The 204,111-nt window shown below is 69.0% G+C and carries 189 protein-coding genes, 4 tRNA genes and 2 pseudogenes (1 of these 195 cut by a window edge); 98 read left to right on the top strand and 97 right to left on the bottom strand.

Features of this window, described 5'->3' with window-relative positions; translation table 11 throughout:
* The 3 genes in view from EV657_RS02360 to EV657_RS02370 are tightly spaced (at most 5 nt apart) and all read left to right on the top strand, a layout consistent with a single transcriptional unit that may run on beyond the window.
* On the top strand, window positions 1-672 hold the final stretch of the coding sequence (locus EV657_RS02360) for a S8 family serine peptidase (protein ID WP_134077014.1). 2,091 nt of this gene lie to the left of the window's left edge; 672 of the gene's 2,763 nt are visible here — the last part of the coding sequence; its start codon lies beyond the left edge, outside the window; it ends in the stop codon at window positions 670-672.
* A gap of 5 nt (window positions 673-677) precedes the next feature.
* Window positions 678-2,594, top strand: a complete 1,917-nt coding sequence (locus EV657_RS02365; RefSeq protein ID WP_134077015.1) for a trypsin-like serine peptidase — start codon at window positions 678-680, stop codon at window positions 2,592-2,594.
* Complete coding sequence (locus tag EV657_RS02370; protein WP_134077016.1) at window positions 2,591-5,902, top strand: hypothetical protein; 3,312 nt, start codon at window positions 2,591-2,593, stop codon at window positions 5,900-5,902. Before EV657_RS02365 ends, EV657_RS02370 begins: the two co-directional genes overlap by 4 nt.
* 4 nt (window positions 5,903-5,906) lie before the next feature.
* Here the strand turns inward: EV657_RS02370 and EV657_RS02375 are convergent, their stop codons facing one another.
* Window positions 5,907-6,572 (bottom strand): SOS response-associated peptidase, encoded by a 666-nt coding sequence (locus EV657_RS02375; RefSeq protein WP_134077017.1) that lies wholly within the window; start codon window positions 6,570-6,572, stop codon window positions 5,907-5,909.
* 149 nt (window positions 6,573-6,721) lie between these two features.
* Between EV657_RS02375 and glpX the strand changes: the two genes are divergently transcribed.
* From glpX to EV657_RS02390, 3 genes are all read left to right on the top strand, one after another.
* Window positions 6,722-7,693 carry a class II fructose-bisphosphatase gene (gene glpX, locus EV657_RS02380; protein ID WP_113670181.1) on the top strand — a complete coding sequence of 324 codons (972 nt, stop codon included), beginning with the start codon at window positions 6,722-6,724 and terminating at the stop codon, window positions 7,691-7,693.
* Between the two features lie 3 nt (window positions 7,694-7,696).
* Window positions 7,697-9,445, top strand: a complete 1,749-nt coding sequence (recJ, locus tag EV657_RS02385; protein ID WP_134077018.1) for a single-stranded-DNA-specific exonuclease RecJ — start codon at window positions 7,697-7,699, stop codon at window positions 9,443-9,445.
* 99 nt (window positions 9,446-9,544) lie between these two features.
* Window positions 9,545-9,619, top strand: a tRNA-Glu gene (locus EV657_RS02390).
* A 20-nt stretch (window positions 9,620-9,639) separates the two neighbouring features.
* Here the strand turns inward: EV657_RS02390 and EV657_RS02395 are convergent.
* Window positions 9,640-10,308 (bottom strand): tyrosine-type recombinase/integrase, encoded by a 669-nt coding sequence (locus tag EV657_RS02395; protein ID WP_243837466.1) that lies wholly within the window; start codon window positions 10,306-10,308, stop codon window positions 9,640-9,642.
* Between EV657_RS02395 and EV657_RS22050 the strand changes: the two genes are divergently transcribed.
* Window positions 10,273-10,806, top strand: coding sequence for a hypothetical protein (locus EV657_RS22050; RefSeq protein WP_243837467.1), 534 nt, complete (start codon window positions 10,273-10,275; stop codon window positions 10,804-10,806). The two genes, EV657_RS02395 and EV657_RS22050, sit on opposite strands and share 36 nt — an antisense overlap.
* Window positions 10,807-11,477: 671 nt before the next feature.
* Here the strand turns inward: EV657_RS22050 and EV657_RS02405 are convergent.
* From EV657_RS02405 to EV657_RS02435, 7 genes are all read right to left on the bottom strand, one after another.
* On the bottom strand, window positions 11,478-11,969 hold the full coding sequence (locus EV657_RS02405) for a TRAP transporter small permease (RefSeq protein WP_202241367.1): 492 nt from the start codon (window positions 11,967-11,969) through the stop codon (window positions 11,478-11,480).
* 15 nt (window positions 11,970-11,984) lie between these two features.
* Entirely contained in the window at window positions 11,985-13,019 is a 1,035-nt protein-coding gene (locus EV657_RS02410; RefSeq protein WP_134077021.1) for a TRAP transporter substrate-binding protein, read from the bottom strand.
* 41 nt (window positions 13,020-13,060) lie between these two features.
* Window positions 13,061-14,356, bottom strand: a complete 1,296-nt coding sequence (locus tag EV657_RS02415) for a TRAP transporter large permease (protein ID WP_134077022.1) — start codon at window positions 14,354-14,356, stop codon at window positions 13,061-13,063.
* A 40-nt stretch (window positions 14,357-14,396) separates the two neighbouring features.
* Window positions 14,397-15,668 (bottom strand): TRAP transporter large permease, encoded by a 1,272-nt coding sequence (locus EV657_RS02420; RefSeq protein ID WP_113670175.1) that lies wholly within the window; start codon window positions 15,666-15,668, stop codon window positions 14,397-14,399.
* Window positions 15,665-16,192, bottom strand: coding sequence for a TRAP transporter small permease (locus EV657_RS02425; RefSeq protein WP_243628029.1), 528 nt, complete (start codon window positions 16,190-16,192; stop codon window positions 15,665-15,667). Before EV657_RS02425 ends, EV657_RS02420 begins: the two co-directional genes overlap by 4 nt.
* A gap of 87 nt (window positions 16,193-16,279) precedes the next feature.
* Window positions 16,280-17,278 carry a TRAP transporter substrate-binding protein gene (locus EV657_RS02430; protein WP_134077024.1) on the bottom strand — a complete coding sequence of 333 codons (999 nt, stop codon included), beginning with the start codon at window positions 17,276-17,278 and terminating at the stop codon, window positions 16,280-16,282.
* Window positions 17,279-17,389: 111 nt separating this feature from the next.
* Complete coding sequence (locus tag EV657_RS02435; RefSeq protein WP_134077025.1) at window positions 17,390-18,607, bottom strand: CaiB/BaiF CoA transferase family protein; 1,218 nt, start codon at window positions 18,605-18,607, stop codon at window positions 17,390-17,392.
* Window positions 18,608-18,722: 115 nt separating this feature from the next.
* Here EV657_RS02435 and EV657_RS02440 point away from each other — a divergent pair, with 115 nt between their 5' ends.
* The 7 genes from EV657_RS02440 (at window position 18,723) to EV657_RS02470 (ending at window position 25,799) form a co-directional block, all read left to right on the top strand.
* Entirely contained in the window at window positions 18,723-19,625 is a 903-nt protein-coding gene (locus tag EV657_RS02440) for a hydroxymethylglutaryl-CoA lyase (protein WP_134077026.1), read from the top strand.
* A gap of 22 nt (window positions 19,626-19,647) precedes the next feature.
* A complete protein-coding gene (locus EV657_RS02445; RefSeq protein ID WP_081382051.1) occupies window positions 19,648-20,319 on the top strand; it encodes a GntR family transcriptional regulator in 672 nt (223 codons plus the stop codon).
* 211 nt (window positions 20,320-20,530) lie between these two features.
* Window positions 20,531-22,357 carry an indolepyruvate ferredoxin oxidoreductase subunit alpha gene (gene iorA / locus EV657_RS02450; RefSeq protein WP_113670169.1) on the top strand — a complete coding sequence of 609 codons (1,827 nt, stop codon included), beginning with the start codon at window positions 20,531-20,533 and terminating at the stop codon, window positions 22,355-22,357.
* A 3-nt stretch (window positions 22,358-22,360) separates the two neighbouring features.
* Window positions 22,361-23,251, top strand: coding sequence for a 2-oxoacid:acceptor oxidoreductase family protein (locus EV657_RS02455; RefSeq protein WP_134077027.1), 891 nt, complete (start codon window positions 22,361-22,363; stop codon window positions 23,249-23,251).
* Entirely contained in the window at window positions 23,248-24,423 is a 1,176-nt protein-coding gene (locus EV657_RS02460; RefSeq protein WP_134077028.1) for a 2-oxoacid:acceptor oxidoreductase subunit alpha, read from the top strand. Before EV657_RS02455 ends, EV657_RS02460 begins: the two co-directional genes overlap by 4 nt.
* On the top strand, window positions 24,420-25,265 hold the full coding sequence (locus tag EV657_RS02465) for a 2-oxoacid:ferredoxin oxidoreductase subunit beta (protein ID WP_113670167.1): 846 nt from the start codon (window positions 24,420-24,422) through the stop codon (window positions 25,263-25,265). The genes EV657_RS02460 and EV657_RS02465 overlap by 4 nt, the downstream gene beginning before the upstream one ends.
* Window positions 25,266-25,268: 3 nt before the next feature.
* The gene (locus EV657_RS02470; RefSeq protein ID WP_134077029.1) at window positions 25,269-25,799 is read left to right on the top strand and encodes a 2-oxoacid:acceptor oxidoreductase family protein; all 531 of its coding nucleotides are present in this window, start codon (window positions 25,269-25,271) and stop codon (window positions 25,797-25,799) included.
* Between the two features lie 6 nt (window positions 25,800-25,805).
* On the opposite strand, the gene EV657_RS02475 is transcribed toward EV657_RS02470, so the two are convergent.
* From EV657_RS02475 to EV657_RS02500, 6 genes are all read right to left on the bottom strand, one after another.
* Entirely contained in the window at window positions 25,806-27,740 is a 1,935-nt protein-coding gene (locus tag EV657_RS02475; protein WP_134077030.1) for a 3-hydroxyacyl-CoA dehydrogenase NAD-binding domain-containing protein, read from the bottom strand.
* 6 nt (window positions 27,741-27,746) lie between these two features.
* Window positions 27,747-28,448 (bottom strand): ABC transporter ATP-binding protein, encoded by a 702-nt coding sequence (locus EV657_RS02480; RefSeq protein WP_134077031.1) that lies wholly within the window; start codon window positions 28,446-28,448, stop codon window positions 27,747-27,749.
* The gene (locus EV657_RS02485; protein WP_134077032.1) at window positions 28,435-29,226 is read right to left on the bottom strand and encodes an ABC transporter ATP-binding protein; all 792 of its coding nucleotides are present in this window, start codon (window positions 29,224-29,226) and stop codon (window positions 28,435-28,437) included. Before EV657_RS02485 ends, EV657_RS02480 begins: the two co-directional genes overlap by 14 nt.
* Window positions 29,223-30,179: a branched-chain amino acid ABC transporter permease gene (locus tag EV657_RS02490; protein WP_134077033.1), complete on the bottom strand. Its 957-nt coding sequence runs from the start codon at window positions 30,177-30,179 to the stop codon at window positions 29,223-29,225. The genes EV657_RS02485 and EV657_RS02490 overlap by 4 nt, the downstream gene beginning before the upstream one ends.
* Window positions 30,180-30,184: 5 nt before the next feature.
* Window positions 30,185-31,057 (bottom strand): branched-chain amino acid ABC transporter permease, encoded by an 873-nt coding sequence (locus EV657_RS02495; RefSeq protein ID WP_113670162.1) that lies wholly within the window; start codon window positions 31,055-31,057, stop codon window positions 30,185-30,187.
* 82 nt (window positions 31,058-31,139) lie between these two features.
* Window positions 31,140-32,282: an ABC transporter substrate-binding protein gene (locus tag EV657_RS02500; protein ID WP_113670237.1), complete on the bottom strand. Its 1,143-nt coding sequence runs from the start codon at window positions 32,280-32,282 to the stop codon at window positions 31,140-31,142.
* A gap of 215 nt (window positions 32,283-32,497) precedes the next feature.
* Here EV657_RS02500 and paaG point away from each other — a divergent pair, with 215 nt between their 5' ends.
* The 4 genes from paaG to EV657_RS02520 are packed head-to-tail and all read left to right on the top strand — an operon-like array spanning window position 32,498 to window position 35,739.
* Window positions 32,498-33,292 carry a 2-(1,2-epoxy-1,2-dihydrophenyl)acetyl-CoA isomerase PaaG gene (gene paaG, locus EV657_RS02505; protein WP_134077034.1) on the top strand — a complete coding sequence of 265 codons (795 nt, stop codon included), beginning with the start codon at window positions 32,498-32,500 and terminating at the stop codon, window positions 33,290-33,292.
* A gap of 16 nt (window positions 33,293-33,308) precedes the next feature.
* Window positions 33,309-33,755, top strand: a complete 447-nt coding sequence (gene paaI / locus EV657_RS02510; RefSeq protein WP_207802475.1) for a hydroxyphenylacetyl-CoA thioesterase PaaI — start codon at window positions 33,309-33,311, stop codon at window positions 33,753-33,755.
* Between the two features lie 24 nt (window positions 33,756-33,779).
* Window positions 33,780-35,090, top strand: coding sequence for a phenylacetate--CoA ligase PaaK (paaK, locus tag EV657_RS02515; RefSeq protein WP_134077035.1), 1,311 nt, complete (start codon window positions 33,780-33,782; stop codon window positions 35,088-35,090).
* A gap of 52 nt (window positions 35,091-35,142) precedes the next feature.
* The gene (locus EV657_RS02520) at window positions 35,143-35,739 is read left to right on the top strand and encodes a TetR/AcrR family transcriptional regulator (protein WP_075784722.1); all 597 of its coding nucleotides are present in this window, start codon (window positions 35,143-35,145) and stop codon (window positions 35,737-35,739) included.
* Window positions 35,740-36,173: 434 nt separating this feature from the next.
* Here EV657_RS02520 and EV657_RS02530 read toward each other — a convergent pair.
* A tRNA-Ser gene (locus EV657_RS02530) sits at window positions 36,174-36,261 on the bottom strand.
* A 333-nt stretch (window positions 36,262-36,594) separates the two neighbouring features.
* On the opposite strand from EV657_RS02530, the gene EV657_RS02535 reads away from it, so the two are divergent.
* Genes EV657_RS02535 through EV657_RS02565 form a run of 7 tightly spaced genes read left to right on the top strand, consistent with a single transcriptional unit; the run spans window position 36,595 to window position 42,835 of the window.
* The gene (locus EV657_RS02535; RefSeq protein ID WP_134077036.1) at window positions 36,595-37,335 is read left to right on the top strand and encodes an SPOR domain-containing protein; all 741 of its coding nucleotides are present in this window, start codon (window positions 36,595-36,597) and stop codon (window positions 37,333-37,335) included.
* Window positions 37,336-37,374: 39 nt separating this feature from the next.
* Window positions 37,375-38,538, top strand: coding sequence for a D-alanyl-D-alanine carboxypeptidase family protein (locus EV657_RS02540; RefSeq protein ID WP_134077037.1), 1,164 nt, complete (start codon window positions 37,375-37,377; stop codon window positions 38,536-38,538).
* Between the two features lies 1 nt (window position 38,539).
* Window positions 38,540-39,166, top strand: a complete 627-nt coding sequence (gene tmk / locus EV657_RS02545) for a dTMP kinase (protein WP_134077038.1) — start codon at window positions 38,540-38,542, stop codon at window positions 39,164-39,166.
* Window positions 39,163-40,290, top strand: coding sequence for a DNA polymerase III subunit delta' (locus tag EV657_RS02550; RefSeq protein WP_134077039.1), 1,128 nt, complete (start codon window positions 39,163-39,165; stop codon window positions 40,288-40,290). Before tmk ends, EV657_RS02550 begins: the two co-directional genes overlap by 4 nt.
* 6 nt (window positions 40,291-40,296) lie before the next feature.
* Window positions 40,297-41,109 carry a TatD family hydrolase gene (locus tag EV657_RS02555; protein ID WP_134077040.1) on the top strand — a complete coding sequence of 271 codons (813 nt, stop codon included), beginning with the start codon at window positions 40,297-40,299 and terminating at the stop codon, window positions 41,107-41,109.
* A complete protein-coding gene (locus EV657_RS02560) occupies window positions 41,106-41,906 on the top strand; it encodes an MBL fold metallo-hydrolase (protein ID WP_134077041.1) in 801 nt (266 codons plus the stop codon). The genes EV657_RS02555 and EV657_RS02560 overlap by 4 nt, the downstream gene beginning before the upstream one ends.
* Entirely contained in the window at window positions 41,906-42,835 is a 930-nt protein-coding gene (locus EV657_RS02565; RefSeq protein ID WP_113670154.1) for an AEC family transporter, read from the top strand. Before EV657_RS02560 ends, EV657_RS02565 begins: the two co-directional genes overlap by 1 nt.
* A 38-nt stretch (window positions 42,836-42,873) precedes the next feature.
* On the opposite strand, the gene EV657_RS02570 is transcribed toward EV657_RS02565, so the two are convergent.
* The 3 genes from EV657_RS02570 to EV657_RS02580 all read right to left on the bottom strand — a co-directional run bounded on the left by EV657_RS02570 (window position 42,874) and on the right by EV657_RS02580 (window position 46,104).
* Window positions 42,874-43,890, bottom strand: coding sequence for an ankyrin repeat domain-containing protein (locus EV657_RS02570; RefSeq protein ID WP_166673624.1), 1,017 nt, complete (start codon window positions 43,888-43,890; stop codon window positions 42,874-42,876).
* Window positions 43,891-44,006: 116 nt separating this feature from the next.
* The gene (gene rpoH, locus EV657_RS02575) at window positions 44,007-44,906 is read right to left on the bottom strand and encodes an RNA polymerase sigma factor RpoH (RefSeq protein WP_075784356.1); all 900 of its coding nucleotides are present in this window, start codon (window positions 44,904-44,906) and stop codon (window positions 44,007-44,009) included.
* A 157-nt stretch (window positions 44,907-45,063) separates the two neighbouring features.
* On the bottom strand, window positions 45,064-46,104 hold the full coding sequence (locus tag EV657_RS02580) for an RluA family pseudouridine synthase (RefSeq protein ID WP_134077043.1): 1,041 nt from the start codon (window positions 46,102-46,104) through the stop codon (window positions 45,064-45,066).
* On the opposite strand from EV657_RS02580, the gene EV657_RS02585 reads away from it, so the two are divergent.
* Window positions 46,103-46,408, top strand: coding sequence for a DUF6476 family protein (locus tag EV657_RS02585; RefSeq protein ID WP_113670235.1), 306 nt, complete (start codon window positions 46,103-46,105; stop codon window positions 46,406-46,408). The genes EV657_RS02580 and EV657_RS02585 overlap by 2 nt on opposite strands.
* A 24-nt stretch (window positions 46,409-46,432) precedes the next feature.
* Here EV657_RS02585 and EV657_RS02590 read toward each other — a convergent pair whose 3' ends face one another.
* The gene (locus tag EV657_RS02590) at window positions 46,433-46,822 is read right to left on the bottom strand and encodes a DUF2147 domain-containing protein (protein ID WP_113670150.1); all 390 of its coding nucleotides are present in this window, start codon (window positions 46,820-46,822) and stop codon (window positions 46,433-46,435) included.
* Between the two features lie 160 nt (window positions 46,823-46,982).
* On the opposite strand from EV657_RS02590, the gene hisA reads away from it, so the two are divergent.
* The 5 genes and pseudogenes from hisA to EV657_RS02615 all read left to right on the top strand — a co-directional run bounded on the left by hisA (window position 46,983) and on the right by EV657_RS02615 (window position 51,266).
* Entirely contained in the window at window positions 46,983-47,702 is a 720-nt protein-coding gene (gene hisA / locus EV657_RS02595) for a 1-(5-phosphoribosyl)-5-[(5-phosphoribosylamino)methylideneamino]imidazole-4-carboxamide isomerase (protein ID WP_075784353.1), read from the top strand.
* Between the two features lie 1,291 nt (window positions 47,703-48,993).
* Window positions 48,994-49,515, top strand: coding sequence for a heme utilization cystosolic carrier protein HutX (gene hutX / locus EV657_RS02600; protein WP_243837468.1), 522 nt, complete (start codon window positions 48,994-48,996; stop codon window positions 49,513-49,515).
* Window positions 49,512-50,450: a Rossmann-fold NAD(P)-binding domain-containing protein gene (locus EV657_RS02605; protein ID WP_208323204.1), complete on the top strand. Its 939-nt coding sequence runs from the start codon at window positions 49,512-49,514 to the stop codon at window positions 50,448-50,450. The genes hutX and EV657_RS02605 overlap by 4 nt, the downstream gene beginning before the upstream one ends.
* Before the next feature lie 241 nt (window positions 50,451-50,691).
* A pseudogene (hemP, locus tag EV657_RS22055) lies at window positions 50,692-50,808 on the top strand (hemin uptake protein HemP); the annotation flags it as partial.
* Window positions 50,805-51,266, top strand: coding sequence for a hypothetical protein (locus EV657_RS02615; protein WP_075784351.1), 462 nt, complete (start codon window positions 50,805-50,807; stop codon window positions 51,264-51,266). The pseudogene hemP (EV657_RS22055) and the gene EV657_RS02615, both read left to right, overlap by 4 nt.
* Window positions 51,267-51,512: 246 nt before the next feature.
* On the opposite strand, the gene EV657_RS02620 is transcribed toward EV657_RS02615, so the two are convergent.
* Window positions 51,513-51,704 carry a hypothetical protein gene (locus EV657_RS02620; RefSeq protein WP_075784350.1) on the bottom strand — a complete coding sequence of 64 codons (192 nt, stop codon included), beginning with the start codon at window positions 51,702-51,704 and terminating at the stop codon, window positions 51,513-51,515.
* Between the two features lie 604 nt (window positions 51,705-52,308).
* Here EV657_RS02620 and hemP (EV657_RS02625) point away from each other — a divergent pair.
* The gene (gene hemP, locus EV657_RS02625; RefSeq protein ID WP_075784349.1) at window positions 52,309-52,464 is read left to right on the top strand and encodes a hemin uptake protein HemP; all 156 of its coding nucleotides are present in this window, start codon (window positions 52,309-52,311) and stop codon (window positions 52,462-52,464) included.
* A 99-nt stretch (window positions 52,465-52,563) separates the two neighbouring features.
* Here the strand turns inward: hemP (EV657_RS02625) and EV657_RS02630 are convergent, their stop codons facing one another.
* On the bottom strand, window positions 52,564-53,043 hold the full coding sequence (locus EV657_RS02630; protein WP_237399844.1) for a hypothetical protein: 480 nt from the start codon (window positions 53,041-53,043) through the stop codon (window positions 52,564-52,566).
* 429 nt (window positions 53,044-53,472) lie between these two features.
* On the opposite strand from EV657_RS02630, the gene EV657_RS02635 reads away from it, so the two are divergent.
* Genes EV657_RS02635 through EV657_RS02650 form a run of 4 tightly spaced genes read left to right on the top strand, consistent with a single transcriptional unit; the run spans window position 53,473 to window position 57,312 of the window.
* The gene (locus EV657_RS02635; protein ID WP_075784348.1) at window positions 53,473-54,282 is read left to right on the top strand and encodes an ABC transporter ATP-binding protein; all 810 of its coding nucleotides are present in this window, start codon (window positions 53,473-53,475) and stop codon (window positions 54,280-54,282) included.
* A complete protein-coding gene (locus EV657_RS02640) occupies window positions 54,279-55,289 on the top strand; it encodes a FecCD family ABC transporter permease (protein ID WP_134077045.1) in 1,011 nt (336 codons plus the stop codon). Before EV657_RS02635 ends, EV657_RS02640 begins: the two co-directional genes overlap by 4 nt.
* Window positions 55,286-56,347 carry a FecCD family ABC transporter permease gene (locus tag EV657_RS02645; RefSeq protein ID WP_134077046.1) on the top strand — a complete coding sequence of 354 codons (1,062 nt, stop codon included), beginning with the start codon at window positions 55,286-55,288 and terminating at the stop codon, window positions 56,345-56,347. The genes EV657_RS02640 and EV657_RS02645 overlap by 4 nt, the downstream gene beginning before the upstream one ends.
* A gap of 17 nt (window positions 56,348-56,364) precedes the next feature.
* Window positions 56,365-57,312 (top strand): ABC transporter substrate-binding protein, encoded by a 948-nt coding sequence (locus tag EV657_RS02650; protein WP_134077047.1) that lies wholly within the window; start codon window positions 56,365-56,367, stop codon window positions 57,310-57,312.
* A 133-nt stretch (window positions 57,313-57,445) separates the two neighbouring features.
* Here the strand turns inward: EV657_RS02650 and EV657_RS02655 are convergent, their stop codons facing one another.
* Complete coding sequence (locus EV657_RS02655; protein WP_075784345.1) at window positions 57,446-59,551, bottom strand: TonB-dependent receptor; 2,106 nt, start codon at window positions 59,549-59,551, stop codon at window positions 57,446-57,448.
* Between the two features lie 435 nt (window positions 59,552-59,986).
* Here EV657_RS02655 and EV657_RS02660 point away from each other — a divergent pair, with 435 nt between their 5' ends.
* Window positions 59,987-61,795 carry an ABC transporter ATP-binding protein gene (locus tag EV657_RS02660; RefSeq protein ID WP_208323206.1) on the top strand — a complete coding sequence of 603 codons (1,809 nt, stop codon included), beginning with the start codon at window positions 59,987-59,989 and terminating at the stop codon, window positions 61,793-61,795.
* The gene (locus EV657_RS02665) at window positions 61,792-63,597 is read left to right on the top strand and encodes an ABC transporter ATP-binding protein (RefSeq protein ID WP_134077048.1); all 1,806 of its coding nucleotides are present in this window, start codon (window positions 61,792-61,794) and stop codon (window positions 63,595-63,597) included. Before EV657_RS02660 ends, EV657_RS02665 begins: the two co-directional genes overlap by 4 nt.
* Before the next feature lie 213 nt (window positions 63,598-63,810).
* On the opposite strand, the gene EV657_RS02670 is transcribed toward EV657_RS02665, so the two are convergent.
* The gene (locus EV657_RS02670) at window positions 63,811-64,425 is read right to left on the bottom strand and encodes a cupin domain-containing protein (protein ID WP_075784342.1); all 615 of its coding nucleotides are present in this window, start codon (window positions 64,423-64,425) and stop codon (window positions 63,811-63,813) included.
* Between the two features lie 235 nt (window positions 64,426-64,660).
* Here EV657_RS02670 and EV657_RS02675 point away from each other — a divergent pair, with 235 nt between their 5' ends.
* The 4 genes from EV657_RS02675 to EV657_RS02690 all read left to right on the top strand — a co-directional run bounded on the left by EV657_RS02675 (window position 64,661) and on the right by EV657_RS02690 (window position 68,156).
* A complete protein-coding gene (locus EV657_RS02675) occupies window positions 64,661-65,401 on the top strand; it encodes an ABC transporter substrate-binding protein (protein WP_134077049.1) in 741 nt (246 codons plus the stop codon).
* A gap of 100 nt (window positions 65,402-65,501) precedes the next feature.
* Entirely contained in the window at window positions 65,502-66,158 is a 657-nt protein-coding gene (locus EV657_RS02680; RefSeq protein ID WP_075784340.1) for an amino acid ABC transporter permease, read from the top strand.
* Entirely contained in the window at window positions 66,155-66,886 is a 732-nt protein-coding gene (locus tag EV657_RS02685) for an amino acid ABC transporter ATP-binding protein (protein WP_113670141.1), read from the top strand. Before EV657_RS02680 ends, EV657_RS02685 begins: the two co-directional genes overlap by 4 nt.
* Before the next feature lie 4 nt (window positions 66,887-66,890).
* Window positions 66,891-68,156, top strand: a complete 1,266-nt coding sequence (locus tag EV657_RS02690; protein WP_134077050.1) for an NAD(P)/FAD-dependent oxidoreductase — start codon at window positions 66,891-66,893, stop codon at window positions 68,154-68,156.
* Window positions 68,157-68,755: 599 nt separating this feature from the next.
* On the opposite strand, the gene paaZ is transcribed toward EV657_RS02690, so the two are convergent.
* The 8 genes from paaZ to pcaF are packed head-to-tail and all read right to left on the bottom strand — an operon-like array spanning window position 68,756 to window position 76,491.
* Window positions 68,756-70,822, bottom strand: coding sequence for a phenylacetic acid degradation bifunctional protein PaaZ (paaZ, locus tag EV657_RS02695; RefSeq protein ID WP_134077051.1), 2,067 nt, complete (start codon window positions 70,820-70,822; stop codon window positions 68,756-68,758).
* Window positions 70,823-70,836: 14 nt separating this feature from the next.
* A complete protein-coding gene (locus EV657_RS02700; RefSeq protein ID WP_134077052.1) occupies window positions 70,837-71,589 on the bottom strand; it encodes a Phenylacetic acid catabolic protein in 753 nt (250 codons plus the stop codon).
* Between the two features lie 7 nt (window positions 71,590-71,596).
* Window positions 71,597-72,673 carry a 1,2-phenylacetyl-CoA epoxidase subunit PaaE gene (paaE, locus tag EV657_RS02705; protein ID WP_113670139.1) on the bottom strand — a complete coding sequence of 359 codons (1,077 nt, stop codon included), beginning with the start codon at window positions 72,671-72,673 and terminating at the stop codon, window positions 71,597-71,599.
* 11 nt (window positions 72,674-72,684) lie between these two features.
* Window positions 72,685-73,209 carry a 1,2-phenylacetyl-CoA epoxidase subunit PaaD gene (paaD, locus tag EV657_RS02710; RefSeq protein ID WP_134077053.1) on the bottom strand — a complete coding sequence of 175 codons (525 nt, stop codon included), beginning with the start codon at window positions 73,207-73,209 and terminating at the stop codon, window positions 72,685-72,687.
* The gene (gene paaC / locus EV657_RS02715; protein WP_134077054.1) at window positions 73,196-73,978 is read right to left on the bottom strand and encodes a 1,2-phenylacetyl-CoA epoxidase subunit PaaC; all 783 of its coding nucleotides are present in this window, start codon (window positions 73,976-73,978) and stop codon (window positions 73,196-73,198) included. Before paaC ends, paaD begins: the two co-directional genes overlap by 14 nt.
* Window positions 73,978-74,262, bottom strand: a complete 285-nt coding sequence (paaB, locus tag EV657_RS02720; protein WP_075784332.1) for a 1,2-phenylacetyl-CoA epoxidase subunit PaaB — start codon at window positions 74,260-74,262, stop codon at window positions 73,978-73,980. The genes paaC and paaB overlap by 1 nt, the downstream gene beginning before the upstream one ends.
* A gap of 21 nt (window positions 74,263-74,283) precedes the next feature.
* Window positions 74,284-75,267 carry a 1,2-phenylacetyl-CoA epoxidase subunit PaaA gene (paaA, locus tag EV657_RS02725; protein ID WP_113670136.1) on the bottom strand — a complete coding sequence of 328 codons (984 nt, stop codon included), beginning with the start codon at window positions 75,265-75,267 and terminating at the stop codon, window positions 74,284-74,286.
* Window positions 75,268-75,285: 18 nt separating this feature from the next.
* Window positions 75,286-76,491 (bottom strand): 3-oxoadipyl-CoA thiolase, encoded by a 1,206-nt coding sequence (pcaF, locus tag EV657_RS02730; protein WP_134077055.1) that lies wholly within the window; start codon window positions 76,489-76,491, stop codon window positions 75,286-75,288.
* A 218-nt stretch (window positions 76,492-76,709) separates the two neighbouring features.
* On the opposite strand from pcaF, the gene EV657_RS02735 reads away from it, so the two are divergent.
* A complete protein-coding gene (locus EV657_RS02735; protein ID WP_113670134.1) occupies window positions 76,710-78,485 on the top strand; it encodes an SLC13 family permease in 1,776 nt (591 codons plus the stop codon).
* A gap of 16 nt (window positions 78,486-78,501) precedes the next feature.
* Here EV657_RS02735 and dmeF read toward each other — a convergent pair whose 3' ends face one another.
* The gene (dmeF, locus tag EV657_RS02740) at window positions 78,502-79,389 is read right to left on the bottom strand and encodes a CDF family Co(II)/Ni(II) efflux transporter DmeF (protein ID WP_243837469.1); all 888 of its coding nucleotides are present in this window, start codon (window positions 79,387-79,389) and stop codon (window positions 78,502-78,504) included.
* Between the two features lie 125 nt (window positions 79,390-79,514).
* A complete protein-coding gene (locus EV657_RS02745; protein ID WP_134077057.1) occupies window positions 79,515-79,787 on the bottom strand; it encodes a metal/formaldehyde-sensitive transcriptional repressor in 273 nt (90 codons plus the stop codon).
* A 171-nt stretch (window positions 79,788-79,958) separates the two neighbouring features.
* Here EV657_RS02745 and EV657_RS02750 point away from each other — a divergent pair, with 171 nt between their 5' ends.
* The 5 genes from EV657_RS02750 to EV657_RS02770 all read left to right on the top strand — a co-directional run bounded on the left by EV657_RS02750 (window position 79,959) and on the right by EV657_RS02770 (window position 85,494).
* Window positions 79,959-80,162 (top strand): YgaP family membrane protein, encoded by a 204-nt coding sequence (locus tag EV657_RS02750; protein WP_075784326.1) that lies wholly within the window; start codon window positions 79,959-79,961, stop codon window positions 80,160-80,162.
* Between the two features lie 88 nt (window positions 80,163-80,250).
* Window positions 80,251-80,910, top strand: a complete 660-nt coding sequence (locus EV657_RS02755) for an ABC transporter ATP-binding protein (RefSeq protein ID WP_134077058.1) — start codon at window positions 80,251-80,253, stop codon at window positions 80,908-80,910.
* Window positions 80,907-83,324 carry an ABC transporter permease gene (locus tag EV657_RS02760; protein ID WP_134077059.1) on the top strand — a complete coding sequence of 806 codons (2,418 nt, stop codon included), beginning with the start codon at window positions 80,907-80,909 and terminating at the stop codon, window positions 83,322-83,324. Before EV657_RS02755 ends, EV657_RS02760 begins: the two co-directional genes overlap by 4 nt.
* Window positions 83,314-84,369, top strand: coding sequence for a lipocalin-like domain-containing protein (locus tag EV657_RS02765; RefSeq protein ID WP_134077060.1), 1,056 nt, complete (start codon window positions 83,314-83,316; stop codon window positions 84,367-84,369). Before EV657_RS02760 ends, EV657_RS02765 begins: the two co-directional genes overlap by 11 nt.
* Window positions 84,370-84,372: 3 nt before the next feature.
* Window positions 84,373-85,494 carry an FAD-dependent oxidoreductase gene (locus EV657_RS02770; RefSeq protein WP_134077061.1) on the top strand — a complete coding sequence of 374 codons (1,122 nt, stop codon included), beginning with the start codon at window positions 84,373-84,375 and terminating at the stop codon, window positions 85,492-85,494.
* A gap of 3 nt (window positions 85,495-85,497) precedes the next feature.
* On the opposite strand, the gene mnmH is transcribed toward EV657_RS02770, so the two are convergent.
* A complete protein-coding gene (gene mnmH, locus EV657_RS02775) occupies window positions 85,498-86,559 on the bottom strand; it encodes a tRNA 2-selenouridine(34) synthase MnmH (RefSeq protein ID WP_134077062.1) in 1,062 nt (353 codons plus the stop codon).
* Window positions 86,560-86,772: 213 nt separating this feature from the next.
* On the opposite strand from mnmH, the gene EV657_RS02780 reads away from it, so the two are divergent.
* The 3 genes from EV657_RS02780 to EV657_RS02790 all read left to right on the top strand — a co-directional run bounded on the left by EV657_RS02780 (window position 86,773) and on the right by EV657_RS02790 (window position 91,347).
* Window positions 86,773-90,231 carry an AAA family ATPase gene (locus EV657_RS02780; RefSeq protein WP_134077063.1) on the top strand — a complete coding sequence of 1,153 codons (3,459 nt, stop codon included), beginning with the start codon at window positions 86,773-86,775 and terminating at the stop codon, window positions 90,229-90,231.
* 91 nt (window positions 90,232-90,322) lie between these two features.
* Window positions 90,323-90,784: a YbjN domain-containing protein gene (locus EV657_RS02785; protein WP_134077064.1), complete on the top strand. Its 462-nt coding sequence runs from the start codon at window positions 90,323-90,325 to the stop codon at window positions 90,782-90,784.
* Between the two features lie 92 nt (window positions 90,785-90,876).
* Entirely contained in the window at window positions 90,877-91,347 is a 471-nt protein-coding gene (locus EV657_RS02790; protein WP_134077065.1) for a YbjN domain-containing protein, read from the top strand.
* A 46-nt stretch (window positions 91,348-91,393) separates the two neighbouring features.
* On the opposite strand, the gene EV657_RS02795 is transcribed toward EV657_RS02790, so the two are convergent.
* The 3 genes from EV657_RS02795 to EV657_RS02805 form a co-directional block, all read right to left on the bottom strand.
* Window positions 91,394-92,587, bottom strand: a complete 1,194-nt coding sequence (locus EV657_RS02795; protein ID WP_134077066.1) for a lytic murein transglycosylase — start codon at window positions 92,585-92,587, stop codon at window positions 91,394-91,396.
* Between the two features lie 79 nt (window positions 92,588-92,666).
* The gene (locus tag EV657_RS02800) at window positions 92,667-93,656 is read right to left on the bottom strand and encodes a glutathione S-transferase family protein (protein ID WP_134077067.1); all 990 of its coding nucleotides are present in this window, start codon (window positions 93,654-93,656) and stop codon (window positions 92,667-92,669) included.
* Window positions 93,657-93,755: 99 nt separating this feature from the next.
* A complete protein-coding gene (locus EV657_RS02805; protein ID WP_113670121.1) occupies window positions 93,756-94,931 on the bottom strand; it encodes a MalY/PatB family protein in 1,176 nt (391 codons plus the stop codon).
* A gap of 135 nt (window positions 94,932-95,066) precedes the next feature.
* On the opposite strand from EV657_RS02805, the gene def (EV657_RS02810) reads away from it, so the two are divergent.
* The 4 genes from def (EV657_RS02810) to fmt are packed head-to-tail and all read left to right on the top strand — an operon-like array spanning window position 95,067 to window position 97,478.
* Window positions 95,067-95,588, top strand: a complete 522-nt coding sequence (gene def / locus EV657_RS02810; RefSeq protein WP_075784315.1) for a peptide deformylase — start codon at window positions 95,067-95,069, stop codon at window positions 95,586-95,588.
* Window positions 95,585-96,079, top strand: coding sequence for a peptide deformylase (def, locus tag EV657_RS02815; RefSeq protein ID WP_134077068.1), 495 nt, complete (start codon window positions 95,585-95,587; stop codon window positions 96,077-96,079). Before def (EV657_RS02810) ends, def (EV657_RS02815) begins: the two co-directional genes overlap by 4 nt.
* The gene (def, locus tag EV657_RS02820; protein ID WP_113670120.1) at window positions 96,076-96,579 is read left to right on the top strand and encodes a peptide deformylase; all 504 of its coding nucleotides are present in this window, start codon (window positions 96,076-96,078) and stop codon (window positions 96,577-96,579) included. Before def (EV657_RS02815) ends, def (EV657_RS02820) begins: the two co-directional genes overlap by 4 nt.
* Window positions 96,579-97,478, top strand: coding sequence for a methionyl-tRNA formyltransferase (gene fmt, locus EV657_RS02825; protein ID WP_113670119.1), 900 nt, complete (start codon window positions 96,579-96,581; stop codon window positions 97,476-97,478). The genes def (EV657_RS02820) and fmt overlap by 1 nt, the downstream gene beginning before the upstream one ends.
* Before the next feature lie 123 nt (window positions 97,479-97,601).
* Here the strand turns inward: fmt and catB are convergent, their stop codons facing one another.
* Complete coding sequence (catB, locus tag EV657_RS02830) at window positions 97,602-98,234, bottom strand: type B chloramphenicol O-acetyltransferase (protein ID WP_134077069.1); 633 nt, start codon at window positions 98,232-98,234, stop codon at window positions 97,602-97,604.
* Window positions 98,235-98,552: 318 nt separating this feature from the next.
* On the opposite strand from catB, the gene EV657_RS02835 reads away from it, so the two are divergent.
* Entirely contained in the window at window positions 98,553-98,792 is a 240-nt protein-coding gene (locus EV657_RS02835) for a GlsB/YeaQ/YmgE family stress response membrane protein (RefSeq protein ID WP_075784310.1), read from the top strand.
* A 3-nt stretch (window positions 98,793-98,795) separates the two neighbouring features.
* On the opposite strand, the gene EV657_RS02840 is transcribed toward EV657_RS02835, so the two are convergent.
* Complete coding sequence (locus EV657_RS02840) at window positions 98,796-99,842, bottom strand: NAD(P)/FAD-dependent oxidoreductase (RefSeq protein ID WP_134077070.1); 1,047 nt, start codon at window positions 99,840-99,842, stop codon at window positions 98,796-98,798.
* Window positions 99,843-99,892: 50 nt separating this feature from the next.
* On the opposite strand from EV657_RS02840, the gene mnmC2 reads away from it, so the two are divergent.
* The 3 genes from mnmC2 (at window position 99,893) to EV657_RS02855 (ending at window position 103,510) form a co-directional block, all read left to right on the top strand.
* Complete coding sequence (gene mnmC2 / locus EV657_RS02845) at window positions 99,893-100,567, top strand: tRNA (5-methylaminomethyl-2-thiouridine)(34)-methyltransferase MnmC2 (RefSeq protein WP_166673630.1); 675 nt, start codon at window positions 99,893-99,895, stop codon at window positions 100,565-100,567.
* A 10-nt stretch (window positions 100,568-100,577) separates the two neighbouring features.
* The gene (locus EV657_RS02850) at window positions 100,578-101,450 is read left to right on the top strand and encodes a DMT family transporter (RefSeq protein WP_134077071.1); all 873 of its coding nucleotides are present in this window, start codon (window positions 100,578-100,580) and stop codon (window positions 101,448-101,450) included.
* A 260-nt stretch (window positions 101,451-101,710) separates the two neighbouring features.
* Entirely contained in the window at window positions 101,711-103,510 is a 1,800-nt protein-coding gene (locus tag EV657_RS02855) for a flavin-containing monooxygenase (RefSeq protein WP_134077072.1), read from the top strand.
* 37 nt (window positions 103,511-103,547) lie between these two features.
* On the opposite strand, the gene EV657_RS02860 is transcribed toward EV657_RS02855, so the two are convergent.
* Entirely contained in the window at window positions 103,548-105,473 is a 1,926-nt protein-coding gene (locus EV657_RS02860; RefSeq protein ID WP_134077073.1) for a lytic transglycosylase domain-containing protein, read from the bottom strand.
* 178 nt (window positions 105,474-105,651) lie between these two features.
* On the opposite strand from EV657_RS02860, the gene dapA reads away from it, so the two are divergent.
* Both dapA and EV657_RS02870 read left to right on the top strand, forming a co-directional pair.
* A complete protein-coding gene (dapA, locus tag EV657_RS02865; RefSeq protein WP_075784306.1) occupies window positions 105,652-106,527 on the top strand; it encodes a 4-hydroxy-tetrahydrodipicolinate synthase in 876 nt (291 codons plus the stop codon).
* Window positions 106,528-106,556: 29 nt separating this feature from the next.
* Window positions 106,557-107,012 carry an SAM-dependent methyltransferase gene (locus EV657_RS02870; RefSeq protein ID WP_243628009.1) on the top strand — a complete coding sequence of 152 codons (456 nt, stop codon included), beginning with the start codon at window positions 106,557-106,559 and terminating at the stop codon, window positions 107,010-107,012.
* A gap of 3 nt (window positions 107,013-107,015) precedes the next feature.
* On the opposite strand, the gene EV657_RS02875 is transcribed toward EV657_RS02870, so the two are convergent.
* Window positions 107,016-107,495: a DUF4399 domain-containing protein gene (locus EV657_RS02875; protein ID WP_134077074.1), complete on the bottom strand. Its 480-nt coding sequence runs from the start codon at window positions 107,493-107,495 to the stop codon at window positions 107,016-107,018.
* 575 nt (window positions 107,496-108,070) lie between these two features.
* On the opposite strand from EV657_RS02875, the gene smpB reads away from it, so the two are divergent.
* From smpB to EV657_RS02890, 3 genes are all read left to right on the top strand, one after another.
* Window positions 108,071-108,547 carry an SsrA-binding protein SmpB gene (gene smpB / locus EV657_RS02880; protein WP_075787445.1) on the top strand — a complete coding sequence of 159 codons (477 nt, stop codon included), beginning with the start codon at window positions 108,071-108,073 and terminating at the stop codon, window positions 108,545-108,547.
* 69 nt (window positions 108,548-108,616) lie between these two features.
* Window positions 108,617-109,489 (top strand): 3-mercaptopyruvate sulfurtransferase, encoded by an 873-nt coding sequence (gene sseA / locus EV657_RS02885; RefSeq protein ID WP_134077075.1) that lies wholly within the window; start codon window positions 108,617-108,619, stop codon window positions 109,487-109,489.
* Complete coding sequence (locus EV657_RS02890) at window positions 109,483-110,667, top strand: amino acid aminotransferase (protein ID WP_134077076.1); 1,185 nt, start codon at window positions 109,483-109,485, stop codon at window positions 110,665-110,667. The genes sseA and EV657_RS02890 overlap by 7 nt, the downstream gene beginning before the upstream one ends.
* 83 nt (window positions 110,668-110,750) lie before the next feature.
* Here EV657_RS02890 and EV657_RS02895 read toward each other — a convergent pair whose 3' ends face one another.
* Window positions 110,751-112,100 carry an ammonium transporter gene (locus tag EV657_RS02895; RefSeq protein WP_075784303.1) on the bottom strand — a complete coding sequence of 450 codons (1,350 nt, stop codon included), beginning with the start codon at window positions 112,098-112,100 and terminating at the stop codon, window positions 110,751-110,753.
* A gap of 33 nt (window positions 112,101-112,133) precedes the next feature.
* Window positions 112,134-112,472, bottom strand: coding sequence for a P-II family nitrogen regulator (locus EV657_RS02900; RefSeq protein WP_075784302.1), 339 nt, complete (start codon window positions 112,470-112,472; stop codon window positions 112,134-112,136).
* A 261-nt stretch (window positions 112,473-112,733) separates the two neighbouring features.
* Here EV657_RS02900 and EV657_RS02905 point away from each other — a divergent pair, with 261 nt between their 5' ends.
* Window positions 112,734-114,968 carry a transglycosylase domain-containing protein gene (locus EV657_RS02905; RefSeq protein ID WP_075787444.1) on the top strand — a complete coding sequence of 745 codons (2,235 nt, stop codon included), beginning with the start codon at window positions 112,734-112,736 and terminating at the stop codon, window positions 114,966-114,968.
* Between the two features lie 574 nt (window positions 114,969-115,542).
* Here EV657_RS02905 and EV657_RS02910 read toward each other — a convergent pair.
* Window positions 115,543-116,172 (bottom strand): MlaC/ttg2D family ABC transporter substrate-binding protein, encoded by a 630-nt coding sequence (locus EV657_RS02910; RefSeq protein ID WP_113670110.1) that lies wholly within the window; start codon window positions 116,170-116,172, stop codon window positions 115,543-115,545.
* The gene (locus EV657_RS02915) at window positions 116,162-116,929 is read right to left on the bottom strand and encodes an MlaA family lipoprotein (RefSeq protein ID WP_166673626.1); all 768 of its coding nucleotides are present in this window, start codon (window positions 116,927-116,929) and stop codon (window positions 116,162-116,164) included. The genes EV657_RS02910 and EV657_RS02915 overlap by 11 nt, the downstream gene beginning before the upstream one ends.
* 177 nt (window positions 116,930-117,106) lie before the next feature.
* On the opposite strand from EV657_RS02915, the gene EV657_RS02920 reads away from it, so the two are divergent.
* Genes EV657_RS02920 through EV657_RS02935 form a run of 4 tightly spaced genes read left to right on the top strand, consistent with a single transcriptional unit; the run spans window position 117,107 to window position 119,885 of the window.
* Complete coding sequence (locus EV657_RS02920; protein ID WP_113670108.1) at window positions 117,107-117,571, top strand: RidA family protein; 465 nt, start codon at window positions 117,107-117,109, stop codon at window positions 117,569-117,571.
* A complete protein-coding gene (locus EV657_RS02925; RefSeq protein ID WP_134077078.1) occupies window positions 117,568-118,335 on the top strand; it encodes a glycerophosphodiester phosphodiesterase family protein in 768 nt (255 codons plus the stop codon). The genes EV657_RS02920 and EV657_RS02925 overlap by 4 nt, the downstream gene beginning before the upstream one ends.
* A gap of 48 nt (window positions 118,336-118,383) precedes the next feature.
* Window positions 118,384-119,595, top strand: a complete 1,212-nt coding sequence (locus EV657_RS02930) for a GNAT family N-acetyltransferase (protein ID WP_134077079.1) — start codon at window positions 118,384-118,386, stop codon at window positions 119,593-119,595.
* Window positions 119,592-119,885: a 4a-hydroxytetrahydrobiopterin dehydratase gene (locus EV657_RS02935; protein WP_113670105.1), complete on the top strand. Its 294-nt coding sequence runs from the start codon at window positions 119,592-119,594 to the stop codon at window positions 119,883-119,885. Before EV657_RS02930 ends, EV657_RS02935 begins: the two co-directional genes overlap by 4 nt.
* Window positions 119,886-119,922: 37 nt before the next feature.
* Here EV657_RS02935 and EV657_RS02940 read toward each other — a convergent pair whose 3' ends face one another.
* Window positions 119,923-120,411, bottom strand: a complete 489-nt coding sequence (locus EV657_RS02940; RefSeq protein WP_075784295.1) for a peroxiredoxin — start codon at window positions 120,409-120,411, stop codon at window positions 119,923-119,925.
* An 80-nt stretch (window positions 120,412-120,491) separates the two neighbouring features.
* Here EV657_RS02940 and EV657_RS02945 point away from each other — a divergent pair, with 80 nt between their 5' ends.
* The 3 genes from EV657_RS02945 to EV657_RS02955 are packed head-to-tail and all read left to right on the top strand — an operon-like array spanning window position 120,492 to window position 123,240.
* A complete protein-coding gene (locus EV657_RS02945) occupies window positions 120,492-121,697 on the top strand; it encodes an NAD(P)/FAD-dependent oxidoreductase (protein ID WP_134077080.1) in 1,206 nt (401 codons plus the stop codon).
* The gene (gene rsmD, locus EV657_RS02950) at window positions 121,694-122,254 is read left to right on the top strand and encodes a 16S rRNA (guanine(966)-N(2))-methyltransferase RsmD (RefSeq protein ID WP_113670103.1); all 561 of its coding nucleotides are present in this window, start codon (window positions 121,694-121,696) and stop codon (window positions 122,252-122,254) included. The genes EV657_RS02945 and rsmD overlap by 4 nt, the downstream gene beginning before the upstream one ends.
* A gap of 41 nt (window positions 122,255-122,295) precedes the next feature.
* Window positions 122,296-123,240 carry a DUF6635 family protein gene (locus EV657_RS02955; RefSeq protein WP_075784292.1) on the top strand — a complete coding sequence of 315 codons (945 nt, stop codon included), beginning with the start codon at window positions 122,296-122,298 and terminating at the stop codon, window positions 123,238-123,240.
* 129 nt (window positions 123,241-123,369) lie between these two features.
* On the opposite strand, the gene EV657_RS02960 is transcribed toward EV657_RS02955, so the two are convergent.
* The 3 genes from EV657_RS02960 to sfsA form a co-directional block, all read right to left on the bottom strand.
* Window positions 123,370-124,902: an alpha/beta hydrolase family protein gene (locus EV657_RS02960; RefSeq protein ID WP_134077081.1), complete on the bottom strand. Its 1,533-nt coding sequence runs from the start codon at window positions 124,900-124,902 to the stop codon at window positions 123,370-123,372.
* A gap of 82 nt (window positions 124,903-124,984) precedes the next feature.
* Window positions 124,985-125,863, bottom strand: coding sequence for a type I methionyl aminopeptidase (gene map, locus EV657_RS02965; protein WP_207802472.1), 879 nt, complete (start codon window positions 125,861-125,863; stop codon window positions 124,985-124,987).
* Window positions 125,864-125,930: 67 nt separating this feature from the next.
* Window positions 125,931-126,638, bottom strand: coding sequence for a DNA/RNA nuclease SfsA (gene sfsA, locus EV657_RS02970; RefSeq protein ID WP_134077082.1), 708 nt, complete (start codon window positions 126,636-126,638; stop codon window positions 125,931-125,933).
* 120 nt (window positions 126,639-126,758) lie between these two features.
* Here sfsA and EV657_RS02975 point away from each other — a divergent pair, with 120 nt between their 5' ends.
* Genes EV657_RS02975 through EV657_RS02990 form a run of 4 tightly spaced genes read left to right on the top strand, consistent with a single transcriptional unit; the run spans window position 126,759 to window position 129,756 of the window.
* A complete protein-coding gene (locus EV657_RS02975) occupies window positions 126,759-127,490 on the top strand; it encodes a competence/damage-inducible protein A (RefSeq protein WP_134077083.1) in 732 nt (243 codons plus the stop codon).
* Entirely contained in the window at window positions 127,487-128,212 is a 726-nt protein-coding gene (locus tag EV657_RS02980; protein ID WP_075784287.1) for a GNAT family N-acetyltransferase, read from the top strand. The genes EV657_RS02975 and EV657_RS02980 overlap by 4 nt, the downstream gene beginning before the upstream one ends.
* A gap of 3 nt (window positions 128,213-128,215) precedes the next feature.
* Window positions 128,216-128,791 carry a peroxidase-related enzyme gene (locus EV657_RS02985; RefSeq protein ID WP_279587377.1) on the top strand — a complete coding sequence of 192 codons (576 nt, stop codon included), beginning with the start codon at window positions 128,216-128,218 and terminating at the stop codon, window positions 128,789-128,791.
* The gene (locus EV657_RS02990; protein ID WP_134077084.1) at window positions 128,788-129,756 is read left to right on the top strand and encodes an OmpA family protein; all 969 of its coding nucleotides are present in this window, start codon (window positions 128,788-128,790) and stop codon (window positions 129,754-129,756) included. Before EV657_RS02985 ends, EV657_RS02990 begins: the two co-directional genes overlap by 4 nt.
* A gap of 26 nt (window positions 129,757-129,782) precedes the next feature.
* Here EV657_RS02990 and EV657_RS02995 read toward each other — a convergent pair whose 3' ends face one another.
* The 5 genes from EV657_RS02995 to EV657_RS03015 all read right to left on the bottom strand — a co-directional run bounded on the left by EV657_RS02995 (window position 129,783) and on the right by EV657_RS03015 (window position 135,233).
* Window positions 129,783-130,685 carry a LysR family transcriptional regulator gene (locus EV657_RS02995; RefSeq protein WP_075784285.1) on the bottom strand — a complete coding sequence of 301 codons (903 nt, stop codon included), beginning with the start codon at window positions 130,683-130,685 and terminating at the stop codon, window positions 129,783-129,785.
* A 138-nt stretch (window positions 130,686-130,823) separates the two neighbouring features.
* The gene (locus EV657_RS03000; protein ID WP_134077085.1) at window positions 130,824-132,839 is read right to left on the bottom strand and encodes an NADPH-dependent 2,4-dienoyl-CoA reductase; all 2,016 of its coding nucleotides are present in this window, start codon (window positions 132,837-132,839) and stop codon (window positions 130,824-130,826) included.
* 430 nt (window positions 132,840-133,269) lie between these two features.
* Window positions 133,270-133,689: a hypothetical protein gene (locus EV657_RS03005; protein WP_134077086.1), complete on the bottom strand. Its 420-nt coding sequence runs from the start codon at window positions 133,687-133,689 to the stop codon at window positions 133,270-133,272.
* Window positions 133,686-134,456, bottom strand: coding sequence for a DUF6478 family protein (locus tag EV657_RS03010; protein WP_133260446.1), 771 nt, complete (start codon window positions 134,454-134,456; stop codon window positions 133,686-133,688). Before EV657_RS03010 ends, EV657_RS03005 begins: the two co-directional genes overlap by 4 nt.
* A 105-nt stretch (window positions 134,457-134,561) precedes the next feature.
* Entirely contained in the window at window positions 134,562-135,233 is a 672-nt protein-coding gene (locus EV657_RS03015; RefSeq protein ID WP_134077087.1) for a hypothetical protein, read from the bottom strand.
* A gap of 112 nt (window positions 135,234-135,345) precedes the next feature.
* Here EV657_RS03015 and EV657_RS03020 point away from each other — a divergent pair, with 112 nt between their 5' ends.
* From EV657_RS03020 to EV657_RS03035, 4 genes are all read left to right on the top strand, one after another.
* Complete coding sequence (locus EV657_RS03020) at window positions 135,346-136,230, top strand: CPBP family intramembrane glutamic endopeptidase (protein ID WP_134077088.1); 885 nt, start codon at window positions 135,346-135,348, stop codon at window positions 136,228-136,230.
* A 92-nt stretch (window positions 136,231-136,322) separates the two neighbouring features.
* Window positions 136,323-137,198 carry a CPBP family intramembrane glutamic endopeptidase gene (locus tag EV657_RS03025; RefSeq protein WP_134077089.1) on the top strand — a complete coding sequence of 292 codons (876 nt, stop codon included), beginning with the start codon at window positions 136,323-136,325 and terminating at the stop codon, window positions 137,196-137,198.
* Window positions 137,199-137,279: 81 nt separating this feature from the next.
* Window positions 137,280-138,284, top strand: a complete 1,005-nt coding sequence (accD, locus tag EV657_RS03030; protein ID WP_113670092.1) for an acetyl-CoA carboxylase, carboxyltransferase subunit beta — start codon at window positions 137,280-137,282, stop codon at window positions 138,282-138,284.
* Entirely contained in the window at window positions 138,281-139,555 is a 1,275-nt protein-coding gene (locus EV657_RS03035) for a bifunctional folylpolyglutamate synthase/dihydrofolate synthase (RefSeq protein ID WP_134077090.1), read from the top strand. Before accD ends, EV657_RS03035 begins: the two co-directional genes overlap by 4 nt.
* A 40-nt stretch (window positions 139,556-139,595) precedes the next feature.
* Here the strand turns inward: EV657_RS03035 and zapE are convergent, their stop codons facing one another.
* From zapE to mbfA, 7 genes are all read right to left on the bottom strand, one after another.
* On the bottom strand, window positions 139,596-140,675 hold the full coding sequence (gene zapE / locus EV657_RS03040) for a cell division protein ZapE (RefSeq protein WP_134077091.1): 1,080 nt from the start codon (window positions 140,673-140,675) through the stop codon (window positions 139,596-139,598).
* A 48-nt stretch (window positions 140,676-140,723) separates the two neighbouring features.
* Window positions 140,724-141,641 carry an alpha/beta fold hydrolase gene (locus EV657_RS03045; RefSeq protein ID WP_134077092.1) on the bottom strand — a complete coding sequence of 306 codons (918 nt, stop codon included), beginning with the start codon at window positions 141,639-141,641 and terminating at the stop codon, window positions 140,724-140,726.
* Entirely contained in the window at window positions 141,638-142,552 is a 915-nt protein-coding gene (locus EV657_RS03050) for an ornithine cyclodeaminase family protein (RefSeq protein WP_134077093.1), read from the bottom strand. The genes EV657_RS03045 and EV657_RS03050 overlap by 4 nt, the downstream gene beginning before the upstream one ends.
* Window positions 142,545-143,171, bottom strand: a complete 627-nt coding sequence (locus EV657_RS03055) for an HAD family hydrolase (RefSeq protein WP_134077094.1) — start codon at window positions 143,169-143,171, stop codon at window positions 142,545-142,547. Before EV657_RS03055 ends, EV657_RS03050 begins: the two co-directional genes overlap by 8 nt.
* Window positions 143,172-143,270: 99 nt before the next feature.
* Window positions 143,271-143,720: a YaiI/YqxD family protein gene (locus EV657_RS03060; protein ID WP_075784275.1), complete on the bottom strand. Its 450-nt coding sequence runs from the start codon at window positions 143,718-143,720 to the stop codon at window positions 143,271-143,273.
* A 16-nt stretch (window positions 143,721-143,736) separates the two neighbouring features.
* Window positions 143,737-144,567, bottom strand: coding sequence for an S-formylglutathione hydrolase (fghA, locus tag EV657_RS03065; RefSeq protein ID WP_134077095.1), 831 nt, complete (start codon window positions 144,565-144,567; stop codon window positions 143,737-143,739).
* Between the two features lie 164 nt (window positions 144,568-144,731).
* Entirely contained in the window at window positions 144,732-145,709 is a 978-nt protein-coding gene (gene mbfA, locus EV657_RS03070; RefSeq protein ID WP_075784273.1) for an iron exporter MbfA, read from the bottom strand.
* A 160-nt stretch (window positions 145,710-145,869) separates the two neighbouring features.
* Between mbfA and EV657_RS03075 the strand changes: the two genes are divergently transcribed.
* A complete protein-coding gene (locus EV657_RS03075) occupies window positions 145,870-146,529 on the top strand; it encodes a TetR/AcrR family transcriptional regulator (protein ID WP_134077096.1) in 660 nt (219 codons plus the stop codon).
* Here EV657_RS03075 and EV657_RS03080 read toward each other — a convergent pair.
* Complete coding sequence (locus EV657_RS03080; RefSeq protein WP_075784271.1) at window positions 146,507-147,235, bottom strand: NYN domain-containing protein; 729 nt, start codon at window positions 147,233-147,235, stop codon at window positions 146,507-146,509. The genes EV657_RS03075 and EV657_RS03080 overlap by 23 nt on opposite strands.
* 124 nt (window positions 147,236-147,359) lie before the next feature.
* Window positions 147,360-147,806: a c-type cytochrome gene (locus tag EV657_RS03085; protein ID WP_165828145.1), complete on the bottom strand. Its 447-nt coding sequence runs from the start codon at window positions 147,804-147,806 to the stop codon at window positions 147,360-147,362.
* A 153-nt stretch (window positions 147,807-147,959) separates the two neighbouring features.
* On the opposite strand from EV657_RS03085, the gene EV657_RS03090 reads away from it, so the two are divergent.
* Both EV657_RS03090 and EV657_RS03095 read left to right on the top strand, forming a co-directional pair.
* Complete coding sequence (locus tag EV657_RS03090; protein ID WP_113670086.1) at window positions 147,960-149,690, top strand: Y-family DNA polymerase; 1,731 nt, start codon at window positions 147,960-147,962, stop codon at window positions 149,688-149,690.
* A 396-nt stretch (window positions 149,691-150,086) separates the two neighbouring features.
* Window positions 150,087-150,431: a DUF2794 domain-containing protein gene (locus EV657_RS03095; RefSeq protein ID WP_081382020.1), complete on the top strand. Its 345-nt coding sequence runs from the start codon at window positions 150,087-150,089 to the stop codon at window positions 150,429-150,431.
* Window positions 150,432-150,451: 20 nt separating this feature from the next.
* Here EV657_RS03095 and EV657_RS03100 read toward each other — a convergent pair whose 3' ends face one another.
* The 3 genes from EV657_RS03100 to EV657_RS03110 all read right to left on the bottom strand — a co-directional run bounded on the left by EV657_RS03100 (window position 150,452) and on the right by EV657_RS03110 (window position 153,109).
* Window positions 150,452-151,297 (bottom strand): C40 family peptidase, encoded by an 846-nt coding sequence (locus tag EV657_RS03100; protein ID WP_243837470.1) that lies wholly within the window; start codon window positions 151,295-151,297, stop codon window positions 150,452-150,454.
* Window positions 151,294-152,676 (bottom strand): leucyl aminopeptidase family protein, encoded by a 1,383-nt coding sequence (locus tag EV657_RS03105; RefSeq protein ID WP_113670085.1) that lies wholly within the window; start codon window positions 152,674-152,676, stop codon window positions 151,294-151,296. The genes EV657_RS03100 and EV657_RS03105 overlap by 4 nt, the downstream gene beginning before the upstream one ends.
* A gap of 70 nt (window positions 152,677-152,746) precedes the next feature.
* Entirely contained in the window at window positions 152,747-153,109 is a 363-nt protein-coding gene (locus tag EV657_RS03110) for a hypothetical protein (RefSeq protein ID WP_133260444.1), read from the bottom strand.
* Window positions 153,110-153,273: 164 nt separating this feature from the next.
* On the opposite strand from EV657_RS03110, the gene EV657_RS03115 reads away from it, so the two are divergent.
* On the top strand, window positions 153,274-153,924 hold the full coding sequence (locus EV657_RS03115; RefSeq protein ID WP_075784266.1) for a carbonic anhydrase: 651 nt from the start codon (window positions 153,274-153,276) through the stop codon (window positions 153,922-153,924).
* Between the two features lie 16 nt (window positions 153,925-153,940).
* On the opposite strand, the gene EV657_RS03120 is transcribed toward EV657_RS03115, so the two are convergent.
* The 12 genes from EV657_RS03120 to EV657_RS03175 form a co-directional block, all read right to left on the bottom strand.
* Window positions 153,941-155,050: a cytochrome-c peroxidase gene (locus EV657_RS03120; RefSeq protein ID WP_134077098.1), complete on the bottom strand. Its 1,110-nt coding sequence runs from the start codon at window positions 155,048-155,050 to the stop codon at window positions 153,941-153,943.
* The gene (locus EV657_RS03125) at window positions 155,025-157,649 is read right to left on the bottom strand and encodes a TonB-dependent receptor (RefSeq protein WP_134077099.1); all 2,625 of its coding nucleotides are present in this window, start codon (window positions 157,647-157,649) and stop codon (window positions 155,025-155,027) included. The genes EV657_RS03120 and EV657_RS03125 overlap by 26 nt, the downstream gene beginning before the upstream one ends.
* A 207-nt stretch (window positions 157,650-157,856) precedes the next feature.
* Window positions 157,857-158,126, bottom strand: a complete 270-nt coding sequence (locus EV657_RS03130) for a FeoC-like transcriptional regulator (protein WP_075784263.1) — start codon at window positions 158,124-158,126, stop codon at window positions 157,857-157,859.
* A gap of 10 nt (window positions 158,127-158,136) precedes the next feature.
* A complete protein-coding gene (gene feoB / locus EV657_RS03135; protein ID WP_134077100.1) occupies window positions 158,137-160,458 on the bottom strand; it encodes a Fe(2+) transporter permease subunit FeoB in 2,322 nt (773 codons plus the stop codon).
* On the bottom strand, window positions 160,458-160,688 hold the full coding sequence (locus EV657_RS03140; RefSeq protein WP_075784261.1) for a FeoA family protein: 231 nt from the start codon (window positions 160,686-160,688) through the stop codon (window positions 160,458-160,460). Before EV657_RS03140 ends, feoB begins: the two co-directional genes overlap by 1 nt.
* Window positions 160,689-160,706: 18 nt before the next feature.
* Window positions 160,707-161,192 carry a FeoA family protein gene (locus tag EV657_RS03145; protein WP_202241457.1) on the bottom strand — a complete coding sequence of 162 codons (486 nt, stop codon included), beginning with the start codon at window positions 161,190-161,192 and terminating at the stop codon, window positions 160,707-160,709.
* Window positions 161,193-161,429: 237 nt separating this feature from the next.
* Window positions 161,430-162,473: a LacI family DNA-binding transcriptional regulator gene (locus tag EV657_RS03150; RefSeq protein WP_075784260.1), complete on the bottom strand. Its 1,044-nt coding sequence runs from the start codon at window positions 162,471-162,473 to the stop codon at window positions 161,430-161,432.
* Window positions 162,463-163,077: a protein-tyrosine phosphatase family protein gene (locus tag EV657_RS03155; RefSeq protein ID WP_113670080.1), complete on the bottom strand. Its 615-nt coding sequence runs from the start codon at window positions 163,075-163,077 to the stop codon at window positions 162,463-162,465. The genes EV657_RS03150 and EV657_RS03155 overlap by 11 nt, the downstream gene beginning before the upstream one ends.
* Window positions 163,078-163,080: 3 nt before the next feature.
* On the bottom strand, window positions 163,081-164,106 hold the full coding sequence (locus EV657_RS03160; protein ID WP_134077101.1) for an MBL fold metallo-hydrolase: 1,026 nt from the start codon (window positions 164,104-164,106) through the stop codon (window positions 163,081-163,083).
* The gene (locus tag EV657_RS03165) at window positions 164,094-165,824 is read right to left on the bottom strand and encodes an ABC transporter permease (protein ID WP_243837471.1); all 1,731 of its coding nucleotides are present in this window, start codon (window positions 165,822-165,824) and stop codon (window positions 164,094-164,096) included. Before EV657_RS03165 ends, EV657_RS03160 begins: the two co-directional genes overlap by 13 nt.
* A gap of 4 nt (window positions 165,825-165,828) precedes the next feature.
* A complete protein-coding gene (locus EV657_RS03170) occupies window positions 165,829-166,794 on the bottom strand; it encodes an ABC transporter substrate-binding protein (RefSeq protein ID WP_075784257.1) in 966 nt (321 codons plus the stop codon).
* Window positions 166,795-166,796: 2 nt separating this feature from the next.
* Window positions 166,797-167,891 carry an ABC transporter ATP-binding protein gene (locus tag EV657_RS03175; RefSeq protein WP_134077103.1) on the bottom strand — a complete coding sequence of 365 codons (1,095 nt, stop codon included), beginning with the start codon at window positions 167,889-167,891 and terminating at the stop codon, window positions 166,797-166,799.
* A gap of 228 nt (window positions 167,892-168,119) precedes the next feature.
* On the opposite strand from EV657_RS03175, the gene EV657_RS03180 reads away from it, so the two are divergent.
* Genes EV657_RS03180 through EV657_RS03195 form a run of 5 tightly spaced genes read left to right on the top strand, consistent with a single transcriptional unit; the run spans window position 168,120 to window position 175,474 of the window.
* Entirely contained in the window at window positions 168,120-169,649 is a 1,530-nt protein-coding gene (locus EV657_RS03180; RefSeq protein ID WP_134077104.1) for a B12-binding domain-containing radical SAM protein, read from the top strand.
* Window positions 169,646-171,355, top strand: coding sequence for an AMP-binding protein (locus tag EV657_RS03185; protein WP_165828144.1), 1,710 nt, complete (start codon window positions 169,646-169,648; stop codon window positions 171,353-171,355). The genes EV657_RS03180 and EV657_RS03185 overlap by 4 nt, the downstream gene beginning before the upstream one ends.
* The gene (locus EV657_RS21420) at window positions 171,343-173,532 is read left to right on the top strand and encodes a cytochrome P450 family protein (RefSeq protein WP_166673627.1); all 2,190 of its coding nucleotides are present in this window, start codon (window positions 171,343-171,345) and stop codon (window positions 173,530-173,532) included. Before EV657_RS03185 ends, EV657_RS21420 begins: the two co-directional genes overlap by 13 nt.
* Complete coding sequence (locus EV657_RS21425; RefSeq protein ID WP_165828142.1) at window positions 173,529-173,792, top strand: acyl carrier protein; 264 nt, start codon at window positions 173,529-173,531, stop codon at window positions 173,790-173,792. Before EV657_RS21420 ends, EV657_RS21425 begins: the two co-directional genes overlap by 4 nt.
* Window positions 173,789-175,474 (top strand): carbamoyltransferase family protein, encoded by a 1,686-nt coding sequence (locus tag EV657_RS03195; protein ID WP_134077105.1) that lies wholly within the window; start codon window positions 173,789-173,791, stop codon window positions 175,472-175,474. The genes EV657_RS21425 and EV657_RS03195 overlap by 4 nt, the downstream gene beginning before the upstream one ends.
* A 13-nt stretch (window positions 175,475-175,487) precedes the next feature.
* On the opposite strand, the gene EV657_RS03200 is transcribed toward EV657_RS03195, so the two are convergent.
* The 13 genes from EV657_RS03200 to EV657_RS03260 all read right to left on the bottom strand — a co-directional run bounded on the left by EV657_RS03200 (window position 175,488) and on the right by EV657_RS03260 (window position 190,439).
* Window positions 175,488-176,180 carry an FkbM family methyltransferase gene (locus EV657_RS03200; RefSeq protein ID WP_166673628.1) on the bottom strand — a complete coding sequence of 231 codons (693 nt, stop codon included), beginning with the start codon at window positions 176,178-176,180 and terminating at the stop codon, window positions 175,488-175,490.
* Window positions 176,181-176,215: 35 nt separating this feature from the next.
* Complete coding sequence (locus EV657_RS03205; protein WP_113670074.1) at window positions 176,216-176,836, bottom strand: class I SAM-dependent methyltransferase; 621 nt, start codon at window positions 176,834-176,836, stop codon at window positions 176,216-176,218.
* Window positions 176,837-176,915: 79 nt separating this feature from the next.
* A complete protein-coding gene (locus EV657_RS03210; RefSeq protein WP_134077107.1) occupies window positions 176,916-178,094 on the bottom strand; it encodes an AGE family epimerase/isomerase in 1,179 nt (392 codons plus the stop codon).
* Window positions 178,091-179,368: an HAD-IIIA family hydrolase gene (locus EV657_RS03215; RefSeq protein WP_134077108.1), complete on the bottom strand. Its 1,278-nt coding sequence runs from the start codon at window positions 179,366-179,368 to the stop codon at window positions 178,091-178,093. The genes EV657_RS03210 and EV657_RS03215 overlap by 4 nt, the downstream gene beginning before the upstream one ends.
* Entirely contained in the window at window positions 179,356-180,405 is a 1,050-nt protein-coding gene (locus EV657_RS03220) for a GHMP family kinase ATP-binding protein (RefSeq protein WP_075784247.1), read from the bottom strand. Before EV657_RS03220 ends, EV657_RS03215 begins: the two co-directional genes overlap by 13 nt.
* Window positions 180,387-181,379, bottom strand: a complete 993-nt coding sequence (locus tag EV657_RS03225; protein WP_075784246.1) for a hypothetical protein — start codon at window positions 181,377-181,379, stop codon at window positions 180,387-180,389. The genes EV657_RS03220 and EV657_RS03225 overlap by 19 nt, the downstream gene beginning before the upstream one ends.
* A complete protein-coding gene (locus EV657_RS03230) occupies window positions 181,376-182,152 on the bottom strand; it encodes a class I SAM-dependent methyltransferase (RefSeq protein ID WP_113670070.1) in 777 nt (258 codons plus the stop codon). Before EV657_RS03230 ends, EV657_RS03225 begins: the two co-directional genes overlap by 4 nt.
* A 44-nt stretch (window positions 182,153-182,196) precedes the next feature.
* On the bottom strand, window positions 182,197-183,024 hold the full coding sequence (locus tag EV657_RS03235; RefSeq protein ID WP_134077109.1) for a hypothetical protein: 828 nt from the start codon (window positions 183,022-183,024) through the stop codon (window positions 182,197-182,199).
* Between the two features lie 239 nt (window positions 183,025-183,263).
* Window positions 183,264-183,776 carry a hypothetical protein gene (locus EV657_RS03240; protein ID WP_134077110.1) on the bottom strand — a complete coding sequence of 171 codons (513 nt, stop codon included), beginning with the start codon at window positions 183,774-183,776 and terminating at the stop codon, window positions 183,264-183,266.
* A gap of 533 nt (window positions 183,777-184,309) precedes the next feature.
* On the bottom strand, window positions 184,310-185,323 hold the full coding sequence (locus EV657_RS03245; protein ID WP_134077111.1) for a GDP-mannose 4,6-dehydratase: 1,014 nt from the start codon (window positions 185,321-185,323) through the stop codon (window positions 184,310-184,312).
* A complete protein-coding gene (locus EV657_RS03250; RefSeq protein WP_134077112.1) occupies window positions 185,324-186,238 on the bottom strand; it encodes an NAD-dependent epimerase/dehydratase family protein in 915 nt (304 codons plus the stop codon).
* A complete protein-coding gene (locus tag EV657_RS03255; protein WP_134077113.1) occupies window positions 186,235-188,136 on the bottom strand; it encodes a class I SAM-dependent methyltransferase in 1,902 nt (633 codons plus the stop codon). The genes EV657_RS03250 and EV657_RS03255 overlap by 4 nt, the downstream gene beginning before the upstream one ends.
* A complete protein-coding gene (locus EV657_RS03260) occupies window positions 188,133-190,439 on the bottom strand; it encodes a glycosyltransferase (protein WP_134077114.1) in 2,307 nt (768 codons plus the stop codon). The genes EV657_RS03255 and EV657_RS03260 overlap by 4 nt, the downstream gene beginning before the upstream one ends.
* A gap of 378 nt (window positions 190,440-190,817) precedes the next feature.
* Here EV657_RS03260 and EV657_RS03265 point away from each other — a divergent pair, with 378 nt between their 5' ends.
* A complete protein-coding gene (locus EV657_RS03265) occupies window positions 190,818-193,151 on the top strand; it encodes a tetratricopeptide repeat protein (protein ID WP_166673629.1) in 2,334 nt (777 codons plus the stop codon).
* 15 nt (window positions 193,152-193,166) lie between these two features.
* Here EV657_RS03265 and EV657_RS03270 read toward each other — a convergent pair whose 3' ends face one another.
* Together EV657_RS03270 and EV657_RS03275 are read right to left on the bottom strand one after the other, a co-directional pair.
* Complete coding sequence (locus tag EV657_RS03270; RefSeq protein WP_134077116.1) at window positions 193,167-193,526, bottom strand: YigZ family protein; 360 nt, start codon at window positions 193,524-193,526, stop codon at window positions 193,167-193,169.
* Window positions 193,502-194,005, bottom strand: a pseudogene (locus EV657_RS03275) (DUF2478 domain-containing protein); the annotation flags it as partial. The gene EV657_RS03270 and the pseudogene EV657_RS03275, both read right to left, overlap by 25 nt.
* A 14-nt stretch (window positions 194,006-194,019) precedes the next feature.
* On the opposite strand from EV657_RS03275, the gene EV657_RS22635 reads away from it, so the two are divergent.
* Window positions 194,020-194,145: a hypothetical protein gene (locus tag EV657_RS22635; protein ID WP_425057244.1), complete on the top strand. Its 126-nt coding sequence runs from the start codon at window positions 194,020-194,022 to the stop codon at window positions 194,143-194,145.
* A gap of 283 nt (window positions 194,146-194,428) precedes the next feature.
* Here the strand turns inward: EV657_RS22635 and EV657_RS03280 are convergent.
* A tRNA-Met gene (locus EV657_RS03280) sits at window positions 194,429-194,505 on the bottom strand.
* A 489-nt stretch (window positions 194,506-194,994) separates the two neighbouring features.
* Between EV657_RS03280 and EV657_RS03285 the strand changes: the two genes are divergently transcribed.
* A complete protein-coding gene (locus EV657_RS03285; protein ID WP_134077117.1) occupies window positions 194,995-195,855 on the top strand; it encodes an aldo/keto reductase in 861 nt (286 codons plus the stop codon).
* A 127-nt stretch (window positions 195,856-195,982) separates the two neighbouring features.
* Here the strand turns inward: EV657_RS03285 and EV657_RS03290 are convergent, their stop codons facing one another.
* Entirely contained in the window at window positions 195,983-196,318 is a 336-nt protein-coding gene (locus EV657_RS03290; RefSeq protein ID WP_075784236.1) for a dihydroneopterin aldolase, read from the bottom strand.
* Complete coding sequence (locus tag EV657_RS03295) at window positions 196,311-197,222, bottom strand: SDR family oxidoreductase (protein WP_134077118.1); 912 nt, start codon at window positions 197,220-197,222, stop codon at window positions 196,311-196,313. Before EV657_RS03295 ends, EV657_RS03290 begins: the two co-directional genes overlap by 8 nt.
* A gap of 761 nt (window positions 197,223-197,983) precedes the next feature.
* On the opposite strand from EV657_RS03295, the gene EV657_RS03300 reads away from it, so the two are divergent.
* The 6 genes from EV657_RS03300 (at window position 197,984) to EV657_RS03330 (ending at window position 203,371) form a co-directional block, all read left to right on the top strand.
* Window positions 197,984-200,215 (top strand): DEAD/DEAH box helicase, encoded by a 2,232-nt coding sequence (locus tag EV657_RS03300; protein ID WP_134077119.1) that lies wholly within the window; start codon window positions 197,984-197,986, stop codon window positions 200,213-200,215.
* Window positions 200,216-200,633: 418 nt separating this feature from the next.
* Window positions 200,634-200,720: transfer RNA gene (locus EV657_RS03305), tRNA-Leu, on the top strand.
* A 372-nt stretch (window positions 200,721-201,092) separates the two neighbouring features.
* Window positions 201,093-201,605 (top strand): terminase large subunit domain-containing protein, encoded by a 513-nt coding sequence (locus EV657_RS03315; RefSeq protein ID WP_279587378.1) that lies wholly within the window; start codon window positions 201,093-201,095, stop codon window positions 201,603-201,605.
* Window positions 201,523-202,716 carry a glycine-rich domain-containing protein gene (locus EV657_RS03320; RefSeq protein ID WP_341800916.1) on the top strand — a complete coding sequence of 398 codons (1,194 nt, stop codon included), beginning with the start codon at window positions 201,523-201,525 and terminating at the stop codon, window positions 202,714-202,716. Before EV657_RS03315 ends, EV657_RS03320 begins: the two co-directional genes overlap by 83 nt.
* Complete coding sequence (locus EV657_RS03325) at window positions 202,713-203,009, top strand: hypothetical protein (protein ID WP_134077123.1); 297 nt, start codon at window positions 202,713-202,715, stop codon at window positions 203,007-203,009. The genes EV657_RS03320 and EV657_RS03325 overlap by 4 nt, the downstream gene beginning before the upstream one ends.
* On the top strand, window positions 203,006-203,371 hold the full coding sequence (locus tag EV657_RS03330) for a hypothetical protein (protein WP_134077124.1): 366 nt from the start codon (window positions 203,006-203,008) through the stop codon (window positions 203,369-203,371). Before EV657_RS03325 ends, EV657_RS03330 begins: the two co-directional genes overlap by 4 nt.
* The last annotated feature ends 740 nt before the right edge of the window (window positions 203,372-204,111 follow it).

Genomic DNA, 204,111 nt, shown 5'->3' on the forward strand with positions numbered 1-204,111 from the left:
GGCGGCGGCCGGGTGATGACCAACCGCCATGTGCTGGAAGCCTGCGCCGACGAACTGGCGGGTCCCGGCGGCAGTCTCTGGCGGCTGGGCCGCGGGGCGGTCACCATCGACTTTTCCGAAACCGCCGATGGCAGCCAGCGCCATGCCCTGACCGGCGTCGTCATGGCCGGGCCCGATCCGATCAATGGGGTCGAGCGGCTGGGCCATCTGGACATGGCGCTGCTGAGCCTTGACGCGACCGCCCCGGGCCTGCCGCGCGCGTTGCCGCTGGCGCGGCAGATGGACGAGGCGGCCGATATGGTGGTGATCGGCTATCCCGCCCGGCCGGGGCGGTCGGCCTTCGTGGACCCCGCGACCGGCGCGGTCAGCCGCGAGATCGGCAATCGCCTGCGCGAGATCTTCGGCACCGATTACGGGCGCAAATACGTGGCGCCCGGCCGGGTCATTCAGGGGCCGGGCATGCTGCCGGGCGACAGCGAGGGCTGGGCCGCCAGCCATGACTGCACCACGCTCGGCGGCAATTCGGGCTCGGTGCTGGTGCAGTTCACCGCGACGCCCTCGGTCGCGGGGCTGCATTTCAGCGGCGCGCCCCTGACCGCCAACAAGGCCCATGCGCTGGGACGGGTGGACCAGAGCAGCCTTGGGCCGATCCCCGGCGCCGCCTGGATCTGACGGCGATGCCCGACGCCATTCCGACGGCGGCGATCATGCGCCTTGCGCGGGGCCTGCGGGTCTCGCGCAGCGTCTTCGAGACCGCCTTCGACGAGATCGGCGCCCGGCACCGGGCCCCGACCTTCATGCAGCTGGCCGAGACCCGCAACCAGATCGACCCGTTGCCCGCCGGAGCCGAGCGCGACCGGATGGATTTCGCCGCGGCGATGGAGCGGGCCAATGCCGATGGCTGGCTGGTCGCCTTCGTGTTCCAGAAATTCTCCGATCTCTCGGCCGGGGTCAGCGACGACGCCCGGCCCGAGCTGCAAAGCATGGTCAATGCGCATCAGCATTTCGCCGCCGCGCTGGACGTCACCACCGGCACGATGAACGCGCTGCGGCGCTGCTGTCTCATCCTCAGCGAAAGGCCCGACCCGAATTCACCCGGCAAGACCATCGCCGACGAGCTGGGATCGGGCTTTCTGATCGGCCCGCATCTGGTGCTGACCAACCACCATGTCGTGGCCGGGTTGCTCGATCCGGTCACCGGGACGCCAAAGCCTGACGCCGTGCCGCTGGTGCGGTTCGACTATCACATGGGCCAGCGCGAACTGGTGCCGCCGGTCAATATCCGGGGCAGTCCCGACTGGCTTTTCACCGCCAGCCCCAGCGTGCCGGGCGCCAGTGCCGAAACCGCCGCCGCGCTGGCCGGTCATCTCGACTATGCGATCCTCCGGCTTGACGGACGGCCCGGGCATGCCCGCGGGCATTACGACATCGCCGCCGCCCCCGCCCCGCCCGCGGTGGGCGTGGGGCTTGAGCTGTGGCAGTTTCCGAAAGGCCAGCCGATGAAGGTGGTCGGCAATGTCCGTGCCCCCGCGCCGCAGGGCCTGGGGATCGACGCGGACCCGATGCCGCCCCGCATCCACTACCTGATGAACGCGCTGCACGGGTCCTCGGGGGGGCTTGTGCTTGACGGCGACAAGCGACCGGTCGCGATGCACGATGCCGGGTTCGAGGCGGGCGCGCTGGGCGGCGACCGGGTGAACCGGGCGATCCCGCTGGCGCTGATCGCGCGCCATGCCGGGGCGGCGCTGACAGCGGAACTGGTCCGGACCCCGCCCCGGCTTTACTGGAGCCCGGGCCGCGCCCTCCCGATCCTGGGGCGGACCCAGTTGCAGGAGCATATCCACCGCGCGATCGACGGGCGGGCGCGCATCATCGCGGTGCTGACCGGCCCCGACCAGACCGGCGCGCGGCGGCCCCGGATCGGGCGCAGCTTCACCCACCGGGTACTGTCCGCCTGCCTGCCGCCCGACCGCCACCATGTCCTGCTGATAGAGACCTCGCAGATCGACCCCGACCCCTTCGTCACCGCGCGCCGGATCGTCGGGCTGATGGGTCCAGAGGCCCGGGTCGAGCTGCCCGGCGCCTCGGGCGAGACCACGCTGGATGCCGATGCGACCGGGGTGCTGGTCGACCGCACGGTGCAGGCGCTGCTGACGGCAGCGCCGGGCAAGACGGTCTGGCTGATGATCGACGATATCGACGCCGACCCGATCGGCACCCAGTGGGGCGCATCGGACTATCTGGTCGCGCTTTACCGCCGCGCGGTCAGCGAGCCCCGGCTGAGGATCGTGCTGGCCGGACTGCCCAAGCGGCTGGAGGGGCTGGGCGATCTGCAGGACGCGACGCTGGTCGAATACCTGGCCGCGCCCCCCGGCCCGGCCGAGCTGAACGCCTGGATCGAGGGGGTTCTGACCCGCGACATGCCGCCCGACGAATTCTCGCCGCGGCTGGCGGCGCTCTTGCGCGATCTGGCCGAGGCCGGGCTGGCGGCCGGGGATGACATGGTGCCGCCCGGCTGCCCGACCGAGGCGCTGGCACGGTTGCTGACCCGCCATGCGCAAAAGGCCTTTCTGGGCACGGGCGGCGCGCCATGACCGATCCAGCCCGCCGTGCCATCGCCCATGCCGCGCTGTCCGGCCCCTTCGCCCCGGCGCGGTTCCTTTATGCCGCGACCGATGCCGCCAGCCGCGCCGAGGCGCTGGGCCAGCTCGCGCCCCTTTGCCACGAGGTGGTTCGCGACGGGGACATCCTCTGGACCATGCACACCGCCGAGCGCGCCCAGACCCTGAAGGCGCTGGTCCGCCAGCCCGATCTGCTGGCGCGGCTCTGGCGCAAGCGCCCGCCCCTGAAGGACGACGCCTTCGGCCACGCGCTGAAAGCCTGCCTGACCGGGACAGGGCCGCTCGACGCCGACGCGCTGTGCCCCGAGGGCGACGACCGCCAGCCCCGGCTGCGCGCCGCAATCAGCGCGGCGATCCTGGCTCAGGCGCTGGTCCCGGCCGACCGCCGCGCCGAGGTCCGCGCCTTCGAGATGGGGCTTTATCGCCGCTCGCTCGAGCTGGCCGAGGCGGCGCGGCGCAAGCTGGTGCTGCCGCGCGCGCTGTCCGGGCGCACCGACGAACGGACAGCGGCGCTGGCCTTCATGACCGGGGCCGCGGCGCCCGCCCCGGCCGAAACGCTGGCGGGCGATCCGGGGCGGCTCGCGCGGGTGATGCTGATCACCGGCTCGCCCGGCATGGGCAAATCGGCCTTTCTGGCCGATCTGAGGCCCCGGCTTGACGGGCTGGTGCCGCCGCGCTGGGTCATAAGCTTCGATTTCGACAAGACGACGCTGGCCCATGGGGGGCCGGTCGCCTGGACCGAGGAGGTCACCCGCCAGATCGGCATGCAGGCGCCCGATCTGGCCGGGCCGCTGTCGGCCGCCCGCGGCAATCGCGCGCTGGAACGCCAGTCGATGACCGGCGAGGCCACCATCAGCGCGGCCGACCTGCTGCTGGAAGATACCCGCGCGATCCTGACCGAGGCCGGGCCCCGGCCCTTCGCCGTGGTGCTGGATACCATCGAGGAAATCACCGCGCAGGACATGCGCGACGCCTTTGCCGAAAGCCCGACCTTCACGCTGTTCTACCGGCTGCTGGCCTGGCTCGACCGGCTGGCGTCGCTGGCCGGCGAAGGCCCGGGCGCGGTCACCGCCATCGCCTCGGGGCGCACCGCGCCGCCGGTCGACGATCGCCTGCGCGCGCTCTGGTTCGACGCCTGGCTGGATCTGGCCGCGCTTGCGGCCGAAGACGCGCGGGAGCTTCTGGCGCTGCGCTGCCCCGAACTGCCCGAACCGGCCCGGGCGGCACTGGTCGCGGCGGTGGGCGGGCATCCGCTGCACCTGCTGCTGACCGGGCGCCATCTGGACGGGCTTGCCGCGAAGGACCGCGCCCGTGTGATCGACGATCTCGGCCGCGAGGGTCTGGCCGGGATGCCTGCCGAAACCGTCCTGCGGACGCTGTACAGCCGGTTTCTCGACCGGCTCAGGGTGCGTGGCCTGCCCGAGGGGCTGGACCGCGACGCGATCAAGGCGCTGGCCCATCCGGGGCTCTTGCTGCGCGAGGTGACCGAACCGCTGCTGGCCGAGGTGATCGCGCCCGCGGTCGGGGTCGACCTGAGCCCGCCGGGCCATGCCGCCGCCGCCTTCAGGGCGCTGGGCGAACAGGTCTGGCTGGTCAGCACCGAACCGGGCGGCACCCGCATCCGCCACCGCCGCGACGTGCGCCGGGTGATGCTGCCGATGATGCTGAGCCGGCCCGAGCCCTCCCATCTGCGGGTGCTGGACGCGGCCATCGCCCGGCATCAGGCCGACGGCCTGCCCGACGAGGCCGCCTATCTGCAGGCGCTGAAGGGCGATACCGACTGGCTGCGCGCCCATCCCGAGCGCGCGGGCGCGGTGCTGTCGCTGGCGGGCGAGGATCTTGAGGTGATGCGCCTGTCCGTCCGCGCCCTGCTGAAGCATTTCGCGCCTCAGGCCGGGGCCCTGTCGCGCGCCGAGATCGACGCGCTGCCGCCAGATCTGGCCCGCGAGGCCCGCGAGGCGGAGGATCTGCGCAGCATGCGCCAGACCGGCGCCCGCGCCATGCCCCCGCCCCGCGCGTCCGCGCCGCCGGACCTGCACGAGGCGTCCGAATTCGTGGTGGTCAACCGGCGCCGCGATATTCGGCACCCGCCGATGCAGAACCTCTTCCCGCCCGAAGACGCGGCGGCCGCAGCAGATCCCCTGCCCCGCCTGGCCGACTGGATCGACCCCGATAGCGATGGCGGCGCGGTGCTGAATGACCGCCGCCTGCAGGATGCGATGGAACTGGCCTTCGACGAGGCCGATTTCGAACAGGTCTCGGCGATGGGCTGGGACGCGCTGGCGCGGGTCGGGCAATGGCCCGACCTGACCCGGCCGCTGCCGGTCGAGACGCCCTGGCAGGATCACTGGCTCTGGCGATTGACCCTGACCGGGATGATCGTGCCCCCGCCCTCCGGCTGGCGCGAGATCGGGCCGTTCGGCCTGATCGCCTCTGGCGAGGTGGATGCCAAGCTGATCGCGGCCGAGGGCGTGGATCTTGGCGCAGCGTTCTACGATTTCGACGCGCTTTGCCAGGATCGCCCGCATGGCCTGCCCGAAGTCGAGACATCTCCGATGCTGCAATCGCCCTCCGGGCTGCGGCTGGTGCGGGTTCTGACCGGCGCGACGCTGGGGCGCGCCGTGCTGCGGGCTGCGACGCGGACCGACAAGAGCTTTCTCGCGGTGCCCGCGCATCTGCCGCTTCTGGCACGCGATCTGCTGGACTGGCTCGCCCGGTCCAGCGACGTCCCGCGGCTTGTCAGCGGGCTGGTCGAGGGCCATCCCGGCAAGCCCGATTTCGCGGCTTTGGCCGAGGCGCTGGCCGCCGATCCCGGCCGGGTCGAGAGCGAGGCCGAGCGCATCTTCGCGGGCGCGGCCTTCGCGCCCGGCGATACCGAGATCCGGGCGCTGGTCCGGCTGGACGGGCCTGTCCCTGCCCCTGTGCTGCGCCTGATCGCACGCGGCCAGACGCCCGAGTTGCATCGCGCCGTTGCCGCCGCGCTGTTGAACCGTCTGCCCCGCGCCCGTGCCGCCGCCTGTTTCGAGCCGGTGGCCGCGGCCGCCCCGGTCTGGCCAAAGCGGGCCGCGCGGTCTCTGGAAGAACTGGTCGCGCCCCGCACCAGCGAATTCGACCGCCACGACCGCGCGCTTGAACTGATCCGCTATGCCGATATTTGCGGGCTGCTGCCGCGGCTGGTCACCGAGATGGCCGCGCGCGGCCCGGCGCCCCAGCTGAAGGCCCTGAAGGCGCTTTTCGACGAGATGGACCGCCGCTGGACCTGGCCCGGCGAGACCGGCTGAGGGATCATGCCTCGAGCGGTTCGATCAGTTCGGGGCCGTCAGTGCGGTTCGAATTCACCGCCGTCCCGACCCGATGCAAAGACAGCACCCCATCGTCTGCCGGACGCATCAGCGCCGCCGCGCCATGCCCCGCCTCGCCCAGCCAGAGCGGCCAGTCGTCGGGGTCGAGGATCACCGGCATCCGGTGATGGACCGGTTGCATCGCCCGGTTGGCCTCGGTGGTGACGATGGCGCAGGTCGTGAGGCTGTGGCCGTCGCGCTCCCAGTCCTGCCAGATCGCGGCGAAGGCCAGGGGCGCGCCGTCGCTGCGCGCGATGTACCAGGGCAGCCGGGCGTCCTGCGGCCCTTTCTGCCATTCATAGAAGCCCGCAGCCGGGATCAGACAGCGCCGCTGGCGCGCGGCGGCGGCGAAGGCGGGCTTCTGCGCCACGGAATCGGCGCGGGCATTGATCAGAAGCGGCCCGTCGGTCGGCGTCTTGTACCAATGCGGCAGGAACCCCCAGCGCATCGGGCGCAGCCGCCGAAGCCCCTCGGCCGAGGTCACGGCGGCCACCGTGTCGGTGGGGCAGATGTTGTAATCGGGGCCGCCGGAAAGATCGTTGCCGGGCACCGCCCCGAAAAGCTCGGCCATCGCCTCTGTCGGCATCGTGATCGCGAAGCGTCCGCACATGCGCCATGGAAGCCGCGCCGCGCGCGGGCTGTCAACAGCCGCGCGCCCGGCGCAACCCAGCCGACCGCGTCGGCGCGCCCCCTTGCCCTTGCAGGGAGCGGGGGGCTAGATGGGCGCAACAGAAATTTCCTGTCCCAAAAGGCATTCCCATGACCAAGAACCCCCCTGTCGATTTCAACGACCGGATGCTGTCCCTCGGGCTGGCTCGGGTCTCCGAAGCGGCGGCCATGGCCTCGGCCAAGCTGATCGGCCACGGCGACGAGAAGGCGGCCGACCAGGCGGCGGTGGATGCAATGCGTCGGCGGCTGAACGAACTCGACATCAAGGGCGTCGTGGTCATCGGCGAGGGCGAGCGCGACGAGGCGCCGATGCTGTTCATCGGCGAAGAGGTCGGCACCGGCGACGGCCCGGCGGTCGACATCGCGCTCGACCCGCTGGAGGGCACCACGCTGACCGCCAAGGACATGCCGAACGCGCTGGCGGTGATCGCCATGGGTCCGCGCGGCACCATGCTGCACGCCCCCGACGTCTACATGGAAAAGCTGGCCATCGGGCCGGGCTATCCCGAGGATCTGGTCACGCTCGACATGTCGCCCTCGGAACGGGTCAGGGTTCTGGCCGAGGCCAAGGGCGGCGGCGCCGACGACATCACCGTCTGCATCCTCGAACGCCCCCGGCATGAGGACCTGATCGCCGAGGTCCGCGCGACCGGCGCCGCGATCCGGCTGATCACCGATGGCGACGTCGCGGGCATCATGCATTGCGCCGATCGCGGCCGCACCGGCATCGACATGTATATGGGCTCGGGCGGCGCCCCCGAGGGCGTTCTGGCCGCCGCCGCGCTGAAATGCATGGGCGGGCAGATGTGGGGCAAGCTCCTGTTCCGCAACGACGACGAGCGCGGCCGGGCGGCCAAGGCCGGGATCACCGATCTGGACCGGGTCTATGCCCGCGACGACCTGGTGCAGGCCGATGTGATCTTCGCCGCGACCGGCGTCACCGACGGGTCGCTTCTGCCGGGGATCAAGCGCGAGGTAGGGTATCTGACCTCCGAAACCCTGCTGATGCGGTCGAAGACCGGGTCGGTGCGGCGGATGTTCTACCGCAACCCCACCAAGTAAGGCATGACGCGCGCGTATCTCGGGGTCGAGACATCGGCCACCGGGCGGCGCTGGGTCGGCCCGTCGGAGGAAGAGGCGCGCCAGGCCGAGGCTCTGGCGCAGACCGCCCTGCTGTCGCCCGCCGTCGCGGCCGTGCTGGCCCGGCGCGGGGTGGCGCCCGAGGCGGTGCCCGCCTTTCTGGACCCGACCCTCAAGGACCTGCTGCCCGACCCTCTGTCGCTGCGCGACATGGGCCGGGCCGCCGAACGGCTGCTGGAGGCGCTGATCGGGCGCCAGCGGATCGCGGTCTTTGCCGATTACGACGTCGATGGCGGCGCCTCGGCGGCGCTGCTGCTGACCTGGCTGCGCGCCATGGGCCACGGCGCCACGCTGTATATCCCCGACCGCATCGACGAGGGCTATGGCCCCAACGTGCCCGCGATGCAGGCCCTGGCGCGCGATCACGATCTGATCGTCTGCGTCGATTGCGGCACGCTCAGCCACGAGCCCATCGCCGCGGCCGGTGGCACCGATGTCGTGGTGCTGGATCACCACCTCGGCGCCGAGACCCTGCCCCCCGCCCTGGCCGTGGTCAACCCCAACCGGCAGGACGAGGATGGCAGCCTTGGCCATCTCTGCGCCGCGGGCGTGGTCTTCCTGCTGCTGGTCGAGGTGAACCGGCAGATGCGCGAGCGCGGGCTGCGCGGCCCCGACCTGCTGCAATCGCTGGATCTTGTGGCACTGGCCACCGTGGCCGACGTCGCGCCGCTGACCGGCGTCAACCGCGCGCTGGTGCGCCAGGGGTTGAAGATCATGGCCCGGCGCCAGCGCCCCGGTCTGGTGGCGCTGGCCGACGTGGCGCGGATGAACAGTGCCCCCACGCCCTATCATCTGGGCTTCCTGCTCGGCCCCCGGGTCAATGCGGGCGGGCGGATCGGCCAGGCCGATCTGGGCGCGCGGCTGCTGGCGACCGCCGACCCCGACGAGGCCGCGGCGCTGGCCGAACGGCTCGACCAGCTCAACACCGAGCGGCGCGAGATCGAGGCCGCGGTGCGGGCCGCAGCCCTCGACCAGGCCGAGGCGCGCGGCACCGAGGGTCCTCTGGTCTGGGCCGCGGGCGAGGGCTGGCATCCGGGCGTCGTCGGCATCGTCGCGAGCCGTCTGAAAGAGGCCACCAACCGCCCCGCCGTGGTGATCGGTTTCGATGGCGACGAGGGCAAGGGGTCCGGACGGTCGGTTTCAGGCGTCGATCTGGGCGCTGCGATCCACCGGCTTGCCGCCGAGGGGCTGCTCGTCAAGGGTGGCGGGCACCGGATGGCGGCGGGGCTGACGGTCGCACGAGACCGGCTGGAGCCCGCCATGGTGCGGCTGGGCGAGCTTCTGGCCCGTCAGGGTGCGGGAACGATGGGACCGGCCGATCTGAGGCTCGATGCCCTGCTGATGCCGGGCGCCGCCACGGTCGAGCTGATCGACGAGATCGAGCGCGCGGGCCCCTTCGGTGCCGGGGCTCCCGCCCCCCGCTTTGCCTTTGCCGACTGCGCCATCCAGCATGTCCGCCGGGTGGGCGAGTCGCATCTTAAGATCAGCTTCGGCGACGGGCTGGGCGCCCGCATCGGCGCCATCGCCTTCGGCGCCTTCGACGGCCCGCTCGGTCCGTTTCTCGAAGGCCATGGCGGCGCCCGGGTCCATCTGGCGGGGCGGCTCGAGGTCAATATCTGGAACGGCCGCCAGTCGGTTCAGCTTCGGCTGGAGGACGCCGCGCTGGCGGACTGAGATCCACGCCGCGGCACATGAAAAATCTGTGTCACGGGTCGAAAAAACCTCTTGCGCCCCCCCGAGGATTTGCCTACTTACCGCGCCACGCACAACGCTGGCCCGTTCGTCTATCGGTTAGGACGCCAGGTTTTCAACCTGGAAAGAGGGGTTCGATTCCCCTACGGGCTGCCAGTTTGTGCGTTAAGTCATTGTTATTCATTGGCTTTTCCCTCCTTCCCGTCCGACTCTTCCGACAGGTTGGACATTTTCACCGCCCTCAGCTTCGCAGATCCGCTGTCCGCAAGACGCGCCCGGTTGGCCCTCTTGGTGTAGACTGCCGCTTGGGTCGTATCGGTGTGGGCAAGGTAGGAAGCGATCTCCCATTCACTTGCCCCGGCATCCGCAAGCCGAGTGGCCCCGGCCTTGCGCAAGCCATGCAGCGAGCCCGGCACATTGGCTTCGACGCACCTGTCCCGAAACCAGTTGCCCAGCGACGCGACGGCATAGGGCTTGGCGCTGTTGTCCTGCGTCACAAACAGCATCCTTTGCTTGGGGACATGGCGCAGTTCCTCGGCCAGCTCCGAGAGAATCGGCAGATCGGCCGCCACGGAGGTCTTGTGCCGACGATAGTCGATCCGACCCTCTTTCTTGATGTGCTGGCGGCCGACGCAGGCGAGGTCCTGCCGCGCCATGCCCGTATTGAGCGCCAGCAACATGACAAGGCGTGCCTTGGTTCCCGGCCCGTGCCGTTTGAGGAAGCGGTCCACCTCCTCTTCCGTCCAGGTGTGCAACCCGTCCGGGTTCGTCTTCATCCGCTCCGCATACCGCGCCGGATTCGAGCCGGTATGGCCGAACTTCTTGGCCGCGAAGTTGAAGAGCATGGGCAAGGAAGCCTCAATCCGCCAAACGCTCGTGCCAGCGAGGCCGCCCTTGTGGCGGCGCTGCTGACCGCCACCCCAGACGAGCGGGCGCGCTGGCCGGACTTCAGCCGCCAGACTCATCAGAGGCACGGCCCTGCGCGCGACGGACGGAAGGATAGGACAGGGACGAGCGATCCTTTTCGGCAAGTGCGCGACGCCTACAACGGCTCCGAAGCCGTGATCTCGAACCTGAGCGGACTGGTGACCGCCTTGCGGCTCGCGGCTGAGGGTCTGCCCGGGTCGACCGGCGGCGCGCCGGAGTGGGACGCCTTCCATGCGATCCTTCGCTCGGCAGAGCGGCGCGCGGAGCACCTGACCGAGGTCCGCGGGAAAGAATGGGCCGCGCTCACCCGCTTCGGGGCGAGGTCTGAGGGCGACCGGGAGGAAGTGCTGGACCTGCTGATCGCGGCCCGTCGCGCCTCCGGCCGGTCGCTGGATTTCTGGGCTGACCTGACCTAAGGGCTGCCGGTGGCCTGCGTCCGCACGCTGGCGGCGCCGGCGGCGATGCTGGCGCCCGAAGGCAGCAAGTCGGTCGGCGGCTGACTGCGGCGCGACGGAAGGCTCCCCCGACCCCGGGGGGGCTTTGTCCGAGGGGGGAAATCGGGCCTTCGCGCTGACGCACTCCACCCCCTGCCGCGCGAATTTTCATTTTCCATTTTCCCTGATCCTGGCAGGCTACCAGCGTTGGAATTTAGGGGATGGTCCATGCGAGTTTTCCTGCTGCTGGCTTCGGTCCTTCCGCTCGTGGCCTGCCAACCCGCGACAACCAAGGAAGGTTGCCCGATCTACCTTTCCGAGTTGGGGCGCGCTGCCACGGAGGCATGCGTCGCTGCCTACTACGAAGAAAGAGCAAGGTCGGCCGGCGGAAACGTCACGCAGTGCAGACCAGTTGGAAACAGCATGTCCTGCGTGACCTACTGAGCGCACAAGTGCATGCCGCGCCTTATGGCCCTACCCCCCATAAATAAGCACTTCAGCGCCTTACGGACCGATGGCGGAATATACCACCGCGTCCGCCACGCAGTGCGCGAGAGCCGCGAACCGGGCTTGCGGCTCTTCCCCGGGACCCGGCAATGAAAGGCCGCGCCGCCGACGGGGTCCGATCTGCGATGGTCGCGAGGCGGCCTCCGTTATCCGGCCTGATCCGGGGAATCGCCCCAAAGCGCGTCGATCAGGTCGAACAGGAACTGCAGGGCCAGCGTCCCGAACCCGAGCGGCAAAAGCGCGTAGGGCAACACCATCGGCGTGCCGAAACCGGACGAGACCCGTTCGCCATAGTCCCAGGCCTGCTCTGCCATCAGCGCGCCGCGCCAGGTCAGGATGCCCGCGAAGGCGATACCGGTCAGCGCGACAACGGCGCGTGCGGCGCGGCGGATCAGGGGCGCGGCATTCTCGACGAAGAAGGTGATGCGGATATGGCCGTCGGTGCGCTGGACATCGGCCGCGACCATGACCGCGACATAGATCAGCAGGAAGGTGTTGACCTCCAGCGACCAGGAGGTGGGCGCCGCGAAGGCGTAACGCTGGATCGCGTCATAGCAGATCGTCACCACGATGAAGACCAGCACCAGCTGGCCCACGATCCGGGTGCCCTGAACCATGCGGGTGAAGACCTGTCTCACGGCGCCCCTCCCCGGTCAGCCGGCCTGGCCGGTGGCCAGCGCGATGGCGCGGTGGCCGGTCTCTTCGCCGACATCCGCGATCCAGGCCGCGCGCACCTCTTCGGCGGCGGCGTCGAGCGCGGCGAGATCCTCGCCGGTCGGGTCGATCACCTCGATCCCGGCCGCCTCGATGGCAGGCCAGTAATCGTCGCGGTAGATCACCTCGTTGGCCTCCTTCGCGCCATTGGCGTCGAACCAGTCGGCCGCGGTCTCGAAGGCCGCGCGCACCTCGTCGCCCATCTTTTCCCAGCGCTGCGGCGTGACGAAAAGCCCGATGCCGAAGCCGGTGATCGGCAGGCGGTAGACATGGTGCAGCTGTTCCTGCAGCGACCGGCCGATGATGGTCGAGATATTGGCCACCGCCGCATCGACGGTGCCGCGCTGCAGCCCCAGATACAGCTCGGACGAGGGCAGCCGCACGGCCGCGCCGTCGAAGCCCTCGACGACCTTGGTGCCCTCGAAGCTGACGACGCGGACCTTCTTGCCCTTTACGTCGGCGATGGACCGGATCGGAGCGCCCGCGCTCGACCAGAGATATTCGGGCTCGAGCACATTGCCCATCATCGAGACCATGTAGAGGTCTTCCCTGGCGAGCTCTTCGTTGATCAGGTCGAACAGCGGGCTGCCCTTCCTCAGGCGCTCGGGGTTCTCGTACAGCGCCTCGACCACGCCGGGCAGGCCGGTGATGCCCAAGATCGGCACCGAGCGGGTGATGTAGCTTGTGGTATGGAACATGAAGTCGATGGTGCCGGCCCTCAGCGCCGCCAGCTGTTCGTCGGCCTTCAGAAGCTTGCCGCTGTCGTAATAGTCGACATCGACCGCGTCGCTGGCATTCAACCGCTCGACGAACCCGGCAGAGCCGAAGGACAGCGCGCGATAGCTGGGCGGCAGGTAGCTGACGCCGGTCAGCCGGGTTGCGGCCAGCGCGGGTCCGCCGGTCGCGCCCAGCAGGGCCCCCGCACCCATCAGCGCCGTGCCGGTCTTCAGGAAAGTGCGTCTGGTCTGGGTCATCTCTGGTTTCCTCCCCTTTTGGTATCCTGATGTGAAACGGGTCACAGAAGTCCGGGCAGCCAGAGGCTCAGCCCCGGAAACAGCACGAAGATCATCAGCATCACGAACTGGACCGCCACGAAGGGCAGCACCGCGCGGACGATCTCCTCGACGCTGAGCATCGGGCAGACCCCGCGCAACGCATAGAGGTTCAGCCCGACCGGCGGGGTCACCACCGCGATCTCGAGGTTCATCACCAGGATGATGCCGAACCACAGCGGGTCGTAGCCCAGCGCCAGGATCAGCGGCAAGAGGATCGGCGTCGTCACTACGATCAGCGACACGGCGTCGACCAGCATCCCCAGCAGCACGAGCGCCAGCATCAGCACCACGAGGATCGCCCAGTCGGGCAGGCTGGTCGCGGTCAGCCGCTCGGTCACGATCTCGGGGACGCGCACGAGGTTGAGGTAGTCGCCGAAGATCTTGGCGCAGCCGATGATCAGCAGGATCGTGCAGGAGACCTTGACCGACGAGGCCAGGATCTGCCCGAAGCTGCGCAAGCTCAGCGAGCGGAACACCAGCGCCGCGATCAGGAAGGCCCCGGCGGCGCCGAAGGCCGCGGCCTCGGAGGGCGTGGCGATGCCCTTGTAGATCGCGCCCAGCACGATCACCACCAGCAGCAGCGCATGCCAGATCCCGCCCAGCGCGCGCAGCATCTCGGCCGGGCGGGGCGGCGAGCCGCTTTCGCGGGGCGCCTGGTCGGGATGGCGGCGAACGCGGATGTAGATGTAAAGCGCCAGCGCCCCGGCCAGCGCCAGTCCCGGCACGATGCCGCCGACGAAAAGCGCGCCGACCGACACGCCCGAGACCGCGCCATAGATGATGAAGGGCACCGAGGGCGGGATCAGCATGGCCAGCGCCCCCGACGAGACCACCGCCCCCGCCGCCAGCCCGCGCGAATAGCCGCGTTCCAGCATCTGCGGCACCGCGATCGAGCCCACGGCGGCGACACCCGCCACCGACACGCCCGAGACCGCCCCGAACAGCGCCGAGGCGCCCACAGTGGCGATGGCGAGCCCGCCCCTCAGCCAGTACAGCCAGATCGCTGCGGCGCGGAAGAGGTTGGTGCCGACCGGCGTTGCCGACAGCAGGTTGCCCATCAGGATGAACAGCGGCAGCGCGATCAGTTCGAAGGAATTGAGCTGGCCGAAGATCGAGGTCGGCGCGAAGAAGAAGGCCAGCGGCCCGCGCGCCATCCACAGCCCCAGAAGACCGCTGGCGCCAAGTGCCAGGAAGATCGGCGCGCCCATGCCGATCAGGCCGATCAGCAGGACCACCACGAGGACGGGTTCGATCATCGGGCGGTCCCTTTCGGTTCAATATCGGTGGTCATGCGCATCACAGCCCGTAGGGGATCAGCAGGGCCAGCCCCGGCAGGGCGCACATCAGGACCGCGATCAGCAGCATCAGCAGGACGAAGGGCGTGACGCCCCGGATCACGGTGCCGATCCCGGTCCGGGCAATCGCCTGGATCACGAAGAGGTTCAGCCCGACCGGCGGCGTGATCAGCGCGATCTCGATCAGCAGGACGAAATAGACGCCGAACCAGACCGGGTCGATGCCGAAGCCCAGCACCGTCGGCAACAGCACTGGCACCATGATCAGAAGCATCGACATGCTTTCGAGAAACAGTCCGACGAACAGCAGGATCGCCGAGACGATCAGCAGGAACACCCAGCGGCTGTCGCCCGCGACCGAGAACATCTCGGCGACCTCGGCCGGGATCTGGTACAGCGTGATCGCGCGGCCGAAGATCTTGGCGCCGACGACGATCAGGAAGATCACCGAGGTCGTCATCACCGAATCCCGCAGCGCCGCCAGGAAATCCTGCCAGCTCAGCGAGCGTTGCAGCACCGTGATCAGAAGGGCGGCCGAGGCGCCGATGCCCGAGGCCTCCGTGGGCGTGAAGGCGCCCGAATAGATCCCGCCCAGCATCAGCACCGCCAGAAGCGCGGTCGGCAGGGCTCGGCGGCTGGCGGAAAGGCGCTCGGACCAGCTGGCCTTCTCGCTCCGGGTGGCGCGGCTGCCGAAGGTGGCGGCGAAGACCGCATAGATGCCGAAGACCAGGATCAGCGCGAGACCGGGCCCGATCCCCGCGAGGAAGAGCTTGCCGATGCTTTCCTCGGCGATGACGCCGTAGACGATCAGCGGCACCGAAGGCGGGATCAGGATGCCAAGCGTCCCGCCCGCGGCCAGCAGCCCCAGCGTGAACGAGGTGCCATAGCCGCGCCGGATCATCTCGGGGATGGCGACGGTGCCGACGGTGGCGGCGGTCGTGACCGAACTGCCCGAGATCGCCGCGAAGATCCCGCAGGACAGAAGCGCCGCGATGCCGAGGCCGCCGGGGAAATGGCCGACCCAGCTTTGCAGCGCCACGAAGAGATCGCGCCCGACCCCGCCCCGCAGCAGGATGTTCGACATGAACAGGAACAGCGGCACCGCGATCAGCACGAAATCGTTGACGCCGCCAAAGAGGTTCGCGGGGATCAGCGCCAGCGGCAGCCCCTTCAGCACGATCAGCAGCGTGCCGAGCGAGGCCAGCCCGAACGCGACCGGCAGCCCGGTCAGCAAAAGCGCGATCAGCCCGACGATGATCAGAACCGGGGTCATGCGGTATCCCTTTCGCCGGGCAGGTCGCCTGCGTCGCCATGGCCGAAATCGGGTGCGGGCCGCAGCCACAGCCGCGCCGCGTCGGCGAAGGCCTGCAGCGCCAGCAGCGCGAAGCCGATCACCACCGGCGCCTCGACGATCCATTGCGGCAGTTGCAGCATGCTGGCGGTGCGCCGCCCCATGGCGATGCTTTCCAGCATCTCGCCCCAGCAGAGCCAGACCGCCATCGCCGAGAACCCGCCGATGACCACCAGCGAGAACAGCTCGATCAGCCGGGCCGCGGTCGGGCTGCGCCCGCCGATCAGCGCGGTGATGCGGATCATCCGCCGCTGCCGCAGGCTTTGCGCCATGGCGACGAAGGTCAGCCACAGCAAAAGCGTGGTCGCCACATCCGAGGTCCAGCGCGTGGGGGCGTGCAGCACGTAGCGCGCCAGCGCCTCATAGGTGACCATCGCGCAGATCGCGACGAGCGCCAGATCGGCGCCTCTCCCGGCGATGGCGGACAGCCGGTCGACGGCCCGCAACAGGGCGGGTCCGTCCAGGCGTTCCGGGACCCGCGAAGGGTCCCGGGGCGGCGGCGCGTGCGTGCCTTCGGTCATGGCGGAGCGCGATCAGTACAGCGCGCGGATGTCGTCGACGAGCTGCTGTCCGGTGGCGCCTGCATCCTTGATGAAGATGTCGATGGCGGGCGCGGAGGCCTTCTGCCATTGCGCGATCTCTTCCGGGGTCAACTCGGTCACCGTCGCATTGCCGGTCTCGACCAGCCAGGCCGCGGCCTCCTCGTTCTGCTGCCGGGTCTTGGCGCGCAGGTCGGCCTCGGCCCGCTGGGCGGCCTCGTCGACCCAGGCGCGTTCCTGATCGCTGAGCCCGTCATAGGTCGCCGGGTTGATCACCACGATGAACTCGGCCAGAGAATGGTTGGTCATGGTGACGTGGTCCATCACCTCGTAAAGCTTGCGCGACTTGACGGCGGTGGTGCCGCTCATGCCGATATCGACGGTGCCGCGCTGATAGGCCATGAACTGTTCCGACCCGCCCATGACGACCGGCGTGCCGCCGACGGCCTCGATGAAATCGCCAAGCGGCTTGCCCAGCGCGCGCACCAGCTTGCCCTTCATGTCGGCAGGCGTGCGGATCGGGTGGTCCTTCGACAGGATCTGGACGGGCCCGTAATCCTGCCACCACAGCACCTTTGTGCCGGTCTCGCCGATCAGCCGGTCGAAGGTCTGGCGCACCGGGCTTTCGGGCTCGGCGGCCTTGGCCAGCACCTCGTAGCTGGGAAACAGGAACGGCTCGCTGAAGATGCCCGCGGCAGGCACGGTGCCGGAATATTCGTCGGCCAGCACCACCCCCATGTCGATCGCGCCGCTGGCGACCGCCTTCGGCACCTCGCTGCCCTTGAAGAGCTGGGCGCTGTCGTAGATCTCGACCTCGATCTCGCCGCCCGAAAGCTCTTCGAGCGCCTCCTTGAAGGTGACGACATTGGCGCCGATCGGATGATCGACGGACACCTGAACGGTCGCGCGCAGGGTCTTTTCGGCCAGCGCCTGCCCGGTCGTGCCCGCCAACGCGCTTCCCGCCAGCAGGGCGGCAATAATATAGGGTTTCATGGTAATCCTCCCAGGATGTGCCGGTTCCTCGACCGGCGAATGACGGACGGTCGGTGCCGCCCAATGTCTCCCGCGCGGCCCTCCTCCGGAGCGCGGGAGCCCGTCAGAACGTCAGATCACGCCCTCCGCACGCAGCCGGTCCAGCCGGTCGGGCGAAAGCCCCAGATCGTTCAGCAGGATGTCGTCGGTATGCTCGCCCAGCTCGGGACCGGCATGGCGGATCTCGCCCGGCGTGTCCGACAGGCGCGGCGCCACGTTCTGCATCTTGATCGAGCCGAAATCGCGATGCGGCAGCTCGACGATGGCCTCGCGCGCCCTGAAATGCGGGTCGTCCAGCATTTCCGCCGCGCTGTAGATCAGCCCGCAGGGCACGCCGTTCTCGTGCAGCGTCTCTTCCAGCGGCTTCAGATCCAGCGTGCGGGTCCAGTCGTTGATCAGGGCGTCGAGTTCGGTCATGTGCGCACCCCGCGCCGAATGGGTGGCATAACGCGGATCCTCGGCCAGATCGGGCCGCCCCATCGCCGAGGCGAGCCTGCGGAACACCGTGTCCTGATTGGCGGCGATCAGCAAAAGCTTGCCGTCGCGGGTCTCGAACACGTTCGAGGGCGAGACATTGGGCAGCGTCGCGCCGGTCCGTTCGCGGACATAGCCCGCGACATGGTACTCGCTGACGGTGCTTTCCATCATCGCCAGAACCGCCTCGTAGATCGCGCTGTCGACGACCTGGCCCTGGCCGGTCCGCTCGCGGGCATGCAGCGCCATCAGCGCGCCCATGCAGGCATAGACCGCCGCCAGCTCGTCGCCGATCGAGATCCCCATCCGGCTGGGCGGGGTCGAGGGGTCGCCCACCACATAGCGCAAGCCCCCCATCGCCTCGCCGATGGCGCCATAGCCCGCGCGGCGGGAATAGGGCCCGGTCTGGCCGAAGCCGGTGACGCGGACCATGATCAGCCGCGGATTGATCTTCTTCAGATCCTCATAGCCGAGGTTCCAGCGTTCCATCGTGCCGGGGCGAAAATTCTCGATCAGGATATCGGTCGAGCGGATCAGCTCGCGCACGATCTCCTGGCCCTCTTCGGTGCGCAGGTTCAGCGTCAGCGATTTCTTGTTGCGCGCCACGATGGGCCACCAGAGCGACTTGCCATAGGGCTTTTCCTGCCCCCAGACCCGAAGCGGATCGCCCACCCCCGGCTGTTCGCACTTGATCACCTCGGCGCCGAAATCGGCCAGCAACTGCCCGCAGAACGGCCCCGCCAGCAGCTGCCCCATTTCCAGCACGCGGACATCGTTCAGCGGCCCGCGTCGCGCGGCCGTTTCTTCGCTTGGCATTGGTCTTCCCTCTCCCTTGTCGCGGCGCAGCATGCCGTGCCTCGACTCTCTTTGGAAATAATGTATACAAATCTGAAAGAGGGTCTCAACGGATTTCTTGCTCGGGGAGGGAAAAATGAAGGATGTCGTTGAAATTGTGGATGTCACCTTGCGAGATGGCATTCAAAACGAGAAGACGTTGCTTGATCTGGATACAAAAAAGCGCATGCTGGCCGCGATCATCGACGCCGGAGCAACCCGGATCGAGGTCACCAGCTTCGTCAATCCCGCGCGGGTGCCGCAGATGGCCGATGCCGAGGCCCTGTGTGCCGATTTGCCCCGCGAAGGGCTGCGCCATATCGGTCTGGCACTGAACCACCGCGGCTTTGCCCGCGCGCTGGCGGCCGGGCTCGACGAGGTGAATTATGCCATCGTGCTCAGCGACACGTTCAGCCAGCGCAATCAGGGCATGACCACCGCCGAGGGCATCGCGCTCTGGCACCGCCTCGCGGCCGAGACCGAGGGCCGGGTCGGCACCAATGTCACCCTGGCCGCCGCCTTCGGCTGCCCGTTCGAGGGCGAGGTCCCGGTGGCGCGGATGATCGAGGTGCTCGAGAAGGTGATGGAGGCCGCGCCCGACGAGCTGACCCTGGCCGACACCATCGGCGTGGCCACGCCCCGCGACATCGAGGACCGCGTGGGCGCGGTGCGCGCGCGCTTTCCCGACCTGCCCATCCGGCTGCATCTGCACAACACCCGCAACACGGGGCTGGCCAATGCCTGGGCCGGGTATTGCGCCGGGGTCCGGTCCTTCGACGCCTCGCTGGGCGGCGTCGGCGGCTGCCCCTTCGCGCCGCGGGCGACCGGCAACCTGCCGACCGAGGATCTGGTTTACATGTTCGAGCGCTCGGGGATTGCCACCGGATACGATCTGGACCGGGCGATCGCGGGGGCTGCGGCGCTTGAGACCGCCCTCGGACACCCGGTTCCGGGTATGCTGATGAAGGCGGGCGGCTTCCCGGCAACCGCCGTGGCCTGACTTAAGCCGAGGGTGGGGGAAGATGACACGGGCAGAGGATGGCGGCGAACGGATCGGCGCGGCCGAACTGGCCTATCGGGCAATCCGCAAGCGGATCTTCTCGGGCCGCTATGCCGAGAACGAGCGCGTGACCGAGGCCGAATTCGCGGAAAGCCTTGCGATGTCGCGCACCCCGGTCCGCGAGGCGGTCAAGCGGCTGATCCTCGAGGGCTTGCTGACCCGCGAGGCCGGGCCCGGGCTGCGCGTGGTGGGGCTGGGCGCGGACGAGATCGAACAGATCTTCGCGATGCGCCTGCTGCTTGAATCCTACGCCGCCCGGCGCGCCGCGGGTTTTGCCAGCGCCGAGGAACGCGCAACGCTGGCCGATCTCGCCCTGCAGATGCAGGCCCATGTGCCGCCGCGAAACGATGCCGATTACGAGGCCATCACCGAGGCCAACCGCGCCTTTCACCAGCTGATCCTGACCGCCGCGCGGTCGCCCCGGCTCGAGGCGATGCTGTCGCTGGTGGTCAATCTCGGGCTCGTCTCGCTGACCTTCAAAAGCTACGACGAGGCCGCGATCCGCCGGTCGGCGGCGCATCACCGGGAAATCGCCGACGCGATTCTCGCGGGCGATGCCGACTGGGCGGGCGCCGCGATGCAGACCCATCTGCATGCGGCCACGGCCGCCGCGCGGCGGAATTTCGGGTCCTGAGCCTTCGGGACCGCCGCAGGGCCGCGTGTGACATCACGTCCGGCCCGCGGCCCGCGGGCGGCTTGCCCCAGATCAAGGACCGCACCGTCGTCCGGGCCGAGGATCGCCGTACCTAAACTGCTGCGGCAATCCGCGCTTTGTACGAAAATTGCCCAAAGACTAGAAGCTGGGCAATTTTGTGCAATTCCGCGCGCGACACAGGACGACGCCAATGACACATGCCCTCCGGCAGGGTGCCACCGAGCCGCTTGGCGCGGGACAGTCCCGCCCGATGACCGGCAACGAAGCCATCGCCCGCGGCGTCTGGGAGGCCGGCGCCAGGGTCGCCGCCGCCTATCCCGGCACGCCCTCGACCGAGATCCTGGAAAGCCTCGCGGCCTATCCCGCCGCCGACATCCACGCGCAATGGTCGACCAACGAGAAGACCGCGATGGATGTGGCCATCGGCGCCTCCTTCGCGGGGACACGCGCCTTCACCGCGATGAAGCATGTCGGCATGAATGTCGCGGCCGATGCGCTGATGTCGTTTTCCTATATCGGGGTCAATGGCGGGCTGGTCGTCGCGGTCTGCGACGATCCGGGTATCCATTCCTCGCAGAACGAACAGGACAGCCGGATCTATGCCCGCTTCGCCCATGTGCCGGTGCTGGAGCCCTCGGACGGGCAGGAGGCGCTCGAATTTACCCGAACGGCCTTCGATCTGTCCGAGGAATACGACTGTCCGGTCTTCGTGCGCTCGACCACGCGGCTGTCGCATACCCGAAGCGCGGTGACCCTGGGCGCCCGCCAGACGCCCGCCGCGCGGGTCTTCGAGGACAATCCCCGCAAGAACGTGATGATCCCGGCCCATGCCCGGATGCGCCACGGCCATGTGCTGGCGCGCGAGGCGCGGCTGCGCGAGGCGCTGTCGGACAGCCCCCTGAACCGGGTCGAGCCGGGCGATGCACGGGTCGGCATCATCACCTCGGGCATCCCCTATACCTATGTGAAGGAATGCCTGCCCGACGTCTCGGTGCTGAAGCTCGGCGTCACCTGGCCGCTGCCCGACCGGCTGATCCGCGAGTTCTGCGCGGGCGTCGAGCGGGTGATCGTGGTCGAGGAACTGGAACCCCTGATCGAGGACGCGCTGAAGGCGATGGGGATTGCCTGCGAGGGCAAGGCCTTCTTCCCGCGCGAGGGCGAATTCTCGCCCGAGATCGTCCATGACGGGCTGGCGAAAGCCGGGCTGATGCCCGCGCGGGTCCATGCGGCGCCTTTCGAATTCGCGCCGATGGTGCGCCCGCCGGTCCTGTGCGCGGGCTGCCCGCATGTGGCCTGCTTCATGGCGCTGGGCGCGATCGACGCGCGGGTCGCGGGCGATATCGGCTGCTATACGCTGGCCGTGGTCGAGCCGCTGAAGTCGATGGATACCTGCGTCTCGATGGGATCGAGCATCGCCAATGCGGTCGGCATGGCCAAGGCCGGGACCGAGACCCGGCCGATCGTCGCCACCATCGGCGATTCTACCTTCCTGCATTCGGGCATCCCGCCCCTGATCGACGCCATCTACAACGACGCCGACATCACCGTCTTCATCCTCGACAACCACATCACCGCGATGACCGGCGGGCAGGATCATCCCGGCACCGGCCGCACCCTGAGGGGCGATCCCGCGCCGCGCGTCGACTTCTTCGCGCTGGTCAAGGCGCTGGGCGTGCGCTGGGTGCAGAAGGTCGACAGCTACGACACCGCCTCGATGCAGCGCCAGTTGCGCGAGGCGGTCGCGCACAAGGGCGTGTCGGTCGTGATTTCCGACCGGCCCTGTGTGCTGGACCCGGTGCGGATCAAGGGTCCGGCGATGGCGGTCGATCAGGACAGCTGCATCGCCTGCCAGGCCTGCATGAACCTCGGCTGCCCGGCCATCACCTGGGCCGAGGGCTGGCATGAGGGCCGCCACAAGGTGCAGATCGACCCCGAGGCCTGCATCGGCTGCAGCCTCTGCGCGCAGCTTTGTGCCTCGCATTCGATCAAGCCCGCCGACATTGCCGAACAGGTCTGAGCCATGGACAAGCGCAACCGGACGACAAACGTTCTGATCGTCGGCGTCGGCGGACAGGGCGTCATCATGGTCTCGAAGGTGCTGGCCCAGCTCTGTCAGGAGGCCGGCCATGACGTGAAGCAAAGCGAGGTCCATGGCATGGCCAAGCGCGGCGGCGGCGTCTTCAGCCATGTCCGCTTCGGGCCGAAGGTCTGGTCGCCGACCATCCCCGAGGGCGAGGTCGACATCCTCGTCGCGCTGGAATGGGCCGAGGGCCTGCGCTGGATCCGGCACCTCAAGCCCGAGACCGGCACCTTCATCGCCGATTGCCAGAAGATCGTGCCGCCCTTCGCCTGCCGCAGCCGCAAGCGCGGGGCCGAACCCGCCTATGCGCCCCAGACCCCCGAGGAAATCATCGATCAGGTTCATGCGGGCTATGTGATGGACGCGACCGGGCTTGCGGCCAATCTGGGCAATGCACGCGCCGCCAATACCGTGCTGCTGGGGGCGCTGTCGACCGCGCTCGACTTCCCCGAAGCGGCCTGGGCGCAGGTCATCGCCGCCACCGTCCCGCCGAAATCGGTCGGGATCAACGCCCGGGCCTTCACCGAGGGCCGGGCCTGGGCGCTGGGCGGGACCAAGCGGATCGACGTCACCGCCAGCGGGCTGCAGAAATCCCGCGCCGAGGTCCATCACCCGCAGGTCGAGACCGTGGTCGAGATCACCGCCGACTGGTGCAAGGGCTGCGACATCTGCGTGAAAAGCTGCCCCGAACGCTGCCTGAGGCTGAACGACCAGCTCAAGGCCGAACTGGCGCTGCCCGAGCTGTGCACCGGCTGCCAGCTCTGTTCCTGGCTGTGCCCCGACATGGCGATTTCCGTCACCAACACGCCCGTCCAGGAGGCCGCGTCATGACCGCCCCGTCCCTCGCCGCTGCGCCGGCGGCCCTGACCGGCCGTCGCAATCTGGAAGGCAACGAGGCCTGCGCGCTGGGCGCGATCCGGGCCGGATGCCGGTTCTTCGCGGGCTATCCGATCACGCCGTCCTCGGAAGTGGCCGAGACCATGGCCCGCGAGCTGCCGAAAGTGGGCGGTACCTTCATCCAGATGGAAGATGAAATCGCCTCGATGGGCGCGGTGATCGGCGCCTCGATGGGGGGCGTGACGGCGATGACCGCGACCTCCGGCCCCGGCTTTTCGCTGAAGCAGGAAAACCTCGGCTATGCCTGCGGCGCCGAGATCCCCTGCGTGATCGTCAATGTGATGCGGGGCGGGCCCTCGACCGGGATGCCCACGCGCCCGGCGCAGGGCGACATCCTGCAGGCGCGCTGGGGCACCCATGGCGATCACGCGGTGATCGTGCTGGCCCCGGCCTCGGTCGGCGAGGCCTATTCCGAGACGATCCGCGCGGTCGAGCTGTCGGAAACCCTGCGGGTGCCGGTCGTGGTGCTGCTGGACGAGGTGATCGGCCACCTGACCGAAACCGTCGATCTGGGCGCCGTGGCCGAGGCGCCCGGGATCGCCCGGCCCTTCGCCACCGGCCCGCGCGAGGGCTTCCTGCCCTATGCCGAGACCGCCGATCTGGTGCCGCCGATGCCGCGCCCGGGCGACGGCTATCGCAGCCATTGCACCGGCCTGACCCATGGCCCCGACGGCTTTCCGACCCAGAATCCCGCCGTCGCTGCCGCCGCGCTGACCCGGACCACCGACAAGCTGGTCCTGCACCGCGCCCGGATCGAAAGCTGGCGCGAGCAGGCCACCGAGGATGCCGATCTGCTGATCGTCGCCATCGGCATTTCCGCCCGCGCCGCGCGGCAGGCGGTGAAGGATCTGCGCGCCGAGGGGCTGAAGGTGGGGCTGTTCCGGCCGGTCACGCTCTGGCCCTTCCCCGAGACGCCGCTGCGCGAGGCGGTCGCGGCGGCGGGCACGCGCAAGGTTCTGGTCCCCGAGATGAACCAGGGCCAATTGGTGCTGGAGGTCGAGCGGGTGCTGGCGGGCCGGGCCGAGGTCACGGGGCTGTCCCGCATCGACGGCGAAACCCTGACCCCCGACGAGATCGCCGGGGCGGCGCGGGAGGCGCTGAAATGAAGGACACCAAGACCGAAACCGCCGCGAGCTTCGATGTCAACGACTACCTGCGGCAGGACCGGATGCCGCATTTCCTCTGCCCCGGCTGCGGCCATGGCATCGCGCTCCGGGCGCTGCTTTGGGCGGTGCATGAGCAGGGCATTCCGAAGGACCGGCTGGCGGTCGTCTCGGGCATCGGCTGTTCGGGCCGGCTGTCGGCCTATATCGACGCCAACACCTTCCACACCACCCATGGCCGGCCGCTGACCTTCGCCACCGGGCTCAAGCTTGCGCGGCCCGACCTGCATGTCATCGTCATCACCGGCGACGGCGATTGTCTGGCCATCGGCGGCAACCATCTGATCCATGCCTGCCGCCGCAATCTCGACATCACCTGCGTGATGCTGAACAACGAGATCTACGGCATGACCGGCGGTCAGGTCTCGCCGATGACGGCCGAGGGGCGGTTCACCACCACGACGCCCGAGGGCAATACAGAACCCAATTTCGACGCCTGCGCGCTGGCCGCCGCGGCCGGGGCCAGCTTTGTCGGGCGCGAGGTGACGGCGCAGGTTCTGGCCTTGAAGACGCTGCTGGGACAGGCCATCGCGCATGAGGGCTTTTCCTTTGTCGAGGTGCTGTCGGACTGCACCGAGATCTATGGCCGCAAGAACGATCTTGGCGCCTCGCCCGAGATGATGCTGGCCAAGAAAAGCGCGATGCGGCCCTATGCCTATCGCAACACGGTCGATGTGCCGTTCCGGCCGAACGCGCTGCGGACCGGCGTGCTGACCCGGACCGACCGGCCCGAATACGGCGCCGCCTGGCGCGCCATGGCCGCCCGTATCCGCGAGGAGGAGTAAGCGATGGAGATCCGTTTCAGCGGCAGCGGCGGTCAGGGGCTTTTGCTGTCGGCGCGCATTCTGGCCGCGGCCCTGACCGAGGCCGGGCTGACCGTCGCGCAGTCGAACGCCTACGAGCCCGTCTCGCGCGGGGGGCTGTCGCGGTCCGATCTGGTGATCGGCGAGGCCGAGGCCGATTACCCGCTGGCCCAGCGGCTCGATGTGCTGCTGATCCTCGACGAGGCGGCGGCCACGGTCTCGACCGGGCTTCTGACCCCGGCGTCGCTGGTCCTGTGCGATGCCGAGCGGGTGACGACGCCCCCTCAGGGTCCGTTCCGCACGCTGTGCCTGCCCTTCACCGAGACCGCGCGCACCCTCGGCACCCCTCGCGTGACGAATATCGTGGCGCTCGGCGCGCTGACCGCGCAGACGTCCATCTGCCCGCCCGAGGCCCTGATGGCCGTGATCGTCGCCCAGACCCCCGCCCGGTTCGAGCGGTTGAACCGCGAGGCCTTCGCGGCGGGGCTGGCGATGGGTGAAACCGAACCGGCCTGAGGCCGCTCAGCCCCGGCCGGTCCAGTGCATCGGCCCGCCCTTGCTGCGCGGGAAGCCATAGCCGTGGATCTCGACCAGATCGATCTCGGCCGCGCTGTCTGCAATCCCTTCCGCAAGGATCGTCGCACCCTCGTCGGCCATGGCGCCGACCAGCCTCTCGGCAATCGCGTCGGGCGCAGGCACCTCGCCCCCGGCGATCCGGTCCGCCAGAAGCCGCGCGACCGCGTCCGAGGCGACCGGCATGCGGCCGCCCTCGGGATAGTCGTACCAGCCGCCTCCGGTCTTCTGGCCCTTGCGCCCGGCGCGGACGAGGATGTCGGCCAGCGTTTCGGGCACATCCCGGCCTTCGGCGCGGGCCGCCTCGCGCTGCAGGAAGGCGATGTCGAGCCCGCCCAGATCCTGCGCCTCGAACGGCCCCATCCGGAAGCCGAAGCCGCGCATCGCGGCATCGACCGCCGCCACCGGCACGCCCTCGGCCAGCAGGTCCTCGGCCGCGGCGCGATGGCGTTTCAGGATGCGGTTGCCGATGAAGCCCTCGCAGATCCCGGCCCTGACCGGCATCTTGCCAAGCCGCCGCGCCAGATCGAAGGCCGTGGCCAGCACCTCGGGCGCGGTGCCGGGCAGCGGCACGATTTCCAGAAGCTTCATCACATGGGCCGGACTGAAGAAATGCAGCCCGATCAGACGCTCGGGCGCGGGCACCCCCTCGGCGAGACGGCGCGGGTCGAGATAGGAGGTGTTGGTGGCCAGGATCGCATCCGGACGGCAGACCCGGGCCAGGTCGTCAAAGACCGCCCGCTTGACCGCCAGATCCTCGAAAACCGCCTCGATGGCCAGATCGACATCGCCAAGCGCCGTAGGGTCATCGGTGCAGATCAGCCCGTCCGACAGCGCCTTGGCCTCGTCCCCGGTCAGCTTGCCGCGCGCGGCCGCGCCATCGAAGATGCGGGAAACGGCGGCATGGGCGCGGGCGGCGGCACCGGCGTCGCGCTCGATCAGCGTCACCGGCATCCCCGCCATGCGGAAGGCCGCGGCGATGCCCGCCCCCATGGTCCCGCCACCGACCACCCCGACCGAGCCGATATTGCGCGGCGCGACACCCTTCAGCGCGGCGGGACGCAGGGCGGCCCGTTCGGCAAAGAAGACATGGCGCAGCGCCGCCGCCTCGGGGCTGTCGCGCAACGCAAGGAAAGTGGCGCGCTCGAAAGCCATGGCCTCGTCGAAGGACGCCTCGGTCGCCTTCCGGACCGCCTCGAGCGCCCGGAGCGGCGCCGCCTCGCCCGCCTTTTCCAGCCGCGTGCGGCGCTCGGACCAATAGCTGTCGGGCCGGGTCTCGACCGGCCGGGCCGAGACCGGCTCGGGCAGCGCCCCCCCGATCATCGAGGCGGCATAGGACACCGCCGCGCCGCGCAGATCGCCCGTCACCATCGCATCGACCAGCCCCAGCCGCAGCGCCTCGGGCGCGGGCACGGGCTTGCCAGAGGTGACCATCTCGACCGCCGCCTCGATGCCCGCGAGGCGGGGCGTGCGCACCGTGCCCGAGGCGCCCGGAATGATGCCCAGACCGACCTCGGGGAACCCCACGCGGGCTTCCGAATCGATCAGCCGGAACCGGCAGCCCAGCGCGACTTCCAGCCCGCCGCCCAGCGCCGCGCCATGAATGGCGGCGGTCCAGGGCTTGGCGGCAGCCTCGATCCGGTCGACCAGATCGGGCAGGTGCGGCTCGACCGGCGGCTGGCCGAATTCCTTGACATCGGCCCCGGCGATGAAGCTGCGCCCGGCGCAGACCAGCACCACGGCGCGGATCCCGGGGTCGGCATCGAGCGTCTCGACCGCCTGCCAGAGCGCGCAGCGGACCTCGGCCGAGATCGCGTTGACGGGCGGGTTGTCGAGGATCGCTACGGCAATTTCGCCCTCGCGGTCGATGGTCAGTACGGACATGTCGGATCAGATCCCCAGATAGGCTTCGCGGATGCGCGGATCGGCGATCAGCGCCTCGGCCGGCCCCTCCATCGCGATCCGCCCGGTTTCCATCACATAGCCCCGGTCGGCGACCTTCAACGCCCCGAAGGCATTCTGTTCGACCAGCAGCACGGTCACCCCCAGCGCCTTGAGCCCGGTGACCACGTCGAAGATCTGCCGCACCAGCAGCGGCGCCAGACCCATCGAGGGCTCGTCAAGCAGCAGGCAGGCGGGCCGCCCCATCAGCGCGCGGGCGATGGCCAGCATCTGCTGCTGCCCGCCCGACAGCCCGCCGGCGGCCAGGTTGCGTTTCTCGCGCAACATCGGGAACAGGGCGAAGGCCTCGTCCATGTCGCGGGCCACGCGGTCATCGTCGTAAAGAAAGGCGCCAAGCCGCAGGTTTTCCTCGACCGAGAGATTGGTGAAGATCTGCCGCCCCTCGGGCGAATGCGCCAGCCCGTGGCGCAGCCGCTTGTGCGCGGGCGTCGTCACATAGGTCTCGCCGCGAAAGACGACGCGGCCGTCGGTGATCGGCTGGATCCCCGACAGACAGCGCAGAAGGGTGGTCTTGCCCGCGCCATTGGCCCCGACGACGGTGACGATCTCGCCCGAGTTGACCGTCAGGTCGATGCCGTGCAGCACCTCGATCCGGCCATAGCGCGCGCGCAGGTTCTCAACCGTCAGCATGGGCGGCCTCCGGCTCGGCGACGGGCGCGCCCAGATAGGCGGCGATCACATCGGGGTTGCGGCTGACCGTGGCCGGGTCGCCCTCGGCGATCTTCTCGCCATGGTCCAGCACCACGATATGGGTCGAGATTCGCATCACCAGCTTCATGTCATGCTCGACCAGCAGGATGGCGATGCCCGATTGTGCCATCCCGGCGATCAGCCGGTCGATTTCCTCGGTCTCGACCGCGTTGCAGCCCGCGGCGGGTTCGTCCAGCAACAAGAGCCGCGGCGCGGTGGCCAGCGCCCGGGCGATTTCCAGCCGCTTGAGCGCACCATAGGACAGCTCGCCCGCCTCGCGGTCGGCCGCGCGGTCGAGCCCGACCCGGGCCAGCAGATCGCGCGCGCCCGCAAGCGCCCCGGCCGACCGGCGGCGCGCGCCCGGCAGCGCCAGCAGGTCGGCCATCAAGGCCCCGCTTTCGCGCAGATGAAACCCGGTCGCGGCGTTTTCCAGCACGCTCATCGCCGGAAAGATCTGCAGGTTCTGGAAGGTGCGCGACAGACCACGGCGCGCCAGAAGATGCGGCGCCATCCCGGTCACGTCCTCGCCGTCAAGCCGCACCCTTCCCGCGCCGGGCAGGTAGACGCCCGAGATCATGTTGAACAGCGTGGTCTTGCCCGCCCCGTTCGGCCCGATGATCGACACGATCTCGCCGGGCGCGACAGTCAGGCCCACATCATGGACGGCGCGCACGCCGCCGAACGCGATGCCCAGCCCCTCGACCGACAGAAGGCTCATTCGCCCCTCCCCCTCAGCTTGCGTGCCAGCGACGGGATCAGCCCCTCGGGCAGGAAGATCATGACGAGGATCATCACCGCGCCCAGCACCATCTGTTCGTAGTCGGCAAAGACCGTCAGCACCTGCGGCAGCAGCGTCAGGATCACCGCGCCGAAGATCGCGCCGATGACCGAGCCGACGCCGCCCAGCACCGCCATGGTGACCATCTCGATCGAATGCATGAAGCCCGCCACGTCGGGCGTGATGAACCGGTTCTGCATCGCCAGCAGCGAGCCCGCGACCGAGGCATAGACCGCCGAAATGGTGAAGGCCTGCAGTTTCAGCCGGGCGACGTCGATGCCGACGGTCCGCGCCGCCACCTCGGACCCGTGCAGCGCCCGCAGCGCCCGGCCGGTCGGGCTGGCCTGCAGGTTCAGCGCGGCCCAGGCCCCGATCAGCAGGCACAGCCCGCAGCACCAGTACCAGAATTCGCCGCCGGTCAGCTTCAGCCCCAGATCCTTCAGCAGATCGCGCAGCCCCGGATCGGGCACCGCCATGCCGTCGGGCCCGCCGGTCAGCGCGCGTTCGTTGCCGAGAACCATGGCGACGAGGATGCCGAAGCCGAGGCTTGCCACGGCCAGGTAATAGCCCTTGAGCCGGAGGATCGGGCGGCCGACGAGCCAGGCCACCGCGGCGGAGACGAGGGCGCCGAGGACCACCGCCAGCAGCGGATGCAGCCCCAGATGCCCCGGCGCCAGCGCCGAGGCATAGGCTCCGATCCCGGCGAACCCGGCATGGCCGAGGCTGATCTGCCCGGCATAGCCCGTCAGGATCACGATGCCGATCACCGCCAGCCCGTTGACGAAGATCAGCGCACCGACCCGGAAGTAATAGCCCGAGGGAAAGAACAGCGGCAAAAGCGCGATCAGCAGGAAGAGGATCAGAAGCTGGGTCCATTTCGCGGAAGGGCGCATGCCGGTCACACCCTCTCGGTCCCGGCGCGGCCGAACAGGCCCTGCGGCATGGCGAACAGCACCCCGAGGATGACGATGAAGGCCACCGCCTCCTTGTAGTGCGAACTGACATAGCCCGCCGTCAGCGCCTCGAAGAGCCCCAGCAGGATCCCGCCCGCCAGCGCCCCCTTGGGATTGCCCATGCCGCCCAGCATGGCGGCCGCGAACCCCTTCAGCGCAAGGCCCACACCCACATCGTAGCTGACCAGCGTGATCGGGGTGACGAGAACGCCCGCCAGCGCCCCGATCGCGGCCGACAGCCCGAAGGCCAACGTCATCACCCAACCGGTATTGATGCCGACAAGCTGCGCCGCCGTCCGGTTGTTCGAGGTCGCCAGCACCGCCTTGCCGGTCAGCGTGCGGGTGAAGAAGGCCCAGAGCCCGACGAAGACCGCCAGCGCCCCGCCGATCACCCAGAGGCTTTGCGGCAGGATCGTCGCCCCCATCACCCGGATCGGATCGTCGCCCGAAAAGGCCGGCAGCCCGTGCAACTGCTTGTCGAAGATCAGCTGGGCCGCGCCCCGGATCAGGATCGAGGCGCCGATGGTGATGATGATGACCGACACGACCGGCGCGCCGCGCGCGGGCTCGATGGCGAGCCGATTGAGCGCGACCCCCAGCGCGGCTGTCGCAAGGATCGCCCCAAGCGCCGCCAGCGGCAGCGGCAGCCCCGCGAGATGCGCGAAGACCGTGATCATGCCCCCCAGCATGACGAATTCGCCCTGGGCGAAATTCACCACGTCGGAGGCGTTGTAGATGATGGTGAAGCCGAGGGCGACCAGCGCATAGACCGCGCCGACCGTCACCCCGGAAAAGACAAACTGCATCAGCGCGTCCATGGACGTCTCCGTGCCTCGGGCGTTCGGGGAAGGGGGCGGCGCGGACCCGGCGCCGCCCGGAGGGGCCTCTGTCGACAGGATGTCAGTCGACGGGCACCCAGCCGCCGTCCCGGATCTCGAGCAGGCGGAAGGCCGACAAATCGAGCCCCAGATGGTCGTCGGCGCTGAAGCTGTAGGTGCCGGTGGTGCCGACCAGCCCCGAGGTCGCCTCGAGCGCGTCGCGGATCGCGACCGGATCGTCGCCGCCCGCCCGCGAGATGGCATCGACCAGAAGCGCGAAGGCGTCATGGGCATAGCCGCCGAAGGTCGAGACATCCATGCCGTAGGCGGCCTCGAACTCGGCCTTGTAGGCCTGCACCACGGCGCGCTGCGGATCGTCCTCGGCCAGCTGGCCCGCGATCAGCAGCGCGGTGCCCGGCAGCCGCAGCCCCTCGGCCGCATCGGCGCCCGCCAGCTCGATGAAGGCGTCCGAGGCCACCCCGTGCGACTGGTAGAAGGGCAGGTCGATGCCAAGCTGGTGGTAGTTGCGGGTGACGATGGCCGGGCCCTGGCCGAAGCCCGGGTTCAGCACCGCCTGCACGCCCCCGGTGCCGCGGATCTTGGTCAGCTGGGGCGTCACGTCGGCATCCTTGGGGCCATAGGTCTCGTCGGCGACGATCTCGATGCCGAACTGGCCCACCACGTCCTTGCACTGGGCCTGCATCGAGGCCCCGAACCCGTCCGTGCCCGAGATCATGCCGATCTTTTCGATGCCCCGCGCCGCCATGTCGGTGAAGATCTTCTCGCAGGCCATGCGGTCGGTATGGGGCGTCTTGAAGACGAAGGGCCGCACCGGATCGACGATGCTGACAGCACCCGCCAGCGATACGAAGGGGATCTCGTTGTCTTCGGCCACCGACAGGATCGACATGGTGGTGCCGGTGGTCGAGCCGCCGATGATCGCCACCACCTCGTCATCCTCGACCAGCCGGGTGGCGAAGGTCAGTGCCTTGTTCGGATCGCCGCCATCGTCATACAGCACCAGCTCGACCGGCTCGCCATCGATGCCGCCCGCGGCATTCAGCGCCTCGACCATCATTTCCAGCGTCTTGGCCTCGGGATCGCCGAGAAACGAGGCGGGGCCGGTGGCCGACAGGCTTGCGCCCAGCCGGATCTCGGCAAGGCCTGGCCCGGCCGCGCCAAGCGCGGCGATCAGCGCCAGGGCTGTCGTCGTGAGGGTCTTCAAGGTTCTGTCCTCCCAGATCAGATCTTTTTTGGTCCTGCGCTCCCGGCAGGGCGAAACCGCGTCGCGCCAAGGGCCGATGCGCGCGCGGGCCACACCATGGCCAACGCGTTCCTCCCCACACGGCCGTGCCGATCTGCCCCGATCCTCCTGACGGATATTATTGACCGACCGGACGGTTTATGCAAGAAGATTTTGAGGAAGACGGGAGGAGAGAGATGGCAGACTCGCACAGCGTTCTGGCGACGCTGGACCGGGGGGTGCTTCGGCTGGTGCTGAACCGGCCACAGAAGCTTAACGCCTTCAACGAGGACATGCATAGGGCGCTCCGGTCGCAGCTGGACCGCGCGCATGAGGACGCCGCCGTCCGGGCGGTGCTGCTGACCGGGGCCGGGCGCGGCTTTTCGGCGGGGCAGGATCTGGGCGACCGCGATCCGCGCCGGGGTGGGCCGCCGCCCGATCTGGGCCATACGCTCGAGACCTTCTACAACCCCATGCTCCGCCGTCTGCGCAGCCTTGAAAAACCGGTGATCTGCGCGGTGAACGGGGTCGCGGCCGGGGCCGGGGCGAATATCGCGCTGGCCTGCGACATCGTGCTGGCCGCGCGCTCGGCGACATTCATCCAGGCCTTTTCGAAAATCGGACTGGTGCCCGACGCCGGAGGCAGCTGGTCGCTGACCCGAATTCTGGGCGAGCCCCGCGCCAAGGCGCTGGCGATGACCGCCGAGCCCCTGCCAGCCGAGACCGCCGCCGAATGGGGGCTGATCTGGAAGGCGGTCGAGGACGAGGCGCTGATGGACGAGGCGACCGCGCTGGCCGAACGGCTGGCGGCCGGTCCGACGCTGGGGCTTGGGCTGACCAAGCGGCTGATCCAGACCGCCTCGGGCGGCAGCTTCGATGCCCAGCTCGATCTGGAACGCGACGCCCAGCGCCGCGCCGGGCAAAGCGCCGATTATGCCGAGGGCGTCACCGCCTTTCTGGAAAAACGCGCGCCTGTCTTCCGGGGGCAGTAGGATGGAGGCCCCCGATATGAAACCTGAAAAGACCCCGCAGGACCTGGCCGAGGCCTGCGCTGCCGCGATGTGGAACGACGACAGCGCGGCGCGGCGGCTCGACATGCGGCTTGAGCACATCGCGCCCGGGCAGGCGACGCTGTCGATGACCCTGACCGAGGCGATGACCAACGGTCATGGCATCGCCCATGGCGGCTATATCTTCACGCTGGCCGACACCGCCTTCGCCTATGCCTGCAACAGCTATGACGCGGTGACCGTGGCGCAGCACTGCGCGGTCACCTATCTGGCGCCCGGCCATGTCGGCGATCGGCTGACCGCCGCCGCGCGCGAGCTGTCGCGCAGCGGGCGGTCGGGCCTCTACGATGTGCGCGTCACCAATCAGGACGGAACCGCCATCGCCGAATTCCGCGGAAACTCGCGCACGATCCGGGGCCATCTGCTGCCCCGGACCGATGCCTAGACCTGGGCCGAAAGGGAGGACCCAATGACCGATCTGACCCCGACGAAGGACATCCTCGATCCGATCGAGACCGCCTCGCGCGACGAGATCGCGGCGCTTCAGTTCCACCGCATGAAGCGGACGCTGAAGCATGCCTATGAAAATTCCGCCTTCTACCGCAAACGCTTCGACGATCATGGCGTGCATCCCGAAGAGCTGCACTGCCTCGCCGATCTGGCCCGCTTCCCGTTCACGACAAAGACCGACCTGCGCGACAGCTATCCGTTCGGCATGTTCGCCACCCCGCGCGAGGCCCTCGTGCGCATCCATGCCTCGTCGGGCACCACCGGCAAACCCACGGTGGTGGGCTATACCCAGCACGACATCGACGTCTGGGCCGATCTGATGGCCCGCTCGATCCGCGCCTCGGGCGGGCGCAAGGGCGACATCGCCCATGTCGCCTATGGCTACGGGCTCTTCACCGGCGGGCTCGGGGCGCATTACGGCGCCGAGCGGCTGGGTTGTACCGTGGTGCCGATGTCGGGCGGCATGACCGAACGCCAGGTCACGCTGATCCAGGACTTCCGCCCCTCGATCATCATGGTCACGCCCTCCTACATGCTGTCGATCCTCGACGAGTTCCGCCGCCAGGGGATCGACCCGCGCGCCAGTTCGCTCAAGGTCGGCATCTTCGGCGCCGAGCCCTGGACCAACGCCATGCGCCGCGAGATCGAGGAGGCCTTCGACATGCATGCGGTCGACATCTACGGCCTGTCCGAGGTGATGGGGCCGGGCGTCGCCTGCGAATGCGTGGAATCGAAGGACGGGCTGCATATCTGGGAAGATCACTTCTACCCCGAGATCATCGACCCCGAGACCGGCGCCGTGCTGCCCGATGGCGAGATGGGCGAGCTGGTCTTCACCACGCTAACCAAGGAAGGCCTGCCCATGGTGCGCTACCGCACCCGCGACCTGACCCGGCTTCTGCCGGGCTCGGTGCGCTCGATGCGGCGGATGGAAAAGATCACCGGGCGCACCGACGACATGATCATCCTGCGGGGCGTCAACGTCTTCCCGACCCAGATCGAGGAGCAGATCCTGAAATGCCCCGGGCTCGCGCCCCATTTCCAGATCGAGCTGACCCGGCAGGGCCGCATGGACGCGATGACCGTGCATGTCGAATGCCATGCCAGCCACGGCACCGCCGAGGCACGGCACGCCTCGGCGGGCGAACTGGCCCATCACATCAAGTCGGTGATAGGGGTCAGCACCCGGATCGAGGTGCACGACCCCGAAGGCGTCGAGCGCTCGGCGGGCAAGGCCCGGCGCGTCGTCGACCGCCGGCCGAAGGATTGAACAGGACGGGCGGGGCCGGACCCCGCCCCCGAACTTGAGAAAGCAGGACCGGATGGCACGGACGCGGGCCGAGGATTTCGAACGGAAACAGCGCAACCTTCTTCTGGACGCGGCGCGCGTCTTTGCCGAACAGGGCATGGAAAAGGCCTCGATGGCCCAGATCGCGGCCGAGGCCGGGGTCTCGAAGTCCTTGCTTTATCACTACTATCCCAGCAAGGACGCGCTGATCTTCTCGATCATCGAAACCCACCTGACCGAGCTTGACGATGCGCTGGCCGAGGCCGACAGACCGGACGCAGCCCCCGAGGACCGGCTGCGCCTGCTGGTGCGCACGGTGCTGGAAAAGTACCGGGGCGCGGACGATCAGCACAAGGTGCAGCTGAACGCCGCCGCAGCGCTGTCGCCCGACCAGCGCGCATGTCTGACCGAGATCGAGCGCCGGATCGTACGCCGCTTCTCGGCGGTCTTGACCGAGATCCGGCCAGAATTGAAAGGCCCGGGCACGATGCTGATGCCGGTGACGATGTCGCTCTTCGGGATGATGAACTGGGTCTACATGTGGTTCAAGGAAGGCGGCCCGATCAGCCGCGACGACTATGCCGATCTCGCCACCAGATTGATGCTGGGCGGTCTCGGAAACCTCGACTGATCGAGCCGTCTCGTGCCGGAGACGGTCCGGGCAGGTGCCGCGGATACGCAAGCATCATCTGTCGCTCAGTTCGAGCGACAGATGATCCTTGAACGGCAACGGGAGCGGATCGCCAAGGCGAAGGCTGACGGGAAGTACAAGGGTCGGAAGCCCAGCGCCCGAATGAAGAAGGCGGATGCCCTGGCATTTCTGGGGCAGGGGGTCGGCAAACGGCGGGTCGTACGGAACCTCGGTATCTCGGAAAGGTCGGTCTACCGGATCACTTGCCAGTATGTCGTAAAGGCTGACTTAAATGGGGGCTGAGGGACGGAGAAGGGGTCGAAGGGGCGGGAGATCCTTCAAGAAAGGGGCGTGTGTGGTAGACGTGTGCGGTTGAAAATATCTCCGCCAAAAATTCACACTTTAAATCAACACGATGCATATTTTTCGCAGAGTGGCGGAAGGGGTGGGATTCGAACCCACGGATGCTTGCACATCGGCGGTTTTCAAGACCGCTGCAATAGACCTCTCTGCCACCCTTCCGTCGTTGGCTCTCAAGACTGAAGCCTTCAGCCACTCGGCCACGGTTTCGTGGTTGTCGGCCCCCGGTTCCCAGGGAAACCGGGGGCCGCGCAAACCTCGTCAGGCTTAGCCGGAACCGCCGGGCGCGACAACAGGCTTGTGCCCCGGGCGCGACCGCGCAGGCCGGCGGGGCGGGCAAATGCGGCGCCCGTCGGGGCAAGCCTTTCCTTGCATCACCTCTGACGATATGATTCGCGCGGATCTTGCACCGGTCGGCCAGCATTTGGCCGGAGTCGGCCGGGCGCAGAGGACGACGACGCCGCACGGCAAACGTGCGCGAAACAGGGGCGATGCATGCAGGGATACCGGATCGCGCGGATGGCGATCCTGCTGGCGATGACGGGCGTCCTGGCCGGCTGTCAGGGCGGCGCGGGCGCGGGGCTTTTCGGCAGCAAGGGCGGCGCCGATGTAGCCGGGCCGCAGACTTTGCCGCGCGAGGCACGCGATGCGGGCGAGGATGTCGAGGCGCCCGAGGTGTTTCATGCCGAAGAGACCGGGCTCTGGGACGGACGTCCCTCGCTGGGCGGGATCTGGATCGCGCATCCCGACGTGACCGACCCCGAGCGCGTGATCATTCGCAATACCGCAACCGGCCAGTCGGTTGTCGGCGCGCTGTTTCGCCGCGAACGCGAGAGCCCGGGGCCGCGCATTCAGGTGTCATCGGACGCGGCGGCGCAGATCGGGCTTCTGGCCGGGCAGCCGACCGAGCTTAGCGTCACGGCGCTGCGCCGGCCCCCCGACCCCGATCCGCAGACCGCCGCGACCGCGCGGGACGACGACGCCGAGGCCGCGCCGACGGCCCTGACCCGGCGCTTCGTGCAGGTCGCCACGGTCGACAGCGCGGACGGCGCCAAGGAGACCGCAGCGCGCCTGATCAGAGCCGGGCTTTCGGCCGAAATCCGCGCGCCGGACCCGGGCGGGCGGGCGCTCTGGCGTGTCGTCTCCGGCCCCGTTAAGACCGAGGACGACCGGGCGGCGCTGATCGAGGCGGTGCGCGGGCTGGGCTTCAAGGATGCCTATGCCGTGACCCGCTGACCTGTCCGCGCGACGCCGGACCCAATGCGAGAGGTGACCATGCGACCGACCTTCCTGTCCGCCCTTGCCGGGGCCCTGGCGCTGATGGCGCTGTCCGTCCCCGCAGAGGCCAGCTTCGAGACCCGGGCGGGCGCGGCCTATGTGGTGGACCAGACCACCGGGACCGTCTTGTTGTCGAAGAATGCCGACCAGCCGGTGCCGCCCGCCTCGATGTCCAAGCTGATGACCCTGAACATGCTGTTCGAGGCGCTGCGCGACGGGCGGGTGACGCTCGAGACCCAGTTCTCGGTCTCGGCCAGGGCGATGTCGATGGGCGGCTCGACGATGTTCCTGAATGAACGCGACCGGCCGACCGTCGAGGATCTGATTCAGGGCATCATCGTGCAGTCGGGCAACGATGCCTGCGTGGTGGTGGCCGAGGGGCTGGCGGGCACCGAAGAGGCCTTTGCCCGGCTGATGACCGAGCGCGCCCAAGCGCTGGGCATGACCAATTCGACCTTCGCCAATGCCAGCGGCTGGCCGCACCCGAATCAGCGGATGAGCATGCACGATCTGGGCATCCTCGCGACGCGTCTGATCGACGAGTTCCCCGAATATTACGGCTTCTTCGGCGAGCGCGAATACGACTATGACGGCCGCGCCCCGCAGAACAGGTTCAACCGCAACCCGCTTCTGAAACTGGGGATCGGGGCCGACGGGCTGAAGACCGGCCATACCCAGGAGGCAGGCTACGGCCTTGTCGGCTCGGCCCTGCAGAACGGGCGGCGGGTGACCTTCGTGATCTCGGGGCTCGAAAGCACCGAGCAGCGCGCCGAGGAGGGCGAGCGGATCATCAACTGGGCCTTCCGTCAGTTCGTGCAGCGCGGCGTGCTGCGCCGGGGCGAACGTCTGGCCGAAACCGATGTCTGGATGGGCGAGATCGAGAAGGTCGGGCTGGTCGCGAAGGACGATCTCGATGTTCTCCTGCCGGCGGTGGTGCGCGACACGGTCGAGGCCGAGGTGCATTTCCACGATCCGGTGCTGGCGCCGATCGAGGCCGGGCAGGAGCTGGGCGAGTTGGTGATCCAGCGCCCCGACATGGAACCGCTGCGGGTGCCGCTGGTGGCCGAACGCGAGGTGGCGCGGGGCGGGTTCGTGCCGCGGCTGCGGACCGCGACCGAGGTCTTCCTGCGCTGGGCCGAGAAGAAGGCCGCCGACCTCTGACATGGCCGGGCGCGCGCGGTTCATCACCTTCGAGGGCATCGACGGCTCGGGCAAGTCGACCCAGGCGCGCGCCCTGGCGGAACGGCTGCGCGCGGGCGGGCATGAGGTCGTGCTGACGCGCGAGCCGGGCGGCAGCCCCGGCGCCGAGGACATCCGGCGGCTGGTGCTGGAGGGCGACCCCGACCGCTGGTCGCCCGAGACCGAACTGCTGCTGTTCACCGCGGCGCGGCGGGACCATCTGGAGCGGACGATCGGCCCGGCGCTCGATCGCGGCGCGGTGGTGATCTGCGACCGCTTCGCCGATTCCACCCGGGTCTATCAGGGCATCACCCGGGGCGATCTGCGGGCCACGGTCGACCGGCTGCACGATCTGATGATCGGCCGCGAGCCCGACCTGACGGTCATCCTCGACATGGCGCCCGCGACCGGGCTTGCGCGCGCCAGGGGGCGCAACGGCTCCGAGGAACGGTTCGAGGATTTCGGCGAGGCGCTGCAGGCCCGAAGCCGCCAGGGCTTCCTCGATCTCGCCGCCGAGTTTCCCGGCCGCTGCCGCGTGGTCGATGCCGACCGCGCGCCCGATGAGGTCGCCCGCGACATCGCGCGGCTGGCCGAGGCGGCGCTGGCATGAGCGAGGCCGAGCTTCCCGAACCCGACCGCGTCGAGGGCGCCCCGCATCCCCGCGACACCCTCTGCCTGATCGGGCAGGAGGCGGCCCAGGCCGCGTTTCTCGATGCCTTTTCCGGCGGGCGGATGCATCACGGCTGGCTTCTCAGCGGGCCGCGCGGGGTCGGCAAGGCGACGCTGGCCTGGTCGGTCGCGCGGTTTCTGCTGACCCGACCCGCGGTGGCGGGCGGCGCAGGGCTGTTCGGGGCCGAGGCCGCGCCCGACAGCCTTGCCGTGCCCGCCGATCACCCGGTCGCACGCCGGATGGCGGCGCAATCCGAGCCGGGGCTGTTCGTTCTCAGGCGCGGGCCCAACGACAAGGGCAATGCGCTGTCGGCCGAGATCCGGGTCGACGATGTGCGGCGGCTGAAATCCTTCTTCGGGCTCTCGTCGGCCGAGGGCGGACGCCGGGTGGTGATCGTCGATTCCGCCGACGAGCTGAACGTGAGCGCGGCCAATGCGCTGCTGAAGCTGCTGGAGGAACCGCCCGCGAATGCCACGCTGCTGCTGGTCAGCCATTCTCCCGCGCGGCTTCTGCCGACCATCCGCTCGCGCTGTCGCGAATTGAGGCTGGGGCCGCTCGGGCCCGCCGACATGGCCCGGGCGCTTGCGCAGGCGGGCCACGAGGCGGGCGACAGCGCGGCGCTGGCCCAGCTTTCGGGCGGATCGGTGGGCGAGGCGATCCGGCTGGCCCGGCTGGACGGTCTGGCGCTTTACGCCGATCTGGTCGGGCTTCTGGCCGGGCATCCTCGGCTGGACCGGTCGCGACTTCTGAAACTGGCCGAAAGCACCGCCGGACGGGGGGCCGAGGCGCGGTTCGATCTGGTGCTGAGGCTGATCGAACTGGTGCTGGCCCGGCTGGCCCGGACCGGGGCGACCGGCGCGCCCCCGCCCGAGGCGGCGCCGGGCGAGGCCGCGCTGATGACCCGGCTTGCGCCCGATGCCACTGCCGCCCGCGCCTGGGCCGAGGCCGCGCAGGACCTGACCGCGCGGGCGCGCCAGGGCCGGGCGGTGAACCTTGACCCGGCTTCCCTCATCCTCGATACGGTTCTCAGACTGGACGAGACCGCCGGCCGGCTGGCCGCCTGAGGCGAGATGAGCGACACCGAGACCCCCGAAATCACCGACAGCCACTGTCACCTCGACTTTCCCGACTTCGCGAACGAACTGGACCAGGTGCTGGCCCGGGCCGAGGCCGCGGGCGTGACGCGGATGGTGACGATCTGCACCCGGCTTCGTCAGGAACCGCAGGTGCGCGAGATCGCCGAGACCCATGCCTCCGTCTTCTACGCCGCCGGCACCCATCCGATGAGCGCGGCCGAAGAGCCGATGGCCACGGTCGACGAGTTGCTGGCGCTGGCGAGCCATCCGAAATTCGTGGGGATCGGCGAGACCGGGCTCGATTATCACTACACTGCCGACACGGCCCGGGTGCAGCAGGACAGCCTGCGCATCCATATCGCCGCCGCGCGCGAGACCGGGCTGCCGCTGATCATCCATTCGCGGGCTGCCGATGAGGACATGGCTCGGATCCTCGCCGAGGAATACCGCAACGGCGCCTTTGGCTGCGTGATGCATTGTTTCAGCTCGTCGCCCGAACTGGCACGCGCCGCGCTCGATCTGGGCTTCTACCTGTCGATGTCGGGCATCGCGACCTTCCCGAAATCCAAGGAGATCCGCGAGATCTTCGCGGCGGCCCCGCTCGACCGGGTACTGGTCGAGACCGACGCCCCCTATCTCGCGCCGCCGCCCCATCGCGGCAAGCGCAACGAACCGGCCTACACGGCCCATACCGCGCGGGTCGGGGCCGAGGTCTTCGGGCTCGACTATGCCGACTTCGCGGCGCGGACCCAGGCCAATTTCGACCGGCTCTTCGCCAAGGCCGCCAGCTGGCGGGCCGCCGCGTGAAAGCCGAACTGCGCTTCACCATCCTCGGCTGCGGGTCGTCCGGCGGCGTGCCGCGGATCGGGGGGCATTGGGGCGCCTGCGATCCGGACAATCCGAAGAACCGCCGCCAGCGCTGTTCGATGCTGGTCGAGCGCATCGCGCCGGAGGGCACGACGCGGGTGCTGATCGACACCTCGCCCGATTTGCGCACGCAACTGCTGCAGGCCGGGGTGGGCGAGCTTGATGCCGTCGTCTACACCCATTCCCACGCCGATCATGTCCATGGCATCGACGATCTGCGCCAGATCGTCTTCAACCTGCGCAAGCGGCTGCCGGTCTGGGCCGACGGGCCGACCCAGGACGCGCTGATCGCACGCTTCGGCTATGCCTTCATCCAGCCCGAGGGCTCGCCCTATCCGCCGATCCTCGATCTGCATCCGATCGACGGGCCGGTGACCGTTCTGGGGGCGGGCGGTCCGGTCACGCTGGTGCCGTTCCGCGCCCGGCACGGGTCCATCGACGCGCTCGGTTTCCGGATCCAGGGGCTGGCCTATCTGCCGGACGTGGCCGAGCTTTACGAGGAAAGCTGGCCGATGCTCGAAGGGCTCGAGATCCTCGTGCTGGACGCGCTGCGCTATACGCCCCATCCGACCCATCTGAATGTCGAGGAGGCCCTGGCCTATATCGACCGCGCCCGGCCCCGCCGCGCGGTGCTGACCAACATGCATATCGACCTCGACTATACCCGGCTCGACGCCGAGACCCCCGAGACCGTCACCCCCGCCTATGACGGGATGGTGCTGAGCCTCGCCGACTGATGGAAGCGCTGATCGAGGTCATCCTTCCGGTCTTCCTGGTCCTCGGTTTCGGCTATGTCGCGGTCTGGCGCGGGCTTTTCTCGGATGCGGGCGTCGATGGGCTGATGAAGTTCACCCAGAACTTCGCCATCCCCTGCCTGCTGTTCCGCGCCGTCTCGACGCTGGATCTGGGGCAGAATTTCGACTGGCGGCTGCTGGTCAGCTTCTATTCCGGCGCGCTGACCGGCTTTGCGGTGGGAACGTTCGGGGCACGGCTCCTGTTCGGCCGCACCTGGGAGGACAGCGTCGCCATCGGTTTCATCGGGCTCTTCTCGAACTCGCTGCTTCTGGGCGTGCCGATCACCGAACGGGCCTTCGGGGCCGATGCGCTGCAGGCGAACTATGCCATCATCGCAGTGCATTCGCCGATCTGCTACGGCGTCGGGCTGACCGCGATGGAGATCGTCCGCAACCGCGGCGCGGGGCTCGTGCGGACCTCGGGGGCGATCCTGCGCTCGATGTTCCGCAATGCGCTGGTGATCGGCATCGCGCTGGGGCTGGTGGTCAATCTGGGCGGGCTGAGCGTGCCGGTGGTCGTGCAGGACGCGCTGGACCTGATGGTCCGGGCCGCGCTTCCGGCGGCGTTGTTCGGGCTTGGCGGCGTGTTGTCGCGCTACCGTCCCGAGGGCGATCTGCGCACGGTGCTTTTCGCCTGCGGCCTGTCGCTGGTGCTGCATCCGGCCGTGGTCTGGGGCATGGGCACGGCGCTGGGGCTGTCGACCGGACAGTTCCGCTCGGCCGTGCTGACCGCGGCAATGGCGCCGGGGGTCAACACCTACATCTTTGCCAACATGTACGGCGCGGCCCGGCGGGTCGCCGCCTCGGCGGTGCTGATCGGCACGCTGGGCTCGATCCTGACCGTCTGGGTCTGGCTGGCGCTGCTGCCCTGACGGGCGGAGGGCCCGCGGTCGCGGGCCATCGCACCGGGTCAGCAGCGGGACGGCCAGGACCGGACCATTTCGATCACGGCCTCCAGTTCGGTCCGGTAGAGATCGCCAACGGCGCCGAGGGCGAGGTGCCGGTCGAGCTGGCGTTCGAGATAGGGCAGCACCCCCTCGCCGCGGGCATCGAGCGCACGCGGATCGGCCCCGTGGGTCAGCAGGCTTTCCGCCATCGCGCGGCAGGCGCCGGCCATCTGCAAGGGCAACCGGCCGGGCGAGAACCAGGGCTCGGAGCTGTCCGCGAAGGGCCGGTTGGGGTCCGCACCAAGGCGCAGCAGCGCGTCCAGAACCTGCGGCGTGCCTTCCAGCAGCGCGCGGTGCAGCGGCGTCCAGCGATAGGTCCCGGCTTCCGCCTCGAGATCGGCGCCCGCCTCGACCAGAAGCCGGGCCAGCGTGGCGGTGGTCTCGGCCGGTTCCCATGGGCGGGGATAGACCCCGAGTTCATGCAGCGGCGTGACGCCCTTCGCGAACCCGGCATTCGGGTCGGCCCCGGCCGCGATCAGATAGCGCAGCACCGCGGGCGACCGGCGTTCCACCGCCAGGGCCCGGCCCAGCGCGGTCTCGGACCGGGCGCCATAGCGGGCATTCGGGTCGCTGCCCGCCAGCGCCTCTTCCAGCCGGGCAAGATCGCCCGTCGCGATGGCGTCGAACAGCGCCTGTCCGGGCTCGGGCAGCAATTCGAACCGCGCCTCGGGGGTGCGCATCGCGGCCAGCAGCACCGCGCTCTGGCGCCGCAACGCCTCGGACAGCGCCTCGGCGCGGCGGGTATCGCCGTTGCTTTCTGCCTCGGCATGAGCGGTCCTGAGCCGCGCGTTCCGTTCCCGGAAGGCCTGGCTTCCGGCAAGCCTCGACCGTTGAGCCGCGATCTCGCGGACGATTTCAGGTCGCAGCCAACCGTTGGCCACAGCCCTGGACCGCAACTCGTCCGCAATGGTCTCGAAACGGTCTATATCGGCGGTCCCGGCGGCCTCAGCGAGCCGATCGAGGTACTCTTTAAGATCCAAACCCATATCCACACACCAAAAAACAAAGGGAATTAGCCCCCAATGCTCGGGATAGTTGTGGAATGGGGCGATTTTGCTGAACAGGTGAGACAAATTTTAGGCAACTCGTCCCGAATTCAGACCTGAGCAAGCAGTCCCTTCTGTGTCGCGAGATCCTTCATTCGCTTCTGCAGCTTCTCGAAGGCCCGCACCTCGATCTGCCGGATCCGTTCGCGGCTGACATTGTAGACCGCCGACAGATCCTCCAGCGTCACCGGCTGATCCTGCAGGCGGCGCTGCATCAGGATGTCCTTCTCGCGGTCGTTCAGCACGTCCATCGCTTCGGCCAGAAGCGCGCGGCGGCTTTCCAGTTCGTCCTTCTCGGCATAGGCCTCGGCCTGGTTGGCGTCTTCGTCCTCCAGCCATTCCTGCCATTCGGTGGTGGTGTCGCCGTCGCTGCCGCCCACCATGGCGTTCAGCGAGGCGTCGCCCCCCGACAGCCGGCGGTTCATGGCGATGACCTCGTCCTCGGTCACGTTCAGGTCATGGGCGATGCGCTGCACGTTCTCGGGGCGCAGGTCGCCGTCTTCCAGGGCGCCGATCCGGGCCTTGGCCTTGCGGAGGTTGAAGAACAGTTTCTTCTGCGCCGAGGTGGTCCCCAGCTTCACCAGGCTCCAGGACCGCAGGATGTATTCCTGGATCGCGGCGCGGATCCACCACATCGCATAGGTCGCCAGCCGGAAGCCCTTTTCCGGATCGAAGCGCTTGACCGCCTGCATCAGCCCGACATTGGCCTCGGAAATCACCTCGGCCTGGGGCAGTCCGTAGCCGCGGTAGCCCATGGCGATCTTGGCCGCGAGCCGCAGATGCGAGGTCACCAGCCGGTGCGCGGCATCGGTGTCGTGATGGTCCACCCAGCTTTTGGCCAGCATGTATTCTTCTTCCGGCTCAAGCAGCGGAAACTTGCGGATCTCCTGCAGGTACCGGTTCAGCCCCTGTTCCGGAGACGGGGCGGGAAGGTTGGCATAGTTGCTCATGCGGGTCCCTTTTGCTCCTGCGTCACTTGTTAGGCAGGTAATGATCGAACCGGTCGGTTCAAGCTCTGCCCGGTCCCTTCATCGCACGGACCATGTGCGGGTTTCCGTCGAATAACCGTGAATGCTGCAAACGCTCACGAAGGCGTGCTTGGTTGTGTCAACCCCCGAGCATGCGGGCAAGTTCCTGCATGTCGGCGGGCAGCGGCGCGGCAAAGCGCAGGGTCTCGCCGGTCTCGGGATGCACGAAGCCAAGCGTCGCGGCATGCAGCGCCTGACGCGGAAAAGCGGCGGCCGCGGCGGCGGCGGCGGGCCCCAGCGCCTTTTCCGAAAGCCGCCGTCGCCCGCCATAGACCGGATCGCCGATCAGGGCATGGCCGACATGGGCCATATGCACGCGGATCTGGTGGGTGCGGCCGGTTTCCAGCCAGCAGGCGACCAGGGCCGCCGCGGGCGGCGTGCCGAAGGGCGCGACCACGCGGACCCGGGTCACCGCGTGCCGCCCGTCTGCCGCCAGCACCGCCTGACGCTGCCGGTCGGTGCGGTGCCGCCCGATCCGGGTCGCGATCCGCAGCACGCCGCCGGTCTCGAAGCTGGCCCCGGCCAGCCCGTTCAGCCGCGGGTCGGCGGCATCCGGGACGCCATGGACCAGCGCCTTATACTGGCGTTCGACCGTATGCGCGGCGAACTGGGCCGCCAGCCCCGCATGGGCCTTGTCGGTCTTTGCCGCCACCAGAAGCCCGCTCGTGTCCTTGTCGATCCGGTGCACGATGCCCGGCCGCCGCTCGCCGCCGATGCCCGCGAGGCTGTCGCCGCAATGGGCCAGAAGCGCGTTCACCAGCGTCCCCGACGGGCTGCCCGGCGCGGGATGGACCACCAGCCCCGCAGGCTTGTCGATCACGATCAGGGCGTCGTCCTCGTAGACCACGCTCAGCGGGATGTCTTCGGGCGCGGTGCGGATCTCGACGGGCTCGGCCAGCTCGATCTCGATTTCCTCGCCCTCGGCCACCTTCGCCCGGGCATCGGTCAGGGCCGCGCCGTTCCGCCATACCGCGCCCGCCGCAATCAGCTTGGCCAGGCGCGAGCGGGTCAGCCCGGCCTCCTCTGGCACATCGCGGGCAAGCGCCTTATCAAGGCGGCCGGGCGGGGCCGGTCCGATCAGGACGGCAATGCGGCGAGGCGAGGAGAGCGGCGAGGACATGGACGACAAACCCGAACCGGAGGCGCTGCCCCCCGATCTGAAACTGCTGCGGATGCTGGTCACCCTGCTGATGGTGACGATGATTGCGGGCTTTCTAGTGATCGTCGCGCTCTTTGTCATCCGCATGCCGGGGCAAAGCGGCGCCCTGCCGCTGCCCGAGGCGCTGACCCTGCCCGTCGGCGCCAAGGCCGAGGCGGTGACGCGCGGCCGCGACTGGGTGGCGGTGGTCACCGAAGACGACCGCATCCTGATCTATGACGCCGCGACCGGCGCGCTGCGCCAGACCGTTGAGATCCGCCACTGAGCCGGGCGCGGCGCGCCTTCGTGTCTATTGCACCCGCTTCCAGCGCCCGCCGTCGCGGCAGATGCCGATGACGCAGCCCGAGACCGACAGGAACTCGCCCTCCAGCGCCATCTTGGAATTGTAGGTCTTGTCGCGGTCGGGTGCCCAGACCTTGCCCTGGCCATAGCGGCCGTCGCCCTGGGGTTTCATGTCCCAGACGATCTGCTTGCCGACATTGTCGCTGTCGATCTGGTGTCCGGTGCCGTCATAGGCCCGGATCAGCGTACCGCACAGCGCGGCGCCGCAAGGCGCGATCCGGATATGCCCGAAATTGCCGTTATCGTCGAGCGGCGTCTGCCAGACCCCCTCGACCGGGTCGGCATGGGCGGCGGTGGCGGCCAGCGTCAGGGCCGCGATCAGAACGGTGATGCGCATCGTGCTCCTCCCAAAGCATGCGGGCAAAGTCTGGCGCGGCGGCCCCTTTCGGGCAAGGGTGACGTGAGGCGAGCCCCCTTCCCCGCGCGCGCTCGGTCCCGTTGCATTCCGGGGCGGTTCCTGCGACAGAGCCCCGACTCGGACCCGGAAGGACAGCGCCATGATCCTCTACCCCGCCATCGACCTGAAGGACGGCCAATGCGTGCGGTTGCTGAGGGGCGACATGGACAAGGCGACCGTGTTCGGCGAGGACCCGGCGGCGCAGGCGCTCGCCTTCCAGAAGGCGGGCTGCGACTGGCTGCATCTGGTCGATCTGAACGGCGCCTTCGCGGGCGCGCCGGTCAATGCCGCGGCGGTCGAGGCGATCCTGGCCGCGACCGAGGTGCCGGCCCAGCTGGGCGGCGGCATCCGCGACATGGCCACCATCGAGATGTGGCTGGGCAAGGGGCTGGCCCGGGTGATCCTCGGGACGGTCGCGGTCGAGAACCCCGATCTGGTGCGCGAGGCGGCCCGCGCCTTCCCGGGCCGGATCGCGGTCGGCATCGACGCCCGCAAGGGGCGGGTCGCGACCAAGGGCTGGGCCGAGGAAACCGACGTGACGGCGACCGATCTGGCGAAATCCTTCGAGGATGCCGGGGTGTCGGCGATCATCTATACCGATATCGACCGCGACGGCGCGATGGCGGGCCCGAACGTGGCCGCGACCGAGGCGCTGGCCCGCGCGGTCTCGATCCCGGTGATCGCCTCGGGCGGCGTGTCGTCGCTGGCCGATCTGACGGCGCTGCAGGCGACCGGCGCGATCGCGGGCGCGATTTCGGGCCGCGCGCTTTACGACGGTGCCATCGACCTCGCCGAGGCGCTCGCGCTGCTGAAGAGCTGAGGCCCGGGCCGAGGCACCGGTCCTGTCTGTCCCGGGGTCAACGTCGTCCGACCGGCCGTCACGCGACACCCGGCATCGGAAGACGCCGGAGAGCGAGCGGGAAACCAAAGGCTTGCAGCGCGTCCGCACACGTCGGGGCGCGATTCATGGCGGGAGGAAAGCGTTCTGGTGGTTGCGGCCTTCTGGACAAGGGCCAGGGCGGTGTGAAGACCCACCCGGATGGCCTGGAGCCCCGGGAAAGTCGGCAAGGACTTGCCGGATCGCCGCATCCAGACCCTCGGTGACGTCGGGCGCCGCGATCTTCCCGCCCGGATCTGCGGTGCCCCGGCCTCTCAAGCCGACCGCAGGCCACACGGATTGCGAGTCGGTTTGATCGGGTCGAACGGGACGGATCGTTCGGCCGGCCCCGGTCGAGCCGCTGTGCTCGTCACGTGCGGGGGACCCTATCGGAATCCCTCATCCCGATGTCTGCCGGGCGGCCGAGGCCTGGCCGCTCGCGGTGGCCGGCCATGGCGGCGGAACCGCGCTTGGGTAAGCCATGCCGGAAGGCGCCTCTTGCGCATCGCCTCCGGGCCGCATCGGCGAAGGCATCGGAGGCGCGACGGGAACGGGCCGCCCGAGCGGCCCCGGCGACTCTGGATTGGCGGGAAGTCGGGGCTTCGGGCAAGATCTCCTTTCCGGAACTGGACGAGCCGTCGAACAAGCGGGGGCGGCGGGTCGCGATTCGGCGACCTGGCGACATCCGAGGCCTGGCATCCTCAGCCGCTGCGCTGCGACAAGCACAGAGCCTGGCCCGTGCCGGGGGAAGGACGCTGGCCGGGCCCTTGAATCCAACTCGATGAATCAACCCGGGAGGCTGCGGCCGGACCTTGGGGACGGCATACGGCGGCCTCTGCTGCCCCGCCGCATTCAGGGGCTTTCCATCGCCCCCAGTTCCTGATAAAAACAGTCAGGTAAGGTGCCGGTTCATCACGCGACCGGTGCCTTACGTGAATTCCGCATGTCAGGTCCCAGCGTTCCGCCCGGCCCCCTGCGCTTATCGCTTGGCCGAGGTGCGAATGGACGGTCCGAGAACAGACGCAGCACAAAGCCCCTGGGCGCCGCCCCGGATCGCGGGCAACCGGGCCGATCCGGTCCCAGCCGCGCCCGAGGCGCGCCGCCAATTCCAGGCCTGCGGGGGCCGGTCCGCTGGCGGCGCGCGCTCTGACTTCGGTCGGGGGAGTCCGCCAGGCCGCCCGAACCGCGCGCCGGACCGATGCGTTTCTGATGCTCACCCCTTCAAGGAGACCGCATGATGACCCCGTCCCCCGACACTGCCGCCGCAATCCGTGCCGATCTTGCGGACCATCCCGGCGCCGCGCTCGAAGACGTCGCCGTCCGCACGGCGACAAGCGTCGCAGAGGTTCTGGCCTGCCTGCCCGCGGGCGAAGCGGTGCTTGCACCCGGCGCGGCCTTCGAAGAGGTCATGGCCGAGATCGCGCGCTGGGGCGAGATCACCCTGGTGATGAACACCGGCGACGTGATCCTCGAGGCGAAGGGCCCGCTCCCCGAGGGGCGCGTGGCGCAGGGGTTCTTCAACCTGCAAGGGCGTCCCATCGGCGGGCATATCCGGTCGGGCGCCTGTGCGCAGGTCGCCTTCGTGGCGCGCTCGCTTTTCGGAATGGACACACGGTCGGTGCAGTTTCTCGATGCGCGCGGCGGCGTCCTGTTCAAGGTCTATCTCGGGCGCGACGCGGCACGCGCGCTGATCCCGGCCCAGATGACCGCCTTCGACGCCCTGCGCGCGCGGCTTGCCCCTGGGGTGATGGCATGACCGGGGCGCTGGCGGGACGGCATCTTTTCGTGTTTGGCGCGGGCTATGCGGCGGGCCGGACCGCAGCGCGGGTCCGGGCGGCAGGCGCGCAGGTCTCGGTCACCACGCGCGATCCGGTGCGCGCGGCGGATCTGACCCTGGCCGGACTGCGCGTGCATCTTTTCGATGCGGACCGGCCAGCCGCCGCCGACAGTCTGCGCGACTGGCTGAACGGGGTGACGGACATCCTGGTGTCGATACCGCCGGACGGCGCGGCCGCGCCAGAAACGGCCTGTCCCGCGCTTGCCGCGCTTGTGGCCTCGGGCGCCGAAGTGCCGGATCTGTGCTGGATCGGCTACCTGTCCTCGACCGGCGTCTATGGCGATTGCGGTGGCGCCTGGATCGACGAGACGCGCACTCCCGCGCCTGCCACCCTGGATGCGAAAGGGCGCATCGGGGCCGAACGGGGGTGGCAAGCGCTTGCCGATCGCAAGGGGGCCGCGCTCGACATCCTGCGGATCGCGGGGATCTATGGGCCGGGCCCGCGCAACGCGCTGGCACAGATGCGGTCGGGCCGGGCGCGGGCCATCGACAAGCCCGGTCAGGTGTTCAACCGGATCCATGTCGACGACATTGCCGGTGCCATCGTCGCGGCGATGAGCCACCCCAGGGGCACCCGGCTTCTGAACCTCGCCGACAACCGGCCGGCGGCCAGCGCCGACGTGCTCGACCATGCCGCCGACCTTCTGGGGCTGCCCAGACTGCCGCGACTGCCCTTCGATCAGGCCGATCTGCCTCCGATGGCCGGTGCGTTCTGGGCCGAGAACCGGCGGCTTTGCAACGACCGGCTGAAGGCTTTGCCGGGCTTTGCCCTGCTCTATCCAGGTTACCGCGAGGGGCTTGCCGCCATCCTCGCCGAAGACTCAACGAAGAAGGAGCCTGCCCATGCGATGTGACCAGAAGCGCCGCGAGGACCTCGGGGCGCGCTGCGCCGACCGCGCCCTTCCGGAGCGAGGCCGCGAGGCCGCGTTCGACCCCGCATGCGGACCGGATGGCGGCGTTTCGCCATCCGGTCCCGAGGGGCGGGGGGGCCGAGGTCGGCGGTTCGGGGCCGGAGCCCGCGCATGGGTCGCACGGGATCGGGGACCGGACGGACGCGGACCGAGAGGCGCGACTGTCCACGGGTCCAGCGCCGCGCCCGTCCATGACGCGCGCCTTCTGACCGGCGGCGCGACCACGACGGCGATCGTTCTGGACGGCGCGGCCTACATCCTGCGCATCACCCGCGCGGGCAAGCTGATCCTGACGAAATGACCGCACAGATCCGCAACCGCGGCGCCGCGCCCGTCGCCCATCTCTGCACGCTTGCCCCCGTCGAGCGCGCGGCGATCCGCTGCCTGCGCGGCTGGCGCGCCGGTCCCGCACCGCGTGCCCGTATACGCCGCAATCTCGCGCAGGTCTTCGGCCCGGCCGCCGAGATGCAGGAAGAGATCCTCGATCTGCTGATGGAAACCGCCCTGATGCAGGCGCGCCGCCCGTTGACCTTCAATGCCCTCGATCACCCAGAGGTCACGGGGGACGAGAACACCTTGGCCGAGATGATCGCAGCCGCCGTCGGGGGCGAGCGCGACGACGCGCTGGTCTTTGCCCTGGGGCTCCTGGGACCTCACGCGGCCTTCCAGGCGGTCCGTTTGGCCGAGGACCTGGGTCTTGCGCTGCTTGGCCTTGTCCGTGCCCGGCAGAGGGTTGCGCCCGCGGGCATGCTGCATTGAGACCGGGCTCTCTTCGCGCCCTGGCCGTCTGACGGGGGCACAGGTCTCGCACTTCTGACGTATCCGGCAATACGCCCTTGCCGAACGCGCATCCGCGACAGCGCGGGACTCGATCGCATGAAACGGGGGCGGTGCCCTGCACCGCCCCCTAATTTCGTTCGGACCGTCTTCAAGCTGGCTGGGAGGCCTGTCTGTCTGGCGGCGCGATGCGCGGCTGGCGACAAGCGGACCTGGCTGGCAACCGGATCAGGCGTCTTCTTTTTCGAAGTGGCCGCACCAGTCGTTGATCTGCACGATCGGCCACAGCCCCCGGGCATCGGCCTCGGGCTGCGAGATCGGCGGATTGAAGCGGCACAGGCCCGCGTCCTTCTTGGTCTCGCCGGTATTGGCCATGTGGTCCTCGAAGAACGCACAGCTGCTGCAGGTATTGGTCGCCATGGGAAATCTCCTTCGGTCTCGTAGGTGCTGCGCCGCCCAGCCGCAGCGCATGCAGGGATCATAGCAAAAAGCCTGTCTCGCGTCAAAGAAAATACAATAAAAACAAATATTTGACCATTACGGTCAGCAATGGATCGGCGACCGTTTCAGTCGGATTTCGACCTTGCGGCATGGTCAGGTCCGCCCATGCAAAGACCTCCTTGAAAACCTGGAGGATGGAGAGATCGGGAATGCATGACCAAGGCCGGGCCGAGGCCCGCACATGCCTTCTGAAACCGGACCGATTGTCGCCTTTCAGCGCCGCATAAAGACCGATAGAATTTGTAAGGATTGGGCGCGGAGCGACTCCGTCCCGGAAACGAAAGACCAAATCAGGCCCCAGCCCCCGCCAGGCCCCCTGAGTCCCGCATGCCGACCCTGCCGTGGCTTACCCGTGACATCGCGTCCGGCGTCCCGGCGGACGGGACTGGCGACAGGAAGGGGAGCGCAAGGCGTGACGCATAGATCTACCGGGGCTCCCTGCGATGGCAGAGACACCCCATCGCCATTCGAGGTCGGGACTTCCGGTGACGGAGGGGATCGCGAGCCCCGGGTCGGCAAGCAGATGGCGGGCGACGACACCGGTGCGGAGGCGCGGACGGGCCGCGTCCACGACGCGCGCCTTCTGACCGGCGGCGGCACGACCGCGGTCATCCTGCTTGACGGCATGCCCTACAGCTTGCGTATCACGCGCACCGGAAAGCTGATCCTGACGAAATGAAGGAAACTGCGCCCCGGCCGACGCGGCCGGTCCTGCGGGCCGCGCGACACCGGACACATCCTGCGGCGCCCGGACCGGCGGGCGCCCCGGTTCGGTCTGTCACGCCGGAGCGCGGACGATCGTCAAGGCGGCAAGATCCGCCATTGCGCGCAGGAAGCTGTCGGTCGGATTGCCCTCGCACAGCATCATCGCCGCGGCATGGGCCTTGCTGCGCTTGCCCCGGCGCAGCGCGATCAGCACGTCCATGAACTGACGTTCCTGCTCGGTCAGCCGCGCGGCACAACCCGGGCAATCCGGGTTGGAAAAGCGAAACCCCGATGTGCGCGCGGCGCGAAGCTCTTGCAGGGCGGCCAGCAGGCGCACCGCCATGTCCGCTGCACTGGCCGCGTGCATGCCGGGCCGGAACCGCTGTTCGGCAGCGGCAAGCGCCCGGATCCATCCCTCGGACTGGGGCTTGGCGAAGCTCTGGAAGAAATGGCGCGCCACGGTCAGCATGCCCTCCTCGAGCCGGTCGAACCCTGCGCGGACCACGGGAACGTCCTTCGCCGTGCCTTGGTGGGCGCAATGCGGGCCGCTCATGCCGACACTCCTCCGGTCCGGGACCCATCGTCCGGGTGGAGCGAGGTCGCGGGCCCATGGCTAGCGGTTCTGTCTGTCATCATCGGTTTCCTCCGGTTTCATGGTCCGGCTTTCATGGTCTGGCCACCCACGCCGCCTCGAAAATAAAGCTGATTGAAATTGTCGGATTTGACAAGGCCCGGACCCGCCGCGTCGCCATATCGCGCCGTCCGTGCCGCGGAATGCACAAGAATACGGCGTTGACCCATTTTCCGATGCCCGTTGCGGCATCAACAGGACGGCCGTCCCATCATCCGGAATGTCGCGCCGCTCGCGGCGTCTGGCCCGGCAACGCCCCGTGTCGACAGCCCCGCCCGACCAGCATTTCGAATTGATGACTGTTTTACTATGAAATAGGGTCGCCCGGACGACTTACGGAGCGACGCGGCGGTGTTGGAACTCGATCAAGTGGCGGTCTCCTATGGCAAGGCCCCGGTCCTGGCGGATCTGTCCGTGCGGTTCGCACCGGGGCGTCTCACGGCGTTGGTGGGGCCCAATGGCAGCGGGAAATCGACCCTGCTGAAGGCGGTGATGGGATTTCTTCCGGTCCAGAGCGGCACCATCACGCTGGATGGCCGCCCGATCCGGACGCTCGCCCGCCGCGCTCTGGCGCGCCGTGTCGCCTATCTGCCGCAAGAGAACCGCTGCCCGGATTACATGACCCTCGGCGAACTGGTCGAACTGGCGGGATATGCCCGTTATTCTCTGATGGGGGGACCGTCCGACCGGGACCGGGCGCTGTTTCGCGATGCGCTGGAAACCGTCGGGCTGGCGGACATGGCCCACCGCCCGGTCAACGCGCTGTCGGGCGGCCAGAAACAGCGGGCCTGGATCGCGATGGTGCTGGCCCAGGATGCCGAAATCGTGCTGATGGACGAGCCGGTCAACCATCTGGACGTCAAATACCAGTACGCGGTGATGGATCTGGTCCGCAGCCTGACCCGCGACCATGGCCGCACCGTGATCGCGGTGCTGCACGACATGAACCTGACCTCTGCCTATGCCGACGATGTGGTGATGCTGCGCGGCGGCCGGGTCGTGGCGGCAGGCCCGGTGGCGCAGACGGTCGATGCCGACAGCGTTTCGCGCACCTTCGATCTGGAGGCCGACATCTTCGTCCGCGACGGCCGCCTGGTCTGCCTGCCGCGTCTGGCGGGCACCGGGACGCGCCTGCCCGAGGTCCGGGCGCGGACCGCATGAGCCTGCGCGTGCCCGTCCTCGCCGTGGCGGCGCTGGGCCTGGGGCTGAGCCTCATCGCCAATCTCTCGGCCGGGCCCGGCGGAATCGGGCCGGGGGCGGTCTGGGAGGCGCTGATCCGGTTCGAGCCGGAAAGCTACGACCACGCGGTGGTGGCCTTCCAGCGCCTGCCGCGCGCGGTGATCGCGATCTATATGGGCGCGGTGATGGCGGTCTCGGGCACGGTGCTGCAGGCGCTGATGCGCAACCCGCTGGCCTCGCCCGCGACGCTGGGGATCAATTCCGGCGCCGCGCTGGCGGTGCTGGCCGGGGCCTATCTGCTGGATCTGGGCATCGAGACCCAGGGAGTCGCGGCGCTGGCGGGCGGGACCGCAGGGTTCCTGGCGGTGCTGTGGGTGGCGCGGCTGGCCGGGCTCTCGCGCGATCCCAGAGGGCTTTCGCTGATCCTCGCGGGCGCGCTGGTCTCGATGTTCCTGACCGGGATGGCCAATGCCTTCCTGCTGGCCGACCCGGTGCGGCGGACCGATTTCCTGGGCTGGGTCACCGGCAACATCAACCATGTCTATGCCGAACGGCTTTATGATTTCTGGTGGATCGGGGCCGCATCCTTCGGACTGCTGATGGCGCTGGCGCGCCCGCTGACGCTGATTGCGCTGGGGCGGGAAAAGGCGGCCTCGGCCGGGGTCAACGTGCCCCGGGTGCGCGGACTGGCGCTGGCGGCGGTCGTGTTGGGGGCAAGTTCGGCGGTGGCGGTCTGCGGACCCGTGGCCTTCATCGGGCTGGTGGTGCCGCATATGGTGCGCCCCTTCGCGGGCGCGGGTCTGGCGCGCGCGTTACCGGCGGCGGCGCTGACCGGGGCGGCGCTGTGCCTTTGGGCGGATCTGGTCGCGCGCACGGCTTTCGCGCCCCATGTCGTTCATACCGGGCTGATCCTCGACGTGGTCGGCGGGCTGGTCTTCGCGGTCATCGTCCGGCGGGTCTACCTGGCCCCGGCGGGAGCCGCGCGATGAGACCCGCGCGCGCCGCCGACGGGCGCCCGGTGTTGCGGCTGGCCTCGGGTCTGGAGATCCGGCGCGGCAACTTGCTGGCCGGTCTGGGCCTGGTGCTGGCGGTGCTGGCGCTGGGGCTGATCTCGCTGGGGGTGGGCGCCACCCGCACCGGCCCGGCCGAGCTGATCGGCACCTTGCTGGGCACCGGCTCGGGAGACGGCGCCTTCGCCATCCTCGAGGTCCGGCTGCCGCGGATCGCGCTGGGTTTCCTGGCGGGCTGGTGCGTGGCACTGGTCGGCGCCGCGCTGCAATCGCTTGCCCGCAACCCGCTGGCCGATCCGGGACTGCTGGGGCTCAGCCAGGGGTCGATGGCGGCGATCGTGCTGATGCTGGTATTCCTGCCCGCGGCCCCCCTGGGCCTGATCCCCTTCGCCGCGATCGGCGGCGGGCTGGCGGTGGCGGGGCTTCTGATCGCGCTGGTCGGCGGCGCCCGGGCCGGGGGCATGGCGATCCTCCTGATGGGCATCGCGGTCGAGACGGTGCTGTCCTCGCTGACCGCGATCCTGATCCTCTACGCCCCGCCCGAGACCTCCTACGCGCTGTCGGACTGGCTGGCGGGATCGCTGTTCCAGGCCAGCTGGGGCGCCATTGCCGCGCTCGGGCCCTGGGTCGCGCTGAGCCTGCCCGCCATCGCGATCCTCGGCCGGCCGCTGAGGGTGCTGGATCTGGGCGACGAGATGGCGATGTCGCTCGGCGATCCGGTGCTGCGCTCGCGCCCGGCGATCCTGCTGGCAGCCGTGGTGCTGACCTCGGCCGCGGTGACCGCGGTGGGCCCCTTGTCCTTCCTCGGCGTGATGGCGCCGCATCTGGCGGGGGCGCTGACCCGGTCCACGGGCCGCGCCCGGCTGGTGCTGTCGGGGCTGATGGGCGGGCTGCTGGTGGTCGCTGCCGACACGCTCAGCCGCGGCGTGGGCGGCGGCATCGCCCTGCCCATCGGGCTGAGCCTGACCATGATCGGTGTGCCCCTCTTCATCCTCACCCTGCGCCTGCGGCTGCTGGCCGCGATGCGCACCGACTGACCCGAAAGGCCCTTGCCATGCGTACCGTGCTTGCCCTGACCCTGGCGGCCCTGCTGCCCGCCGCCGCCCTCGCCGACCGCATGGTGACCGACGATACCGGGCGCACCGTGGCCGTCCCCGACAGCCCCGAACGGGTGGTGGTGCTGCACGAGCCGCTGCTGGGCGTGCCGATTGCGGATCTCGGTGTGGCGCCGGTGGGCAGCTATGGCCGCGACGCCGGGGGCGGGACGCTGATGTCGGTCGATTTCTACCGCGAGGTGCTGGGAAATGACGCGCCGCGCCCGCCCGGGGTCGGCGCGCTCGGCAATCTCGATCTGGAACGGCTGCGGATGCTGCACCCGGACCTGATCCTCGGCACCGAGCATGACATCGACAAGGCCGACCAGCTGTCTTCGGTGGCGCCGGTCTATCTGCAGAACGCCTCGACCGGGAAGGTCCGGGGCTTCGGGACCGAGGCCGCGCTGGCCCGCCTTCTGGGCCGCGAGGACGTCTTCGCGGCGCGCAAGGACGCCTATCTGGGCCGGGTGGAGGCGGTGCGCGCGGCGCTGCCCGACGCGCCGGGCACCTATCTGGCGCTGTTCCTGACCGACCAGATCAATGCCGTGGGCGAGATGTCGGGCGCTGTGCAGGCGATCGAGGATCTGGGCTATGAGCGGCTCGATCTCGGCACCGGGGGCGACCGGGCGGGGATGGGCTCGACCCTGCTGGTGCCGCTCAGCGCCGAGGTGGTGGGGCGGCTCGATCCCGATCTTCTGCTGGTGATGAACAGCTATCTCGGCGCGGGCCGGGACGAGGCCGGGATCCGCGCGGCGCTGGACCGCATCCTGCCGGGCTGGGACCGCTTTCTGAAGCCCGCCCGCGAGGGCCGGATCCTGTTTCTCGATTCCGCCAAGGTGACGACCCCCACCGTCGCCAGCGCCGAGCACATGCTGGATGCGGTCGAAACCTGGGCCCAAGGCCGCTGAGCCTCAGCCCCCGCCAAGCGCGGCCGGGGCACACCCCGGGAAAAAAAGGGGCGGGCCGGACTGCCCGCCCCGCCGCGAGGATCCAGACTCCCATGACCGGATCCGGCGGCAAGCCCGTGGATCGGCCCCGGGCTCAGAACCTGACCCTAAGCCCGATGCCGAATTCGCGGGGCTCCAGCATGGCGGCCGCGATCTCGCCCGCATTGGACCGGTCGGCATAAAGATAGGTCGGCGTCCTTTCGTCGAAGAGGTTGGTGACGAAGGCCTGAAGCTCGATATTCTCGCGCATCCGGTACGTCAGCCTGGCATTGGCCACGGCATAGTCGTCGACCTTGTAGTTCGGATCGCCCGCATCGTTCGAGTAATAACCGTCGATGAAGCGGACATCGCCCCCAAGCGTCCAGCGCGGTGCGAAATCCCAGTCGGCGCCCAGCGTCACCATGTAGCCCGGCGCATAGCTGAAATCGCTGTCGGTATAAAGCGTTCCGCCCGGGCCGGAAAAATCGCCGATCTCGCTTTGCATCAGGCCAAGTCCGCCTTTCAGCCGCAGGGTGTCCGTCGCCCTGAAGTCGGCCCCCAGTTCCAGACCGTAGGACTGGGCCTCGTCGGCATTGACCACGATGGCCGCCGAACTGGCGACGCCCAGCGAGTCGTCCGGCAGCAGCCGCTGGGAATTGTCGAAATCGGAATAGAACAGGTTCGCGGTCAGCAGCAGCCGGTCGCCCAGCAGGTTCGCCCGGGCGAAAAGTTCGTAATTCCAGACGGTCTCCTTCTCGAACTCGACATAGTCGAACAGCGTCATGCTGAGATTGACGCCGCCGGGGTTGTAGCCCTTGTTCACCAGCGCACCGACGGTGACATCGGGCGTCAGCTTGTAGGCCAGCGACAGTTTCGGCAGGATCTCCTCGAAGGTCTCGTCATAGTCGAGATCGCCCAGACCCCGCATCTGAAAGACAGACCCCGGTACGCCGCTGCGGGTGATGTGGTCGCGCTGGAAGCGCAGCCCGCCGGTCACGGTCCAACGGTCTGTCAGGTCGTGACTGACCTCGCCATAGATCCCCAGCTGGGTTTTTTCGTCGTCGAAGATCGAGGTACCGCCCTGGTGCAGCACATCGTCCGAGGTGGTCCGCGCCAGAAACAGGCCAAAGACCCCGCTGGTGCCCGAGGCCGCGTCGCCGAAGGTCAGCCGGGTTTCGTTGGTGTAGCTTTCCTGGTCGATCGACGCCGACCCGTTGGCAGGCGGATTGTACAGCCGGTCGACATCGATGTTGGAATATTGCAGCTGGTTCGACAGCTCGATCCCGTTGCCGAAATCATAGCTGATGTCGCCGATCCAGGTGTTGACCTGCTGTTCCCAGGTCGGCATCGAGGTCCAGTTGTTTTCCAGATCGTCATACTCGCCCTGGGTCGCCGCCTCCCAGGTGGGGGCGGAGTTTTCGGTATGCGAGAAGGTCAGCTTGGCCTCGAGGCCCGGGATCTCGGCTGGCGCCCACAAGAGCTTGAACCGGGCGTTCTTGTATTCGATGTCCTCGTCGTTGCCGCCATTGTCATAGGCCGGGTTGACGAAGTCGATGAAGGTGTCACGCCCGTAATAATCCAGCGACAGCCGCGCCGCGACCTGATCCGACAGAGGCCCCGACACCACGGCCGAGGCGCGTTTCATGTTGTTGGTGCCATATTGCAACTGGAACGCGCCTTCGGGGGTGAAGGTCGGGTCCTTGGTGTTGACGATGACCGCACCCGCGATGCTGTTGGCGCCCTGGGACGAGGTCTGCGGACCTCGGAACACCTCGATGCTGTCGACGTCCCAGATCGAGGCCATGCCATAGACCAGTTCGTTGTAGCTGAGGTAATGGCCGTCGACATTGATCGAGGCGCGCGGCGTGGTCCCGCCGAAGAACGTGGTCGCGCCGTTCGATGGCCCCTGGGCATCCTGACCGCGGATCACCGGCGCACCGCCCGAGGCGGTGTAAAAGACGTTGGGGACGTCGGAAATCGCATCCTGCACCGAGGCCGCGTCGGTCTTGTCGTCGATATCCGCCGAGGTGAGCACGCTGACCGACGAGGCCGTTTCCTCGATGCTGCGGTCGATCTTTTCGCCGCTCAGGATGATCGGGTCCAGCTGATAGCTGCCTTCAAGGCCAGGGACCTGCTGGGCCTGGGCGGGAAAAGCCAGCGCGCAAGCCAGCGCGAGGGGGCTCGTGCGGCCCAACAGGGCCGCGAACGGGGTCGGTCTCATCTTTCGTCCTCACCAAACGACTCGCTGGCTGGCCGAAGACCGCTCGCTATCGAAAAACAATGTCACTCGATCCCGACGGCCGGACGACGCGCGGACCGGACGGGGCCGGACGCGCCTTGGTCGGTCCGGACTCGACCATACCTTACCGAAAGCGTAGGAAATGGCAACACGACGGCGTGAAGAACCGTGCACTGCGGCAATCTGCACCCGCAGGGCGGCGCGGCAGCGATCAAGTCGTGCCGCTGTCGCTTGAAACCGGCGCCGCAGCCTGTCACGATCCGGCCCATCGTCACGCCAGCACCGGGCTGAGACGGCGCCTGGATCCGCGCCGCGCCCGCCCGCCAGCCGATCCCGCCAGAATTTCTGCCAGACCCCATGCACGGTGCCTCAGGCACGCGGCACGGGAGCCCGCGCCTGCCCGACGGAGAAAGCGCCATGACTGATCCGAAGACCGGACCGAAGACCGCCCGCCCCGGGCCGAAACTGCCCGGCGCCTGGGCGATCATGGCCCCGGTGCGCGGCCAGATCCGCGCAGGAATGGCGCTGGCGGTACTGTCCGCGCTTTTCGGCCTGGCGACGCTGGGCTTTCTGGCGCTGACCGTGCAGGCGCTGATGGCAGGTCAAGGCGCCCTGGCCTGCGGCTTCATGGCGGCGGCATTCCTTTGCACGCTGGGCGGCTATCTTGGCCGCCTCGGGGCCTTCAACCAGTCCCATTACGCGGCCTTCCGGCTGGAACGGCTGCTGCGCACGGGGCTGGCCCAGCGGCTGGCGCAGGTCTCGCTGGGCTATGTCGAAACCGAGGGCGCGGGCGGGCTGACCAAGGTGATCCATGACGACGTCAAGGCGTTGCATGTCTTCGTCGCCGACAGCACGCCGCTTTACGCCCGCGCCTATGTGACGCCCTTCGTGACCTTCGCGCTGCTGCTCTGGCTTGACTGGCGGCTGGCGCTGGCGGCGCTGGCGGTACTGGCGCTGGGGATGGGGGTGCTGACCTGGGCCCAGCGGCGCCGGGGCGAGATGGCCCGCGCCTATAACGACGCGCGCGAACGGGTCAGCGCGGCGGTGGTGGAATTCGTCCAGGCGATGCCGGTGGTGCGCACCTTCGACGCGGGCCACGGCATCTTCGGCCGCTATCAGCGCGCGCTCGACGCCTATGCGCAGGTGCTGGCCCGCTGGTATCGGGAATCGGGCTTCGCGGCGCGGTTCTCCTGGGTGGTGCTGGCGCCGATGCCGACGCTGGCGGTGGTGCTGTGGCTGGGCGGCGGGCTGGTCTGGGCAGGCGATCTGGACCCGCTGCGCTGGCTGGCGGTGCTGCTTCTGTGCACCGGGATGGCCGAGGCGGTGATGCCGATGATGATGCTGCGCCACATGAACGAGAAGGTGAAGCTGTCCATCGCCCGGATCCACGAGGTGATGGCCGCCCCGGTCCTGCCCGAGCCCGCCCCCGGGGCCGAGGCCCGCCCGCAGGACGCCAGCGTGCGCTTCGAAAACGTGACCTTCCGCTATGGCGCGGGCGAGTCCGACGCCCTGACCGACGTGACCTTCGAGGCCGCGCCCGGCACCGTCACCGCCCTGGTCGGCCCCTCGGGCGCGGGCAAAAGCACCGTCGCCCGGCTGATCCCGCGGTTCTGGGACGCGAATTCGGGCCGGGTGCTGATCGGCGGCGCCGATGTGCGCGAGATGACCGCCGACACGCTGATGGGGCAGGTGGCCTTCGTCTTCCAGGACACGTTCCTGTTTTCCGACAGCATCGCCGCCAATATCCGGCTGGGCTCGCCCGAGGCCTCGATGGAGGACGTGATCGCCGCCGCGACCGCCGCCCAGGCGCACGACTTCATCATGGACCTGCCACAGGGCTACGACACCCCCGCGGGCGAGCGCGGCAGCTTCCTGTCGGGCGGCCAGCGCCAGCGGATCACCATCGCCCGGGCGATCCTGCAGGACCGCCCCATCCTGGTGCTGGACGAGGCCACCGCCTTCGCCGACCCGGAAAACGAGGCCGCGCTGGTCGCCGCGCTGGCCAGGCTGATGCGCGGCAAGACGGTGCTGATGGTGGCCCACCGGCTGCCGACGATCCGCGATGCCGACCGGATCCTGGTCTTCGACCGGGGCCGCCTGACCGAACAGGGCCGCCATGACGATCTGGTGGCCGGGGGCGGCCTCTATGCAAGGCTCTGGAGCAATTACGAACGCGCGCAGAACTGGTCGCTGGGCCAGCGCGCCCCGCAGGAGGTCCCGGCATGAGCGCGCCGTCCACCGCCCCCCGAAAAGGCCCGACCCCCTGGCTTGCCACCTGGCAGCGGCTGATGGAGGGCGTCGGCCCCGAGGCCGCGCCCGGGCTGCGCCGCGCGATCCTGGGCCTTCTGGCCGCCGCGATCCTGCAGGGGCTGGCGCTGGCCTCGATCGTGCCGGTCTTCACCGCGCTCTTTTCCCGCCGCGACCTGACCGACGGGCTGGTCTGGCTTGCCGTCTTCACCGCGCTGACGGTGGCCGCTTCGGTCCTGCGCTGGCGCGCCCAGGGCTTCGACTATGACGGGCAGATGTCGGCCGCGACCAACCGCCTGCGCCTCAGGCTCGGCGCCCAGCTTCGCCGGATGCCCCTGGAAACCCTGCAGGAAAGCCGCACCGGCGAGCTGAACTCGATGGTGCTGAACTCGGTCGACGAGACGCTGCAGACCACGCTGACGATCCTCAACCTGATCTTCATCGCGGTGGTGACCCCCTTTGCCACCGGGATTGCGCTGTTTGCCGTCGACTGGCGCATGGCGCTGGCCTTCCTTGCGGTCTTCCCGGCGATCCTGCCGCTTTACCGCTGGCGCCGCCCGGCGATGGGGCGCGGCAAGCGCATCCTCGCCCAGGCCCATCAGGAGGCCAATGCCGACGTCCTGGAATACGCCCAGGGCCTGCCGGTGCTGCGCGCCGCGCGTCAGGCCGGATCGAAGGCCGAGCGGCTGGCCAAGACCTTCGAAAAGCTCGAGGCGATCCAGGCCTACGGCCACCGCAAGGGCGAGAAACCCAACATCCTCGTCGCCTCGGTGGTCGAGTTGGGGCTGGTGCTGGTGCTGGCGCTTGGTGCCGGGCTGGTGGCCTTCGGCGCGCTGGATCTGGCGGCGCTGGCGGGGCTTCTGGTGATCGTGGCGCGGCTGTCGGAACCGCTGTCGACCTTCATCCTCTACACCGCCATGGTCGAACTGATCGAATCCGCCCTGGACCGGATCGCCGCGCTGATGCGGATCGAGCCCTTGCCCCAGGACGACCCCGCCGCAGTGCCCGACCGGTTCGATATCGAGTTCGACGCCGTCACCTTCCGCTATGCGCAGGCCCCGGACCCCGCCCTGAAGGGCATCAGCCTGCGCCTGCCCGCGCGCAGCCTGACCGCTCTGGTGGGACCCTCGGGGTCCGGCAAGACCACACTGACCAAGCTGCTGATGCGCCAGTCCGACCCGCAAGAGGGCGCGATCCGGATCGGTGGCGTCGATCTGCGCCGGATCCCGGCCGACCGGCTGGCCGGTCTGATCTCGGTGGTGTTCCAGGACGTCTATCTCTTCAATGACACGGTCGCGGCCAATATCCGCATGGCCCGCCCCGGCGCCACCGAGGCCGAGCTGCGCGCCGCCGCCGAGGCCGCCCATTGCCTCGAGTTCATCGAGCGGCTGCCAAAGGGCTGGGACACGCCGCTCGGCGATATCGGCGGGCGGCTGTCGGGCGGCGAACGGCAGCGGATCTCGATCGCGCGGGCGCTGCTGAAGGATGCGCCGATCGTGATCCTCGACGAGCCCACCGCGGCGCTCGACACCGAAAGCGAGCTGTCGGTGCAGCGCGCCATCGACGCTCTGGTCCGCGACAAGACGGTGCTGGTCATCGCGCACCGGCTGTCGACGGTGGCCGGGGCGGATCGGCTTCTGGTGCTGGAGGAAGGCCGCCTGACGGCGCAGGGTCGCCATGCCGAGCTTCTGGCCTGCCCGGGCCGCTACCGCCGCATGTGGGAGGCGCAGATGCGGGCCAAGGACTGGCATCTGGTTCCCGCAGGCACGTCGGCCCATTGAGGTCCTCCAGAGGATCGGAGCCGACGCGATGAGCCGATGTCGGGGCGGACAGGGCATCACGCGATCCTGCCGGTGAATGCCCCGAAAAGCGGCGCACATCGGCCCGTCATCCGGCCGAGGCAGGATGGACGATCGGTCATGTGGCACGCGCGCGGGCGATCTGGCGGGCAGACCATGACATTCGTCTGCCCGCAGACGCCGGAGGCGGCCGCGCTACCAGACGGGCGGCGTTGTGATCCAGAGCACGCGCGTGCGACCGTCGGACAGATTGCGGAACTTGTGCGGCAACACGCTTTCGAAATGGAAGGAATCGCCTTCGTTCAGGTGGAAGGCGTGGCCGTCGATCCAGATCTCCAGACTTCCGACAAGAACGAGTCCGCATTCCTCGCCGACATGACGATAGGCGTCCTCGCCCGACCCGCCGCCCGGCTGAAGGACGATATCCATCACCTGCAGTGCCCCCGAATCGTGCGCGGTCAGGAAGGATTTCACCATGCCGCGATCGCCGAAATCGACGCTGCGACGACGGTCGGCGCGCACGATCATTCGGGCCTCGCGCTCGGACGGGCGGTCGTCCCAGACGAAAAGCGACAGGACCGGAATGTCGAGCACGCCGCAGATTGCCCGCAGGACCCGGATCGATGGCGAAGAGATGCCGCGCTCGATCTGGCTCATCAGGCCGACAGAGATGCCCGCGCCGTCCGCGACCTGCTTTAGCGACATGTCCCGCCCCTGACGGGCGCGCCGCACGGCCTGACCCAGCGACAGGTCCGCTTCGACGGTCCCGGCGGGATCGGTGTCGGGCAAGTTGGGGTCGGATCGAGTCATCGCTTCTTTTTCACGCAGGTGAACCCAAAACTACGCATTCGATGCTGCCTGCCGCAAGCGAAAAGACAGGGGAACGCCCGGGATTTTCGCCCAGGTGAAGACATGCGGAAATTTCTCTTGCAAAGGGGAAAATGTTCACTAGCGTGAAATTATAACAGATCGGGACGCGACGGACATGCAGGGCACCCTGCCCGGATCTGCTGCGCATCGACGCCCGCCAACAGGAGATCCGTTCATGAAACTGAAAGTTCCGATGCTCGCCGCCGCGGCTGCGATGGTCGCAACCCTCGCGCAGGCAGCCGACAGTCTGAAAGTCGGCGTGACCACGACAGGCATTCCGTTCACCTTCGTCGACACCGCGACGCAACAGCCGACCGGGGCGATGGTCGACCTGGCCCAAGCCATCGCCGAGGAAATGAACGCCAACGCGGCATTCGAGATCACCCAGTTCTCGGCCCTGATCCCGGCCCTGACCACGGGCAAGATCGACGTGATTTCGGCCGGCATGTACGCCACCGACAAGCGCCGGGAGGTCGTCGATTTCTCGACCCCGGTCTACAGCTATGGCGACGCGCTGTTCGTGGCCGCGGGCGACGGCACGGCCTACCAGCTTGACGATCTGAAGGGCGAGGTGATCGGCGCCCAGATCGGCACGACCTTCGCCGACAAGCTGCAGGCGCTGGGGATCTTCAAGGAGGTCAAGCTTTACGACAGCCTCGTCGACATCATGCGCGACGTGAAGCTGGGCCGGATCAAGGCGGGGGTGGGCGACGAACCGATCATCGCCTACCAGGTCTCGCAGAACCCGGGTCTTGGTGTGCATCTGGTCGAGGGCTACACGCCGATGGGCAAGGGCGACGTGGCGCTGGCCGTGTCGAAGGACAATCCCGATCTGCTGAAAGCCGTCGACGCCGCCATTGCCGGGATGCAGGCCAGCGGCAAGCTGGACGAGATCTTCGCGAAATACGGCCTCTGACGGGCGCGCGGCCCGGGCGCCTGCGGTCGCGTCCGGGCCGCCCCCCCCTGAGCCCCCCCTGCGACAGCCCCCCTGAACGGAAAGACGAACGGAAAGATGAATGGCGCCACTTCTTGACCGGGTGCAGGACTACCTGCCGCTTCTGACCCAGGGCCTCTGGCTGACCGTTGCGGTCACGATCCTGGCGCTGGTGCTGGCATCGGCGCTGGGGCTGGTCTGGGCGATTCTGCGGACCTCGGGCCGACGCTATCTCTCGGGACCCGCGCGCTTCGTGGTCGAGTTCCTGCGCGGCATCCCGATTCTCGTGATGCTGTTCTACATCTACTTCGTGCTGCCAGAGCTGGGGATCGATCTGACCGCCTTTCAGGCCGGGGTGATCGGTCTGGCGCTGATCTATTCCTGCTATATCGGGGAAACCTTCCGCGGCGGGATCGAGGCGGTGGACCGGGGCCAGACCGAGGCCGCGAAGTCCATCGGCATGCGCCACGGCAAGATGATGCGCCGCGTGGTGCTGCCGCAGGCGATCCGGATCGCCCTGCCGCCCTATGGCAACAACATGGTGATGCTGCTCAAGGACAGCTCGCAGGTTTCGGTGATCTCGGTGGCCGAACTGACCATGCAGGGCAAGATGCTGGCCTCGTCCACCTTCGACAACATGACCGTCTTCACCCTGGTTGCGGCTCTTTATCTCTGCCTGACGATCCCGCTGAACATGGTGATGCGGCAGGTCGAACGCCGGATGGGAGCGGCCCGATGATCCGTTTTACCGATGTGCACAAGTCCTTCGGCTCGCTCGAGGTGTTGAAGGGGATCGATGCCGAGGTGGCCAAGGGCGAAACCGTCTGCCTGATCGGGCCGTCGGGGTCCGGGAAGTCCACGCTTTTGCGCTGCGTGAACGGGCTTGAGGATTACCAGCAGGGCGAGATTGCCATCGAAGGCGCCCGGGTCGATGCCCACGCGCCGTCGATCCACCAGATCCGGACCCAGGTGGCGATGGTGTTTCAGCGCTTCAACCTGTTTCCGCACCGCACCGCGCTGGAAAACGTGATGGAGGGGCCCCTGCATGTCCTTGGCGAACCGAAGGCCGAGGTCCGCGACCGGGCCGAGGATCACCTGAGACGCGTCGGGCTGGCCGACAAGATGAACGCCTATCCCGCCTCGCTGTCGGGCGGCCAGCAACAGCGCGTGGCCATCGCCCGCGCCCTTGCGATGCGGCCGCGGGCGATCCTGATGGATGAACCCACCTCGGCGCTTGATCCCGAAACGGTCGGCGACGTGCTGTCGGTGATGGCAGACCTTGCCCATGAGCACATGACGATGCTGGTCGTGACCCATGAAATCCAGTTCGCCCGCGAGGCCGCCGACCGGGTGCTGTTTCTCGATGGCGGGTGCATCGTCGAACAGGGTCCCGCCGCAGATGTGCTGACCTCTCCGCAGCATCCGCGGACGCAGGATTTCCTGCGGCGCGTCACCCATCCGGTGTGATCCGATGACCGACAAGCCGCAATCGCTCTGGGCCGCGACGGCCCGCCCCGGCCCCGACCTGTCCCCGCTTGCCGAAAGCCGCCGGACCGACGTTCTGGTCATCGGCGGCGGGTTCACCGGGCTTTCGACCGCGCTGCATCTGGCCGAGGCGGGCGTCGCCGTGACCCTGCTGGAGGCCGAAACCCCCGGCCATGGCGGCTCGGGGCGCAATGGCGGGCAGGTCATTCCGGGCCTGAAGGACGATCCCGACGGTCTGGACGCGCTTTTCGGCCCGGCGGCCACCGCCTTCGCGGGCGGCACGGCCGATATCCTCTTCGATCTGGTCGCCCGCCACGGCATCGACTGCGACGCAAGCCGCGACGGCTGGATCCAGGCCAGCCTCAAGGACAGTCACCTGCCTGCGCTGGAACGCCGGATGGCCCAATGGCAGGTGCGCGGCGCCCCGGTCGAGTGGCTGGATGCGCAGGCCATCGCAGAGGCCACCGGAACCCGTCGGTTCCGCGGCGGCTGGCGCGACCTGCGGGCGGGTCGGGTGCACCCGCTGAACTATGTCCAGGGGCTTGCGGCCGCGGCCCGGCGGACCGGCGCCGATCTTTTCGCGCACAGCCGCGTCGTCGAGATCCGCCGCACCGACGCGGGCTGGCAGGCCCGTACGCAATCGGGCGCGACGGTCACGGCCGACCGGGTCGTTCTGGTGACCAATGCCTATACGCCGCCGAACCTCTATCGACGCATCGAGACGACGCTGGTTGCAGCCAACAGCATCCAGATTGCGACCCCTCCCCTTCCGCCCGATCTGCTCAAGCGTATCCTGCCCGGGCGCTCTGTCCTGTCCGAAAGCCGCCGTGTCGGCACCTATTTCCGCATCGGTCCCGGCAACCGCCTGATGATCGGCGGGCGCGGGCGCTTTTCGCATGGGGGGACCCCGGCGGATTATGGCATTATCGAACGGGAATTGCGGGCCTTCTTCCCCGAGGCCGCCCGTCTCGGGGTCGAGTATCGCTGGTCGGGCCGGGTCGGGATGACCGCCGACCATCGCGTTCGCCTGTTCGAGCCGGACACGGGCATGATCGTGGCGATGGGCTATAACGGGCGCGGCGTGGCCCTTGGCACCGCAATGGGCAAGGCGCTGGCCGATCACCTTGCCAGAGGCACCCCATTGCCGCTTCCCTCGCGCAAGATCGACCCGCTGCCGTTTCACCGGTTTCACCGCAGCTACGGGGCGGCCGCGATCGCCTGGTACCGCCTGCGCGACGCGCTGGAGCGCTGACGGCGACCTTGCGGGGGACTCTCCGTCATCGCCACTCATAGGGCACACGTGCAGGGACGCGACCGGTCTCATCGCCCGCGAAGTCCCGTCGGGCCTGAGGCCGCCTGGGGTCCGGACCATCCGGTCGGATACATTCCGCATCTCGCCTGCGGTGGCCTTGGGCCGGACATCTTGGTGCGACCGTTCGCGGCGACGGCGATGCGGCCCTGTCAGGCGATGCCGCCGCCGACCGAACCGGGACTTTCGGCGCGCTCCCCGGAAGAGATCGCGCGTTACAGGAGGAAGCGGCCCTCGATATCCACCACGCCCCCTTTGGCTCCTGCGTCGGCTTCGGGCGAAGCAGGTGAACCGGCGGCCGCCGCCACCCGTTGCGCAGCCTGTCGGGCACGTTGCGCGTTGACGCCTCGACCGCGGGCATCCGAAGCTTCTGGCTGCGGATGCCCGTCTTCCTATGGCCATGCGCGAATGCCACCTTGGCGCAAGCCGACCGTCCTGCCCCTATGGACGCAGCGGCGGTCGAGAGGCGGGTTCAGGCCGAACGTTCGACCGTGCCAAAGGGCCTCGATGACCCTCTTTGACCTCGAATATCGACCCCTGCCTCATTCCCCCGCCTGCGGCCAGGTGTTCGCGACCAGCGTCAGGACATCGTAAAGCGCGACCGTTTCGTCCTTCTGGTTCGTCACCCGACAATCCCAGCGGACCTCGCCATACTCGGCGGTCTCGCGCGGGTTGATCTCCTTGCAGGTCAGACAGACGCTCAGGCTGTCGCCGAAATAGACCGGCGTCAGGAACCGCAGGTTGTCGACCCCGTAATTGGCCAGGACCGGCCCCGGCGCGGGGTCGACGAAAAGCCCCGCCGCGAAGGAGGCGATCAGATAGCCATGGGCGACGCGATCCTCGAAGAACGGGTTCGCGCGGGCGGCCTCGCTGTCCATATGGGCGTAGAAGGTGTCGCCGGTGAACTCGGCGAAATGCTCGACGTCGGCCTTCGTGACCTCGCGGGACGCGGTCGTGACCCGATCGCCGATCTGCAGTTCGGCCAGCGACTTGCGGAACGGATGCGCCCCGGTTCGCGCGGCGGCGCCCTCGATCCAGCGGCCGGTGACGGCAGACAGAAGCCGTGGCGCGCCCTGCACCGCCGTCCGCTGCATGTAATGCCGGACCGCACGCATGCCGCCCAGCTCCTCGCCACCGCCGGCCCGGCCCGGCCCGCCATGGACCAGCGGCGCCAGCGGCGAGCCATGCCCGGTCGAGCTTTTGGCCGAGGCCCGGTTGCCGATCATCACCCGGCCGTGGAACGGCGCCATGCCGATCACCATCTCGGCGGCAAGATCCGGGTCGTCGGTGAAGACCGAGGCGACCAGCGATCCCTTGCCGCGCCGCGCCAGCGCCACCGCCTCGGCGGCATCGCCATAGGGCATCAGGGTGGCCACCGGCCCGAAGGCCTCGACATCGTGGACGGCCTTGGCCGCGAACGGGTCGGCGCAATGCAGCAGCACCGGGTTGAGGAAGGCCCCGGCCCCGGCATCGCCCGAGACGACCGAAACCGCCTCCGCGTCGCCGCAGACGATTCTGGCCTCGGCGGCCAGTTCGGCGATGCGCGCGCGCACCTCGGCGCGCTGATCGAGGCTGGCCAGCGGCCCCATCCGCACCTCGGCATCGCCCGGAAGCCCGACCGGCGTCCTGGCAAAGCGCGCGGCCAGCCCCTCGATCACCGCGTCTTCCAGCCCCGCGGGCACCAGGACGCGGCGGATGGCGGTGCATTTCTGCCCGGCCTTGGCGGTCATCTCGCGCGCCACCTCGCGGACAAAAAGGTCGAATTCCGGCGTGCCCGGCACCGCATCGGCACCCAGCACCGAGGCGTTGAGGCTGTCGGCCTCCATCGTGAATCGGGTCGCCTGCGCCACCAGCGCGGGATGGCGCTTCAGCATCTGCCCGGTCGCGGCCGAACCGGTGAAGGTCACCGCATCCTGGCCGGTCACATGGTCCAGAAGATCCCCGGCCGAGCCCGCGACAAGCTGCAGCGCGCCCGCGGGCAGGATCCCGGTCTCGACGATCCGGCGCACCACCAGTTCGGTCAGGTAGGCGGTCTGGCTGGCGGGTTTCACGAGGCAGGGCACGCCCGCGATCAGCGAGGGCGCGATCTTTTCCAGCATCCCCCAGACCGGGAAGTTGTAGGCGTTGATATGGATCGAGATACCGGTCAGCGGGGTCAGGATGTGCTGGCCCGCAAAGCTGCCGTCGCGCGACAGCGGCTCGACCGGGCCTTCGGTCAGCACCCGGGTATTGGGCAGCTCGCGCCGCGCCTTCGAGGCCAGCGTCAGCAGCGTGCCGATGCCGCCCTCGATGTCGATCCAGCCATCGGCGCGGGTGGCGCCGGTATGCAGGCTTTCGGCGTAGAATTCTTCCTTCAGCTCCATCAGCCGAAGGCCCAGCGCCTTCAGCATCAGCGCCCGTTCGTGGATCGTCATCGCCCGCAGCGCGGCACCGCCCGTCCGCCGCCCCCAGTCCAGCGCCGCGCCGAAATCGAGCCCCTCGGACCCGATCCGCGCCACCGGACGGCCGGTTGCGGCGTCGAGAAGGGTCGCGCCCTCGCCCGCCCCCGCTTGCCAATGGCCCGAGAGATAGCTTTCGAGGCGGCGGGGAATGGTCGCCGATCCGTCCATGGGGTGCTCCTTCGTCAGTTCAGGTTCAGGCGGGACAGCTCCGCCTCGGCCAGCGCCCGCCACTCGGCCAGCAGCGCCTCGTTCGTCCGGTGTCTCAGCCCCATCCGCCGCAAGGTCTCGAACCGGGGCGAGTCCGCCCGCCCGAAGGTGGCGGCGACGCGCGGCATCCAGTAGGCGATGGCGTCTTGCGCCTCGGCCCGGCCGGCGGGACCGGCCACAAGTTTCGCCAGCCCCTCAAGGCCAAGCTCGGCATGGCGGGCCTCGCGCGGGGCGATCTCGCGGATCGCCTCGGCGAAGGGCGTGTACGAGGCGCGGGCCAGTTCGGCCAGCTGCACCCCGGTCGCAAGCCCCATCAGCACGTTCATCGCGACCGCGTCGACCCAGCCTTGCAGCGGATAATGAAAGACCGACAGGCGCATGTCGGCGCCCTGCCGGTGCGCGCCGATCTGGGCCTCGCGGGGACCGCGCGCGGCCCAGTCATGGGCCTGCTCGTAGCGGGTCTTGTCGGTGCCGAAGGCGGTCATCAGGTCCAGCACCCGTTCGGCATGATCGGCCTTTTCCAGAACGATCCGGCTGGCCGCGATCCGTTCCCTGATGCCGGGCGCCCGGTTGATCGCATCGGCAAAGCCCGCCGAGCCCGCCAGTTCGCTGTCGACGAAGGACGACATCAGCCGCAACAGCTCGCCCCGATAGCGCGCGGGCACGTTGGTCGGCGCGGTCAGCTTGCCGCCCCGGGCGAGGTAGTCGTCGAGGCTGATTTCGGTCATGGCGTCCTCACTCGTCATAGCTGACCACCAGACGGTCGCTCAGCGGGTAGCACTGGCAGGTGAGCACATAGCCCGCGCGGACCTCGTAATCTTCCAGCGCATGGTTGGTCAGCATCTCGACCTCGCCCTCCAGAACCTTGGCCCGGCAGGTCGAACAGACCCCGGCCTTGCAGGAAAACGGCGCGTCGAGATCGGCGGCGATGGCGGCCTCCAGCAGGCTTTGCCCGGTTTTCGGCATGCGGAAGCTGCGGGTGGTGCCGTCCAGCGTGACGCTGGTCTCGGTCGCATTGGCGCTGTCGGCCTGCACGACCGAGACCGCCCGGCGCCGGGCGCGGCCGGGCTGGGTCGACAGGAACAGCTCGAACCTGATCCGGTCGTCGGTCAGACCGTGGCGGCGCAGCCCGTCGGCCACCGTCAGCATCATCGCCTGCGGGCCGCAGATGAAGGCCAGATCGACCGAGGCCGCGTCGATCCAGCCGGCGAACAGCCGGTCGATCTTCTGCGCATCGATCCGGCCGGTGAACAGGTCGATCTCCTGGGTCTCGGAGCCCAGCACATGGATCACCGCGAGCCGCCCGAGATGGGTGTTCTTCAGATCCTCCAGCTCTTCGCGGAACATGATCGAGCTGACCTGCCGGTTGGCATAGACCAGCGTGACCCGCGCGCCCGGCTCGCGGCTCAGCACGGTGCGAAGGATCGACAGAACCGGCGTGATGCCCGATCCGGCGGCGAAGGCCAGGTAATGGCGCGCGGCAGTCGGGTCGAGCGGCGCGTGGAACTTGCCCATCGGCGGCATCGCCTCAAGCACGTCGCCGGGTTTCAGCGCCTCGTTCGCCCAGGTCGAGAAGGCGCCGCCCGCGACCCGCTTGATCCCGACCCTGAGGCAGCCGTCGTCGAGCCCCGAACAGATCGAATAGCAGCGACGCAGCTCTTCCCCGTCGAAGGCCCGGCGGAAGGTCAGGTACTGGCCCTGGGTGAAGGCAAAGGCGGCGCGGTCGGCCTCGGCCGGGTCCAGCGTCAGGACCACGGCATCGCGGGTGTCGCGGCGGATATCGGTAACGGTCAGCGGGTGAAAACGGGCCATGGCCGCCCCTCTCAGATACATTTGAAATAGTCGAAGGGTTCAAGGCAGTCGCGGCAGCGCCAGGCGGCCTTGCAGGGGGTCGAGCCGAACTGGCTCAGCCGTTCGGTCCGGTCCGAGCCGCAGCGCGGGCAGGCGACGGAAAGCCCCTCCGCAAGGCTGCGCGCGCGGGCGGCCCCCGGCGTTGCGGCGCTGCCCGGCACCGGCGGCGCGATGCCGAAGGCCCTGAGCTTTTCGCGCGCCTCGGGGCCCAGCCAGTCCGACGTCCAGGGCGGCGACAGCTGCCGGTCGATCCGCAGCTTGCCGATGCCGCGCTCCCGCAGGGCGCGTTCGATGTCGAGACTGATGATCCCGGTCGCGGGGCAGCCCGAATAGGTCGGCGTGACCGTCACCACCAGCGTATCGCCCTGCCAGGCAACGTCGCGCACGATGCCCAGATCGGTCAGGCTGATGACCGGGATCTCGGGGTCCGGCAGCTCGGCCAGCCACGCCCAGACCCGGTCGGTCGCGGGCCGGTCCACGGTGTCACCAGCGGGCATCGGGATAGGCCCGTTGCAGGAACTGCATCTCGGCCAGCAGAAGGCCCAGCGCCTCGCCATGCACGCCGCTGCGCCCGCCGCTGCGAAAGCGCGCCGTGTCGGGCAGGGTCAGCGTCGCCTCGGCCAGCACCGCCTCGACCCGCGCCGACCAGCCCGGTTCCAGCGCCGCCGGATCGGGCGCGATCCCGGCCTCCGCGGCGGCGGCATCGGTCGCGTCACCCCGGAACGGCTCGCCGGTGAAGGGCCAGAGCCGGGTCAGCGCGGCCTGCATCCGGGCATGGCTTTCGGGCGTGCCGTCGCCCAGCCCGATCACCAGCGTTTCGGACCGCTCGAGGTGATAGGCCACCTCTTTCTGCGCCTTGGCGGCAATCTCGGCCACGCGCGGGTCGGTTGACACCGCAAGCCCGGCCAGCATTTCGGCATGCCAGGCATCGAACAGGAACTGGCGCATCACGGTGACGGCGAAGTCGCGGTTAGGTTGTTCGGCCAGCAACAGGTTCCGAAACCCGCCCGCGTCGCGGCGGAAGGCCAGCGCATCGGCGTCGCGCCCCGCGCCCTCGATCTCGGCGGCAAGCCCCAGCCACAGCGTCGCCTGCCCGATCAGGTCGAGCGCGACATTGGCCAGCGCGATGTCCTCTTCCAGCGTCGGCGCATGGCCGCACCATTCGGACACCCGGTGACCGAGGATCAGCGCACTGTCCCCGACCCGCAGCAACGTTTCGAACAGAACCGCATCGGCCGGTATCGTCGTCTCTGGCAACGCGGGCATCACATATGCCCCACATCGTCGGGGATATCGAAGAAGGTCGGGTGCCGGTAGACCTTGGCGTTCGAGGGCTCGAACAGCGGCCCCTTGTCCGAGGGCGCCGAGGCGGCGATGTCGTTCGAGCGCACCACCCAGATCGACACGCCCTCGTTGCGCCGGGTATAGACGTCGCGGGCGTTCTGGATCGCCATTTCGGCGCTCGGCGCATGCAGGCTGCCGACATGGCGGTGGTTCAGCCCGTGCTGACCGCGGATGAAGACCTCCCAGAGGGGCCATTCGCTGGACATGTTCTCCTCCCTTGAAAACGGTTACTCGGCCGCGTGGGCGGCAGCGCGCTTTTCGGCATGGGCCATCAGCCCCTCGCGGACCCAGGCGCCGTCCTCCCAGGCCTCGATCCGCGCCTCCATCCGTTCGGCATTGCAGGGGCCGTTACCCTTCAGCACCTCGTAGAATTCGGACCAGTCGGGCTGCGAAAAGTCGTGACCGCCCTTCTCCTCGTTCCAGGCGAGCCCCGGATCGGGGATCTCGAGCCCGAGAAACCGGGCCTGCGGCACGGTCTGGTCGACGAATTTCTGGCGCAGCTCGTCATTGGTGTTGATCTTGATCTTCCAGGCCATCGACTGCGCGGAATGGACCGAGTCCTTGTCCGAGGGGCCGAACATCATCAGCGAGGGATACCAGAACCGGTTCAGCGCATCCTGCGCCATCGCCTTCTGGTCGGGCGTGCCCCGCGCCATCGTCATCATGATCGAATAGCCTTGGCGCTGGTGAAAGCTCTCTTCCTTGCAGATCCGCACCATGGCCCGGGCATAGGGCCCGTAGGAGGTGCGCTGCAGCGGCACCTGGTTCATGATCGCGGCGCCGTCGACCAGCCAGCCGACCGCGCCGATATCGGCCCAGGTCAGCGTCGGATAGTTGAAGATCGAGGAATATTTCATCTTCCCGGCCAGAAGCATCCCGGTCAGCTCGTCCCGGCTGACCCCCAGCGTCTCAGCGGCGGAATAAAGGTAAAGCCCGTGCCCGGCCTCGTCCTGCACCTTGGCCAGCAGGATCTGCTTGCGTTCCAGCGTCGGCGCGCGGGTGATCCAGTTGCCCTCGGGCAGCTGGCCCACCACCTCGGAATGGGCGTGCTGGCCGATCTGGCGGATCAGCGTCTTGCGATAGCCCTCGGGCATCCAGTCCTTGGGCTCGATCCGCTCGCCCCGGTCGATCCGGTCCTGAAAGGCGCGTTCCTCGGGGGTCATCTCGTCCCGGGCCTTGCCGCCTTCGGATGTCACCATCTGTGCATACATCGTCGCAGTCCTCCCTGATCAGACGCGTTCGAGGATAAGGGCAATGCCCTGGCCCACACCAACGCACATCGTGCAAAGCGCGTAACGTCCGCCGCTGCGCGCCAGCTGGTTGGCCGCGGTCGCCACCAGCCGCGCACCGCTCATGCCCAGCGGGTGGCCGATGGCGATGGCCCCGCCATTGGGGTTCACATGGGGCGCGTCGTCCGGCAGGCCCAGCGCGCGCAGCACCGCCAGCGCCTGCGCGGCGAAGGCTTCGTTCAGCTCGATCACATCCATCTGCGCAAGGGAAAGCCCCGCCTTTTCCAGAACGCGGCGGGTCGCGGGCACCGGGCCCATGCCCATGATCCGGGGCGGCACACCGGCCGCGGCCATGGCGACGATGCGCGCCCGGGGGGCAAGGCCCTGCGCCACGGCCGCGGCCTCTGACGCGACGATCAGCGCGGCGGCGCCGTCATTGACGCCCGAGGCATTGCCCGCGGTGACCGTCAGCCCGGGTCCGTTGACCCCTTTCAGCCCCGCGAGCTTTTCGGCGCTGGTGCCGGGGCGCGGATGTTCGTCGATCTCGACCCGCAGCGGCGGCCCCTTGCGCTGCGGCAGCTCGACCGGCACGATTTCCCCGGCGAAGACGCCCGCCGCCTGGGCCGCGGCCCAGCGCGCCTGGCTTTCGGCGGCGAAACGGTCCTGATCCTCACGCGAGATGGCGAAGTCGGCGGCCACGTTGTCGGCGGTCTCGGGCATGGAATGGGTGCCATGCGCCGCCGCCATGCGCGGGTTGACGAAGCGCCAGCCGATGGTGGTGTCGTGGATCTCGGCCCGGCGCGAGAAGGCGGTGTCGGCCTTGGCCATCACGAAGGGCGCGCGGCTCATGCTTTCGACCCCGCCCGCGATCATCAGATCGGCATCGCCCGCGCGGATCGTCCGCGCCGCAAGCCCGACCGCATCCATCCCGGACCCGCAGAGCCGGTTGACGGTGGTGCCCGGCACCTCGACCGGCAACCCGGCCAGAAGTGCCGCCATCCGCGCCACATTGCGGTTGTCCTCGCCCGCCTGGTTGGCACAGCCGAGGATCACATCCTCGACCGAGGCCCAGTCGACATCGGGATGCCGCGCCATCAGCGCCGCGATCGGCACCGCCGCCAGATCGTCGGCGCGCAGTCCCGACAACGCTCCGCCATAGCGCCCGACGGGCGTGCGCAGCGCATCGCAGATGAAGGCTTCGGCCATTCGGTCCTCCCAGACGTCTGTCCCCCGGCCGACTCGCTTCCGCAAATTGATCGACCGTTCGGTCACACTATAGGCAGGAGCGGGCCGCATGGGAAGAGCCTTGCCGGAAAATTCGCCGTCTCATCCTCCGCGTCATCAAACGAACCGCTTCCGCAAAAACCCGATTTCGCCTATCGTATTTTCAATAAATAGATGCGCCCATCGGAAGGTTCCTCCGGATGTCGCTTGACCAGATCCTGGTTCTTGCCCTGCTCGTCATCGTCTTTCTCAGTTTCGTAAAGGAGATATACCCGCCCGAGGTGACCGCGCTGGCGGCCTCGGCGGCGCTTCTGGCCACCGGAATCATCCAGACCGGCGACTTTCTGACGGTGTTCGGGTCCAGTGCGCCGATCACCATTGCGATGATGTTCATCATCTCGGCCGCCCTGGAACGCACCGGCGTGCTGGCCGCGCTGGGCGAGTTCATGACCGCGCGGGCCGGGGGGTCCTACCTGCGCGCGCTTCTGATCACGATGACCGTGACGGTGCTGGCCTCGGCCTTCATGAACAACACGCCCGTGGTGATCCTGCTGGCGCCGGTGATGATCTCGGTCGCCTCCAGCGTCGGCGTCTCGCCGTCGCGGCTGCTGATGCCGCTGTCCTTCGCGGCGATCTTCGGCGGCACCCTGACCCTTGTCGGCACCTCGACCAACATCCTGATGAGCGGCGTTGCCCGCGACGCGGGCCAGCCGCCGATATCGATGTTCGAGATGACCCTGCCCGGGCTCGTCTTCGTGCTGGTCGGCATGGCCTACATGACCTTCGCCGGGCGCTTCCTGCTGCCCGACCGGCAGTCGCTGGCGCATCTGATGGGGCGCGAGACCCGGCGCCGGTTCCTGGCCCGGCTGCTGATCCCGGCCGGCTCGCGCTATGTCGGCAAGCGGCTCGACGAGCTGCCGTTCAATACCGCCGAGACCCGTATCCTCGACGTGATCCGGGGCGAGGTCTCGATGCGGCGCAGCCTTGACGGCCTGATCCTGGAGCCCGGCGACCGGCTGGTCCTGAAGACCGGAACCGGCGAGATCCTCGGGCTGAAGGAAAATGGCCAGGTGGCGTTCCGCGACCTGTCGGACCGGGGGGTCGAGCCGGTGACCGCCGACCAGACCGTCACGCTCGAGGCCAGCATCGGCCCGAATTCGACCCTGCGCGGGCGTTCGCTGGCCGAAGTGCGGCTGCGGCGGCGCTATGGCGTCTATGTGATGGCGGTGCATCGCGCCGACCGGAACCTGTCGGACCGGATCGACGACATCCGCCTGCAATTCGCCGACACGCTGCTGCTGGAGGGCCCGCCAGAAGGGTTGCGCCGGCTGGTCGAGGATGGCGGGGTGATCAACCTCTCGGCCCCCTCCGAACGGCCGATGCGGCGCGCCAGGGCGCCCATCGCCATCGCCACGATGGCGGCTGTCGTCGGGCTGGCAGCTTTCGAGGTGATGCCCATCGCCGGGCTTGCGGTGATCGGCGCGGTCGTCGTGATGCTGACCCGCTGCGTCGATCCCGAAGAGGCGTTCAGCGCCATCGACTGGCGCATCCTGTTCCTGATCTTCGGCATGCTGGGACTGAGCCAGGGGATGGAAGAGACCGGCGCCGCCAAGCTGATCGTCGATTGGGTCGTGGGCTTGATGGGCGGATTCGGGCCGCTGGCGATCCTGGCGGCCGTCTATGTGCTGACCAGCGCCCTGACCGAGATGATCAGCAACAACGCCGTTGCCGTGCTGGTCGGACCCATCGTGATCGGGCTTGCAACCCAGCTGGGCGTCGATCCGCGGCCCTTCATCATGGCGGTGATGTTCGCGGCCTCGGCCAGTTTCGCCACCCCCATCGGCTATCAGACCAACACCTTCGTCTATGGCGCGGGCGGCTACCGCTTCCGCGACTTCCTGAAGGTGGGGTTGCCGCTGAACATCCTCTTCGCGGTCGTGGCAGTCGGGGTGATCCCTGTGTTCTTCCCGTTCTGAGCGGGGCCGAGGCGGCTCAGGCCGTCTCGACCTCGATGGTCACATGCGACAGGCGCGGCAGATGGGCCAGCCGCTTGCGATAGTCCGAGGCCGGACGTGGGGCGTCATCGGCAATTGCCACGATGGCCGCGCGGTGCCCCGGGCCAAGCTGCCAGACATGCAGGTCGACCACCCGGGCGCCGTCGGTTTCGATGGCGGCGCGAATCCGCTCGGGCAGGATCTCGGAGCTCGGCACGAAATCGACCAGCACCCCGCCCGCATCGCGCATCAGCCCGTAGGACCAGCGCGCGATCAGGATCGCCCCCAGCATGCCGATGATCGGGTCGAGCCAGACCCAGCCGAAGGCCCGCCCCGCAACCAGAGCCACGATGGCCAGCACCGAGGTCAGCGCATCGGCCAGCACATGCAGATAGGCCGCGCGCAGGTTGTGATCGACCTCATGGGCATGGTCGTGCCCATGGCTGTGGCCGTGCCCATGATCGTGCGGACCCTGATGCAGCAGCACCGCGCTGCCCACATTGACCGCCAGCCCGATCACGGCAACGGCGATGGCCTCGCCGAAATGAATGCCGACCGGGTTCACCAGCCGCATCAGACTTTCCCAGCCGATCAGCAGCGCGACGACGCCCAGCACCACAGCGCTGCCGAAGGCCGCCAGATCGCCCAGCTTGCCGGTGCCGAAGGTGAAGCGCGGGTCATGGGCGTGACGGCGCGCGATCATGTAGGACACTGCCGCAATCGACAGCGCCGCGGCATGGGTCGCCATGTGCCAGCCATCGGCCAGCAGCGCCATCGACCCGAAGACCGCGCCCGCCGCGATCTCGATCACCATCATCGTCGCGGTGATGCCGATCACCAGCCAGGTGCGCCGGGCATTCCGGTCATGGTCGGCGCCGAGGAACACGTGATCCGGCCCGCCCGGACCGCGCGGATGGCAAAGACCGGCGTCCGAGTCGTGAGCGTGGCCGTGCCCATGATGGTGATCGTGATCGTGGTGATGGTCGTGCGGATGATCGTGCATGATCTGGCCTATTTCAGATAGGTGCGCAGGACCGAGGCAAGCTCTGCGCCGCCCTTTTCGCGGTCGGTCTCGTCCTCGATCAGGATGACATGGTGGCGAAGATGGTCCTCGATCAGTTCCTGGGTCAGCCCTGCCGTGGCGCCCCGGACCGAGGCCACCAGCTGCAGGATCGCGCCGCAGTCCTTCTCGGCCTCGATGGCCCGCTCGATGGCCTCGATCTGCCCTTTCAAGCGGCGCACCCGCGCCAGCAATTTGGGCTTGTCCTCGGAAAGATGCGACATCGGATCGTCCTTATAGGTATAGGGGGTACCCCTATCAAACGGCCGCTGCCGGATCAATCCCCGCCTGAGGTCGTCGAATTCACATTCTAATTATTGAATTTGTTTGCCGGCGAGAGTATTCTTTCCCTGTCCGGGCCGAAACGGCTCCGGCCCAATCCGGGAGACCAGCCAATGACACTCGACCGCGCCGTGATGATGTTCGCGGGCCTCATGATCCTTCTGTCGCTTGCCCTCGGCACCTGGGCCTCGCCGTGGTGGTATCTGCTGACCGCCTTTGTCGGGCTGAACATGATGCAGGCCTCGGTCACCGGCTTCTGCCCGGCCGCGATGCTGTTCAAGAGGTTCGGCATCCGGCCCGGCACCGTTTTCGACTAGACCGCAGGTGCGGCACCCCGCCGGCCCCGACGGGGGTGTGCCCGGCCGCCGGTCGCGCTAGATAGGCGCAGCAGACGGGAGGCGGCCCATGATCTTGTCACTTACCGGCGTCGGCAAGGCCTACGAGACCGGCGGCACCCGGGTCGAGGTGCTGCGCGGCGTCGATCTGGCGATAGGCCCCGGCGAGACGGTCGCGCTGACCGGCGAATCCGGGTCCGGCAAAAGCACGCTTCTGCACCTGTGCGCCGGGCTCGACCGCGCCGATAGCGGCCGGATCGAGGTCGCGGGGCAGGACCTGACCGACGCCCCCGACCCGCGTCTTTCGGCACTCCGGCGCCAGACGGTGGGGCTGGTCTTCCAGCAGTTCAACCTGATCCCCTCGCTCGACGTGGCCGCGAACCTCGCCTTCCAGGCCCGGCTTGCGGGACGCCACGACCCGGACTGGATCGCGGCGCTGGCCGACCGGCTGGGGCTGTCGGCGCTGATGTCGCGCTATCCCGAACAGCTTTCGGGCGGCCAGCAGCAGCGCGTGGCCATCGGCCGGGCACTGGCGATCCGGCCCGCGCTGTTGCTGGCCGACGAGCCCACCGGCAATCTCGACGAGGCCACCGGCGACGCGGTCATGGACCTGATGCTGGAGCTGGGGACCGAGGCGGGCGCGGGACTTCTGATGGTGACCCATTCGCCCCGGCTCGCGGCAAGGCTCGGCCGCCGGGTGCATCTTGCGGGCGGGCGGCTCGCGGCATGATCCGCGCAGCCTTCACCACGCTTCTGTCGCATTGGCGGCGCCATCCGCTGCAACTGGCGGGCCTTTTCCTCGGGCTCGCGCTGGCCACCGCGCTCTGGTCGGGGGTGCAGGCGATCAATGCCGAGGCGCGGCAAAGCTATGACCGGGCGGCGGCGGTGCTGTCGCAGGACCGGCTGGACAGCCTCGCCGCGGGCAACGGTCAGGATTTCGACCAGAAGGTGTTTCTGGACCTGCGCCACGCGGGCTGGCTGGTCTCGCCGGTGCTGGAAGGCCGCTGGTCCCATCGCGGCGTGCCGGTGCGCATTCTCGGGGTCGATCCCTTCACCCTGCCCAGCGGAAGCCTGCCCGACGCCGTCACCGGACAGGACCGCGCGACGGATTTCCTCTCGGCCGAGGGACTGGCCTTCGCCGCCCCCCAGACAGTCGACGAACTGACCCGGATCGGCGCCGAGGGCCTGCCGCCGCTGGTTGCGGCCGAGGGCATGGCGCCCGGCATCCTCTTTGTCGATATCGGCGTGGCCCAGCGCCTGCTGCGCGCCGAGGGCCAGATCACCCGCCTGCTGGTCGCGCCCGACCAGCCGCTGCGCCAGCGGCCCCTTTCAGAGGTCGCGCCGGCTCTCGTCCGCCAGACCCCGGTCGAGCAGGCCGACATGGGCGCGCTGACCGGCAGCTTTCATCTGAACCTGACCGCCTTCGGCTTCCTGTCCTTCGCGGTGGGGCTGTTCATCGTGCATTCCGCCATCGGGCTCGCCTTCGAACAGCGCCGCCCGATCTTCCGCACGCTGCGCGCGCTCGGGCTGCCGCTGCGAACCCTCGTGGGCCTTCTGGCGGCCGAGATCATGGGGTTCGCCCTCGTGGCCGGGATCGCAGGCATCGCGCTTGGCTATGTCATCGCGGCGGGGCTGTTGCCGAACGTGGCGGCGACGTTGCGCGGTCTTTACGGCGCGACCGTCTCGGGCGGCCTGTCGCTGCGCCCGGAATGGGCGCTGGCGGGGCTGGGCATGGCGCTGGCGGGCGCGGGCGCGGCGGCCGCGCAAAGCCTGTGGCGCCTGGCGCGGATGCCGGTGCTGGCCCCGGCCCAGCCCCGCGCCTGGACCCGCGCCTCGGCCCGCAGCCTTGGCTGGCAGACCGGGCTGGCGGGACTTCTGGCACTGATCGCCCTGGCCGCCGCGCTGTGGGGCGAGGGGCTGGTCGCTGGCTTCGTTCTGCTGGGTGCGCTGCTGCTGTCGGCGGCGCTGGTGCTGCCCGGAGCGCTGGCCATGGCACTGGCCCTCGGCGAGCGGCTGTCCAAGGGCGTCATCGCGCAGTGGTTCTGGGCCGACACCCGCCAGCAATTGCCGGGCCTGTCGCTGGCACTGATGGCGCTGCTGCTGGCGCTTTCGGCCAATATCGGGGTCGGCACCATGGTGTCGAGCTTCCGGCTGGCCTTCACCGCCTGGCTCGATCAGCGCCTGCCGTCCGAGCTTTACGTCACCGCCCGCACCGAGGACGAGGCCCGGCGGCTGGCCGACTGGCTCGCCCCCCGCAGCGATGCGCTGCTGCCGATCTGGAAGATCGACGGCACCATCCTCGGCCGCCCCGGCGAGGTCTATGGCGTCGCCGATCACCGCACCTACCCCGATCACTGGCCGATGCTGTTGGGCGACCAGACCGTCTGGCAGACCCTGGCCCGCGGCGAGGGCGCCATCGTCAACGAACAGCTCTGGCGCCGGGCGGGCCTGCATCTGGGCGATCCGGTGCCGCTGCCGGGGGGCGCGACACGACCTTTGGTGGGGGTCTATGCCGATTACGGCAACACCAGGGGTCAGGTCATTGTCGGCGTCGCCGATCTGGTCGCGCTTTATCCCGATATCGACCGGCTGCGCTATGCGATCCGCACCGACCCGGCCAAGGTGCCCGCGCTGCGCGACGCCATCGAGGACGCATTCCGCCTGCCGCAGGACCACATGATCTCGCAGCAGGAGGTCAAGACGATCTCGCTGATGGTGTTCGAACGGACCTTCGCCGTCACCGCCGCGCTGAACGTGCTGACCATGGGCGTCGCTGGCTTTGCCATGTTCATGAGCCTGCTGACGCTGTCCACCATGCGGCTGCCGCAGCTGGCCCCGGTCTGGGCGCTGGGGCTGACCCGGGGGCGGCTGGCGCGGCTCGAACTGTTGCGCGCGCTCTTGCTGGCCGCGCTGACCATGGTGCTGGCGGTGCCGGTGGGGCTCTTGCTGGCCTGGGTGCTGCTGGCCGTCATCAATGTCGAGGCTTTCGGCTGGCGCCTGCCCATGCATCTGTTCCCGAAGGACTGGCTGTGGCTCGGGGCGCTGGCGCTGGTCGCGGCGGCGCTGGCCGCCGCCTGGCCCGCCTGGCGGCTGTCGCGCCTCGCGCCGGTCCATCTGCTGAAGGTCTTCGCCGATGAACGTTAAGGCCCTTTTCCTTGCGCTGCTGCTGCCGCTGCCCGCCCTCGCCCAGGGCTTTGCCGGGCTCGGCACATCCGAGGACGGCTTCGCGCTGCCCAGCCGCGACACCCGGCTGCAGTTCCCTGTCGATCACGGCGCCCATCCCGGGTTCCGGATCGAATGGTGGTATGTGACCGCAAACCTCAAGGGCGCGGACGGGCAGGATTACGGCATCCAGTGGACGCTTTTCCGCAATGCGCTGGAACCGGGCGATCCGGGGCAAGGCTGGCAGACCCGGACCGCCTGGATGGCCCATGCCGCCCTGACCTCGGCCCGGGGCCACCGCACCGCCGAACGGCTGGCACGCGGCGGGATCGGGCAGGCAGGCGTCACGCTCGCCCCGTTCCGGGCCCAGATCGACGACTGGCAGATGGCCAGCACCGCCGCCCCCGGCGCCGATCCGCTTTCCGCGCTCAGCCTCACCGCGACCGGCACCGACTTCGCCTATGACCTCGCGCTCGTGGCCACCGGACCGCTGGTCCTGCAGGGCGAGCAGGGCTATTCGGTCAAGTCCAAGGACGGGCAGGCCAGCCATTACTATTCGCAGCCCTTCTACAAGGCCAAGGGAACGCTGGTCTTTCCCGATCATAGCGTGGCGGTGGAAGGCCAGGCCTGGCTCGACCGGGAATGGTCCAGCCAGCCGCTGGCCGGGGATCAGACCGGCTGGGACTGGCTGTCGCTGCATCTCGACGGCGGCGCCAGGCTGATGGTCTTCCGGCTCAGGAGCGCGCAGGGCGACTACAGCACGGGCACCTGGATCGCCCCGGACGGCACGCCCACGCCACTGCCCCCGGGCGGGGTCGAGATGATCCCCGGCGCCACCACCCGCGTTGCGGGGCGCGAGATCCCGACCGCGTGGCGCGTCCGCCTGCCCGCCCGCGATCTGGACATCGCGATTGCCGCGCTGCAGCCGCAGGCCTGGAACGACACCCGCGTGCCCTATTGGGAAGGGCCCGTCACCGCGACCGGCAGCCATCCGGGCGCGGGGTATCTGGAAATGACAGGCTACTAGGGAATGAACCCGCATCTCGTCCTGATCGGCGGCGGCCACACCCATGCGCTGGTGCTGCGCGCGCTGGCGGACCGCCCGGCGACGGGCCTCCGGCTGACGCTGATCGACCCCGAGCCGAGGGCGGCCTATTCAGGCATGTTGCCGGGCTTCGTCGCGGGCCATTACCGGCTCGACCAGTTGCAGATCGACCTTGCGCGGCTGGCGCGCGCGGCGGGCGCCAGGCTGATCCGGGGCCGCGCCGAAGGGCTCGACCGGGCGGCGCGGCGGGTCCATGTCGCGGGGCAGGCGCCGATCCCCTATGACATCGCCTCGCTCGATATCGGCATCGCCTCGGACCTGCCCGGCCTGCCGGGATTTGCCGCCCATGCGGTGCCCGCCAAGCCGCTGACCGCCTTCGCCGCACGGTGGCAGACCTTCGCCACCGAGGCCGCCAGCGGCCGGGCCGCGCCCCGCATCGCCGTGATCGGCGCGGGCGTCGCCGGGGTCGAACTGGCGATGGCCGCGCAGCACCGGCTGGCCCGGGCCGGGTGCGCCCCCGAGATCGCGCTGCTGGACGCGGGCCGCGAGATCCTGCGCGACGTGCGAAAGGGCGCGCGCGCGGCGCTGACCGACCGGATCGCGCGACTGGGGATTGCCCTGCGCACCGGCGTCCGGATCGCCCGGATCGAGGCTGCGGGCGTGGTGCTGGACAGCGGCGAGACGATCCCGGCCGCCCTGGTGATCGGCGCGGCGGGCACGCGCCCGCAGGGCTGGCTGGCGGGCACCGGGCTGCACCTGACCGACGGCTTCGTGACGGTCGACGAGACCCTGCGCGCGGTTTCGGACCCGGCCGTTTTCGCGGTCGGCGACTGCGCGCATCTGTCCCACGCGCCCCGGCCCAAGGCCGGCGTCTTCGCGGTGCGCGAGGCGCCGGTGCTGCGCGAAAACCTGATCGCCGCGCTGACGGGGCGGCCGCTGAGCGCCTATCGCCCGCAAAAGGACTATCTGAAACTCATCTCGATGGGCGAGAAACGCGCGGCCGCCGACCGCCTGCCCCTCAGGATCGAGGGACGCTGGGTCTGGCGCTGGAAGGACCGCATCGACCGCAGGTTCATGGCGCAGTTCCACGACCTGCCGGGAGCCTGACGCCTAAAGCCGCGCCAGCGCATCGATTTCGGCCATCAGCCCGGGCAGCGACGACGCCAGCGCGCCCGGATCGAGCCCGTCCAGCGTCACGCGGCGGGTCGGCCTGTCCTCGAACCGCGCCCGCTGGCGGCCATAGCGCGGGTCGTAATGGTCGGCCATCAGCCCGGCCGCCAATGCCTCGAACGCGCCCTCGGCGGCCAGCGCGCGCCAGGCCTCGATCCGGGCGCGCGGATGCTGGGGCGCCAGCCCGTCGATGGTGGCCAGAAGCCGCGCCGGATCGTCGGTCACATCGCGATAGCGCCGCGCCAGATAGGCCGCGCGCGCCGCCAGCGGCACCGACAGTTCCAGCCGGGGCGCGGCCTTCATCGCCTCCCACAATCCCCGGGGCAGGTTGAGATGGCCGATCCTGCTCGATTCCGCCTCGATCACCACGGGGCGCAGCGGATCGAGCGCGGCGCGGGCCGTCGCCAGCGCCGTCTCGAACCCCTTCTGCGCGGGTTGCCCGCCCGGCATCGCCCCGAAGAGCGAGCCGCGATGGTTGGCGAGCCCCTCCAGATCCAGCACCTGCATCCCGGCCGCCCTGAGCAGGCCCAGGATTTCGGTCTTGGCGGTGCCGGTATTGCCGTCGAGCAGCACCACCGGCGCAGGCCAGGGGCTGCCGTAAAGCGCCTCCTGCACCAGACGGCGATAGCTGCGCCAGCCGCCCTCGATGGTCTCGGCGCGCCAGCCGATCTGGCTGAGGATCAGCGCGAAAGCTCCCGACCTCTGCCCGCCGCGCCAGCAATAGACCAGCGGGCGATACCCTTTGGGCTTGTCGGCCAGCGCGGTCTCGATATGCATCGCGGCGTTCCGCGCGACGATGGCGGCGCCGATCTTGCGGGCCAGAAACGGGCTTTGCCTCGTGTAGATCGTGCCGACCCGCGCGCGTTCCTCGTTCGACAGGACCGGCAGGGAAATCGCGCCGGGAATGTGGTCCTCGGCATATTCCGCCGGCGAGCGCACGTCGAGGATCTCGTCGAAATCGAGCGCCGCAAGATCGGTGAGAGAAACAAGCGAAACCGGCATGGATCCGTTCTAGGACCGGACAAGCGCTCCGGAAAGGGGTATTCACGGCACCCCGGGGACCAGAGCAAGTTGGCGCGGGGACCGCACGCGGACCCGTTTGCGCAATATCTTGTGGAAAACCCCGGCATCGCACCGATATGAAGGGCGCCGCGCTTGACAGGTCCGGGCCTTGCCCGAAGGATCGCAGAACCACGCGGAATCAGGAGACCCCGTTTGCGTTTCACCCGGCTCAGGCTGAACGGCTTCAAGAGCTTCGTCGATCCCACCGATCTGGTGATCGCCGACGGCCTGACCGGCGTCGTCGGGCCGAACGGCTGCGGCAAGTCGAACCTGCTTGAGGCGCTGCGCTGGGTGATGGGCGAGAACCGTCCGACCGCGATGCGCGGCGGCGGCATGGAAGACGTGATCTTCGCGGGCACCTCGACCCGCTCGGCGCGCAACTTCGCCGAGGTCAGCCTGCAGATCGACAATGCCGACCGGCTGGCGCCCGCGGGTTTCAACGACAGCGACATGCTGGACGTGATCCGCCGCATCACCCGCGACGCGGGCTCGGCCTACAAGCTGAACGGCAAGGATGTGCGCGCGCGCGACGTGCAGATGCTGTTTGCCGATGCTTCGACCGGCGCGACCTCGCCCGCGCTTGTGCGGCAGGGCCAGATTTCCGAACTGATCAACGCCAAGCCGCGCGCCCGGCGCCGCATCCTCGAGGACGCGGCCGGGATCGCCGGGCTGTACCAGCGCCGCCACGAGGCGGAACTGCGGCTGAACGCGGCCGAACAGAACCTTGCCCGGGTCGACGACGTGCTGGAACAGCTGGCCCAGCAGCTGGCGCAGCTGGCGCGGCAGGCGAAACAGGCCGCGCGCTACCGCGCCATCGCCGAAGAGCTGCGCCGGGCCGAGGGGACGCTGCTGTTCCGCCGCTGGCAGGAGGCCGATACCGCCCGCGCCGCCGCCGAAGCCGCGCTGACCGAACGCACCCGCGAGGCCGGGCGCGCCGAGACCGCCGCGCGCGAGGCCGACCGGCTGCGGAGCGAGGCCGACACCGCCCTGCCCGCGCTTCGCGAGGAAGAGGCCATTGCCGCCGCCGTGCTGCAGCGCCTGAGCGTCCAGCGCGACGCGCTGGTGCAGGAGGACGAGCGCGCGCGCCAGGCGATCCAGACCCTGACTGGCCGGATCGACCAGATGACCCGCGACATCGAGCGCGAGGCAGCGCTGAACCGCGACGCGGGGGAGACGCTGGAACGGCTCGAGACCGAGGCCGCCGAACTGTCGGCCGAGCATGAGGGCCATGATGCCGCGCTCGACGAGGCCGCCGAGGCCGCCCATGCCGCCGCCGAGGTCCTGCGCGACCGCGAAGAGGCGCAAAGCCAGATGACCGAGGACATGGCCCGGCTGGTCGCGCGTCATCAGTCGGCCCAGCGCCTGCGCGAGGACGCGGCCCGCACGCTGCAACGCAACGAGGACGAGGCCGCCAAGGCGCGCGCGACCGTCACTGCCGCCGAGGCGAACCTTGCCGCCGCCCGTGCCGCGATGGACGAGGCCGCCGCCCGGCAGGACGCGGCCCAGGACAGGGCCGAAGAGGCCGAGGCGCGACTGATCGCGACCGACGAGGCCCGGGCCGAGATCCAGTCCCGCGAGGCCGAGGCGCGGGCGCAGAAATCCTCGGCCGAGGGCGAGGCCGGGGCGCTGAGGGCCGAGGTCGCGGCGCTGGCGCGGCTGGTCGAGCGCGACACCGCCGAGGGCGGCCAGATCCTCGACCTGCTGGGCGTCGACAAGGGCTATGAAAAGGCGCTGGGCGCGGCGCTGGCCGACGATCTGCGCGCGCCGGTGGTGCAAGCCGGCGCGGCTTCGGGCTGGCTCGCGCTGCCGCCCTACCCGTCGGAACCGCCGCTGCCCGAAGGCACCGCGCCGCTGTCGGCCCATGTCGCGGTGCCCGAGGCGCTGATCCGCCGGATCGGCCAGATCGGGCTGGTGCCCGATGCCGAGACCGGGGCGCGGTTGCAACCGGCGCTCGGCCCCGGCCAGCGGCTGGTCAGCCCGGCGGGCGATCTCTGGCGCTGGGACGGGTTCCGCGCCGCTGCCGCCGATGCGCCCAGCGCCGCGGCGCTCCGGTTGCAACAGCTGAACCGGCTGGCCGATCTGCGCCGCGATCTGGACGAGGCCGAGATCCGGGCCGGGACCGCGTCCGAGGCGCATGAGGCGCTGTCGCGCGAGCTGCAGGCCGCGACCGAGGCCGATCGTGCCGCCCGCGAGGCGAGGCGCGAGGCCGACCGTGCGCTGGCCGATCTGGGCCGCGCCCTGTCGCGGGCAGAGGCCGACCGCCAGATGGCCGAGAGCCGGCTTGAAACCGCGCGGATGGCGGTGCTGCGCCACGAGGACGAGGCGACCGGCGCGCGTCTTCGGCTGAGCGAGGCCGAGGGGCAACTGTCCTCGCTGGGCGATCTCGACGCGGCGCGGGCACGGCTTGAGGACGTGCGCACCACGGTCGAGGCCGCGCGGATGACGATGATCGCCCGCCGCGCCGCCCATGACGAGCTGAAACGCGACGGCGAGGCACGCACCAAGCGGCTGGCCCAGATCGTCCGCGAGGCCCAGACCTGGCGCCAGCGGCTCGACACCGCAGGAACCCGCGTCGCCGAGCTGGAAAGCCGCAAGGCCGCGTCCGAAGAGGAGCTCGACCGCGCCGCCGCCCTGCCCGAGGAAATCGCCGAACGCCGCGAGGATCTGGCCGGGCAGATCGAGACCGCCGAAACCCGGCGCGCCGCCGCCGCCGAAGCGCTGGCCGCGGCCGAGACCCGGGCCCGCGAGGCCGACCATGCCGCCCGCGAGGCCGAGCGCCGGGCGGGCGAGGCCCGCGAGGCCCGCGCCGCGACCGAAGCCCGCGCCGAGGCCGCGCGCGAAACCGTGACCCAGGCCAGCGCCCGCATCGCCGAAGAGCTGGAAACGACGCCCGCCGACCTGCTGGACAAGCTGGGCGACGACCCCGACCGTATGGCGTCGGCCGAAGCGATCGAGCATGAGGTGACCCGGCTCAAGCGCCAGCGCGAGGCGCTGGGCGCGGTCAACCTGCGCGCCGAGGAGGATGCCCGCGCGGTGCAGGAAGAACATGACAGCCTCACCGCCGAAAAGCACGACCTCGACGAGGCGATCCGCACGCTGCGCGCAGGCATCGCCAGCCTCAACCGCGAGGGCCGCGAACGGCTTCTGACCGCCTTCGAGCAGGTGAACGCGAATTTCGCGCTGCTGTTCACCAATCTGTTCCGCGGCGGCGAGGCCCGGCTGGTGCTGGTCGAGTCCGACGATCCGCTGGAGGCCGGGCTCGAGATCATGTGCCAGCCGCCGGGCAAGAAGCTGTCGACCCTGTCGCTGCTGTCGGGGGGCGAACAGACCCTGACCGCGCTGGCGCTGATCTTCGGGGTCTTTCTGGCGAACCCGGCGCCGATCTGCGTGCTCGACGAGGTCGACGCGCCGCTTGACGACGCCAACGTCACCCGGATGTGCGACATGCTGGACGAGATGACCCGGCGCACCGACACCCGCTTTCTGATCATCACCCACCACGCGGTGACCATGAGCCGGATGGACCGGCTGTTCGGCGTCACCATGGCCGAACAGGGCGTGAGCCAGCTTGTGTCGGTCGATCTGAAGAAGGCCGAGGCGCTGGTCGCCTGAACGCGGCGGCGCTGTTGACGGCCGCGCTGTGCGGTTTCCCGATGCGCGCCCGCCCTGCGGGAGGTTTTCGTGCCTCCGCCTTTGCGTCTTCTTGCGGCCTGCCCCATCGGCGCCCAAATCCTGCTGGCCGCCGCCCCTGCGCGCGGCAGAGCCGGTCCGCGCCGCCGATCCCGACCCGGTGCCGGGCGTGCTGCGCGATGCCGGGTTCACCGCCAGCATGGGCGTCGATCCGCACGGAGACCCCATGATCGAGGCCCGGGCGCGCGGCACCAACTTCACGGTGCTTGTCTTCAAGTGCAGTCTGAACAGCGATTGCGGCACAGGGCAGTTCATCACCCGCTATGCCCTGCAACAGCCCCTGGACCCGGCCGCCATGAATTGGTGGAACAACATCCACATGTTCGCCAAGGCCGAGGTCGACGACGCGGGCGGGCCGGCCGTGATCGTCGACGTCAATCCCGACCATGACGGGATGGGCTACCGCAGCTTCCCGAACATCTGCGAGATCTGGTCCGAAGCCCGGCAGGTCTTCGAGGAGCACATCGGTTCTTAAGGCGCAAGCCCGGAAATGTATTCGGGTTGACAGTCCCGGCCGTGACCGGCACTGCCTCGGTACAGACCGCTCAAGACCAAGGAGACCTCTCGATGACGCGCCCTTCCCTCGCCCTCTGGGCCCTTCCGCTTTGCGCCAATGCGGCCTCGGCCGATGTCATCGCTTCGAATCCCGACTCGGTGCTGAAGGCGCTTCGCGCCGAAGGTCTGGCGGCGACGATGGAAACCGACGATCTGGGCGATCCCAAGATCGTGACCCATCTGACGGGAAAGTCGAACACCGAATTTTCGGTGCTGTTCTATGGCTGCACCGACAATACCGACTGCAGCTCGATCCAGTTCTACGTCGCCTATGACATGCCCGACCCGGTCACCGCGCTGAAGATGAACCAGTGGAACCGCGAATGGCTGTTCAGCAAGGCCACGCTCGATGACGAGGGCGATCCGGGCCTTGAGATGGACGTGATCCTGGCCGAGCAGGGGGTCGACGACAAGCTGTTCGCGACGACCATCGACCTGTGGCGCCAGTCGATCGACGCCTTCGAGGATTTCATCGGCTGGTAAGGCGTCGGCCGGGCGCCTCCGGCCTGGCCGCTGCCTTGGGGGGCGGTCACAGCCGGTCCAGAAGCGCGCGCGTCGGCCAGGAATCGGCCGGAAGGCCCAGCCGGATCTGTTCGGCCTGCACCGCCTCGCGGGTCTTTTCGCCAAGGATGCCGTCGATCCCGCCGACGTCATGGCCCCGCCGCGACAGTTTCTGCTGCAACGCCTTCATCTCGGGCCCCGAAAGCCCCGGCTCGGGCGCGCGCGGGTCGAAGATGGGGGCGCCCTCGAAACGGGTGGCCAGATAGGCCGCGGTCGTGACGTAGACGAGGCTCTGGTTCCACTCGAAATAGACGCGGAAGTTGGGATAGGCGAGAAATGCCGGACCGTTCCGCCCCATCGGCAGCAGCACCGAGGCCGGAAGGTTGCCCGGGCCGAGGCTGCCGCTGCGCGCCCGCACCCCCAGCCGCGCCCAGTCCGACACCCGCTTGCCGTGGTCGAGCCCGGTCTCGGCCCAGTCGAGGTTGGCCGGAATGACGATTTCCTGCAGCCAGGGCTCGTTCGCGCGCCAGCCAAGCCCCTTCAGCATCTTGGCGGCCGACATCAGCGCATCGGGCGCCGAGGTCTTCAACAGCACATGCCCGTCGCCATCGCCATCGACGCCGTTTTCAAGGATGTCGGCGGGCAGCATCTGCACCTGACCGATTTCGCCCGCCCAGGCCCCGGTGGTGCGGGCCGGATCGAAATCGCCGCGTTCGTAAAGCGTCAGCGCCGAGAAGACCTGCGGCCGGAACAGGTCGGGCCGCCGGCAGTCATGGGCCAGCGTGACCAGCGCGTTCAGCGTGTTGAAGTCGCCCTGGACCGCCCCGAAATCGGTTTCGAGGGCCCAGAACGCCAACAACACGCCGCGCGAAACGCCGTAGGTCTGTTCGATTTTATCGAACACGGCGTCGTAGCGGGCGGCGTTCTGCCGCCCGTTGTCCAGCCGCGAGTGGCTGATCAATCGTCGCGAGAAATCGATGAAATCCCGCTGAAACACCCCCTGCGCCCGGTCCGCCCGGATCACCGCCGGGTCCTGCCGCACGCCGACAAGGAACCGCTGCGCCGCCCCGGCGTCGTGGCCCCGGCGCACCGCCTCGTCGCGAAGCCCGGCCACGAAGCCGCCGAAATCGCCGCCGCAGGCCGCCCAGGCGCCGCCGGGCGCCCCGGGGGCAAGACCCAGCGACAGCAGGCACAGAACAAGCAGGGACGGCGACAGGCGCATGAAAAGGCTCCGGACCATTTTAGACAAAATCGTTTTACGGCCGTCACCTTACCAAGCCATTACCGGCAGACAAGCTGGCTCAGGCGGCTTTCAGCCGGTCGCGCCCATGCGGTTCGGTCCAGTCGATCTGCGGGTTGATCGGGATGATCCGGTTCGGATTGATGGTGTCGTGGCTGTAATGGTAGTGTCGCACGATATGGTCGAGATGCACCGTCGCGGCCACGCCCGGCCATTGATAGAGCTCGCGCGTGTAGGCCCAGAGATTGGGCATGTCGATCAGCCGGTTGCGGTTGCACTTGAAGTGCAGGTGATAGACCGGATCGAAGCGCAGGAGCGTGGTGAACAGTCGCCAGTCGGCCTCGGTGATCCGCGCGCCCATCAGATAGCGCCGCGTCGAAAGCCGGTCTTCCAGCCAGTCGAGACTGTCGAACAGGGCATGCACCGCCTCGTCATAGGCGCCCTGCGACGTGGCGAACCCGGCCTTGTAGACACCGTTGTTGACGGTCTCGTAGACCCGCGCGTTGATCTCGTCGATCCCCTCGCGCAGGTCTTCGGGCCAATAGTCGTCGCGATTGCCGGTGATCCCGTCGAAAGCCGAATTGAACATCCGGATGATCTCGGAGGATTCGTTCGATACGATGGTCTGGCGCTGCGTGTCCCAGAGCACGGGCACCGTCACCCGGCCCGAAACGTCCGGTTTCGCCCTGGTGTAGATGTCACGCAGGAAGGGCAGGCCATAAAGCCTGTCGCCGGTCGCGCCGGGAAAGCCGGTGTCGAAGGTCCAGCCATCGTCCAGCATGTCGGGATACACCACCGAGACGCCGATATGCGGCTCCAGCCCCTTCAGCGCGCGGAAGATCAGCGTCCGGTGCGCCCAGGGGCAGGCATAGGAGACGTAAAGATGATAGCGCCCGCTTTCGGCAGCAAAACCGCCCGAGCCGCTGGGTCCCGCAGCACCGTCGGGGGTGATCCAGTTGCGGAAACCGGCGGTCGAGCGGACAAAGCGCCCGCCATGGCTTTCGGTGTCGTACCAGCCGCTCTCCCAGCGGCCATCCATGAGATATCCCATATCTCCTCCTTCTGTTTCAGGAAGAGATAGCGGCCCGCGCGGCCGGGGCATTGCCTCTGGCCGCGCATGGCCCCTGCGTCACCGCACGGGGCTGCGGGGCTATTGCAGGTCGGCGAAGGCCTTCTGCAACCGCTCGACCGCCTCGGCGACACGCGCCCTGGGGGTGGCGATGTTGAAGCGCAGGAACGCCTCGCCGCCGGTGCCGAAGGTGGCCCCGTGGTTCACCGCGATCTTCGCGTCCGCCTCGACCCGGCGGGTGAATTCCTCGGACGACATGCCGGTGCCCGAGGCATCGACCCAGGACAGGTATGTCGCCTCGAGCGGCATGGACGACAGCCCCGGGATCGCGTTGATGCCCTCGTCGAACAGCGCGCGGTTGCCGTCGAGATAGGTCATCAGCGCGTCGATCCAGCCCGCGCCCTCGGGCGAATAGGCGGCGGTCGCCATGACCATGCCGAAGGAGTTCGCCGACAGGCCCAGCGCCGCCATCCGGGCCGCGAAGCGCGCGCGCAGCGCCGGGTCGGGCACGATGACGTTGCCGGTATGGGTGCCCGCGATGTTGAAGCTCTTGGTCGTGGCGGTCAGCATGACCAGCCGGTCGCGCACGCTGTCGTCGACCAGATCCATGACCGTGTGACGCGGCGCGCCCGGATAGACCAGGTCGTGATGGATCTCGTCCGAGACCAGCACCAGATCGTGGCGTTTCGCGAAATCCGCGACGCCCTGCAATTCGTCGCGGGTCCAGACCCGGCCGCCGGGATTGTGCGGCGAACACAGGATCACCATGGTCTCGGCCCCGGTCATCTGCGCGTCATAGGCCGCGAAATCCATCTCGTAGCGGCCGCCGCGGTTGACCAGCGGGCATTCGACAACGGTACGGCCCGCCGCCCGGATCACCCGGGCGAAGGCGTGATAGACCGGCGTGAACAGCACCACCCCGTCGCCCGGCGCGGTGAAGGCGTCGACGCAGACCGCGGTGCCGTTCACAAGCCCGTGCGTGGTGAAGATCGCGGCCGGATCGACCTTCCAGCCATGGCGGGTCTGCATCCACCAGCCGATCGCCTCCTTGTAGGCGCGGTCGTCGCCGAAATAGCCGAAGATCCCGTGATCGAGCATGCCGCGCAGCGCCTCGGCCACGCAGGCCGGCGGACGGAAGTCCATGTCGGCGACCCACATCGCCAGCCCGTCCGCCGCCGGAACGCCGTAGATCGGCTCCATCATGTCCCATTTCGAGGAATGGGTGCCGCGGCGGTCGATGATCTCGTCGAAATTCATGGGGCGCTCCTGTCTTGCGCGCGTCAAGCTAGCGACTTGGTGCCCCAGCGCAAGGTCTCTGCCGGGAACGGGCCGGTGCGCGGACCCGACACGCCGCATTGCGCGGCGGCGCGGCTTCGCCTAAATCCGACGATCATGAGCATTCGACCGATCCTGATCCATCCCGACCCGCGCCTCAAGACGGTGGCCGACCCGGTGTCGGACATCACCGCCGAGCTGCAGAAGCTTGCCGAGGACATGCTGGAAACCATGTACGACGCGCCGGGCATCGGGCTGGCCGCGCCGCAGATCGGCGTGCTGTCGCGGCTGATCGTCATGGACTGCGCCAAGGACGAGGGCGTCCGGCCCAAGCCCTTCGCGATGTTCAACCCCGAGGTCGTGTGGGCCTCGGACGACAGGAACATCCACGAAGAGGGCTGCCTGTCGATCCCCGAGACCTATGCCGAGGTCACCCGCCCGGCCGAGGTGATCGTGCGCTGGACCGACCCGTCGGGCGACCCGAAGGAAGACAAGTTCACCGGGCTCTGGGCGACCTGCGTCCAGCACGAGATCGACCATCTCGAGGGCAAGCTTTTCATCGACTACCTCAAGCCGCTGAAGCGCCAGCTCATCACCCGCAAGATGGTCAAGCTGAAACGTGAACGGGGCCGGGCGTGAGCGTCCTGCCGATCCTGCACTGGCCGGACCCGCGTCTTGCGACGCCGTGCCAGCCGGTCGGGCAGGTGACGCCGGAAATCGCGCGTCTGGCGCAGGAAATGCTCGAAACCATGTACGCGGCGCCCGGGCGCGGGCTGGCCGCGCCGCAGGTCGGTGTGCTGAAGCGGCTGTTCGTGATGGACGTGAACGGCGCCGCCGGGCCGCGCAGCCCGCGGATCTTCGTCGACCCGGTGATCGAAGAGCGCGCCGCCGACACCATGACCGGCCCCGAGGGCTGCCTGTCGCTGCCCGGGATCGTGGCCGAGGTCGAGCGGGCGATCGAGATCACGCTCCGCTGGACCGATCTCGACGGCACCCGCCGGCGCGAGGTGCTGTCGGGCATCTCGGCGGTCTGCGCCCAGCACGAGATCGACCATCTCGACGGCATCGTCACCCTGAACCGCGTCGATGCCGGCCAGCGCAGCGAACTGGAAGCGGCCTACCGCGCATGATCCGCCCGATCCTGCATTGGCCCGACCCGCGCCTGGCCACCCCGGCCGCGCCGGTCGAGGCCGTCACCGACGAGATCCGCGCGATCTGGGCCGACATGATCGACACCATGGAGGCGATGCCCGGCCATGGCGTCGGGCTGGCCGCGAACCAGATCGGCGTGCTGCTGCGCCTCGCGGTCCTCGACTGCAACGAGATGCGCGGCGCGGCCATGCGGCTTGCCAATCCTGAAATCGTCGCCGCCTCGGACGATCTGTCGGCCTATGACGAGGCCAGCCCCTGCCTGCCCGGGGTCGATGCCACCGTCACCCGCCCCGCCCGGGTCACGGTCCGCTTTCTGAATGAGCAGGGCGAACCCGAGACGCGCGAATTTTCCGGTCTCTGGGCGACATCGGTCCAGCATCAGATCGACCATCTTGCAGGACGGATGTATTTCGACACCCTCTCAAGGCTGAAACGCGACCGCCTTCTGAAGAAGGCCCGGAAACTGGGGAAACGCTGATGCGGGTGACGTTCATGGGAACGCCGGACTTCTCGGTGCCGGTGCTCGACGCGCTGGTCGCGGCGGGCCACGAGATCGCCTGCGTCTACACCCAGCCGCCCCGCCCCGCAGGCCGCGGCAAGAAGGACCGCCCGACGCCCGTCCATGCCCGGGCCGAGGAACTTGGCCTGATGGTCCGCCATCCGAAGACGCTCCGGACCGAGGAACAGGACGTGGCCTTCGCCTCGCTCGACCCCGATGTGGCGGTGGTCGTGGCCTACGGGCTGATCCTGCCGCGTCAGATCCTCGAGGCGCCCTGCCGGGGCTGCCTGAACATCCACGCCTCGCTCTTGCCACGCTGGCGCGGCGCCGCGCCGATCCATCGCGCGATCATGGCGGGCGACACCGAAACCGGCGTCTGCATCATGCGGATGGAGGAAGGGCTCGATACCGGACCGGTGCTGTTGCGCGAGGCGACGCCCATCGGACCCGAGGACACCACCGGCGAGTTGCACGACCGGCTGTCGGCGATGGGCGCGCGGCTGATCGTCGAGGCGCTCGAGAAGCTGCGCGATCTGCCGCCCCAAGATCAGCCCGGGGACGGCGTGACCTATGCCGCCAAGATCGACAAGGCCGAGGCCCGGGTGGACTGGACCCGCCCCGCCCCTGAGGTCGCGCGCCATATCAACGGGCTGTCGCCCTTCCCCGGCGCCTGGTGCGATGTGGCAGGCGAGCGCCTGAAGCTGCTGCGCGCCCGCGCGGTGGAGGGTACCGCCGCCCCCGGCACGGTCCTGGGCGGGCTCACCGTCGCCTGCGGCGAGGGCGCGGTCGAGATCCTCGAGGCCCAGCGCCAGGGCAAGCGCCCGATGCGCGCCGCCGAGATCCTGCGCGGCTTTCCCCTGCCCGAGCGGCTGGGCTGAGACAGGCGCAGCCGCGCCCGTTGTCGCGACAACCCCGCCGGGCGCAAGGCGCGCATCGCTGCTGGCCCATGCCAAGGCCCCGCAGCGCAGGACCCAATGCACAAGACCCGTGCCATCCGCGCCTCAGGCCCGGATATGCGTCTTCCAATGCAGGTAAAGCCCTTCGACATCGCCGCTTGTCAGCATCGGCATCGCATCCCTCAACTGGTCCTCGGACCAGTCCCACCACCGCATCTCCTGCAGAAGACCGACGATCCTGGCCTCGAACCTCTTGCGGAGGGTCCGGGCCGGGTTGCCCGCCACGATTGCATAGGGTTCGACATCGCGGGTCACCACCGCACGGGTGCCGATCACGGCGCCGTCGCCGATCGTCAGCCCCGGCAGCACGATCGCCTCGGCCCCGATCCAGACATCATTGCCGATGACCGTGTCCCCGGCCTGACGATAGCCGTTCCGGGCTCCGCCGAAGGCCTCGACCTCCGACATCCAGTAGAAGGGAAAGGTGCTGATCCAGTCGCTCCGATGGCCCTGATTGCCCGCCATGATGAAGGCCGCTCCGGTTCCGATCGAACAGAAGCTGCCGACAAGAAGGCGGTCGACGCCCTCGTCAGGCAGCAGGTACCGGGCACAGTCATCGAAGCTGTGCCCATGGTAGTAGCCCGAATAATAGCTGTATTTTCCGACCTTGATGTTCGGGTTGGTCACCTGACGGTCAAGCGTGATCCCCCGGAAGGGGCTTTCAAAGACGTTTTCCATGTGCCGTTTCCTGAATGAATTGGACAGTCGCGCATACGCGCAGAGAACCCGGTCGCCGGTCGCGACGGGCCATGGCCCTGCGTCGAAGCGCAAGGCGTCATTCAGATGGTTCGGTCGGCCGACTTCACGGCATGCCCCTGGAACGCTGAAACAGACACGGCCCCAAGCATAGATGATCCGCGATAGCGCGCAAGCCGACGGGAGCGGGCGGCGGCACCGTCAGGGCCGCATCGGGAGGGGATATGCCGTTCGGACCGAAATCCTGTGCCCGACCGGTCTGCTCTGGCATAAACTCCCGTCACGCCCCATATTCACGGCATGGGCATGGTCTTTCTTCTCATCGTCGGCGCCGCGGCCGGTTTTCTGGCCACCCGGATCATGCGGGTCGAGGCCGATGTGCTGACCACCGTCGCGCTGGGCGTTCTGGGCGCGCTGATCGGCGGGGTGCTGATCCGCATCCTGCTGACCATCACCGGCGCGATGGCGGGACTGGTCGGCGCGGTGCTGGGCGCGATGGCGCTGATCTGGGCCTATCAGACCTATATCGGGCGGCGCTGAGGCTCAAAGGCTCGCCTCGACCCGGAAGCCTTCGGGAATGTCGTCCCGGCCCTCCAGCGCCAGCGCGGCCATCAGCTCGCCCACCTTCGGCGCCAGCCCGATGCCGATCTTGAACCCGCCATTGGCCACGAACTGCCCCGTCCGCCCGGGCCAGCGCCCCAGCATCGGCGCGATGGTCCTGGCGCGCGGGCGCACGCCCGCCCAGCGCTCGATCACCTCGGCCCCCGCCAGCGCCGGACAGACCGCCCGGGCCCGGGCGATCACCGCATCGAGCCGCGCATCGGTGCTGTAGGGATCGTCGAACTCGCGTTCCGAGGTCGAACCGACGGCGACCGTGCCATCGGCATGGGGCACGATCAGCACGCCATCGGCATAGACCTGCGGCACCGCGCCTGCCTCATGGCCAAGGATCGCCGCCTGTCCCTTGACGCCGCTGCCGACCTGATGGCCCAGATCGGCCGACAGTTCAGCGAGCCCCGGATAGCCCGTGGCCCAGATCACCAGCCCCTCGAGCGGCCCCTCGGCACCGCAGGACACCTCGCCGCCCAAAGCACGGATCGCCTCGGCCAGCGCCGCGCAGGCGGCGCGCGGCGCGATCCGGGCCGACAGCGTGTCATGGACCAGCCAGCCAAAGGGCGTCTCGGGCACCAGGCCCTCAGCCTCGCCCGCCCGGATCACCCGCCAGGCGGCCTGCCCCCGCCAGAGCGTTTCGGCCTCGACGGCGCGGGCCCTGGCGCGGGCCAGCGCCTTGTCGTCGGCAATCGGCTGATAGCGCCCGACCCGGCCATAGCCCGTGCACCGGCCGCTTGTCGCCTCGACCTCTGCCCAGAAGGCCCCGGCCGCGATCAGGCTTTCGAACTGGAACTGCTTCTTGGGGTTCCACTGCTCGGGCACATGCGGGCTGAGCGCGCCGACCGGCGTGCCGCTGGCCCCGGCGCCGGGATGCGACCATTCGACGACGCGCACCCTTGCGCCCCGCCGCGCGCAGGCATAGGCCGAGGACAACCCGAATACCCCTGCCCCCATCACGGTCACGTCCACCGGTGCCATCGCGTCCGCCCTTCTGCCCTGACGAGTCCGCTCGCGGTCTAGGCGATCCGCTGCCCCAAGGCCAGCGGGCAGAGATCGACTGGCGCGAGGGCGGGGTGCCGGTCTCGGTCCGCTTCGACGATCCGTATTTCTCGATTGCCGACGGCCTTGCCGAGACCCGGCATGTCTTCCTTGCGGGCAACGGCCTGCCCGGCCGGTTTGTCCCCGGCTTTCACATCGCCGAGCTGGGCTTCGGCACCGGGCTGAACCTGCTGGCGACGCTGATCGCCTGGCGTGCGGCCGGGGTGCCCGGGCCGCTACGCTTCACCAGCTTCGAGGCCTTCCCGATGGCCCCCGAGGCGATGGACCGCGCCCTGCGCGCCTTTCCCGAGGCCCGCGCCGTGGCCGACCCGCTGATCGCCGCCTGGGCCGAGGGCGCCCGGCGGATCGAGACCGACGACCTGCATGCCGAGATCGTCGAGGGCGATGCGCGCGAGACGCTGCCGCGCTGGCCGGGTCGGGCCGATGCCTGGTTTCTCGACGGCTTCTCGCCCGCGAAGAACCCCGAGCTCTGGTCGCCCGAACTGATGGCCGAGGTCGCGCGCCACACCGCGCCCAATGGCACCGCCGCGACCTATACCGCGGCCGGATTCGTCCGGCGCGGCCTGACCGAGGCCGGGTTCGAGGTGACCCGCCAGCCCGGATTCGGCCGCAAACGTCACATGACGACGGCCCGCCTGAGATGACCGCCCGCCCATGACCCAGCAGAACACCCGGCTCGGCATCCTGCTGATGATCGCCACGACCTTCGTCTTCTCGGCGCAGGACGTGCTCTCGCGGCATCTGGCCGATCTTTACAACATCCCGATGGTGGTGATGATCCGCTACTGGTTCTTCGCGGCCTTCGTGCTGGTGCTGGCGCGGCGGAACGCGGGCAGTCTGGCGGCAGCCGCCCGCACCCGGATGCCGGTGCTGCAGGCCCTGCGCGGGCTGGTGCTGGTGGCCGAGATCTGGGTGATGATCGCGGCCTTCACCCATCTCGGCCTGATCGAAAGCCATTCGGTCTTTGCCTCCTACCCGCTGATGGTGGCCGCGCTGTCGGGGCCGGTGCTGGGCGAAAAGGTCGGCTGGCGGCGCTGGACCGCGATCGGCGTCGGTTTCATCGGCGTGCTTGTCATCCTCGCGCCCGGGGTGCGGGTGTTCTCGCCGCTGGCGCTGATCCCTCTGACCGCGGCGATCCTGTTCGCCGTCTACGGGCTGCTGACCCGCTATGTCGCCCGCGAGGACAGCGCCGCGACCAGCTTTTTCTGGACCGGGACGGCCGGGGCGGTCGCGGCCACCCTGGGCGGGGTCTGGAGCTGGGAGCCGATGACCGCCATCGACTGGGGCTTCATGGCCGGGCTGTGCGTGTCGGGCGCGCTGGGGCATTTCCTGCTGATCAAGACCTACGAGGTGGCCGAGGCCAGCGCGGTGCAGCCCTTCGCCTATCTGCAGCTTGTCTTCGCCTCGGTCTTCGGGCTGACCGTCTTCCACGAGACGCTGCGCGCCAACGTCGTGGCGGGCGCGGCCATCGTGGTGGGCGCGGGGCTCTTTACCGCCTGGCGCGAACGGGTGCGCGCCAGGCCTTAAGGCGCCCGGCGCGGCTGACGTCCTCCTTGCATCTTTCAGACCATGGTCTGGCTTGGCCCGAAGGGCTCCGGCCCCTAGCCTGTCGCCCAGGTCGATGAGGGAGGAGCCATGCGCGACATCGACCCCGATGCGGGAACCGCGCCGCTTTCGCGGTCAGGGATAGCTGCCCCGCATCCCGCGGCGGCAGGGGTCGCTTTGCGGCCCCCGGCCGAACGGCTCCTCCGAAGATCCGGAGAAACCGGAAGGAAGGGAGGAAACCAATGCTCGATACCACCAATGCAGACCGCGTCTCGGCGGTTCTCGCCGCGTTCGGAGACGCGCTCGAACAGGGCGACATCGACCGCGCGGTCGGGCTGTTCACCGAGGATTGCTACTGGCGCGATATGGTCAGCTTCACCTGGAACATCCGCACCGTCGAAGGCCCGCAAGAGGTCGCCGCCATGCTGCGCGACCGGCTGGCCGCGACCGGGCCCAGAGGCTGGGAACTGGCCGAGGGCGAGATCCCGACCGAAGAGGACGGCATCACCACCGCCTGGGTCCGGTTCGAGACCGGGCTTGCCCGCGGCTACGGGCTGATCCGGCTGAAAGACGACCGGATCTGGACGCTGTTGACCACTATGGTCGAGCTGAAAGGCCATGAGGAACCGAAAGGCGTGAACCGGCCGCTGGGGGCAAAGCACGGCGCGGGCAAGGACCGCACCACCTGGAAGGAAGAGCGCGAGGCCGAAGACCAGGCGCTGGGGCGCACGGTGCAGCCCTATGTGCTGATCGTCGGCGGCGGACAGGGCGGCATCGCGCTGGGCGCGCGCCTCAGGATGCTGGGCGTGCCGACGATCATCGTCGAAAAGAACGACCGGCCCGGCGACAGCTGGCGCAAGCGCTACAAGTCGCTCTGCCTGCATGACCCGGTCTGGTACGACCACCTGCCCTATATCAAGTTCCCCGACACCTGGCCGGTGTTCAGCCCCAAGGACAAGATCGGCGACTGGCTGGAAATGTACACCAAGGTCATGGAGCTGACCTACTGGACCCGCTCGACCTGCACCTCGGCCAGCTATGACGAGACCGCGAAGGAATGGACGGTCACCGTCGATCGCGACGGCGAAGAGGTCGTGCTGCGCCCGCGCCAGCTGGTTCTGGCGACCGGCATGTCGGGCAAGCCCAACATCCCCGACTTTCCCGGGCGCGAGACGTTCCGGGGCGATCAGCACCATTCCTCGCAGCATCCCGGCCCCGATGCCTATCGCGGCAAGTCCTGCGTGGTGATCGGGTCGAACAACTCGGCCCATGACATCGCCGCGGCCCTTTGGGAACATGACGCCAAGGTGACCATGGTGCAGCGGTCCTCGACCCATATCGTGCGCTCGGACACGCTGATGGAAATCGGGCTTGGCGGGCTTTATTCCGAACAGGCGGTGCAGGCGGGCATCACCACCGAAAAGGCCGACCTGATCTTCGCCTCGATCCCCTATGCCATCCTGCACGAGTTCCAGATCCCGCTTTACGAACAGATGCACGAGCGCGACCGGGGCTTCTACGAGGCGCTGGAAAAGGCCGGGTTCTGGCTCGACTGGGGCGAGGACGGATCGGGGCTCTTCATGAAATACCTGCGCCGCGGGTCGGGCTATTACATCGACATCGGCGCGAGCCAGCTGATCATCGACGGCGAGATCGCGCTGAAACGCGGACAGGTGAGCGAGATCGTCGAGGATGGCGTCATGCTGGCGGACGGCACGCATCTGAAGGCCGATCTCATCGTCTATGCCACCGGCTACGGGTCGATGAACGGCTGGGCCGCCGACCTGATCGGGCAGGATGTGGCCGACAAGGTCGGCAAGTGCTGGGGGCTCGGGTCCGACACCACCAAGGACCCCGGCCCCTGGGAGGGCGAACAGCGCAACATGTGGAAACCCACCCGGCAGGAGGGGCTCTGGTTCCATGGCGGCAACCTGCACCAGTCGCGCCATTATTCGCAGTTCCTGGCACTGCAGCTGAAGGCGCGGATGGAGGGCCTGCCGGTCGAGCCCTGGGGCGTGCCCGAGGTCCATCACCTGGGCTGAGCGCCGGACCACTCAGGGGACCGCTGAGGGCGGGCGCTCAGTTCGCCTTCAGCTCCTTCGACAGGGTGACGGCACCTGTCCGGCCGGCCAGCCGCGCCCGGTAGATCGGCAGGGCTTCGGTCACCCGCATCACGTAATTCCGGGTCTCGGTGAAGGGGATCAGCTCGATCCAGTCGATCACGTCGACACCGGCCGCGCGTGGATCTCCCTGTTCGGACACCCAGCGATGCGCCCGGCTGGGCCCCGCATTGTAGGCTGCGGCGACCAGAACCGGATTGGGCCCGAATTCCTCGACCAGATGCGCCAGATAGGCCGCGCCCAGACGGGCGTTATAGGACGGATCGGCGGTCAGGGCCGAACTGGAATAGCGCACCGACAACTCGTCGGCCATCGCCTTGGCGGTGGTCGGCATCAGCTGCATCAGCCCCAGCGCCCCCGCGCCGCTGGCGACGGAGGGGTCGAACTCGCTTTCGCGGCGCACGATCGACAGCACCAGCTCGGTCGGCACCGGGTGCCGGGTGCGGGCGATCTCGGTCACCGGGAAATAGGCCTCGACCATGACATTGCCGGTCTCGGCCGCGGCCTTGGCGATGCGCAGCGCGACATGGTGGTCGTTCAGCTCCAGCGCCAGCCCGGCCAGCGCGCGCTGCCCGGCCGGATCCGCGCTTTCCGCCAGATGGGTCAGGAACATCTCGACCAGATTCTGTTCGCCCGCCTCGTGCAAAAGGAACGCGGCCGCAATCACCGAGCTGCGCGCGAAAGGCTGGGCGCGCCAGTCGGGGTAATAGTCATGCCCGGCGAGCGACGGGTCCATGGCGATGCCGCCGCGTTCGGCCGAGAGAAGCCCGTAAAAGCCGGTCTGGAACTGGGCGCCCATCGCATAGGCGGCGCGGGCCTCCTGGGGATGGCGCATCGCCTCCAGCGCCCGGCCCTCCCAGTAGCCCGCCCTGCCAAGGCTGATCGGGGTCCGGACCGCCGCCTCGAAAGCGCGGAAATGGGTCAAGGCGGTCTCGGGCCTGTCGAGGAAGCGCAGCGCGATGAAACCCGACAGCCATTCCAGCTCGGCATAGCTTGCGCCCGCGCTCAGATGGTGACGCGAGGCAAGCCGATAGGCAAGCTTCGGGTTGCCCTCGCGCAGCACCTGATGGGCATAGTACCGCCGCCACCCGGCCCAGAGCGCGGGGCGCCCGAGGCTTTGGGCCGACGCGCTGCGCTCGTCCAGAAGCGCGATGGCGTCCTCGCCCCGGCCCTTGCGGGTGCGCCACATGAAGCGTTCATAGGCAAGGCCCGGATCGCTGCGCAGCGAGGTCGGCACCGCCGCGATCCGGGCATCGACGCCGGGGTCCTGATTGCGCAGCGCGATCCGCGCCGCGGCAAGCTTTTGCCAGCCCTCGGGCACGAGGCTCAGCATCCGCCCGGCCGAAATGTCGTGCCCCTCCCACAGAAGCGTGTCGAGCCGGGCCACATGCTGCCCGGCCAGCGTGCGGCCGAACCGCCCCAGAAACGCCGATTGCGCGGCCTCGGACAGCGGCAGGGTCTGCCAGGCTGCCACCGCCGCCGCCCGGGCCTCGCCGGTCCGGCCCAGCGCCGCCTCGGCCTCGACCAGCCGCAGCGCGCCCTCGCCGGTCACCGGCGCCCGCCCCCCGAAGAAGGCCACGACCGCCGCCGGATCGTCCCCGGCCCCGATCGCGCCCTCGCCCGAGGTCCGCACCTTGTCGAGCCCCGGCCAGTCGGGATTGCGGGCCAGAAAGGCGCGGTAGTCGTCAAGACGACCCTCGCCCGCGCGCAGCCTGCGCCACTCGACGATGTCGAGCGCGACCTGACCGGCGGGACGGGCCAGTTGACGGGCCTCGGCCCAGCGGTCGGCGCGCACGGCGACCATGGCCCTGGCAAGGGCAGAGGGCTCGGCCGCGAGGACCGGAGCAGCCAGAGAAATCAGGAAAAGCAGGATCAGGGCGCGCATGTCGGGGCAGTGTCGGCTGGGGGCGATTGGCAAGGTCTCACGCAGCGGTCTATGCGGGCAATTCACAAACTTGGCAACGGGCGGCCGGCGCTATAGGGTCCGGCGCGCTGCGCGGGCGCACGACTCGCGCCAAGGCTATCAGAACAGGCCATCGAACACAGATGAAAAGGAGCGTGTCATGATAAAAGGGTCCCTTCCAGCCCTGGTGACGCCGTTCAAGGACGGCGCCGTGGATTTCGACACGCTCAAGCGTCTGGTCGACTGGCACCTTGCCGAAGGCAGCCATGGCTTCGTCCCGGTGGGCACCACCGGCGAAAGCCCCACGCTCAGCCATGCCGAACATGAGGCGGTGATCGAGGCGGTGGTCAAGACCGTCGACGGCCGCGTGCCGGTGGTGGCGGGCGCGGGCTCGAACAACACCGCCGAGGCGGTGCGCTTCATGCAATATGCCGAAAAGGTCGGCGCCGATGCCGCGCTGGTGGTCACGCCCTATTACAACAAGCCGACCCAGGCGGGCATGATCGCGCATTTCACGACGCTGCACGACTGCTGCGAGTTGCCGATCATCATCTATAACATCCCCGGCCGGTCGGTGGTCGACATGACCCCCGAGACCATGGGCGAACTGGCGAAGCTGCCGCGCATCATCGGCGTCAAGGACGCGACCGGCGATCTGTCGCGGGTGCCGAAGCAGCGGATCACCTGCGGCCCCGACTTCCTGCAGCTGTCGGGCGAGGACGGCACCGCGCTGGGGTTCAACGCCCATGGCGGGCGGGGCTGCATCTCGGTCACCGCGAACGTGGCGCCCCGGCTTTGCGCCGAGTTCCAGGAGGCGACGCTGGCCGGCGACTATGGCAAGGCGCTGGAGCTGCAGGACCGGCTGATGCCGCTGCATATCGCGATCTTCCTCGAACCGGGCGTGGCCGGGGCGAAATACGCGCTGTCGCGGCTGGGCAAATGCAGCGAAGAGGTCCGCTCGCCGCTGGTCGGGCTGACCCAGGGCACCAAGGACCGGATCGACGCCGCCATGCGGCATGCCGGGCTTCTGAACTGAGCGGGCCGGACGGGCTGCGTCCCGGCGAGGTGGCGGCCGGGGATCTCGGCCCCGCCGACGGTCCGGCGCTGCGCGTCATCGGCCGGGCGCGGACGCCCTGGGGCCCCGAAGACTGCCCCAAGAATATCGGCCGGGCGCGCGAACGGAGCGCGCCCGCCCATCTGGAACTGGACCCCGCCTTCGCCCCAGCGCTGAGGGGGCTTGCGGTCGGTCAGCCGGTGATTGTGCTGTACTGGATGGACCGGGCGCGCCGCGACCTGCTGGTGCAGGCGCCGCGCCATGTGGACGGCCCGCGCGGGACCTTCGCGCTGCGCTCGCCCAACCGGCCCAATACCATCAGCCAGTCGACGGTGACCATCACCGCGCTCGATCTGGACGCCGGGCGGGTAACCGTCGACGCGCTCGACTGCTTCGACGGCACCCCACTGATCGACATCAAGCCCTGGCTTGCGTCGGTCGACCTGCCGCCGGGAACGGCTGATTAGGGCCTACTCGACCATCACCTCGATCGGCTCTGACATGACCGGCGGATCGTGGGGCACGTGGTTCGCGTCGCCCAAAAGCAGCCAGAGCGTATGCGGACCGGGGGCGAGCTCGATCGTGGTTTCGGTCTGACCGCCGCCGAAATGGATGTGATGGTCGTCTGCCGGAACCGCCTGCGAGAAATCGAAGCCCTCTTGCGGCGCGTCGACGATCAGGTGGTGATGGCCGCTGGCGGGCGCGTCGGTGCCGGCCGGCACCACCTCCATGCCCTCGATGCCGAAGACGACCGACAGCGGCGAGGACACCGTGGCGCCATCTTCAGGACTGACGATGAACACCCGCGCACCGTCGGGCGAGGGCGTCCGGTGGTCATCGGCCAAAGCCGGAACCGCCAGCGCCGTCAGCGCGGCAAATGCCAGGGACGGAACCAGACAAGAGACCGCGAACGGCTTGGCTGGGGACAGAGTGGCGGGGCGAGCGTACATGGGGTCCTCCCTTCCTGTGCATGCCTGCGGGGCTGTCCGGTCGCCCGGACCGGCCCCGGTCACGAGCTAGCCCGGACCGGCACCGGATCAATCCGGCGTGCAATCGGGGAGGCTGGAGGAAACCCCTGGGGCGCACCGGTCACACCAACCGAAGTCACCATTCACGTGGTGCGCCCCAAGTAACATTGCACTTGCTACAGGCCAGATACGCGGCCCTTCACACAGGATCGGTAACCACACGTCGATCCATGTCCGCGATATGGCGCCTCGATTCGGACCGCAGTCGGGAAGAATTATGATCAAATTTGATATGTCTTCGACGGACCGACAAACCTGACCCAAGGTCACTTTGGGCAACCGTTTCCGCCAGAGCCCGCAGCCGCGGGCCGGGGCGCCGTTTCGGGCGTTGAGGCCCCGAGTCCGTTTCGGCTGCGGAAACTGTGACGCTGCCCCGATGTTGCCACAATTGCACCGCGCACTTCCGAAACGCTGCGTTTCGCGAAATGCAACAGAAGCCGCGGCCGAGGGCGGGCGCCCTTTCATGGCGGCGCGCGATGGCCTATATCGCCTCCACCATGGCCAATGCGAAGTCAGACCCGAACTACAAGGTGATCGCCGAGAACCGGCGGGCCCGCTACGATTACGCGATCGAGGACGACCTCGAATGCGGGATCATGCTGCAGGGCTCCGAGGTCAAGTCGCTGCGCGAGAACGGCGCCAACATCGCCGAAAGCTATGCCTCGGTCGAAGAGGGCGAGCTGTGGCTGATCAACGGCTATGTCCCGCCCTTCGAACAGGCCCGCACCTGGGGCCATGAGGAACGCCGCAAGCGCAAGCTTCTGGTCAGCCGCAAGGAAATGGCGCGGCTCTGGTCCGACACCCAGCGCAAGGGCTACACGCTGGTGCCGCTGGTGCTGTACTTCAACCACAAGGGGCTGGTGAAGCTGAAGATCGGCATCGCCAAGGGCAAGAAGACCCAGGACAAGCGGGAAACCGAAGCCAAGCGCGACTGGCAGCGCCAGAAGGCCCGGCTTTTGAAGGATCACGGCTGACACCCGCCTTGCCTCGGCAGGGGCGCCGTTCTAAGGGAAACGGTGTCTGCGCAGCCGGAGGGGGAGGTCATGAGCTACGACGATCCGAAAACGCTGGTCTCGACGGACTGGCTTGCGGCGCATCTGAACGATCCCGATCTGAGGATCCTCGATGCGTCCTGTCGGCCGGTCTTTGCCACCGACACCCCGCGCGATCCCCGTGCCGAGTATCAGGCGGCCCATATTCCCGGCGCGCGCTTCTTCGATATCGACGAGATTTCCGACCAGCGCTCGACCCTGCCGCATATGGCCCCGCCGCCCGAGAAGTTCATCAGCCGCCTGCGTGCCATGGGCGTGGGCGACGGCCATCAGGTGGTGGTCTATGACAGCGCGGGGCTGTTCTCGGCCGCCCGGGTCTGGTGGACCTTCCGGCTGATGGGCAAGACCGATATCGCGGTGCTGGATGGCGGCTTTCCGAAATGGCGGGCCGAAGAGCGCCCGGTCGAGGACCTGCCGCCGATGGTGCGCGACCGCCACATGACGGTGCAGCGCCAGGCCGGGCTGGTCAAGGACGTGACCCAGGTCGCGGCCGCCTCGAAGCTTGGCGATTACGAGATCGTCGATGCCCGCGGGACCGCGCGCTTCGAGGGCAAGGACCCGGAACCGCGGCCGGGCCTGCGCTCGGGCCATATTCCCGGCTCGAAGAATGTGCCCTTCGCCAGCCTGCTGAATGCCGATGCGACGATGAAAAGCCCCGAGGCGCTGAAAGCCGTGTTCGAGGCCGCCGGGGTCGACCTGCGCAAGCCGGTCATCACCTCCTGCGGCTCGGGCGTGACCGCCGCCATCCTCAGCCTCGCGCTCGAGGTGATCGGGCATCGCAACCATTCGCTCTATGACGGCTCGTGGTCGGAATGGGGCATGTACGGAGACCTTCCGGTCGAAACGGGACCTGCACGATGCTGAACCGACTTTCCCCGCAATCCCCCGACAAGATCATCGGGCTGATGCAGCAGTTCCGCGCCGATCCGCGCGCGGACAAGATCGACCTCGGCGTCGGCGTCTACCGCGACGCCGAGGGCCGGACCCCGGTGATGCGGGCGGTCAAGGCGGCGGAAGAGACCCTGTGGCGGACCCAGGACAGCAAGGGCTATGTGGGCATCGAGGGCGATCCGGCCTTTCTCGACGCGATCCGGACGCTGGTGCTGGGCGAGGCCGTGCCTGCGGGCCGCGTCGCCGCGGTGGCGACGCCCGGCGGCACCGGCGCAGTGCGGCAGGCGCTGGAGCTGGTGCGGCTGGCCGACCGCACCGCGCGGGTCTTCATTCCGGCGCCGTCCTGGCCGAACCACGCCGCCATCGTGAATTTCCTCGGGCTCGGCGAAGTCGCCTACCGCTACTACGACGCCGAGGCGCATGCGCTCGACGTCTCGGGCCTTCTGGCCGATCTCGAGACCAGCGGCCCGGGCGATGTGGTGATCCTGCATGGCTGCTGTCACAACCCCACCGGCGCCGAGCTGGCGCTGGCGGACTGGGCCGCCATTGCCGAGGTCCTGAGCCGCACCGGCGCGCTGCCGCTGGTCGATCTGGCCTATCTGGGCTTCGGCAACGGTCTTGAGGCCGATGCCGCCGGGCTGCGGCTTCTGGCCGGGGCGCTGCCCGAGATGCTGGTCTCGGTCAGCTGTTCGAAGAATTTCGGGCTGTACCGCGAACGCGTGGGGGCGGTGCTGGCGCTGACCCCGGACGCGCCCGCGCGCGAGCTGGTGCGCGGCAACCTGTCGAACCTCAACCGCCAGAACTTCGCCTTCCCGCCCGATCACGGCGCCCGCGTGGTGACCGCGATCCTGGGCGATGCCGAGCTTCGGGCCGACTGGGCGGCCGAGCTGGAGACCATGCGCACCCGGATCGAAACCCTGCGCCGGACGCTGGCCGACCGGCTGCGCGAAACCAGCGGCTCGGACCGCTTTGCCTTCCTCGCCGGGCAGAAGGGGCTGTTCTCGCTGATCGGCGCGACCCCGGACCAGGTCGCCGCGATGCGCGAGACCCATGGCGTCTATGTGGTCGGCGACGGGCGGATCAACCTCGCCGGTCTGTCGGAAACCAATATCCCGAAAGTGGCCGAGGCGATGCTGGCCGCGGGGATCTAGCCCGCCCCGCCCAGCGCGGGCATAAAAGGAAACGGCGGGGAAACTTCCCCGCCGTTCGCATTTTTGAGGACCGGGGCCCCGGTTCAGCTGTGGTAGGCCGACTCGCCATGGCTGGTGAGGTCGAGACCCTGACGTTCGCTGTCGGTATCGACCCGCAGGCCGACGATCATGTCGACGATCTTGTAGGCGATCACCGAAACCACACCGCACCACACGATGGTGACCAGCACGGCCTCGGCCTGAACGATCGTCTGACCGATGGTCGAGTAGTCCTCGCCGCCCTGACCGCCGAACATCGAGCCGCCGAAGAGGCCGGTGCCCAGCGCGCCGACGATGCCGCCGATGCCGTGCACGCCGAACACGTCCAGCGCGTCGTCATAGCCGAACTTGGCTTTCACGGTCGCCACGAAGAAGTAGCAGATCGGCGACACGATCAGGCCCAGCAGGATCGCACCGATCGGACCCAGCTGGCCGCAGGCCGGGGTGATGGCCACGAGGCCCGCAACCATGCCCGAAGCGGCGCCCAGCATCGAGGCCTTGCCGCGGGTCAGCGCCTCGACGGCCGACCAGGACAGGATCGCGGCGGCGGTGGCGACGAAGGTGTTGATGAAGGGCAGGCCGGTGAAGCCGTTGGCTTCGAGGTTGGACCCGGCGTTGAAGCCGAACCAGCCGACCCACAGCATCGAGGCCCCGACCATGGTCAGCGTCATCGAATGGGGCGCCATGTTCTCTTTGCCAAGCCCGATGCGGGGGCCGACCATGATGGCACCGACCAGCGCCGCGATCCCGGCGTTGATGTGGACCACGGTCCCGCCGGCGAAGTCCAGCGCACCAAGGTTGAACAGCAGGCCCGCGCCGTCCCAGACCATGTGGGCCACCGGGAAGTAGCAGAAGGTCGTCCAGATCGCGATGAAGAGCAGCACGGCCGAAAATTTCATCCGCTCGGCGAAGGCGCCGACGATCAGCGCGGGCGTGATGACGGCAAAGGTCATCTGGAACGCGATGAACACATATTCCGGGATCACCACGCCATCGGTGAAGGTCGCAGCGGTCGAATCGACGGTGACGCCCGACAGGAACAGCTTGCCGAAGCCGCCCCAGAACGGCGAGCTGCTGCCGCCGAAGGCGAAGGAATAGCCCCAGAACACCCAGATCACCATCATCATCGCGGTGATCAGCGTGCACTGCATCAGGACCGACAGCATGTTCTTCTGACGCACCAGGCCGCCGTAGAACAGCGCCAGGCCCGGCATGGTCATGAACAGAACCAGGATCGTCGCAGTCATCATCCAGGCGGTGTCGCCCTTGTCCATGATCGGCGCGGCTTCGGCGGCGGCCTCGACGGCCGTGGCGGCATCCTGTGCCAGCGCCGGAAGCGCCGCGGCCGTCGCGGTCAACGCCGCCAGGCCGAGAATATGTTTGATATTCGCCATTTTCGTTGTCTCTCTATCCCTGATACGTCCGCGTCACACCGCGTCTTCGTTGGTTTCGCCGGTCCGGACACGCACCGCCTGGTTCACGTCCAGCACGAAAATCTTGCCGTCGCCGATCTTGTCGGTCTTGGCGGTCTTGGCGATCGTCTCGACGACCTGATCGGCCATGGCCGAGGTCACGACGATTTCGAGTTTCACTTTCGGAACGAAGTTCACGGCATATTCCGCACCGCGGTAGATCTCGGTGTGACCGGACTGCGAGCCGAAGCCCTTGATCTCGGTCACCATCATGCCGCGCACGCCGATTGCAGTGAGGGCTTCCCTCACTTCCTCCAGCTTGAACGGCTTGATTGCAGCAATGATGAGTTTCACGTTGTGCCCCTTCCGTTGAGCAGGTGACCCCTGCGGGTTTTCACAGCGGCAAGGAAGGGCCGCGAAGCCCACCCGACACAAGCGGATCGAGGTCAGGAACCGGGCGTGAGGCGGGCGATAATGCACAATTTTTGCACAGATATGCATCTCCGCTGGAATTTCGGGCATTCTGAAAACCCGCCGCGCGACGCCTTCGACCTCCACAATCCGGCGCGCGCGCGATATGGTTCGGGCAAAAGGCAGACGAGGCAGTCGACGGAAATGGGCAGCACGGGACGCAGGCCGCCGCCCCTGGTGGCGGATCGGCGCTATCCGAAGAAAACCGCGCGCAAGGCGCAGCCGAGCGGCCGCAAGCCCCGGACCCGCAGCGGCGGGGGCAGCGGCGGCGGACGGCGGGGCGGGCGCGCACGGCGCGGAAACCCGCTTGTTCGCGCGATCTCGGGCCTGTTCCGCGGGCTGTTCCGGTCGCTTCTGGGCACGGCGGTGCGGCTGGCACTGCTGGGCGTGGTCGCGATCGGCTGCGGGGTCTTCTATTTCCAGCAGCAACTGCCCGAGATGACGGCGCTTCTGGACGGACGCAACCGCGGTTCGGTCACCCTGCTCGACCGCGACGGCAAGGTCTTCGCCTGGCGCGGCGAACAGTTCGGCGGCCAGATCACCGCCACAACCGTTGCGCCCGCCCTGAAGAACGCCGTGGTCGCGACCGAAGATCGCCGCTTCTACCGCCATTTCGGGATCAGTCCGCGCGGCATCGCGGGCGCGATTCGCATCAACCTGGCCGAGGGGCGCGGCCCGCTGTCCGGCAATGGCGGGTCCACCATCACCCAGCAGACCGCCAAGCTGCTGTGCCTCGGCGTGCCCTACGATTCGAAGACCTGGAAGACCGAGGCCGCCTACGAGGCCGACTGCCGCCGCACCACGCTTGGCCGGAAGATCAAGGAAGCCCTCTACGCGATGGCGATGGAGGTGAAATATTCCAAGGACGAGATCCTGACGATCTACCTCAACCGCGCCTATCTGGGCGCGGGCACGCGCGGCTTCGAGGCCGCCGCCCAGCGCTATTTCGGCAAGTCCGCGAACCAGGTCAACGTCTCGGAGGCGGCGATGCTGGCGGGGCTTCTGAAGGCCCCCACGACCTATGCGCCCACCAACAACCTGCAACGCTCGCGCGACCGGGCGAACCTGATCATCGGGCTGATGCAGGACCAAGATTACATCACGCCGAAACAGGCCGCCATCGCCAAGGCCAACCCGGCGAAGCTGTCCGAAGCCGCCGAGTCGCGCGCGGGCGGGTATTTCGCCGACTGGGTGATGGGCGCGGGCCCCGATTTCCTGACCCGCGACACCACCGAGGACGTGATCATCCGCACCACCTTCGATGCGCGCATCCAGAAGGCGGCCGAAGACGCGCTGAAGGAGGTGTTCGAGACCAAGGTCAAGGACGGCTCGAAGGCCGAGGCCGCGATCATCGTGATGTCGGCCGACGGCGCGGTCCGGGCCATGGTCGGCGGGCGCCAGACCGCGGTCGGCGGGTTCAACCGCGCGACCATGGCGCTCCGCCAGACCGGGTCGTCGTTCAAGCCTTTCGTCTATGCCGCGGCGCTTGATCTGGGCTACACCCCGAACGCGACCGTGGTGGACGAGCCCTATACCATCAACGTGCCGGGCTCGGGCCCCTATTCGCCCGACAATTACGACCACAAGTTCCGCGGCCGCGTGACCCTGACCGAGGCGCTGCAGCATTCGCTGAACATTCCGGCGGTCAAGGTGTCCGAGGCGGTGGGCCGCGAGAACGTGCGCCGCATCGCCCATGACTTCGGGCTTCAGGCCGATCTGGCCGCGGGCCCGGCTCTGGCGCTGGGGGCGTCGGAATCGACCCTGATCAACATGACCGGCGCCTATGCAGGCATCCTCAACGGCGGATCCAGCGTGACCCCCTATGGCCTGACCGAGCTGCGGCTAAAGGGCGATGACACGCCGCTGATGGGTCAGGAGGGCGGCATGGGCGAACGGGTGATCTCCGAACGCGCCGCCCAAAGCCTCGTCTACATGATGTGGCGCGCGGTCGAGGCGGGCACCGGCCACCGGGCCAAGCTTTCGGACCGGCAGGTCGCGGGCAAGACCGGCACCACCTCGGCGGCGCGCGATGCCTGGTTCATCGGCTTTTCGGCCGATTACGTGGCCGGGGTCTGGATGGGCTATGACGACAACACGCCGTTGAAGGGCGTGACCGGCGGCGGCCTGCCCGCCGAGATCTGGCATGAGGCCATGGTCCGCGTCCACGAGGGCGTGCCACCCCGGCCGCTGCCGATGCTGCTGCCCGAAGAGGCGCCGCCGCCCGTCGCGGGCGAGCCCGGCTATCCGGGCCAGTCGGCCGGGCCAGGGACCGGCGGATGGGGCCAGCAACAGCCCGTGCAGGACAACCGCGACGACGGCGGCAATCTGGCCGAGAACATCCTGCGCAGCGTGCTGGGGGCGTTCGGGGCCCGAAATTGACCGAAGCACTTGACCGGCGGACCTGAACCGGGCCGCGCGGCTCTGGGTGGATGCCCAAGCGGCCGCCGCGCGTCGGGCCACGACCGCGGCCGGCAGGGACGAGAGCTTCGCGGGCTCGCGTCATCAGACCGCAGTCCGGGACGATGACTTCGCGTAACCGCCCGAGGCGCTTGACGCAGTGCAAAAGACCGGCGCGGCAGAGCCGAGCCGTCGCCTTCCATCTCTTCAACAGGATGGCGCCGACGGCGACGGCCCCGCATCGCGGCCCGACGGATCTCTTGCGTATCGAAGGCGCGGATGCAGAGGCGGTCGCGGCCCTGCGGGACAAGGTCCGGATTGTCGTCGGACGGGGTCCGGTGCAGGCCAGCCTGCCCGCGAGCGATAGCCCGAACTGCACCGGCGGCCATCGGCTGGGATTCGAAGCCGCTAGACGCTGCGACTGTCGGCGGGGCATCAGGGCGCCCCGACCGAAGATCTTGGGGAAGGAAAGCCCGCAGTGGCCCGTAAAGGTGAGCGGAACCCGCTCAGCGTCAACGATTTGCGGGGACCCTGGCCCCCGACCGAGATGCCGGGATCAGCCCAGGGTTCGAAGGTCGCGGGTCAGCGCGCCGATATCGCCGCGGCGCTTGTCCAGCATGGCGCCGATCTCTGTGCGTTCACTGGCCAGCATGTTCACACCTTCGATGAAGATGTTGAAGAACTTGTTGCTGCCCGAGCGGTCCGAGACCAGGAACACCACCTCGACCGGGGACTGGCCGCGCAGCAGCGCGGTCGACTTGACCTCGTAGAAGTTCTTCACCTGGCGGGCCTGGTTCACCTTGATATCACCGCCGACAAACTCGCGGAAACGGCGGCCATACTTGCGGGCGATATAGCCCTGGAAGGCATCGGTGAAGGCGCTCAGCTGCGCCGAACTGGCCTGCCGCGCGGCAACGCCCAGAACGGACCGTGCAATCACCGACACATCGGCATAGCGCGCGAAGATCCGCTCGAATTTCGAGAACATCTGGGCTTCGGAGCCGCCCGAATTGATCGCGCTGTTGATGTCGCCGACCACGCTGTCGATCAGGCGCGAGGCCTCGTCGGTGGTCAGGGCAAGGGCGCGTCCGGGCGTCAGGCCGGACACGGCCAGGGCGGCACCCGCCATCAGACCGGTCAGCAACAGGCTGCGGCGGGTCGGGGCGAGGACGGGCTTACTGGGCATTGGGGTCTTCATAGGGATCCTCGTAGGGGTCGAAGTAATCGGTCTCTTGGTTGCGGCTCAGCTTGTGGCGCCGGCTGTCCAGATAGATCTGGCGCGACTGCGCATAGCTGTCTGCGCTTTCATATAGGACCGAATCTACGAGATCCGAATTTTCATAACGTGCATCCGCCCCCCGAAGCACCCCGGTGCCCGCCATCACATTGCGCTCTTCGGAATTGGCCAGCGGCCTCAGCGGGTTCATCGCGAAATCGACAGCACGTCCGATCATGGCACGTTCGGTCATCGGGCCGAGCACCGGGAACTCGACATAGGCGCCCTCGCGCATGCCCCAGACATAGAGCGTTTCGCCGAAATCGGTGTCGACCTTGGTCGCGCCCATCCGCGTGGCCGGATCGAAGATCCCGCCCAGCCCGACCGTGGTGTTGATCAGGAACCGCGTGCCGTTCTGAACCGCATCGCCGGGGCGGAATTGCAACAGGCTGTTGATCATCGCCCCGGGCAGCGACAGGTTCGAGGCGAAATTGCTGACACCGGTCCGGACCGGACGCGGCACCGACTTGCCATAGGCGGTCGAGACCGGACGGAACACCCCGCGGTCGAGCGACTTGTTGGCCTCGTGAATCTGCCGGTTCCGCGATTCGTAAGGGTCGCGGATCGTGCCGGGCGCCTCGGGGCGCGCGCAGGCGGACAGAAGAAGGACAGTGGAAAGAACCGCAAGACGGCCCGACCACAGGGTGGCTTTCCGCAAAGACGACACGAGCTGGATCCAGTCTGATATCGAGACCCCGCCAAGGAACCACGCCCGGGCGCAGATCACAAGAGCAGAGGCGCAGGGAAACGCGCGCGCGTTGCAGGAATTTTACGGGTTCCGCCCGGCACGGCGCGGGGGTAGCTTCGGCCCGAACCGACGATCCACCCCTTTCGGAGAGACCACATGAGCGGCAAATACGAGGCCAGACTGGCCGAGCTTGGCGTCACCCTGCCCGATGCCCCCGCGCCCGCGGCGAATTACGTGCCCTATGTGACCTCGGGCGCGCTGGTCTTCGTCTCGGGCCAGATCTCGGCCCGGGATGGCGCGATGATCCAGGGCAAGCTGGGCGCGGACATGGACGTGGCCGCCGGCGCCGAGGCCGCGAAAGCCTGCGCGATCTCGCTTCTGGCCCAGCTCAAGGCAGCCTGCGGCGGCGATCTCGACCGGCTGGTCCGGGTGGTCAAGCTGACCGGCTTCGTCAACTCGACCCCCGAGTTCGGCGACCAGCCGAAGGTCGTGAACGGCGCCTCGGACTTTCTGGTCGAGGCGCTGGGCGATGCCGGGCGGCATTCGCGCTCGGCGGTCAGCGCGGCCTCGCTGCCCTTCGGCGTCGCGGTCGAGATCGAAGGCATCTTCGAGATCGCATGACCCCCCTGCCCCCGGCCTTTCTCATGGCCCCCATCGCCCACCGCGCGTTCCATGACCGCGCCGCCGGGCGGCCCGAGAACTCGGTCGAGGCGGTGCGCGCCGCCATCGCCGGGGGCTACGGCATCGAGATCGACATCCAGCCCTCGGCCGACGGCGTGCCGATGGTGTTTCACGATTACGACCTCGCCCGGCTGACGGGCGAGACCGGCCCGGTCGCGGGCCGGAGCGCGGCCGAACTGGGCGCGATCCCGCTGAGTGGCGGCACGGAGGGCATCCCGACGCTCGACCGGGTGCTTGACGAGGTCGCGGGCCGGGTGCCGCTGCTGATCGAGATCAAGGATCAGGACGGGGCCATGGGCGCCGCCGTCGGCCCGCTGGAACGGGCGGTGGCCGCGGCTCTCGGGGGCTATGACGGCCCGGTCGCGCTGATGTCCTTCAACCCGCACAGCGTGGCGGCGCTGGCCGAGGCCGCGCCCGACCGGCCGCGCGGGCTGACGACCTGCGCCTATGAGGCGAAGGACTGGCCGACGCTGCATGCCCCGGTGCGGGACACGCTGCGCGAGATCCCCGATTACGACCGGGTCGGCGCGTCCTTCATCTCGCATCTTTGGCGCGATCTGGCCCGGCCGCGGGTGGCCGAGCTCAAGGCCCGGGGCGCCGCGATCCTGTGCTGGACGGTGCGCAGCCCGGCGGACGAGCGCATTGCCCGCACGGTCGCCGCGAACATCACCTTCGAGGGCTACGCCGCGGCGCGGCCCGCTTGACCCGGCCCCCGGCGGCCCCACCTCAAGGGGAAAGCCGGGGCAGGACAGATGCGCGCGAGTGAGCTCGAGGCAGACCAGGTCGAGATCGAGGTTCTGACCTCGATCGACCAGATCGAAGAGGACCAGTGGCAGGCCTGCGCCTGCCCCGAAGCGGCCGATGGCGGCCGCCCCGAAGATCCGTTCACCACCTACCGCTTTCTCGCGGCGCTGGAACACAGCGGCTCGGTCGGGCCCGGCACCGGCTGGCAGCCGCATCATCTGGTGGCCCGCGACGGAAGCGGCGTCTTCGCCGTCGCGCCGCTTTACGCCAAATCCCACAGCCAGGGCGAATACATCTTCGATCATGGCTGGGCCGATGGCTATGAACGGGCGGGCGGGCAGTATTACCCCAAGCTGCAGATCGCGGTGCCCTTCACGCCCGCCACCGGCCGCCGGTTCCTGACCCGCCCGGGCCAGGAGACGCGCGGGCGGGCGGCCCTCGTCGAGGGGGCGGTACGCCTTGCCGCACAGAACGCGCTTTCGTCGGTCCACATCACCTTCTGCACCGAGGCCGAGGCCGAGGCGGGCCGCGAAATGGGGCTGTTGCATCGCGTCACCCAGCAGTTCCACTGGGAAAACCGCGCCTATGCCGATTTCGACGCCTTCCTCGCCACGCTGTCCTCGCGCAAGCGCAAGAACATCCGCAAGGAACGCGCCACCGCGGCAGTCTTCGGCGGCACCATCCGGGCGCTGAACGGCGATGCAATCCGGCCCGAGCACTGGGACGCCTTCTGGCGGTTCTACCAGGATACCGGCGCGCGCAAATGGGGCACGCCCTACCTGACGCGCGCCTGCTTCGACCGGTTGCACGAGACCATGCGCGAGGACATGCTGCTGGTTCTGGCCGAGAGCGACGGCCGACCCGTCGCGGGCGCGCTGAACTTCATCGGCCGGTCGCGGCTTTACGGGCGCTACTGGGGAGCCGTCGAGGACCACCCCTGCCTGCATTTCGAACTGTGCTATTATCGCGCCATCGACTTTGCCATCGCCCATGGCCTCGACACCGTCGAGGCGGGCGCGCAGGGCATGCACAAGCTGTCGCGCGGGTATCTGCCGACGCCCACCCATTCGCTGCACTGGATCGCCGATCCGGGGCTGCGGGCCGCGGTCGACCATTTCCTGCGGGCCGAGCGCGAGGCCGTCGCCGAAGAGATCGAGGTGATCACCGCCTACGGGCCGTTCCGCAAGACCGTGAAAGACCAGGAGGAGGAACAGGAATGACCGGAAAACTGACCGGGGACGAACGCAAGCTGGAACTGTCGCCGCTTCTCGCCCATGGCTGGAGCGAGGTCGAGGGCCGCGACGCCATCGCCAAGACCTATGAATTCGGCGATTTCGTCTCGGCCTTCGGGTTCATGACCCGGGCCGCGCTTTGGGCCGAGAAGATGAACCACCATCCCGAATGGTCCAATGTCTACAAGACCGTCGAGGTCACGCTGTCGACCCATGACGCGGGCGGGCTGACCATGAAGGATGTCGATCTGGCGCGAAAGATGGACGCGCTCGCCTGAGCGCGGACGCCCGCCCCCAAAGGGACGGGCGCGGGTCTCAGATCTGTTCCAGCAGGGTTTCGCCGGCCGAGATCGAGCATTCGCCCGGGCTCGCCTCGACATTGAGTTTCTTCACCACGCCGTCCTCTACCAGCATGGCATAGCGCTTGGACCGCGAAATCAGCCCGGCGGGCGGCGCGTCGAAATCCATGCCGATGGCTTTGGTAAAGCTGGCATCGGCATCGGCCAGCATGGTGATGCCCGCCGCATGCGCGCCGGTCGCCTCGCCCCAGGCCTTCATCACGAAGGGGTCGTTGACGGCGATGCAGGCAATCTCGTCGACGCCCTTCGCGGCCAGCTTGTCCTTCGCCTTGATGAAGCTTGGCATATGCGCCGAATGGCAGGTCGGCGTGAAGGCCCCCGGCACCGCGAACAGCACCACCTTGCGGCCCTTCAGCTTGCCGGACAGCGAGACGGCGCCCGGCCCGTCTGCCCCCATTTCGGTAAAGCTCGCCTCGGGCAGACGGTCGCCTTCGGAAATCGCCATGACTTCTTCCTCCTGATCCATTGCATTGCGTTTCGCGGCTCAGATAGTGTGCGACCCGGATCGTGCCAGAGCGGAAGTCCATGTCTCACATCGTTATCATCGGCGCCGGACAGGCGGGAGCGGCGCTGGCCGCGAAACTGAGGGCGCTTGGCCATGACGGGCCGCTGACCCTGATCGGAGACGAACCGGCGCCGCCCTATCAGCGCCCGCCGCTGTCGAAGAAATACCTGCTGGGCGAGATGCCGCTGGACCGGCTCTATCTGCGCCCCCCGGCATTCTATGCCGAGGCCGGGATAGATCTCCGCCTGGGCGAAACGGTGATCGCCATCGACCGCGCCCGCGGCCGGGTGGTGCTTGAAGGCGGAGAGATCGGCTATGACATGCTGGCGCTCGCCACCGGCGCCGCCCCCCGGCGCCTGCCCGCCGACAAGGGTGGCGCGCTTGCGGGCATCCATGTGGTCCGCACGCTGGCCGATGTCGACGCGATGGCGCCTGCCTTCCGCTCCGGCGCCCGCGCGCTGATCGTCGGCGGCGGCTATATCGGGCTCGAGGCGGCGGCGGTTGCGTCCCGTCTGGGGCTGAAAGTCACCCTGACCGAGGCCGCGCCGCGCATCCTGCAGCGCGTTGCCGCGCCCGAGACCTCGGACTGGTTCCGCGCGCTCCATGCCGCTCATGACGTCGAGATCCGCGAGGCGACCGGCCTGACCCGCCTGCTGGGCGAGACCCGCGTCACCGGTGCCGAGCTGGCCGATGGCAGCATCATCGAGGCCGATTTCGTCATCCTCGGGATCGGCGTCGCCCCGGCGACCGCGCTGGCCGAGGCGGCCGGGCTGACGGTCGAGGCAGGCATCGCCGTCGATGCGATGGGCCGGACCTCGGACCCCGCGATCTGGGCCGCGGGCGACTGCACCAGCCTGCCCTATCGCGGCGGCCGGATCCGGCTTGAAAGCGTGCAGAACGCCATCGACCAGGCCGAGGCGGTCGCGGCCAACATGCTGGGCGCGGACACGCCCTACGATCCGAAGCCATGGTTCTGGTCCGACCAGTATGACGTCAAGCTGCAGATCGCGGGGCTGAACCTCGGCTACGACCGCGTGGTGGTCCGCCCCGGCGACCGCGCGGGCAGCGTGAGCCACTGGTATTATCGCGGCGCCGAGCTGCTGGCGGTCGACGCGATGAACGACCCGCGCGCCTACATGACGGCCAAGCGTCTGATCGAGGCGGGCCGCTCGCCCGATCCCGAAAGCGTCGCCACCGGCGATCTCAAGGCGCTGATGGCGGCATGAGGATCGTGGCAGGACGGTTCCGCGGCCGGGCGCTGGCTTCGGTCGGCAAGGGCGATCCGGCGGCGCATCTGCGCCCGACGACCGACCGGGTGCGCGAAAGCCTTTTCAATCTTCTGCTGAACGGCGGCTATGGCGATCCGGTCGGCGGTGCCCAGGTGCTCGACCTCTTCGCAGGCACCGGCGCGCTGGGGCTCGAGGCGCTCTCGCGCGGCGCCGCCCATGTCACCTTCGTCGATGACGGCACGACGGCGCTGGCGCTGGTCCGCGAGAATGTGGCGCTGTGCCGGGCCGAGGCGGACTGCACGATCCTGCGCCGGAACGCGACCCGGCCCGGCCCCGCCCCCGAAGCGCCCGCGACGCTGGTCTTTCTGGACCCGCCCTATGGCAAGGGTCTTGGCGAAAAGGGGCTGGCCGCATGCCTTGCGGGCGGCTGGATCGCGCCGGGCGCCCTGATCGTCTGGGAAGAGGGCGCGGCGGTGACCCCGCCCGAGGGGGTCGAGCTTCTGGACAGCCGCCGCTATGGCGAAACCGGAATTTCCATCCTCGAAGTCCGCTGACCCGCTTGCCGGAAGGCCATCGCCCCCCCATCTGGTCGGCCATGACCGAGCCGCTGAGCCACGACACCGATGCCGCCCTGATCGCCGCCGCGCGCAGTTATTTCGCCGCGCGCCGCGCGCGTGTACCGGCCTTTGCCCGGCGGCGCTTCGGGGTCGTCGGGGCGCTGCGGCTGCACCGCCACGCGCTGGGCTGGGATGTGCTCAGGGCGCCGGTCAACGTGCTGCTGTCGCCGGTGCTGATCCTGACCCGGCTGGGCGCCTGGGGGGCCGGGCGACTGGGCGCGCGCCGCGTTGCGGCCTGGCTTGGCGCGCGGCAGATCCTGCTGCCCACCGCCGTCGCCACGGCGGCCGAGCGCGCGGTGGTGGTCGATCTGCTGGAACTGCCCTGGGACGGCCCCGGCGGCGCCAGCGGCAAGGATGCGCTGGCCCGCGCGATCCTCGCCCGGCCCGACCTCGCAGCCCTGGTCGCGGCGCGGGCCGAGGCCCCCGCTCTAGGCGCCCGGGCCCTCGGGGATTATGGCGGCACCCGCTCGGCGGTGGCCGAGATGACCACGGCGCTGGGCACGATGGGGGCGGGCGCGCTGGCCTTCCAGTCGCTGACGCCCGGCATGGTGTCCTTCGCGCCCGGGATCGCCGCCATCGTCGCGCATCAGGCCGCCATCGCCGCCTTCCCGCTGGGCGGGCTTCTCGGCACCGCCTGGTACGGGGTCTTTCCCGCCGCCGCGCCCGCCTGGATGACCGTCGCGATCACCGTGCCGCTGATCGGCCTTGGCGCGCTGGTCGCGGCCTTCGCGGGCGTGATCGCCGACCCGGTTCAGGTGGCGCTCGGCATGCATCAGCGCCGGTTGAACCGGCTGATCGACGCGCTGGAGGACGCCTTTACCGGCACCGGGCGGCGCGGCTTCGCCGCACGCGAACATTATTTCGCGCGGCTTCTCGATCTTTCCGATGCCGGGCTGGCCGCGATCAGGCTGATGCGGGGTTGAACCGCCCCGAAGAAGAGCCCGGAGGCACCTGTTGCGTCATGGGTATTTGGGCCAAGAAGAAGCCCAAGCCGTCTCTTCTTCTTGGAAAAAATACCCCCAGCACGCTCTCCGTCCCGCGATACGGCCGGATCAGACGGCCTGGAACATCGGGAAGGTCACGCCCAGCGCCCAGGCAAGGAAGAGGCCAAGCCCAAGACCGACGCCCGCAGGCCGGTTCGTGGCGCGGCCGATCCAGCCGCCCATGGTGCCGAACAGCAGATAGAAGATCAGGATGATCGGCAGGATCAGCAGCAGGAAGAACAGACGGTGGAAATCGAGCGCGGTGGCGATCCCGAGCGAGACCAGGAAAGCGCCGCGCGACACAAGGCCGCGCCAGACCGGCGCCCGGCCGCCCTCGACCATCAGCGCGTCCGACAGCATGTAAGGCACCGCCCCCACCACCATTGCAGCGATGATGAGGCCGCGGATCGGGATCGGCCAGAACGAGGTCACGTAGCGATCCATGGCGAAGCCGAAGACCCCGATGGTGTAAAGCGCCACCAGCGCGGCCAGCGCCAGGATCCGGCCGATTTCGCGCCAGCCTGCCCAGCGCACCTCGCCCCACCAGGCCAGAAGTGCCAGCACCATCGCGCCGTAAAGCGCGAAATGGACGGCCAGGTAATCGGCCACCAGCACCGGCAGAAAGCGGGTTTCGAACGGCGCCAGGATCAGCGGCACCGCCACCGCCGGAAGCAGCGCCACGATCAGGAAACGGCGGCGCGGCAGCGGCGCGGGCCGGGGCGCCTCGGTCTGGCCGCGCATCCGCGCCAGAGGCCAGGCCAGCGCCACGATGCCAACCAGCAGCAGCGCGATCCAGCCGCCGATCTCGACGACCGGCCCGCCGCTTGTCCGCCCGAAGGTCGCATCGAGCCAGGCCCGCGTCTCGCGCAGCGCGGTCGGCGACCAGATCACGCCGATATGCTCGACATCGGGGGCCAGCAGCGCCCGCCGCCCGGTGCCCGTCGCCGGATCGCCCACGGTATCGCCCAGCAGCGCCGACGGATCGGCCAGCTGCAGCGCCTCGAGCGGGTCCGTGGCCAGCCGGCTTTCCCATTCCCCGTTGATCATCAGCAGGTTCGATGGCTCGGTTGCGGTGATCGAGTCGTTCGCCGCAGCGATCCCGATGGTGGCCGCGATCCGGGCGTCGTCGCGCGCCTCGCGGATCGCGATATAGCTGCCCATGGAATGGCCGAGGATCGCGACCCGCCCGTCGGCCCAGGGCCGGGCCAGCGCCGCATCGGTCACCCGCCGCGTCTCGGCCATCAGCAGAAGCGCCGTGCCCTCGGGACTGTCGAGATCGCCCGACATCGGCACCGGGTTGCGCCCGTGCCCTTCGTAATCGAACGCAACCGCCGCATAGCCCGCGCGCGCCAGCGTCAGCGACCAGGCCTGCATCAGCTGGCGCGATCCGGCAAAGCCGTGCGAGACGATCACCACCGGGGCGGGCGGCGCGTCCCTCAGCCGGTAGACCGTGGCGGGCGTCGCGCCGGTGCCGGGCACCGGGGCGATCACGATGCCGCGCCGCTCGGACTCGAGCTGCCAGACCGAGACCGCGATCGCCAGAAGCGCCGCAAGCCCCACGATCCAGCGCATCGGCGTCAGACGTGCGAAGAGTTCGACCATGATACCGCCTCTCTCGCCGCCCGAAGGCGGCGGACTGCCCGGAGTGTCGTTCGGAGCGCCGCGCCCCGGAAAGGGCGACGGCTCAGCTGTAGGTAGGGTGGAACAACCCGCCCGGCGAGAGCGTGAAGATCTCGCAGCCATCGGCGGTGACGCCGATCGAATGCTCGAACTGGGCCGAGAGCGACTTGTCGCGGGTCACGGCGGTCCAGTCATCGGCCAGGATCTTGGTCTCGGGACGGCCCAGATTGACCATCGGTTCGATGGTGAAGAACATGCCCTCTTCCAGAACCGGGGTCGGGTCGCGGGTCGGGTTGCCCGAAATCGTGACCTTCCGGCCCTCCTCGTCCAGCCGGAACGGCGCGTAATGCAGCACGTTCGGCGGCGCGTGGAACACCCGCCCCAGCCCGTGGCCGCAGAAATCGCGCACCACGCTCATGCGATGGGATTCGACATAGGCCTGAATGGCCGCGCCGATATCGCCGAAGGTGTTGCCGGGCCGGACCGCCTCGATCCCCTTGAACAGCGAATCGTGGGTGACCTGGATCAGCCGCTCGGCCTTGCGCGAGAGCTTGCCCGCCACATACATCCGGCTGGTATCGCCGTACCAGCCATCGACAATCACCGTCACGTCGACATTGAGGATGTCGCCATCCTTCAGCACCTTGGGTCCCGGGATGCCGTGGCAGACCACGTGGTTCACCGAGATGCAGCTGGCGTGCTTGTAGCCCTTGTAGCCGATGGTGGCGGACACCGCGCCCTTGGCCTCGACCAGATCGGTGATGACGCGGTCGATCTCGGCCGTCGTCTGGCCGGGGAAGACCAGAGGCGCGATTTCGTCGAGGATCTCGGCCGCCACACGTCCCGCGGCATGCATGCCGGCGAAATCCTCGGGCTCGTAGATGCGAATGTTGTCCTTCGTCCGCCTGCCGCGGGTCTTCTCGTCCAATGCGCACTCCTTCATGGCTTGACCCAGAGATACGCTCCGCCGCCGGCAAAGACCAGAGGCGGAACGGTCGCGCCGGTCCGCCTCAGCCCAGATCGACCGGAAGCGCCTGCGCAAGCGTCACGCCCTCGGGGCCGATGCGGGTGGCGTGGCACAGGAAGACGACCCCCGCCGCGGCCGCCGCGCGGGCGGCTGCGGCATAGCCCGGGTCAAGATCGGCGGCGAGCCCGAAGCGCGCGCAATCCGTCCGCTGCACAAGAAACAGGACCGCCGCCCGGTGCCCGGCAGCCACCATCCGGGCCAGATCGCGCATGTGCCGGGCGCCGCGCGCCGTCACGCAATCGGGAAACTCGGCCCGATCGCCCTCGCGGCGCAGATGCACGTTCTTGACCTCGAGATAGGTGTCGGGCTGGCCGGCCGCGCTCAGCAGGAAATCGACCCGGCTGCGGGCGGCATAGCGCACCTCGGGGCGGACCCGGCCATGGCCCGGCAGCGCCGGAACCCGGCCCTCGGCCAGCGCCTCGGCCACCACCCGGTTGGCAAAGCCCGCATCGACCCCGGCCCAGTGCCCGCCCGGAAGCTCGGCCAGCCGCCAGGAAAAGCCAAGCTTGCGGCGCGGATCGTCATTGGGCTCCAGCCAGACCCGAAGCCCCGGATCGGTCAGCCCCAGCATCGCGCCGGGGTTCGGGCAATGCGCCGTCACCTCGGCCCCGTCCTCCAGCCGCACATCCGCGAGGAACCGCTTGCAGCGTCGGATCAGCCGCCCCGGCACGAGGGGTCTTTGAAAGCGCATGGCGGGCTCCTATACCGAAGGACACAGACCGGCAAGCCGGGCACGGACAGGGCCGGAAAGGCCCCCGCGACCGGGTCCGGGCAGATCGGCCGGTCGAGGAGGCCGGGCAAGGAGGCAGCCATGACCAACCCCACCGCGGCGATGCTGGTGATCGGCGACGAGATCCTGTCGGGCCGCACCCGCGACGCCAACATGCATTATCTGGCGGGCGAGGCGATCAAGCACGGCATCCGGATGGCCGAGGTCCGCATCGTTCCCGACCGGCAGGACCGGATCGTGGCCGCGCTGAACGCGCTTCGGACCGATTACGACATCGTCTTCACCTCGGGCGGGATCGGCCCGACCCATGACGACATCACCGCCGATGCGGTGGCGGCGGCCTTCGGCGTCGGCATCGACGTGCGCGAGGATGCCCGCGCGCTGCTGGCCGAATATTGCGCCCGGATGGGGCGCGACCTGAACGAGGCGCGGCTGAGGATGGCGCGCATCCCCGATGGCGCCACGCTGATCGCCAACCCGATCTCGGCCGCGCCGGGCTTCGTGATCGGCAATGTCCATGTCATGGCCGGGGTGCCCAGCGTGTTTCAGGCGATGGTGGCAAGCGTACTGCCCACGCTGGCGGGGGGCGATCCGCTGATGTCGCAGACGCTGTGCGTCGAGCGGCCCGAAGGCGATATCGCGGGCGAGCTGCGCGGGCTGGCCGCGCGGTTCAACGATCTGTCCATCGGGTCCTACCCGTTCAGCCGCGACGGGGTTTACGGCACCAACATCGTGATCCGCGGCACGGACGGCGCGCGGATCGACGCGGCCATGGCCGAGCTGTGCGCCCTGTTCCCCGAGGCCATGGCGTGAGCCTCGCGCGGCTTTTCGCGGGGCAGGAGACGACCTGGCCGCCCGCCGCCCGCCACATCGCGGGCCCCTGGTGCCTGCGCGACGGACAGGGCGGCGGCAAGCGCGTCGCGGCGGCGACCCTGGAGGGCGCCTTCGACCCCGCGGCCATCCCCGAGGCCGAGGCCGGGATGCGGGCGCTGGGCCAGGACCCGCTGTTCATGGTGCGGCCCGACGAGACGGCGCTTGACGCGGACCTCGCGGCGCGCGGCTATGTCGTGGTCGATCCGGTGACGATCCTGTCGGGCGCGGTCGCCGATCTTGCCGCCGAACCGCCGCCGCCTGTGTCGGCCTTCACGCTCTGGGAGCCGCTCGCGATCATGGACGAGCTCTGGGCGGAAAACGGCATCGGCCCGGCCCGGCGCGCGGTGATGGCCCGCGTCCAGGGACCAAAGACCGCCGTTCTGGGGCGGCGCAAGGACCGCGCCGCGGGCGTGGCCTTTGCGGCGCTCTGCCGCGACATGGCTTTCGTGCATGCGGTCGCGGTCTCGCCCGACCATCGTCGGCAGGGAACCGCCGTCAACATGATGCGGGCCGCCGCCCAATGGGCCCAAGATCAGGGAGCAACATCGCTTAACGTTCTGGTTACAGACCATAATCACGCGGCCCGCGCGCTCTATGCTTCCCTGAACATGAGGGATGTGGGACACTATCATTACCGAATGATCGCGCCGCAAAAGGCCTGAGCAGTGACCCATGACGCGCCCCGCCCCACGGCACTCGACCTGCCGATGGTGGACCCGCTGCCGGCTGAAACCCAGCGGTATTTCGATCTTTGCGCGGACCGGCTTGGCCTCGTGCCGAACGTGCTGGCCGCCTATGCCTTCGACATCGGCAAGCTGAACGCCTTCACGGCGATGTATAACGACCTGATGCTGGGCCAAAGCGGGCTGTCCAAGCTTGACCGCGAGATGATCGCGGTCGTGGTCTCGTCGATCAACCGCTGCTGGTATTGTCAGGTGGCCCATGGCGCCGCCGTGCGCGAGTTGTCGGGCGATCCGGCACTGGGCGAGGCGCTGGTGATGAACTACCGCGTCGCGCCGCTGAGCCCGCGCCAGCGCGCCATGCTGGATTTCGCGGCCAAGCTGACCGAGGCCAGCCACCGGATCGAAGAGCCCGACCGGCAGGCGCTGCGCGAGGCGGGTTTTTCCGACCGCGACATCTGGGACATCGCCGCCGTGGCCGGGTTCTTCAACATGACCAACCGCGTCGCCTCGGCCTCGGGGATGGAACCGAACCCCGCCTATCACGGGGCGCATCGATGACCCCGCGCCCCATCCTGACGCTGGTGCTGGCGCTGTGGCCCGCGCTTGGCCTGGCCGAGCTGCCCGAACCGCCCGAGGCGGCCGCCGTGGCCGCCGACGAAACCGAGGCCGACTCGAGCCTGCGGCTGCCGACCGCCCCCTATGACGGCCAGACCGTGCCCACGCTGCGCGCCGAGGGCGCGATCCGGCGGCTGGTCTGGCAGGCCCCGCTGGACGGGCAAGGCACCTTGCAGGTGATCGACGGGCTGAAGGCCCAGTTGATCGCGGGCGGCTACCGGATCGCCTTCCAATGCGCGGCCAAAGGCTGCGGCGGCTTCGACTTCCGCTTTGCCACCGACACCCTGCCCGAACCGGCGATGCATGTCGATCTGGGCGATTTCCGCTATCTGCTGGCCGAGAAGGTGCGGCCCGACGGCACCGATTATGTCAGCCTGATGGTCAGCCGCTCGGAAGAGCGCGCCTTCGTGCAGGTGACCCGCGTCGGCCGCCCCGAGGCCCCGGCCCCCGTCCAATCCACCAAGTCGCCCGACCCGGCGACCCTGCCGCTGATCGACGCCCCCGCAAAGCCTGCGACCGAAACGGCCGAAGACACGCTGGCCGACCGGCTCGACCGCGACGGGCGCGCGGTGCTGGCCGGGGTCGATTTCGCCACCGGCGCCTCGAAGCTCGACGGCGGCCCCTTCCCCGCGCTGGACACGCTTGCCGACTATCTGCGCGCCCGTCCCGGGGCCCGGATCGTGCTGGTGGGCCATACCGACACCGAAGGCGGGCTGGCCGGGAATATCGCGCTGTCGAAGAAGCGCGCCGAGGCAGTGCGCAGCTATCTGGTGGCGACGCTGGGCGTTCCGGCCGACCGGGTGGCGGCCGAGGGCGTGGGCTTTCTTGCGCCGCTCGCCAGCAACGCGACCGACAGCGGCCGCACGGAAAACCGCCGCGTCGAGGCCGTACTCGACACGGCGGAATAGCCATTGGCACGGCGGGGCGGCCGCGCTCAGATCATGATGTCGTCGCCGTCGAAATGGGTGATGAGGAAGTCGATGAAGGCCCGCACCTTGGGCTGGGTGAACCGCCCCGGCGGATAGACCGCATAGATGCCCAGCCGTTCCATCGGCAGGCCCGGGATCGCCTCTTCGACCAGCCCCTTTTCCTTGGCCTCCTTGAACAGGAAGCTCGGCAGATAGGCGATGCCAAGCCCGGCGATCGCGGCATTCAGCAGCGACTGGCCGTCATTCACCGTCAGCCAGCCCGCGGTGCGCACCTGCCGCTTTTCGCCCGAGGGCGCGGTGATCTTCCAGACATTGCCGCTGGCCTGGTTGGAATAGTGCAGAAGCTTGTGTTCGTTCAGGTCGTCGATCTTCTGCGGGCGCCCGAATTTCTGGAAATAGGCGGGCGAGCCGATCATCCGCTTGGTGGTGTCGGCCAGCTTGCGGGCGCGCAACGTGCTGTCTTCCAGTTCGCCCACCCGGATCGCCATGTCGAAGCCTTCCGAGATCAGCTCGACGAAACGGTTGTTCAGCACCATGTTGATGGTGATGTCGGGATATTGCTGCAGGAACTCGCCCAGAAGCGGCGACAGGTGATTGACCCCGAAATCGGTCGCGACCGAGATCCGCAAGAGCCCCGATGGCGCCGATTGCATCGCCGAGACCAGCGCATCGGCCTCGCCCGCATCGTTCAGCACCCGCCGCGCGCGGTCGTAATAGGCCAGGCCGATCTCGGTCGGGCTGACGCGCCGCGTCGTGCGGTTCAGAAGCCGCGCGCCCAGCCGCGCCTCAAGCGACGAGACGTGCTTGGACACGGCCGATTTCGAAATGCCCATCTTCCTGGCGGCATCGGTGAAGCCGCCTTGATCCACGACGGTGGCAAACGCCTCCATCTCGGTCAGTCTGTCCATAGGTTCTTCCTTGCTCGCATGCCCATCTCACCACCGTTTCGCAAGATGCCGCCGGAATCGGGCAGGAATTGGGAAGGCCCCAGACAATACTTTGGTAACGGGACGGATCGTCGTCCTATCGGAAACAGGCGCCCGGGGTCAGAGCGTGGCCGCGAGCCGCGCGCCCTGGTCGATGGCGCGCTTGGCATCGAGCTCGGCCGCCACATCCGCCCCGCCGATGACGTGATGCGCGATACCGGCCGCCTCCAGATCCGCCGCCAGGCTCCGCTCGGGCTCCTGCCCGGCGCAAAGCACCACGGTATCGGCAGCGATCAGGCGCCGATCCGGGCCCAGGCTGATCTCGATCCCCTCAGGCGTGATGCGGTCGTAGGTGACGCCCGACAGCATGGTCACGCCCTTCATCTGCAACGCGGCGCGGTGGATCCAGCCCGTGGTCTTGCCCAGCCGCTTGCCCGGCTTTTCAGCCTTGCGCTGCAGAAGCGTGACCGCGCGGCGCGGCGGCTCGGGCCGGGGACCTTCGGGCGCCAGCCCGCCGCGATGCCGGGCGGGATCGGCCACCCCCCATTCGGCGCGCCAGAGCGCCGGATCGCGGGTCGGGCTGTCGCCCGTGACCAGATATTCGGCGACATCGAAGCCGATGCCGCCCGCCCCCACCACGGCGACCCGCGGCCCGGCCTCGGCCCCGCCCGCCAGCAGATCGACATAAGAGATCACATGCGGCAGGTCCTGGCCTGCGATGCCCGGATCGCGCGGCAGGACGCCGGTGGCCAGCACGACTGCATCATATGACAGAAGATCCTCGACCCTGGCCTCCGCCCCCAGCTTCAGCGCGATGCCCTCCCGCGCGACCATGGTGGCGAACCAGTCGACCAGCCCGTCGAATTCTTCCTTGCCGGGAATGCGCCGCGCCATGTTGAGCTGCCCGCCAAGGCTGGCCGCGCGGTCGAACAGCGTCACCGCATGGCCGCGCCCGGCCGCGACCAGCGCCGCCGACAGGCCCGCGGGCCCCGCCCCCACGACCGCGATCCGGCGCGGGGTGGCGGCCGCCTCATAGCGCAGTTCCGTTTCGAAACAGGCGCGCGGGTTGACGAGACAGGTCGAGACCTTGCCGCTGAAGGTATGGTCCAGACAGGCCTGGTTGCAGGCGATGCAGGGCGCGATCTCGCGCGCCCGGCCCGACCGCGCCTTGGCGACGAAATCGGGGTCGGCAAGAAACGGCCGCGCCATCGAGACCATGTCGGCGGCGCCCCCGGCCAGCAGCCCCTCGGCGATTTCGGGCGTATTGATCCGGTTCGAGGTCACGACCGGGATGCCGACCTTGCCCATCAGCTTTTGCGTGACCCAGGCAAAGCCCGCCCGCGGCACCGAGGTCGCGATGGTCGGCACCCGCGCCTCGTGCCAGCCGATGCCGGTATTGAGGATCGTGGCGCCCGCCGCCTCGACCCGCTGCGCCAGCTCGATCACCTCGTCGAAACTGGACCCGTCTGGCACCAGATCGATCATCGACAGCCGGTAGATCAGGATGAAGTCGGGACCCACCGCGGCCCGGACCCGGGCCACGACCTCCAGCGGCAGCCGCATCCGGTTTTCATAGCTGCCGCCCCAGCCATCCTCGCGGCGGTTGGTGTGGCGCACCAGGAACTGGTTCAGGAAATAGCCTTCGGACCCCATCACCTCGACCCCGTCATAGCCTGCCTCGCGGGCGCGGGCGGCGGCGGTGGCGATATCGGCGATCTGCTTCTCGATCCCGGCCTCGTCCAGCGCCTTCGGCGGAAAGGGCGAGATCGGCGACTTGAGCGCGCTGGGCGCGACGCAATCGGGGCTGTAGGCATAGCGGCCCGCATGCAGGATCTGCATCGCGATCCGCCCGCCCTCGGCATGGACGCGGTCCGTCACCCGGCGGTGATTGGCGATGTCCCCGGCCGAATACAGCCCGGCCGCCCCCGGAAACACGCCCCCTTCGGGGTTCGGCGCCATGCCGCCCGTCACGATCAGCCCGACGCCGCCGCGCGCCCGCAGCCCGTAGAATTCGGCCACCCGGTCCCAGTCGCCGCGCTCTTCCAGCCCGGTATGCATCGACCCCATCAGCACCCGGTTCGGCAGGCGCGCAAAGCCAAGATCGAGCGGCGCAAGAAGATGCGGATAATCGGTCATGTGGTCGGTCCTCCCCCGGGGCAGACTGTCGCGTCGCCACGCCGCTGTCATCGGGGACCCGACGTCAGGTTCTCTCCCACCGGGCGCGTGCCGGACCAGCATAGGCCGGGACGGCGCCTCTGCCAGCCCGTCCTGCCGCAGGGAGTGTATCCGCCGGGCCTTTTGGTGAAGAGCGACCGGCGCCCCCCGGCACGAAGGTCTGGTAGATAGCCCCGGATGGCCTGTGGGGCGCACCATTGGCACCCGGTGCCCCCCTCCGACCGAGGATGCCGGTCCGTGCAACCGGTCCCTCGCCTGTTTCGGGACGCCCCGGCAGGCCCGTTTCAAACAGCCCAGGCGGCCGCTTGGGTGAGCGGAAGCGCCGGACTGCAACCCAACCCGTCCCACCTTCGCCGACCGGTCCCGAAGGCCAGACAGGCACCGGCCCGGCTCAGGACCCGGAGCGCTGGGAAAGGCGCTGAAACACAGGGACCTCGCGGCAATGGTCGCGGAAGGCGCGCTTGAGAAGATCAAGCTCGGCCCGCATCTGATCAAGCTCGGCGCGCACGTCCCGTTCCAGCACCGCCCCCGCAAGGATCGAGACATGCGCCAGCGTGGCGCCGGTGTTGCGGTCGCGAATCAGCACGTTCTGCACGCCGTCGGACAAGAGATCGGCGGGGATCGGCACCGACAGCCGATGCCGCCCCGGGCGGTCGGGGTCGGGACAGGCGGTAACGCCCGGCAACGCCCGGTCGCCATGCAGGGCCTCGATCCCGGGCGGCGGCGCCCCGGTCGGCAGGTCCAGCACCGCCTCCCACAGGCCCGCCTGCAGCCGTTCCCCGCTGAGCCGGGGCAGATCGGCGGGCCTCACGCCTCGGCCCTCGGGCGGCGGCTGAGGACGAGATCGGACAGCAGGATGCGGTTCATTCCGGGGCCGTCGAGGATCAGGTCCATCCACATCCTTTCGGCGCGGCGGTCATTGAGATCGCTGGCGGCAAGGTCGAAATCGAGCGCGATCCGGGGGTCGCCCGGCGGCAGCGCGCGCACGACCTGGGTCAGGTTCGGCCCATGGCGGATGTTGAGCCGGGCGAAGATGTCGACCGGCGCCTCGACCTCGAGCGCGGCCTCGAGCCGGATCAGATGGCGCCGCCGCAGCCCTTCGACGGCGCGCGACGGCAGATCGAACACCATCGACAGGAACCCGCCGTCGAAGCCGAAAACCTCCAGCGAAAGACCGTAGGGCGCGCTGTCCTTTGGGCCGGTATTGGCGATCTGGCGCAGGGCGATCTCGGCCCGGGCGGCGTCGTGAAACAGCGTCAGCCGCGGCCCCAGACGGGTGCCGCTGCCGATCCCGGTCAGCCCGCGCGGGTCGATCGGACCCGAGAAGGGCGCCGGACGAAACCCCCAGTCGGACCCCAGCGGCAGGCGCGGCGCCCCGGCCCGGGCATGAAGCGCCGCCAGCCGCGCATCGGCGGTGTGGATCACCCGGTCGAGGCGGTGGCGCAAGCGCCAGGCACGGCCGCGCAGGGCGGCAAGATCGGGCGCGTCAAGGTGGTCGGCGGCGTCGCCGGCCCGGCTCCAGGCGGCCAGGGCGGGGCGGAACAGAAGACGGTCGGTCAGCGAGTCGCGTTTGGGCAAGGTCGGCATCGGTCACGTTGGGGTTCGGGTCGCCGCCAATCTAGGCGCGCGCAGGATGCCGGAAGGTTAACGCTGGGGAAGAAATGGGCCGGGCCGCGGCGCGGCCTACGGACTGGCGACCAACGCCGGATCGGGAAGGGCTTCGGTTGCGGCCAGACTGCGCCGGGCGAGATCGCGCAGCAGGCTCCGCGCCGCCGGATCGCTCAGCGGATGCGCGACAAAGCCGGTTGCCGCTGCGGTGACGATCCGCCCGTTGGCCTCGAAGATCGCGCGCCAGGCGTCGGGCCGCAACCCTTCGGCCAGCCCCGGGCCGCGGTCGATGGACTTGACCAGGAAAAGCCCCTCTTCGGTCTCGGTGTCCAGCACCTCGACATCGTCCGGTTCGCCGCTGCGCGCGAGCGCCGCACGGCCCAGATCGGACTGGAAATAGCGGCTTAGCACCAGGGCGCGGTCCTCGGGGCTGCCGCCCGGCCCCGGACTGGCCGCGACCGACACGGTCAGGATCGCGTCCTCGGCGGGCACCGAGACGCCGGGGGCCCGCACCAGGGCCGCGCAGCTGGCCAGCAGAACGAAGGCCCCGTCCTCACCGTCCTGGCTGGCGCCTTCGTCGACGCAGAACCCGTAAGGCGCGACGACCGCCACGCGGTCCCCGGCCACGGTGACCCGCTGCACCCCGTCCCCTCCGGGCACGCAGCCGCCCAGCACCAGAAGCACCGCGGCCGTCAGCGCAATGGCACGGCGCGGCGGGCGGGGCAGGGCGGGGCTTTGGCGGCGCATCGGGTCCTCGGTCGTTGGCTCGGGTCCCGGCATAGAGACGGGGCGGCGATGAGACAAGCCATTGAAGCCCGGCGTCCGCCCGGTCTAGGGTCGCGGCCGAAAGGGCCGCCCGATGCGCTACGACCCGCATGAAACGCTTGTCTCGACCGCCCGCGCCAGGCCGGAGCTTTGGCGGACCGGCGCCGGGCTGGCCGTTGTCGCGGCGGTCCAGATCGGCCTTGTCTATTGCGTCTTTGGCGCGGTCGCGGCGCTGCGCGGCCCCGGCATCGCCGAGGCGGCGTTCCGGGGCGTCTTCGTCACCTCTCAGACCGCGACCGACACGCTCTGGCTGCTGGCATCGTTTCTGTGCCTGATCTGCGGCGTGGGCGTCGCGGCGCAACTGCTGCAGGGCCGGAGCCTTGGCGACCTGACCGGCGCGCCCGGTCCGGCGATCCGCCAGTTCGCCCGGGCGCTTCGCGCGCTGGCGCTGCTGTACCTGCTGATCTGGGTCGCGCTGCCCTCCGGGTCCGAGCCGGTCGCGCACCGCGCAACGGACACCTGGCTGGCGCTGCTGCCGCTGGCCCTGCCCGCGCTGCTGATCCAGACCTTCGCCGAAGAGCTGCTGTTCCGCGGCTATCTGCAGCAGCAGCTGGCGGCGCGGTTCAAAAGCCCCCTGCTCTGGATCGGCCTGCCCGCGCTGATGTTCGCGGCGGCCCATTACAGCCCCGAGGCGGCGGGCGCCAATGCCTTGCCCGCCGCGCTTTGGGCCGCAGCCTTTTCGGTCGCGGCCTCTGACCTGACCGCGCGTACCGGCACGCTGGGCGCTGCGGTCGCGCTTCATTTCGTCAACAACGCGATGGCGATCCTGATCGTCGCCCTGCCCGGCCCGGTCTCGGGGCTTGCACTTTACACCTACGGCTTCGGCGCCGACGACCCCGCGCTCTTGCCGCTGGTGGCGGTCGATTTCGCCGTTCTGGGCGTCTCCTGGCTGGCGGCAAGGGTGGCGCTGCGGGTCTGAGTTGAAGCCCGCGGCCCCGCGCACTAGCTTGCGCCTCAGACGCGAAGGACCGCGTCGCGCCATCCGACGCAACAAGATACAAGAAGAGAGCGATGCGTTCCCCCCTGTTCGAGGCCTATATCGAGCCGGCCCGGCTCTATCCCGAGCTCTGGCGCCTGATCGTCGGCGCGCTGGTGATCCTGCTGATCTATGTCGGCGTGTTCTCGACCATGCTGGTCGCGGCCTATCCGGTGCTCGGACCGCTGAACTATTTCGGCTGGATCATGGGGCTCTCGGCGCCGGCGACCCCGACCCAGACCCTGTTCGTGCTGGCGAGCTTTCTCGGCCTGGGGCTTGGCGTGCTGATCGCGACGCCCGCGCTGCACTACCGCGAACCCGGATCGCTGTTCGGGCCGCTTCGCGACTGGGCGCGGGGGTTCTTCGGCGCGCTCAAGGTGCTGGTCCCGGCCTATGCGGCGCTCTTTGCGCTGTCTTGGGCGACGATGCCGCTCGAGGCCAATCTGGACCCGGGCACCTGGGCGCGGGTGCTGCCGCTGGCGCTGGTGCTGATCCTGATCCAGACCGGGTCCGAAGAGCTGCTGTTTCGCGGCTACCTGCAACAGCAGCTGGCAGCGCGCTTTGCCTGGCGCGCGGTCTGGATGGGGCTGCCCGCGCTGATCTTCGCCGCGCTCCATTACAACCCGGCAGCGGGGATGAACAACGTGATCGCGCTGGTCGGCATCCTCGCCTTCGCGCTGGCCGCAGCCGACCTGACCGAACGCTCGGGCAGTCTCGGCACCGCGATGGGCTGGCACTTCGTCAACAATGTCAGCTCGCTGCTGTTCACCTCGCTCAAGGGCACCATCACCGGGCTGGCGCTGTTCGTTACCCCGTTCGACGTGACCGATACCGCGAACGCGCCGCTGGCCATGGCCATCGACCTGATCGCGATCCTTCTGCTCTGGCGGCTGTTGCGCGCGCTGATCTGACCGGGGGCGCCGGGGCGCGGCGCGATTGCAATTCCGGCGTTCGCGGCTTATCTCACGGCCCATTCGTGCGAGAGGCCCCCGATGAACTGGATCAACAACTACGTCCGGCCCAAGATCAACTCGCTGTTCTCGCGTCGCGAGATGCCCGAGAACCTGTGGTCGAAATGCGATGCCTGCGGGACGATGCTGTTCCACCGGGAACTGTCGGACAACCTGAATGTCTGCACCTCCTGCGGCCATCACATGGCGATCCTGCCGCGGGACCGTTTCATCACGCTGTTCGACGGCGGCATTTTCACCGAAGTCGAGGTGCCGGTGCCGCTGCCTGACCCCCTGCAGTTCCGCGACCAGAAGCGCTATCCCGACCGCATGCGCACCGCCCAGAGGACCACGGGCGAGAAAGAGGCGATGCTGGTCGCCGAGGGCGAGATCGGCCGCACCCCGGTCGTCGCGGCGGCGCAGGATTTCAGCTTCATGGGCGGCTCGATGGGCATGTATGTCGGCAACGCCATCGTCGCGGGCGCCGAGCGCGCCGTGGCGCTGGGGCGGCCCTTCATCCTGTTCTCGGCCGCGGGCGGCGCGCGGATGCAGGAAGGCATTCTCAGCCTGATGCAGATGCCGCGCACCACCGTCGCGGTGCAGATGCTGAAAGAGGCAGGCCTGCCCTATATCGTGGTGCTGACCCATCCCACGACCGGCGGGGTGACCGCGTCCTACGCGATGCTGGGCGACGTGCAGATCGCCGAGCCCGGGGCGCTGATCTGCTTTGCCGGGCCAAGGGTGATCGAACAGACGATCCGCGAGAAGCTGCCCGAGGGCTTCCAGCGCGCCGAGTACCTGCTGGACCATGGCATGCTCGACCGGGTGACGCCGCGCGGCAAGCTGCGCGAGGAACTGATCACCATCATCCGCATGCTAATGGGACTGCCGCCCGCGGTGATCGCCGACCTGCCGCCGCCTGCAAGCTTCTCGCACGGGCCCGCACGGGGCGACGACGACGACGGCTCCGAGACCCCGTCCGACCCGCCGCATGCCCTGCCCGCCCAGCCCGATGCCGAACCTCCGGCCGGAGGCGCAAAGGCGTGAGCACGACCCCCAGCGACATCCTCCTCGAGCGGATGATGGCGCTGCATCCCAAGGTGATCGACCTGGTGCTGGACCGGGTCTGGCGGCTTCTGGCGGCGCTCGATCACCCCGAGACGCGGCTTGCTCCGGTCATTCACGTGGCCGGGACCAACGGCAAGGGCTCGACGGTCGCGATGATCCGCGCCGGGCTCGAGGCCGCGGGCGCCCGGGTGCAGGCTTATACATCGCCGCATCTGGCGCGGTTTCACGAACGGGTCCGGATGGCGGACGGGCCGATCGCCGAAGCCGCCCTTGCCGCCGTGCTCGACGAGTGCGAGCGCGCCAATGGCGGCGCCCCGATCACCTATTTCGAGATCACCACCTGCGCCGCCCTCCTGGCCTTCGCGCGCGAGGCGGCCGACTACTGCCTGCTTGAGGTGGGCCTCGGCGGGCGGCTCGACGCGACCAACGTGATCGCGGCGCCGCGCCTGACGGTGATCGCACCGGTCTCCATCGACCATCAGCAGTACCTTGGCGAAACCCTGACCGAAATCGCGGCCGAGAAGGCCGGGATCCTCAAGCGTGGCGTGCCCTGCGTGGTCGGCCCCCAGGACGAGGCGGCGATGGAAGTGATCGAGGCCCGTGCAGCACAGCTTGGCGCACCGCTGATCGCCCATGGCCAGCACTGGCATGTCTGGGAGGAACGCGGGCGGCTGATCTTCCAGGACGAACGCGGGTTGCTGGACCTGCCGATGCCGCGGCTGATCGGGGCGCATCAGGTGATGAATGCCGGGGCCGCGCTGGCGGCGCTGCGGACGCTCGGCCAGAACGAGACCGCCTGCGAGGCGGCGGTGACCCGCGCCGAATGGCCCGCCCGGCTGCAACGTCTGCGCCACGGGCCGCTGGTCGAAGCCGCGGGCAGGGCCGAGCTTTGGCTCGACGGCGGCCACAACCCGGCCGCCGGAATCGCGCTGGCCGAGGCCGTGACACGGCTCTCGCCAAGGCCCCTGCATCTCGTCTGCGGGATGCTGAACACCAAGGATGTGGCGGGCTTCCTGAAACCGCTGGCGGCCGTCGCCGGGAGCCTGACGGCCGTCTCGATCCCGGGCGAAACCGCGACCCTGCCCGCCGGGGCGACCCGGGCGGCGGCCGAGGCCGCGGGGATTCGTGCCGAAACCGCCGGGGACGTGGCCGACGCGGTGGCCCGGATCGCCGCCGCCGCGCCCGACGCGCGCATCCTGATCTGCGGCTCGCTCTATCTCGCGGGCCGGGTGCTGCGCGAGAACGGCTGATCCCGATCCCGAATTTTCGCAGAAAATTCGCGCCCCGCCCTCAGCCGCGCGCCCAGTCCGCGCCTTGCATCTCGCGCAGACGGCTCGCCGTCCGCTCGAACTCGAAGGCCCCCTCGCCTTCGAGATACAGCATCTCGGGCTCCGCCGCCGCCGAGGCGATGAGCCTCACCTTCCCCTCGTACAGGGCATCGATCAGCGTCACGAAGCGACGCGCCTCGTTGTAGTTCTCCGACGACAGCCGCGGGATGTCCTCGAGGATCAGCACCCGCACCGCCTGGGCCATCGCCAGATAGTCGGCAGGCCCCAGAGGCTTGGCGCACAGATCCCAGAACGTCGCCCGCGCCACCCCGTTGTGGAACATCGGCAGTTCCACCTGCCGTCCCTGCACCCGCAGCACCAGCGGCCTGCCCTCGCCCTGGGTGAAATGCTCCCAGATCGCCGCCATCCGGGCTCGCGCCGCCCGGTCCGAGGGCGTGAAATAGACCTCTTCCCCGGTCAGCCGGTTCTGCCGGTAATCGGTCGCCGACCCGAGTTCCATGACCTCCAGACGGTCCTCCAGCATCCGGATGAAGGGCACGAAGCGTTCGCGCTGAAGGCCGTCCTTGTAAAGATCCCCGGGCACCCGGTTCGAAGTCGTCACCACCGTCACTCCGGCCGCGAACAGCAACTCGAAGAGCCGCCCCACGATCATCGCATCGGTGATGTCGACGATCTGCATCTCGTCGAAGCAAAGCAGTTTCAGACCGTCGGCAATTCCGGCCGCGACCGGCCTCAGCGCATCGTCCGCGCCCGTCGCCCGGGCCGCGTGCAGCCCCCGATGCACCTCCTGCATGAAGGCGTGGAAATGGACCCGGCGCTTGCCCTCGATGGCGACAGCCCCGAAGAAAAGGTCCATCAGCATCGACTTGCCGCGCCCGACCCCGCCCCAGAGATAAAGCCCGCGCACCGGTTCGGGCGGCGGGGCCTTGCGGAAGAACCCGCCCCGCGGCGCGGGCGGCGGGTTCTCGAGCGCATGCCGGATCCGGTCCAGCGGCGCCAGCGCGGCGATCTGGGCCGGATCGGGGCGCAGATGGCCCTCGGCCGCGCGCGCCTCGTAAAGGTCTTTCAGTGTCTCGCTCATGGCCCGGATCTAGAGTGACGTGGCGCGGAAGAAAAGCAGAACGCGGCCTTACGCCCCGGCCGGCGGGATCGCCGCCACGATCTCGGGGACATGGGTCACCGGCAGGGCATGGCAGGCCTCGGACAGAAGCAGTTGCCCCGCCCCGGGGTTCAGCGCAGCCAACCGGTCGCGCGCCTGCGCGGAAATCGCCTCGTCGCGCCCGGCCCAGATCGCCAGCACCGGCACACCCGCCTCTGCCAGGGCGCGATGCTCGGCCGCCAGATCCCGGGCCAGCATGTGCCGCAGGCTTGACAGCACCGCCGGCAGAAAGCCGCGAAACCGGGTCTCGGCAATCTGCGCCGCGATCAGCCCGGCGGGCAGGCCGCGCGCCCGGCCGACGCTCTGCGCCATCCGCCGCAAGATGCCCCCGCCAATCACCGCCATGACCCAGTCCCCCGGCCCGGGCAGCCGCGCGACCAGATCCGCGAGGCCCGGCGGTGTCTGGCCCAGCCCGGCCGGCGCCAGCAGAACCAGCCGCCGCACGCGGGCCGGATGGTCCGCCGCGAAGGCCGTCATTATGGCGCCGCCCATCGAATAGCCGACGAGCGTCAGATCGCCGTCCAGACGCTGACTGTCCAGCACCGCCTCGAGCTGGCGGAGGAAGAAGGCCCGGTCCTGCACCCCGCGCGGCCGGTCCGAATAGCCGCGCCCGTAAAGATCGTAGCGCAGCACCCGGTAGCCCCGCCGGACAAGCCCCGCCGCAACCCCGTCGAGGATGTAGCTGCCGGTGGTCAGCCCGTGCAGCACCACCGCCACCGGCGCCCCGGCCGGACCTTGCCAGATCAGATGGGTCCGCCCCCCGGGCAAGTCGACGATCTGCCCCGGCGCGCCCGCACGGGCGCGCGCGTCCATCGGGCGGCGCAGGGCCTCGGACAGCGGCCAGGCCGCCACCACCAGAAGACCTGCCGCAAGCCCCACCCAGATCATGCCGCCCGCCACGCGTCGAGGATGTAGCGGCTGGTCATCAGGTCCAGATGCGCGCCGCCGCCATTCTTGAACAGCGTGATCTCGTCATCGCTCTCGCGCCGGAACCGCCCGCCGCCCAGATCGTAATAGTCGGCCACCACATCGCCCGGTGCGATCGCGCCGGTGGCGATGGGTGTCTTCAGCTCGCCGATATGGGTCAGCACCGTCTCGCGGCTGTCGACAAAGACCCGCGCCCGCTGCAGCGCCCGGTCGTCCGCCTCGCGCATGTCCGGCCGGTAGGCGCCGATCAGATCGACATGCTGGCCCGGCCGCAGCCATTCGCCCCGGATCAGGGGCTCGGTCGCCATGGTGGCCGAGGTCACGATATCGGCCTCTTGCACCGCCGCCTCCAGATCGGTCGCAACGGCGGCGCCCAGCGGCTCGGCCAGGCGCCGGGCGCTGGCCTCGGTGCGGCTCCAGATCGTGAAGGTCGCTTCGGGAAAGGCGCTTCGATAGGCCTCGACCAGCGACCGGGCGACATTGCCCGCGCCCACGACCAGAATCTTGCGGCTGTCGGGCCGTGCCAGCCGGGTCGCGGCGAACAGGCTGTCGCCCGCCGTCTTCCACTTGGTCACCAGATGGAAATCGACGATGGCCTCAAGCGTGCCGTCGGTGTCGGCGTAAAGACAGACCCCGCCATTGACCGCCGGTTTGCCCCTCGCTCCGTTGCCCGGAAACACGGTCGCCGATTTCACCGCCAGCCCCAGCCCGTCGATCCAGGCTGCGCGGTTCAGAAGCGTATCCTCGCCGCGATAAAGAAAGCTGTCGGCGATCTCGGCGCGCGGCAGGGCATGGCCGCGCGCAAAGGCCTCGCAAAGCCCCGGCCAGGACAGCGCACACTCGCCCTCCTCGAACCCGATGATCTCAACCATGGGCGACCGCCCCCGGCGCCAGCACCCCCTCGGCAACCAGCCGTGCGGCCCAGCCCCCGGCGCCCTCGAACAGATGGGTCTGCCAGCCCCGGGCGGCGGCGGCGGCGATGTTCTCGGGCTTGTCATCGGTAAAGATCAGCCGCTCGGGCGCGATGCCGCTGTCGGTTTCGAGGATCTCGTAGATCCGGGGATGGGGCTTCATCGCCCGCAGCCGGGCCGAGACATAGGCCCGGTCGAAAAGATCGAAGAACGGATAGGCCGCGCGGGCGATGTCATAGGTCGCCTCGCCGAAATTGGTCAGCGCGAAGACCGGAACGCCCCTGGCCTTGACCGCCTTCAGCACGGCGACCGTGTCCGGAAAGGCGGGGCTTGCCATGTCGAGCCAGCTATCGCGCCACATCCGGATCTCGGCGGCCCAGTCGGGATGACGCGCCGCCAGCGCCTCGACCGCGTCCGACAGAGGGTCGCCGCCATCGACGCCCTCGTTCATGCCGTGCAGGTCGACCTCGGCAAACAGCCGGCGGCGGCGGTCCTCGCCCAGGCAGCGGTCATAGAAGGCTTCGGGTTGCCAGTCGATCAGCACACGGCCGATGTCGAAAACGACGGCGTCTATGGGCATCGGATCTCCTGCGGGTTGGAACCTCGCGCGCAGGCTAGTCCCCGGACGCGGATTGTTGAAGGCCCCGGGCCGCTCGCCATCGGGCGCCCGACCGCAACGTCACCCGCGCGCGCAGGCGCCAAGCTCCCGGTCCAGCGCGTCGAGAAAACGCGACCGGTCGGCCTTGCCGAAGCTCTTGCCGCCGCCCTGACGGAACGGGTCGGCGGCGCGCAGATCGGCCATCAGGTCGCGGGTCGCCAGCTTCTGGCCGATATTGGCGGGCGTGAAGGCCTCGCCGGTATGGCTCAGCACCCGGGCCCCGGCGGCAACCGCCTTCGCGGCCAGCGGGATATCGGCGGTCACGACCACATCGCCCGGCCCGGCATGGTCCGCGATCCACTTGTCGGCCTCGTCCGGGCCTTCGGGCACATAGACCATGCGCACCAGCGGGTGATCGACGGGCCGGATCCCGCCATTGGCGACATAGACCAGTTCGGCCCGGTGGCGTTCGGCCACCCGCAGCGCCTCGGCCTTCACCGGGCAGGCATCGGCGTCGACATAGACGGTCATGCCCGCCCCCCGCGCGTCACCGGTACAGCGCCTCGGCATGGAAGGCGACATGGTCCTCCATGAAGGTCGAGATGAAGAAATAGCTGTGATCGTAGCCCTTCTGCATCCGGAAGATGCCCGGATGCCGGGTCTCGGTCATGGCGGCCGCCAGCGCCTCGGGCATCAGCGCATCGAGAAACTGGTCGCCGGTGCCCTGGTCGATCAGCATCGGCCCGGCAAAGCCGTTGGCCCGCAGGGCGAGGCAGGCATCGTGACGGGTCCAGTCGACCTTGCCCTCGCCCAGATAGGCATGGATCGGCTTTTTGGCCCAGTCCGACTGGCTGGGATGGGCGATCGGCGCAAAGGCCGAGACGGCGGCATAGCGCCCGGGGTAAGCCATCGCGAGGGTCAGCGCGCCATGCCCGCCCATCGAATGGCCGCAGATCGACTGCCGCTCTGCATCGATGGCGAAAGTCGCGGTCAGCAGGCGGGGCAGTTCCTCGGCGATATAGTCCCACATCCGGTAGTTCTTGGACCACGGGTCTTCGGTCGCGTTGACGTAAAAGCCCGCCCCGGTCCCGAGATTGTACATCGGATCGTCGGCAATGCCCTCGCCGCGCGGCGAGGTATCGGGAAAGACCAGCGCGATGCCCTGTTCGGCGGCCCATTGCTGGGCACCGGCCTTGGTCATGGCGTTCTCATGGGTGCAGGTCAGCCCCGACAGATACCACAACACCGGCACCGGACCGTCCTTGGCCTCTTCCGGCAGGAAGAGCCCAAAGGTCATGTCGCAGCCGCAGACATCCGAGGCATGGCGGTAGACGCCCTGCATCCCGTTGAAACACCTGTTCTCCGAAACCGTTTCCATCCGGCAAACTCCCTCCTCGCTCGCAGGACTCAGGGCTAGCGCGGGATCGCGGACAGGGCAAGCGCGCAACCGGCCGACGGGCCGGTAACCGCGCGCATCGCGGGCAACCGGGCCCGACTTTTCGCAGAAAAGTCGCGACCCGCCCGGCCCGGGTCTTTCCGGACTCAACCCGACCCGATCAGCACCCCGGCGGCAAAGACCAGCGCGCCCCCCAGCACCACCTGGAAGGCCGCGCGGAAGAACGGCGTGTCCATGTATTTCTTCTGGATCCAGGCAATCGCCCAAAGCTCGCAGAACACCACCGCCATGGCGATGCCGGTCGCGGTCCAGAAATGCGGGATCAGATAGGGCAGCGCGTGGCCAAGCCCGCCGACCGCCGTCATCACCCCCGAGGCGATCCCCCGCTTCAGCGGCGAGCCGCGCCCCGAAATCGCCCCGTCATCCGACGCCGCTTCGGTGAAGCCCATCGAGATCCCGGCCCCCACCGAGGCCGCCAGCCCGACCAGAAAGGTCGTGCCGGTATCCTGGGTCGCGAAAGCGGTGGCGAAGATCGGCGCAAGCGTCGAGACCGATCCGTCCATCAGCCCGGCCAGCCCCGGCTGCACCCAGGTCAGCACGAACTGGCGATGCGCGGTGCGGCTTTCCTTCTCGGCCGCGGCCGCATCGACATGGGTCGCGATCAGCCGGTCGGCCACAGTCTCGTGCCCGGCCTCCGCCGCCGCCAGATCGCCCAGCAACTTGCGCGTCGCCGCATCCGTCGCCCGCCCGGCCGCGCGCAAGTAGAAATCATGGGCGTCGCGCTCCATCATCTCGGCCTCGTCGCGGATCCGCTCGATCCCGAGATTGCTCATCAGCCAGACCGGCCGCCGCGCGTAATAGCCCGCCACATGTTCGCGCCGCAGCAGGGGAATCACCTCGCCGAACCGCGCCCGGTAGGTGTCGATCAGGCGCCGCCGGTGACCGTCCTCCTCGCGCGCCATCGCCTCGAAGACCTGCGCCGAATCCGGGTAATCGGCGCGCAGCTGCTCGGCATAGCTGCGATAGATGCGGGCGTCGTCCTCCTCGGACGAAATCGCAAGCGCCAGGATTTCCTGCTCGTTCAGGTCGGAAAACCGGCGGCGCTGGGAAAGACCGGGAATCATCGTCAATAGGCTCCAGATTAAAACTATTCTAAACTATGCCTCAGAACCCCGTTCCGCAAGGGCCGCGCTGCCGCAGGCCGGGCGGCCCGTTGCCACAGGCTTGCCTTGCGGAAACTGAACCGCCCGGTCTAGGATGTCGGCGATGCCGCAGGACTCCCCCATGACCGCGAAACCGGACCGGATCCGCAAGGGACGCAAGTTCGACCAGGTGCTCGAAGGCGCGCGCGATATCTTCCTGCGCGACGGGTTCGAGCGCGCCTCGGTCGATGCCATCGCCCGGGCTGCCGGCGTCTCGAAAGCCACGCTTTACAACTACTTCCCCGACAAGCGGCTGCTGTTTTCCGAGGTGCTGCGGCGCGAATGCGACCGCCAGGCCGGGGCCGCGCTGCACGAGATAGACATGGCCGCGCCCGCCGAGACGGTGCTGAAAAGTGCGGCGCGCCACATCGTTTCGGCGCTGCTGTCCGAATTCAATCAGGCGGTGTTCCGGATCTGCGTGGCGGAATCCGACCGCTTTCCCAATCTGGGCGCCGCCTTCTACCAGTCCGGCCCGATGCGGCTGCGCAGCGAAATCGCGGCCTTCCTGCGCGAGGCGACCCGGCGCGGCGAACTGTCTGTCGAGGACGAAACCCTCGCCGCCGACCAGTTCGCAGAACTTTGCAAGGCCGATCTTTACACCCGCCGGGTGTTCCGGCTGGACAACGGCTTTGCCGAGGACGAGATCCGCCGGGTGATCGACGGAGCGGTCGCGGTGTTCCTGGCGCGCTACGGCACCGACCGGACGCGACCGCCGCGCCTCAGTCCAGCCGCCGGACCATGAGCTGATTGCCGACCCGCTTGGTCTCGAAGCGCTTGAGCTCGCGCACCAGATCCGAAAGCTTGCGCTTGCCATAGGTCCGGGTGTCGAAATCGGGATTGTCGGCGGTGATGAACTGGCCGATCTGGCCCAGCGTGAACCAGTCGTCTTCCTGATTGATCTTGTCCATGGCGCGGATGATCAGATCGGACACCTCCTGCGGCGGGCGCTTGCCGACAGCGGGCTGGGGCGGTTGCGCCTTGTCGCGGGGGGCGGCGGGCGCGGGTTCCTCGACGATGTTCTCGATCAGCACGAAGCGGTTGCAGACATTGCGCAGAGAAACCGGCGTCTTGGCCTCGCCGATTCCGATGACGTCCAGCCCCTCTTCGCGGATGCGGCTGGCAAGCCGGGTGAAGTCGCTGTCCGACGACACCAGAACGAACCCGTCGAACCGGCCCGAATGCAGGATGTCCATGGCGTCGATCACCAGCCCGATATCGGAGGCGTTCTTGCCCTTGGTATTGGCGGTCTCCTGATGCGCGACCATGCCAAGCGCCAGGACCTTGTCGGCCCAGGGCTTCAGCCGGTCCGAGGACCAGTCGCCATAGACCCGGCGCAACGCCGGTTCGCCGAAGCTGGTGATTTCCTTCAGGATCGGCTCGGCATGGCGGGCGGGAATGTTGTCGGCGTCGATCAGGACGGCCAGAAGCGGCGGCTTTGTCTCGGGCATGGCTTGACTTGGGTCCGGGTTGCAATCCGGGCGATTTTCCGCCCTCACGGACCTATAGCCCAGCCGCCCCCCAGACGAAAGCCGGGGCCGGCGCGGCGGCGCGTTCCGGCCCCGACCCTGCCGGTCATTTCTTGACGCGATAGTCGTCGTGGCAGGACTTGCAGGCCTTGCCGATCTCGCCGACCGAGCCACGCAGCGCCTCCAGAGAGGCCATGTCGGCCGCACCGGCCGCAGCCTTCAGTGCCTCGGACTTTTCGGTGAAATCCGCGAAATCGGTCCAGATCGCGGGCTTCGATTCCGACTCCGGATCGTCGGCCGGGGTCTCGAAGAGGCCGGGCACCTTGTCCGCGGTCTCGGCGATCGTCGCCGCAGCGGCCGTGGCGGCGGCGGAGTCGAAGGCGGCATCGCCCTTGGCCATGTCGGCGATGGTCTTCATGCTTTTTCCGATGGTTTCCATCGCTTCCTGCCGGGCCTTTACGGTCGGGTCGGTGGCATCGGCCGCATGGGCCAGCGTGGCCGCCGCAGCGGCCAGCGCAAAGATCGTCACTTTGGTCATGCGCCTTTTGGTCATTCGGATCCTCCTGATTGGCGCCCCCAGCCTATGCCGGAATTGCGACAGCTGCGGGTCACATCGCCGTGGGGTCGGCAGCAAGGGGCAGGCGGGGCCGACTCGACTCGGCGCGAAGGGCGGTGCTAAAGAGGAACACAAAGAGAACATGCGCCCATGCCCGCCCGCCGAATCCTGTCGCTGTGGTTTCCACGGCTTGCCGCAGACCGCGCGTTGCGCGGCCGCCGGAGCCTGCCGCCCGGGCCCTTCGCCGTGCTGGCCGACCGCCGGGGCGCCCAGGTCATCGTCTCGCTCTGCGCCGAGGCCGAGGCGGCCGGGCTGCGCCCCGGCCAGCCGCTTCGTGACGCGATGGCAATCTGCCCGCACCTGGCGACCCGGCCCGCCGACCCGACGGGCGAGGCGGCCTTTCTGACCGGGCTGCGACGCTGGGCCGGGCGGTTCTCGCCCTGGGTGGCCGAGGACCCGCCCGATGCGTTGCGGCTCGACATCACCGGCTGCGCCCATCTCTTCGGCGGCGAACCCGGCCTGATCGCCGCGGTCGAGGCCGATTGCGCGGCGCTGGGGCTGAGCGTGCGCCCGGGCATCGCCGACACGCTGGGCGCGGCCTGGGCGCTGGCGCGCTTCGCGGGGACCGAGGCGCAGCCGCACCGGACCGGCGATGCCATCGCACAGGAGGCCCGCGCCACCCGCTCGCGCGCGGCCCGGCGCGCGGGTCACGGAAGGGACCGGACCGCCGCGCGGACCGACGGACCGGCCGCAGAGCGCCTGCCGATCGCGCCCCCCGGCCAGACCCGCGCCGCGCTGGCACCGCTGCCGATGGCCGCGCTACGGCTCGACGAGGTCACGGTCGAGGCGCTGGCCCGGCTCGGGCTGCGGCGCGTCGGCGACATTCTCGGCATGCCGCGCGCGCCCCTCGCCCGCCGCTTCGGGCGCGGGCTTGTCGACCGGCTAGATCAGGCGCTGGGCGCGGCCTCCGAACCGGTCTCGCCCGCCCGGCCCGCGCCGCATCTCGCGGTCCGGCTGTCCCTGCCCGAACCGATCGGGCTCGAGACGGACCTGCTGGCCGCCATCGACCGGTTGCTGCCCGCCCTCGGCGCCCGACTCGAGGCGGCAGGGCTCGGCGCGCGGCGGCTGCGGTTGCAGGCCTTCCGCACCGATCGCGGCATCCAGACGGTCGAGGTCGGGCTGGCCCGCGCGACGGCCGCGCCCGACCGGATGCGGCCGTTGCTGGCGCTGAAGCTCGGCGGGCTCGAGAGCGGGAACAGGGACGGGGGCGGGGGCGGGATTGACCGGCTGCGGCTCAAGGCCGTCGACACCGAGCCGCTGTCCCCGCAGTCCGGCCGGTTCGACATGGCGCCCGACAACAGGACCGGGTCGGGCGACGGTCCGGGCCGAGCCACCGCGGAGCGTGCGGACATAGGCAGGCCACCCGAACCGGCAGCGGCCGCCCCAGGGATGGCGGATCTGATCGGACGGCTCGGGGCGCGGATCGGGCTCGAGGCGGTGACCCGGCTGGCCCCGGCCGAAAGCCACATCCCCGAAAAGAGCTTTCAGTTGCTCGCCGCCGCCTGGTCCGACCGGGTGGGTCCCTGGCCCCGGCCTGACCGGCCGCGGCCGCTTCTGCTGCTTGCGCCGGAACCGGTGGCGGCCGCCGAACACCCGGAACCGCCCGACCGGTTCCGCTGGCGCCAGCGCGCCTTTGCCGCCCGCGCGGCGGCGGGTCCCGAACGGCTCCTGCCCGAATGGTGGCTGGACGATCCGGCCTGGCGGTCGGGACCGCGGGATTACTGGCGCGTCGACACCGATGCGCAGACCCGGCTCTGGCTTTTCTACGCGCATGGGGCCGAGATGTCGGCGGGCTGGTTCTGCCAGGGCCGGTTCGCCTGACACCGGGCACACCCGCCACCCCGCACCGCGCCCCGGAGCGGGACAAAAATTCTCGCAGAGAATTTTTCGGCCTCCGCTCCGCCGCCAGGCCCCGGAAAACACCTTTGGCCCAAGCGGCTGCCCAAACCGCCCGGTCATCAAGAAACGGCCGACCAAGGGCCAAAATTCTCGGAAAGAATTTTGCCTTGGCCGACCAGAAGTGGGAGGTCGTCACCCGGCGCCGCAGCTTGGGTGGGGGCTGTTTCGCCACGGCACCGGGTCCAGCGTATCGCTATGCCCCCTTATGACCGCGATTCCAGGCCTTCACAGGAAGCCCCGATGCCGAAGCACAGGTATTTTCAGGGCAAAACCCGGGCGGCTCTTGATTTGCCTGCGGCAGAGCGGCACCTTCGTCACATGAGCGTCATCCCCCCCACGCCGTTCCCGGCCGAACGCCTCGCCGAGCAGGTCGCCTTCGACCGGACCGAGCTGGGGGTCATCCTCACCCTCTATGGCCGGATGGTCGCCGCGGGCGAATGGCGCGACTACGGGATCTCCTGCCTCCGCGACGCGGCGATCTTCTCGATCTTCCGCCGCACCGCCGAACACCCGATCTACCGCATCGAGAAACGCCCCCGCCTGCGCGGCCGGCAGGGGCTTTACTCGGTGATCGGCATGGACGGGCAGATCCTCAAGCGCGGCCACGAACTGCCGACCGTGCTGCGCGTGCTGGAACGCAAGCTGATCCGGCCGGTCGACTAAAGGCCCGCCCCGGCGCGGGCTCAGCCCCGCCGATGCGCGGTGGGGCGGCCCTCGCCCTGGGCCTCGATCCGGGCGACCGCATCGGCGATCCGCTCATAGGCCACCGACATCGTGTGCCCATTGGCATGGATCATCACCTCGGGATCGACCGCCAGCGCGACATGCCCGCGCCAGAACAGAAGATCCCCCCGCTCGACCGGGCTGCCCACGGGCAGGGCCTCGCCCAGTTCCCGCTCCTGCTGATCGCTGTCGCCCGGGCAGGCCCGCCCGGAGGCCAGCCAGGCCATCTGCACCAGCCCCGAGCAGTCGATCCCCCAGCCCGAATTGCCGCCCCAGAGATAAGGCACCCCGAAAAACAGCTGCGCGACGGTCACCGGGTCGCGAAACGGGACGTTCAGCGGCCGCAGATGCGGCTTGGGCACGAACCAGCCTTGCGCGGTCTCGAAAAACCGGCCCTCGGCCGACACCACCCGCAGTTCGGTGCCGAAGGACAGACCCATCACCTCGGGCCGCTTGAGATCGGGCGCGGAATAGGCATGGCTTGCGGGCACCGCCACCCGGTGGGTGGGCGCGGGCACATCCGCGGCCAGCGCCTGGGCCGCGACATAGCCCACGAACCCGTCGCGCGCGGCCCAGCCGAACCCGAACCCCTCATGCATCTCGAGCAGCTCGAACGCCTCGCCCAGCACCAGCTGGCGTTCGCGCGGACCGCCGGGCGCGCGCAGAAGGTCCGTCAGCGGCCGGGTCACCCGAAACTGCACCGGATCGGCATAGCGGGGTGCGGCGACCAGCCCCTTCAGTCGGGTTGCCGCCACCCGGTCGTTCGCGGGCGTCTCGCGCCGGTCCAGAGGGGCCGTGCCGGTCACAGTCCCAGCACCTCGGGCAGCGCGGCAAGGATCGTCCGCGCCCCCTGCCCGACCCCGCCCTTGGGCCGTGCCGGGGCGTCGGAAGGTTGCCAGCCATAGATGTCGAAATGGGTATAGCGCGCCGTCCCCGCGAAACGGCGCAGGAACAGCGCCGCGGTGATCGACCCGGCGAACCCGCCCTTCGGCGCATTGTCGAGATCGGCGATGCCGGGCTCGATCATCGCCTCATAGGGCGCGTGGAACGGCATCCGCCAGACCGGATCGGCCATCGCCCCCCCCGCCCCGGAAAGCGCCGCGGCCACGGCCTCGTCATCGGTATAGAAGGGCGCAATGTCGGGCCCCACCGCGACCCGCGCGGCGCCCGTCAGCGTCGCCATCGAGATCAGGCAGTCCGTCTCTTCCTCGGCGGCATAGGCCAGCGCATCGGCCAGCACCAGCCGCCCCTCGGCATCGGTATTGTTGATCTCGACCGTCAGCCCGTTGCGGGCGGTCAGGATGTCCTGCGGCCGCAGCGCATTGCCGGCGATGCTGTTCTCGACCGCCGGGATCAGCACCCGCAACCGCACCGGCAGGCCCAGCGCCATGATCATCGAGGCCAGCCCCAGCACCGTGGCCGCCCCCCCCATGTCCTTCTTCATCAGCCCCATCGAGCTGCCGGGCTTGATGTTCAGACCGCCAGTGTCGAAGCAGACCCCCTTGCCGACCAGAGTCAGACGCGGCCCGGCCGCGCCCCAGCGCAGTTCCAGCAGGCGCGGCGCCTCGGCCGCCGCCCGCCCCACCGCATGGATCAACGGGAAGTTCTGCGCCAGAAGTTCGTCGCCGCGAATCACGTTGACCTCGGCCGCATGGCGCGCGGCAAGCCCGATCGCGGCCTCTTCCAGCGCCTTGGGACCCATGTCCGAAGCCGGGGTGTTGATCAGATCGCGGGTCAGCACCTCGCCCGCCGCCATCGCCTGAAGCCGCGCGGCATCGACACCCGCAGGCGCCTTGAAGCTGGCGCGCTGCGCGGATTGCGACCGGTAGCGGTCGAACCGGTAGGCCGACAGCAAAAGCCCCAGCGCCTCGGCCTGAAGATCCGCACCCGCCAGCGCGCTGTCCAGATGCCAGACGCCCTCGGGCAGGCGCGCCGCGACCGACGCCAGATGGAACCGCCCGCGTGCCCGGGCCGAGGCCCCGCCAAGCCCGGCCACGGCCCCCGCAACGGCCCCGTCCGGGCCGGGCAGAAGCTGCAACTCGCCCAGACCGGCGGCAAAGCCGGTGGCCTCGAGCCAGGCGGCCTCGGCCGATGGCCGGTCCGCGCGCCAGGCGGCCAGATCCGCCTCCTCGACAGCGAAAAGCGGGCGCGACGGCGCGGCGGAATCGGCAAAACGCGGGAACATGGCACAGTCCTTCGGGGAGGGTCGGGATCAGTTCCGACCCTAGCCTCTTCGGCGCGGCCCGCAAGCCGGTTCAGCCGGACCGGTGCTGAAGCTCTTCGGCCAGCCGAAACGACCGCACCGCGACACGCTTGAGCCGGGCCAGGGTCGCCGCGACCGCGACCTGGTCGCCGGATTGCGACGCGCGCGACACGTTTCGCGCCGCAGAGGACAGGCTGATCATGCCCATGGCGTCGCCCAGCGCGCGAATCTGCCCGGTCAGTTCGACGCAATCGCCGGGCCGGATCTGGCTTGCCGCCAGGTGCAACCCGTCGATCAGCGATTCCAGCCGATCGATCGACAGGACGATCAGATGAGACGCCCTTACCTCGCCCAAATCGACGAACATGTCAGCCAGGCGCTCGGAATCCAGCCGCAATGGCTCGTCCTGGCGCATAGTTACGACGTTGGACACCTGAAGCACCCTCCGATCACCACACCTAACGCGCAACCTCGCCTTTCAGCGTCAAGAAACCGTTGCCGCGGATGTCTGAAATATCTCGAATTTCCGGCAATTGCGGCTTATGCACCCGCAGAGGAAATCGGGGAGAAGCCGCACAGATGAAGAACGCACGCCCGCTGCCCAGCTATCTCGTCCAGCGCTATCACGGCTGGCGAGCCACCACCCATGCCGAAAACAAGGCCTGGTACCGCCGTCTCGCCGACGAGGGCCAGCGCCCCCGCGCGATGATCATTTCCTGCTGCGACTCGCGCATCCACGTCACCTCGATCTTCGGCGCGGACGAGGGCGAATTCTTCATTCACCGCAATATCGCGGGTCTGGTGCCGCCCTATGCGCCCGATGGCGACCATCACGGCACCTCGGCCGCGGTCGAATATGCGGTGACGGTACTGAAGGTCGCCAACCTGCTGGTGGTCGGCCATTCCAATTGCGGCGGCGTCCGCGGCTGCCATGACATGTGCGCGGGGCTGGCGCCGCAGCTGGAGGAAAAGACCAGCTTCATCGGCCGCTGGATGGACCTTCTGCGCCCGAGTTACGAGCGCCAGGCCGGCATCGCCGACGAATCCGAACGTTTGCGGGCCATGGAGAAGGAGGCGGTGCTGGTCTCGATCGAGAACCTGATGACCTTCCCCTTCGTGCAGGCCGCCGTCGAGGCCGAGTCGCTGACCCTGCACGGGCTCTGGAACGACATCGGCGAGGGCGTGGTCGAGTGCTACGACCCCGAGACCGGCAAGTTCATGCCGGTCTGAGGCCGGGGTCAGGGACTCAGATCGCCTCGAGAAAGGCGGCCAGGGCCTCGATGTCGTCGGGGCTCAGATCGAGCCGCCTGATCAGCGGCGACGGCGTCGCGGCACTGGTCTCGACCGGGCCGGGCGCGGCCGGAAGCCGCGCCGAGGCGCCGCCGCCCCCGGCATAGAACCGGATCACCCCCGGCAGATGCGGGAAGATCCCGTTATGCATGTAGGGCGCGCTTCGCGCGACATGGCGCAGGCTCGGGGTGCGGAACCGCCCGGCATCCTCCGGCAGCCCGGTCACGGCGTAGCGCCCAAGATCCTCGCGCCCACGGCCCAAGAAGGACAGCCCCAGATCGTGGAAGGCGCCGTCGCTGAGCAGCGGCCCGAAATGGCAGTTGGCACAGCGCGCCCGGGTGCGGAACAGATGCAGGCCGCGCAGTTCGAGATCGCCGAGCGCGCGACTGTCCCCCGCGAGAAACCGATCAAACCGGGTCGGCCGGTCAAGATGGGTCTGGAACGCCGCCAGCGCCGCCGCGATCCGGTCGAGCGTGACCGGCCCCGGCCCGAAGGCCGCCTCGAAAAGCGGCGGATAGGCCGGATCGGCCGCGATCCTTGGGGGGATGGTCCCCAGATCGGCATTGGCCATCTCGACCGGGTTGGCCATGGGTCCCAGCGCCTGCGCCTCCAGCGTCGCGGCCCGCCCGTCCCAGAACAGCGGCAGCCCGGCCCCGGCGGCGAACAGCGCGGGCGCGTTGCGGGGGCCTTCCTGCCGCCCATGCCCCAGCGAGCGCGGCAGCCCGTCGCCCCAGCCCAGACGCCGGTTGTGACAACTGTCGCAGGCGATCTGGCCCGAGGCCGACAGCACCGGATCGGCGAAGAGCCTCTCGCCCAGCGCCCGGCGTGCCTCGGCCGCGCTGCCCGGCGCGGGCCGGGGCGGCAGGGACCGGGGCGCAAGCTCGACATAGGCCACGCCCGGGTCGATCTCGGGCGCGGGCCAGGTTTCGGGCGGACCGGCATAGACCGCGCGCAGGTCTTCGGGTGCCAGCCGGAGCGGCGCAGTCATCGCAACCAACGCAAGCCCCGCCGCCGCGAACAAAAGCCCCAGCCGCAAGGCCTTACCAGCTGTAGGTCGTGCCGACATAGAAGCTCCGTCCGGGGATCCAGGGATTGCTGTCGGTGGCGGTGCCGCCGCCGGTATCGTCGAACAGGTTCGCGACCTTGACGTTCAGGTCGAGATCGCCGCCCCGAAGCTGGGCCAGCCGGACCCGCGCGGTCAGGAAGGCCGAAACCGCGGTGTCGAACTCGTAATCCTCGTAGACGTCGTGGGATTGCGAGCCATAGGTCGGGTGGGTATGCGTCTCGTTGGAGTCGGTGTCGCGCACACCGGTATAGGCGAAGGACACGTCGGCCCCGACCCCCAGCCCGAAACGGCCGTTCTTCCAGGTCGATCCAAGCTCGACCATGGCGCGGACCGGAATGTCGCGCCGCCCGGTCCTCTGGTCGAATTCGTTCCGGGTATAGGACTGGCCGTCATACCAGATGAAATCGTCGTCGCCGACATCCCCCTCGTCGCCGAAATAGGTGTCGTTCGACATGTCGCTGTCGGCCCAGCCGCCCGAGAGGTAAAGCCCCACATCGTCCAGCGCCCCGCTGCCGCGCCAGCGCTTTTCGTATTCCAGCGAGACCGACCGGTATTCGGTGGTGCCGTCATTGCTGAGCAGGTTGTTGCTGCCGGTGCTGTCTTCGGACCGGGCAAACTGGTCGCGCCCCTGCCGGTCGATCAGCTTCAGCCGCCAGGTGCCCCGGGTCCAGGCGTCGCGGTACATCACCGCCAGCGAGGTTTCGTCGATATAGGGCGTCTTCAGGTCGCCCTGGGTGTAGGAATAGGATCCGAGGTCGAGAAACGGGGTCCAGGCGCCGACCTCGCCGGTGGTGGCATCGTGACTGCGCCGTTCGTTCGCGCCGCGCGGCAAGGCGTCGTGGATCGCGTAGGAAATATAGTCGCCGCTATAGTAGCGGTTCGCCCCGGCCACGACCGCGAAATCCGGGCTGGGCGTCCAGCTGGCCGACAGCCTCGGGGCGATGTCGGTGTTCTTCAGCACGTCGTTATAGGAAAACCGCAGGCCGCCCCGCAGGCCGAAATCGCCAAAGCTTCGGTCGTATTCCAGATAGGCCTCGGCCAGGGTGGCGTCGGTCGAGACGTCATAGGCCTCCTGGGTGATGCGCGTGCGCAGATACTGGTCGTCGATACAGGCCGGATCGCCCGCGGGGCAGGTGAAGCTGCCGAACGGGGCGGTCGGGTCGCGATAGACGCTCCAAGTGTAAGAGCTGAAGCCGTCGCCGCTTTGCCGGGCCTCGACCCTTTCGACATAGGCGCCGAACTTGAAGCGGCCGCGTCCCAGATCGGCCTCCAGCTCGGCCTCGATCCGGTTGCGGGTATCTGCATAGCTCTTGCTGCCATAGCCGCCGCGGCGGCACGCATGGTAGTCTTCGGCGGCGCTGGGCGTGTCGGGCGTGTCGCACCAGGCGTCGAACGCATCGGTGTGGTAGGATACGCCGCGCAGCGTGCTGAAATAGGACCCGTACCAGGACAGGAACGTGTTCTGATCGGTGCTGTTGCTGGCCTCGTTGTCCTGATGCACGGCGCCCAGCGTCAGCTTGACGTTCGACAGGCTGGCCGGGCCCAGATCGAAACTGCCCAGGTGATGCGTATAGCTGGCATCGAGCGACAGGTCCCGGGTTTCGACGTCGAGGTGATAATCCTGGGTCCAGGGCGAATCCCAGCCCTGGCTGTAATCGGTCAGGTAGCCGTTCAGCTCGAGTTCGTCGCCATTCTCGAACTCATGCGCAAAACTCAGCCGCCAGAAATCGCTGCGGCTGTCGTCATCGGCGGTCAGCGGGCGGTATTGCGCATCCTTCGCCTTGGTGGCCTCGGCCATGCGGCGCCCGAAGCCGAAGATCACGGCCGTGTTCTCGCCAAGCGGCTGGTTGAACTCGGCCGAGACCTCGCGCTTGGAAAAGTCGGGCTTCGGCACGCGGTCGGGGTTGTCGCCGTCTTCGGTGCCCAGCCGGTAATGCACCAGCGCATCGTTCTGGAAGCTCAAGGAGACCTTGCCCGAGGCCCGCGTGGCGTCCGGCTGGGTGAGCTTGTAGTCGACCACGCCGCCCTCGAAGCCGCCATATTCGGCCGAGATGTTGGAATCGCGGACCTCTATGCTGTCGACCATCGCCGAGGGCACGAACTGGGTCTGGGAATGCAGCCCGTAAAAGCTGTAGGTCCCCGGATTGCCGGTCTGGCGGCTGAGATCCTCGCTGGTATGCGGATGGGTGTTGCCGGTCGCCGACCCGATCCCGGTGCCGTTCAGCCGGATCGCGTTGCCGCTGACCCGGCCGCCCGAGATCGAGAATTCCAGCGGCTTCAGGTCGAGGATGTCGTCGACATTGACGCCCGAATCGAACGGCGTGTCGCGATACTGCACGTTGGGCAGGCTGGTCAGCGCGGTGTTGGCATCGCCCGAGCCGTCGCTGCGGATCGCGACCGCGTCCGCGCCCAGGGCAGTGGTGCCGCTGTCATCGGCATCGCCCGTGGCGATCTCGGTGCCGGTCTCGTCGGTCTCGGCCAGCGTCACCGGGTCGAGGGCAAAGGCCTCCTGGGCCCGCACGCTGTCCGGTGGCACGGTGGCAAGCGTCAGAATCGCGGCGCCGACCCGCAGCGCGGGCCGGTTTGTCTCTTTGGTCATCGTTACGTTCCCCAAAGCCCGTCTGACACGGGCCCCTCTTGCTGTCGTCGAGGCTGGCGGAACGCTGGCTGCTGCGGGCGCGGCTTCCAGAACGGCGGCCCGCACGAGGTCGTTACAATTCCCTATAAAAACCGTCAACTAAACGTGCGGCCCCCGCGAGAGGGACCGCACGTCACTTGGCTGGACTGGTCTGGAAAAGAGCCGGGGTCAGTGCAGCGGGCGGCGCTGGCGGCCGACCCACTGATAGACGGCGTCGTTCATCCCGGCGAGCGGCGCGCAGCTTTTCGCACAGCCGCAGCAGCCCTTGCCGCAGCCGCCTTCCGGCGTTTCGGTCAGGCAGCGCAGCATGCCCTTCTGCACCAGCACGTCGACCATGCCCCGGATCGCCTCGGGATCGGTATCGAAGCGGTTGGCGAGCTGCTGGAGCGAAACCTGACCGGCCTCGGCGCAATAGGCGCGGATATCGGAAAGAACCATCGCTCCGCCCTCACGCCGTCCGCGCCGCGGCGCCGCCCGGACCCCGGGGGGTCGAGGCGATCCGCATCGTCACCAGCACCGCCACGAAGATCGCGAGGATGCCGACGATCCAGGCCGAGGCCTCGGCCGGATGGGTGGCCAGCCGGCTCGACTGGTAGGTGATGACGCCCGTGCCATAGGCCAGACCGGTGGTCCAGCTGACCGCGAACAGGGTCCATTTGGTGCCGGTCTCGCGCCAGATCGCGCTGGTTGCGGCCACGCAGGGCGCATAAAGCAGGATCACCAGCAGGTAGGCCATGGCCGCGGCGGTGCCGTCGAAGCGTGCGGCCATCGCGCCGAAGATGCCCGAGGACACGCCCTGTTCCTCGGCCGCGAGCGCCTGATCGTCGACATCGCCGATATTCAGGCCCAGCGGGTCGGCAAGGCTGCCTGCCGCATCGGCGATATTGGCAGGGATCGAGGCCAGCGCCTCGCCGATCCCGGCCATGACGCTGAAGGGGTCTTCCTCGCCGCCCTCGTCTTCGGCCGCCATCTGGCCGTACAGGGCGTTCAGCGTGCCGACGACGGCCTCCTTGGCGAAGATCCCGGTGAACAGACCGACCGTGGCGGGCCAGTTCTCCTCATGAATGCCCATGGGCTCGACCACCGGGGTGATCGCCTTGCCGATCGAGGACAGCACGGACTGGTCGCTGTCCTCGTTGCCGAAGCTGCCATCCGTCCCCAGCGAATTGAGGAAGCCCAGCACCACCACGACCGCGACGATCATCTTGCCGGCCTTGAACAGGAACGCCTTGAGCCGGTCCCAGGAGGTGCGCAGCACCGATTTCAGGGTCGGGATGTGATAGGGCGGCAGTTCCATGATCAGCGGCGAGGTCGTGCCGCGCAGCAGCGTGTTCTTCAGCACCAGCCCGGTCAGGATCGCCGCGAGAATGCCGATCACGTAAAGCAGGAACACGATGTTCTGCCCGCCCACCGGGAAGAAGGCCGCCGCGAACAGCGCATAGACCGGCAGCCGCGCGCCGCAGGACATGAAGGGCGACATCATCACCGTCATCAGCCGGTCGCGCCGGTTGTCGAGCGTGCGCGTCGCCATCACCGCAGGCACCGTGCAGCCGAAGCCCAGGATCATCGGGATGAAGGACTTGCCCGGCAGCCCGATGGCGCGCATCGAGCGGTCCATCACGAAGGCCGCCCGCGCCATGTAGCCCGAATCCTCGAGGAAGGTCAGGAACAGGAACAGGAACCCGATCACCGGAATGAAGGTCGCGACGGTCTGGATCCCGGCGCCGACCCCGCCCGGCAGGACCGCGATCAGCCAGTCGGGCGCACCGATATTCCCCAGCGCCTCGGTCGGCCAGTCGACCAGAAGCGTCCCCGCCAGAATGTCGAAGAAGTCGATGAACGCGCTCGCGAAATTGATCGCGAAAAGGAACATCACATACATGATCAGCAGGAAGATCGGGATGCCCAGCACCCGGTTCAGCACCACGCTGTCGATCCGGTCCGACAGGCTGCGCGAGATGCGGCTGGTGCGCCGGACCCCGCTGCGCGCCAGCCCGTTGGCAAAGCCATAGCGGGAATCGGCCAGCAGGATGTCGATATCCTCGTCCAGCAGGTCCTCGACCTTCAGCCGGGCCGCTTCGGCCTGGGCCGCGAGCGCTTGCGGGACCATGGCCAGCGCGGCGGCATCGCCGTCCAGCAGCTTGACCGCCAGCCAGCGCGCATCGACGCCCTTGTCAGAGGCGGTCGACGCGGTCGCAGGAATGATCTCGGCCAGCGCCTCCTCGACCGCGGGCGGATGGGTGACGGTGGCCTTCGGCGGCTCGGGCGCCGCGGCAGCCGCGACGATGGCATCCTTCAGCGCCTCGACGCCCTTCCTGCGGGAGGCCACCAGCGGCACCACCGGACAGCCCAGCCGCTTGGCCAGCGCCTCGGGGTCGATCCTGAGGCCGTTTTCCTCGGCCATGTCCATCATGTTCAGCGCGATGATCATCGGCACCCGCATCTCGACCAGCTGGGCGGTCAGATAAAGGTTCCGTTCCAGGTTCGAGGCATCGACGATGTTGATGACCAGATCGGGCTCGCCCGACAGGATGTAGTCGCGGGCGATGGACTCATCGAGCCCGGTATCCGAGATGCTGCCCAGCGAATAGGTGCCCGGCAGATCGACCACGGTGACATCGGCGCCCTTGTGCGAGAAGGTGCCTTCCTTGCGGTCGACGGTGACGCCCGCCCAGTTGCCGACGCGCTGGCGCGACCCGGTCAGGGCGTTGAACAAAGTGGTCTTGCCGCAGTTCGGGTTGCCCGCGGTGGCGATGGTAAAGGATTTCATCAGTCGACAGCCTCCAGCGTGAGCAGCGCGAATTCGTCCTTGCGCAGCGACAGCGCGAAGCCGCGGACGCGGATCTCGATCGGGTCGCCCATCGGGGCCACCCGGGTCACGGTCAGTTCGGTGCCGGGGGTGAGGCCCATGGTCAGCAGCCGCTCGCGCCCCGCCCGGTCGCCCCGCGCGAAGCTTTTGACGCGAACCGTCGTACCCATCTTCGGCAGTGTGTTTTCCATTCGCCCGTATCTTTCGTTTCAGATGTCGTCATTGGCCGGTTCGACCAGGATCTTTCCGGCAAGGCCCTGACCCAGCGCCAGACGGGTCTCGCCCACCCCGATCAGCATCGGGCAGCCGCCGCCCCGCTGCAGGATGCGCACCCGCGCGCCCACCGTCAGGCCGAGGTCGATCAGCCGGTGATGCACGCCGCGCCCGGGCCGCAGCGCCACGACGCGCAGCCAGACGCCCTCATCGGCCAGCGCCAGCGGACAGGCATTCGGTCCCAGCACGCAATCGGCGGCGCGGGCCTCGGGCGAGGTGCAGGGCTGCCCGGTCGCATGGCAGCATTCGCCCGCGCCGAGACCGTCATGCCCATGCCGGTGCCCGCCGCGATGCCGATGCCCGGCCCCATGCCCGTGTCCGCTCATCAGCCCCTCGTCCGCCAGACTGGGTGCCTCGGAAGATTGCAGGTCGTCGGAGTCCCGGTCGTCAAAAGCGTCCTGATCGTGTATGGCTGGCGACATGTCCTGAGACCTTTCCTGAGGCAAGCGGCATAGCCGAGTATTATCGTCGGGAATTCCGCGCTTCCAGTTTCGTTTCGTTGATCTGAATCAAGAGACACCGATTCTTGAGGGAATTTCTCAAGAAAACAGGGCGAATCCGGGAAACCCCGTGGCGGAATGCCGCAAAAATCGGAAGATTGGAAAGCCTGAAAAGGCGGCGTTTTGCAGAGACAGGCCAATTGATGCCGGTCGCGTGGCTCAGCCGGGCGCAGAGCCCCGGGCCGGGGCCACGGACCCGCGCTCGACCAGATCGACCGCGACTGCCCGATGCGAGACAGCCGCATCCGCCGGGCAGAGAATCGCCTCGAGCGTCGCCCCGGTCAGCGCCGGAAGCGACTGGCGCACCGTGGTCAGCCGATGCGAGGACCAGGCCGAGATCGGCGCATCGTCGAAACCGATCACCGACAGGCGGTGCGGCACTGCCAGCCCCAGCTCGTGCCGCGCCGTGTTCATCGCGCCCAGCGCGATTTCATCGGTGACGCCGAAGATCCCGTCGATCCGGGCCGCGCCGCCCTCCAGCAGGCTCCGCGCCGCCGCAACCCCGGTTTCATAGCTGTTGGGGCCCTGCGTCCAGCGCCGGACCGTCAGCCCGCCAGACGCGGCCTCGGCACAGAAGGCGTCGGCCCGCGCCAGCTTGGCGCTGGTGCGCGACTCCGACAGCACCACCGCCAGCCGCCGGCAGCCCGCCGCGATCAGCCGCCGCGCGGCCAGCCGCCCGCCGCCCGCCGCATCCGAGTCGATCACATCGGCCAACGCCCCGGCGGCCGGTGCGGGGCGGTTGATCAGCACCATCCGCACCCCGTTCGCCGCACAGAGCCGCACCAGCTCGTCGGGCGCCGCGCCCGACAGCAGCACCACCGTGCGCACCCGGTATTCCAGCAACCGCTCGACCGCGCGGCCAAGGTCGGGCGGCTCGGCGCCGGGGCGCGGATCGGGGCGAAGATTGACCAGAAGCGTCTGCAGCCCCTCGGCCTGCAGCGCGGCGCTAAGCGCGTCGAACTGCGCCGAGATATACGGATTGCCCAGATTGGCGCCGATGATGCCGACCAGATCGGACCGGTCGCGATGCAGCGTCCGCGCCAGCCGGTTGACGCGGTAGCCCAGCGCCTCGGCCGCCTCCAGAACCCGCGCGCGGGTTTCCGGCGCGACGCTTGCCCCCGGCGTGAAGGCGCGCGACACCGCCGAGCGCGAGACGCCCGCGCGCCGCGCCACATCGGCGGCGGTGACGAATCTAGGCTCCACCCGCGCGCCCTGCCAGCCCGCGCGCGATCACCTCGCGCGCCAGATCCAGCATCGGCGGCAAGGGATGCTCCGGTCCAAGCCCCCGCAGCCGCCGCAGATGCGCCAGCGCCGCATCAAGATCCGGGAACGCCTGCGGATGGCAAAGCGTCAGCCAGACCGCCAGCACCGTGACCGACCGCGACCGCCCGCCCCGGCAATGCACCAGAAGGTGACCCGGACGGTGGGGCGGATAATGCGGCTTGCCCGGACCATAGGTCCCCATCAGGCCCCTGACCGTCACGACCGCGGCGGCCAGCAGATGCGGGTCGTTGCCGGGGCCGTCGATCAGCCCGATCTGATAGCGCCGCACCTGCGTGCCGTCGCCCAGTGCCAGCGGCCCGGGACAGAGGTTGAGCCCCAGATTGAGCGTCTCGGTGATGCCCGCCGACGTGAGCGCGGCCGCATCCTCGGCCCCCGCAAGATTGCCCAGAAAAACCCGCTTGCCGGGCTGCGCCGAGGCGGCCGCGACCGGGCCGAGCACGTCGATCAGCACCGGCCGGACGTCCTCGCGGGCCTCTGCGGCGGGCACATCCTTCGGGATAGCGTGACGGCCGGGGGCGTCCATGTCTCAGATCTCCGTTTCGGGATGGGTCCAGAGCCGCGCGCCCAGCCCCTCGGCCAGACGCGGGGCGGTTGCGATGTCAAGAAAAGCGGGCAGTACCCGGCGCGCGCCGGTCGTTCGCACCAGCGCCAGAAGGTCGGGCAGGGTCGGATGCACGTTCCAGGGCAGCCAGAGCGCCTGCCCGGCATCCAGCAGGCGGCGCGCGGGCGTGCCGTCGGGCACATGGCTGGAAAAGACGAAACGGAACTCCTCGCGCGCCAGAAGCTCGGCCGCCAGTCCGCGTTCGGCGTTCGAACTGACGCAGACGATGGCCCGGTCGGGCCGGGCGGTTGCGGCATCGACGATCTCGGGCAGGGTGCCGGTGGCCGCGGCCACTTCGCGCCCGATCACGGCATCGGTGGCAACGCACAGCCCGGCCCCGGCCAGGGCCGCCACCATGTCGGCGCCGCGCCCCGCCGCCGGACAGCACAGTACCGCGCCCGCCGCGGCCGCCCGGGCCATGGCGGCGATCTGGTCGGCAAGCCGACCCTCGCGGTCGCCATACGAGGCGTCAAGCACCAGCGTCGCGGCCTCGGGCAACGGATCGACCGGCAGGCGCGGCGCCTCGGGACAGATATCGCCGGTATAAAGCAGCCCGCCCGCGGGCGTGGCCAGATGCAGCCAGACCCCGCCCGGCGCATGACCCGCGCGGCCCAGGGTCAGGTCGAGCCCCATCAGGTCGACGCGGCCCCGTTCGGGCAGCACGCGCGCGCGTCCGGGCCGCAGCCGCTCGGGCAGAAAGCCCAGCGTGCGCGCGGTGGCCAGAACCGGCGGGTCGCCGACCTCGTCCAGCCGGTCGAGCGCGCCCGCATGGTCCTCATGGGCATGGCTGAGCACCACCGCATCGACCCGGCCGATGCCGGTCAGGTCGGGACGATCGCCCGGTTCCAGCCCGTCGCCCAGGTCGAACAGGACCCGCCGCCCGGACATCTCGATCAGGAAGATCGCGGCGTTTTTCCGGCCGAGCCCGCTGATCGCGGTCAGTCGCGCCATGGCAGCACCCCCTCGGGCAGGCGGCGGCCGAAGGCCAGGCTTGCCAGCATCAACCCCAGCACGACCGCCACCATCAGGCAGCCCACCGCGGCGGCCAGCGTCGAGGAACCGGCCTCGTCGAGAAAGATGATGGTGGGCCCGATGGTCTGCGCCCGCGACGACACCAGCAGGACCGAGGTCTGGATCTCGTTGATCGCCGACATGAAGACCAGGATCGCCGAGGCTGCTGCGGCGGGCGCCAGCGACGGCAGCACGATGTCCCTGAGCCGCGCGATCAGCCCCGCCCCCGCGACCTGTCCCGCCTCGTCCAGCGCCCGGTCGATCTGGGCATAGCCGCCGAGGACCGGCCGCAGCGCCAGCGCCAGGTAGTTGGCCAGATAGGCCGCCAGGATCACCCAGACGGTGCCGTAAAAGCTGGTGCCGATCAGCGGCATCGGGCGCAGGAAGAACAGGATCATCGCAACGCCGATGATGATGCCGGGCAGCGCATAGGCCAGTTCCGAGGCCAGCTGCAAAAGCCGCGCCACCGGCCCGCTGCGCCAGCTCAGCACATAGCCCAGCGCGACCGAGACCGGCACCAGCACCGCGACCGCCAGAGCCGTCAACCAGAGGCTGGTCAGGAACGCCTTGCGGATGCCCTCATGGTGAAACAGCGCATTGGCGAAATTCTCGAAGGTGATCGTGTCGGGACCCAGCGGCTGGCCGTAGCCGCGCACCAGTGCCGTGCCCAGCAAGGCCGACAGCGGCAGCAGCAGGCAGGCCGCGAGATACCCCCAGGCCAGCAGCCCCGCCGGGATCTGCCAGCGCCCCAGCGGCAGGCGCAGCCGCCGCGCGGCCCCTTCGACGCGCTGGTCGCCCCGGCGGCCCAGCCAGCCGGTCAGCCCCATGCCGACCACCGTCAGCCCGGCCAGCATCAGCGCCATCAGCGCCATGTCGTTCAGCGCCGAGGGACCGTAGGCGTTGAGGCGGCGATAGATCAGGGTGATCAGCGTCGGCACCCGGGCGGGAATGCCCAGCATCGCCTGGATCCCGAAATTCCCGATCGACGAGACGAAGGCCAGCGCCGCCCCGGCAAAAACCGCCCCGCGCACCAGCGGCAGCACGATATCCCGGCTGAGCGCCAGAGGCCCGGCCCCGGCCGCCCGCGCCGCCTCGACCAGATCGGCGGGCAACCGGCGCAACCCGGCGCGCACCGACAGGAAGACCAGCGGCGCGTTGTAGAACCCCAGCAGCAGAACGATGCCCCAGGCGGAATAAAGCGGATGCCGCATCCCCGGCGGCAACGACAGGCCCAGCGGCCCCAACAGCGGGCTGGCCGGCGAAAACGCCTGCACCCAGGCCAGCGCGGTGACCTGCGGCGGGATCATCAGCGGCAGCACGAAGCCGAAGACCCAGAGCGTGCGCCCGCGCAAATCGGTCAGCCCCGCCAGCAGGGCCGCCAGCGTCCCCGTCACCGTGGCCAGCGCCGTCGCGGCACAGGAAATCCAGATGGTGTTGATCGTGGCCTCGGCGACCCGGCGCCCGCCCAGCACCTCGGCGATCCGGGCGGCATCGAACGTGCCTGCGGGGAACAGCGCCGCCTGCACCAGCCGCGCCAGCGGCAGGATCGACAGCGCGCCCACGAAAAGGACAAGCCCGGCCAGCACCAGCCATTCGCCCGGCACCCGGGGCAGGAGCGCCCGTCGCGGGCGCCCCCCGGTCTCGACCGAAAGGCTCACGCGGTCAGAGCCCGAAGATCTCGGCGAATTTCGCGCGGACCGCCGCGTCGGTCCGGACCGCCGCGTCGGCATTCAGCGGCAAAAGCGTCATCGAGGCGAGATCGGGAAAGCCCTCGGGGCCCGCGACGCCCGGCAGGATCGGCAGATTGCCCTGTTTCGCCACCAGTTCCTGACCTTTCCGGGACAGCAGGAAGTCGACGAAGGTCTTCGCGGCCTCGGGCTGGTCGGTGGTCGACAGGATCGCCACCGGTTCGGTGATGACCGAGACGCCGTCCTTCGGCGCGATATAGTCGATGGGCGAGCCGTCGGCCTTGGCGCGCAGCGCGTTCGCATCGACCAGGATCGCGTATTTCGCCATGCCCGAGGCCACCGCCTTGGTCGCCGGGCCGTTCCCGCCCTCGGGCACGATGTCCAGATCGTTGAGGCCCTCGTAGAAGGCCCAGCCAATCCCGGGGGCGTCGATCAGCGTGTGCAGATGGCAAAGTGCGGCCCCCGAGTAAAGCGGGCTCGGCACCGCGATCTGGCCGCGGTTTTCCTCTTTCAGCAGATCGGCCCAGGTCTCGACCGGCTCGGCGATCTCGGTGTTCCAGGCGATGCCGGTAGTGATCGCCTTGGTGCCGAAGAAGGTCATGTCGGGGTCGTACATGGCCGGATCGTAGGCCGCGACCGGGGCGTCCGTGTAGGGCAGCAGGTGACCGCCCGCCTTCAACTCGCCCAGGTTGATGACATCGGCCACCAGCAGCACGTCGGGCTGGACCTGACCGGCCTCGATTTCCGCGCGCAGCACGTTCATCAGCGCCGAGGTGCCGTTGCGGGTCCATTCGACCTTGATGTCGGGATGCGCGGCCTCGAAGGCGTCGACGGTTTCCTGCGCCTGTTCCGGCGCCTGGCTGGTGTAAAGCGTGATCGTGGTTTCGGCCGAGGCGGCGGTCGCCATCAGACCGGCGGTGGCAAGGGCAAGAAGACGCATCGTTACAGTCCTTGAGCGGGGAGGGAGGGGAGAGAGGGATCGGGAAGCACCCAGCCGTCGGTCAGCGCGACGGTCACGCGCTGGCCCCGCTCGATCCGGGCGGGGGCGGCGACGTTGAGGCACAGCGAGACGCCGCCATCGGGTCCCGCCGCCAGTTCGGCGCGCAGGTGATGGCCGCGAAAGGTGGCGCGGGTGACGGTGGCGGCCACGCCCTCGCCCCCGGTCAGGTGAAGATCGCCGGGATGAAGCGCGATCCGGGCGCGCGGCCGGGGCCGTTCGCCGGGAGCGCAGCGCAGGCGCACCGGTGCGCCCAGCAGCCGCGCCTCGGCCCGGCCATCGCCCAAGGGCGCAAGGTCGGTCACCTCGACCACCCGGCCGTCGCCGATAAAGCCCGCGACCATGGCGCAGGCGGGTTCGCGAAACAGCCGCTCGGGCGGGGCGAATTGCACGATCCGGCCCGCCTCCATCACCGCGACGCGGTCGGCCAGCGCCAGCGCCTCGGCCTGATCGTGGGTGACATAGACCATGGTTGCGCCGGAGCGGCGGTGGAAATCGGCGAACTCGGCTTCCAGCGTGTCGCGCAGATGCACGTCGAGATTGGCCAGCGGCTCGTCGAGCAGCACGACGCGGGCCTCCATCGCCAGACAGCGCGCCAGCGCGACCCGCTGGCGCTGTCCGCCCGACAGATCGGCGGGCCGCCGCGCGGCCATCTCGCCCAGTCCGACCGTTTCCAGCACCGCTTGGGTGCGCGCCTCGCGCGGGGCCCGGCCCATGCCGCCGACCTTCATCCCATAGGCCACGTTGCCCGCGACGCTCATATGCGGCCAGAGCGCATAGGTCTGGAACACCACGCCGACGCCCCGGCCTTCGGGCGGCAGATGCACACCCGGCCCCGAAACCAGCCGCCCGCCCATCCGGATGCTGCCGCGATCGGGCCGCTCGAATCCGGCAAGCAGCCGCAGCAACGTCGTCTTGCCGCAGCCCGAGGGGCCGAGGATCGCCACGAACTCGCCCGCCCCGACCGCCAGGGATACCCCGCCCAGGACCTCGGTCCGGCCGAAAGACTTGCCGAGGTTCTGGATGTCGATGGCACTCATCACGGGCTCCGGACGCGGGATTGCACAGCATTGCAACCACGCGCCCTTCCTGCCGCCCGAATGAAACGGTTTTGTGTACGCCCCCTGACAGACCGATGAAATCTGCCCGGATCGGCCGCCGCGCCTGCAACCGCGCGTTGCGAATTGCAGTTTACGAACGCCTTCGCGCCCCATTAAGATCGCACTCGAAAACCGGGCACAAAACGTGCCGGGCTGAAGGAACCAGCCTTGCGGATCTACCTGATCGCCCCCGCTCCGGACGATGCGTCCGACACCACCGCCGAAATCAGCATGGCTGGCGTCAAGACGCCCTACACGCTGTCGGCCGCCGCCGGGATCGTGTCGGTGGCAGCCCTCCTGCCCCAGGAGGCCCGGATCCGGCTGTGCGACGAGGTCGTGCAGGAGGTCGATCTTGAGGCCGAGGCCGATCTGGTGGGGCTGTCGATCAATGTCTCGCAGGTCGCGCGCGGGCTCGAACTGGCCGCCGCCTTCCGCCGCCGCGGGATACCGGTGGTGATGGGCGGGGCGCATGTGTCGCTGGCGCCCGAGCTTTTCCGCGGCAAGGCCGATGCGATCGTGATCGGCGAGTTCGAGACCGCCGCGCCGCGCTTTGCCGCCGATCTGAAGGCGGGCGGATTGCAGCCCGAATATCGCTGCGGCCAGGCCGACATGGCCGAGACGCCGCTGCCGCGCTGGGATCTTTACCCCAATGACCGGGCGATTTCGGGCGTGGTGCAGACCTCGCGCGGCTGCCCGTTCGATTGCACCTTCTGCGACGTGATCCAGTATGTCGGCCGCAAGCAGCGTCACAAGCCGCCCGAACGGGTGCTGGCCGAGCTGCGGCAGCTTTACGATCTGGGCTATCGCGAAGTCTCGCTGAGCGACGACAATTTTACCGTCTACCGCCAGCGGACCCGCGCGCTTCTGGAGGCGCTGATCGCCTGGAACGGCACCGGAGGGCGCCACCCGGTGCGGTTCTCGACCCAGATCTCGATCGATGCGGCGCGCGATCCGGACCTTCTCGCGATGTGCAACCGGGCCGGGCTGCGCCAGGTCTTCGTCGGAATCGAGACCGGCAACCCCGAATCGCTGGCCGAGGCCAACAAGCGGCAGAACCTCAGGATCGACCTCGGCGACGCCTGCCGGACGGTGGTCGGGGCGGGCCTGACGATCCGGGCCGGGCTGATCGTCGGCTTCGACCATGACGGGCTCGACTGTTTCGAGCGGCAGTTCGCCTTCGCCCAGAGCCTGCCCATCGTGGGCTTCAATGTCAGCGCGCTGGTCGCCCCCTACGCCACCCCGCTTTACGCCGAGATGAAACGCGCGGGCCGGATCGTCGACGAAGACACCCACCGGCTGGCGGCAGGCACCCGGATGACCAACCTGATCCCCGCCCGGATGACCCGCGAACAGCTGACCGAGGGCCGCGACTGGCTGAAGGCGGCTCTGCTGGCGCCCGACGCCGCGATGGCGCGGTTCGAGACCTATGCCCATACGCTTGGCAGCCCCTGCCAGGACATGACCCGGTCGGCCTGGGCCACGGCCTCGGCGCGCCGCCATCCGCTGCACGAACTGGTGCCGCTGATGATGAAGGACAAGGGCGCGCGCCGGGTGATCGAGGGCGTGCGCGACCTGATCGCCGCGCGCCCCGAGATCGGCTATGACCTGACCTCGATCCTGACGCTGCACCTGTCGGAATGCGCCCGCGCGGCCGGGCACCGGGCGAGGATCGGCCGACAGCTGGAGACCGTGGCGTGACCCGCGCCGTCCCGGACCCACCCCCGACCGCTCTGGCACGGGCGTTGGCGCAGACCTTCGCCGACCGGCCCGAGCGCGAACGGATCGTGATCCGGTCCCGGCAGGGCGCGCGCGACGTCTTTACCGGGGACCGGCTGGCCGCCGAGGCCGGGGCCGTCGCCCGGGCGCTGCGCGGCTGGCTGGGACCGGGACCGCACAGTCTGGTGCTGGCGCTGCCCGCCGGGGCCGAGTTCGTCGTGACGCTTCTGGGCGGGCTTCTGGCCGGCGTGACCCTGGTGCCCGTGCCGGTGCCGCGCCCCGGCAGCCATTCCGACCGCTTCCGCCATATCGCCGCCGACAGCGGGGCCGCCGCCGTGCTGTGCCTGCCCGCCCATGCCGAGGCCGTCGCGGCCGCGCTGGCGCTGGACGGGACGCCGCCCTGCCCGGTCGCGACGCTGCCGCTCGACCCCGCCCGGCTGCCCGACCCGGTGCGGCCAGCCGCCGCGCCGGATCTGCCGGTGGCGGTGATCCAGTATACCTCGGGCTCGACCCGGCTGCCGCGCGGGGTGCGGGTCACGCCGGACAACATCCTGGCCAATGCCGTGCTGGTCGCCCGGTGCTGGGGCGTGGACGTGCACGCCCGGTTCGTGAACTGGCTGCCGCACTATCACGACATGGGGCTGATGGGCGGCATTCTTTATCCGCTGCTCTGCGGCGGGTTCTCGGCGCAGATGTCGCCGCTGGACTTCATCCGCCGCCCCGCCCTTTGGCTCGAGGCCATCGCGGACGAGCGCGCCGGTTTCAGCGGCGGCCCGGCCTTCGCCTTCGCCGACTGCCTGCGCCGGATCGCGCCCGACCACGCCGCCCGGCTGGACCTGAGGTGCTGGCGCCGCGCCTTCATCGGGGCCGAGCCCGTGCCCGCCGGGCTGCCCGCGGCCTTTCACGCCCATTTCGCGGCCGCCGGGCTGGCGCGCGAGGCGGTCTTTGCCTGCTATGGCATGGCCGAGATGACCCTGTTCGCCGCCGGGCTGCCGGGCCCCGACCGCCCGCCGCCCAGTGCAGAGGCCGCGCGGGCCGTGGCGCCCTGCCGCCTGACCCCCGAACTTGGCGCGGGCCTCGCCATCGTCGACCCCATCGCCCGGACCCGCCGACCGGAGGGCGCCGAGGGCGAAATCTGGCTGCGCGGCCCGTCCCGGGGCGCGGGCTATCTGGGCCTGCCCGGCGACACCGCCGAAACCTTCGGCGCCGCGCTGGACGACCCGTCCGACGCCTCGGGCTGGCTTCGCACCGGCGATCTGGGCGTGATCGCGGACGATGCGCTTTATGTGACCGGGCGGATCAAGGATGTGGTCTTCTGCAACGGCCGCACCCTCGCAGCGCCGGAAATCGAGTGGCTGGCCTGCGGCAGTTCTGACGTGCTGAACCCGATGGCCGCCGCCGTCTTCATGCCCGACCCGGCCCGGGGCGGGCAGGCCGTGCTGCTTGCCGAACTGCGCCTCGGCGAGACCCCGCCCGACCCCGACACGCTGCGCCGGACGATCCGGCGAGCCGTGACCGGGGAATGGGGGCTCGATCTGGTCGAGATCCTGTTCCTGCCGCGCGGACGGCTGCCACGCACCAGCAGCGGCAAGATCCGCCGCCGCGCCGCAGCCGAGCTGTGGCGGGACGGCGCCTGGCCCCCGGAGACCGTCCCATCCGTGAAGGAAATGCCAGAATGCCCGTCGTGAACAGTTCTGCCTGGGACAGCCCCGACCGGTTCGTGACCGACCCCGATGACGTCGCCGCCCTGTTGCGCGACCCGCGCTTCACCGTGGGCCAGCTGGCCACCCATCTGGACCAGATCGCGGCGCGCGGCGGGCCGCGCTTTCCGCACCTGGCCGAGATGGCGCGCCACGCCTTCGCCTTCCAGACCGGCGAGGCCCATCTGGCCGCGCGCCGCGCCACCGCCGCCTTCTTCGCAGCCCCTGCCCTGACCGCCTGGGCGCCGGTGGCCCACCGCGCCTTCGCCCGCGCGCTCGACCGGCTGGAGGCGGCCGAGGCGCCCGACCTCATGCGCGACTATTGCGAGGGGGCGTTTCTCGACTTCGTCCGCGCCTTCGCCGGGTGCCCGGGCGGCACCGACGAGCGGGTGCTGGAGCTGATCCGGGTGGCCAACAACACAACCCAGCCGATGCTGTCGCTGAGGACGCTGGGCCGGATAGACGCCGCGCTGGGCGAATTGCTGGGCTATCTTTCGACCGATCCAATGCCGGGGGTCGACCCTTCTCTCGAAGGCTTCCCCGCCTTTCTTGAGCGCCGCAAGGACCGGCTGTCCGATCCCGCCGCCGCGCCCTATATCGCGCTGTCCGCGCTGGTCGGCAGCCACACCGTCGCCCAGTCGCTGGCGCTGGCGCTTTACGGCCTTCTGCTGGGCGATGCCGAGCACTGGCGGGCGGCGGCCGAACCGGGCTGGACCGACGCCGCGCTCGACCGGATGATGTCGCTGTACCCCTCGACCCTGACCCTGGTCAGGATGGCTGAAGACGACGTCCGGATCGGCGATTGTCCGTTCCACAAGGGCGAGGCCGCGGTGATGGACGTGGTCGCCGCCAATGCCGAACTGCGCCGCCGGGTCCCCGACGGCTCGGCCCATCTGTCCTTCGGCACAGGGCCGCATAAATGCCCCGGCGCGCCGCTTTCGCAGCTTTTCCTCGGCCGGGCGATCCCGGCGCTGGCGCGGCGCTTCCCGCAGCTTGCGCTGCATCGCGACGGCGTGCGGTTCCACGTCACGCCGCTGGTGCAGTATCCCGTGGCGCTGCCCGTGACGCGCGACGCGCGGTCGCGGCGGCTGACCGGGCGGATGGTCGAGATCCGCGATCTGGACGAGGCCCGCGCCATCGTCAACGACGACGACACCTGGTCGCCGCCCCGGATGGAGCCCTATCTGACCGCTCTGGCCGACCGCAGCGGCCGCGACCTCGACCTGGCCCGGCTGGTGGCCCGGAACGCGATGTTCTTCATGTCGGGCGAGCGCCATGCCGCGATCCGCCGGGCGGTGGCCGACAGCCTCGGCGGCAACCGGCTGGCGCGCTGGCAACCGCTGATCGAGGCCGAGACCCAGGCCGCGCTGGCCCGGCTGGCCGCCGCCGCCGAACCCGACCTGATCGCCGATTATGCCGATCCGATCTTTCGCGGCATCGCCGGGCCGGTCCTCGGCATTTCCCCGGCCGATCCCGAAAGGTTCGACGTGCTTGCGCCGATCCTGCAGGACGTGCTGGAGCCCTGGCTGCCGATCCGCGAACTCGACCGGTTGCAGGACGTGATCGGCGAGATCCTGGCAGGCCTCCGGCCGCCCGCGACCGACGGCCTGCCCGGCACGCCGCTCTTGACCCGGCTGATGGACGAGGACCTGCCCGACACCGACGAGACCGACATCAAGGCGCTGGTGCTGGTGATGTATGGCGCAAGTTTCAACATGGCCCATACGCTGGGCAACATCCTGCACCATCTGCTGACCCTGCCGCCCGAGGACCGCAAATGCGCCGCCGATCCGGCCTGGATCGATGCCGAGCTGGAACGCCTGATCTCGCTCTGCGCCTCGCCCAAATACATCTATCGCATGGCCCGCGGCCCGGCCCGGATCGGCAGGATCGAGATCCGGCCACACGAGACGCTGCGGCTGCAGCTGCTGTCGATCGACCGGGGCGTCGGCACCGGCAATCTGGCCTTCGGCCACGGGCTGCACCGCTGCGTCGGCGCGGCCCTGTCCAAGCGGATGCTGCGCACCGCCCTGCCCGCGCTTTTCGCGCGCTTTCCGGGGCTTGCGCTCAAGCCCCAGCGCCATCGCTATTTCGAGATGACCCAGACCGTGGCACTGGCAACGCTGCCCTGCCGGCTGGGCTCCACAGGAAAGGACCGACCGTGACCAGAACCCTGACACCCCCCGCCCCGGAAGTCGTCGACTTCCTGACCGCCGGCATCGCCCGCTTCACCAAGCAGGACCCGGCCGCGATCCGCCCGGATTCGGTGCTGGTCGATCTGGGGCTGCAATCCATCGACGCGGTGCTTCTGTCGGGCGAGGTCGAGGATCATTTCCGGATCGAGCTCGATCCCGCCACGATCTTCTCGCACGAAACGGTCGGCAGTTTCGCCTCGGACATCACCAAGCGCCTCGGGGCGCGATGACGACCTGGTATCTGGGCCTCTCGACCTCGGGCCACGATCCGGCGCTGGCGCTTGTCGACGAGACCGGGCGCGTGGTCTTCGCCGAGGCGACCGAGCGCTTCTTGCAGGACAAGCGCGCCTGGGGCGTGGTGCCCGACCATGTGCCGCATCTGGCGGCGGCGCTGGCGGCCGTGGGCGCCGCGCCCGGCGACCGGATCGTGCCCGTCACCAGCTGGGCCTCGGTCAAGGCCGATCTGGGGCTCAAGGTGCATGACGCGCTGCTGCCCGCCTCGGACACGATCTGGATGCAGGGATTGCAGGCGCAGATGCAGCAAAGCGCGGGTGCCTCGCTTCTGCGGCTGGGCTTTGCCCGCGAGCGGCCAGAGCCCATGCGGTTCGATCATCACCTCTGCCATGCCGTCGCCGCCTGCCATTTCGCGCCGGTCGCGGACGCCGCCTGTCTGGTGATCGACGGCGAGGGCGATGTCGGTGCGGTGTCGCATTTCCGGCTGACCGACCGGCGGCTTTCCCGCGGCTGGCGGTCCTGGGGGCCGGGCAGTCTGGGCACCTTCTATGGCTGGCTCACCGGGCTGTGCGGCTTCGACTGGCGCGAGGGTGAGGAATGGAAGGTGATGGGCCTTGCCGCCTGCGGCCGGGCCGATCCGGCGCTGGTCGAGACCCTGGCCGGTCTGCTGTCGGCCGATCGCGGACGGCTGCGCTTTGCCGACGACGCCGCCATCGCGGCAATCCGCGCCGCGGTCGAGCCGCTGGCCCGCGGTCCGGCCACGCCGGTGACCGACGCGGCCGATCTGGCCGCGGCCGGGCAGGCCGCCTATGCACTGCTGGCCGATCAGGTGCTTGAGGCCATCGCCGAAGACGGTCCGGCCTTGATCCTGTCGGGGGGCTGCGCGCTGAACTCGTCCTATAACGGCACCATCGCGGGCCGGACCGGGTTCGACAGCGTCTTCGTGCCGCCCTGCCCGGCCGATGACGGCAATGCCATCGGCGCGGCCCTTCTGGCCTGGATGGCCGATACCGGGGCCGAGCGCATCCCCTTCGGCGGCGGCACGCCCTTCCTCGGATCGGCGCCGCACACAAAGACGCTGGAGGCCGCCCGCCGCGCCGCCGCATCGGGCCATGCGGTGACCGATGTCGCCGGGCGGTCCGCCGAGGCGGCGGCCGCATTGCTGGCGCAGGGCCGCATCCTGGGCGTGATGCGCGGACGGGCCGAATTCGGGCCGCGCGCGCTGGGCAACCGATCCATCCTGGCCGATCCGAGGCCCGTCGGCATGAAGGACGCGATCAATGCCCGGGTGAAGGGGCGCGAGCCCTACCGGCCCTTCGCCCCGGTTCTGGCCGAGGCCGATCTGGCCGACTGGTTCGACCGCCCGCAGCCCTCGCCCTACATGTCGATGACCCTGCCCTGGCGGGCCGGGGTCCGCGACCGGGTGCCCGCCGTCGTGCATGACGACGGCACCGGGCGGGTGCAGACGGTCGGCCCCGACAGCGCGCCGTGGATGGCCGATCTGGTCGCGGCCTTCGGGCGCGAGACCGGCGTGCCGGTGGTGCTGAACACCAGCTTCAACATCATGGGCAAGCCGATCCTGCATTCGGTCGAGGACGCGCTGGGGATGCTGGCGACGACCGGGCTCGACGCGGTGCTGATCGAGGATGTCCTGATCGAGAAGCCCGCGCACCCCTGAGCGCGGGCCCCCCTTAGTCCCGCACCGCCACGATCAGCCCGTCGGGCTGATGCGCGGGCGCCGGGTCGCTGTGGACCACCCGCCAGTGCTGGCCCAGAAGCGCGCAGCACTCGGCGAAGAGATCGTCGCCATGGGTGCCGACAATCCAGCGCCGCACCCTCTCGGCCTGCCCGGCCTCGACGATCCGGCGCAACAGCGCCAGTTCGGCGCCCTGCACGTCGAGCTTGGCCAGATCGACCGGCCGGGCCTCGGCCGCGATCAGCGCCGCGATGTCGCGGGCCGCAACCCGCAAGCCCCCTTCGTCCGCCACACGGGACGAGAAATCGGCCGCCTCGAAGCAGACGTCGCCCTCGGCCACATGGGCGGCCGCCTCGATCAGCCGCAGCCGGTCGGGTGCGATGCCGTTCAGCGCCCGATTCTCGCGGATCGCGGCGGCATGGTCGGGCAGCGGCTCGAAGGCCACCGCCTCGGCGCCCGGCCGTTCGTGCAGCAACAGCAGCGTATAATAGCCGATGCCGCAGCCGATATCGTAGACCAGCGGATCGGCGGCCGGGATCTCGCCCAGAAGCGTCAGGAACCAGTGTTCCTCGACCGGCTCGTGCAGATTGCCCGCCTGCGCCTTGACGTAGCGGTCGACCTGATGGTCGAGCACGTGGCGCCGGTAGACCCGGACGCCATTGCCGAAACTGTAGATGTCGTCCTGCATGCGGGGCTTCCTCGCGGTTCGGACCCGGTCCGGGGTCAGAGCGGCGGCAACGAAAACGTCACGATCTCGGAATGCGGCCAGTGAAAGCCGTTGTAGATCGTGATGTTCTCTGCCCCCACCGCGTCGAGGAACTCTTCGTCGAAGGTGTGCCGATGCGACGGGATCCGGGTCTCGGGGTTCTCGAGGAACGGGGTGGAGATCACCACATGTTCGCGCGCGAGCCGACGCAGCTGCAGCAGGAAGGGCTTGGGTTCGGGCACATGTTCGATGCAGTGCGAACAGCTGACGATATCCCATTGCCGGTCGTCGATCTTGAAGATGTCGGCGACGAGGTATTCCATCTCGGGACGCAGGGCGTGCGAGATCTTGGCCATCGTCGGATCGATATCGAGCGCGGTCACGGTGCATTTCAGCCGCGCATAGCTTGCGGGGTCCAGCACGGTCGCCAGAAAGGCACTGCCCGACCCGGTCCGCGCGCCGACATCGAGCAGCGTCTTGACGTGGTAGCGGGCGGGATAAAGCCGCTCCAGCAGCGGCAGAAGCTCGGCCATGAAGGCGATGCTCTGGGGGTTCTGCTTCTTTGTATAGAAGTCGAAATCAATGCCGGCCTCATCGAACAGCCGCTCGAGGTCGGATTTTTCAAGCGTGTCTTCCATGTCGGTCGTCTCCTTGCGTGTTTGGGCGCTTGCGCCCTGTTCGCGTAAGGGCGTGCAGCCATTGGGGATGGTGGCAGGGTCAGGCGGTGGATGGTGCGCGGTGCTCCTTCCTGGCGATGGGCAGGAACTGGCGGGCCTCGAGCGTTGACAGTTCGTGATAGGCCCCGACGATGTGATAAAGGCTGCTGGTGCGGGCCGGTTCGGGGCGCGGCGCGCCGCCGGGGCCGAGGTTTTCCCACCAGCTGCCGCGCAGCGGATGCAAGAAAAAGCGCATCAGCCCCAGGCAGGCCTCGACCGCCGTCGCCTCGGCCAGCGCCGCCTCGGCGGGCCGGGGGGCCAGCCGTGCCCGAAGCGCCCAGGCCTTGATCCGTTCGGTCTGCGGCCAGAGCCGGGCGGTCGCGTCCTCGATGGCGAGGCCGGGCGTCAGCAGGCTGGCCGCCAGTCCGTCGGCGGTCAGGCCATGCGCCTCGGCCAGGTCGATCAGCCGCCGCCCCGCAGCTTGGGCCAGAGCATGGTCGCGAAGCACGCCCCAGCGCAGGAGCAACCAGCCCCATTCGTACTGGTGGCCCGGTTCGACCGCGTTGCCGGGACCGTCCGCGATCCGCCAGTCGCCGTCGAAAAGCTCGCGCTGCGCGCCGGTCCCGGGGTCGACGAAGCGCGCCAGGCAAAGCTCGGCGATCTCGTCGGCAAGGGCCTCGAAGCGCGGGTCGCAGGGGCCCGAGTCGATCCATTCGAGAGAGGCCTCAAGCAGATGCATATGGGGGTTCGCGCGCAGCGGCAGCCGACGCGGCCGGGCCTCCTCGAACCCCGCCTCGGGGTGGCGATAAAGCGCGTCGAGCCGGGTCAGGATGCGCGCGGCCAGCGCCTCGGCCCGGGCGCGCGGCAAGACGGCCTCCGGGGCCGCCGCCAGCGCGAAGAGGCAGAAGGCGACGTCGTAAAGGCTGAACGCGGCCCCTCCCCCGGCAATGGGCAGCACCGCGCCATCGGGGGCCAGATGTTCGGCCAGAAGGGCATCGCGGGCGTGATTGGCCAGAAGCCGCGGCCGGGAGCCGCCGAGGCCCGCCCCCATCAGGCGCGAAAAGGCGAAAAGCTGGCGCGCGGCCACCATCGCCCGGCGCGGCAGATCGACCGGTTTGCCGTCCGCCGCAAGCCGTTCGCAAAACCCCGCCTCATCCCGCACCTGTCCGGCCTGGAGCGGCAGAACCTCTGCCTCGAGCCAGAGCCGCAAGGCGGCCGTCGTCTTGGAAAGATCTGTCATGGCTTTCCTTTCCGGTCGCGCAGAAGCCTCTCGACCAGCGCATCGAGATCGCCGCCCTGAAACAGCACGGCCTCCAGACCCGCCGCGCGGGCCGCCTCGATGTCGGTTGGCTTGTCGCCGATCATCACGCTTTGCGCCCAGTCGACCGGCCAGCGGTGCTTCAGTTCCAGCAGCATGCCCGGGCCGGGCTTGCGCCGGTCCGACACTTGGCGCAGTTCGGGATGCACCGCCTGCGGGTGGGTGGGACAATAGCGTTCGTCGTCGATATGGGCCCCGGCAGCGGCCAGATCGCGCGCCATATGCGCCCGAAGCGCCAGATAATCGGCCTCGGTGTAATACCCCTTGGCGATGCCCGCCTGATTGGTGGCGACAAAGGCGTACCAGCCCGCCGCGTTCACCCGCCGCACGGCGGCGATGGCGCCCTCGGTCCAGTCCAGCCGGTCGGGATGGCCGACATGGCCGTGATCGATATTGAGCACCCCGTCGCGGTCGAAGACGATGGCCGGGCGCCGCCGTTGCGCCGGAACGAGGGTCTGCGCTGCCGCAAGATCCCCGGGCACGCCGATATCGAGGAAAAAGCCCGTCCGCTCGACCGCCGCGAGCCGCCCCTCGGCCGCCAGGCGCGGCAGCACCTCTGCCTCCAGCGAACCGTCCTCGACCAGGTGGGAAACGATCCCGCGCGACAGGCAATAGACGCCGCCATTGATCAGCGCCGGGCCGGTTTCCGCGCCGCGCGCCGCGAACGCCGTCAGCATCCCGTCCGCCACCCGGACCGTGCCGAAGCGGCCGCCATCCGCCACCCGGCGCAGCGCCAGCGCCCCCAGGACACCCGGCCGCGCGCTCTGCGCGGCGGCCACATCCGCCAGCAGGATGTCGAACCAGCTATCCCCGTTCAGCAGCAGGAACCGGTCCTCCAGCCGGTCGCGCGCCTGCCAGAGCGCGCCCGAGGTGCCGGCGGGCCGGGCCTCGCGCGCCACCTCGATTTCGACCGGGCGGGGCAGCGTGGCGGGCAGGTCGCGGGTAAAATCCTCGACCCGCCCGGCTTCGAACGCCGCCAGCAGCAGCACCCGCTCGACCCCCTGCCGCGCCAGTTCGCCGATCAGCACCGCCAGAAACGGCACGCCCCCCACCGGCAGCAGCGGCTTGGGACAGGTCGCGGTCAGAGGCCCCAGCCGGGTGCCCAGCCCGCCGCAGAGGATCACCGCCTGACGCGGCAACAGGGCTTTTGCCCGGGCGGTGGCCGCCTCCGGCCCGGAGAGCGTCAGCGCGGACATGGCAGCCGCCAGCTCTGGCACCCGGACTCGGCGAAGACGACCGGGTCGGCATCGCCGCCGATCCCGCGCAGCGCCTCGATCAGCGCGCACCGGCGGGGCGGATCGACGAGGAAGAACATGAACCCGCCGCCGCCCGCGCCCGACACCTTGCCCGCCTCGGCGCCATGGGCCAGCGCATGGGCGAACATCTCTTCGATATGGGGCGAGCTGACAGTCGCGGCGGTGGCCTTCTTGGCCGCCCAGGAATGGTGCAGGATCGCCGCGAGCCCGTCGAAATCGCCGGTCATCAGCGCGCGCTTCATCTCGATGCTGTCGGATTTCAGGCTGTGCATCGCCTCGACCGCAACCCGGTCCGACCCGCGCACGCTGGCGGTCTGCCGCTCGATGATCTCGGCGGAATGGCGCGAGACGCCGGAAAAGCATGTCACCAGACGGCATTCCAGCTCGTTCAGGATGTCGCGCGGGATGCGCAGAGGGTTCACGATCACCCGGTCGCCCGCGAGGAATTCGATGAAGTTCACGCCGCCGAAGGCCGCCGCGTACTGGTCCTGCTTGCCGCCCGCGAGGCCCAGATCGAGGCGCTCGATCTCGTAGGCCAGATGCGCCACGTCATAGGGACCGAGCGGCGCGCCCAGATGCGCGCGGAAGGCATCGACCAGCGCCACCACAAGCGCCGAGGAGGACCCCAGCCCCGACCCCGCCGGCGCCTCGACATTGGTCTGGATGGTGGCGCCGAAGCGCACGCCCCTGTTGAAGTCGGCCACCATGCGGTCATAGACGCCCCGGTGCAGCGCCAGCGCCGCGCCCGACAGATCGTCGTCGATCCCGAAGCTTTCGGTCCGGTCCAGATCATTGGCCGCAAAGACGATGCGGCCGTCGTCGCGGGCCTCGATCGAGGCAAAGGCGAAACGGTTGATCGTCACGTTCAGCACCGCGCCGCCGTAAAGGTCGCAATAGGGCGACAGATCGGTGCCGCCCCCGGCAAGGCCGAGGCGCAGCGGCGCGCGCGCCCGGGTCGTCAGGCGCCGGTCGGGCATGAGGCCTGCTCCTGGAAGGCGGCGAAGATCGGATGCGCGCGCACGCGCGGCAGGCTGTCGAGCGCGCCGAGGATCTGGCCCAGATCGGTTGCGAAGCCGGGGCTTTCGAACGGCAGCGCCCCGGCCGAGAGGTCGGCCAGCCCGACCTCGCCCACCAGCGCCTCAAGCGTCGCGTTATAGTCGCGCCGGGCGCGCAGATCCGCCTGCCGCTCGGGACCCAGGCGCCAGGGCGCCCGGAAGGCGGGGCGGCTTGCGGCCAGCGGGTCCAGCGCGCGCGCCAGCGGCAGCGAATGCAGGCCCGCCCCGTTCGCCATCAGTTTGAACCCCAGCAGGCTGCCGCCGAGCCGGGGGTTTTCGCCTTGAAACCGGTCGCCGCCAAAATCGGGCAGATCGGCCGCCTTCAGGAAATCCTGCACCACATCGCCCTCGGCCAGCCGGGTCCGGTCGTAAAGCCGCCAGTGGCACCGATTGGCGAATTCCTCCCAGCGGGTGACGAACCGCGCCAGTTGCGGATTGAACCCGCGCTCGAACTCGAAGAAGCCCGAATAAAGCCCGACCTTCTTGACCTCCTGCGCATAGGCGCTGAGCGCATAGTCGAGATATTCGCGCAGGTAGCAGACGACCTCGACATAATGGTCGCGGCAAAGCGCGCGAAGCGCCCCGAAATCGGAACAGTTCTGGAACGCCTCGCTGGACAGGACCAGCGTATGCCCGCCCTCGGCCGCCTCGGCGAGCCGGGCGCGCCAGTCCGCCCGCGTTTCGGGCGGGGCGGCGGGCCCCGATCCGCAATCGAGCGCGATCCGGTGATGCGCCGCGCGGTCGGCGGGCTCGGCCTCGGGGTCGTCATATCCGCCGAAATCGGGCATCACGATCCCGGCCGCGGCGTAAGAGGCGCGATGCGCCGCCAGATAGCGCTGGACCGCCGAGGTCCCGGTCTTGTGCCGACCGATATGAAGGATCAGACGCCGGATCATCGCGCTTTCCGGAACCACATCATGGTGCGCTTCATGCCGGTGCCTGCAAGCGCGCCGACCTCGAAACTGTCGACCTCCTGACCCTCGGTGCAGCCGAACTCGGCGAACATGTAGCGGATCGTCTCGGGGCTCAGCGCCCAGAAGTTGTTGTACCCCTTGGCGTGCCAGTTCATGAACTTGCAGTCGAACTTGTCGGCGCCCTCGTAGGTCGTCGTCTCCAGCAGCACCTCGCCGCCGGGTTTCAGCGACAGGCAGGTGTTGCGCACCGAACTCCAGACATCGGGCAGGTGATAAAGCAGGCCGCAATGCAGGATCACGTCATAGGTGGCTGGCGCCGAGAAGGTATTGGCATCGGCGGTCCAGAACGTGCAGGGCGCGCCGCAGAATTCGGCGATGGCCGACGTCCGCTTGACCGCCGCATCGTAGAACTCGATCCCGTCGACCTTGCAGCCCAGGTATTTCGACAGGAAGATGGAGTTGTAGCCCTCGTTGAACCCCAGATCGAGCACCCGCTTGCCGGCCAGCCGGGACAGGTCGATCTTGGCGTGAAACCGGCGCAGCTTGGCCAGGCAGCGCGCATTGGGCACATGCTCGGAGCGCTCGAAGCTTTCGGTCGTGACCCCGTTCGAGAAGCGATAGACCGACCGCCAGGGCGCATGCAGCGTGCAGAAGGACTCGGTCTCTTCGACCGAGCGGTCCGTCTCGATATAGAGAACATCGGTCTTCAACCGTTCGGCGATCTCGTCGGCAAGGGTGTCGTCCAGGTCTGTCATGTCGTCCAATGCTCCAAGATGCGCCGGGGGCGGCACGGGGAAAATCAACGGTAACGGTCGTAAAGTGCGTAATCCGACGCGTTCGCCATCACGGCGCGCGCCAGCAGATCGGCCGGAAGCGAGCGTTCCAGCGCGGCCAGCTCGTCCTGCCAGCTGTCTACCTGCTTGGTCTGGTTGGCCGCCGCGCCGGACAGGCGGAAGCCGGGGAAGTGGCGGCCGACGGCGGCCTCGATCCGGCGGGCGGAGCGGTCGAACTGCTCGACGATGCCGACCCCGGTCAGGCTGTTCACCTCGTCCAGCCGTTCCGCCGCGACGCGGATGTCGCCGATATGGCGGGGATGGCCGTTGGTGAAGGGGCTGTGGGAACCGTCCTCCATCATCGACAGCACGCAGGTCTGATAGTTCTTGCCGTTATGCGACTTTAGGAAAGCATCGAGCCATTCGGGAAAGGGCAAACTTGCGGCCAGCCGACCCATTGGCGTGTCCCGGTGCGCTTTCGATGTCGGTTCGAACCGGTAGATCGAGGCCAACCGCAGCAGCGGGTGGCGCAGGAAGACGATAGGCAGAGCGGTGAAGTCGTCCACCCGGTGCGCCGTCGCGACGAAGGTGTGGCAGGAAAAGCCGCGCATGCCGGGATGGGCGCGCAGGATCTGCCTGATCAGCGCGGTGTTGAAGGCAGGCGCCCTGCGAAACCGACGGTCCTTGTCCAGTTCGATGAAGTTGCCGGCACCGACTGCCTCGCAGATCGCCCGGTCGACACTGCTGCCCGCATTCTTGTAAAGGTGGTAATGGGCCAGGATAACCGGTATCGGGTCGGTCCTGTTGCGGCCGGACCGAAGTGGGACCGACCAAGGTTGCCCCGCGCGCGTCATACCGGCAACCTGACGGCATCAAGGTGCCCCCGAGCCAAAGCTGCTATGAGCGGATGGCTGATGACCCGTTCGAATGCAGAGAATTCTGACAGTATTGTCTGCATGTCTTGCTCTAGCAGAGCATAGTAGAACCCGGCCTTTTCCAGCTCCGTCCCTCCGCTTTGAAGGAAAAGCTGGAGCCCGGTGGTCCCGGTCTTGTGCCGACCGATATGCAGGATCGCGCGTCGGGTCATTTTTTCTTACACGGCTGGAAGCGATAAATTTCTCAGCAGGTCGATATCCGGATCGGCATAAGGAACCACCTTCTCCTTGTAGGTCCAGTTGAAATAATCGGGGATCGATCCGGCATAGCTTCCCGGCACCCAGTATTCCGACAGCTTTTTAAAATCCTGACGGAACACGTCGTCGAAAAGATCGGACTGGTACCCGGCACTGAATTCGCGGGTCCAAAGCTCTTGAGCCTGGATACAGGCGGCGGCAGCTTCGGGGTCCATGTCCTTCACAATCTCATGCCCGACATCATTGCAGATATAGAAGTGACCAGCCGGAAGATACGCCTCGCGCCCGTCCTTGCCTCGAATGCAAATATCGCTATCCTCCGAGTAGTAGTATCTTGGCAGTCCCCTGCCCTCCAGCACTTTCGGGATTTTTTCGCCGCAGCGGGAATTCGGCACGCGAAAGCCAGTCCGGTCAAGAACGAAATCGTAAAAAAGATCGAACGATGCCACGGCCTCCTCGAGGAAGAAGAACATGACATTATCCTTCCCGAAACTATCGACGTAAATACCAACAATGTCCGACAACATGCACCCAACCAGCTGATCGGATCGGACAGCCTGATCGAAAGTCTGGCGATAAGGATCGGACAGACAACGCTTCTCCGCTGAATGTCTGCCCCGACCAAATCTTGAATAAGACTGAAGGAAATGGCGGTAGGCCGACATGCTGCGAGCCACGGGCTCCCGAATGGCAAATATTATAAATGGATTATCGACGCTATTCCTGATTCTTTCCACAACTTTTTTTTGCTGAGAACGACCCGAAAATGTCGTATAATACGGACTGAACTCGAATCTCAGAACGTCGGCCGCGTCTCCGTTAACGGCGAAAATGCTTTCATAGGGCTCATCGCGATCCTCTGCGAAGAAAGAGTACTCTTTTCCGTAGCGAGGGCCGTAGCACCCCTTTATGTTCGAAAACATGAAATGCAGCAGCGTTGTTCCGGACTTCCCAGGCCCGGGGCATATCAATGCGGAATTCATCTAAGTACGCTCCTACTCTCTAATTAACGCACCAGCCGGACCGCGCCGTCGGCGACGCGGCCGCGCCAGTAGTCCAGAAGATCGCGCATCGTCGTCTCGAACGGGATTTCGGGCGCCCAGCCGGTATGGGCCCGGAACTTCGACGTGTCCGGCACCTGCAGATCGGCATCGATGGGGCGCAGGCGGTCGGGGTCGGTCTCGACCCGGATGCTGTCGCGCGCCGGAGAGAGACCGATCAGATGGTCCAGCATCTCGCGGATGGTGCAGGTATGCTCGCCCCCGATATTGTAATAGGCGGCGGGCTGGGGGTTCACCGTCACCAGCATGTAATAGGCCCGCACCGCGTCGCGCACATCGGCGAAGGTGCGCAGGCTGTCGAGATTGCCGACCCGGATCACCGGCGGAATGGCATTGGCCTCGATCAGTGCGATCTGCTTGGCGAAGGAGGATTCCGCGAAGACGTCGCCCCGGCGCGGGCCGGTATGAGTGAACATCCGCGTGGTCATGACCTTCATGCCATAGGCCTCGCCGTAGAACCGGCCGATGAGATCGGTGCCCACCTTCGAAATCGCGTAGGGCGAGGCCGGGTGGAAGGTGCATTCCTCGTCGATGGGCAGCTTGTCGCGCGGGACCCGGCCGAAGACCTCGGAGGAGGCGCAGACATGAACGACCGCCTCGGGCACCGTGCGCTTGATCGCCTCGAGCAGGCGCGAGGTGCCCTCGACATTGGTGTCGTAGGTTTCCAGCGGCGCCTCGAACGAGGTCTTGGGATAGGATTGCGCGGCGAGGTGAAAGACGTAATCGGGCCGGGCCTCCTCGACCGCGTGCAGCAGCGACAGGGAATCGCGCAGGTCGCCATGCACCAGCCGCAGCCGGTTGCGCTGGTTGATGCGGTCGGTCAGGTGGGCGATGTTGTCCATCGGGCTGCGCCAGCGGGCCATGCCGACGATGTCCCAGTCGGTCCGGTCCAGCAGGAAATCGGTCAGGTGAGAGCCGACCATCCCGGTGATCCCGGTGATCAGGGCGCGTTTGGGCATTCAGGGCAACCTTCTTTCGACTGGTTCGGGAACGGAACGAGTAGCGGCGTCGAGCATCCAGCCCAGCGTGTTGGCCAGATCGTGCCGCGGCACATGGCCGAGACTTCTGGCGCGGGCGGTGTCGCAGGCCTGAAACCGCATGTCGCCCTTGCGGATGAACCGTTCGTCGCGACGGATCTCGGGGGCGTGGCCGCTGATGCGGGTCAGGGTGTCGAGGATCTCGGCAATGGGCGTGGCGCGGCCGCTGGAGACATTGATGGCCTCAAGGCTCCGGGCAGGCGCCTCCAGCACATGGGCGAGGATGTCGGCGGCATCGCGGATATCGACGAAATCGCGGGCAATGGCGGTGTCACCCATGGCGATCTCGGGGGCGCGTTCGGCAAAGGCCCGGACCAGTTTCGGCACCAGATAGCGCGGGTTCTGCCCCGCCCCCATGCAGTTCGAGGGCCGCGCGATCGTGATGTCGAGCCGGTCGCGATACCAGCCCGCGATCACCTCGGCCAGAAGCTTCGAGGCCCCGTAATGGTTGGGCGGCTGTTTCGGGTCGTCCTCGCGCTGGGGCGCGGCGCCGCTGTCGCCATAGACGCTGGTGGCGCTGACCAGCAGGAACCGCCCCGGCAGACCGGCCGTCGCGGCGGCTTGCAGCAGCCGTTCGGTCAGGAAAGCGTTGGTTTCGTAGAAGGCGCGGGTGTCGCCGCCCGCGGGGTTCGATTCCGCGGCCAGATGCACGATGTCGGTGACCCCGTGACGGGCAAGCCAACCGGCCAGCGCCTCGGGGTCCGAGAAATCGGCGGCGGCGCGGCCCATCGGCAGGGTCTGCCAGCCCCGCGCCGCCAGAACCGGCATGAGATAGCCGCCGACGAACCCGCCGGGGCCGGTCACGGCACAGACCCGCTTGCCCTCCGCCCCGCTCATCTGGGCTTTTCGGCCACGAAGAGGGCCTGGCCGGGCCCGAAATAGCCGAACTCGCGCGACCAGTAATGGAACAGGAAGGGCCGCGGGAACCCGGCCTCGCGCAGCATGTCCATGAGGTCCCAACCGAAATAGCGGAAGCACAACGCCCCGCCTTCCGGATCGACCGGGTTGCCATGGTATTCGGCGGGCAGGTTATGGATGATCCGGCCATCGGGCGCGAGCTCGGCGCGGATCGTGCTGGGGTAGCGGTCGAGATGGGCGGGCACGCTGAACATCAGACGGCCGCCCGGTTCGAGCACCCGGAAGGCCTCGGCGAAGGCCCGCTCGGGATGGGGGACGTGTTCAAGCACGTCGAAGCTGAGCAGGAATTCGAAGCTCTCCGACTGGAAGCTCAGGTCTTCGAAATTCTCGTTGCGGACCCCCTCGAACAGGCCGCCCTTCGGCACGCGGTTGCCGAAATATTCCGATCCGGTCAGGTTCGGGAAGCGGCCCGAAAGCCAGCCGAACAGCCGTGTCTTCTGCTCGGTGATATAGATCCGGCTGTCGGACCTTGGCTCGAATTCCTGCAGGAACAGGTGCATCGACGCGCGCACCCGGTTCGGCAGGCCGCAGGACGCACAGGCGACATGCTCGCGCCAGTTCGGAACCGGGGTGCCGTCGGGATAGGTCTCGCCGCTGTAGAGGAAACTGGTCACCATCGAATGGCGACCGCCGCAGACGGCGCAATAGGCGCTGAAATGGAACCCGTTGCGACCCTCCTCGCCCCTCGGCACAAGCGCGGCCTCGGTCGCGCGCCGGTTCTCGATCTCGCTCGCCTCGGCTGTCAGGAAGCCGAGATACTGCTCCATGGTGAAGGCCTGCCGGGCCAACAGGAAGGTTTCGGGCCGGCTCCAGGCGGTGTCGGCCTCGGCGCCCGGGCTGTGCGCGTTCTTGCCCCGCGCGCCGTTCCAGAAAAAGGCATAGGGCAGGTTTCGAAGCCGCCGGTTCCCGGGGGCGGTCAGACGCGCGCGATAACGCTGCACCAGCGGTCCGTAGCCGAACGAGTTCGACACGTGGAACACCCTGCTATGTCGCGACAGCTGGTCGGTATCCTCGAGGATGATGCCGCTGTAGTGGACGAAGCGCAGCGGCTGGCCGTTGCATTGCAGCGCGCCTTCGGGACCGTGGATGCGCCGTTCGTGGAGGTTCCAGTAGGCGATATTGTAGCCCGGATGCCGGAGCACATGCACATCGTCCAGAAACGCGGGCAGCAGGTCCATCCATTTCTGGTCGACGAAGATCCCGCGCGGCAGGTCGATGATGCACTGATCGACCAGACGCCGCCCCCACCAGCGCATGACCTCGGCCACTTCCGGCGTGTTGCGAAGCGCGATGAAGCCCAGATTGTAGGCGCCGAAGCGCAGGAAATGGTCGTCCTCGAATTCCGCGCGTTCTGCCGGATGCAGGACATGCGGGGTCAGCACCGCCTGGGCGCCCGCATCCAGTGCCTCGGCGACCTCGGTCAGCGGGCTGAACACCTCGATATCGGGATCGAGATAGATCACATGCGGCGTCGGATCGTCGCCCTGCGCCTGCGCGAATTCCCGCAGGAAGCAGTAGGGTTTGATCGCGGTGCACAGCTCGGTGATGTTGTAGCTGCGGATCATCCGCTCGAGCGCGGGGATGCCGAGCGCCTCGAGCGGTTCGATGCGCATCCCGAGCGGCACCGGATCGTACCCCATGTCCCGGTCGCAGAGATAAACGGTGAAGACCGCGTCGGGATGGGCCTGGCGCAGGCTTTCGCAAAGAAGCCGGGCGCTTGGCAGGAAGTTCCGGGCGCAGATGGTGAAGAAGCGCAGTGCGGTCGCCTTGCCCCCGACGGCACGCAGATGCGAGGCGGGAGCGGTCTCGTGTTTCATGCCGGCACCCCGTCGAGGAGCGCGTTCAGCCGGGCGGCAACCGCCCGCCGGGAATAGCGGGCCTCGCAGAACTCGTACCCTGCGCGGCTCATCCGGGTCCAGAGCACCTCGTCGTCATGCAGTCTCAGAACCGCGTCGGCAAAGGCCTCGGGGCCGTCGGCGACCAGCAGGTCGCGGCCGTCCACAAGCCCCATGCCCTCGGCGGCGAGCGGGGTCGCGACGCAGGGCACGCCATGGGCGAGGCTGGTGCCGATCTTGCCCTTGATCCCCGCGCCATAGCGCAAGGGCGCCACGGTCAGCCGCACCTCTTCCAGCGCGGCGCCCAGATCGGGCACGAAGCCCAGCGCCTCGACCCCTTCGGGCAGCCGCGCCCGCAACCGGTCGGGAAAGTGCGGTCCGACGATCTTCAGCACCATGTCCGGCGCCCGCGCCCGGATCGGCGCCCAGAGCTCGTCGATGATGTAGTCGACCGCGTCGATATTGGGGGTGTGGCCGAAGCCGCCCACGAACATCAGTCCGGTACGTTCCGCAAAACCCGCGCGCGGCGGGCGGAACTCGTTGACCATCGGAATCAGGCGCAGGTCGGCATGGCCGAGCGTCGGCGACAGCACCGCAATCTCGGCCTCGGAGAGCAGGATCGTCGAGTCGCAGCGCTGGATGATGTCGCGTTCGCGGGCGAAGGTCGCATGCGCCGAAACCTCGCGTGCGGCGCTGCCCGCTCTCTGCGCCTCGCGCAGTTCGCGCAGGCCGTGCAGATCGACGGTGTTGAAGACCAGCCGGGCCCGGGGAAACAGCGCGCGGGTGCGCTCGACAAAGGCGCCCCCGGCATAGACCCGTGTCAGCAGGAAGGTCAGCCGGTCGTATCCGGCCGCGGCGATCCGGTCGCAGGCACTGTCGTAGCCCTGCACCACGGGATCGGTCAGGCACACCACGCCCCGCGCGGCCAGCGCCAGGGCATAGGGGTCGGTCCAGGCGCGCCGGGTGGTGCTGTAGAACAGAACCTCGGCGCCCCGTTCAAGAAAGATATCGATGAAATTCGACGCGGTGACCGAGCCTGCATCCTGATCGGGCATCGGCGGCACGCTGTCGACGAAGACCACGGCCTCGACCGGGCCCGGATGGGCGGGAAGGCCCGCATCCTCGGGGGCGGCAGCCTGCGGCGGCTGGGCGGGCTCGCTCTCCGACAGGACCACCGCGCACCCCTGCGTGGCAAAGACCGGCTGGCCGTCGCCGGCCAGAAGCGGCACGAGCCCGGCCAGCGCCGCGACCAGATCCGGCGCACCGGTCGGTCGGGCCCGGGACGCGGCCGCAGCCGCGCGCAGGGGCGCGACGCGCGCCAGACCGAAGACCGGGTCCAGGGCGACCGACGGCTTCAGGCGGAACTGGAAGGGATCGAGAAAATGGAGGTCGCGGCCGATCTCGGCCAGGGTCGTCTCGCCCGCGCGGTGGCGCCAGCCCGACCGCCAGAGCCGTCCGTCGGGCCGCGCGAGCGAAGCGCCGACATGGGCCAGACCGGGATCGCGGACCATCGCCGCCTCGAGAAACGTCCAGGCCGACAGCGCCGGAGACAGCGAGACCTCCCAGAACCCCGCCAGTTCGGCGTCGAGCCCCTTGAGCAAGGCCCTGAGATCGTCCAGAGCGGTTTCGCCTTCCGCAGGCCAGACCCGCACCCGATCGTTGGCCGGGGCAGACCGCCGCGCACGGCCGCAGCCGTCCGGGCCCAGAACATGCACCTTGCCAGAGGTCATGGCCAGCGCCTGCTCGACACGCTCGACCGGAACCGCTCCCCCGTCATCCCGGAACAGAACGATCGGAAAGTCGACCGGCCCGGCCCGCAAGCCATAGGGAAAACCGCGCCCAAGAACTGTGTCTGGCAAAGCCGCAAGGTCGAGCCGCTCCAGGACCGGCGCGGGAAGGCGATCCAGAGGCGTGAAGATCCCCGAAAAATCCATCACCGGCGGCGTGACGGCGCCAGTGCCCGCCCCGTCCGCGGCGGCATCGCGCACCGAACCGCAGATCCGGCCTTCGGCGCGGCCGAAACGGATCCAGTGATAGAACGGGTTCATTCCGGCGGCGCGGACATCCGGATTGATCTCGAGATAGCTCACGCCATCGAAGTCGGATCGCGGGTTTCGGCCCTCTTGCGCCCCATAGCGAATGTAATGGGTCAGCGGGTCCACACCGGCCTGGGCGACATCGGTGTAATGCGACAGATACCACCCCGCATCGAAGGCGGGCGCGATGACACGCTTTATGTGAAGACCACGGATCTCCGCTGCGAAGCGGCCGAAAAATGACGCCATCCTTCTTTCCCAGACGGCAGACGTCGCACTCCCGTGCCCCCGTCCCTGCCACCCCCGGCACACCGGCCGCGGATAAACCAAATAGACTCCTGAAAAGCAGGGTGAACTGTCTGCAGTTTAACCATCTTCCTCAACCCTCGTACACCTTGATGTCCACAAGTTCAACCTCTAGGTGCCCACGCCCCAGGCCTTTGCGATCTTCCGCCATCTCATTGATGAAACAGGCTGAAACCCGACGCCTTCCGGTTCTGAAATCGGATATGGGCCAGGGTCGGCGCAAGGGCGTCCGCCGCCATACGGGGCTTGCCAGGGTCGGTGCAACGCATGACATTATGCCCGAAAGGCCGGTGCGGCCCAGACGTGGAACCGACGAACAGGATGCAGAACGCAGACCCAGAGATCGCGACGACCGCCGCCGCCCGCGAGGCGTCCGGCCAGGCGCTGACCCGCCCGCCGCAGGACAGGGCGCTGCGGCTTCGAGAGGGCGTTCTGCTGCGCGAGGCGGGCCGGATCGAGGAGAGCCTCGCCCATCTTCTCAGGCTTGCCGCCGACGCGCCCGGGGCCCCATGGGTCGCCGTCGAACTGGCCGCGACCCAGCGGCGCGCCTGGGCCTATGACGCGGCGGCCGAAACCCTTGCCGGGCTGCTCGCGGCCGATCCCCGCCAGCGTCAGGCGCATTGGGCCCGGATCGACGCGGCGGCGCAGGAGTTGCGTCTCGACCTGGCGCTCGAGGCGGTCGAGGCCGCGCTGGACGTGCTGCCCGGCGATGCGGGTCTGGCGCTGCGCCGCTGCAACCTGACCCTTCAGCGCGGCCATGTGCGCGCGGCGCGCGACCTTCTGGACGCGCTGGCCGCCGACCGGCCCGGCGATCCGGGCGTAGATCTGGCCCGCGGCCACAGCTTGCTGGCCGAAGACCCCGAAACCGCGCTGGCGCTGGCCGGGGACGTGGTGGCCCGCGCGCCCGGCCTCGTCTGGGCCTGGCCCCTGCGGATCGCTGCGGCGCGCACCCTGTGGCGGTTCGACGACGCCGAGGCGTGGGGCCGCGAGGCCGAAACCCGCTTTCCCGGTCAGGCGCCGGTGCTGCAAGCCCGCGTCGCCACCCGGATGGCCCTGGAAGACCCCCAGGGCGCGCTGGCGCTGCTGCCCATGGCCCCCGACACCCCGGCAATCTGGATCCTGCGCGGCACGACGCTGCTGGCCTCGGGCCGCCCCGAAGAGGCCGATGCCGCCTTCGCCGCGGCGCTGGACACCGGCGGGCTGCTGCCCGGGGCCGCCATCGGCCGGATCGGCGCCGCGCTGGAACTGGACCGGGTCGACGAGACCCGCGCCGGGCTGAGCGCGCTGATTGCCTGGCACGAGGCCCGGGGCCACCGGAACGGCGACCGCATCCGGGCCGAGATCGCCGGCAGGCTTGGCGACTGGCCCGAGGCCGAGCGGCTTTCGACGCAGCTTCTGGACCGGCAGGGACCCGACAGGGCGCTGCTTTATCTGCAGGCGCGCGCCCGGTTCGGCCTTGGCCGGATCGAGGGCGCCGACACCGCGCTGGACACGCTTGGCGCGCTCGACCCCGACCATTCCGCGAGTGCCGGGCTGCGGGGCGAGCTGCATCTCGCCGCCGGACGCCCGGACGCCTATGTCGCGCACCGCCGCGCCCTGTTCCAGCGCCCCGACAGTGCCCGCACCCGGACCGATATCGACTTCGGGCGCGATCTCGACGCGCTGGGGCGGCATGACGAGGCCTCTGCTCGGCTGCAACACCTGCTGGACCGGAACGGCGACGCGCCGAACCTTTTCCTGTCTCAGGCGCTGATGGCCCGGGGTCGGGTCGAGGAGGCAACCGCGATCCTGCCCCGCTTTGTGCGCGGACGGCGCAACATCACCGGCGGGGCCGACGAGGCGATCACCCGCGCGGCGGACCTGGAGCGGCTCTTCGATTTCGAGACGGCCCGGCCGATCCCGACGATGAGCATCTCACCGGCCGCATCGCTGGCCTGGCGGCTTGCCCGCGACCGCAGTCTCGGGCAAGCCGAATGGACGCGGCGGGCGGAACGCGCCAGCGCGATCTGGCGCTGGCTGACCGCCGCCCCGGCAGAGCCCGAGGCGCTGCTGCCCTGGCTGCATCCGGGCGAGGCCGACAAGCTGCGCGCCCTGCCCCGGCCCTGCATCCTGGCGACGACCCATTTCGGCCCGCTGGTCTATTCGGTCCTGCGCGGGCTGAATGTCGGCTATCACTACCTCGCAGCCCGGTCGGCGGCCAATCCGGCCGCGCGCGGGCTCGGACCGATGATCGCCGCCGCGACCGCCCCGCGCGAGGCGGCGGCCGAGGCGTTTCGCGTGCTGCGCGGCAACGGCATCCTGATGGCCACGCATGACTCTCCGGCGCGGGTGATGCGGCAAGGCGGCCCCGGCGACGTCGCGCGCGGGCGGCTCTTCGGACGGCCGTTCGAGCTGATCGACACGCTGCCCAAGCTGGCGGCCGGGCTGCGCGTGCCCAGCCTGACGCTGCAGGCGCACTGGCGCGACGGGCGCATCGCCTTCGAGATCGCGCCGCTTCCCACGCCCGAGGATGGCGAGCCGACGCAGATGTGGCTCGACCGCTGGGCGCAGGCCTATCTCGACCGGATCGAATGGATCATGAGCGGGCCGCCCGAGAACCAGAATCTCGACGCCCTGAACTGGCGCGTGCTGCTGCTGGACCCGCCGCCCGTCTGACCGGACGGCCAGCGCTCAGGACCTGCCCGCGTGCGTATCGAGATAGATCCGCACGGCTTCCTGCACATGGCGGAACCGGTCGCCGCCCAGCGGCTTGCCGCCATACCATCGGGTGACCACCACGATATGGTCGCGCAGCTCGGCCCGTTCGAGCATGCGCAGGATGATCGCCCCCGCCCCGGTCTCGCCATCGTCGGACTTCACCGGCCCCCCGGCCCCGAGAACGGCCCAGCTGTGATGGGTGGCGCGGGCGAATTTCTTGCCGCGTCGCAGCTCGGCCAGAAAGGCCCGGGCTTCTGCCGCGCTGTGGCAGGACCCGCCCGAGACCGCATAGCGCGAGCCGCGGTCGGTCAGGATGTTTTCCAGAATGCGCATGCCGCACCCTGGGCCGGGCGGGCCGCGGGCGCAAGCCCGGCCGCTGTCAGGACAGGGCGCACAGTGCGGCGGGGTCCCGGACCGGAGCCCCGAGCCGGTCCAGCACCGCGCCCGCATCGGGACGAAGCGGCCGGGCGAGCCCCCCCGGCAAACGCCTCGAAGGCCGCGAGGTTCGGGCCGTTGACGCCGGTCAGAACCGGCGGCCCTCGGTCGAGCGCCGCGGCGATCAGGGGCACGAAGCCATGGCCCGCCGCCTCGAGCTTGCCGAACTTGTTCACGATCAATACGGCCGCGCCGTCGAGATGGCGCGCGGCTTCGGCCGCTGCGGCCTCGACCGCGCCCGGCTCCATCCGGCAGCCGCGCGAGCCCGACCCCAGCGCCTGCAAGATTCGCAGCACCGGCCCGTCGGGCCGCACCTGCAAATCGATATCGCAGGGATGGGCGCCGGGGGCGGTGGCGGCGCGACCCCGAACGCCTGATCCAGCATCACCACGTGATTGCTGTAGTTCGGCTCGGGCTGGCGCAGGACACCGGGATCGCGATGATCGACGCGCCCCATGCGACGGCCCATCGGACGGCGTCGAGCCTCGCGGTTCAAAAGGGCGGCGCGGACGGCTGATCGGGCGGAGGTCGAAGATCAGAAAACGATCCGGGGGATCGTTTTCACGAGAACGGGCGGGCTGAACTCCACACTGCACGTCCTGGCCGATGCGAAGGGTCGCCCGATCCTGTTCCTCTCGGCCTGCGGTCTGGCCGCGACCGTCATCTATTGTGTCGTGAACCCTGACTCTACACCTTGGTGCCGGTCGCGGGAGACGTCACGCCTGAACCCCGTTCGGCTTGGGGTAGATCGTGGACAGGATTGCAGAGGGCGAAAACTTATCAATAAAATTATTGATAATTGGTAGCGGAGGAGGGACTCGAACCCCCGACACAAGGATTATGATTCCTCTGCTCTAACCAACTGAGCTACTCCGCCAAGAGTGTGGCGCTGAGTAAGGGACGGCTTCGGGGGCGTCAAGCCGAAATTCGCGAGCCCCTCGCCGGGGCCCTGCGTCATTCCAGCGACCGTCCCGGCAGGGCCGGACGCCGCAAAGGCCTGCCGTCGCGGGGTCGAGGTTCCGAACGGCATGTCTTCCCCCGTCGGAGCGCAGATCCTTGTCTCTTTCGCCGGTCCATGCGGGAAGCGGCCGGTGCACCATCGCCCGGGGCCGACGGGACGCGCTGCACCTGTGCCGGACCGCGATCCGAAGAGCGGCTCTCGCCATGGGCGCCGTCGGCGCCGCATGGGGGCGGTCGGGCGCGGCAGGGGCCTCGACCCGCATTGATGAGATTCCATCATGAGTGGTTGCGATCCCGTCCCGATTATCCCGCGACCATCTTCCCCCTAGATCACTCCAGGACGGGTGGCCGCGGGCCGCCCGGTTTGGACACGGCTCTTGGAAGCCAGCAGGGAAGGAGACCGAAAATGATCCTGCAAGAAACCCGGACCCTGCCGAACGGCGTCGCCATTCCCAAGCTTGCGCTGGGGACCTGGATGATCGACGATGCCAAGGTGACCGACGCGGTGAAGGCCGCCGTCGAGATCGGTTACCGCCATATCGACACCGCGCAGGCCTATGGCAACGAGCGCGGCGTGGGCGAGGGTGTGCGCGCCTGCGGCCTGCCCCGGGACGCGTTGTTCGTGCAGACGAAGCTCGACGCCGGGATCAAGGACCATGGCGGCGCCAGGGCCGCCATCGATGGTTCGCTGGAGACGCTCGGGCTCGATTATATAGACCTCATGGTCATCCACAGCCCGCAGCCCTGGGGCGCGTTCGGCGACACGGACCGCTTTTTCGAGGGCAACCTCGCGGCCTGGACGGCGCTGGAAGAGGCGCTGGAGGTCGGCAAGATCCGCGCCATCGGCGTGTCGAACTTCCAGACGGCCGATCTCGACAACCTGCTCGACCATGCCAGGATCAAGCCGATGATCAACCAGCTGCTGGCCCATATCGGCAACACGCCCTTCGAGTTGATCGACTATAGCAAGGCCCGGGGTCTGCTGGTCGAGGCCTATTCGCCCATCGCCCATGGCAAGATCCTCGACAATGCCGAGATCGGCACGATGGCCGGGAAATACGGTGTGAGCATCCCGCAACTCTGCATCCGTTATGTCCTGCAACTTGACCTTCTGGCGCTGCCCAAAACGGCGAACCCCGAGCACATGAGGACCAACGCCGACCTCGGCTTCGCGATCTCGGAGGACGACATGGCCAGGCTGAAGGCGATCACCGCCAAGGACTATGGCGATGCCAGCGGCTTCCCGGTCTATCGCGGCAAGGCGTGATCCGGTCGCAGTCGCCTGGACCCCAGCAAGGGGCGGATGCGATGGGCGCCCCGCGATCCGGGGCGCCTGTCATACGATGCCGCCCGGCGTGTCATTGGCGCGCCAGCGGCGCGTGGCGCACCCGGTGTCAGTCCCCGCGGTATGAAACGCCGACGGATTTGCAATCCTCGAACACATCCGGCTTTCTGGAATAGACCGTCGCAGAGAGTGCCCCCAGCGACAGGATGTGATCGTGAATCCGGACGACAAGGTCTTCCTGGGTTTCGATGAACTGCATCGAGAACGCCCTGATGAACGCCACCACCCGGTCATAGTCGAAAATGTCGTCCTTTCCGAAGGATCGGGACGTGACGTCGATCTCTGCGCAGATCAGTACCCTTTGCGGGGCCTTCTTCTCGAAATCGTGGATGCCAAGATACATCCGGATTTCCAGATCCTCGAGGACGATCCTGTACCTACTCATCGAAGTGACCTTCCTTGGCAAGAAAGGCCACATCCCTTGACAATCGCATCATCGACTGTCCGCCATCGATGGTGATGATCTGATCGTTGCAGCTTTTTGTCTTCCAGAGGAAAAGCGCCGCATCCGCGATGTCGGACGGGAAGACTCGCCTGCCCAGATAGTTGATGCGGCTGCTTTTCTCGAAATTCTCGGGGCTTTGCTTGCCGCTGATCAGGGTGATGCTGGGCGCAATCCCGCAGACCCTTGGAAACCCGGCAAAACGCATTGCCATCATCCGGGTCGCCGCCAGCAGGGCGGTCTTGCTCAGGGTATAGGTGAAGAAGTCGGGATTGATCGCAAACACCTTGTTGTCGAGCATGTTGAGGATCAGCCGATCCTCGGCCTCCTCCGGCTGGCGCCGCATCAAAGCCCCCAATTGCACGGGCGCCTTGAGGTTCACGCCAAGATGATCGTCGAATTGCGTGTCTTCATAATCCAGCAGGTCGTCATTCACGAACATCGAGGCATTGTTGATGCACAGATCGACCGCACCCATCGTGGCGCGCACCTCGTCGAACATGCGCTCGGTCTCGCTGCGGTCCCGCAAGTCGGCGCGGTGTATCGAGCAAATCGACCGCGACGCGGTCAATTCGTCCCGCAGGGCCTCGGCCTCGCCTTCGGACGAGCCGTAATGGATGGCGACCTTGAAACCGGCCCCCGCGAAGCGGCGCGCCAGATCCGCCCCGATCCGTTTTGCCCCGCCGGTGATCAGGATGTTAGGTATTGCCAGGCTCCTTTCCGTCCAAAATCTCGGGCCTCGCCTGCGTGAAGGATCGGATCGTGAACATGAGATCCTGCGCGAAGAATGCCCTGTCCGAAGGTCTCCAGACCGTATCCTCTGGACGCGCCGTGGTGGCAACAACAATCGGGCGTTCCTTGCCGTCCGTCACGCCCGACAGAAACGAACGAAGACGCAATGGGGTGCCAGTCGTCTCCGCCGGATCCTGACGCCTGACGCCTCTCGATCTCCTGAGAATGTCAGACCTTCGACGACAGGAAAGAGCGACAATCGCCCTGAAAGACCTCGCGTGCCATGCCAGCGACACGCACCCGAAGCCCGGCAATCCGGCAGGCGGGTTTCGACAAGGCCTGTCGTCTGCCTCGGCGCCATGCCGAACCGTACTTTCACCGTCAGGCCGGGCCGCATCGCTGCGTCACTGCAGGTGGGTTGCGGGCCCTGCATGCCGGTCGGTCTGCCCGCCCACGTCCTCTCGGGATCGCACCCGATCATCCGCGAGCCCGGGCGCGTCAACGCTTCGGCGCGGGCCCGCCGGGTCCTGATCTTGTCGGTCGGGAGTGCCGGTCTGCTCATGCCCTCCAGCCATCACGCTGGCTTCCCGGGGCGGAATCCCTCTCGGGCCTTTTGCAACGGCGTCTCCCGCCTCTGCCACCAGATCCCCGCGCCCAAAGCAGACAACAGAGCCGGTCTCGAACGTCCCTGCGCTCATGCGGACCCCTGTCGGCAGAAAGTCCCGACCCCGGACAGGCGCGACCGGGTCCCGGGGCGCGAAACTTCGCCCCCGCCCCGCGCAGAGATCGCTTGTGCCTAGACATGCGCGCCGTGATACCCTAGCGGTGCCTTTTTGGCCCGCCATGCTGGCGCGGCGCCCCACGGATGGTCCCCAGATGATCCCGAGTCTTTCCGAAGCCCTCGCCGAACGCGGGTTCGATACGCTGACCGATGTACAGAAGGCCGTCACCGCGCCCGAACTGGCCGGAGCCGACCTGCTGGTCTCGGCCCAGACCGGCTCGGGCAAGACCGTGGGCTTCGGGCTGGCCATCGCGCCGACCCTGATGGGCGAGGACGACCGGATGGGGCCGCCGGCCGCCCCGCTGGCCCTTGTCATCGCGCCGACCCGCGAACTGGCCCTGCAGGTCCAGCGCGAACTGGTCTGGCTTTATGCGCGCACGGGCGCGAAGGTCGTGTCCTGCGTCGGCGGCATGGATGCCCGTGACGAACGCCGGGCGCTCGACCGGGGGGCCCATATCGTCGTCGGCACGCCCGGAAGGCTGCGCGACCATATCACCCGGGGCGCACTCGATCTGTCCGATATCCGCGCCGTGGTGCTGGACGAGGCCGACGAGATGCTCGATCTCGGCTTCCGCGAGGATCTGGAATTCATGCTGGGCGCCGCCCCGGCCGAACGGCGCACGCTGCTCTTCTCGGCGACGGTGCCGCCCGCGATCGCCGAGCTTGCCAAGCTTTACCAGCGCGACGCCGCGCGGGTGACGACCCTGTCGCGCGGCAGCCAGCATGCCGATATCGCCTATAAGGCCGTGCAGGTGACGGCGGCCGATGCCGAACATGCCATCATCAACCTGTTGCGCTTCCACGATGCGCCCACCGCCATCGTCTTTGCCAATACCCGGGCCGCGGTCAGCCGTCTGGCGGCGCGCTTTGCCAACCGGGGCCTGTCGGCGGTGAGCCTCTCGGGCGAGCTCAGCCAGGACGAGCGCAGCCATGCGCTGCAGGCGATGCGCGATGGCCGGGCGCGGGTTTGCGTTGCGACCGATGTCGCGGCGCGCGGCATCGACCTGCCCAATCTCGATCTGGTGATCCATGCTGATCTGCCAAGCAATACCGAGACGCTCCTGCACCGCTCGGGCCGCACCGGCCGGGCCGGGCGCAAGGGGATCTCGGCGCTGATCGTCCCGGACAAGCTGGCCAAGAAGGCCGCGCGGCTGCTGAAATGGGCCAAGATCGAGGCCGAATGGATCCTGGCACCGACGCCCGAGGAAATCCTCGCGCTCGACGAGACCCGGCTCCTGGCCGATGCGCTGTGGGAGGCCGACCCGACCGAGGCCGAGGCCGCCTTCGCCGCCCGCCTGCTGGCCGACCGCAGCCCCGAGATGATCGCGGCCGCCTGTCTCAGGCTTTACCGCGCGGGTCTCTCGGCCCCCGAGGAGCTGAACGCACCCGCCGCGCCCGGCGCCCGGCCCGAACGTCCGCCCTTCGGCCCCTCGATCTGGTTCGAGCTGTCGGTCGGTCGCGACCGCCGGGCCGAGCCGCGCTGGCTGTTGCCGCTGGTCTGCCGGGCCGGAAATCTCGAACGCTCGCAGATCGGCCGGATCCAGCTTCTTGCCAGGACTTCGCTCGTTGAAATCGCCGAGGCCGCCGTGCCGGGCTTTGTCGACCGGATCGGTCCCGAGGGGCTTCTGGAAGACGACATCCGCGCCAAGCGGTTCGACGGCCCCATCGAGGATACCCGCGGGCCGCGTCCGCGATCCGAACGCCCGAAACCCGAACGCTCAAGACCCGACAGACCCGGACCGGAACGCCCCAAGGCCGAATATCCCAGGCCCGAGCGGGCGCCCGAACCGCCGCGCCCGGCCCCCGCCGAGGCGACGGCGCCAGAAATGCCGCCCGCCACGGACGAGGCCGGCGTCAACCGTCCCGAACCTACGTTCAAGCCGCGGCCGACGCCCCGCCCGGATCGGCCCGATGCCCGGTCGGCCGAACCGGAGACGCCACGGCCCAAGGCAGCAGGACACGCGCGCGACAGGGCGGCCGATGCCCGCCCGGGCGACCGGCCGCGCAAACCCCGCCATGGCGCCGAGCGCGCCACCACCCGGGCGGAGTCCCCGGCGCCACGGCCGAAGGAGGGGCGCAAGACCGGACCGAAAGGCGCCGCGAAGGACTGGTCGAAGGACCGGCCCAAGGACAAAAAGCGCCGTGCGGAGACAGACGCGGCCCCCGCAGACCGGCGCCGGGCCGATGCCGCCGATCCCTCGAAGCGTCTGGAACGGCCGGGGGCCCCGACCGGCAAAGGCGGCAAGCCCAAGGGAGCCGGGGTCAAGCGCGGCGGGCCGAAGCCGGGTCACGGCGGCGGCAATGCTCCCCCGAAACGCAAGCGCTGAGCGCCCTGCGGGCGAACGGCAAGACCGGCCGGATGCGCGGCCACCTTCGATGCAGGACGATGGCCGCACCGGCTGGCCCGTTTCCCCCGCCCGTTTCCCCCGCCCGTGCCAGCCGCCCGTGCCAGCCGCCTGCGCCTCGTCGGACGGCCAGCGCAGCCCGGCCGAGGCATGGAACGCCCAGCCGGGCGCGTATCCCGCCGCTCTTCTGGACACCGTGCGGAGGCTGTGCCAGAATCGCGGTTCGATGCGATGCGGGCGTGGCGAAACTGGTAGACGCGCGGGACCTAACATCCCGACATCTGGTCCGGGAAGCGCAATAAAATAAAGGCTTTGTGCGTCCGCCTCGACGTTCAGGCCCTAGATAGGCCCGATTGAGGGGGTTGAAGGCAGAATCGCAGGCGAGATAGAACGCGCCTATGGCCCCGTGGCGGAATTGGTAGACGCATGGCACTTAAAATGCCTGGCCCGTATGGGTGTGAGGTTTCGAATACCTCCGGGGCCACCACCTTCACTCAGCTTGCCAGCGCGGCCTCTGCCACCCGGACTGCCAGCGCATCATCCCAGTCCTGACGGGCGTAGTTATACCACGGACAAACGACACGGACGTTGTCCTCCGTTTATCCTCCAGTCACATCGATCCTGTCCGCGCTCGGCGCCAGCGACCGACGGAACGCGCCGTCGATGCGGTCCCAAGAGAGCGAGAGGCCGGTTCGTGCTCTGCCTGCTGAAAACCGGACCATTTGAAGCTGGAGTTTTCCGGTAGTCTTTCCTGGCTGGGAAAGGAGCGGAAACGCATGAGAGCATCGAAATTTACGGACGCACAGAAGGCGTTCATTTTGCGGCAAGGCGAAGACGAACGGCCTGCAGGAACCTCTGCATAGTCTCTGCAGCCGTTCCGGGCGAGCCATCCTCCCACCGGGCTTGGTCAACGAGCATCAGCTGCTGGTCGCGCTCGGGTTCCCGCCGCTCTCGCAGGAGGAGGCTCACCTTGACGTCCGAAGGGCTGGTGATCGATGTCCGGACCGACGGCGTCTCGGGCGTCACCCAGCTCTTCGACGGCGAGGCAGCCGCCCAGGGCTTCTGTACCGCGACGACGCGGGATCAGGCGGGGCTTCTGTTCCGGGAACTGCGGCGGATGATCAAGGCCGCGCCCGCGCTGTCGGCCTTCATGGACACGGGCAACAAGCACCTGATCTCGACCGCGATCACCAATGGCACGATCCGGACGCTCAGCCGCGACGGCAACTCGGCCGACGGGATCAGGCGGCAGCCTCGCCATCGCGCAGCCCGGCGACGGCGATTACCTGATCGTCGGCGCGGGCGGGGCGTCGTCCCCGACCAGCTACGGGGCCTCGGGCGGCGGGTCCGGCGGCGATGTGCTGGCGGGTAGGCAGGCGGTCCCGGCCGGGACGCTGGCGATCACGGTCGGGCAGGGCGGCACCTCCTCGGAAACGGCGGCGACGCCGGGCGGGGCCAGTTCGGCGCTGGGGCTGACTGCGCGCGGCGGCGGGATTGGTGGCGGGTTTGGCGGCGGCGCGGCGATCCTGCCGACCGATGGCGGCGGGGGCGGGGCGCGGGACGCGGATGAGAGCCTTTTCGGGGCCGCGCATCCGACCTCCTATCGGGGCGGCGACGGCACCCGAGTCAGCGGCGGGCGCAAGCATTCGAGCGGCGGGCGCGGGGCGGGCGGCAACGGCGGCGATGCTGATGCCGGGACCGGCGGCCTTGGCGGCCCCGGAATCGTATCGTCGATCACCGGTTTGGCGGTCGACTATGGCGCGGGCGGCACCGGCCGGGTCTGGATGCTCGACGTCAACGTGCCGACCGAGGCCGAGACGCCAACTATTCCCGGCCATGGCGGCCCTGGCGTCACGACGCGGAACTACATCCCGGGATCTCCGGGCGCGGGCGGCGTCGTCATCCTGCGCGTTGCGGCGCCGACTGAGGCCCCACCGGACGCCAGGGCAGAAGCCGCCGGGGCTTTCGGTCTTGCGGGCTCTGCCGCGGTTACGGCCGAAGCGTCCGGTGCCGCCTCGGGCGGCTTTCGCCTCCTAGGGGCCGCGACGGCGACCGCGCGCGCCGCAGCTGCGGCCGAAGGGGGCATCGGTATCGGCGGCGCATCGTCGGCCGCAGCGGTGGCCAGGGCGGCGGCGGCCGACACGCTCCGGCTGGACGGGGCCGCTGTCGGCGTCACGCGGGCCGGTGCGGGAAGCGGGCGGGCCTCTGGCACGATAGCGCTCGCGGGCCGCGGGGCTGGCACCGTCAGGATCGGCGGCACCGCGTCAGGCGCGGTTCCGCTCGCGGGCCATGCGGCAGGGGCGGCGGCGGTCCTGGGGGCCGCTGGCGGGGCGCTTGATCTGGCGGGGGATGCGGCGGGCATCGCCGCCGATCCGCCGCCGCCTGACGCGGCGCTGATCCGCGCGGCCGGAGAGTGGAGAGCGCAACGGGCCGCCGGTCACTGGCGGCAGATCGGGGTATCGGGCAGATGGAGGGTCGCATGAAAACATGGGTATCCGACGGGCTGCGGCTCGCGGTGGATGTGGCGATAGACGCCGGGGCGCAGATCGCGGAGCTGACCGGCGGCACCGCCGAGGCGGTCGCCCGGCGCGAGTTCTCGGGCGGCATCGTCGCGGGCGCCGCCACGATCACCGGCGCGGCCGAGGTCGCCGTCCTCTTCCCGCCCGGCGCGCTTGTGGCCGGGACGTGGCTTGTGCAGGTCCGCGTGACGGTCGGCGGCGAGACGCAGACGGTGTTCGAGGACCGTATCGCCGTGGCCGAAAGCCTCGTGGCATGAGGGTCCGGGCCGGGATCCTGGGTCTCGTCCGCACGATCCTGACGCCCTCTTCACGGAGCGAGGACGATTACACATGGTGCGTGACCGCGATTGGCCATGCCTGGGTCGGGGCCCTGCTGGCGCCGCTTGGCCCCGCTGCGGCCCCGTTCCGGCTGCTGGCGTCGGTTGCCCACTGGACCCTCAAGGAGCGGGGCGATCTGCGCCGCGGGGGATCGTGGCGGGACGGCCTGGTCGATACGGGGTTCGTGGGCGTCGGCACGCTCTATACCGGCCCGTGGTGGTGGCCCTACGCCATAGGTGTCGCCGTGGTGGCGGGTTTGCTGGCCCGATGGTCGGCCCGGCGCGATCCGATCTGGCGGTAGGGTCTTTGGGCGGACTGCGGACGTGAGGCCCCGCTCCCAGACATCGGCCGAGCTTCCCAGAACCGGGCGCTCGGCGGGCGGCTGACCGCATGGCTGCAGACCGCTTGGGCGGCGCCGTTCATCCTCTATAACGCCAAGCTACTGGTCTGGGACAAGGTTCTGGGCCTCGACGCCACGGACGCGCTGTCTGCCCACCTGCTGGACCTGCAGCGTGACGTTCTATTTCGGCGGGGCGGCGGCCATCGGGGTGGTGCGGACGCTCAGGCGGTAAGGGTCAGTTCAAGCGGATCGCATAGACCTCAACCGGATAGAGGCCGAAATGCAGGTCCATGACGGCGGTCCTGCGAAAGCCGCGCCACGGGCGCGCGATGCGGCGTCGCTCTTCGGAGGTTACCCTCGCGCAAGTTCGATCTGACCATATTGGCGACTTTCGATGCGCTTGGACCAGAAAGGTGTGGCGAGGCGATATTCCTCAGTATTCTCATCACAAGCGATCTGATCGAAGTAGATTCCCTTTGGGGGTAGGTGCAGGGTCGGTATCGGACTTTCAGCGGATGCTGAACCGGATAAGGTTAGGCTGGTTGGCGCGGGATTTCAAAATCATCACTAGGCGGCTCGATATTGCGGACGGTTCACCTGGCGCTCCCTAGGTCGTGTTGACAAAAGGGATTCCGCTCGTGCGTAGGGCATGATTCAAGCTGGCATCTGCGATGGAGACCAGCTTGGCACGAGATCTTATG

The sequence above is a fragment of the Rhodovulum visakhapatnamense genome, assembly GCF_004365965.1.
GTDB classification, from domain to species: domain Bacteria; phylum Pseudomonadota; class Alphaproteobacteria; order Rhodobacterales; family Rhodobacteraceae; genus Rhodovulum; species Rhodovulum visakhapatnamense.

What these genes read in the sequence shown, in the direction of transcription:
- EV657_RS03300 (WP_134077119.1), top strand. Translation starts at nt 197,984, where the DNA reads ATGATCCCGAGTCTTTCCGAAGCCCTCGCCGAACGCGGGTTCGATACG.
- EV657_RS03200 (WP_166673628.1), bottom strand. Translation starts at nt 176,180, where the DNA reads ATGCAGGACGACATCTACAGTTTCGGCAATGGCGTCCGGGTCTACCGG.
- EV657_RS02480 (WP_134077031.1), bottom strand. Translation starts at nt 28,448, where the DNA reads ATGCTGACGGTTGAGAACCTGCGCGCGCGCTATGGCCGGATCGAGGTG.
- EV657_RS02875 (WP_134077074.1), bottom strand. Translation starts at nt 107,495, where the DNA reads ATGTACGCTCGCCCCGCCACTCTGTCCCCAGCCAAGCCGTTCGCGGTC.
- EV657_RS02750 (WP_075784326.1), top strand. Translation starts at nt 79,959, where the DNA reads ATGACACTCGACCGCGCCGTGATGATGTTCGCGGGCCTCATGATCCTT.
- EV657_RS02930 (WP_134077079.1), top strand. Translation starts at nt 118,384, where the DNA reads ATGCGCGCGAGTGAGCTCGAGGCAGACCAGGTCGAGATCGAGGTTCTG.
- EV657_RS03110 (WP_133260444.1), bottom strand. Translation starts at nt 153,109, where the DNA reads ATGCGCCAGGACGAGCCATTGCGGCTGGATTCCGAGCGCCTGGCTGAC.
- EV657_RS02475 (WP_134077030.1), bottom strand. Translation starts at nt 27,740, where the DNA reads ATGTCCGTACTGACCATCGACCGCGAGGGCGAAATTGCCGTAGCGATC.
- EV657_RS03220 (WP_075784247.1), bottom strand. Translation starts at nt 180,405, where the DNA reads ATGCCCGACCGGCGCCTGACGACCCGGGCGCGCGCGCCGCTGCGCCTC.
- EV657_RS02585 (WP_113670235.1), top strand. Translation starts at nt 46,103, where the DNA reads ATGGACGACAAACCCGAACCGGAGGCGCTGCCCCCCGATCTGAAACTG.
- paaA (WP_113670136.1), bottom strand. Translation starts at nt 75,267, where the DNA reads ATGTATGCACAGATGGTGACATCCGAAGGCGGCAAGGCCCGGGACGAG.
- catB (WP_134077069.1), bottom strand. Translation starts at nt 98,234, where the DNA reads ATGGAAAACGTCTTTGAAAGCCCCTTCCGGGGGATCACGCTTGACCGT.
- EV657_RS02460 (WP_134077028.1), top strand. Translation starts at nt 23,248, where the DNA reads ATGACCGCCCCGTCCCTCGCCGCTGCGCCGGCGGCCCTGACCGGCCGT.
- EV657_RS02495 (WP_113670162.1), bottom strand. Translation starts at nt 31,057, where the DNA reads ATGGACGCGCTGATGCAGTTTGTCTTTTCCGGGGTGACGGTCGGCGCG.
- EV657_RS02770 (WP_134077061.1), top strand. Translation starts at nt 84,373, where the DNA reads ATGAACCCGCATCTCGTCCTGATCGGCGGCGGCCACACCCATGCGCTG.
- EV657_RS02365 (WP_134077015.1), top strand. Translation starts at nt 678, where the DNA reads ATGCCCGACGCCATTCCGACGGCGGCGATCATGCGCCTTGCGCGGGGC.
- rsmD (WP_113670103.1), top strand. Translation starts at nt 121,694, where the DNA reads ATGAGGATCGTGGCAGGACGGTTCCGCGGCCGGGCGCTGGCTTCGGTC.
- hutX (WP_243837468.1), top strand. Translation starts at nt 48,994, where the DNA reads ATGATGACCCCGTCCCCCGACACTGCCGCCGCAATCCGTGCCGATCTT.
- EV657_RS03330 (WP_134077124.1), top strand. Translation starts at nt 203,006, where the DNA reads ATGAGGGTCCGGGCCGGGATCCTGGGTCTCGTCCGCACGATCCTGACG.
- EV657_RS02895 (WP_075784303.1), bottom strand. Translation starts at nt 112,100, where the DNA reads ATGGCGAATATCAAACATATTCTCGGCCTGGCGGCGTTGACCGCGACG.
- dapA (WP_075784306.1), top strand. Translation starts at nt 105,652, where the DNA reads ATGATAAAAGGGTCCCTTCCAGCCCTGGTGACGCCGTTCAAGGACGGC.
- EV657_RS03130 (WP_075784263.1), bottom strand. Translation starts at nt 158,126, where the DNA reads ATGGTTCTTTCCGATATCCGCGCCTATTGCGCCGAGGCCGGTCAGGTT.
- EV657_RS03175 (WP_134077103.1), bottom strand. Translation starts at nt 167,891, where the DNA reads ATGAGTGCCATCGACATCCAGAACCTCGGCAAGTCTTTCGGCCGGACC.
- map (WP_207802472.1), bottom strand. Translation starts at nt 125,863, where the DNA reads ATGAAGGAGTGCGCATTGGACGAGAAGACCCGCGGCAGGCGGACGAAG.
- EV657_RS02660 (WP_208323206.1), top strand. Translation starts at nt 59,987, where the DNA reads ATGACTGATCCGAAGACCGGACCGAAGACCGCCCGCCCCGGGCCGAAA.
- EV657_RS03290 (WP_075784236.1), bottom strand. Translation starts at nt 196,318, where the DNA reads ATGAGTAGGTACAGGATCGTCCTCGAGGATCTGGAAATCCGGATGTAT.
- accD (WP_113670092.1), top strand. Translation starts at nt 137,280, where the DNA reads ATGAACTGGATCAACAACTACGTCCGGCCCAAGATCAACTCGCTGTTC.
- EV657_RS02960 (WP_134077081.1), bottom strand. Translation starts at nt 124,902, where the DNA reads ATGGTCGAACTCTTCGCACGTCTGACGCCGATGCGCTGGATCGTGGGG.
- EV657_RS02470 (WP_134077029.1), top strand. Translation starts at nt 25,269, where the DNA reads ATGGAGATCCGTTTCAGCGGCAGCGGCGGTCAGGGGCTTTTGCTGTCG.
- EV657_RS02445 (WP_081382051.1), top strand. Translation starts at nt 19,648, where the DNA reads ATGACACGGGCAGAGGATGGCGGCGAACGGATCGGCGCGGCCGAACTG.
- EV657_RS02455 (WP_134077027.1), top strand. Translation starts at nt 22,361, where the DNA reads ATGGACAAGCGCAACCGGACGACAAACGTTCTGATCGTCGGCGTCGGC.
- paaZ (WP_134077051.1), bottom strand. Translation starts at nt 70,822, where the DNA reads ATGGACGGATCGGCGACCATTCCCCGCCGCCTCGAAAGCTATCTCTCG.
- EV657_RS02440 (WP_134077026.1), top strand. Translation starts at nt 18,723, where the DNA reads ATGAAGGATGTCGTTGAAATTGTGGATGTCACCTTGCGAGATGGCATT.
- EV657_RS03025 (WP_134077089.1), top strand. Translation starts at nt 136,323, where the DNA reads ATGCGTTCCCCCCTGTTCGAGGCCTATATCGAGCCGGCCCGGCTCTAT.
- EV657_RS02630 (WP_237399844.1), bottom strand. Translation starts at nt 53,043, where the DNA reads ATGAGCGGCCCGCATTGCGCCCACCAAGGCACGGCGAAGGACGTTCCC.
- EV657_RS03050 (WP_134077093.1), bottom strand. Translation starts at nt 142,552, where the DNA reads ATGGTTGAGATCATCGGGTTCGAGGAGGGCGAGTGTGCGCTGTCCTGG.
- EV657_RS02555 (WP_134077040.1), top strand. Translation starts at nt 40,297, where the DNA reads ATGAGCGACACCGAGACCCCCGAAATCACCGACAGCCACTGTCACCTC.
- EV657_RS03105 (WP_113670085.1), bottom strand. Translation starts at nt 152,676, where the DNA reads ATGTTCCCGCGTTTTGCCGATTCCGCCGCGCCGTCGCGCCCGCTTTTC.
- EV657_RS02690 (WP_134077050.1), top strand. Translation starts at nt 66,891, where the DNA reads ATGACCGACAAGCCGCAATCGCTCTGGGCCGCGACGGCCCGCCCCGGC.
- hemP (WP_075784349.1), top strand. Translation starts at nt 52,309, where the DNA reads ATGGCGGGCGACGACACCGGTGCGGAGGCGCGGACGGGCCGCGTCCAC.
- paaB (WP_075784332.1), bottom strand. Translation starts at nt 74,262, where the DNA reads ATGTCCAGCGAATGGCCCCTCTGGGAGGTCTTCATCCGCGGTCAGCAC.
- EV657_RS02685 (WP_113670141.1), top strand. Translation starts at nt 66,155, where the DNA reads ATGATCCGTTTTACCGATGTGCACAAGTCCTTCGGCTCGCTCGAGGTG.
- paaE (WP_113670139.1), bottom strand. Translation starts at nt 72,673, where the DNA reads ATGGCCCGTTTTCACCCGCTGACCGTTACCGATATCCGCCGCGACACC.
- EV657_RS03250 (WP_134077112.1), bottom strand. Translation starts at nt 186,238, where the DNA reads ATGAGCGGGGCGGAGGGCAAGCGGGTCTGTGCCGTGACCGGCCCCGGC.
- fmt (WP_113670119.1), top strand. Translation starts at nt 96,579, where the DNA reads ATGCGGGTGACGTTCATGGGAACGCCGGACTTCTCGGTGCCGGTGCTC.
- EV657_RS03285 (WP_134077117.1), top strand. Translation starts at nt 194,995, where the DNA reads ATGATCCTGCAAGAAACCCGGACCCTGCCGAACGGCGTCGCCATTCCC.
- hisA (WP_075784353.1), top strand. Translation starts at nt 46,983, where the DNA reads ATGATCCTCTACCCCGCCATCGACCTGAAGGACGGCCAATGCGTGCGG.
- rpoH (WP_075784356.1), bottom strand. Translation starts at nt 44,906, where the DNA reads ATGAGCAACTATGCCAACCTTCCCGCCCCGTCTCCGGAACAGGGGCTG.
- EV657_RS03155 (WP_113670080.1), bottom strand. Translation starts at nt 163,077, where the DNA reads ATGGACGCCCCCGGCCGTCACGCTATCCCGAAGGATGTGCCCGCCGCA.
- EV657_RS02670 (WP_075784342.1), bottom strand. Translation starts at nt 64,425, where the DNA reads ATGACTCGATCCGACCCCAACTTGCCCGACACCGATCCCGCCGGGACC.
- EV657_RS02955 (WP_075784292.1), top strand. Translation starts at nt 122,296, where the DNA reads ATGACCGAGCCGCTGAGCCACGACACCGATGCCGCCCTGATCGCCGCC.
- EV657_RS02800 (WP_134077067.1), bottom strand. Translation starts at nt 93,656, where the DNA reads ATGGGATATCTCATGGATGGCCGCTGGGAGAGCGGCTGGTACGACACC.
- EV657_RS03055 (WP_134077094.1), bottom strand. Translation starts at nt 143,171, where the DNA reads ATGCCCATAGACGCCGTCGTTTTCGACATCGGCCGTGTGCTGATCGAC.
- EV657_RS02920 (WP_113670108.1), top strand. Translation starts at nt 117,107, where the DNA reads ATGAGCGGCAAATACGAGGCCAGACTGGCCGAGCTTGGCGTCACCCTG.
- EV657_RS02910 (WP_113670110.1), bottom strand. Translation starts at nt 116,172, where the DNA reads ATGCCCAGTAAGCCCGTCCTCGCCCCGACCCGCCGCAGCCTGTTGCTG.
- EV657_RS03090 (WP_113670086.1), top strand. Translation starts at nt 147,960, where the DNA reads ATGCCCGCCCGCCGAATCCTGTCGCTGTGGTTTCCACGGCTTGCCGCA.
- sfsA (WP_134077082.1), bottom strand. Translation starts at nt 126,638, where the DNA reads ATGCGCTTTCAAAGACCCCTCGTGCCGGGGCGGCTGATCCGACGCTGC.
- EV657_RS03230 (WP_113670070.1), bottom strand. Translation starts at nt 182,152, where the DNA reads ATGACAGACCTGGACGACACCCTTGCCGACGAGATCGCCGAACGGTTG.
- EV657_RS02535 (WP_134077036.1), top strand. Translation starts at nt 36,595, where the DNA reads ATGCAGGGATACCGGATCGCGCGGATGGCGATCCTGCTGGCGATGACG.
- glpX (WP_113670181.1), top strand. Translation starts at nt 6,722, where the DNA reads ATGACCAAGAACCCCCCTGTCGATTTCAACGACCGGATGCTGTCCCTC.
- EV657_RS02755 (WP_134077058.1), top strand. Translation starts at nt 80,251, where the DNA reads ATGATCTTGTCACTTACCGGCGTCGGCAAGGCCTACGAGACCGGCGGC.
- EV657_RS03075 (WP_134077096.1), top strand. Translation starts at nt 145,870, where the DNA reads ATGACCGCGAAACCGGACCGGATCCGCAAGGGACGCAAGTTCGACCAG.
- EV657_RS02905 (WP_075787444.1), top strand. Translation starts at nt 112,734, where the DNA reads ATGGGCAGCACGGGACGCAGGCCGCCGCCCCTGGTGGCGGATCGGCGC.
- paaD (WP_134077053.1), bottom strand. Translation starts at nt 73,209, where the DNA reads ATGCCCGCTGGTGACACCGTGGACCGGCCCGCGACCGACCGGGTCTGG.
- EV657_RS02805 (WP_113670121.1), bottom strand. Translation starts at nt 94,931, where the DNA reads ATGAATTTCGACGAGATCATCGACCGCCGCGGCACCCATTCCTCGAAA.
- EV657_RS02975 (WP_134077083.1), top strand. Translation starts at nt 126,759, where the DNA reads ATGACCAACCCCACCGCGGCGATGCTGGTGATCGGCGACGAGATCCTG.
- def (WP_113670120.1), top strand. Translation starts at nt 96,076, where the DNA reads ATGATCCGCCCGATCCTGCATTGGCCCGACCCGCGCCTGGCCACCCCG.
- EV657_RS22050 (WP_243837467.1), top strand. Translation starts at nt 10,273, where the DNA reads ATGGCCGAACTTCTTGGCCGCGAAGTTGAAGAGCATGGGCAAGGAAGC.
- EV657_RS02680 (WP_075784340.1), top strand. Translation starts at nt 65,502, where the DNA reads ATGGCGCCACTTCTTGACCGGGTGCAGGACTACCTGCCGCTTCTGACC.
- EV657_RS03240 (WP_134077110.1), bottom strand. Translation starts at nt 183,776, where the DNA reads ATGTTCTTCTTCCTCGAGGAGGCCGTGGCATCGTTCGATCTTTTTTAC.
- EV657_RS03060 (WP_075784275.1), bottom strand. Translation starts at nt 143,720, where the DNA reads ATGACCGTCTATGTCGACGCCGATGCCTGCCCGGTGAAGGCCGAGGCG.
- EV657_RS02370 (WP_134077016.1), top strand. Translation starts at nt 2,591, where the DNA reads ATGACCGATCCAGCCCGCCGTGCCATCGCCCATGCCGCGCTGTCCGGC.
- iorA (WP_113670169.1), top strand. Translation starts at nt 20,531, where the DNA reads ATGACACATGCCCTCCGGCAGGGTGCCACCGAGCCGCTTGGCGCGGGA.
- EV657_RS02995 (WP_075784285.1), bottom strand. Translation starts at nt 130,685, where the DNA reads ATGGACAGACTGACCGAGATGGAGGCGTTTGCCACCGTCGTGGATCAA.
- EV657_RS03215 (WP_134077108.1), bottom strand. Translation starts at nt 179,368, where the DNA reads ATGTCCGCGCTGACGCTCTCCGGGCCGGAGGCGGCCACCGCCCGGGCA.
- EV657_RS02760 (WP_134077059.1), top strand. Translation starts at nt 80,907, where the DNA reads ATGATCCGCGCAGCCTTCACCACGCTTCTGTCGCATTGGCGGCGCCAT.
- EV657_RS03080 (WP_075784271.1), bottom strand. Translation starts at nt 147,235, where the DNA reads ATGCCCGAGACAAAGCCGCCGCTTCTGGCCGTCCTGATCGACGCCGAC.
- EV657_RS02665 (WP_134077048.1), top strand. Translation starts at nt 61,792, where the DNA reads ATGAGCGCGCCGTCCACCGCCCCCCGAAAAGGCCCGACCCCCTGGCTT.
- EV657_RS02765 (WP_134077060.1), top strand. Translation starts at nt 83,314, where the DNA reads ATGAACGTTAAGGCCCTTTTCCTTGCGCTGCTGCTGCCGCTGCCCGCC.
- EV657_RS02890 (WP_134077076.1), top strand. Translation starts at nt 109,483, where the DNA reads ATGCTGAACCGACTTTCCCCGCAATCCCCCGACAAGATCATCGGGCTG.
- EV657_RS02430 (WP_134077024.1), bottom strand. Translation starts at nt 17,278, where the DNA reads ATGAAACCCTATATTATTGCCGCCCTGCTGGCGGGAAGCGCGTTGGCG.
- pcaF (WP_134077055.1), bottom strand. Translation starts at nt 76,491, where the DNA reads ATGGCCGAAGCCTTCATCTGCGATGCGCTGCGCACGCCCGTCGGGCGC.
- smpB (WP_075787445.1), top strand. Translation starts at nt 108,071, where the DNA reads ATGGCCAATGCGAAGTCAGACCCGAACTACAAGGTGATCGCCGAGAAC.
- EV657_RS03015 (WP_134077087.1), bottom strand. Translation starts at nt 135,233, where the DNA reads ATGCGCCGCCAAAGCCCCGCCCTGCCCCGCCCGCCGCGCCGTGCCATT.
- mbfA (WP_075784273.1), bottom strand. Translation starts at nt 145,709, where the DNA reads ATGATTCCCGGTCTTTCCCAGCGCCGCCGGTTTTCCGACCTGAACGAG.
- EV657_RS02590 (WP_113670150.1), bottom strand. Translation starts at nt 46,822, where the DNA reads ATGCGCATCACCGTTCTGATCGCGGCCCTGACGCTGGCCGCCACCGCC.
- EV657_RS03235 (WP_134077109.1), bottom strand. Translation starts at nt 183,024, where the DNA reads ATGACGCGCGCGGGGCAACCTTGGTCGGTCCCACTTCGGTCCGGCCGC.
- EV657_RS02435 (WP_134077025.1), bottom strand. Translation starts at nt 18,607, where the DNA reads ATGCCAAGCGAAGAAACGGCCGCGCGACGCGGGCCGCTGAACGATGTC.
- EV657_RS03125 (WP_134077099.1), bottom strand. Translation starts at nt 157,649, where the DNA reads ATGACCAAAGAGACAAACCGGCCCGCGCTGCGGGTCGGCGCCGCGATT.
- EV657_RS02615 (WP_075784351.1), top strand. Translation starts at nt 50,805, where the DNA reads ATGACCGCACAGATCCGCAACCGCGGCGCCGCGCCCGTCGCCCATCTC.
- EV657_RS03195 (WP_134077105.1), top strand. Translation starts at nt 173,789, where the DNA reads ATGACGACCTGGTATCTGGGCCTCTCGACCTCGGGCCACGATCCGGCG.
- EV657_RS03225 (WP_075784246.1), bottom strand. Translation starts at nt 181,379, where the DNA reads ATGATCCGGCGTCTGATCCTTCATATCGGTCGGCACAAGACCGGGACC.
- EV657_RS03000 (WP_134077085.1), bottom strand. Translation starts at nt 132,839, where the DNA reads ATGACCGATTATCCGCATCTTCTTGCGCCGCTCGATCTTGGCTTTGCG.
- mnmH (WP_134077062.1), bottom strand. Translation starts at nt 86,559, where the DNA reads ATGCCGGTTTCGCTTGTTTCTCTCACCGATCTTGCGGCGCTCGATTTC.
- EV657_RS03085 (WP_165828145.1), bottom strand. Translation starts at nt 147,806, where the DNA reads ATGACCAAAAGGCGCATGACCAAAGTGACGATCTTTGCGCTGGCCGCT.
- EV657_RS02620 (WP_075784350.1), bottom strand. Translation starts at nt 51,704, where the DNA reads ATGGCGACCAATACCTGCAGCAGCTGTGCGTTCTTCGAGGACCACATG.
- EV657_RS03145 (WP_202241457.1), bottom strand. Translation starts at nt 161,192, where the DNA reads ATGTCGCCAGCCATACACGATCAGGACGCTTTTGACGACCGGGACTCC.
- EV657_RS02935 (WP_113670105.1), top strand. Translation starts at nt 119,592, where the DNA reads ATGACCGGAAAACTGACCGGGGACGAACGCAAGCTGGAACTGTCGCCG.
- EV657_RS02485 (WP_134077032.1), bottom strand. Translation starts at nt 29,226, where the DNA reads ATGAGCCTTCTGTCGGTCGAGGGGCTGGGCATCGCGTTCGGCGGCGTG.
- EV657_RS02490 (WP_134077033.1), bottom strand. Translation starts at nt 30,179, where the DNA reads ATGCGCCCTTCCGCGAAATGGACCCAGCTTCTGATCCTCTTCCTGCTG.
- EV657_RS02735 (WP_113670134.1), top strand. Translation starts at nt 76,710, where the DNA reads ATGTCGCTTGACCAGATCCTGGTTCTTGCCCTGCTCGTCATCGTCTTT.
- EV657_RS02540 (WP_134077037.1), top strand. Translation starts at nt 37,375, where the DNA reads ATGCGACCGACCTTCCTGTCCGCCCTTGCCGGGGCCCTGGCGCTGATG.
- EV657_RS02580 (WP_134077043.1), bottom strand. Translation starts at nt 46,104, where the DNA reads ATGTCCTCGCCGCTCTCCTCGCCTCGCCGCATTGCCGTCCTGATCGGA.
- EV657_RS03115 (WP_075784266.1), top strand. Translation starts at nt 153,274, where the DNA reads ATGAAGAACGCACGCCCGCTGCCCAGCTATCTCGTCCAGCGCTATCAC.
- EV657_RS03260 (WP_134077114.1), bottom strand. Translation starts at nt 190,439, where the DNA reads ATGGCGTCATTTTTCGGCCGCTTCGCAGCGGAGATCCGTGGTCTTCAC.
- fghA (WP_134077095.1), bottom strand. Translation starts at nt 144,567, where the DNA reads ATGGAAACGGTTTCGGAGAACAGGTGTTTCAACGGGATGCAGGGCGTC.
- sseA (WP_134077075.1), top strand. Translation starts at nt 108,617, where the DNA reads ATGAGCTACGACGATCCGAAAACGCTGGTCTCGACGGACTGGCTTGCG.
- EV657_RS02550 (WP_134077039.1), top strand. Translation starts at nt 39,163, where the DNA reads ATGAGCGAGGCCGAGCTTCCCGAACCCGACCGCGTCGAGGGCGCCCCG.
- EV657_RS02940 (WP_075784295.1), bottom strand. Translation starts at nt 120,411, where the DNA reads ATGGCGATTTCCGAAGGCGACCGTCTGCCCGAGGCGAGCTTTACCGAA.
- paaI (WP_207802475.1), top strand. Translation starts at nt 33,309, where the DNA reads ATGAAACCTGAAAAGACCCCGCAGGACCTGGCCGAGGCCTGCGCTGCC.
- EV657_RS02860 (WP_134077073.1), bottom strand. Translation starts at nt 105,473, where the DNA reads ATGCGCGCCCTGATCCTGCTTTTCCTGATTTCTCTGGCTGCTCCGGTC.
- EV657_RS03270 (WP_134077116.1), bottom strand. Translation starts at nt 193,526, where the DNA reads ATGCGCATTCTGGAAAACATCCTGACCGACCGCGGCTCGCGCTATGCG.
- EV657_RS03095 (WP_081382020.1), top strand. Translation starts at nt 150,087, where the DNA reads ATGAGCGTCATCCCCCCCACGCCGTTCCCGGCCGAACGCCTCGCCGAG.
- EV657_RS02650 (WP_134077047.1), top strand. Translation starts at nt 56,365, where the DNA reads ATGCGTACCGTGCTTGCCCTGACCCTGGCGGCCCTGCTGCCCGCCGCC.
- EV657_RS02990 (WP_134077084.1), top strand. Translation starts at nt 128,788, where the DNA reads ATGACCCCGCGCCCCATCCTGACGCTGGTGCTGGCGCTGTGGCCCGCG.
- EV657_RS02700 (WP_134077052.1), bottom strand. Translation starts at nt 71,589, where the DNA reads ATGACCGAAATCAGCCTCGACGACTACCTCGCCCGGGGCGGCAAGCTG.
- EV657_RS03160 (WP_134077101.1), bottom strand. Translation starts at nt 164,106, where the DNA reads ATGGCGCGACTGACCGCGATCAGCGGGCTCGGCCGGAAAAACGCCGCG.
- feoB (WP_134077100.1), bottom strand. Translation starts at nt 160,458, where the DNA reads ATGAAATCCTTTACCATCGCCACCGCGGGCAACCCGAACTGCGGCAAG.
- paaC (WP_134077054.1), bottom strand. Translation starts at nt 73,978, where the DNA reads ATGCCCGCGTTGCCAGAGACGACGATACCGGCCGATGCGGTTCTGTTC.
- EV657_RS02850 (WP_134077071.1), top strand. Translation starts at nt 100,578, where the DNA reads ATGACCCAGCAGAACACCCGGCTCGGCATCCTGCTGATGATCGCCACG.
- EV657_RS03020 (WP_134077088.1), top strand. Translation starts at nt 135,346, where the DNA reads ATGCGCTACGACCCGCATGAAACGCTTGTCTCGACCGCCCGCGCCAGG.
- EV657_RS02945 (WP_134077080.1), top strand. Translation starts at nt 120,492, where the DNA reads ATGTCTCACATCGTTATCATCGGCGCCGGACAGGCGGGAGCGGCGCTG.
- EV657_RS02420 (WP_113670175.1), bottom strand. Translation starts at nt 15,668, where the DNA reads ATGACCCCGGTTCTGATCATCGTCGGGCTGATCGCGCTTTTGCTGACC.
- recJ (WP_134077018.1), top strand. Translation starts at nt 7,697, where the DNA reads ATGACGCGCGCGTATCTCGGGGTCGAGACATCGGCCACCGGGCGGCGC.
- EV657_RS02855 (WP_134077072.1), top strand. Translation starts at nt 101,711, where the DNA reads ATGCTCGATACCACCAATGCAGACCGCGTCTCGGCGGTTCTCGCCGCG.
- EV657_RS03245 (WP_134077111.1), bottom strand. Translation starts at nt 185,323, where the DNA reads ATGCCCAAACGCGCCCTGATCACCGGGATCACCGGGATGGTCGGCTCT.
- paaG (WP_134077034.1), top strand. Translation starts at nt 32,498, where the DNA reads ATGGCAGACTCGCACAGCGTTCTGGCGACGCTGGACCGGGGGGTGCTT.
- EV657_RS02645 (WP_134077046.1), top strand. Translation starts at nt 55,286, where the DNA reads ATGAGACCCGCGCGCGCCGCCGACGGGCGCCCGGTGTTGCGGCTGGCC.
- EV657_RS02640 (WP_134077045.1), top strand. Translation starts at nt 54,279, where the DNA reads ATGAGCCTGCGCGTGCCCGTCCTCGCCGTGGCGGCGCTGGGCCTGGGG.
- tmk (WP_134077038.1), top strand. Translation starts at nt 38,540, where the DNA reads ATGGCCGGGCGCGCGCGGTTCATCACCTTCGAGGGCATCGACGGCTCG.
- EV657_RS02795 (WP_134077066.1), bottom strand. Translation starts at nt 92,587, where the DNA reads ATGCGCCTGTCGCCGTCCCTGCTTGTTCTGTGCCTGCTGTCGCTGGGT.
- EV657_RS03045 (WP_134077092.1), bottom strand. Translation starts at nt 141,641, where the DNA reads ATGATCTGGGTGGGGCTTGCGGCAGGTCTTCTGGTGGTGGCGGCCTGG.
- EV657_RS02520 (WP_075784722.1), top strand. Translation starts at nt 35,143, where the DNA reads ATGGCACGGACGCGGGCCGAGGATTTCGAACGGAAACAGCGCAACCTT.
- EV657_RS02655 (WP_075784345.1), bottom strand. Translation starts at nt 59,551, where the DNA reads ATGAGACCGACCCCGTTCGCGGCCCTGTTGGGCCGCACGAGCCCCCTC.
- EV657_RS03255 (WP_134077113.1), bottom strand. Translation starts at nt 188,136, where the DNA reads ATGAAACACGAGACCGCTCCCGCCTCGCATCTGCGTGCCGTCGGGGGC.
- EV657_RS02395 (WP_243837466.1), bottom strand. Translation starts at nt 10,308, where the DNA reads ATGCTCTTCAACTTCGCGGCCAAGAAGTTCGGCCATACCGGCTCGAAT.
- EV657_RS03205 (WP_113670074.1), bottom strand. Translation starts at nt 176,836, where the DNA reads ATGGAAGACACGCTTGAAAAATCCGACCTCGAGCGGCTGTTCGATGAG.
- EV657_RS02565 (WP_113670154.1), top strand. Translation starts at nt 41,906, where the DNA reads ATGGAAGCGCTGATCGAGGTCATCCTTCCGGTCTTCCTGGTCCTCGGT.
- EV657_RS02840 (WP_134077070.1), bottom strand. Translation starts at nt 99,842, where the DNA reads ATGGCACCGGTGGACGTGACCGTGATGGGGGCAGGGGTATTCGGGTTG.
- EV657_RS02375 (WP_134077017.1), bottom strand. Translation starts at nt 6,572, where the DNA reads ATGTGCGGACGCTTCGCGATCACGATGCCGACAGAGGCGATGGCCGAG.
- EV657_RS02415 (WP_134077022.1), bottom strand. Translation starts at nt 14,356, where the DNA reads ATGATCGAACCCGTCCTCGTGGTGGTCCTGCTGATCGGCCTGATCGGC.
- EV657_RS02925 (WP_134077078.1), top strand. Translation starts at nt 117,568, where the DNA reads ATGACCCCCCTGCCCCCGGCCTTTCTCATGGCCCCCATCGCCCACCGC.
- EV657_RS03120 (WP_134077098.1), bottom strand. Translation starts at nt 155,050, where the DNA reads ATGTCGGCACGACCTACAGCTGGTAAGGCCTTGCGGCTGGGGCTTTTG.
- paaK (WP_134077035.1), top strand. Translation starts at nt 33,780, where the DNA reads ATGACCGATCTGACCCCGACGAAGGACATCCTCGATCCGATCGAGACC.
- EV657_RS03140 (WP_075784261.1), bottom strand. Translation starts at nt 160,688, where the DNA reads ATGGAAAACACACTGCCGAAGATGGGTACGACGGTTCGCGTCAAAAGC.
- EV657_RS21420 (WP_166673627.1), top strand. Translation starts at nt 171,343, where the DNA reads ATGCCCGTCGTGAACAGTTCTGCCTGGGACAGCCCCGACCGGTTCGTG.
- EV657_RS02790 (WP_134077065.1), top strand. Translation starts at nt 90,877, where the DNA reads ATGACGCGCCCTTCCCTCGCCCTCTGGGCCCTTCCGCTTTGCGCCAAT.
- def (WP_075784315.1), top strand. Translation starts at nt 95,067, where the DNA reads ATGAGCATTCGACCGATCCTGATCCATCCCGACCCGCGCCTCAAGACG.
- EV657_RS03325 (WP_134077123.1), top strand. Translation starts at nt 202,713, where the DNA reads ATGAAAACATGGGTATCCGACGGGCTGCGGCTCGCGGTGGATGTGGCG.
- EV657_RS02410 (WP_134077021.1), bottom strand. Translation starts at nt 13,019, where the DNA reads ATGACCCAGACCAGACGCACTTTCCTGAAGACCGGCACGGCGCTGATG.
- EV657_RS03210 (WP_134077107.1), bottom strand. Translation starts at nt 178,094, where the DNA reads ATGACAGATCTTTCCAAGACGACGGCCGCCTTGCGGCTCTGGCTCGAG.
- EV657_RS02465 (WP_113670167.1), top strand. Translation starts at nt 24,420, where the DNA reads ATGAAGGACACCAAGACCGAAACCGCCGCGAGCTTCGATGTCAACGAC.
- EV657_RS03170 (WP_075784257.1), bottom strand. Translation starts at nt 166,794, where the DNA reads ATGCGTCTTCTTGCCCTTGCCACCGCCGGTCTGATGGCGACCGCCGCC.
- EV657_RS02675 (WP_134077049.1), top strand. Translation starts at nt 64,661, where the DNA reads ATGAAACTGAAAGTTCCGATGCTCGCCGCCGCGGCTGCGATGGTCGCA.
- zapE (WP_134077091.1), bottom strand. Translation starts at nt 140,675, where the DNA reads ATGAGCGAGACACTGAAAGACCTTTACGAGGCGCGCGCGGCCGAGGGC.
- EV657_RS02745 (WP_134077057.1), bottom strand. Translation starts at nt 79,787, where the DNA reads ATGTCGCATCTTTCCGAGGACAAGCCCAAATTGCTGGCGCGGGTGCGC.
- EV657_RS03265 (WP_166673629.1), top strand. Translation starts at nt 190,818, where the DNA reads ATGCAGAACGCAGACCCAGAGATCGCGACGACCGCCGCCGCCCGCGAG.
- EV657_RS02605 (WP_208323204.1), top strand. Translation starts at nt 49,512, where the DNA reads ATGACCGGGGCGCTGGCGGGACGGCATCTTTTCGTGTTTGGCGCGGGC.
- EV657_RS02835 (WP_075784310.1), top strand. Translation starts at nt 98,553, where the DNA reads ATGGGCATGGTCTTTCTTCTCATCGTCGGCGCCGCGGCCGGTTTTCTG.